This window comes from Mycobacterium sp. Aquia_213, assembly GCF_026625985.1.
Lineage (GTDB): Bacteria > Actinomycetota > Actinomycetes > Mycobacteriales > Mycobacteriaceae > Mycobacterium.
In genome coordinates, this window is the sequence record NZ_CP113116.1 from 399,568 (window position 1) to 627,136 (window position 227,569).

Sequence of the window (227,569 nt, forward strand, 5' to 3'; positions counted from 1 at the left end):
ACCGGCTTGACCAGTTGATCAAGAAGCGCAGGTCGCTGACGGGTGCGGAAGTCGACGAGCTCGTCGAGCTTTACCAGCGGGTGTCCACCCATCTGTCGATGCTGCGCTCGGCGTCGTCGGATTCGCTGATGATCGGTCGGCTGTCGAGCCTGATCGCGCGGGCCCGCTCGGCAGTCACCGGTGCGCATGCGCCACTGAGCAGGACGTTCACCAGGTTCTGGACGGTGTCCTTCCCGGTGACCGCCTACCGTGCTGGGCGGTGGTGGTTGGGCACCGCGGTGGCCTTCCTCGGCGTCGCAGCGATCATCGCGGTCTGGGTGGCGAACAATCCCGAGGTACAGGCCGCGATCGGAACACCCAGCGACATCGACCAATTGGTCAACCACGACATCGCCTCGTATTACAGCGAGCACCCCGCCGCGGCGTTCGCCTTGCAGGTCTGGGTGAACAACTCCTGGGTCTCGGCGCAGTGCATCGCGTTTTCGGTGCTGCTCGGATTGCCGATCCCGATCGTGCTGTTCCAAAACGCCGCCAACCTGGGTTTGATCGCGGGTCTGATGTTTCAGGCCGGCAAGGGCGACATCCTGCTGGGTTTGCTGCTTCCGCACGGGCTGCTCGAGTTGACGGCGGTATTCCTCTCCGGCGCGGTAGGGATGCGCCTGGGGTGGTCGGTGATATCGCCCGGAGATCGGCCCCGTGGACAGGTGCTGGCCGAACAGGGCCGGGCCGTCGTGTCGGTGGCGGTGGGACTCGTCGCTGTGCTGCTGGTGTCCGGGTTGATCGAAGCGATGGTGACGCCGTCGCCGTTGCCGACGTTTGTTCGCGTCGGTATCGGGGTCGTGGCCGAAGCGGCGTTCCTGACGTATGTCATCTACTTCGGGCGTCGCGCCGTGAAAGCCGGGGAGACCGGCGATATCGACGATGCGCCCGACGTGATTCCCACTCGCTGAGCCGGGAGCTACAGGCGCCCAGTCGCTTTCATCGCCAGGTAGCGGTCGGCCAGGGCGGGCGCCAATTCGTCGGGCGGCGCGTCGACGACTTCGACCCCGCTTTGACGCAGCCGCGCCGCGATCGCGCGGCGGTCGTTGCGGGATCGTTCGGCGGCCGCCGCGTCGTAGACCGCCGCCGCATCCGAACGCCCGGTGGCCATTTGGTCCACCCGCGGGTCGGCGACCGCGGCGACCAGCAGATGGTGCTTGGACGACAGCTGCGGCAATACCGGCAGCAGACCCTCGTCGAGAGCGGTGGCATTGAGGTCGGTCAGTAGCACCACCAAGGACCGTCGCCGGTTTCGCCGCGCAATGGCGGCAACCATTGCACGCCAATCGGACTCGACAAGCGTCGGTTGCAGCGGCGCCATCGCGTCCACCAGCTGGGAGAGCAGCTCGGTGCGCGACGCGCCGAACACGCCGGCCCGGCTCACCCGGTCGTGAGCGAGGAAGTCGACGTGGTCGCCGGCTCGCGACGCGAGTGCGGCCAGCAGCAGCGCGGCGTCCATCGACCAGTCGAGCCGGGGCCAGCCCGCGGGGTCGGCTGCGGTCGGGTCGACGCCGACGCGGCCCGCCGCCATGCGCCCGGTGTCGAGCACAATCACCACCCGCCGATCGCGTTCGGGTCGCCAGGTGCGGACCATGACGTCGGCGCGCCGCGCCGAAGCACGCCAGTCGATCGAACGCACATCGTCGCCGTCGACATACTCGCGCAGCGAGTCGAATTCGGTCCCCTGTCCGCGTATCAGGGTCGGCAGCAGCCCGTCGATCTCGCGAAGTTTGGCCAGCCGCGACGGCAGGTGCTTGCGCGACAAGAACGGTGGCAGCACCCGGACCTGACCGGGCACCGATTGCGAACCCTGCCGCCCCGCCAACCCCAGCGGCCCGATCGATCGCGCGGTGACCACCGCCGCACGCTGGTCGCCGCGGCGGACCGGTCGCAGGTGAGTCTGGACCTGTAGATGTTGTCCCGCGGCAATTTTGACCGGGTGAATGCGTGGTTCGGCGCGCGCGCTGGGCGGCCAGGCATCGCGGATCTGGCCGCGGAAGCGACGGGGGCCGTCGTTGTGGATCTCGAGGTTCACGTCCACCGGTTGGCCCAGCCGCGCCGAGCTGTCCGGAGAGCGGACGTAACGCAGTCTGCGAGTGCTGGCCGCCAACGCGATATCGACGGCCACCACTACCGCCAGCGCCGCCAGTAGCACCTCGAAAACCTTTGCCGGCCAGGGAGAAAGCGCAATCGGCACGATGCAGATCAGCGCCACCAGGCCGGTGCGCCCGGTCAGAATCACTAGCGCGGCACCGGAACCGATGCCAGGATGCCGTCGAGCACTCCGTCGGGCGTCGCGCCCTCGAGTTCGGCTTCGGGACGAAGCATCACCCGGTGCCGCAGGGTCGGACGGGCCATCGCCTTCACGTCGTCGGGGGTGACGTAGTTGCGGCCGGACAGCCACGCCCAGGAGCGCGCGGTGCCCAGCAGAGCGGTCGCGCCGCGCGGTGACACGCCCAGTTGTAACGCGGGGGACGAGCGGGTGGCTCCGACGATGTCGACGATGTACCCCAGTACCTCGTCGGCGATCAGAACCTGTTGCACCGCTTGGCGACCGGCCGCCAACTCGGCGGGCCCGGCCACCGGTTTGATCGCGGACAGATCGCGGGGATCGAAACCGTGCGCGTGCCGGCCGAGGATGGCGATCTCGGAATCACGGGACGGCAGTGTCACATTCAGCTTGAGCAGGAAGCGGTCGAGCTGGGCTTCCGGCAATTGGTAGGTGCCCTCGTATTCGATGGGGTTCTGGGTGGCGGCGACGATGAAGGGGTCGGGTAGCGGCCGGGATTCGCCGTCCACGCTGACCTGACGCTCCTCCATGGCCTCGAGCAGCGCGGCCTGCGTTTTGGGCGGGGTGCGGTTGATCTCGTCTGCCAGTAGAAGATTGGTGAATACCGGGCCGGGCCGAAACGCGAACGCGGCGGTGCGCGCGTCGTACACCAGTGATCCGGTGACGTCACCCGGCATCAGGTCGGGCGTGAACTGCACTCGCTTGAACTCCAGTTGCAATGCCGCGGACAGTGCCCGAACCAGCAGCGTCTTAGCCACTCCCGGAACACCTTCCAGCAGCACATGCCCGCGACACAGCAGCGCGATCACCAGCCCGCTGATCACCCCTTCCTGTCCGACGACGGCCTTGGCGAGTTCGCCGCGCAACGCCAGCAGCGCATCTCGCGCCGAGTCCGCGGGCAGGGGCTGTGCGGTGGTGGCTTGCGGGGCGGAAGGGGACTGTGTCACGAGTTGGTGACCTGCCTTTCGATTTCGTCGAGCGCACGGGCGAGCTGGAGCAAGTCGTTGTCGGTGCTTGGCGGTGGGCCGAACAGTTGGTGGGAAACAAATCCCGCGTCGATGCCGGTGCGTTGGGCGACGGTCATCACCACCGCCTGCGGTTGCGCGCCGGTGCCCAAGCCGAGCCGGGGTAGCAGCCGCTGCAGTGTCGCGGTGCGCAGGGCCGCGGCGGCTCGATCGCGTGCCCGGCGGGATCGGTACAGCCGGCCGCGGCCCTCCACGGTCTCCGAGGCGCGCACCACGACGGGTAAGTCCTCGGCCACCAGCGGACCGGGACGGCGGCCCTTCCACAGGGCAACCAGCAGCACGACGACCCACAGTTGCCAGACGATCCAGTTCACGTTGTCGGGTATCAGGTCGAAAATCGATGTCGCGGAGGTTGTCTCACCTTCGATGTGGTGCGGCGCGTACCAGATCAGGCGGGGACGGTCGCCCGCGAGATTCATTGCCAGCGCGGCATTGCCCGCCTGCGCCAGGGCTTCGTTGGTCATGAAGTCGCTGCTGCCGACCGCCGTGATGGTTCGCCCATTGTCGCGGAAACGGATCAGCACGCCGTCGTAACAGCGGGTGATTACCCGAGTGTCTTTGACGTCGAAGGTGTCGCTTGGCCCGAATCGAACCGACCCGGCCCGGGTGGCTTCGCGCAGCGTGCAATTCGGCTCGCTGTCAAACGAGCTGGCGCCCGAGATGCGCACCCCGGGCAGCAGCGCCTCACGGGTTCGCGCCGTCGGCTCGACCAGGAGGAAATCGCCGGGCGCCTTGGCCAGCCGCTCCACCATGTCCTCGCTCAGATACTGGCTCTGTGCCACCAGTATCAGCGTGTCGGGGCGGGCCGCATTTTCGACGTCGGCCAGGCTATTGGCCACGACGACTTCGACACCGCCGTCGCGCAGCAGGGTCACCAACGCGTGGGCGCCGTCGGTTCCGGTGGACTCGGCGTCCATCCGAGCACCCGGTCGCGGTGCCGTCAGGTAGGCGCCTATCCACGCGACGAGCGCGAGCGCGATCAGCGTGAGCACGACTCCGCGCCACGACCGCCATCGGCCGGTAGTCGCGACTGCGGGGTGGGATGCCGTCGTGGCCATCACCGCACCTGTGCCCATGATTCGACCGGTGTGTAATGCCCGGTCGCGGCTGCGGTGGCCGGCGCGCGCATCCGCAAGTGGTCGTCGAGGTCAGCGATCATCTGGTAGGCGGACTGGGTACCCGGCACCTCGCCGTACGTGACGTCGTTGAACGCCGTTGCCGCCTGAGATAATTCGTCGGTCAGATGAGGCAATACCTCGCCGGCGTCTCGTGCCAGCTCGTTGGCGGTGCGGCCCGGCGCCGGGTTCAACACCCCGGTCTCCTCCAGCTGGCGCGCGATGGCCCGCAGCCTATGGCGAATGGCCGCAGTCCAATTTCCTTCCGCTGCAAAGCGTTCCGCGGTCTCGCGATGTTGCGCCGCAGTGAGCAGCGCGGCTTCGAACAACTGGTAGTCGCCGCGGCCCCTGGTGCGCATGGTGCGCCGGGCGATGTGGATGGCAACCACGAGTGCGATAGCCAGCAGGGTCAGCAGCACTGCGGTGGTCAACCAACCACCGGGTAGTGAGGAGGTCTTCTGCAACAGCCGGTACAGCAGTTCGTTGATCCAATCGACAAGCTGTTGCATCGCGGACGCCTTGGTATAGATCGGCTTGCTGAGCTCGTCGGCTGCGGCCTGATGTGCGGCATCGCGGTCGATGTCGATGGAAGGCACCGTCGTCCTCGCTCAGCCCGCCAATGGCCGGGTCAGCCAAAGGTTGTCGGTCGATGCGGCCGCATATGGTCCGCTCGCCGCACCGGATTGCAGCACCAGATCGAATGCCTCGGCACGGATCCGTCGGTCGGTGTAGAGCAGCACGATGACGCCGGCGTTGAACGGCGCGGTGAGGATCTGGCCGATCGCCGATCCGATGGACGTGATCACGGTGCCCAGCAGCAGGATTCCGGTGGACGGCATTCCGGCCAGCATCACCTGGCCGACGATGCTGAACGGTGCGCTGATCGCGCCGGAGACCACGCCCGCGACGATGAATGTCAGCACCCGGATGCCAAGAACTCGCCAGAAGCCATTACGAAGCAGCGCAAAGGATCTGGTGATCGCGTCGAAGACCGGCAGCCGCTCCAGCACGATCAAGACGGGCGCGAACAGCACGACCATGTACAGGTACACCATCAACGCGATCAGGGCGAAGAAGAGTGGGACACCGATCAGCACCGCCGCGGCCCCGTTGCCGATCGCCGCAATCAACGCGATAACCACCGCGGCGAGCCCGAACAACACGCCCACGACGGCGGCTTCCAGCAGCGCCAGGCCGAGCAACGGGAGCAGCCGCCCGCGGATCTTGGCCCACGTTTCGCCGATCGTGATCGACGACCCGAACACCGCCCGCCCGACGATGACGGTGAGCATTCCGGACAGCAGCATGCTGCCCAGCCAGGTGACCAGCGCGCCGACACCGACCGAGCCGAACCACGCGCCGACCACTCCCCAGTTCATTGTTTCCGGTCGGTCGCTGTTGAGCCCGCCCAACGCGGCGATCGGCCCGACGGTGGCGACCAACGAAATGATCTGCATGACCACAACGACGATTGCCGTCAGGCCCAGCGTTGCCTTCGGGTTGGTGCGGATGTAGCCGACCGCGCCGTTGAAGATGTCGCTGAGGCTTAGCGGTCGCAGCGGGATGATTCCGGGCTTGATCGCTCCCGGGGCCAGCTGGGGCGAGCCGTACTGCTGCCCGTAACCAGGTGGCGGGCCATACCCAGGTGGTGGGCCGTAACCGGGGGGTGGTCCGTAACTCGGTGGCGGGCCATAGCCAGGAGGGGGGCCATAGCCAGGCGGGGGCCCGTAGCCAGGCGGTGGTCCGTAACCCGGTGGGGGAACGTATCCCGGTGGTGGGCCGTAACCCGCTGGGGGTCCGTAGCCGGGCGGCACCCCGTAGCCGGGCGGTGAACCTGCGTAGGCGGGCGGCATGCCGTACGCCGGTGGAAAGCCGTCGGGTGCGGGCCCCCCCGGTGGGGGGCCACCCGGATAGTCAGGCGGTAGCGCGCTCACCGGGTCCAACAGCCGTCGTCGTTCGTCATGGGCTCCATCCTGTCGGCGGTCGGGGCTTTTCTCAATCTTCCCCGGTTCCGCGTCCCGCCCCGCTGGCCTGCACAGTCTCCGTACCGGCCGGGCGCGTAGCGTCTCCAGCATGGCGGAACTCAAAGCCCGGCTTCGGGCGGACCTCACCGGGGCGATGAAGACCCAGGATAAGTTGCGGACCGCGACCCTGCGCATGTTGCTGGCCGCTGTCCAGACCGAGGAAGTTTCCGGCAAGGAAGCCAGGGAGCTCTCCGATGACGAAATCCTCAAGGTATTCGCCCGGGAATCCCGCAAGCGCGGTGAGGCCGCCGAGATTTACACCCAAAACGGCCGCGGCGAGCTTGCCGCCAACGAGCATGCCGAGGCGCGGATCATTGACGAGTATCTGCCCACGCCGCTCACCGAGGCCGAGTTAGCCGACGTGGCCGATACCGCCATCGCCCAGGTTGCTGAGGCGATCGGCGAGCGCCCGAGCATGAAACAGATGGGACAGGTCATGAAGGCGGCGACCGCGATCGCGGCCGGAAAGGCCGACGGCTCGCGGCTGTCCGCCGCGGTCAAAGACCGGCTCTAGGCGCGCGGCGCGGGTCGTTTGCATCCGTGGGCCTGGGGTACCCGATCTGGTATGACCAAGTTCGGCTACACCTTGATGACCGAGCAAAATGGCCCGAAAGATCTTGTGCAGTATGCGGTTTCGGCTGAGCAGCGCGGGTTCGATTTCGAGGTATGCAGCGACCATTTCTCCCCGTGGCTGACCTCGCAGGGGCATGCGCCGAACGCGTGGGCGGTGCTGGGCGCGGTGGCACACGCGACCGAACGGGTGGACCTGTACACCTACGTCACCTGCCCGACGATGCGCTACCACCCCGCGGTCGTCGCCCAGCAGGCCGCCACCGTGCAGATTCTCGCCGACGGCCGGTTCACGCTCGGGTTGGGCAGCGGGGAGAACCTCAACGAACACGTTGTCGGCAAGGGCTGGCCGAGCGTCGAACAGCGCCAAGACATGCTCTGCGAAGCCATCAAAATCATCCGCGAGCTGTTCGGCGGACGGTTGGTGACCTGGCGCGGCGACTACTTCCAAGTTGACTCCGCGCGACTGTGGGACGTTCCCGACGTTCCGGTCGGCATCGGTGTCGCGATGAGCGGCCCGAAGAGCGTCGAGAAATTCGCAAAACTCGCCGACCATCTGATCGCGGTACAGCCCGACAAGGACCTGGTGGACTCCTGGCATGTGGCCCGGCAGGCCGCCAATGGGGCCGTGGGCGGGCGATTGATCGGGCAGATACCGGTGTGTTGGGACCCCGATCGTGACGTCGCGATCGAACGTGCGCACGACCAGTTCCGCTGGTTCGGCGGTGGTTGGGCGGTCAACGCCGACCTGCCGACGCCGGCCGGTTTCGCCGGTGCGACCCAGTTCGTGCGTCCCGAAGACGTCGCCGGAAGCATTCCGTGCGGCCCGGACCTGGACGCGATCGTGGACGCCGTCCGGCCGTACTGGGAAGCCGGCTTCACCGATATCGCGCTGATCCAGGTCGGTGGGCAGACACAAGATCTGTTTCTCAAAGAAGCGGCGGAACCCTTGCTTGCGGCGCTGCGGGCGAAATCGCCGTAGCCGGCTGCGGCCAATATCGGTGAAGGAGAATTTGATGGCAAATGAACTGCAAGGCAAGAGAATCGCCATTCTGGCGGCTGACGGTGTGGAAAAGGTGGAACTGGAGCAGCCGCGTACGGCTATGAGACAGGCCGGCGCCCGGGTCGAAGTTCTGTCGTTGAGGGGCGGCGAAATCCAGGCGCGCGAACACGATCTCGAACCTGCGGGCCGATTCGCGGTCGATCGCGCGGTCAAGGACGCCTCGGTGGACGAGTTCGACGGCCTGGTACTGCCGGGCGGCACGGTAAACCCCGACAAGTTACGGATGGACGCGACCGCCGTGGCGTTCGTTCGCGACTTCGTCGAGTCCGGAAAGCCGGTCGCGGCCATCTGTCACGGGCCGTTGACCCTGGTCGAGGCCGGGGTGGTGGCCGGGCGGACACTCACCTCCTACCCGAGCATTCGCACCGACCTGCGCAATGCGGGTGCGAGCGTCGTCGATGAGGAGGTCGTTGTCGACGGCAACTTGATCACCAGTCGATCTCCACGAGACCTGCCGGCATTTTGTTCGACGCTTATCAAGCAATTCGCACACGCTCCAACGGGTTAGGCACTCGGCAGCCGGATTCGGCGTTTCAACGCATGGTTTGTGGGCATTAATTCAAAATGCCGTGAGCGCCGCGGCGGTCACCCGAAAGGCCCACCGTTGACCAGCACGTACCCCGTCACCGCTGATGTTTCGGCTGTGCCCGCGGTGTATCAGCCACAAGACGACTCCCGATTGCTTGTTCGCGCCATGCAGGACAGCGGACTGATCCCCGGTCGTCGAGTCCTGGACCTGTGCACCGGAAGTGGGTTCGTCGCGATAGCGGCCGCCGAAATGGGTTGTGCCAGTGTGACAGCATTCGATATCTGCCCGCACGCAGTGCACTCGACGCGGGGCAACGCGACAGTCGCCGGCGTACAGATCGATGTGCGGGAAGGCTCGTGGATTGCCGCTCTGCGGTGCACGCCGTTCGAGGTGGTGGTGGCCAACCCACCTTACGTGCCGACTCCACCGGGGGGCGAAATCGACGTGCTTTCAACAGGCCTGGGCCCATCGTGGGCTTGGAACGCTGGTCCCGACGGGCGGCTGGTGCTGGACCCGCTCTGCGAGTCGACGGCAGACCTGCTGTGCGACGGCGGATCTCTGGTGCTCGTTCAGTCGGGACTGGCCGGTGTGCAGCGTTCGCTGGACAGCCTGCGGTCGACCGGCTTGGATGCTGAAGTGGTTGCCTCCGAATGGATTCCATTCGGACCCGTGCTCTCCGGACGGGCGGGCTGGCTCGAGGAGATCGGCCTGGTGCGGCGCGGCTGCCGGGAGGAGGAGCTGGTGGTTATCCGGGCGGACAAGCCATGAGTGGCACGCGGGTGCGGGTGGTCCCGAAAGGCCCGATTTTGGTGTCGGGCCCGGTGCGAATCGAAGTCGACGACGGCGGTGTTGTGGAATCCGATCGGTTCATGGTGGCCATCTGCACCTGCGGGCGGAGCAAGGAATACCCGTTGTGCGACACCAGCCACCGGCGCTGCCGGCACGTCGAAGGCGTTGGCCCAGAGCCTAATTGAGCGGTCGCCGCAACGACGACTGGTCGTGCTTCCAGGACGTCATCATCTTGTCCGCCAGGCGATCCTCGACCGCCGTCAATGCGCGCATCCCGAAAACTACGTCGCTGTCGAGCTGGGGCTCGTGTGCGACGAGATCGCTGACCACGTCGAGGCGTACCACCTGTTCGTGCACGGCGTCGGCCTCGACATGTTCGCGGTAGAACGCGACGCAGGCCCACGGTGCGTTCATCCGTTCCAGGGCGTCGGCAATGCGTCGGGAGCCAGGCGATGACGTGATCTCCGTCGCGGCGAAATGTCCGATGGCCGCGCCACGCAGCCGGCGGTGCAAACCGAACAGCGACATCAAGTTCACGACGGCAAGGGCCTCGGCGGGGACGGCGTCGAGGTAGCCCAGATAGGTCTCGTCCAGATCGGCCGCCGTCAACAGATCCGCGAAGAGTTGTTGATGTGCTCGATGGCCCTGCCCGGCGCCGTACTCGTCGAATTCGATGGCCACGAACGCCGCCTTGGCGCCGCCCGATAGTCGGGGAATCACCCAGGCATGCGGATCGCCCTCTTTGAGGTGATACATCGATCGATGCACGAAGTATTCGCGCATCTGCTCCCAGGTCCCGATGTCGCGCAAGTGGTAGGACGGCCCGGTGCCGTCAACGGGTTCGACGGAAATCGCTTCCATCTCCGCTGCCGAGGTGCGGTCGGGATCGATGGGACCGACGTCGCGGCGCACACCGGCGAGAAAGGCACGCTCGAGTTCGGCGCGCAGGTGCAGCAGGTCGGGGTTCCACTCCCAGGTCGGGTCGACGCCCGCGAAACCCCGGTAGTGCAGCTCGTAACACATGCACAAGGCCAGTTGCAGGTCGAGGCCATAGGGGTCCGAATCGCGCACGGATGCGCCGGTCCGCGCCAGGTGATCCCCGGACGGAGGCCCCGCCAACGCGCACTGCACCGCCGTCGACAGCGGTCCGTGTGCCGCCGGTAAGGCGGGTTCAACGCTGATCGACGAGCGGGTCACGTCGTTGGTGATACCACAAACGGGGTGGCCGCAAACGGTGCGCTCGCTTTCTGCTACCGCCCGCCGGACCAGTGATCGACGCTTGCGGGCGCCGCCGGTACCCGGAAGGTGATGTTGACGATGGTTCCGGTTGAGTTGCTGTCGATTTCCATCGTGTCGCTGATGGCCCTCATCAGGATCAGGCCCCGTCCGCTGTTGCCCGGGTTGAGCGCCGGCGGCTTCCACGAACCGTGATCGGTGATGCGGGCGTGAACTTCGCCGTCAACCGTTTTGACTTCGAGCAGGGTTGTCCCGAGGCCGTGCCCGCGGTAGGCGTGTTCGACGCAATTGGTGCACCCCTCGTTGACCACCAGCACGATGTCGTCGATCAGTTCGTCCGGGACGTCAGAGGCCCTGAGCCAGTCGGCCAACCGATGCCGAATGCTAGCCAATTCGTCCGCGATCGAATGAGTTTCGATCCGTAGCGGCGCCTGCTGGTGCCGGTAGATCACCATCGCCACATCGTCGTCGTATCCCGTGGCCGGAGCCAGCTCGCTAAGCACCGCGTCCGCGACGGTGTCCAGCGGCAACGTCCTCGTCTCCACCAAAACCTCTGCGGCGCGGGTTATTCCGTCGTCAAGCGACTCGTGCTTGCGTTCCACCAATCCGTCGGTGAACACCATCAGCGTCGAGCCGGACGGCAGCCGCCAGGAGACTTGCGGGCGAGGTTCCTCGCGCAGGACCGCGAGCGGCACCGACCGGGCGTCGGTGAGCACCGTGATGCCCGACGGTCCGGCGAGCACCGCGGGCATATGACCGGCGTTGCTGTATTCCAAGACGCCGGACTCGGTATCGAGGATTGCCAGAAAAACGGTGGTGCAGTAAGCATTCGGAATGAGCGACGCCGCGAGGTCGAGTTGCTCGAGCACCAATGCGGGGCGGGCCCCGTTGATCAACAGGGCGCGCGCCGAGCTGCGCAACTGGCCCATGATGGCGGCGGCCGGCAGACCCCGACCCACACAGTCGCCGACGACGATGCCGATGCGGTGGTCGCCGATCGGCAGCACGTCGTACCAGTCGCCGCCGATCTCCAGCGGTAGGACGGCCGGCTCGTAACGCATGGCGAACCCCGGCGGCGGCTCCACGGGTGGCAGCATCGCGCGTTGCAACGTCAGCGATGTCTCGCGGGCACTCTCGAATTGACGCACATGCTGCATGGCCAGGCTGAGGTGACCGATCAGCACCGTGACCAGGAGCCGGTCCTCCGCGCTGACCCAGCGCGTCGCGCCGAGCTCTAGCCATAAGGCGAGGTCTCCGGTGCCCGAGAGCACCGCGACCAATCCCTGCGTCTTGCCTGGCTTGTTCGGCTGCTCGATGGTTTTCGCCGTCAGGGGCAGCTGCTGGCGTGCGGCCTGAAACGTGTCGCGCAACCAGGGATCCAGTCCGCGCCAGGTCGTTTCGGCAGGTTCGCCCGCCATCTGAACGGTCGGCTCGCCGCCGTCGCCCGGCCAGGTCACGGCGATCACGCGCTGTACGCCAATCGCCGTCCGGCATTCGTCGAGGGTGATCGCCAGCAGCTCGGCGACGCTTTTGGCTACCGCCACGGCGGTGGCCAGGCGCAGGACGGCGCTCTCCCGTGCGGCGAACGCCCGTTCGGCGGTGACGTCGCGAATCGTCCCCACGTATGCCGCTTCGTTGCTGTCGGTTTCTTTGACGGCGTTGATGCTCACCATCACCCAGGCGAGATGCCCATCTCGATGCCGAATCGGTGTCTCGTACTGGGTGCCGCCGTCGCTGCGGACCCGCGATTGGTGTTCTCGCGCCGTCTTCTTGTCGACCAGCCATGGATGCGGCCACCGGTAGGGCAGGCCCTCCGTCGGGTAGCCAAGGATCTCGATGAAGGCGTTGTTCATCTCGACGATCGAGCCTTCATGATCGGCGACGAAGAAGCCTTCCTGCAACGAATTGACCAGGGCCGTGCGGAATTTGTCTCGGTCGGCGAGCCCGTCGGCGCGGGCACGCTGTTCGGCGTAGCGCTTGGTGCCGTCGAGGAACCCCCGAGTCGCGACGTCGAGCGGGGCCAGCGTTTGTAACAGGAATTCCAGTGCGACCGGTGCGTCGATTTGAATGTCCCGGGACAGTTCGAGCACCAGCCGGACGTGGTGCTCGATGATGTCGAGCATGCTGATTTGTTCCTGCAGCGCCCGGCGCCCCAGTTCGTGGGCGACGACCAAGATGTTGTCGTCGCGCGCGTCCAAGTAGGTCCGCAGCGCGGCGAGGTATTCGGCGTGAAATTCGTCGGCGTTGGTCATGTCGTGGTTCCCCGGTGGCGGGCGGCGAGCACCATTGCGTCGTCGGTTTCCTTCGCGTGTTTACCCAGAATGTGGTCGGCGATCACCACCGCCGAAGCAGCGAAGTCTAGGTGGTCCAGGTGATCTTCGGCGATGCCGTCGCTGGTGAGGACGATCAGGTCGCCGATCCGAAGTGAAACCACCTGGGCGGGCCTGATTTCCGGGATGCGATAGCCGACGATGCCGGCGGCAAGGCGCGCACTGGATCGGATGTGGACACCGGTCGCGTCCTTGGAGACGAGGTTGGCGCTGACGTTTCCCACCCCGGTCCAGGTGAGCGTTTTGTCCGCGAAATCCACCCGCGCCAAGGTCATGGCGACTCCTCTGGTCCCACCCAACACACGGTGGCAGAGCTGGATCAAGACTTCCAGCCGCTCGCCGGCGGCTCGCTGCACCGCATCGACGGCGCGCATCGCGGCGCTCGCCGCCGCGGGGCCGTGGCCGAGGCCGTCGATCACACCGAACAGCGCGGCGTCATCGTCGATGGCGACCGCGATCTTTCGATCGCCGCTGGTGTTCTCGCCGGGTAGTGGGCGCCCCGCGTTCGCCCACTCGATTGGCCCTAGTCGACCGTTTTCACGCACGGCCGGGCACCCATTTCCACATTTCGATGACCGTCCCCTTGCCGAGCGCGGATTCCACGATCAGCCGGTCCATCAAACGGCGTGAACCGGGCAGGCCCATGCCGAGGCCGCGACCGGTGGAGTACCCGTCCTCCATCGCCCGCTCGATATCGGCGATGCCCGGACCGTCGTCCTCGGCGCGAACCACCAGCGCCTGGCGGCCGTCGCGCTCGGCCACCGTGACCCGCACGGTGCCCCGCCCCGCATAGCTGGTGATATTTCGAGCGATTTCCGAGATCGCCGTGGCGATCATCGTGACGTCGGTCAGCGAGAACCCGAGGTCGAGTGCGAGCTGATGTCCGGCTGTGCGGGCTGCGACGATGTCGTCGGGATTGTTGATAGCGACGACAATGTCACACGCCACCGTCGCGCCCGATCGTCGGTTTCCCTACTCCCCGTTGGCGATTCAGTAGGGCAAGGCCCTCCTCAAGATCCAGGGCAGTGTTCATGTCGTCGAACGCGAGACCCAGTTGAACCATCGCAAAGGCGACTTCTGGTTGCAGACCTACGATCACGGTGTCCGCGCCGCGCAGCCGGGTCATGTGCGCGATCGTCCGCAGCGACCGGGCCGCGAATGAATCCATCACGTCGATCGCGGTGACATCGACGATGATGCCCTGTGCGCGGAATTGACTGACCCGCTCCATGAGGTCGTAGCGCAGCCGTTCGGCGTCGGAGTCGGACAGGGCGGCCTGCACCGAGGCGATCAGGATCGCGCCCTGTTTCAGGATGGGTACTGGCATACGGTGCCCGTGGTTGTGTTCACCCGGTCTGCTCGCCGGTGCGCGTGACTTCGTAGCCGAGCAAGCGCTCGGCTTCTTCGATACCACCCTGCAGGTCACCGACCGCGTTCATCTTGGACAGATCCAGGCCGATCGTCACCAGCGTCAGGGCGATCTCCGAGGACAGGCCGGTGATGATCACGCTGGCGCCCATCAACCCCGACGCGTCGACCGTCTGCACCAGGTGGTTCGCCACGGTGGAGTCGATGGTCGGCACACCGGTGATGTCGATGACGACGACTTTGGCGCGGTTGGCGCGGATGGCCCGCAGCAGCTGTTCGGTGACCTGGCGGGCGCGCTGACTGTCCAGCACACCGATGATCGGCAGAATCAGCAGCTGCTCCCGCACCTGCAGCACTGGGGTGGACAGCTCGCGGATCGCCTCCTGCTGCTGGCGGATGATGCGCTCGCGTTCCTGCACGAAGGACACGCCCACGGTGTTGGCGATGCGGTTGGCCGCGGGTTCGTAGGCGTCCAGGACTCGGTTGAGCATCTCGAACTCGGTTTGATACTTCTCGAACAGCGACCGGGCCAGCACGTCGCGCAGCAGCAGCACGATGCCGAGCACCTCGTCCGTTTCCACGCCTCGCGGGATGATGCGCTCGGACAGGTCGCGCGCGTAGGCTTGCAGCGCCTCGACGCTACCGGTCTCGAGCACCTCGACGTAGTTGTCGTACACGGCGGTCGCCTCGGAGAAGAGCTCTTCGGGAGTCATCGCCGTGAGCAGTTCGGCCTCGGTGATACGTCGCGCCCACTCCTCACGCAGAACGGTGCGATTCTGCCGCAAATGCTGTACTAGCTGCGGAAGCAGACCTTCGCTGGAGATACTGGCGGTGCTGGTGCTGCTGGAATCTGACATCTGGCCTCCCGGGTGCCGCGTCGCGCTCCGCAGTGCGCAGGTTCTATGGGGAGACTAGCCTGATTGGACGCGGGGCAGGTGTTGAGGTCTTCTTCTTCTCGCAGTTCGCAAGGCAGGTTAGGCTTGCACCACACTGAAGGCCCGGACGAAGGATCGCCATTGTCAGCTCCTGATTCGATTACCACGTTGGTTGCGGACCACGATGGGGTGTCCGTGGTCAGTGTCGGCGGTGAAATCGATTTGGTCACCGCTCCGGCGCTGGAGCAAGCCATCGGTGCGGTAGTAGCGGAAGGGCCGACAGCGCTGGTCATCGACCTGTCCGGCGTAGAGTTTCTCGGTTCGGTCGGGCTGAAGATCCTGGCGGCGACCTACGAGAAACTCGGCAAGACGGCGGAGTTCGGAGTGGTCGCGCGGGGTCCGGCGACCAGACGGCCGATCCACCTGACTGGTCTGGACAAGACGTTCCCGCTCTACCCGACGCTGGACGACGCGTTGACCGGCGTGCGAGACGGCAAACTCAACCGCTGACCTCACCGTCATAGCCTCGGCGATGGCGCCCGCGCGCCCGCCGGTACGGGGCCGCGCTCGGTGCGATGATCGCGAACATGGATGTCGACCGTCCGGAAGACGACCAGCGATGGGATCGCGATAAGCGCGGCGAGACCGAAACCGAGCGGCTGGATCGCAACTGGAACAGCCTGCTGCAGGAATTGCGCGTGGTGCAGACCGGCGTGCAACTGCTCACCGGGTTCCTCTTGACGCTCCCGTTCCAACAGCGGTTCGACGTTCTCGATCAACAGATGCGTATCGCCTATCTGGTGACGGTGGGATGTTCGGTGGGCGCGACTGTGCTGCTGATCGCCCCGGTGGGCATTCATCGGCTGCTGTTCCGGCGGCATCGCCTGCAAGTGCTGGTGTCGGCCGCGCACCGGTGTGCCTACGCCGGGCTGGCTCTGCTCGGACTGGCGCTGACCGGGGCGACGATCATCATTTTCTCCGCGGTGGCCGGAAACACCGCTGGACTGATAGCGGGAGCGTGTGCGCTGGTGCTGTTCACCTGCTTTTGGTGGTTGTTACCGCTGTCGCTGCGCACCCACGGCGAGTAGTCAACCGCCGGCATTTCAGACTTTGAACCATCCGCACCCGCTCAACGTGAATCGTGTTAATCCGCAACGCGATTCGTGAGGAGTTGGGATGGATTACCCGGTTGGCCAGACACGGACCAGCCGTGCGCATGCTGGCAGCGCGAATATCCCCGGCTTGGTCGCGGTTGCGATCGCCGTGCTTGCCCTGAGCGCCGGGTTGTATGAGTTGGCGTCGGACGCGCGCATCGCATTGGCAGCAGTGATTCTGGCTGCCGCCTCCGGCGTTGCGGGCCTGGTCTGGCTGAACTATGCCCCCCGCCGTGTTCGCGGGGCGGAACCGCAGCTCGTGGCCATGGGCTCGAACGCCACGGCGCCTCGGCCGGGCCGCTAATCGTGTTCGCTCGGCCGTCTGAAGCACAGAATTATCGTTCGTGCAATTTTCTTATGTTTGACACAGTGTGGGGCGCCGCAGAACGGGGTACCGCCTGTGCCACGGGGGAGTACATCGGACGTGCGTCATCCCGCCACCCTGCAGGAAAGGTATGCCCATGAAGACCGCAAGCGATTACGACGCACGTCGCGTGAGCGATACCGAGAACCAGGAACCGGCCGAGCTGCGTCAGCTGGATCCGAATTTGTCGGGGCCGTCCACGGCGGTTGTCGATGAGGACCCTAACGATGTGCACTTCTTCGAGCTGCCCGGTGCGGACTTGTCCGGTGAGGAACTGGCCGTGACGGTGATTCCGCAGCAGTCCGACGAGTTCACCTGCTCGAGTTGCTTCCTGGTTCAGCACCGACACCGGATGCTGCTGTCCAGCTCGGGACTTCCGATTTGCACCGATTGTGCGTAGTGCGCCGGGAAATACAATCGAAGGATGCACGGCGTATTAGTTTTTGACGGTCGGTGCGGGGTGTGCACTCGGGCGGTCAACGCACTGGTTCGCTGGGATCGCACCGGCCTGCTGCGCATCGAACCGATGCAGACACCCGGGATGGCCGACCGGCTCGGCGTCACCGACGAACGAATGCTCGAGTCCGCGTGGTGGGTGGACTCTTCCGGCGCGATCTTCGGCGGGGCGCACGCAATGAATGCGGCCCTGTCGGTGGCGCTGGGCACGCGCGTCCCGCTGTGGATCTATCGGATCCCCGGCGTTGGCGCGATGCAGAACGCCTTCTATCACTGGGTGTCGGCGCACCGCTACCGTTTCCGCGGCGCGACACCGCTGTGCGAGGCCGAGCCTGAGCGTTGTGCTTAGTCGCCGGGAGGATCCGGCGAACGGCTTGAGCCCACCCGGGTTTGCCCGCACCGCGACCCTTCCGCGCGGTTTTCGCCGCGGCGTACGCGGTTGCCTATCTGGTCGGCGGTGAGCGCCGGATGCTGCGATTGATTCGCCGCTACGGACCGATCATGACGATGCCGATCCTCAGTCTGGGCAACGTCGCGATTGTGTCCGACCCAGAGTTGGTCAAGCAAGTGTTCACCGCGCCGCCCGATGTCCTGCTCGGCGGGGAAGGCGTGGGACCCGCAGCTGCGATCTACGGGTCCGGATCGATGTTTGTCCAGGAGGAGCCCGAACACCTGCGGCGGCGCAAGCTTCTGACGCCGCCACTGCACGGCGCGTCGTTGAGCAGTTACGTGCCGATCATGGCGGACTCGGCCCGCGCGGCGCTGCGCGACTGGCCCGTGGACCGTCCGTTCCCGATGCTGGAGGCGGCGCGGTCGCTGATGCTGGACGTGATCGTCAAGGTCATCTTCGGCGTGGAGGATCCTGACGAGGTGCGGCGATTGGGCCGCCCATTCGAACGATTACTGAATCTCGGTGTCTCCGAGCAGTTGACGGTCCGCTACGCGCTACGGAGGTTGGGCACCTTAAGGGTGTGGCCGGCACGGGCCCGCGCCAACAGGGCGATCGGTGACGTCGTAATGCCGTTGATCGCCCAGCGGCGAAATGAGCCCCGTCGCGGCGACAAGCTCGACATTCTGACGTTGCTCATGTCTGCGCGGGGCGATGGCGGAGAACAGTTGTCGGACAACGAGATCCGTGACGATCTGATCACCTTGATGCTGGCCGGTCACGAGACCACCGCAACGACGTTGGCGTGGGCATTCGACCTTCTGCTGCACCACCCCGATGCGCTACAACGTGTGCAGGCCGAAGCCATCAGTGGTGGGGAAGACTTCACCACCGCGGTGATCAACGAGACGTTGCGGATGCGCCCGCCCTCGCCGTTCACGGCACGCGTTGCCGCGCAACCATTTCCGATCGGCGGCTACCACGTCGACGCGGGAACGCGAATCGTCGTGCACATCATCGCGATTAACCGTGACCCGCGGACCTACGCCCATCCGAACGAGTTCCGCCCCGAACGCTTTCTCGGCGACCGGCCGCAAACTTACGCCTGGGTTCCCTTCGGCGGCGGCGTAAAACGCTGTCTGGGCGCAAGCTTTTCGATGCGAGAGCTGATTACCGTGCTGCACACGCTGTTGCGTGAAGGCGAGTTCAGTGCCGTCGACGACGAGTCGGAACGGATAGTGCGGCGCTCGATAATGCTTGCGCCCCAGCATGGAACCCGAGTGCGGTACCGCCCTCGCACATCACGCGCCGTCTAGTCTTGCGCCCATTCCCGCCCGCATACCCGGCACTGCCGGGTGACGTTCGACCATTCCGGTTCGCCGACGTCGGGCTGGCGAACCAGATGAGTGGACAGATCGCCGCAGCCGGGGCACGTGCAGGTCGCGACGTACGGCTCGGTGGGTTGCGTGTTCATAAGGTGCAGGTTTTCTGCCCGCGAGAACGGCACGATCGACAGCCGCTCCGGGCGGGATCCGGCTTTCGGCTTGTCGAACCATAGAAGGCCACAAACCACCGTCGCCACGGCGGCGAAAATGGCCACAATGAGCAGCGGGATGTTCCATGGCCAGTTCGGTGGCACCGGGGTGAACGCGAGAAACAGCATCACGGCGGAGGTCAGGAAACTGATAATGGTGCCGGGTTTGGCGAATCGATAGCCGCCGACCTGCATCGCCTCCCATACGTCGAGTTCCTGCTGCCGTTGTGCGACCTCCAAAAGGGTTGGATGGTACGGAAATCTGTTGTCTGCCTCAGGATGGGGGAGGTCGGTGCGGCGCTGACACGTCTGCTGTTGCTCGGAGATCGCCCTGACCAACGCCATGCGGGCCAAGTTTAGTGCGGTGAGCCGGCATCGGCGAGGTGGCGATTGCTGGCTGCGGAACTCGTAGCAAATGCTGGCAATACCTGAGAACGAGTGACGTGCATCGGTCTGGCCAGGGATAGAAATTGTTACAGGCCGTATTCCAATGATTTCTCAGCGGTGACTCAGCGATGAATCTGTAGCTTCGGGCGCTGTGAGCAACGCCGGGTCAAGCGGTTGTCAGCACCTCTCGGTGATGACCAGCACGATTACTGAGGTCGCGGTGCGGATGTGCGCATACGGCGGCAAGGTTGGCGCCACATCTGGGGGAGTTGAATAGTGACTGCAGCGTTCGATTTTGCGTCGCTTCCGCCGGAAGTCAATTCGACAAGAATGTATTCGGGCCCGGGGTCGGGGCCGTTGCTGGCCGCTGCGGTCGCCTGGAATACGTTGGCTGCCGAGATACGTTCGGCAGCAACTGATTACGAGTTTGTTATTAGAGAGCTGATCGGCGCGGGCTGGTATGGTCCGTCGTCGGCGTCGATGCTGGCCGCGGCCGCACCTTTCCTGACTTGGCTGAACACCACGGCCGCACAGGCCGAGCAGACCGGCATGCAAGCCGACGCGGCCGCGACGGCTTTTGAGGCCGCTTTCGCGATGACGGTGCCCCCGCCGGTCGTTGCGGACAACCGCATTCTGCTGGCAAATCTGGTGGCTACCAACATCTTCGGGCAGAACACCCCGGCGATCGCGGCCACCGAAGCGCAGTACATGGAGATGTGGGCTCAGGATGCCGGGGCGATGAACGGCTACGCCGTCGCTTCGAACTCCGCGGCGCGGATCACGCCGTTCACCTCGCCGCAGACCAACACCGCCCCCGACGCGGTAGCAGGACAAAACGAGGCTGTCAGCCAGGCTGCCAACTCGGCGGCGGGGAATGCGCAGTCGTTGTTGTCCGCTGACACCTTGTCGGCGAATGACGTCAATGCTCTTGCCGCTCCGCAAGGACCGATCAGTGACTACCTGACCGGCTTGCTGGACGGGTCGAACAACACGGCCCTGGGCAGCTTCCTGGGAAGTACCTTCTTCAGCAACTCGGTCGTCACCGGGTCGATTGGCGGCGGCCCGTTCAACCCGCAGACCATTCTGGCGTCGGCGGTGGGCGCGATGGGCACGCGCGCCACAGTCATGCACGGTCTCGAGGACTTCGGCTTCGGCGCCGAAGGGGCCGGGACGGCCGCGCTGGCTTCCAGCACGGTGCCCTCGGCGGGCCTTACCGGCGCATCGGCGGGGATAGGCAACGCGCATCTGGTGGGTTCGATGTCGGTGCCGCCGAGCTGGAGCAACGCGGCCACGATCAGCTCTGTTCAAACGGCGGCGCCGGTCAGTGGACTCAGTGACATCAGGTCCTCCGGGGCGCCGGCGGCGGGCGGGCCCGGAGGAGTGGCCGGGCCGCTGGGCGGTACCGGTCGCAGGATGCGCCGCGCCATTCCCCGGTACGGGTTTCGCCCCGCCATCATGCCGCGACCACCGGCCGCCGGATAAGAGACTGCAGGAGAAGATGTCATGCTGAACTTTGGGGCATTACCGCCGGAAGTCAACTCGGCCAAAATGTATGCCGGCGCGGGATCGGGATCGATGCTGGCGGCCTCGGCGGCATGGAACGCGCTGGCTGCTGAAATGCGTGCTGCGGCAACCAATTACGACGCGGTGATCAAGTCGCTCGTCAGTGAGGGCTGGCTGGGCCCGGCTTCGGCGAAGATGGTGGCGTCGATCGAACCGTATCTCGCGTGGATGGAAACCGCCGCCGCCCAGGCCGAGCAGGCCGGCGCGCAAGCCAACGCGGCCGCCGCAGCGTATGAGGCCGCGTTTGCCGCGACGGTGCCGCCGCCCCTGGTCGCGGCCAACCGCGTTCAGCTGGCAAACCTGATGGCCACCAACATCTTCGGCCAGAACACCGGGGCGATCGCGGCCACCGAGGCCCAATACGGCGAGATGTGGGCGCAGGACGCCTCCGCGATGACCAGTTACACCACCGCTTCGCGCGCGGCCAGCGACATGACAGTGTTTAGCGCACCGCAGGCCGACACCACTACGGCCGGAACGGCCTTGCAGGCCGACGCGGTCAACAATGCGCTGGCCGCCCCGGCCGCGACTCAGGCGACCAGCATCTGGGACTGGCTGGGTTTGTCGCCCGACTCGAATACGTCCACCACCGGACTTGCCGGGGTGATGAACTTTTTCAGCAATTCCAACCCGAATCTGATCGGGGCCTTTCTCAACAATGCCTCTGTCTCCGGCGTCTCCAACGGGTTCACGACCAACGGGATGCTGAACCCGACGACATTCGTCGATTCGATGGTGACAATCAATGGTCAGAGCGCAATAGGGGCAACCACGGATGGGCTGGAGGATCTGGCTGCCGGCCTGGCTAGTGCCCCCGCGCTGGCATCCGCGACCACAGCCCTGCCCAGTGCCGCAGCGACCGCAAGCCTGGGACAGGCGAGCCTGGTTGGGGCACTATCGGTTCCGCCGACCTGGGCCGCCACCGGAGCAACGGTGAGCACGGTTGCCGCGACGACTCAGGTCGGGGCCGGGGCCTATCACGGCTTTGGCGCGGCCACCCCGATGGTGATGGAAGAGGCCGGGGCAGTGGGCATGCCCGGGGTGCCCCTGGCCGGCATTCCGGGTGCGCACGAGGACGAGTTCGCCGACCCGATCTATGGATTCCGCCCCCGCGTCATCGCGCGCCCGCCGGCGGCAGGGTAGCGAGATATGAAGGTTTCACGGTTTCTCCCCGGCGCCGCCGCCCTGATCGGGCCGGCCGCACCGGCGCACGCCGACCCCGGTGACGATGCCTTCCTGGCCGCGCTCAACAACGCGGGCATCAGTTATCAGAGCCCGGACCGTGCGATCAAGGGGTGATCGCCGATGCGCCCAACCGGGTGTGGGCGGTGGACTTCCAGTTCACGTCACCACCGATGGGCGACCGGTCAAGATCGTCTCGATCGTCGATGAGCACACTCGTCTCCGGGATCGAAATCGGCCCAGTAAGAAGTCGACGTGGATGCCGGTCAATTCACCGGTGGTGGCGCGGGTGGCCAGGATCGGGAAAGCTCGTCCATCCGCTTCGGACCGTTAGCACCGCGACTGCGGCAGGAAAACCCCTCGGCCTGAGGCCAAACCGCAAGCAGCGGCTTGGGACGTTCCCTTCGCCCGCCTCGGCTGGGATTCGGCCGTGTGGATTCAAGGGTGGTTCTCGCAGTACCTGTATCGCCAGGATCTCCCAGGGGTCCAACGCGCCTGCCAAACTGGTTAAGATGGCAAACGACCAATTCACATCGCACACAGGCCTTTTCGATCTGAGTGGAAAGTGCGCGCTGGTCACTGGTGGCACCAGGGGCATCGGGCTGATGATAGCGCGCGGCCTTCTGCAGGCAGGCGCCCGCGTCGTCATCAGCTCACGCAGTACGGACGCGTGCGCGGAGGCGCAGCAGCAGCTGTCGAAATTCGGTGAGGTCCAGGCGATCCCCGCCGACCTGTCCAGGCACGACGAGTGTCAGCGCCTCGCCAACCTCGTGACGTTGAACTCGGAATGCTTGAACATTCTGGTTAACAATGCGGGAGCGATGTGGCGCGAGCCGCTGGCGACGTTCCCAGAGGAGGCCTGGGACACCGTGATCGACCTCAACCTCAAGTCGCCGTTTTGGCTGGTGCAGGCGCTGCTGCCCGCACTCCGCAGAGCGGGTACAGCCGATGATCCCGCGCGGATCATTAACATCGGCAGCATCGCCGCTATCCACGTCGCCCAGTCGCCCAACTACTCGTACGCCAGCAGCAAAGCGGCACTCCATCAACTCACCAGAGTGCTTGCCAGAGAATTGGGCCCGCAGCACGTCACGGTGAACGCGGTAGCGCCGGGAGTGTTCCCGTCGCAGATGATGGCATCCACGCTCGATGCGATGCGCGACGCGATCACGGAGTCGGCCCCTCTGCGCCGGCTCGGCCGCGACGACGACATGGCGGGTATCGCTGTGTTCCTGGCCAGCCGGGCTGGTTCCTACCTCACGGGCGCCATCGTCCCCGTCGACGGCGGCATCGCCACGACCGCATCGGGTACTTAGCATCGGCGCGGGGCTTTACCATTCACCAGCCGGTGACCCAGGCTTCTGATGGGGGACACCGGCGAGGTCAGGCAACGCTGGTCGTCGGGGTACCAGCAGTACCTCCCCTTTGCCAGCGCGACGCGCCTACGGTGAGGGGATGGCAACGATGGATCTACGCACCGAGATCCGGGACTTTCTCAGCTCGCGTCGCGCCCGCATCGCCCCCGAGCAGGCGGGCCTGACCGCCTACGGCCGCAACCGTCGGGTCAAAGGTCTGCGTCGTGAAGAGGTAGCGCTACTGGCAGGGGTATCGGTCGACTACTACGTGCGCATGGAGCGCGGCAGCCTCGCTGGCGCCTCCGACGGCGTGCTCGAGGCGTTGGCCTCTGCGCTACAACTCGACGAAGCGGAGCGCGATCACCTGTTTCACCTCGCACGCCAATCCGGGGCGCCCAGCAATCCACGCCGGCACAAGCCGGCGGCCGTAACGGTGCGCTCGACACTGCTGCAGGTGCTCGACGCCATCTCCGATGCGCCGGCCTGGATCTGTAACGGACGTTATGACGTGCTCGCCATGAATCAACTCGCCCGCGCGCTGTTCTCACCGGTGCTGGCCGACCCGCGACGGCCCGCGAACACAGCGCGGTTCGTCTATCTAGCTCCCGAGGCGGCCAAAGATTTCTTTGTCGACTACGACCGAATCGCCAGTGACGTGGCCGCAAAGCTACGCATGGAAGCGGGCCGCAATCCGCACGACGAAAAGCTCATCGCCCTGGTCGGCGAATTGTCAACGTGCAGTGAGCTATTCCGGCAACGGTGGGCATCTCAGGACGTGCGGCTGCACCGGTCCGGCCGCAAGCTGGTGCACCATCCGGTCGTGGGCCAACTCGAACTGGACGTCGAGTCCCTGGAACTGCCCGACGAACCCAATCTGCTCCTCAACGTCTACACCGCTGCCGCGGGCACGCCGACCGCCGACGGTTTAGCGCTACTAGCGTCGTGGGCGGCCACCCAACAGACGCCGGCGACCGAACTCCAAACACCCAACGGGTAGTCCAGGCTGGATCAACCGAGACACCACGACTTGCGGGCTGTAGGCGGTCACGAAAAGTCAACCGCTAAGCACCGCGGTCGCGAGGCGAATGGTCAGCTGCCACCCGGACGGTGACGGGGACCCGTTTCGGGCGCGGCCTCGTCGACCGCCTCTGACTCCGCTTCCGTCGCCTCGGCATCGTGCTCCGCACTGGGGTGGCGTCCCGCGCGCTGCGGCAAGGCGATGAGCAGCACGATGATGACGGCGGCGAGCACCGCCGAAGCCAGCGGGCGGCTCAGGTTCAGGCCGCCGTGGTCGATTGGCTTGTCGAGAAAATCGCCGACGGTCGCGCCGAGCGGGCGGGTCAGGATGAAAGCCAGCCAGAACAGGGTGACGCGCGAGATGCTTGTCCAGTAATACAGGGCCGCAACCACGAGCAACGCGACGCCGAAGACCACCGCACCGCCCTCGTAACCGAGCCCCCCGTCGTCGGCGAGCCAATCACCGAGGGCGGTGCCCAGCGTCTGCGAAAAGGTGATGGTGGCCCAGTAGAACGCTTCGACTTTCGGCGTCGAGACGGTGTTGACCGAAACCGTACCCTCGGACCAATGCCAAAGCCCGAGGGTGGCCAACAGGAAGAACAGCAGCAGCAGCGATCCGCCCGCGTAACCGATCCCCAGTGATCGATCGGCAAAGTCGGCCAGCACGGTGCCGAACGTCGTCGAGGCGACGATCGTGAGCCAGTACAGGGTGGCGTGGAAGCGCTTGGCGAAGATCTGCGCGGCGACCAGTGCGATCAGAGCGCCGCCGAATAGCACCACACCCGCCAGATATCCCCAGTCCAGCGTCATCGTGACGGTGTCGCCACCAGTCTCGCCGAGTGTCGTTGCCAACACCTTGATGACCCAGAAACCAAGGGTGACCGCCGGCACCTTGCTCAACGCACGCTTCGTCATCTCGCTCATGAGTGATCACCTGTCGATGTGCGGACCGCGTCTTACCTCACGCGCCGACGTGTGCCGGTGCTTTCTCCATCCTTCCCGAGCCGAGTTGAGAAGACGCTGAGAGCCGAGGCTGTGCACAGGGGATCCGGCCGTCCTCAGCGCTTTCTCAGCGTCGTCATGCCACCGTGTTGCGATGGGCCAATCGCCGTCACATTGGGCGGACGGCCTTGACGAATAGGCGCAGAATGATCGCCAGGGGTCTACCGGACTCGCGCCGATGAAAAAGGAGTCGAGCGAGTGAAGGTGCTGGTCGTCGAGGACGAGGCGCGGCTGGCGGCGACGCTGACGATGGGCTTGCGCGCTGAGGGTTGTGTGGTGACGACTGCCGACAACGGTCACGACGGGTTGTGGGAGGCCACCGAGAACCGTTTCGACGCAATCATTTTGGACATCATGCTGCCGGGTTTGAGTGGCTACGAGGTGCTGCGCCGGATGCGCGCAGCCCAGGTGTGGACGCCGGTATTGATGCTCACCGCCAAAGATGGCGACTACGAGCAGGCGGACGCGTTCGACTTGGGCGCCGATGACTATCTGACCAAGCCGTTTTCGTTTATCGTGCTGGTCGCGCGGCTGCGGGCGTTGGTTCGTCGCGGCGCCCCCGAGCGGCCGGTGGTGTTGACCGCGGGGAGCTTGTCGTTAGATCCGGCGCGGCGCATCGTGCGCCGCAACGACGAAACGATCACTTTGACACCGCGGGAGTACGGGCTGCTGCATTATCTGATGCGCAACAAGGGCAACGTGGTGAGCAAGACCGACATCTTGCACAACGTCTGGGATCCACACTTCTCCGGAGACGACAACCTGGTCGAGGTCTACGTCTTCTATGTACGGCGCAAGATCGATTTCCCATACCGTACCAACACAATTGAGACCGTACGTGGGGTCGGCTACCGCCTGTGCGCCGAGGACGACGCCGAGGTCGGCGCGACCAGCGGGAGCTGAACGACCACCGCGGTACCGCCGCCGGGACGGTCGTCGATACGCACGCTACCGCCGTGTGCGCCCACGATTTCGAACACGATGGCGAGTCCCAGTCCGGCACCGCCGCCGCTGCGGGCACGGTTGGTGTCCAGTCGCACGAACCGCTCGAACACTCGTAGCCGGTCGGCGGGCGCGATTCCGGGACCGTCATCGGCCACGGTCAGGCAGGCTTGACCGTCCTCGGACCGCACCGCGACCTCCACCCGCGACGCCGCGTGGCGCGCTGCGTTATCGACAAGGTTGCGCAGCACGCGCGCCAGCGCGCTGGAGTCACCCACTAGCCGCGTCGGAGCAAGGTCGGCGTGCACATCCAGCGACGTCTCGCGCCGCAGCCGGGCCACCTCGGTGACGGCCAGATCGTCGATGTCGGTGTCCGTGCCGCGCAACGCCAATCCTTGTTCGTCCGCGCGGGCCAACAGCAACAGGTCGTCCACCAACGTTTGCATCCGGTGCGCTTCCGGCAACAGCGTGTCGGCGGCGAGCCGGTCGTCGAGCAGCTCGGGGTGGGCGATACTGACTTCGAGCGCCGAGATCACCGTGGACAGCGGGCTGCGCAGTTCATGGGAGGCATCGGCGACGAACCGGCGTTGGGCGGCTTGGCTGGATTCGAGGCGGGACAGCATCTGGTTCATTGTCGTTGCGAGCGTGAAGATTTCGTCGCGTTGCGGTGGCACCGGCACCCGCTCGGCGAGATCGGAGGCACTGATGTCGGCAACCCGGGAACGAATCGCTTCCACCGAACGCAGTGACCGTCGCACCAGAACGTAGGTGGCCAGTCCGGCCACCGCGATCACCAACGGCGCGGCCGCGGCCAGGCCGATCGCCACGGTGGACACGGTGGTTTCCACGCCCTCGGTGCCGGCCGCGACGAGTACGACGTAACGTCCGGTCGGCGTGTCAACCGCCTGCGCGGATACCCGGACGTCGTGCATCCGCACTGCGGCGCCCGTGATCCCGATCCGCGGGGTACTTCCGATCGCGTTAAGCGCCACCATCGGGGGCTCGGGGGTGGAACTTGACGAGGCCACCCAATGCCCGGCTCCGTCGAGAATCTGAACGGCGACGATGCGCTGGTCGGTCGCCAGTAGGGGCGGATCGAGATCGGGGGCGCCCGCCGACTGCAGCGTCTTGGCGATGTCGCGCAGGCGACTAGCCGCCGCGTCGTCAGCGGCTGAAGTCAACGCGAAGTGCAAGACCAACAGCAGGATCGCTCCTGCCATGGTCAGCGCCACCAGAATGACGGTTGCCGAAACCAATGCCGAGCGCGCCGAGATGCTCCACGCCCGTGGGTGCAGCAACGTTGGCATCCGGTCTGAATGTGCCATCAGCACGGACGGTACTACCGCAGCGCCGTCGACAATGCGGTCAGCTGCTGCGTCTCGGTGGCCGGGTCAGGCGTGCGGGCCCGCACGGCCGCCAGTACGCCATCGATCTGCTTGTCGAGGGTGTGCCACGCGGTTTGGTTCATCGGCTTCAGCTTCGATTCGTCGTCATCCCATGCGGTTTCCAGGTCTGTGATCCGGGTCTTGGCGCCGGCCTGGTCGCCGGCCCGGACCTTGGAAAGCGTGTCCTGGGTGATGGTTCGGAATTTGGCGACCTCGGCCGGCGGAAAGGCCGACGTGAGTTGTCCGGGCGCAGCGGGCGCGGCGCTCACGGGCGCGGTTATCGACTCCGCTTCCTCATCGGTTTCCGCGGCACCGGAATGACCGTGGCCACCCCAGATCAGCACCGCACCGGCAATGGCTGCCACGACCGCGTAGTACCCCAGCATCAGCCGCTCGCGCGTCGGAGTCGTGGTGACAGTCGCAGCGCGGGTGGGGCGTTCGTCGCCGATGACATCGCTGCGGCTAACCATCAGATACCCGACCGTGGCGAGGATCGCGGCCAAGAAGAGTGCGCTGGTGACGGTGGTTCCCCAACCCAGACCGTGGTTTTCCGGCGCGGAGGCCAGCCAGTCGCCAAGGTTGGCGCCCAGCGGGCGGGTCAGAATGTAGCCCAGCCAGAAGGACAGCACCGGGTTGGCGCCGGCCCGCCAGCCGATCGCAATGGATGCGATCAGACCCGCCGGCAGCAGCACCGACGTGCCCGGCCCCCAGCCGGTGAGCTGCAACGTCCAGTCACCCACGGCGGTACCCAGGGCAAAGGTGACCAGCACCGCCAGCCAGTAGAACAACTCGCGCGGGGTCGTGACGACGCTGTGGATGGACAGGGTGCGTTCCCGCAGGTACCAAACCGTGAAGACGACGGCCAACGTCGCCGCGAACACGGCGGTGCTGACCGCCAGGGGTACCTGCAGCTTGTCGGTCAGGATGTCGGTGTAGAGCGTGCCCGCGATGCTGAGCACGACAACCGCTGCCCAGTAGACGATCGGCACGTAGCGGTCGAGGACCAACTGGAAGCCCAAAACCACGCCCAGGGCGACGGTGAAGATCAGCGCCGTCACGATAAGGCCAAGGCCGACAGTGGTACTCATCCAGTCGGCGAAGCTCTCCCCGACAGTCGTGCAGAGGATCTTGATGATCCAGAACCACACGGTGACCTCAGGAACCTTGCTGAGCATCACCCGGGGATTGCCGAGGGCTATGGAACGGAATGTCTGGCTCATGGCGCCCGAAGGTACAGAAAGGTCGCTGAGTCAACGCTTAGGAATTGCCAGCCGCAAAACTGGTCGGGGTGGCGGGATTTGAACCCACGGCCTCTTCGTCCCGAACGAAGCGCGCTACCAAGCTGCGCCACACCCCGCGTGAAGCCTCGACAGCCTATCGCACCCGCCCGCCGACTGCCCAAACCGCTGGCTGAGGGCTAGGTCCAGCTGCTCTTGCGCTCGAATTCGACCAGCGACTCGGCAGGACCGATCAGATCGAGGCCCTGCGCAGCGACCCATTCGTCGCTGAAATACGTGTCGGCGTAGCGGTCGCCGCTGTCGGCGATCAGCGTGACCACCGAACCGCTGCGGCCGGCGGCGACCATCTCGGCCAGCAGGCCGAAGGCGCCCCACAGATTGGTTCCGGTCGACGGCCCCACCCGCCGTCCCAGCACCGCGCTGACGTGACGCGAGGCAGCGATCGACGCCGCGTCGGGCACCGCGACCATGCGGTCGACCACGTCCGGCAGAAACGACGGCTCCACCCGTGGGCGCCCGATTCCTTCAATACGGGACGACGCCGGCATCACCAGGTCGTAGCGCTGCTCGGCGTAGGCGGGAAAGAACGCGGAGTTCTCCGGGTCGACGACACAGAGCCGGGTCGCGTGCCGCCGGTAGCGGATGTAGCGACCGATCGTCGCGCTGGTTCCGCCGGTGCCCGCGCCGACGACGATCCACTCCGGGATCGGGTGCTTCTCTTCGCGCATCTGCGCGAAGATCGACTCGGCGATGTTGTTGTTGCCGCGCCAGTCGGTGGCCCGCTCGGCGTTGGTGAACTGGTCCATGTAGTGGCCGCCGGTCTCCTGGGCAACGCGCTGCGCCTCGGCGTACACCTCGCTGGAGTTCTGCACGAAATGGCAACGGCCGCCTTGTGATTCGATCAGCGCGACCTTCGACTGGCTAGTGCCCTCCGTCATCACGGCGACGAACGGCAGACCCAGCAGGGAGGCGAAGTACGCCTCGGATATTGCCGTCGAACCCGACGACGCCTCTACGACCGTCGTGCCCTCGTCGATCCAGCCGTTGCACAGCGCATACAGAAACAGCGAGCGCGCCAGCCGGTGCTTGAGGCTGCCGGTGATGTGCGTCGACTCGTCCTTGAGGTACAGCGCAATGTCGACATCGGTGGACCAGGCCGATGGCAGCGGGTAGCGCAACAAGTGAGTGTCGGCGCTGCGACGGGCGTCGGCCTCGATCAGCCGGACCGCATTGTCCGTCCAGCTTCGCGACAGGCTGCGGACCGCGATCTGGGTCCGATCGTTCAACGCAGCGATGCCGCAGGCTGCGAGCGGCCCAGGTTGCTGCTGGAGTCCCGCCCACCCATCGGGGCGGCGATCAACGTCAGCATGGTTGCTTCGGGCCGGCAGCAGAACCGCACCGGCGCAAACGGGGAGGTGCCCAGGCCCGCCGAGACATGTAGCTGCATATTGGCGCCCCAGCGCGACGGCCCCTTCGCCCGGGTGCGGTCCAGGCCGCAGTTCGTCACCAGCGCGCCGTAGAAAGGCAGGCACAGTTGCCCGCCGTGCGTGTGTCCGGCCATCACCAACTGGTAGCCGTCGGCGGCGAAGCGATCCAGCACCCGCGGCTCGGGGGAGTGCACCAGTCCCAGCCGCAGATTCGCCGCCGGGCTGGCCGGGCCCGCGATCGTCTCGTAGCGGTCGCGGTCGATGTGCGGGTCGTCCACGCCCGAAGCGGCCAGGTGCAGGCCGGCCACCTCGAACTCGCGCCGAGTGTGGGTGAGGTCAAGCCAGCCACGCTCGGTGAACGCCGCCCGCAGATCCTGCCAGGGCAGCGGTTCTCCCTTTATCCGGTGGGACGGGTTGGTCAGGTAGTTCAGCGGATTCTTCAGCCGCGGGCCGAAATAGTCGTTGCTGCCGAAGACGAAGACACCCGGCCGCGACAGCAGATCGCCCAGGGCCTGGATGACCGCGGGGACCGCTTTGGGGTGGGCCAGGTTATCGCCGGTGTTAACGACCAGGTCGGGCTCCCAGCCGGACAGCTCACGCAGCCAGGCCTGCTTGCGGCGCTGGTTGGGCATCATGTGCAGATCGCTGATATGTAGTACGCGCAGCGGTGTGGAACCCGGCGACAAGACGGGCATCGTTATCTCGCGCAGGACGAAGGCGTTGCGCTCGACGACCGCGGCGTAACCGATGCCGGCGACGGTCGAACCGATCGCGACAGCGCCGGTGCGGATCAGGGCGGGCAAGACATCAGCCATGCGCGCAGTTTACTGCGGGGCGCTGAATCAGGAGCCGTGTGTCGCGCCGTTGCGCGCCTAGGGAGGCGGCTGTCCGGGCGGTGGCGGCGGTGCCAGCAGCGGAATGGTGATCGGCGGCAGCCCGGGGATTTCTATCACCTGCGAGCCGACCGGCAGCGGCACACCGTCCGGCGGCATGGGCGGTGGCGGCGGGATCCCGTTACTGACCTGAATGGTGACGACGGAACCCGGAATCGTATTGCCGGACGGCGCCGTTCCGACTACCTCGCCCAATTTCGCGGTGCTGTTGACCGAATTGGTCTGGTCGGCGACCTGGAAGCCGGCCTCCTTGAGGCGCGAGCGTGCGGCGTCCACATCCATGCCCGCGACGCTGGGCACCCGTGAGCCGGGTGAACCCTCGACGTACCGGGGATCCGTCGGTGGCAACTTGATGTCGCCGAAGCTCAGGGCGATCGGTTTCATGGCGGTGAACCAGGTCCGTGCGGGCTCGTTACCGCCGTACAAGTCGCCCTCGCCGCAGTGGCGCAGCGGGGACGAGCACAGGTCCGTCGGCGAGGTGGAGTCGTCGTAGATGTAGTTGGCCGCCGCGTAGCGGCTGGTGAAGCCGACGAACCCGGAGGAGCGGTGGGCCTCGGTGGTGCCGGTCTTACCGGACACCGGCAGGTCCCATCCCGCCGCACCGGCCGAACCGGCCGCGGTCCCGCCGCCCGTCGCGTCCTTGCTCATCGCGTTGGCCAGGGTGTTGGCCAACCCTTCGGGCACCACCTGGTCGCAGGTCTGGGTGGTCACGGCGACTTCGTTGCCGTTGCGGTCGATCAGCTTGTCAATCGGGTTGGGCGGGCACCACACGCCCCCGGAGGCCAGCGTGGCCGCGACATTGGACAGCTCCAGCGCGTTCACCTCGATCGGACCAAGAGTGAACGAGCCGATGTTCTGGCGTTTGACGAAGTCGGCGAGGCTCTCGTTGCTGTCGGGGTTGTAGTCACGGGCGGTGCCGGGATCGGCGTAGGACCGCAGCCCGAGCTTGACCGCCATGTCGACCGTGCGCGTCACCCCGACCTGCGAGATCAGCTTGGCGAACGCGGTGTTGGGTGAGGTGGCCAACGCATCGGTCACGTTCATCGACCCGCGGTAGTTACCGGCGTTGACCACGCACCAGGTGTCCTTGGGGCAGCCCTTGGCGCCACCGCTACCCAGGCCCTTGGACTGGAACCGCGGCGGCACCTCGAGGTTGGCGTTGATGCCCATACCCATGTCCAGTGCGGCGGCGGTGGTGAAGATCTTGAACACCGACCCCGCGCCGTCGCCGACGAGGGAGAACGGCTGCGGCCTCATGGTCTGGCCGGCGTCGACGTCGAGTCCGTAGGTGCGGTTGCTGGCCATGGCCATCACCTTGTGCGAATCCTTGCCGGGCCGGATCACGCTCATCACGCTCGAGATTCCCGGCAGGGTCGGACTCGCAAATCTGTCGATCGCGGTCTTGACCGGGATCTGCACGTCCGGGTCCAGCGTGGTGCGGATCAGGTAGCCGCCCCTGGCCACCTGTTCCTTACTTATACCGGCGCGGGAGAGGTACTCCTGCACGTAGTCACAGAAGAAGGCACGGTCGCCGGCCGCGATGCACCCGCGGGGCAGCTCGTTGGGCTGCGGCAAGATTCCCAGCGGCGTCGCCTTGGCGGCACGCAGCGCGTCGGCCTCCTGCGGCAGGTTGTCGATCATCGTGTCGAGGACCAGGTTCCGCCGGGCCAGCGCACCGTCGGGGTTGGTGTACGGGTTGAGCGTGCTGGTCGACTGCACCATGCCGGCCAGCAGCGCCGCCTGCTGCCAGTTCAGATCCGACGCGTTGATACCGAAGTAGGTCTGCGCCGCGTCCTGCACCCCGAACGAGCCGTTACCAAAGGAGACAAGGTTCAGGTAGCGGGTCAGGATCTCCGGCTTGGTGAAGGTCTTGTCGAGCGTGAGCGCCATCCGGATCTCGCGCAGCTTGCGTGCCGGCGTTGTTTCGACGGCCGCGCGCTTTTCGGCATCGGTCTTCGCGGTCACCAATAGTTGGTAGTTCTTGATGTACTGCTGCTCGATCGTCGAGCCCCCTCGGGTCCCGACGTCGCCGGACGCGTAACCCGCCAGCCCGGTCAGCGTGCCCTTCCAGTCCACCCCGTTGTGTTCGGCGAACCGCTTGTCCTCGATCGAGACGATCGCCAGCTTCATAGTGTTGGCGATCTTGTCCGTGGGCACCTCGAACCGGCGCTGCTCGTACAGCCACGCGATGGTGTTGCCCTTCGCGTCGACCATCGTCGAGACGGCGGGCACCTGTCCCTCGAGAAGCTGGGCCGAGCCGTTGGCGACCACCTCGGACGCCCGGTTGGATATCAGCCCCAGGCCGCCGGCCATCGGGAACATCAGCGCCGTGACTACCACACTCGCCAGCAGACAGCAGCCAGCCAGCTTAAGAATTGTGAGAGCTGCCGGGGGGCGGTCTGACATGCGTACTACAGTAACCGGCCCTTGTCGCGCGACGCGCCGTCGATCCGCACAGCGGACCCAGAACACGTGACCTGCGGCTTTGCTGACTATCGGGATGGGATGTTTTCGCTCGCGTTACATATCAGCCACCCAAAAGGGGTACTCAATCTCATGATCCGGCTTACGCTCAACGATAAGACGGCACGCCCGTCCCAAAAAAAGCGTTATCAGACTGTTGCGCAATTGACCCCTGACCACCTAACTTATACAGACGGTGAGATTCAGGTAACACCGATCCGCACAGTGTGGCGTGGATCGCATCAACGATCTGCCACCCAAGGAGGGCGGTCGTAAATTGCGACCGGGAGGAAGGGAACAGCTCGTGTCAGGAACACGACCGGCGGCACGCCGAACCAACATTGCCGCGGCACAGGGGGTGCTGCACAGTGTGGATGCTGAAGAACGAATTGCCTGGGTGTCCCAAGCGCTATGCCGGACCACTGACCCCGACGAACTGTTTGTTCGGGGCGCTGCCCAGCGCAAGGCGGCGGTGATCTGCCGTCACTGCCCGGTGATGCAGGAATGCGGAGCCGACGCGCTGGACAACAAGGTCGAGTTCGGTGTCTGGGGCGGTATGACCGAGCGGCAGCGCCGGGCGCTGCTCAAGCAGCACCCCGAGGTAATTTCGTGGTCCGATTTCTTCGACAAGCGCCGGAACCGCGGCGTCAGCTGACGCTTTGAAAGCGGGTGCGCCGCGTCGTGGCGGCGCACTGGTAGGCCGAAACTTATTATTACAGAATTGTTACAGCGCTGGTTGGATTCAGCGCATGTTCAATAGTCATTCTAACGCGAACTTCCTTGTGCGAGATGGCATTTCGCTGTCATAGCTGCGCGTGTGTGCAATGGTCACCAACCGGCTCAATTTTTGGCGGCCGCTCAGCGGCCTGTTGAACAAGCCCTGTCGCCCCCTCTGAGCAGGGCACATCGCTCCCCGGCAGGCGTTTCTTTTGGCGGGTGCTCAGCGATCCGCAGCGCGGGCCGGGTCGTCGCCGGTTGCGGTGATCTGATCGGCGAGCGCCCGCAGGGCTTCCAGGTCCGATACGTCGAACGGGAGCGACGGAACGCCCACCACCGGCACGTGCGGGTTGGCGCCGGTGAACCGGGACAGCAACCGGATCTCTCGCTTGGCGGTCTGGCCCCGCTCGGCGTGAATCGTGAGCACGGCCGTGGTCAGCGAAGCGGCATCGGTGTCCGCATCGGACTTCAGCGACTCGATACCGTCGATTGCCCGTTCCACCGGCAGTGAGCACAACAGGGGATGGGTGCGGTTCAGGATGAGCCCCGCCAGCGGCATGCTCTCTTGGGACAGCCGGTCGACGAAGAAGGATGCCTCGCGCAGCGCATCGGGTTCGGCCGCCGACACCACCACGAACTGGGTGCCGCGCCTTTTCAGCAGCGCGTAGGTGCGATCCGCCTTCTCGCGGAAGCCGCCGAAGGTGGCGTCCAGTGATTGCACGAACGCCGCGGCGTCACCCAGCATCTGCGAGCCCAGCACCGTCGAGAGCGCCTTCATCGCCAAACCCATTGCGCCGGTGACTAATCGCCCGATGCCCCGGCCGGGCGCGAGCAGCAACCGCCACAATCGGCTATCCATAAAGCTGCCCAGTCGTTTCGGTGCGTCCAGGAAGTCCAGCGCATTGCGCGACGGGGGAGTGTCCACCACCACCAGGTCCCAGCGGTCCTCGGCCAGCAGCTGGCCAAGCTTCTCCATCGCCATGTACTCCTGAGTGCCGGCGAGGGATGTGGCGACCGTTTGATAGAACTGGTTATCCAAAATCGCCTGTGCCCGAGCGTCTCCGGAGTATTGGATCACCATCTCGTCGAAAGTGCGGCGCATGTCCAGCATCATCGCGTGCAGCTCGCCGGTGACCTCGGGCGCCAGCGGTACCCGTTGCGGCGTATTGCCAAGGTCGTTGACGCCCAGCGCCTGTGCTAGCCGTTTGGCCGGGTCGATCGTCAAAACGCATACGGTGCGGCCATACTCGGCCGCGCGTAATGCCATCGCCGCCGCGGTGGTCGTCTTGCCCACCCCGCCGGCCCCGCAGCACACCACGACGCGGTTGGAACGATCGGTCAGGATCGCGGCCATGTCAAGGGTTTTCGGTGTAGTACTCATCGAACTCCCTGCTGTGCAAGCGATTCCGAAAGCTCATATAGGCTGCCGAGGTCGACTCCGTCGGAGATCGCGGGCAACTCCAGCCGTGGGACTCGCAGCGCGTCGAGCTGCTGCGCGGTCTCGGACCGTGCGGCAATCCGGGTCGCGTGCTGAATGGTTTCGGTCAACAAGCCGGCAAAGTCGTTGTCGCTCAGCTCAATTCCGGCCGTCTTCAAACCGGCGCGCACCGAGTCTGCGTCGACATCGCCCTCCGCGGCCTTGGCCAGGTCGCGGGGCTCCAGGTATGCCGGAATGTTGCGGTTCACGATCACACTGCCGATCGGCAGTTGCATCTCGGCAAGCTCCTCGATGGCTTCCATCGTCTCCTGCACCGGCAGTGCTTCGAGCAGCGTGACCAAGTGGATCGCGGTCACCTCGGAATGCAGCAGCTTGACCACGCCCTGGCTCTGCGAGTGCACCGGCCCGCCCTTGGCGAGATCGGACACCGCCGTGGTGACATCCAGGAAACGTGCGATGCGGCCGGTCGGTGGTGCGTCGACGACTATCGCGTCGTATACGGGCAGCTTGTTCTTGTCCTTGCGGACCACGGTCTCCTTGATCTTGCCGGTGAGCAGCACGTCGCGCAGGCCGGGTGCGATCGTCGTCGCGAACTCGACGGCGCCGATGCGGCGCATGGCCCGTCCGGCGATCCCGAGGTTGTAAAACATGTCGAGGTATTCCAGAAACGCGGCTTCGATGTCGATCGCCAGGGCGTTGACCTGGCCGCCCCGCTCGGCGGTGGCGATCTTGAGTTCTTGGTAGGGCAGCGGCGGAACGTCGAAGAGTTGCGCAATCCCTTGGCGACCCTCCACTTCCACCAGGAGGACTTTGCGGCCGCCCGCCGCCAGGGTCAGCGCCAGCGCGGCCGCGATCGTCGATTTGCCCGTCCCGCCTTTGCCGGTGACGAAGTGCAAGCGGGCCTTCGACAATCGTGCCGGCCAGCCGACGGCAGCGTTGCCGCTAGAAGTGGTTGCCACCATCGCATGCTAGCCCGAGCCCTTCGGGGCCCCCGCAAATCGGGTAGCTACGTCGGATCGCGGTCTACCGGGCTGGCCCGTGTGGTTCACGCACGACCGATAAGCTCGCGTCATGAGCCAACCGACCCCATGGGAATACGCCACGGTTCCGCTGCTGACGCACGCGACCAAACAGATCCTCGACCAGTGGGGAGCCGACGGTTGGGAGCTGGTGTCCGTGCTGCAAGGGCCCACCGGCGAGCAACACGTGGCCTACCTGAAGCGCCCTAAGTAAGAGGTCTCGGGGACATGACTGCATCGGCTCGCCTCGGGCAACTCGGTGTCGTGCTTCCGGAGTTGGTTGCGCCGCTGGCGTCTTACGTTCCCGCGGTGCGGACCGGCAACCTGATCTATACCTCGGGCCAGCTGCCGATCGTGGACGGAAAGTTGGTGGGCACCGGCAAGGTCGGTGCCGACGTGACTCCCGACGACGGCAAGGCGATGGCACGGCTGTGCGCGCTCAACGCGCTGGCGGCGGTGAACTCGCTGGTGGGTATCGACGCGGTGACCCGGGTGGTCAAGGTCGTCGGATTCGTCGCCTCGGCTCCCGGCTTCAACGGCCAGCCCGGCGTCGTCAACGGGGCCTCCGACCTGCTGGGTGAGGTGTTCGGCGACCAAGGCGCGCATGCGCGTTCGGCGGTCGGCGTATCCGAGCTGCCGCTGGATGCGCCCGTCGAAGTCGAGTTGATCGTGGAGGTCGGCTGACGGCCGTGACCGAGACCGCAGAGCCGCTGTCCCATCCCGCATACGGCAGTTTGCGGGCGGTCACCGACACTGCCTCGGTCCTGCTGGCCGACAACCCCGGCTTGCTGACCCTGGGAGGCACCAACACCTGGGTGTTGCGCGGTCCACGCAGCGACGAGCTGGTCATCGTGGATCCGGGGCCCGACGACAACGAGCACATCGCCCGGATCGCTTCGTTGGGCCGTATCGCGTTGGTCCTTATCAGTCACCGGCACGGTGACCACACCGACGGCATCGACAAATTGGTCGAGCTCACCGGCGCGACCGTACGCTCGGCCGGCAGCGGATTCCTGCGCGGCCTCGGCGGCGAGCTGGTCGACGGCGAGGTCATCGATGCCGCCGGGCTGAAGATCAAGGTGATGGCGACGCCGGGACACACCGCCGACTCGCTGTCGTTCCTGCTCGACGACGCGGTATTGACCGCGGATAGCGTGCTCGGCCGCGGCACCACCGTCATCGACAACGAAGACGGCAGCCTGGCCGATTACCTGGAGTCGCTGCGGCGGCTGCGCGGTCTGGGCCGTCGCACGGTGTTGCCCGGGCACGGGCCCGACCTGGCCGACCTGGAATCTGTCACGACCGGTTACCTGACGCACCGCCACGAGCGGCTCGAGCAGGTGCGCGCGGCGCTGTGGGACCTCGGTGGCGACGCCACCGCCCGTCAGATCGTCGAATACGTCTATGTCGACGTCGACGAGAAGCTGTGGGACGCGGCCGAATGGTCCGTGCAGGCGCAGCTGGACTATCTGCAGCGAGAATGAACGTCTCGCAGTAGAACCCGGCGCTTACCTCGCTCGGGGTTGGATGCTCGCTCGGTTGCGCCCGCGCAATGCGCGGGCTTACCTCGCTCGGGGTTGGATGCTCGCTCGGTTGCGCCCGCGCAATGCGCGGGCTTACCTCGCTCGGCGGGCCAGTCGCTCGGAGTCCGAGATCAGCACGCTCTTACCCTCCAGCCGGATCCACCCGCGGTGGGCGAAATCGGCGAGCGCCTTGTTGACCGTCTCCCGGGAAGCGCCAACCAACTGGGCTATCTCCTCTTGGGTCAGGTCGTGGGTGACCCGCATCGCGCCACCCTCCTGGGTGCCGAAACGCTGGGCGAGCTGGAGCAGCTGCTTGGCCACCCGGCCGGGCACGTCGGTGAAGATGAGGTCGGCCAGGTTGTTGTTGGTGCGACGCAGCCGTCGGGCGAGGACCCGCAGCAACTGTTCGGCGATTTCGGGCCGATCGGCGATCCATGCCCGCAACGCGTCGCGGTCCATCGATACCGCGCGCACCTCGGTGATCGTGGTGGCGCTCGATGTCCGGGGTCCTGGGTCGAAGATCGACAATTCGCCGAACATGTCCGACGGGCCCATGATCGTCAGCAGATTCTCCCGGCCATCGGGCGATCGGCGACCGATCTTGACCTTCCCCGAGACGATGATGTACAGCCGATCGCCTGGTTCCCCTTCCGCGAAAACGGTGTGTCCACGCGGGAAGTCGACGGGTTGTAATTGCTTGGTCAGTGCGGTGACTGCGCCGGGTTCAACCCCTTGGAAGATTCCTGCCCTTGCCAGGATCTCGTCCACTTTGCCTCTTCAGCTTTCCAACGAAGTGATATGGATACCTACCTAGCCCGTGTGACGAGTCTAGAGGTAGGCCAACGTGCCAACGCTACACACGATTGACGTGTCTAGTCCCCTCAAATTGCGTATTTGCGCCTGAATGGGCGTGTATTCGCATCGGTACAGCGCGCGCGGGGGGATCGGTGAAGGCGGTCGCGAGCAGCGATTCGGCGCGATGGCGACCGCTGGGCGGCGGGGACAGTGCAAGTTGCTGGGCCTGGCGACGATGCAGGTATTCCAGCGCCTCGGGCATCCCTTCCCGGGCCAGCGTGTGCATATCCATGGCCTGCGCCTGTTCGAGAAATTGCTCGACGTCCGTGCGCGTGATCGACTCGCGCGCGAGCTCCTTTTCGAGCCGCCCCAAGCCGAGCGCAGCGAGCATTACCAGCCCCGGCACGCACGCCACCAGCAACCACGACACAAGGAGAGTAAACATGGCCAAGGTCTCAGTGAGATTACGAAATCAGTACTCTGTCGTAGGTGACAGTGGCAAGGCCGTCTGGGCGTTCGAAAACCAAGGCGGCTACGCCTGATTCCAAGCCCGGTTCCGCACTTGCCCGGCGTTGGGCCTCCGAAACTCGAGCCGGGTTGGTGCGTCGGGCACGGCGGATGAATCGCACACTGGCACAAGCGTTTCCGGACGCGCATTGCGAGCTGGATTTCAGATCGCCGCTGGAACTGACGGTGGCCACCATTCTTTCGGCGCAGAGCACCGACAAACGGGTCAACCTGACGACGCCGGCATTATTCGCGCGATATAAGTCGGCATTGGATTATGCGAAAGCCGATCGCGACGAGCTGGAAAACCTCATCCGCCCCACTGGCTTCTTCCGCAACAAGGCGAGCTCGCTGATCGGCCTGGGGCAGGCGCTGGTTGAGCGGTTCGACGGCGAGGTGCCGTCCACCATGGACGAGTTGGTGACGCTGCCCGGGGTCGGGCGCAAAACCGCCAACGTCGTCCTGGGCAACGCCTTCGACATCCCCGGGATCACCGTCGACACCCATTTCCAGCGGCTGGTGGCCAGATGGCATTGGACCGCCGAAACGGACCCGGTCAAGATCGAGCACGCCGTCGGCGAACTGGTGGAACGCAAGGAATGGACCCTGCTGAGCCACCGCGTGATCTTCCATGGCCGCCGGGTCTGCCACGCACGCAAACCGGCCTGCGGGGTCTGCGTGCTGGCCAAAGACTGCCCGTCGTTCGGGCTCGGCCCCACCGAACCGGCGCTGGCCGCGGCCCTGGTGCAGGGTCCCGAAGCCGAACACCTGCTCTCCCTGGTCGGGCTGTAACACGGCCAGGACGTTGACCCCGAAAACCCGCTGGACCATCGCGATCTTGGCGGTGGTGGTCGCGCTGGCCGCCGCGCTCGTCGCGCAACTGCGCGACGAGTCCGCGCCAACCGCGACATTCCGGCCGCCGCCCGCTCGCGAGCACCGCGACGCCGATACACCGGCCGCGCTGGCCGGGCCCCGGGCGCGAGCCAACCTGCCGCCCTGCCCCGCGCCGGGCAACGGTCCCGGCCCCGCGGCCTTGCGTGGTGTGCTGGTCGAATGCGCGGCCGACGGATCGACCGTCGACGTCGCTCGCGCGCTGGCCGGACGCCGGGTGGTCATCAATCTGTGGGCGTACTGGTGTGCGCCGTGTGCGGCCGAACTGCCCGCGATGGCCGAATATCAGCGACGGGTCGGATCCGACGTCATGGTGGTGACCGTGCATCAAGACGAGAATGAGACCGCCGCGCTGCTGCGGTTGGCGGAACTGGGGGTTCGGCTCCCGACCTTGCAGGATGGGCGGCGGCTGATTGCCGCCGCACTCAAGGTGGCAAATGTGGTGCCCGCGACGGTGGTGCTGCGACCGGACGGTAGCGTTGCGCAGACGCTGCTGCGCGATTTCGCGAGTGCCGACGAGATCGCGGCCGCGGTAGGAAACGACAGATGACCGAGTTCGGCGGTCCGAAACAGGCTGGGCAGGTGGACCCAACAAGGAGGCGCCGGTGAGTGCTGGGGGTGCCGCCCGCGCACAGGGGACGGTTCCCCTGACGCCCGACGTCTGCCCGTCCTGGTTGCGTCCGTTGGTCGACAACGTAGGTCAGATCCCGGACGCTTACCGGCGCCGCTTGCCACCCGATGTGTTGGCGATGGTGACCGCGGCCAGGGCAGCGTCCGAGCACGACGATCGCGAGGCCGCTGTGCTGGTTCTGTTTTCGGGTCCCGAGTCCGGGCCCGAGGACGGCGGTGTGCCCGACGACGCCGACCTGTTGCTCACGGTGCGGGCGTCGTCGCTGCGGCACCACGCGGGCCAGGCGGCCTTTCCCGGCGGCGCATCCGACCCCGGCGATCGCGGGCCGGTTGCCACCGCGCTGCGAGAAGCACACGAAGAGACCGGGATCGACGTCGCCCGGCTGCATCCCCTGATCACGATGGAAAAGGCATTCATCGCGCCGTCGCAGTTCCATGTCGTCCCGGTGCTGGCGTACTCGCCGGACCCCGGACCGGTCGCCGTGGTCAACGAAGCCGAAACGGCGATCGTGTCGCGGGTTCCGGTGCGCGCGTTCATCAATCCGGACAATCGGCTGATGGTCTACCGCGGCGACCTCGGCAATCGTTGGGCCGGTCCGGCGTTTCTGCTGAATCAGATGCTGGTTTGGGGATTCACTGGCCAGGTGATTTCTGCCGTACTCGACGTCGCCGGTTGGGCAAAGCCATGGGACACCAACAACGTCCGTGAGCTCGACGACGCGATGGTGCTGGTCGGCCAGCAGGGCGGCGCGCGATGAACTCGATGACCCCATCGCAGTGGCTGGATATTGCCGTTCTCGCAGTCGCCTTCATCGCGGCCATCTCGGGCTGGCGATCGGGCGCGGTGGGTTCGCTGTTTTCGTTTGTCGGCGTGCTGCTGGGCGCGATCGCCGGAGTGCTGCTGGCGCCACACATCGTCAGCCACATCGCCGCGCCGCGCGCCAAGCTGTTCGGCGCGCTGTTCCTGATTCTCGCGCTGGTCGTCGTCGGTGAAGTGGCCGGTGTGGTGCTGGGACGGGCGGTGCGCGGCGCAATCCACAGCCGCGCAATCCGAACCGCCGACTCGGTCATCGGGGTGGGAGTGCAGCTCGTCGTGGTGCTCACCGCCGCGTGGCTGCTGGCGACGCCGCTGACCCAGTCGAAAGACCAGCCCGAGCTGGCGGCCGCGGTCCGCGGTTCGCGGGTGCTCGCCGAGGTCAACAACTTCGCACCCCCGTGGTTGAAGACTGTCCCCAAACGCCTTTCGGCGCTGCTGAATACCTCGGGGCTGCCCGCGGTGCTGGAGCCGTTCAGCCGCACGCCGGTGATCCCGGTCGAATCACCGGATCCCGCGCTGGCCACCAATCCGGTGGTAACGGCCGCTGCGCCCAGCGTCGTGAAGGTACGCAGCCTGGCGCCCAGCTGCCAGAAAGTGTTGGAGGGCACGGGATTTGTGATCGCTCCCGATCGGGTGATGACGAACGCACACGTGGTGGCCGGGTCCAGCAGCGTCCAGATCTACGCCAGCGGGAATCCGTTGGACGCCACCGTCGTTTCCTACGACCCGTCGGTCGACATTGCGATTCTTGCGATTCCGAACTTGCCGCCGCCGCCGCTGGCTTTCAGCGAAACCGAGGCGAAAACCGGCACCAACGTGGTGGTGTTGGGCTACCCGGGTGGGGGCAACTTCACCGCGACCCCGGCCAGGATTCGCGAAGCCATCAAACTCAGCGGCCCCGATATCTACCGGGATCCGACGCCGGTTACCCGCGACGTCTACACCATCAGAGCCAATGTGGAGCAAGGTAATTCGGGCGGCCCGTTGATCGACCTCAGCGGTCACGTGCTCGGTGTGGTGTTCGGCGCGGCCGTCGACGATCCCGATACCGGGTTCGTGTTGACCGCCGGCGAGGTGGCCGGCCAGCTGGCCAAGATCGGTGCCACCCAACAGGTGGGCACCGGGACCTGCGTCAGCTGATCCGCCGTCAGTGCACCTGCTCGAAAAACCTCATCAGGTTTTTGTTGACTTCCTCGGGCATCTCTTCGTGACTGTAATGCCCTGCGCCGGTGATGGATACATAGCGGCCCTGCGTCGCATAGCGCTGGCTGTGGTCGACCGGGTCGGCCAGCACATAGGGATCGGCGTCGCCGCGCAGGTGTAGCAGCGGCACCCCCAGCTGCCGCGACATCGATTTCATGAATCGTCTGCCTTCGTCGCGCAGCTGGCTGCGCACCGCCCAGCGCTGGTATTCCAGTGCGCAGTGCGCCGCCCCGGGAATCTGGATCGCCGTGCGCAGATAGCCGATGGTCTGTGAAAAGTCCTCGGAGGCAACCCATTTAGCGGAGCTACGGCTTTTGACGAGACGTTCGATCTCGGCGCCGTTATCGCGGGTCAGCAGGCGCTCGGGCCACGCCGGCACCTGATAACGCAGCAAGGTCGGCAGTAATGCCGAACTCTGATCGCGGCGCGTCAACGCTGATCGTCGCAACGCTGCCGGGTGTGGCGAGCTGATCAGCGCGATGGCGCGCACCAGCCGCGAGTGCAGCAGCGCGGTGGTCCAGCAGCACAGCCCGCCGTCGGCGTGGCCGACCAGCGTCGCCGACGAATGTCCAAGCGCGCGAATGAGTCCGGCCGTATCGCCGGCGAGCGTCCAGCCGTCGTAGCCGCGGGGCGGTTTGTCACTGCCGCCGTAGCCGCGCAGGTCGACCGCGACCACGCGGGCATCGGTCAGCCCGCGCAGCTGGTGACGCCACGACCACCAAAACGAACCAAAACCGTGCAGCAGCATTACCAGCGGTCGTGCGGTCGCGGCCGCGGGTGCGCCGGGGCCGGACGGTAGCGCCTCGACGACGTGGAAGCGAATGCCGTTGGCGTGCACGTCTAAATGGCGCCACGGCCCGTCGATGCGGACCACCGACGGATCTGGTACTGCCATCTACCAACCTGAGGGATCGCTGGGGTTGCCGTTTTCGGGCTTGGCGTGCTTACCGGGGGCCTCGCTGAGCTGCTTGGTCGCGGCGGGGGTCTTGTCGTGGCCGGGGGTAAGCGCGGTACGCGTCTCCTTGACCGATTCGATGGTCTCGCGCGGTCCGCGGATCCGGCGCACCTTCAAATAGCCCAGCAGCGCCAGTACGGCTCCGACGACGACCATGATCGCGAACACGATCAGGAAGGCCACCCAGCGCCACAGCCAGTTGTCGAGCAACTCGGCGAGGAAGAAGAAGAAAAAGAAGGTGGAGTAGAACAGCACCACCAGCGCGGCGATGAAGAAGACGCTGCCGGTGAGGCCCTTCTTGATGTCGCGGACGATTTCGGCGCGGGCCAGCTCGACCTCGGCCCGCACCAGGGTGGACGCCTGAGTCGTCGCGTCTTTGATCAGGTCACCGATCGACGGCTCGCCTTGGCTGGCGTGCGGGTCGGCCAACGGAATCGTGGTCAGCGTGTTCGGCACCCCATTTTTGCGATCGACTTTGCTCACAGACGGTCCTCTCCGTTCAATTGCCCGGCTCGTCATCGAGCCGTTGCACGGCTCGCATCGTCACCGAGCCCGTTCGCTGTCGTCGCGGTTCATGTTGCCATGTGCTGCGATGCCAGACGAGGCCAGCCGAAGACCGCGACGCCCGGCAACCAAAGGGGGCCGGGCCGATTGCCCGCTCACCGCTATTCGCACAGCAAGAGGGGTACCGGGGTGATCATCTAGACTGGCGCAGCTGTTCTCCGACATCCGGCCCGCTGATGGGAGCTACGCATTGCAGACCGCACATCGGTGCATTGTGGCGGTGCTGGTGACCGTGCTCCTCGTCCAGCCTGGTTTGCCCGCAAACGTCGCGGCCGCGGACGACCGGGTGCCGATGGGTGGCGGTGCGGGCATCGTCATCAACGGGGACACGATGTGCACCCTGACGACCATCGGCGGCGATGCCGCCGGTGAGCTGATCGGCTTCACTTCCGCGCACTGCGGTGGCCCGGGCGCGCAGGTCGCCGCCGAGGCCGCCGAAGGCCGAGGCACGCTGGGAACGATGGTTGCGGGCAACGACGCCCTCGACTACGCGGTGATCAAATTCGATCAGGCCAAGGTCGCGCCGGTGGCCAACTACGGCGGCTTCGTCATCAACGGCATCGGTCCGGAACCGGTGTTCGGTCAGATCGCCTGCAAGCAGGGCCGTACGACCGGCAATTCGTGCGGCGTCACCTGGGGGCCGGGCCAGGATCCGGGGACCATCGTCATGCAGGTGTGCGGCCGGCCGGGTGACTCGGGCGGGCCGGTGACCGTCGACAACCTGTTGGTCGGGATGATCCACGGCGCGTTCAGCGACAACCTGCCGACCTGCGTCATCAAGTACATCCCGCTGCACACTCCGGCGGTGGTGATGTCGTTCAACGCGGTGCTGGCCGACATCAACGCCAAACACCGGCCCGGCGCGGGCTTCGTCCCGATACCCGCCTGAGTCCGCGCGTTACTTCGCCGCTCGGATCGCGTCGAACACACCCGGATCGAGCAACGTCGAAGTATCGCCGAGGTCGCGTTTTTCGGCGACGTCGCGCAGCAGCCGGCGCATGATCTTGCCGCTGCGGGTCTTCGGCAGCTCGGGCACCACGTGGACCTCGCGCGGCTTCGCGATCGGTGAGATCTCGGTGGCCACCTGGATGCGCAGCTCGTCGACGATCCCGTCATGAACCTGGAAGTCGGCGCACAGGACGACGAACGCGCAAATCGCCTGGCCGGTGGTTTCGTCGGTCATGCCCACCACCGCCGCCTCGGCCACCCCGACGTGGCCTACCAGCGCCGACTCCACCTCGGCGGTCGAAAGTCGATGCCCCGACACGTTCATCACGTCGTCGATGCGGCCCACCACCCAGATCGCGCCGTCGCGGTCGTAATAGGCGCTGTCGCCGGCGAAGTACCAGCCCTGCTCGGCGAACCTGGACCAGTAGGTCTCGACATAGCGATCCGGATCGCCCCAGATGCCGCGCAGCATGGACGGCCACGGTTGATCCAGCACCAGGTACCCGGTCACGTGTTCGCCCTGATGGACGGCCGGCACCAGCTCGTCGCCGTGGTCGTCGACGATCTTCGCGGAGACACCCGGGAGCGGCCTCATCGCCGAACCCGGTTTAGCCGCAGCGACTCCGGGCAGCGGTGAGATCATCGCGGCGCCCGTTTCGGTCTGCCACCAGGTGTCGACGATCGGGAGCTTGTCGGCGCCGATCACCTTGCGGTACCAGCGCCACGCCTCGGGGTTGATCGGCTCACCGACCGAGCCCAGTAGCCGCAGACTGGTCAGGTCGTGCGCGTCCGGAATCTCGCGGCCCCACTTCATGAACGTACGGATGAGCGTGGGTGCGGTGTAATAGATTGTCACGCCGTACTTTTCGATGATTTCGAAATGCCGGTGCTGGGTGGGTGAGTCGGGGGTGCCCTCATAGAGCACCTCGGTGACACCGTTGGACAGCGGCCCGTAGACACCGTAGGTGTGTCCGGTGACCCAACCGATGTCGGCGGTGCACCAGAACACGTCCTTGTCGGCCTTGATGTCGAAGACGTAGTAGTGCGTATAGGAAGCGTGAGTCAGATAGCCGCCGCTGGTGTGCACGATGCCCTTGGGCTTGCCGGTGGTGCCCGAGGTGTACAGCAGGAACAACGGCTGCTCGGCGTCGAACGGCTCCGGGGTGTGCTCGGGGGACGCGGCGTCGACGACATCGTGCCACCACACATCACGGTCGTCATTCCAAGACACGTCAATTCCGGTGCGCCGCACCACCAGAACGTTTTCGACCGGGCTGTCCGAATCCGAAACGGCTTCGTCGGCCGCGTCCTTCAGCGGCGCGGGCTTGCCGCGGCGGAACTGCCCGTCGGTGGTGATCAACAGCTTGGCCTGGGCGTCGGCGATCCGGGCGCCTAGTGCCTTCGCGGTGAAACCGGCGAACACGACGCTGTGCATGACGCCGAGGCGGGCGCAGGCGAGCATCGCAACCACGGCTTCGGGGATCAGCGGCATGTAGATCGCGACCCGGTCGCCGGCGACCAGTCCGAGGTCGGTCAACGCGTTGGCCGCCTTGCACACCTCGGTCTGCAACTCGGAATAGGTCAGGCTGCGGCTGTCGCCGACGGGTTCGCCCTCCCAGTGGATGGCGACCCGATCGCCGAGGCCCGCCTCGACGTGGCGGTCGACGCAGTTGTACGCCACGTTGAGCTTCCCGTCGGCGAACCACTTGGCGAACGGAGCGTTCGACCAGTCCAGCACCTCGGTGAAGGGCGTCTCCCACGACAGCCGGTTGGCCTGCTTGGCCCAGAACGCCAGCCGGTCTTTCTCGGCTTCGCGGTAGAGGTCCTCACCGGCGTTGGCCTGCTCGGCGAATTGCGCCGGCGGCGGGTACGAGGCCGGATGCGAGGACGGGCCTTCGGTGTGTGTGGCGGTCACTGGCTTCTCTCCTATATCGAGGCCGGGGTTCGAGCTCGTCAACCGTTTGTGAGCCTAGACCCGCCAGCTGAACCCGTGGGCTTCAATCCAGGGGTAAACCGGGTTGTCATCCCGCATAATCAGCGTTGTGCCGGAATTTCGCGGGCGGCGTGCCCGTTATCTGCTTCTCAGCTTCGCCGCGGCCGCAACGAATTACGCGGTGGCCGCCGTGCTGGGACCGCACGCGTCGGCGGTGCCGGTCGGCGAGCAGGCGGAGCCGTGCCGCTCGGAGCAAGTCGCCGTGACCGCTTCCCCGACGCAGGGCGCCGTGGGCCACCGCTCGCTGACCCTGGCGTTCAGCCTCGCCGGCGGGGCGGAGCCCTGCACGCTCACCGGCTACCCCGCGATCGAAACGGGTACCGGCGGGCCGGACATTCATGCCAAACCCACGCCGCGCGGTTACATGGGCGGCTTGCCGAGCAGTGTCGACGTGCCGCCGACCGTCACCTTGTCATTGGCCGGACAAGGACAGGCCATCGTGGAGGGGTTGGCCGTCGACGGCCAGGGCAACCCGTGCCCGAACTACACCGCGCTGCGGGTCAACCCGCCCAACACGATCATCGTGCTCACCGTGCCGGCCACCATCGACGCCTGCGAATTACAGGTGCATCCCGTCACCGCATTGGAGCAGTAGCGCCTCGCTAGCCGCCCGCCCGCTCCAGCTGTGTAGCCAGTCCTTCCGTGGCCGGCGCGGTCACAGGCCCTAGGGTCGCTGTCATGCGGTGGATGCGGAGCAGGCCGGCCTGGCCGGCTTTCGCTGGCGTCGTCATGCTGACGGTCGCGTCGCTGGCCGGCTGCGGTGGCGGCGCGCTGAGCCCTGAACTTGTCGTGGTGAATGGCGGCGAACCGCCCAACCCGCTGATTCCGACCGGCACCAACGACAGTCTGGGCGGGCGGATCCTGGATCGGCTGTTCGCCGGCTTGGTGTCCTACGACGCCGACGGCAAACCGGCACCGGAGGTGGCACAGTCGATCGAGACCACCGACAACGTCAACTACCGGATCACTCTCAAACCGGGCTGGAAGTTCACCGACGGTTCGGCGGTGACGGCGCGTTCGTTTGTCGACGCGTGGAATTATGGCGCCCTGAGCGCCAATGCTCAACTGCAGCAGGAATTTTTCAGCCCGATCGCCGGATTCGACGACGTCGCCGGTCCGCCGGGTGATGGCAAGCCGACCACGATGTCCGGCTTGCGGGTGGTCAACGATCTCGAGTTCACCGTGCGGCTCAAGGCGCCGACCGTCGATTTCACCTTGCGGCTGGGCCACAACGCGTTCTACCCCTTGCCGGACATGGCATTTCGCGACATGGCGGCGTTCGGGCGCAACCCGGTGGGCGACGGGCCCTATCGGCTGGCCGACAGTCCCGACGGGCCGGCCTGGGAGCACAACGTCAAGATCGACTTGAAACCCAATCCCGAGTACCACGGCAACCGCAAGGCGCGAAACAAGGGCCTGAGGTTCGAGTTCTACGGCAACCTGGATACCGCCTATGCCGACCTGCTGTCCGGCAATCTCGATGTCCTGGACACCATTCCGTCCAGCGCGTTGACGATCTATCAGCGCGACCTGGGCGGCAACGCCGCCAGCGGACCGGTCGCGGTCAGCCAATCGCTCGACACGCCGTTGCGGCTACCGCATTTCGGTGGTGAGGAGGGACGGCTGCGGCGGTTGGCCCTGTCGGCGGCCATCAACCGCCCGCAGATTTGTCAGCAGATCTTCAACGGCACCCGCAGCCCGGCCCGCGATTTCACCGCACGCTCCCTGCCGGGGTTCGATCCGAACATCCCGGGCAACGACGCCCTGGACTTCAACCCCGAACGGGCACGGCAACTCTGGGCGCAGGCCAACGCGATCTCGCCGTGGAGCGGGCGGTACGCCATCGCCTACAACGCCGACAGCGGCCATCAGGAGTGGGTGGACGCGGTGGCCAACAGCATCAAGAACGTGCTCGGCATCGACGTCGTCGGCGCGCCGCACCCCACCTTCGCGGGGTTCCGTACCCAGATCACCAACCGCACCATCGACACCGCCTTCCGCGCCGGCTGGATCGGCGACTATCCGTCGATGATCGAGTTCGTCGCGCCGCTGTACGCGACCGGCGCGGGATCCAATGACGTCGGATACTCCAGCCGGGAGTTCGACGCCGGCCTGGCGGCCGCCGAGGCCGCGCCCAGCCTGCAGCAGGCCGACGTTCTGGTCAACGTTGCCCAACGAATCCTGTTGCACGACATGCCCGCTGTGCCGCTCTGGTACTACATCGCCGTGGTCGGGTGGTCGCCGGAAGTCAGCAACGTCAGGGTCACGTGGAACGGGCTGCCCGACTACGAGAACATGGTCAAGGCCTAAGACATGGGTTGGTATATCGCGCGAAGGATCGCCGTCATGCTGCCCGTCTTCCTGGGCGCCACCTTGCTGATCTACGGCATGGTCTTCCTGTTGCCCGGTGACCCTCTGGCCGCGATCGCCGGGGACCGGCCGCTGACCCCGGCGGTGGCCGCGCAGCTGCGGGCGCGCTACCACCTCGACGACCCCTTCCTTCTGCAATATCTGCGCTACCTCGGCGGCGTTCTGCACGGCGACCTGGGCCGCGCCTATTCCGGGTTGCCGGTCAGTGCCGTTCTGGCACATGCATTTCCGGTCACGATCCGGCTGGCGTTGATCGCGCTGGTGGTGGAGGCGGTGCTGGGCATCGGGTTCGGCGTGATCTCCGGGCTGCGCCAGGGCGGGCTGTTCGATTCGACGGTGCTGATCGCCGGGCTGATCATCATCGCGATCCCGATCTTCGTGCTGGGCTTTCTGGCTCAATTCCTGTTCGGCGTCCAGCTGGGTATCGCGCCGGTCACGGTCGGCGAACGGGCGACGTTCGCACGCTTGCTGCTACCCGGAATAGTTCTGGGCTCAGTGTCATTCGCGTACATCGTGCGGTTGACCCGCTCGGCGGTCGCCGCCAATGCCCACGCCGACTATGTCCGCACCGCCACCGCCAAGGGGCTGTCGCGGCCGCGCGTGGTGACCGTGCACATCCTGCGCAACTCGCTGATCCCGGTGGTGACGTTCCTGGGAGCCGATGTGGGTGCGCTGATGGGCGGAGCCATCGTGACCGAGGGGATCTTCAATATTCACGGCGTCGGCGGTGTGCTGTATCAGGCCGTCACGCGGCAGGAGGCGCCGACCGTGGTCTCGATCGTGACGGTCTTGGTGCTGATCTATCTGATCACCAACCTGCTGGTCGATCTGCTCTACGCGGCGCTGGACCCGAGGATCCGCTATGGCTGAGCACTCCGGTTTTTGGGGTGAGACCTGGCGCAAGTTGCACCGGCGCCCGAAGTTCGTCGTCGCCGCGGTGCTGATCCTGCTCATCCTTCTGGTCGCACTGTTTCCTGCGCTGTTCACCGACGTCGATCCCAGCTACGCCGATCCCAGCCAAAGCCTGCTCGATCCGTCCGCCGCGCACTGGTTCGGCACGGATCTGCAGGGCCACGACATCTACGCGCGCACCGTCTATGGGGCGCGGGCGTCGGTGACGGTCGGGTTGGGCGCCACGCTGCTGGTGTTTGTCGTTGGCGGAGCGGTGGGTGCGCTGGCCGGCTTCTATGGCGGCTGGATCGACGCGGTGGTCTCGCGCATCACCGACGTCTTCTTCGGGCTGCCGCTGCTGCTGGCCGCGATCGTGCTCATGCAGGTCTTGCACCACCGCACGGTGTGGACGGTGATCGCCATCCTGGCCTTGTTCGGCTGGCCGCAGGTGGCCAGGATCGCCCGTGGTGCGGTGCTGGAGGTACGGGCCAGCGACTACGTGCTCGCGGCTAAAGCATTGGGGTTGAGCAGGTTTCAAACCCTGCTGCGGCACGCACTGCCCAACGCCGCCGGCCCGGTGATCGCGATGTCCACGATCGCGCAGGGCGCCTTCATCGTCACCGAGGCCACGCTGTCCTACCTCGGCGTCGGACTGCCGACCTCGGTGGTGTCGTGGGGCGGCGACATAAACCTGGCGCAGACGCGGCTGCGGGCCGGCTCGCCGATCTTGTTCTATCCCGCCGGCGCACTGGCGATTACGGTGCTGGCCTTCATGATGATGGGCGACGCCTTGCGCGACGCCCTGGATCCGGCCTCGCGAGCGGAGCGCGCATGAACCCCGCGGAATCGCCGCTGTTGTCGGTCGAGGGCTTGGAAGTCAGGTTTGGTGATCACCCTCCCGCGGTGAGCGGAGTCGATCTGAGCGTGATGCGCGGGCAGACCGTCGCCGTGGTCGGCGAATCGGGATCGGGAAAGTCCACCACGGCCGCCGCCGTTCTCGGGCTGCTGCCGCCCGGCGGGCGAATCACGGCCGGCCGCATCATTTTTGACGGGCTGGACATCACCGCTGCTGACCGCCGGTTGCTCCGCTCGATCAGGGGTCGACGCATCGGCTACGTGCCCCAAGACCCGATGACCAACCTCAACCCCGTCTGGAAGGTCGGCTTTCAGATATCAGAAGCGTTGCGGGCCAACACCGATGGCCGGGACGCCCGCCGACGGGCGGTAGAGCTGCTCGCCCAGGCCGGCATGCCGGATCCGGCGAAGCAAGTGGGCAAGTACCCGCACCAACTGTCCGGCGGCATGTGCCAGCGTGCGCTGATCGCCATCGGGCTGGCGGGTCACCCGCAGCTGCTGATCGCCGACGAGCCGACGTCCGCGCTGGATGTCACGGTGCAACGGCAGGTGCTCGACCATTTGCAGCACCTCACCGACGAACTGGGCACCGCGCTGTTGCTGATCACGCACGATCTGGCGCTGGCGGCCGAGCGGGCCGAGCGAGTGGTCGTCGTACACCGTGGCGTGGTGGTGGAATCCGGTGCCGCGCGGTCAATCCTGCGCGATCCCCAACACGAGTACACCCGCCGGCTGGTGGCCGCGGCTCCCTCCCTGACGGCCCGGAGTGCGGCACGGGCGCGGCCGACGGCGGACACCCGGGCCGACGACGTCCTCGTCGCCTCGGAGCTGACCAAGGTCTACCGCGAGTCGCACGGCGCACCGTGGCGCCGGACCCAGTTCTGCGCCGTCGACGCGGTGTCGTTCCGGCTCCGCAGATCCAGCACCCTGGCGATTGTCGGCGAATCGGGTTCGGGCAAATCGACGGTGGCCAGGATGGCGTTGGGCTTGCTCCAACCCACCTCGGGCACAGTCGTTTTCGACGGTACCGAGATCTCCGACGCGTTGGACCGGGGCGCGATGATGGCCTTTCGCCGGCGCGTGCAGCCGGTGTTCCAGAACCCCTACAGCAGTCTTGATCCCATGTACTCGGTGTTTCGCGCCATCGAGGAGCCGTTGCGGATCCACCGCGTCGGCAACCGCCGTCAGCGCGAGAAAGCGGTACGTGAGCTCGTCGAGCAGGTGGCCTTGCCGCCGTCGGTGCTCGGCAGGTTGCCGCGCGAGCTTTCGGGCGGTCAGCGTCAACGCGTCGCGATCGCGCGGGCGTTGGCACTGCGGCCCGAGGTGCTGGTGTGCGATGAGGCGGTGTCGGCGCTCGACGTGCTGGTGCAGGCGCAGATATTGGACCTGCTGGCCACGTTGCAGGCCGAACTGGGCCTGGCCTACCTATTCATCAGCCACGACCTGGCGGTGATCCGGCAGATCGCCGACGACGTGCTGGTGATGCGCGCCGGGCGGATCGTGGAGCACGCGGCCACCGAAGAGCTGTTCACCAGGCCCGGCCACGAATACACCCGTCAATTGCTGGAGGCCATTCCCGGGGCGTCCATGCCGCCCCGATAGGTTGGCAACCTGTGACGGCAGACCCGCTGGCTCCGCTGATGGAGCTCCCCGGCGTCGCCGAGGCCAGTGACCGGGCCCGCGACGCGTTGGGCCGCGCGCACCGGCATCGGGCCAATCTGCGCGGCTGGCCGGTAACCGCCGCCGAGGCCGCGTTGCGGGCGGCCCGCGCTTCCTCGGTGCTCGACGGCGGCCCGGTGCGGTTCGAGGACTTGGCGGACAGCTCGGGGGTGAGCGATCCGGTGTTCGGCGGAGCGCTGCGGGTGGCCCAGGCGCTGGAAGGCGGCGGGGGCGCGTTGGTCGGGGTGTGGCGGCGATCGCCGTTGCAGGCGTTGGCGCGGCTGCACATGCTGGCGGCGGCCGACCAGGTAGATGACGAACAATTGGGTCGCCCGCGGTCCGCCCCCGAGATCGGGCCGCGTCTCGAGCTGCTCGGCGAATTGGTCACCGGTCGCACGCAGGTGCCGGCGCCGGTGGTCGCCGCGGTTGCGCATGGAGAACTGCTGACGCTCAAGCCATTTGGCAGCGCCGACGGAGTGGTCGCGCGGGCGGTGTCTCGCCTGGTGACGATCGCGAGCGGGCTGGACCCGCACGGACTGGGGGTTCCCGAGGTGAGCTGGATGCGCAAACCCGGGGACTATCGCGCTGCCGCAAGCGGATTCGCCGAGGGAACACCGGCCGGCGTCGAAGCGTGGTTGGTGCTGTGTTGCCGGGCAATGCAGGCCGGCGCGCAAGAGGCGTTGACGATCGCCGAGTCGTTGCCGGGCAAGAGTTGAGCGGGGCGGAGCGAAAAGGGTTCAGACATGTAGAGCGGGCGGCGTTCCGAAATATTCGGTCCGCCGCCCGCTAGCACGGAACTCGGTTACCAAGCGTGCATCTCTGGGGTGCGTGGGTGGCCTCGGCGATCTTGCGACGCTTCGAGTTACAACCCCACCCAAGGGGCTGTTCATACTTTCTGCTTTTTCGCAATTACGCAGGCCCGCAACACTTCTGCCATTATCGCGGCTATGACTCCGCGTGGGTGCCGAGTACCGTGCTGGGCGCCCGGGTTGGGAGAACGAACCTTCTCTTCCGGCTCGACCTTGGCCTTACCGGGCTTCCGTGGTTCCTTTGTACTCCTAGACCCTTAGCACAGCAAGGTCCAATTCTGCGAACGTTGCGAATTCACAGGAAATCGGACGCTCGGCGGGTTTGCTAGAACCCGCGGTTAGAACGCGAAGCGGCGCAACAGCGAATAGGTGACGGCACCGGCGGCCAGCGCGGTGATACTCACCGCCGCCGTGGTGGCCATCGCGGCTCCCGACGGCGCCGGAATCCGGTCTCGCAGCGAGATCGGCCGCGAGAAACTCAGCACGGGCCAACCGCGTTCGGTCGCTTGCTTGCGCAGCCCGCGGTCGGGGTTGACCACGCTCGGATGCCCGACCGACTCGAGCATCGGCAGGTCGGTGATCGAGTCCGAATAGGCGTAGCAGTGTTCCAGCGGATAGCCCTCGCGGGCGGCCAGCTCGCGGATCGCTTGGACCTTCCCCTCGCCGAAGCAGTAGAAGGCGACATCGCCGGTGTACTTGCCGTCCTCGACGACCATCCGCGTCGCCATCGCATGGGTGGCACCCAGCGCGCGGGCGATCGGCGCGACGATTTCCTCGCCGGATGCGGACACCACGACGACGTCGCGGCCGCACAATTTGTGCGCGGCGATCAGGTCCGCGGCCTCGGCGAACACCAGGGGAGTCACGATGTCGTGCAGGGTTTCGTTGACGATCGACTTGACCTGAGCGACGTCCCAACCGGTGCACATGTTGGTCATGTGAGTGCGCATTCGGTCCATCTGGTCATGATCGGCACCGGAGAGCAGAAAAATGAATTGGGCGTAGCTGGACTTCAGCACGGCGCGCCGATTGAGCAGTCCCTGGTTGAAGAACGGTTTGCTGAACGCCAGGGTGCTGGACTTGGCGATGATCGTCTTATCGAGGTCGAAGAAGGCCGCGGTGCGGGCGTGCGGAGTGCCCGTTGCGGCGGTCGGCGCCGAGGTTCGCTGCTGCGCGTCCGGGTCGGAGACGGTCACCGACACAGCATAGGTCGGTCAGTCGGCGCGTCCGGGGGGTTGCCGGCAAAATCACGGCTGAGCAGGGTGTAACAGACGAGGCCAACGGTGTTTTTGCGGCTCAAACAGTTTCTTTGAAAAAAATAGCTACTTGCGGCACCGCCCACTGTCGTGTGTATAGTAAGCATTACTCGGCCTGAGCCGAGGGTGTATCAGCCCGACCCCCCGGGGCTGATGCACGACGACCTCCGCCTCCTCCCCCCCTGGCGGGGGTCGTCCCTTTTCTGGGGTAATTTTCCCGGCATTCAGACCATCCGTCGCAGCCCTCCGGCGCGTTGCGGGCACGGTGTTATCCATAGGCTCGGCAACCATTGGCCCGAAGCCTTTGTGCACACTCTCGTATCTCTCCACAAATCCAGGTTTGGCACTGGTGTCCCATCCTGAGCTGCCCGCACGGTGGTGGGGTGACCGTCGCCACCGCCGCCGAAGCCAGGGGTTCCACGGGTGTACTGGCGGTGCTGACCGACCCGATCTTGCGCGACGAACTAGACCGGGTGGCCGCCGCGGTCGGTGTTCGAGTGGTGCACGCCGGTGGTTCGGCGGTGGGTCGGAAAACGTGGTCGGCGGCCGCGGCGGTGGTGCTCGACGCGGTGGCTGCGGATCGTTGTGGGCGCGCTGCGCTACCGCGCCGCGCGCACCTCATTGTGCTGACCGCCGCCGAACCCGCGACGGCCACCTGGGCGGCCGCGATTGCGGTCGGCGCCCAACACGTGCTGAGCCTGCCCGGCCAGGAACACGAATTGATCCGCGAGCTCGCCGACTCCGCCGAATCGATCCGGGACGACGGGTTGCGCGGCGATGCCGTCGCGGTGATCGGGGGTTGCGGCGGGGCCGGCGCGTCGTTGTTCGCGGCCGCACTGGCGCGGGCCGCGACCGATGCACTGCTGGTGGATCTCGATCCCTGGGGCGGCGGCGTCGATTTGTTGCTCGGCGGTGAGGCCACACCCGGTTTGCGCTGGCCCGACTTGGCTTTGCAGGGCGGCCGCCTCAACTGGTCGGCCGTGCGCGACGCGCTGCCACGCCTGCACGGAATCAGCTTGCTGTCCGGCACGCGGCGCGGCTACGAGCTGGACGCGGGGCCGGTGGACGCGGTCATCGATGCGGGCCGCCGCGGGGGAGTCACGGTCGTCTGCGATCTGCCCCGTCGTCTGACCGACGCCACCCAGGCCGCGCTGGATGCCGCCGACCTGGTCGTCGTGCTCAGCCCCTGTGATGTGCGGTCCTGCGCGGCGACGGCGGCGATGACGCCGGTGCTGGCCGCGATCAATCCCAACCTCGGGTTGGTGGTCCGAGGTCCGTCGCCGGGTGGGTTGCGCGCGGCCGAAGTCGCCGACATCACCGGCCTGCCGCTGCTGGCGTCGATGAAAGCTCAGCCGCAACTGGCCGAGCAGCTAGAACACGGTGGCCTGCGGCTGGGACGGCGATCGGCGCTGACGGCGGCGGCTCGCCGGGTGCTGGCGGTACTGCCCCGCGCGGGATCGGGACCGAAAGCCAGGGCGGCGTGAGCGGATCGCTTATCGAGCGGGTGCGCGAGCGGCTGGCGACGGAGTCGGCCCCGTTGCGGCCCAACGTGGTGGCCGCCGCGATCCGGGCCGAATCCGGCGGGATGCTCGGCGATACCGAGGTCCTGGCCAATCTTCGGCTGTTAGAGACCGAACTGACCGGTGCCGGGATCCTCGAGCCATTGCTGTGCGCGAACGGCGTCACCGACGTCCTGGTCACCGCGCCGGACGCGGTGTGGGTCGACGATGGAAACGGTTTGCGACGCAGCCACATCCGGTTTGCCGACGAGGCCGCGGTGCGGCGGCTGGCCCAGCGGTTGGCGTTGGCCGCCGGCCGTCGTCTCGACGACGCGCAGCCCTGGGTCGACGGCCAGCTGACCGGTATCGGCGCCGGCGGGTTCGCGGTCCGGTTGCACGCGGTGTTGCCGCCCGTGGCCGCCGGCGGCACGTGTTTGTCGTTGCGGGTCCTGCGTCCGGCCACGCAGGATCTGGCGGCGCTGACCGCGGCGGGCGCGATCGAGCCCGGGGGTGCCGCACTCGTGGCCGACATCATCGCGGCCCGGTTGGCTTTCCTGGTATGCGGCGGCACCGGCGCCGGCAAGACAACTTTGCTGGCGGCCATGCTGGGCGCGGTATCGCCGACTGAGCGGATCGTGTGCGTCGAGGATGCCGCGGAATTGGCGCCCCGGCATCCGCATCTGGTCAAGCTGGTCGCGAGGTGCGCCAATGTCGAAGGCGTGGGCGAGGTCCCGGTGCGTCAACTCGTGCGGCAGGCGCTGCGGATGCGGCCAGACCGCATCGTGGTCGGCGAGGTCCGGGGCGCGGAAGTGGTCGACCTGCTCGCGGCGCTGAACACCGGCCACGACGGCGGCGCGGGCACGGTACATGCCAACAATCCGGGTGAGGTCCCGGCCCGGCTGGAGGCGTTGGGCGCGCTCGGCGGTTTGGACCGGGCCGCGCTGCACAGTCAGCTCGCCGCGGCGGTTCAGGTGCTGCTGCACGTCGCCCGGGACCGCAGCGGTCGGCGCCGGCTCGCTGAGATCGCGCTGTTGCGCGACGTCGACGGGAGGGTCCGGGCAATGCCGGTGTGGCACGCCGAGCGGGGGATGACCGACGACGCCGACGAGCTGCATCGCTTGCTGCGAAGCCGGTTGCCGGCATGAAACGCGTACCGGCTGCTGCGTTACTGATGGCGTTGGCGCTCTTGATCATTCCCTCATCACCGCGGCGACGACTCGTGCCGGCTCGATCACACCGGCGGGTCGTGATCGGCACCCGCGGGGTGGTCTGTCTCGCGACGTGCGCCGCTGCCGCGGCCGCGATGGTGCTGCCGCCGACGACGGTGCTGGCCGCCGCGGTGGTGGCCGCAACGGTGAGCCTGCGCTACCGTCGGCGCCGTCAACTCCGGCGTGCGACCGAGGAGAGCCGGACATTGGAAGCCGCGCTCGATGTGTTGGTCGGCGAGCTGCGCGTGGGTTCGCATCCGGTGCGGGCGTTTGGGGTGGCCGCCGACGAAACCGTTGGCGCGGTTGCGATGTCGTTGCGGGCGGTCGCGGCGCGGGCGCGATTGGGTGCCGACGCCACGGCGGGTCTGCGCGCCGCGGCACGTTCATCAGCCCGGCCCACGCATTGGCATCGACTGGCCGTTTGCTGGCAGCTGGCCAGCGATCACGGCCTTGCGATCGCCACCCTGATGCGTACCGCGCAACGCGATATCGTTGAGCATCAACGATTCTCATCGCGGGTTGACTCGGGCATGGCGGGTGCGCGCGCCACCGCGGCGATATTGGCGGGGCTGCCGATGCTGGGAGTCTTGCTGGGCCAACTGATCGGGGCCCACCCCCTGAGTTTCCTGCTGAGTGGGCGCGCGGGTGGGTGGCTGTTGGTTGCCGGAACGCTGTTGGCGTGCGGCGGACTGCTGTGGTCGGACCGAATCATCGACAGAGCCGGGTCATGAGTGTCGCGGCGGTATTGCTGGCCGTAGCGTTGTTGATCGGACCCGGCCCATCGGTGGTGCGCACGCGCGCCGGCACAACGGTTCGCGCGCAACGGCTCCGGTCCGGGCTGCCCGACGAGTCCGCGCCCGGGGCCGACCCGCTGGCCGCCGCGTCGAGCTTCGACCTGCTGGCCGTGTGCCTGGAGGCGGGCATGGCGGTGTCGGCCGCGGCCGCGGCGACCGCCGGTTCGGCGCCGCCGAAGCTGGCCCGGGTATTGCGGCGGGCGGCCGATCTGCTGGCGCTGGGCGCCGATCCCGCTGTCGCGTGGTCGATCTCGCGCGAGAAATCGGCCGACGTGCAGACCGATGCGCTGCTGCGACTGGCGCGGCGTTCGGCCTCGTCGGGTGCCGCGCTGGCCGACGGCGTCGCCGAACTGGCCGACCAGGCTCGACACGATGCCGCGCACACCGCCGCCGCGGCCGCCGAGCGGGCGGGCGTGCTGATCGCCGGACCACTCGGGCTGTGCTTCCTGCCGGCGTTTGTCTGCCTCGGCATCGTCCCGGTGGTGGCGGGGCTGGCCGGAGATGTCCTGCAATCGGGCTTGCTGTGAAGGGCGAGCAAAGAGCACAACAGAGGGGATGTATTGGTGATAAACATGTTTCGCGCATTCATGGCGCGGATATCGGTCCTTGCCACCGACGAGTCGGGGATGTCCACGGTCGAATACGCCATCGGCACCATCGCCGCGGCCGCCTTCGGCGCGATTCTCTACACGGTCGTCACCGGCGACTCGATCGTGTCGGCGTTGACCAACATCATCGGTCGTGCACTCAACACCAAGGTCTAGCCGGCTGCGCCGGTGCGAGCAAGGTGGAAGCGGCATTGGCGATCGCCGCGCTGGTCGTCGTGCTGGTGGGATGCCTGGCCGGTATCACGGCCGTGTCGATGCAGGTTCGCTGTGTCGATGCGGCTCGCGAAGCTGCCCGACTGGCCGCACGCGGTGACGAACGTTCGGCGGTCGACGCGGCACGCCGCATCGCCCCGGGCGGATCGCGGGTCCAGCTGCGCCGCGACGGCGACTTCGTGGTGGCCACGGTTGTCGCGCACTCAAAGATACTGCCCGCGTTGGATATTAGCGCCAAAGCGGTCTCTGCGGCGGAGCCGTCGGGATGACGACGGAGCGGCGACTGTGCTCGCGGCGGCGATGGTCGGCGTGCTGCTGTGCGTCACGGGCGCCGGCCTATATGTCGGCTCGGTGGTGGTGGCACGTCATCGTGCGCAGGCGGCCGCCGATCTGGCCGCGTTGGCCGCCGCGGCGCGGCTACCTTCCGGGGCCGAGGCGGCCTGCGCCCGGGCGAGCGCGGTAGCCCGCGGGATGCGAGTCGACGATGTCGGCTGCCGGGTGGACGATCTCGACGTCGTCGTCACCGTGCGCGTTGCGGTGCCGTTTGGCGGTGTGGCCCAGGCCGCCGCGCGGGCCGGGCCCCTCGACGCGGCGTGATCAGGCGTTGTCGTCCGAGGCTTTTGGCAGTCCGGCGCCGGCCAGCTCGTCGTCGGTGGGCAAGCGCAGTGAGACCAGTCCGACGAAGGTGTCCGGCTCGAGTTCCACTCGGTTGGCGGTCACGTGCACCGGCACCCAATTGCCGTCGAAGCCACGCATCCGCAGCACGCGGTTGGTCGATCCCTTACCGAATTCCTTTGTCATGGCTGACATCTGGGGCACATCGTCGGGATGTACCTTCGGCCTGTCCTTATCGGAGCCTCGCCAGTCGTAGAAGGTGCAGGGCTCGTCGAGCCATTTCAACAGGGTCCAGTTGTTGAGGTCGACGAGCGCCCGGTGCACGCCGGCCTGCCGCAGCCCGTCGAGGATTCGCAGGGCCAGGTCATCGGTCGAGACCAGCGGGCCCTTGAGTTCGGCACGCCAGTTCATCGCCCGCGCGACGAGGTTCTCCTTGCCGTCCGCTCCGGGCTCCAGTCCGCTGCGACCGACGAAGCCGATCCGGATGGGATTGCCCTGCCAGTCGGTGAGATCCCAAGTGCTGCAGATTGTTTGGCCCGGCTCCGCCTTGACCGCCATCGCGAGTATTTTGGTCTCGTTCGGGTTGAGCTCGCGGGACGGAAGGTCTTCGGCAAACGCTCTGCCAAAGGTGACTTCGACTTCGGGATTCTTGCCGCTGATGGCCAGCGACTCCCGCGTGTCCGTGGCCACCCCAAGGGTGAGATCCCACTTCAGCGGGCCCGCGATGGGCCGCTCGGGCGGATCGATGTCGGCAGGGCCGGTCCACACGTGCACACCGTGGATACAGCCGTCGGACATCACCACCGGTTCGGTGCGGATCACGCGGTCGTGCTTGGGAGTGATGCTGGTCAGGCTCTGGCCGGTGCGTATCGACTCAGCGATTGCGGTCCGGACCGCGGCGAGGTGGGGACTGCGGCGGAGGAAAGTCGTGATGGGGACAAGGTTCTTGAGCTGCCGCCCCTGTGCAACCACGGCAGGCTCGCCCCCCAGTGTCTCCACGAGCAACCAGTCGTGGGCCATGCGGTCAATTTTAGGGCGCTCAGTGGCAAGTGGGGATGCCCGGGCGCGCCGTCATCGCTCCAGCAAATCCCGTTGCGACATCAGTTGGGCGATGCCGCGAATCGACTTCGCGGCCGCTAAGTTACTGGTAAGTTTGCAAATCAGAACACAGCCTTGGTAGTTTTCTGCTCCGGCCGTTGGTCGCGCTTTGAGACATCACGCTGGCGTTTCTTTAGACAGAAGGAAACGCATTCGGCGGTTGTTATATGCGAATCCGTGGAGGTCGACCGTCGAGGGGTCGGTCGCCGTCCGCACGGTTGCTCAGCGCGATCCCTACGGCAACTCCGCAAGCACCAGTCTGAGCACTTGCACAGCTCCGGTCTTGTCCAGCGGGTCGTTGCCGTTGCCGCACTTGGGGGATTGCACGCAGGACGGACAGCCCCGCGGGCATTCGCATGCCTCGATGGCCGCCGCGGTGGCACTCAGCCAGGTCCGTGCTTGCCGAAAACCGCGCTCGGCGAATCCCGCCCCGCCCGGATACCCGTCGTAGACGAACACACTCGGCCCACCCAGCGGACCGAGCGCGCTGGACATTCCGCCGATGTCACCGCGGTCGCAGCTGGCCACCAAAGGCAGCAGCCCAATCGCGGCGTGTTCGGCCGCGTGCAACGAGCCGGGAATCCGTGTTGCATCAATCCCATTGTGTGCCAATGCCTCTGGCGTTATGGTGTACATGACCGCGGTGGTTTCCAGGACGTGTTCGGGCATGTCCAGCTCGATGAAATCGATGACCTCCCCGGACAGCCGCCGGCGCAGGTAACCCACGACCTGGTGCGTGACCCTGACCGGCACCACGCCCAGGGTCACCGGACCGAACGTCGATCGCTCGCCGCCGCCGGTGACCTTGATGTCGGTGATTTCGCGCGCGAACGTCGCATAACCGGGATCCTCGGCGTGCACGAAGGCCATTCCATCGTCGAGATCGAGCGAATCGACGACGTAAGTGTCGCCCTGATGGAGGTAAACCGCCCCCGGGTGCACCGAGGCGGGGGCCTGACCGAGCCCGGCACTGCCCAGCAGTCGTCCGGTATCGGCCTCCACGATGACGATCTGGCCGCCCGCCGAGCCCCGGATGTCCACCGCGCCATGCGGTTCTAGGCCGGGCGCGGGAAAGTACTTGCCGCCGCGGCGGCGCAGCAGCCCGTCGTCGACCAGCCCCTCGGCCACCTGCACGGCGTCCAATTCTCGAACCTCCGCCTCCTCAAGCGGCAATTCTGTTGCGGCGCAAAGTAGTTGGGGTCCGAGAATATAAGGGTTGGCCGGGTCGATCACCACGCGCTCGACCGGCTTGTCCAGCAGCGCCGCGGGATTGTGCACCAGATACGTGTCCAGCGGGTCGTCGCGGGCGATCAGCACCACCAGGGCACCCTGCCCCCGGCGCCCGGAACGGCCGGCCTGCTGCCAGAACGAGGCAACCGTCCCGGGAAAACCGGCGAGCACCACCGCATCGAGCCCGGCGATATCGACACCCAATTCGAGCGCGTTGGTGGTGGCCAGGCCCCGCAATCGGCCCTCTGCCAGCGCGCGCTCCAGCGCGTTGCGGTCCTCGGCGAGATAACCGGCCCGGTAGGACGCCACCGTCTGCGAAAGATCCGCCGCGATGTCGTCCAGCCGCGCCCGGGCGCCGAGCGCGGTCAATTCGGCCGCCCGCCGGGAACGAACGAACGTCAGCGTCTGCGCTCCCTCGGCGATCAGGTCGGCCATCACCCGCGCCGCTTCGGTGCCGGCGGAACGGCGCACCGGGGCGCCGTGCTCGCCGGTGATGTCGGTGCGCAGCGCCGGTTCCCACAACGCCACGGTGCGTTCACCCTGTGGCGAGCCGTCTTCGGTGACCTCTTCGACCGGCAGGCCGATGAGTTCGGAAGCCGTGGTACCCGGCGAATCCGTCGTCGCGCTGGCGAAGATCACCGTCGGCGCTGTCGAGTAACGCGCACACAGCCGCAGCAGGCGGCGCAACACCATCGCCACGTTGGAGCCGAAAACGCCCCGGTAGTAATGACATTCGTCGACGATCACGAAGCGCAGGCCGCGCAGCAGGACGGCCCAGCGCGGATGATTTCGCAAAATGGACAAGTGGATCATGTCCGGGTTGGAGAACAGCCAGCGCGAGCGCTCCCGCGCGAAGCGGCGAACCTCGGCGGGACTGTCGCCGTCGTAGGCGGTGGGCGCGACCGCCAAACGCGGGTGGCCCAGTCTCGGCACCGCGGCCGTCAGCGCGTGCGCGGCACGCAACTGGTCGTGACCAAGGGCTTTCGTCGGCGACAGGTACAGCACCCGGCCCAGCGGATCCGTCGCCAGCGCGTTGAGCACCGGCAGTTGATAGGCCAGCGATTTGCCCGACGCGGTGCCGGTGCTGACCACGACGTGACGGCCGGCGTGCGCCAATTCGGCGGCCCGCGCCTGGTGTGACCACGGTGCGCTGATGCCCCTCTCGGCAAAGGCCGCGACGACGTCGGATTCGGCCCATTCCGGCCACATATCGGGCCGGCCGCTGCGGGCCGGCAGCTCCGCGACGTGGCGCAGCGGATGCTCGTCGGGCGAGGTTCCGGCGAGCGCGACGGCGAGCAGGTCGCTGCCGAAACTCGCCACGTCACACCCTCCAAGAATCAGTCGCAGACACAAGTCTGTCGCCAAGGCCATGAACATGGTTGACTGTTTGCGGTCGTAGCTTCTGTGTTCGTGTCAAACTTTCGCAGGATCGACGTTGCGACCCGCGGTTCCTGCGAGGTTAACGGTCGGGTGAAGTTCCGACGACTCCGTGAGGTATGGCGGTGACAACGGGCCCGGGGCACCGAAAAGCGGTGCTCCGCACCTTGAAGAAAAGGAAAGATCGAGAAATGCCACAGGGAACTGTGAAGTGGTTCAACGCGGAGAAGGGCTTCGGGTTCATTGCCCCCGAGGACGGTTCCGCGGATGTTTTTGTCCACTACACGGAGATCCAGGGTTCGGGCTTCCGCACCCTCGAAGAAAATCAGAAGGTCGAGTTTGAAATCGGCCACAGCCCTAAGGGCCCCCAGGCCACCGGAGTCCGCTCCGTCTAAACCGAGCAGATTCTGACGAAAACCCCCCGTGCAACCCGCTTTGCGGGTGCCGCCGGGGGGTTTTCACTATCTATTCACGCCTTCGCAACCTTCGGCCGGGCGAACCCGACACGCCAGGTATCTCGGCGCGCCGAATGCCTCAAAGCGGGGACGGGCGGCCTGGCTTACTGTCGATGTGGTGAGCCAGCTTTCCTTCTTCACAGCGGAGGCGGTGCCGCCCGCGGTAGCCGATCTGTGCGGAGTGCTGGCGGCGTCCGGGCAAATCGTGACGGTGGGCGCTACAGAGGCCCGTGGGGCCCGGCTCTCGGTCGTCGTGGATCAGCTCTGGCGCGCCTCGGCGCTGGCCGAGATGATCACCGAGGCCGGCTTGGTCCCCGAGATCGGTCGTACCGACGAGGACACGCCGCTGGTGCGGACGGCGATCGACCCGTCGTTGAGCGCGATCGCGGCCGAATGGACCCGCGGTGCGGTCAAGACGGTGCCGCCGCGCTGGCTGCCCGGCCCGCGCGAGTTGCGGGCGTGGACCATCGCCGCCGGCACGCCCGAAGGCGATCACTATCAATTGGGTTTGGATCCGCACGCCCCCGACACGCATTCGCCGCTGGCGTCGGCGCTGATGCGGGTCGGGATCGCGCCCACCCTGATCGGCACCCGCGGCGGACGTCCGGCGTTGCGGATCAGCGGCCGTCGCAGGCTATCGCGGCTGGTAGAGAACGTAGGGGAACATCCTGACGGCGCCGAGGCGTTGGCGCTGTGGCCGCGGGTTTAGCGGCGCGACCCGGGACATGCGAGCCGTCCGGATCCGACATTTGCAGGCGCGCGGGACAACACCCGGCACACAGGTTTGGCCGTCGTTAGGACCGGCGTTTTCGGGGAGTCGGTTTGCGTCGGCCCGCCTCCGGGTGCGAAATTGTCAGGTGCCCGAAGGGAAGGAACGCCGGCGTATCTGAATTTCAGCGGAATTTCAGACGTCTGCCTGTCATTCTTCCTGCAGGGCGGTCCCGAACCGGGACCGGGAGAAGAGATGGAGCGTAAGCGCAGGTGGCTGACCCGACATTAGGCCGCGATAGCAGCGGTAATGGCAGCCTGAGGCGACTTGTCATCGTCGAGTCGCCGACTAAAGCGCGCAAACTCGCGGGCTACCTGGGCTCCTCCTACATCGTCGAATCGTCGCGAGGACACATCCGCGACCTGCCGAGAGCGGCCGCGGACGTGCCCGCCAAGTTCAAGTCGGAGCCCTGGGCCCGGCTCGGGGTCAACGTCGACGCCGACTTCGAACCGCTCTACATCATCAGCCCGGAGAAGAAGAGCACGGTCACCGAGCTCAAGGGCCTCCTGAAGGACGTCGACGAGCTCTACCTGGCCACGGATGGTGACCGCGAGGGCGAGGCCATCGCCTGGCACCTGATGGAAACCCTGAAGCCGCGCATCCCGGTCAAGCGGATGGTGTTTCACGAGATCACCGAGCCGGCCATCCTCGAGGCCGCGCAAAATCCCCGCGATCTGGACATCGACCTGGTCGACGCGCAGGAGACCCGGCGCATCCTGGACCGGCTGTACGGCTACGAGGTCAGTCCGGTGCTGTGGAAGAAGGTCGCACCCAGGCTGTCGGCGGGCCGGGTGCAGTCCGTGGCCACCCGCATCATCGTGCAGCGCGAACGCGACCGGATGGCGTTCCGCAGCGCGTCGTACTGGGACATCGTTGCGCAGCTGGACGCCAGCGTGTCCGACGCGAACGCGCAGCCGCCCACCTTCACCGCCCGGCTGACCTCCGTCGACGGACTGCGGGTCGCCACCGGCCGTGATTTCGATTCGCTGGGCACGTTGCGCAAGGCCGACGAGGTCGTGGTGCTCAACGAAGCGCGGGCCACGCAGCTGGCCACCGGTTTGCGGGGCGCACAGCTTTCGGTGGCCTCGGTCGAGGAGAAGCCCTACACCCGGCGGCCGTACGCGCCGTTCATGACGTCGACGTTGCAGCAGGAGGCCGGCCGCAAGCTGCGCTTCTCCTCCGAGCGGACGATGAGCATCGCCCAGCGGCTCTACGAAAACGGCTACATCACCTATATGCGTACCGATTCGACGACGCTGTCGCAGTCGGCGATCAGCGCGGCGCGCACTCAGGCCAGTCAGCTCTACGGCGACGAGTACGTTTCCCCGGCGCCGCGGCAGTACACCCGGAAGGTCAAAAACGCCCAGGAGGCCCACGAGGCGATCCGCCCTGCGGGCGAGACGTTTGCCACCCCGGATGCGGTGCGCCGCGAGCTCGACGGCGACGAGTTCCGCCTATACGAGCTGATCTGGCAGCGCACGGTGGCCTCGCAGATGGCCGACGCGCGCGGGACCACGCTGAGTTTGCGGATCGCCGGTACTGCGGCCGGCGCCGACGGCGATCAGCGGGTGGTGTTCTCGGCCAGCGGTCGCACCATCACCTTTGCCGGCTTCCTGAAGGCCTACGTGGAAACCGTGGACGAATTGGCCGGCGGCGAGGCCGACGACGCCGAGCGCCGGCTGCCCCAGCTCACCGAGGGGCAGCGGCTGGCGGCCCTGGAGCTCACCCCGGACGGGCACTCCACCAGTCCGCCGGCGCGCTACACCGAGGCCTCACTGATCAAGGCGCTCGAGGAGCTGGGGATCGGCCGCCCCTCGACGTACTCGTCGATCATCAAGACCATCCAGGACCGCGGCTACGTGCACAAGAAGGGCAGCGCCCTGGTCCCCTCGTGGGTCGCGTTCGCCGTCACCGGTCTGCTGGAGCAGCATTTCGGCCGGCTTGTCGACTACGACTTCACCGCGGCGATGGAAGACGAGCTGGACGCGATCGCGTCGGGCAACGAGCAACGCACCAACTGGCTCAACAACTTCTACTTCGGCGGGGACCACGGCGTGCCCGACTCGGTGGCTCGCTCCGGTGGGCTCAAGAAGCTGGTCGGCGTCAACCTCGAGGGCATCGATGCGCGAGAAGTCAACTCCATCAAGCTGTTTGACGACGCGGAGGGCCGCGCCGTCTACGTCCGGGTGGGCAAGAACGGGCCCTACCTGGAGCGCACGATCGTCGGCGACGACGGTGAGACGAAGCCGCAGCGGGCCAACCTCAAGGACGAGCTGACTCCCGACGAGCTGACCATCGAGGTGGCCGAAGAGCTTTTCGCCACCCCGCAAGAGGGCCGCTCGCTGGGGGTGGACCCGGAGAGCGGCCACGAAATCGTGGCCAAGGACGGCCGGTACGGGCCGTATGTGACCGAGGTGCTGCCCGAGCCGCCCCCGGAGGACGGTGAGGCGGCCCCGGCGAAGAAGGGCAAGAAGCCCACCGGTCCCAAACCCCGCACCGGCTCGCTGCTGCGCACCATGGATTTGCAGACCGTCACGCTCGAGGACGCGTTGAAACTGCTGTCGCTGCCGCGAGTGGTCGGTGTCGACCCGGCGTCGGGCGAGGAGATCACCGCGCAGAACGGCCGCTATGGCCCGTACCTGAAGCGCGGCACGGATTCTCGTTCACTGGCGACCGAGGATCAGATGTTCACGATCACGCTCGACGAGGCGCTGAAGATCTATGCCGAGCCGAAACGCCGTGGCAGGCAAAGCGCTTCGGCCCCGCCGCTGCGTGAGCTGGGCAACGACCCGGCGTCGGGCAAGCCAATGGTGGTGAAGGATGGCCGATTTGGGCCGTATGTCACCGACGGCGAGACCAACGCCAGCCTGCGCAAGGGCGACGACGTATTGTCGATCACCGACGAGCGCGCCGCCGAGCTGCTGGCCGACCGGCGGGCCCGGGGGCCGGCCAAGCGGCCCGCGAAGAAGACCACGCGCAAGGCCCCGGCGAAAAAGGCCGCCAAGCGCAGTTAGCGCCCGGCGAGATCACATGATTTCGCTGGCTACGTCTTCATTGACGGGCCGCGGAGTCGAAACCGCCGGCGGGACAGCCAGATTCAGCGGCCGAGCCAGCTGAGTGGGCGCGGAACGACCGCGCAGCTCGACCACCTCGCCGACATCCCAGCACAGCGCTTCGGCGTCCAGCGCGCCGCTGACCGCGATCGCCGACGCCAATACATGCCCGGCCTCGAGCTTGGCCAGCTCGGTCAGCCGCGCTGCCTCGTTGACCGGGTCGCCGATCACGGTGTACTCGAAGCGGGCCTGGGCGCCGATATGGCCGGCGATGGCCCGGCCGGACGACACCCCGATGCCGAACTCGGCCGCGCCGATCACCGGCAGGAGTTCGTCGTGCAGCTCCCGGGCGGCGGCCAGCGCGCCGCCGGAGGCGTCCGGGTGTTCGATGGGCGCACCGAAGATGGCCAGCGCGGCATCGCCCTGGAACTTGTTGACGAAGCCCCCGTGGCGGGCGACGGCGTCGACCACCACCCGGAAGAACTCGTTGAGCAGGTGGACCACCTCGGCGGGCGGCCGTGTCGCGGCCAACTGCGTCGAACCGACCAGGTCGACGAAGAGCACCGCGACGTCGCGCTCCTGGCCGCCCAGCTCGGTGCCGCGCTCGAGCGCCCGGCGGGCCACGTCTTCGCCGACGTAGCGGCCGAACAGGTCACGCAGCCGCTGCCGCTCGGACAGGTCGCGGACCATGTCGTTGAATCCGGCCTGCAGCAGGCCCAGCTCGCTGGCGTCGTAGATCTGCATGTGCGCGTTGTAGTTACCGCGCTGCACCTCCGAGAGCGCCCAGCGCAGCTGACGCAGCGGGTCGGCGATCGACATGGCCACCAGCAGGGTGCTGACGAATCCGACGCCCAGCGCGGTCAGGGCCAACAACAGGATGGGATTGAACAGGCTCTCCGGTGCGGCATGCAGCAGCGAAACCTTGTCGGCCACGACGGCCAGCACGATCGCCAGCAGCGGCACCGCGGTGGACAGCATCCAGGTCAGGATCTGGCGCAGGATGACACCCGGCGCCTTGACGTTCTCCGGTACCCCGCTGCGCAGGGCGGCCACGGCCACCGGCCGCAATACTCGTTCGGATTGCAGGTAGCCGATGATCGCTGTTGCGGCGGCTCCCAACGCGGTCGCGACCGTGACGACGGGCGCGGCGAACCGGGCCACCGACCAGCTGGCGACGACGAACACCACACCGCCGATGCACCAGTACACGACCGTGCTCAGCGTGCGGTAGTACGGCATCCGCAGGGCGCGGCTGCGGGCCAGTTCGGTGGCGGCCGGATCGTCCTCGGCGAGCATGTTGTCGCGGCGCTGCCAGCGGAACACCGGAAGCAGCAGCCTGAGGTTGACCACCACACCGACCAGAAACAAGATCACCAGCGTGCTGGCGAAGATCGCCAGGTTGAGCGTGGGCAGATCCTGCAGTTGAATACGGTCCTGGGGCGGGAGGCCGTAGCGCAGGAAGCCGAGCACGAACAGGGCGCCGATGATGTCGGCCTGCAGCATGCTCAGCGAGAACAGTGGCCATGGGGTGCGCACTACCCACCGGACGAACGCGCTGATTCGCCCGGGCAGAGCACCCGGTGTTGCCACCAACCCACCGTATCGGTCGGTAGGGACTAGTCGGTAACCCTTAATTGCTTCGGCAAGTCGCCGGATCCTGGCGAAACGCCGGAAAAGATCACGGAAATGTCGCGATCCGGTAGCCGGGGGGTAGACGTCGGTCTGTCTCACTAGTGTTGCCAGTGATGTCCGGAGTGTTTACGCGGCTGGTAGGCCAAGACGCCGTCGAGACCGCGCTGCTGACCGCCGCGAGAGGCGCCCGAAGTGATCCCGGTCACAGCGGTGGGGACCACGGGACTATGACACATGCGTGGCTGATCACCGGTCCGCCGGGTTCGGGGCGTTCGGTTGCCGCGCTGTGCTTCGCGGCCGCTCTGCAGTGCACATCTGCGGCTGAGGATGGCGGCCCCGGCTGCGGGCAGTGCCGGGCCTGTTCGACGACGATGGCCGGCACCCACGCCGACGTCCGCCGGGTGATCCCCGAAGGCCTGTCCATCGGCGTGGACGAGATGCGCGCCATCGTGCAGATCGCGTCGCGGCGCCCGACCACTGGGCACTGGCAGATCGTGGTGGTCGAGGACGCCGATCGGCTGACCGAGGGTGCCGCGAACGCGTTGCTGAAGGTGGTCGAGGAACCACCGCCGTCGACGGTGTTCCTGTTGTGTGCGCCGTCGGTGGATCCCGAGGACATCGCGGTCACGCTGCGATCGAGATGCCGGCACGTCGCGCTGGTGACCCCGTCGACCGAGTCGATCGCGCAGGTGCTGGTCGACAGCGACGGGCTGAGCGCCGACACGGCGAGCTGGGCGGCGTCGGTCAGCGGCGGCCACGTCGGGCGGGCGCGCCGGCTGGCGACCGACCCGGAGGCCCGCGAGCGACGGGAGCGGGCGCTGGGACTGGTGCGCGATGCCGCGACCCCGGCACGCGCTTACGCCGCCGCCGAGGAGCTGGTGGCCGCGGCCGAAACCGAGGCCGTCGTATTGACCGCCGACCGTGCCGAGGCCGAGACCGAGGAGCTGCGCACGGCGCTGGGGGCCGGCGGCACCGGTAAGGGCACCGCCGGGGCCATGCGCGGTGCCACGGGTGCGATCAAGGACCTCGAGCGGCGACAGAAGTCCCGCCAGACCAGGGCGTCGCGCGATGCGCTGGACCGGGCGCTGATCGACCTGGCCACCTACTTCCGCGATGCGCTGGTGGTCTCGGCGCGCGCGGGCGCAGTGCAGGCCAACCATCCGGATATGGCCGAGCGGGTGGCGGCCCTGGCCGCGCATGCCGCGCCCGAGCGGCTGCTGCGCTGCATCGAAGCGGTGCTCGAGTGCCGCGAAGCGCTCGCGGTCAACGTCAAGCCCAAGTTCGCCGTCGACGCGATGGTGGCCACCATCGGTCAGGAACTGCGGGACTGAAATTGGGCCGGTGCGTCCGGCTGCCGTAGACTCGTGCCGCCCAGCTTGAGGGTGCGCCGCCTTAGCTCAGTCGGTAGAGCGATTCACTCGTAATGAATAGGTCGGGGGTTCGATTCCCCCAGGCGGCTCCATCAATATCAATCACGCTGCCTTCTGCTCGAATCCGTTTGCCGGGTATGCCGACTTGAACTTGGGTATCCTCACCGCGATGACGAGCGTCAGCGCAATTTGCCCGACCTATCAGCGCCACGCACAGCTGCGGCAGATGATCGGCTATTTCCGGGCGCAGACATTCAACGGTCCGTTGCAATTGCTGATCCTCGACGACAGTCCAGAACCCGACGAATCCCTTGCGACCGATGAATACCGAAGCGACGGTATTCATTACATCCACCGGCCCGGAGACCGCATGTCGATCGGCGCGAAGCTCAATGCGCTGATGGAACTGGCGCGCGGGGATGTCCTGATGCGGTTCGACGACGACGACTATTACTCGCCGGCCTACGTGGAGCGGATGCTGGCTCTGCTCGGCGACGACGATTACCTCACCTTGAGCGGATGGTTTGCCCACAGCCCGATACACGGAAGATTCTGCTATTGGGAATCGGAGGTGTTGTGGCCCGTGCACTTCGTCCTGTCACCGCATGATCCGTTCCTGCCGGTGTCGACGAGCGGTTTGCCTCCAGAGTCGTCGTATGTGCAGGCCACCGGCTACGGGTTCGCCTCCGCCTGGCGCCGGACGGTGGCCGATGCGGTCCGTTTCCCGGATCGAGACCATGGTGAGGACGCGCAATTTTTCGACGGGGCGGTCAATGCGGGCTTCCGGGCGCGGTATGTCGCGGACACCGAGGGCTTGGCCCTGCATATCGTCCATCACACCAACATCTCTCGAGCGTTCCCGCAGTACGTATTGCCGGAGTTCATGCTCGGTCACTATTTTCCCGGCTACATCCCATTGGCCGCCGATAGCGGATTGGCCGACGTATCATCCGCCGAATCCCATTGATTCGCAGACCGAGTCGGTCATCACGGCTGTGACGCCAGCGGCAGGCGGCTCCATCAACACAGCGTGAGTTGGGTCACCATCACCCGGATTGGGGCAGACTTCCCGCGATGTGCGCGTTGAGATTTTTAAGTCACCGCATCAGAAGGTGGCCCCGAATTTCGAGCGAGGCCGACATGTTGCACAACAACGAATCCCATTATCCAGTCGGTGAGGCGGTGTGGGCCGTGGCGGGAATTGTCCTGTTGTTCGCCTTCGGCGACGTTTTGGTCTTGTTGGCTCTTGCACTTGCGGTCGCCGGCCTGGCCGCCGCCTGGTGGTCCTATCGCCAAGTGCAGCGTGACGAGCAGGGCGATGACGAGTTGGCTCCCGTCACCCAGATCCGCCCCGTCTCGCCGGCCCGTAGCGACCTGTCCTGGAGTGGGCCCACCGCTGCTTAAAACCAGGGAGTTATTAATTCCTGGTCAGGGCCGTCTTCCCGGTGGCATTGTCGGGGTATGAGCTGGTCCGCATTTCGTGTGCTGCTGGCGATGTCGGCGGTATTGGTCGGAAGTGCTTCTGCGCCAATCAATATCGCATCCGCTGACGCGGCGCCGGCCAAGATCGACGCCAGCTTCAAGTTCGTCACCTATGACTGTGGGAATCAATCACCGATCAGGATCGTGGGGCAGGATTCGACGATCACCCTGAACGGGTCGTGCGGCGAGGTCGATGTCAGCGGTGCCGCCAACACGGTGAACCTGCAGACCGTTGCCGTCATCAACGCCACCGGCGGGGGCAACCACATCACCTGGGTGAAAGGGCCGGGAGGTGCCGTCCCGCAAATCAGCAACCCCGGCCACAACAACGACATCAGGGGACCGGGCGGCCTGCAGGTCGGCTGACGGGCTCAGGCCGGCGCCAGGAAACCCACCGGCCCCGACGCGATGCACAACGCCAGCGCGGTGGTGTTGGCGCGAACCGTGATCGCGTCGCCGGCGCCCGGCAGCCTGGCATAGACCCGGTTGAGGCCGGGGTGCACCGCAACCTTGACGCCGGGCCCCTCCGACAGTGAGACCGTCATCGAGCCGTCGCTGTTGGCCAGGTAGTTGAGTTCGACCGTCCAGTCGGCGGGCAGCAGCGGGCCGTCGAGCACCATGCGCACCGGCGTGTCCGGTTGGGCGAAATAACCGCACTGCGGCATCGGCCCGGGTTTGATCGTCCGGATCCAGGTGACCCGGGCCGGGATGAGCCGCCCCGAACTGTCGAACATACGTAATTGCGTTGTCGCCGTAGCGAATTCCGGACGGTCGCGAACCAGGGCGAACATGTGGCTGGCCAGATTCTCCGGGTAGGCCACCCGCTGCAGGATCAGCGGATCGACCTCCTGATCCAGCAGCGGCGCAGTCGAATTAGCTTGGGCCGCAGCTAAACTCGCTTGCGCATTGCGCAGGTAACTCTGGGTGGGGTTGTCGCGCCAACTCGTCAGGAACGTCGCCGTCGAGTACAGGCTGCTGGCCACGAACAACACGGCCAAACCCGTCGTCGTCACGGTCCGTTGCGGTGACGCGTCCAGCCAGCGAGCACCCAGCGACCGGTTCGGTGCGCACAGCCCGACGGCGCCCAGCAGCGCCAGCACAACGACGAGATCCGGTAGATAGCGCAGGGTTTGGGCGAGTTCCAGCGCGGTCAGCTTCGACGAGCGCATCAGATAGATCGGCACTTGACAGGCCACGGCATAACCGGCCGCGGTCAGCCACACCGGGCCGAGGCGCTGCTTGCGCACGAGCGACAGCGCCAGCACCCCGATCAGCACCAGCCAGCCGAGCGCCATCGCCAGCGGCGTGGGGGTGGCCCACGGGGAGGCCGGCGCCCAGCGGTCCCAGTGCCACGGCCCGCCGGCTAGCCCCGGCACGATGCCGTGGGTGATGGACCGCGACAGCAGATCCCCGGTCATCGCGAGGTCGGAACTCCATCGTTGCTGATTGACCACCGCGAGGTAGAGCGCCACCCAGGCGACCGTCAGGATCAGCGCCGCCACCCACAGCCGCAAGCCACCACGCCAGGCCTTCAGCAGCGCGGAGCCCTCACCGCGCACATGGCACAGCAGCGCGGTCACGGCGAAGGCGACGAACGGAATCACCGCGGCCTTCTCGAAGAACAGCAACCCGCCTAGGTAGACCAGCACGCCGGTCAGCGCGTAGCGCTGATTGCCGGTGCGCACCAGCAGCACCGCGTCGGCGCACACCCAGGCCAGCGCCGCGAGCATCGGCAGCGAATTCAGCGCCGCCGCCCACCACGCGAATCCCGGCACGCCCAACGGGGTGAACAGTGCGAACGTCAACGGAATCAGCAGCACACGCCGCCAGCCGAGGATCACGTACAGCGCGCGCAGCAGCGCCAGCGAGGCCAGCAGCTGCATGATCACCAGGCTGATCGCGGGCCCGGTCCAATCCAGCGGGGCCAGCCGGGTCAGCACGCCCGCGATCAGGAACGCGGCCGGCATCACGTGACCGTCGTGGTCGTCGAACAGGTACGACGGCGACAGCAAGCCCTCGGTTCCGGCCTTTCCGATCAGGATCAGATCGTCCCAGTAGAAGTAGCCGCCGAAGGCCAGCACCGCCCGTATCGCCAGCGCGACCACGACCAGCGCGGCCGCCCCGAGGGCGACCCGCGGCATCCGGGTCATGACGGCGGGCATGGTTATTTCTTACCGGTCGGTATGGTGGGCCGGTGCGCGCACTGGTAACCGGGGCAGCCGGATTCATCGGGTCTACGCTGGTCGACCGCCTGCTGGCGGACGGCCATTCGGTGGTGAGCCTGGACAACTTCGCGACCGGCAAGGCCCGAAACCTCGAGCATCTGGCCGACGATTCCGCTCACGTCTTCGTAGAGGCGGACATCGTGACCGCGGACCTCGAGGCGATTCTCGACGAACACCGGCCCGAGGTGGTGTTCCACCTGGCCGCGCAGATCGACGTGCGCCGCTCGGTGGCCGAGCCGCAGTTCGACGCCTCGGTCAACGTGATCGGCACGGTGCGATTGGCCGAGGCCGCGCGCCGCGCCGGCGTCCGCAAGGTCGTGCACACCTCGTCGGGAGGGTCCATCTACGGCACCCCGTCGCAAATCCCGACCCCCGAGACCGTGCCCACCGACCCCTGGTCGCCATACGCCGCGGGCAAGGTGGCCGGCGAGATATACCTGAACACGTTTCGGCACCTGTACGGCGTGGACTGCTCGCACATCGCGCCGGCCAACGTCTACGGCCCGCGCCAGGACCCGCACGGCGAGGCGGGAGTGGTGGCGATCTTCGCCCAAGCGTTGCTGTCGGGCAAGCCCACCAAGGTGTTTGGGGACGGCGGCAAAACGCGCGACTACGTGTTCGTCGACGATGTGGTGGACGCCTTCGTCAAGGCATCCGGGGAAACCGGCAGCGCGCAGCGCTTCAACATCGGTACCGGAATCGAGACCTCGGACCGCCAACTACACACCGCGGTGGCCAAAGCCGTTGGCGGACCTGACGATCCAGATTTTCACCCGGATCGCCTTGGTGATCTTCAGCGGTCTTGCCTCGACATCAGTTCGGCGGCACGGGTTTTGGGATGGCGGCCGCAAGTTGAACTCGAAGAAGGCGTGCGTCGCACGGTCGAATTCTTCCGAACCCAGACCGGCTAGCTTGGCTCCGGCGCCTGCGCGCCTTCCAGTGCGACGGCCCGGGCCAGGCGCGCGTAGCGCAACTCCAAGTCCTTGAACCGCATATATGTGCTCAGCGTGGTGAAACTGAACGCCATGATCAGCGCGTAGAGCATCAGGTCGGTGCCGCGGCGCACCCCGAACCAATGTGCGACCACGGTGGTGTCGTCGGGCCGCAACACGGCGTAGATGCCGCCCAGCACGAAGAAGACGTAGCCGACCTTGACCCAGGCCTTCGACCGTGAGCTGCGGCGCGACCGCAACAGGTAGATCAACAGCGCGATGATCGACCCGATCAGCAGCACCTGGATCCAGTTCATCATTGAGTCCTTCTCATCTCGGAATCCGCCCGCGCAGGAACCCGTCGAAAATGATGTTGACGCCGTTGAGCAGGGGCTGACCCTTCGACTTCGAGTAGTCGGTGTAGAGCACCTCAACCGGCTGTTCGACTACCCGCCAATGGTTTTCGGCGACCAGCAGGATGAATTCGTTGGCGTGGCTCATACCGCTCATCGTGATGTTGAGCCCGTCGGCCACCGTCTTGTTGAACACCCGCAGCCCGTTGTTGGTGTCGGTCAGGCCAAGCCGGCGGCCGCTGGGGCTCAACCGCGCGGCGGTCTGCAGCACGATCCGTTTCAGAAGCGGCGGCCGGCTGCTCTCCTGCCCACCGAACCGCGTTCCGATGACGATGTCGACGTCCTCGGCGATGAGCCGGTCGACCATCGCGGACACGTCTTTGACGCGATGCTGTCCGTCGGCGTCGAACGTCGCGAAGACCCGCGCGCCGGGCTGCTTGCGGGCGTACTCGACGCCGGTCTGAATGGCCGCGCCCTGCCCCAGGTTCACCGGATGGCGCACCAGATGAGCCCCGGCCCGCCGGGCGATTTCACCGGTGCCGTCGGCGCTGCCGTCGTCGACGCACACGACGTGGTCGAAGACCGAACGGACATCGGCGACCACCTCGCCGATGACCGTGGCTTCGTTGAAGGCGGGAATGACGATCCAGACGCCCGGGTAATCCGTTTCGATGTTCACAGGGTAGCCAGGATCAGCCGGCTAAGCGCCCGGCGCGCGCCAAAGCCACCAGGTGTACGCCGATTCCCACCAGCGGACCGCACAGCAGCGCGACCACGGTGCGGGTCTCCAGCGGTAGCGGCAGCAGCAGCAACAGACCCGACGCCGCGGTGGCCCCGACCCACCCCAGCGCGTAGGCCCGATGCAGCGCCGCGGCCACGGCCGCGGCACCGGTGAGCGTCAGGATGGCGATCGACAGCGCCGCGCCCGTCAGCCACGCCAACAGGGCGCCGCTGGCGTCGTACTGGGCCCCGAACGCGACCCGCAGCAGCCACGGGCCCACCAGGCCGGCCGCCAGCACCCCGATCGCGCCGATGCCGCCGATGATCGCCGCCGGTGCGAGCAGGGCCCGCAACCGGTCGCGGCGCTCGTCCACGAAATGCGCGATCAGGTTGCCTTGCATCGCGGTCAACGGCACCAGCAGCGGCGCGCGGGTCAACGTCACGGCCAGGATGATCACACCGCCTTGTGCCCCAAGCTGATTCGAGGTCAGCTTGAGCAGCACCGGGAATCCCATCACCAGGATCGCGCTGGCGCCCGCCGCGGTGATCGAGTGCGCGGTGCCCCGCAAGAACGTCGCCGTGTTGCCCGGTGTCAGCAGTCGGGCCGTCGCGCGGGCCGTGGGCGAGGCCGCCAGGATGACCAGCCAGGCCAGCGCGCCGGCCACCGTCGCCCACAGGAAACCGGTCAAACCCCAGCCGAGCACGAAGGTGGCCGCGGCGATCGCCACCCGCATCACCGCGTCGGTCACCATCAGCGCCCCGTACTGGGTCCACTGATCGGTGCCGGCCAGCATGCCGAGCAGGGTGGCGTGCAGACAGAATCCGGCCAGGCCGACGGAGAGCAGCGCCACCGACAACCAGCGCTCTTCGGCGAACACCCGGCCACCCCACAACGGCGAGCTGCCCGCGATCACGACGGCCGCGGTGGCACCGACCATCGCGGCGACGCGCAGCGGGTGGTTGCGGAGTTCTGGACCCGGCAACGCCTCGATGTAGCGGGTGGCGCGCACTTCCCGGGTGGTTTCTTGCAGTAGGCCGAAGGCGGCCCCGGTGACCAGGCCGAATGCGCCCCAGAACACCCCGAACACCGAGAAGCCGCTCGGCGCCAGGTCACGAGCCGCCAGATAGATCACCGCGTAGCCGCACACCGCGGTCAGCGCGGTGGCGGCGCCGACCCGGGCCATGCTGCTGCGCGCGATCGGTCCCTGGGCCGCTCCCGCGGCCCCGGCAGCCCCCAACGGCGAGGCCGCGCCGCCGACTTCGGTCACCGGCGCCGCGCTGTCAGCCGACAGACCCGATGCATAGCCACAATTTGAAAATAGTAAGTGCGCGGCTGCCATGGCTGGCGGTGACGACCGCATTCGCCCTAATGTGGGCGCCTGTCAGGAAGGACCCATGGCCGCCGCTCGTATCTTCGGGATCTCGCTGTTAGTCACGTTGGCGGCCCTCGCGCTCGGCTATGCCCACGGCGGGCTCAACGCCCTGTTCCTTCTGGTGGCCCTGGGCATCCTCGAGGTGTCGTTGTCCTTCGACAACGCAATCATCAACGCCGCCGTGCTGAAGCGGATGAGCCCGTTCTGGCGGCAGATGTTCCTAACGATCGGGATTTTGATCGCCGTATTCGGGATGCGGCTGCTCTTCCCGCTGCTGATCGTGTGGGCGAGCGCGGGCATCGACCCGGTGCACGCGCTGCACCTGGCCCTCAATCCGCCGCCGCACGGCGCACTGGAATTCCCGGACGGCTCGCCCAGCTACGAGAAGCTGGTGACTGCGGCCCATCCGCAGATCGCGGCGTTCGGCGGAGTATTTCTGCTGATGCTGTTTCTGGATTTCATCGTTTACGACCGAGACATCAAGTGGCTCAAGTGGATTGAGGTCCCCTTTGCCCGGATTGGTCGTCTCGCCGAGGTCTCGGTGGTGGCCACCGCCGTGGTGCTGGTCTTGGTCGGTACGCAGCTGACCCACTCCAGCGAGGAGTGCGCGACGGTGCTGACCGCCGGGCTACTGGGCCTGGTGACGTATTTGATCGTCAACGGTTTGAGCCAGGCGTTTCGGCCGGCTGATGCCGACGGCGCCGAGGCCGCCTCGCCCGCCCTGGCGGTGGGCAAGGCCGGCCTGACGCTGTTCCTGTACCTCGAGGTACTGGACGCGGCCTTCTCGTTCGACGGGGTCACCGGTGCCTTCGCGATCACGTCGGACCCGATCATCATCGCCCTCGGTCTGGGATTGATCGGCTCGATGTTCGTCCGCTCGATCACGATCTACCTGGTCCAGCAGCAGACGCTGGACCGCTACGTGTATCTGGAACACGGCGCACACTGGGCGATCGGCGCGTTGTCGGTGATCATGCTGTTGTCCATCGAACAGCACTATCGGATCCCCGAGGTGCTCACCGCCTTGGTCGGCGTGGTGTTCATCGGGGCGGCATTCGGCTGGAGCGTGCTGCGCAACAGGCGCGAGGCCACTGGCTGAGTCGGGCTATGCCTCGATTTGCCCGGCGATGCGCCGTTCGATGCTGGCCCGCGCGGGCGCCGGCAGCGCGATGAGGCCGTCGAGCTCCTTGCCGGCCCGCGCGTAGGCGTTCTGCCGCTCCTCACGGGTGGCTCCCTCGTCCTGCGCCAGGTGCAGCAGGTTCTGGGCGCGGGCCAGCCGTTGCTGTTCGTCCTCAGAGAAATCGCTGCGGCGCCGGCGAATTGCCTCGGCCTCGGCGATCTCGAACGCGCTGATGTACTCGTGGACGGCGTCGCGGTAGTCCAGGTATGCCGACCGGTCACCGGCGAAATCGTCGGGCCGCTCCGGCCGCAGCAAATCCGCGTGCCGCTTCGCCTTGTGGAAGGCGATGGTCAGCGGATCGCGCATATTCGTCATCAACGGGAAATCCAGCAGTTTGGCGATGTCGACCTCGTACTCCAGCCATTGCGTGTCCATACGATCATGTGCCGCAAGGAGTTTCGTGAGATCTCGTCGAGAACTCTCCTCGTCGCCGCGCTGGGGGTACCTCCCGCTTGCGGGGGACCGGCCGGATGCCTGAGCGATGGCGATCTTGGTCTGCTGCTTGAGCCGATAGCGTTCCAGTCGTCGCTGCGCCCGGCGCTCGTTCGCGGCGGCCACCGCCCTGACGCCAGTTCCGAGCGCGCCCGCGAACGGGAAGATCAGCCACCAGAAATTCGCGGCGAAATGAAGCACCGGGGTCACCTCGCCAGGATGCCACCGAGAATCCCGGAGGGTGGTGGCTGCGGTTACGCCAGCAGCGTTAGTGCCCGCCCTCTTTGAACCGCGCGATCGAGCGCTCCACCTCGGCCTCGGCTTCGGCGCGGCCGACCCAGTCCGCCGCCTTGACGTACTTGCCCGGCTCCAGGGCCTTGTACTGCGAGAAGAAGTGCTTGATGACGTCCAGTTCGTAGGACGGAACATCGCCGATGTCCTGGATGTGGTCCCACCGGTGATCGCCGGCCGGGACACACAACACCTTGTCGTCACCGCCGGCCTCGTCAACCATCTTGAACATGCCCACCGGTCGCGCCTCGACCAGCACACCCGGGAACACCGACTCGGGAAGCAGCAGCAGCACGTCCAGCGGGTCGCCGTCCTCGCCCAGGGTGTTCTCGATGAAGCCGTAGTCGGTCGGGTAGGCCATCGACGTGTAGAGGTAGCGGTCGAGCTTGACGCGCCCCGTGTCGTGATCGACCTCGTACTTGTTCCGCTGGCCTTTCGGGATCTCAATGACCACGTCGAATTGCACTGTCTGACGCTCCTTTGAAGAGAAGTAAGTCTGGGTGGACCCGGTAGATCGGTTCGTCGCGGATCACCCTAGTCGAGCGAGTTTCGGCAGATTCGGCAGAATAGGACCAAACAGTCAGGAGAGTGATGGGTCGTACTCGCTGGCGGAAATCCACCCAGGTGTTCATCGGATTGGCCGTGCTGGCGTTCGTCGCCGCCGTGGTGGCCGCGGCCACCTTCTTCACCACGGGTGGGCACGGCAGCGGCGGCGCGCACGTTGCGGTCCCGCCGCCCCGGGCACCGATCGTGAAGCCGGGAATGGTGCCCGTCGCCGACACCGCCGAGACGCCCTCGGCCGGTGCGCTGGCGGCCGTGCTGGCCCCGGTGGCGGCCGACCCCAATCTCGGCCGGCTCGGTGGCCGGATCACCGACGCCCTCACCGGCAAGGAGCTCTGGCAGGTGGCCGCCGACGTGCCCTTGGTGCCGGCGTCGACCAACAAGGTCCTGACGGCGGCCGCGGCGCTGCTGACCTTGGATCGGCAGGCCCGCATCAGCACGCGGGTCGTGGCCGGCAGTCAGAACGCCCAGGGGCCGATCGTGCTGGTGGGCGCCGGCGATCCGACGCTGTCGGCGGCGGCGCCCGACGCGCCGACCTGGTACCGCGGTGCGCCACGCCTCAGCGACCTGGTGGAGCAGATTCATCGCAGCGGCATGACGCCGACGACCGTGCAAGTGGACACCTCGGCGTTCACCGGCCCGACGATGGCGCAGGGCTGGGACCCCACCGACATCGACAACGGGGACATCGCGCCGATCGAGCCGGTGATGATCGACTGCGGACGCATCCAGCCCAGCACCGTCAACTCGCGGCGGTCCAAGAACCCGGCGCTGGACGCCGGCCGCGAGCTGGCCAAGGCCCTCGGCCTGGATCCCGCCGCGGTGACCATTGCCTCGGCGCCGTCCGGGGCGCGGCAGCTGGCGGTGGTGCAATCGGCGCCGCTGGTCCAGCGGCTCGGCGAGATGATGGATCACTCCGACAACGTGCTGGCCGAATCCATCGCCCGTGAGGTGGCCGCGGCGATCAACCGGCCACGCAGCTTCGCGGGCGCGGTCGACGCGGTGACCAACCGATTGGGCACCGCGCATGTCGACACCACCGGCGCCACGTTGGTGGACTCCAGCGGGCTGTCGGTCGACGACCGCCTGACGGCCAAGACGCTCGACGGCACGGTGCAGGCCGCCGCCGGGCCGGACCAGGCCTCGCTGCGGGCGCTGCTGGATCTGCTGCCGATCGCCGGCGGCAGCGGGACGCTGGCCGACCGCTTTCTCGACCCGGCCACCAATCAGGGACCGGCCGGCTGGCTGCGCGCCAAGACCGGCTCGTTGACCGCGACCAACTCGCTGGTCGGAGTCGTCACCGACCGCACCGGACGGGTGCTCACGTTCGCGTTCATCTCCAACGCCGCCGGCCCCAACGGACGCAACGCGATGGACGCCCTGGCCACGCGCCTGTGGACCTGCGGGTGCACATGAGCGCCCCGCCCGACCTGACCCTCGGTAACGCCGTCGACTGGCAGTTCGCGGCGACGGTCGCCGCTCGGCTGGCCCGGCCCAGTCCGCCCGCCAGCGACTACACCCGCCGTCAGGCGATCGACGAGCTCGCGAGTTCGGCGACGAAAGCCGAACCACTGGTACGTGACGTGACGGGCCTGACCACCAACGGCGAAGTGCCGGCGGCCCGCATCGTCGATCGCGCGCAGTGGGTCCGTGCCGCGGCGGACTCGATGCGCGTGATGACGAACGGCGCCGAAAAGCCGCGCGGGTTTCTTACCGGCCGGCTCACCGGTGCGCAGACCGGTGCCGTGCTGGCGTTTGTGGCGTCCGGAATCCTCGGCCAGTACGACCCGTTCTTCGCCGACAAAGAGGGCTGCCTGCTGCTGGTGTATCCGAACGTGATCGCCGTCGAGCGCCAGCTGCGGGTCGATCCGGCCGATTTCCGGCTGTGGGTGTGCCTGCACGAGGTGACGCACCGGGTGCAGTTCACCGCCAACCGCTGGCTGCCCGACTACATGTCGGACGCGCTCGCGCTGTTGACCCGCGACGCCGGCGACGACATCGGCGAAGTGGCCGGCCGGCTGGCCGAGTACGTGCGCAACCGCGGTCTAGTCACGTCCGACGCTTCCGCGTCGGGGATTGTCGGGCTGGTGCGTGCCGTTCAGTCCGAGCCACAGCGCCAGGCGCTGGATCGGCTGCTGGTGCTGGGCACCTTGCTGGAGGGGCATGCCGACCACGTGATGGATGCCGTCGGGCCCAAGGCGGTGCCGTCGGTGGCCACCATCCGCGGTCGGTTCGACGACCGCCGCCACCGCAAGCCGCCGCCGCTGCAGCGCCTGATGCGTGCCCTGCTGGGCCTGGACGCCAAGCTCAACCAGTACACCCGCGGCAAGGCGTTCGTCGACCATGTGGTGGGCCGGGTCGGAATGGAGCGGTTCAACACCGTCTGGTCCGGCCCCGAAACGCTGCCGCTGCCCACCGAGATCGAAGACCCCCAGCGATGGATCGACAGGATTCTGTAGCGCAGCTGCGCGCGGCTGTCGAGGCGTTCGCGAAGACCTATCCGGTCGCCGGCGACCAATGGGGTGTGGCGCTATCGGGCGGGCCGGACTCGCTGGCACTCACCGCGGTCGCGGCCGCGCTGCGGCCCACCACCGCGCTGATCGTCGACCACGGCCTGCAGCCCGAGTCGGCCGCCGTCGCCGAAACCGCGCGCACCCAGGCGGTCGCGTTGGGATGCGTTGGCGCACAAGTCATTTGCGTACAGGTGGGCAATGACGGCGGCCCGGAGGCCGCTGCCCGCGCCGCCCGCTACGCGGCGTTGAGCGCCTACCAGCTCGGGCCGGTGCTGTTGGCCCACACCCTCGACGATCAAGCCGAGACCGTGCTGCTCGGGCTGGGCCGCGGCTCCGGAGCGCGCTCGATCGCCGGAATGCGCCCGCACGATCCGCCGTGGTGCCGGCCATTGCTGGGTGTCCGGCGTGCCACCACGCATGCCGCGTGCCGCGAGCTGGGCCTGACCGCGTGGCAGGACCCGCACAACGACGATCGCCGCTTCACCCGCAGCCGGCTGCGACACGAGGTGCTGCCGCTGCTCGAGGACGTGCTGGGCGGCGGGGTAGCCGAGGCGCTGGCCCGGACCGCGACGGCGCTGCGGGAGGACACCGAGTTCATCGACACGCTCGCGGCCGAGGCGCTGCCCGGCGTGCGGGCGGACCGCGGGCTGGGCGCCCAGGCCATGGCGACGTTGCCCGACCCGGTACGGCGCCGGGTGATCCGCGGCTGGCTGCTGGCCGGTGGGGCGACGGGCCTGACCGACAAGCAGATCCGCGGGGTGGACGCGCTGGTCACCGCGTGGCGCGGGCAGGGCGGGGTGGCCGTCGGCTCGGATTTGCGCGGCGAGCGGCTGATCGCGGGGCGGCGCGACGGCATGCTGATCTTGCGCCGCGAGCCTGTGTAAAGTCCGCAAAATTGTCGCCGCCGTTGGTTGTTCGGCCGCTGACATGGCACGCTGTGGGCGTGGCCCAGATCTCCTCGGCGATAACGCCCGAGCAGCCAGTGGACCTCTACCCGGGGGATATCAAGTCTGTGCTGCTCACGACCGAGCAGATCCAGGCCCGCGTCGTCGAGTTCGGCGAGCAGATCGGCAACGATTACCGCGAGTCCGTTTCCGAGACCGGACAGGACCTGCTGTTGGTCACGGTGCTCAAGGGCGCCGTGATGTTCGTCACCGACCTGGCCCGCGCGATTCCGGTGCCGACGCAGTTCGAATTCATGGCCGTCAGCTCCTACGGGACCTCGACGTCGTCGTCGGGGGTGGTGCGCATCCTCAAGGACCTGGACCGCGATATCAACGGTCGCGACGTGTTGATCGTCGAGGATGTCGTCGACTCCGGTCTGACCCTGTCGTGGCTGCTGCGCAACCTGAAGACCCGCCATCCCCGCTCGCTGCGGGTGTGCACGCTGCTGCGCAAGCCCGACGCGGTGCGCGCCAACGTCGAAATCTCCTATGTGGGCTTCGACATTCCCAATGACTTCGTCGTCGGCTACGGCCTGGACTACGACGAGCGCTATCGCGACCTGTCGTACATCGGCACCCTGGATCCCAGGGTCTACGAGCAGTAGTCGCGAGCTAGTCCAGCTCCCACGCCGCGGTCACCGAGAAGCTCACCGTCTGCTGACCCGGCTCCAGCGGTACCGGGACGGCCATGGCTTTGGGCGGTGACTGCGGCGCCCCGGCGGTGACCGAGCCGCCGGTCGACTCCGAGATGGACAACACCTTGCCCAGCCGCAGTCCGGATAGCTGCGCGTACTGGTCGGCGCGATTCTTGGCGTCGTTGAAGGCCCGCGCCCGCGCGTCCTTGACCAGCTGCGAGTCATCGGCGATCGAGAAGCTGACCGAAGTGATCCGGGTGGCGTCACCGCCGGTGCTGACGATCAGCGCGAGCATGCGTGACGCGGCGTCGGTCGGGTGGATCTTGACCTGGATGGCGTTGGTGGCGCGGTAGCCGGTGATCGTGGCGGTGCCGCCGGGCTCGGGACCTCCGTATTGCGGCTGCAGTGTCACCTGGGTGGTGCTGATGTCTTTGCGGTCGATGCCGGCACCGACGAGCGCATTGATGACCGCTTGCTGGCGGTCGTTGGTCTGGTTCATCGCCGAGGTGACGTCGGGTGCGTTGAATTCGATGCCGACGTCGGCAGTCAACGTGTCCGGGACGCCTTGCACTTGGCCCGATCCCACCACGGTGACCTGGCGAGGATTCGCTCCCGGTGGTGCCGCGTTGTGGGAATCACACGCCGACACCGTGGTCAGGGCCAAGCCGACCGCAGCCACGGCAATCGAGGCGCGGATACAACCCGGGGCACGCTTTTCGATCGCCATGCCTGGCAACCCTAGCCGTTTGACGGATCATTGCTCCAGGGGTCGCCCATCGTCTGGTCGTCGCGGGCGCCTTCGATCGTCGCGTGATCGCCAATCGCTTTGCGGGAAAGCCAGTTTGAAAACACTGCCATTGCCAACAGCTGCACGATCACTAGCGCCAGCGGAAGATTCGCCGCGATCGTGGCCCATATCAGAGCCGGCGTGATGACCGGTGCCACCATCAATCCTGTCATCACCCCCAGCAGTTGGATTGTGCCGGTTTGGCTTTTGTTCTCGTTCATCGGTATTCGCGCAGACGAACGGGAAGCGCGGTCAGTCCGCGCATCAATGTGCTGTGCCGGTATTGCAGAATGATGTTGTCATCCAATGTGATCCGTTCAAAACGGGTTAGCAGCCGGCTGATCGCGATCTCGCCTTCGAGGCGTGCCAGCGGCGCTCCGAGGCAGTGGTGAATGCCGTGCCCGAAGGCCAGGTGCGGGTTGGGGGCTCTGCTCACGTCGAGGCGGTCCGGGTCGTCGAACTGCCGGCTGTCGTGATTGGCGCCGAGCAGGGCGATCAACACGAGTTGGCCCGCGGGTATCTCGACATCACCGACCCGTACCGCCTCGGCGGTGAATCGCATGGTGGCCGTGTTGAGCGGACTCTCGAACCGTAAGAACTCTTCGATCGCGGCGGGCATCAGCGACGGGTCGGTACGCAAGGCGGCGAGTTGAGATGGGTTGTGCAACAACGCGAGTACCCCGTTGCCGATCAGGTTCACCGTGGTTTCGTAGCCGGCCACGATCAACAGGTACGCGGTCGAAAGCAGCTCGTCTGAGGACAGTTTGTCGTCGACGTCGGACGCGTGCACCAATGCGCTGAGCAGGTCGTCGGCGGGCTGTGCGCGCTTGTGGGCGATCAACGCGGTCAACAGGTCGATCAACGCGTTCTCGGCCGCCGCCAATTTGTGGGGGTCGCTGGTGGTGAGCAATGGTTCGACGTGCACGCGAAAGCGGTCGCGATCCTCCGCCGGCACGCCCAGTAAGTTGCCGATGACCGCCAACGGCAGCCGAACCGCGTACGACGGCATCAGATCCACCGCGGCATCGCCTTGCGCGGCGACCGCGACCCGATCGAGTAACGCGTCGGCGATGCCGACGATGTCGGGCCGCATCTTTCGCACGCTGCCGGCCGTGAACGCCTTGGTGAGCAGTTTGCGCAGCCGGGTGTGGTCGGGCGGATCCTGAAGCAACATATGGCTGTTGAGTAGCGACCGGTACGGGTCATGGGTGTCCCCTGGAAAGAACTCCGTCAGGCCCTGCCAATTCTTGCTCAGCCGCGGGTCGGCCAACAGTTCCCGCGCCTCGTCGTACCGGGCGACCAGCCAGGCTTGCGCCTCGCCCCAGATCGTGACGCGGTGCGCCGGGCCCTGCGCGCGCAGCCGGCGATACAGGGCGTGCGGGTCTTGGATGAAGGCCCGGTCAAGGCGCGGTGAGTTCTCCCTTGGCGCCCAGGGCCCACCGATCTGGCATGCGTTCTGGCTCATCTCACGAATACTGCGGCAGCAAACGACGGGTAACCAGGACGCGTGGTTCCTGGTTGCCCGACTCCCAGGTTCAGCCGGCGCCCAGCCGGCGAAGGCCGGCTTCCGACGGAGAACCGGGATCGGCCCAGTAGACCACCAGCACGTGACCGGTGGCCGGCAATGCCATCTGCTGGAAGTTCAGATGAAGCGCGCCCACCCGAGGGTGGTTGACTTCCAGCCCGCCGGCAGGTTTGTGTTTGACATCGTGGCGCTCCCACAGCCGACGAAACCGGGGGCTGTGCTCGATCAACTCGTCGACCAGGCGGATCAGCGCGGGGTCGGGACGTTGACCGTATGCCGCGCGAATCAAGCGGACCGACCACGCGGTCAGCAACTTCCAGTTGCGGTAAAAGTCCGGCGAGTCCGGAGCGAGAAACAGTTCCCGCATGGTGTTGGCCCCGACCCCCAAGTGCGGTGTGAGCGCCGTCGCAAGGCTGTTCGCGACGACGACGGTCATGCCCGGATTCATCACACATGCCGCGGCCAGCGGCCATCCGTCAAGCAGGGTGCCGAGTGCGGGATGTAGCTCCTGCAACGGCTCGATATGACCATCGGTGGACTGATGGCGCATCAGGTTTCGCATGTAGGCGACCGCATCGTCGTCCAGTAACAGGGCGCGGCTGATGGCATTGAGGACCTGGTCCGACGGATGGTCTTCCCGGCCCTGCTCGAGCCGCAGGTAGTAGTCGGTGCTGATGCTGGCGAGCATTGCTACTTCTTCGCGACGCAGCCCGGCGACTCTGCGGCGCCCGCCGGCCGGCAAACCCACGTCGGTGGGCTGGACCAGACTTCGGCGGGCACGCAGAAACTGTGCCAGGGCAGATCCTTCAGTCACGGCGGTCAACCCGCACAAGAATTGTGCGTCGGCATTGGCTTCGTCCCGTCGCATTCGCGGATTAGCTGCTTTATCCAGCATAACCAGCAGTTAGCCGGTGGCGCAGGCCTACGACGGGAGCTCGGGCCGGGGGGGGGCGATTCCCTAACGCGGCCCAGCAGCCGACCGGCTTTCGTGCGCGAAGCATAACTCCCACTGGGGGAGCCACGGAAAACTCATATATCTCTCCAATCATATTTGTTTGCAGACTTTTTCATGGAGAAAACAAAAGTCGCAGCAGCTCAGGCCTTGAATATGAACAGTTTTCGACTCGGCAATGAATTGGCCAGTCTTGGACTGTCATTACTCGGCGTGGCGCATCTAACGTGTCCAGTCGTCTGATTGGGGAGCCCGCGATCGGGTACTGAAAGTCTCGAGTATCGAAAGCCGCCGGGCGCTGAAAGTTGTTGAATCGAAGCTATTTTGAGGAGGAATCATGTCTTTCGTAAGGGCACAGCCTGAAGTGCTGCATGCGGTCGCCGCTGAGCTGCACAGCGTGAATGAGGCAGTGCGGGAGGGGAGTTCAGCTGCTGCAACACCGACGACGGGAGTGGCCCCCGCCGCCGCCGATATCGTGTCGGTATTGACTGCGGCACAGTTTGTTTCGCACGCGCAGCGCTTTCAGGCGATCAGCGCCGAGGCGGCGGTGGTCCGAGAGCAGTTAGTGGCCACGCTCGGCATCAGCGCCGGCTCGTATGCCGCCACCGAGATCGCCAACGCCACCGCGGTCGGTTAGGCGAGGACATGTTGGATTTCGCGCAGTTGCCGCCGGAGATCAACTCCACGCTGATGTATTCGGGGCCCGGCTCGGGACCCCTGCTGGCCGCCGCGGCGGCCTGGGATGTGTTGGCCGCCGAGCTGTATGCCGCGGCGGCCGTCTATGGGTCGCTGATTGCCGGCCTTACCGACGGCCCCTGGGAGGGTCCGTCGGCCGCGTCGATGCTGGCCGCAGCCGTGCCGCAAGTGGCGTGGCTGCAGAGCACGGCCGGGCAGGCGGAACTGGCCGGCGCGCAGGCCGCGGCGGCCGCGGGTGCCTTCGAGGCGGCGTTCGCCGAAACGGTGCCCCCGCCGGTGGTCGCGGCGAACCGCGTGTTGCTGATGGAGTTGCTGGCGACGAACTTCCTCGGTCAGAACACTGCGGCAATCGCGGCCACCGAGACGCAGTACGGCGAGATGTGGGCGCAAGACGCGGCCGCGATGTACGGCTACGCGGGTGCGTCGTCCGCGGCGGCGACGTTGCCGGCGCCCCAACCGGCGGCCCCCGCTACCAACGCCGCCGGGACCGCCGGCCAGGCCGCGGCGGTCGCGCAAGCGGCGGGAACCAACGCGGGCACCAATGCGCAGACGCTCAACGCGGTGCCCCAGACCCTGTCGGCGCTGTCCGGGTCGTCGAACAATCAGCTTGCCGCCCCGCCCTGGCTATCCTCCGGTGGAATCGGCATGAACGCCGAAGGAGATGGGATTCAGCTCAGTGGACCGCTGGGCGATCTCTTCGAGGGTCTGACGGGGTCGCAGGTTTTGGATGCCAGCTCGCCGTTCGACGCATTCATCCGATTGATTTCGCCGACAAGGCTTTTCACCACCGCGTTCAAGGACGTCCAAGGTCTGGCCCAGGGTTTCGCGCCCCAGGCCGCCAAGGCTGCCACCGAGGGTGCCGCCCACGCCGCGGAGGGCGCGGCGCGGGCCGTCGAGTCGGTACCGCATGCGCTTTCGGGTGCTCTCGGCAATGCGATGGGAGCCGTGGGCAAAGCGGGATCCGTTGGCGGCTTGTCGGTTCCGGCTTCGTGGGGGTCTGTCACCCCGGTGGCAAACCCCGCCGTCGTGACGGTCAACGGTCTCGGTGCCGCCGCGGCGGCACAGCCCGCGACCAACGCGGTCGGTGGGATGCCGCTGATGGGTACCGGGGCGGGGCGCGCGGCTGCGGCCCACTTTGCTCCTCCCCGATACGGTTTCAAGCCCATGGTCATCGCTCACCCCCCGGCAGGGGGGTGATGCGAACGCCCAGGTCCTAGGGCGTTCTCAGAAGGGCGGGTCGTCGGGCAGGGGTGGCGACGCCGGGACGTCAGGAGTCCAGTCCGCGGGCAGTTCTTCCGGCTCTCGGGGATCATTGATCCAAGTACAGAAGGGGCTGGTACTCGGCGCCCCCTTGAAGGCAAAAAGCATGCCGCGCGCGTGATTTCGAAATTGTCGAGCGGCGATTTCCTGCCTTTTGGCCTGCGCGAGTTCTCGCTGAGCATCGTTGATGGGGCGCTGCTTTCGATTGTGTAAGCGTGCCTGGGTGATTCGTGAACTCCGCTCTTTGGATCGGCTCCGTCTGCGGTGCACCGGTGCAACACATGCGGGCCCGCTTTGCTGCGGAAAGAGGTCAGCGCCGGCAGGGCTGGTTCGGTAACTGCGCCCGGTGGGCGATGTCCAGATGACGGTCCCGTCGGTCAGTTGAACATCGGACCATGCACCGAAAGTCTTGAGTCGATGATGTTGGCGGCAAAGGCATTTGAGGTTCACCACCGTGGTCGGTCCGCCGGACGCCGGATTCTCATGGCTGAACGGGACTGTGTGGTCGATGTCGCAAACACTGGCAGGCCGGCTGCATCCGGGAAAGCGGCAGGTGAGATCCCGGCAGCGGATCGCTCGTTCGAGCGCCGCCGATGGTTGATAACGCAGCGCTTCCCCCGGACTGGTGACTGGGTCAGCGACGAGCAGTGCGGCGGCGGCCGCCAATTCACGGACCTGCTCCGCGTCAATGACGCCATACCCTTCCAGGTAGCCGGGCTGCGTGCCGTTGGCCATGACGGTTTGCTCGCTGGCTACCACGTTGATCACCACCTGTGCCCGGCCCCGATAGCATTCGGGGACTCCGGTGCTCGCTCTGGCGGGGCAATCAGATTGTCCGCACGCGCACCAGAGGTGATGGCCTTGGGTCAGCGCGGCCAGTGCATCAGCGCGGCGTTGATCGAAGGTCCGCGGGTCGGCCGGACACACGTCCTTGGCAAGCTCGGAGAGCCGGCGATCAAAGCTCGCCGCGGCCGCGGCGGCGACCGTGCCGTAGACCTCGGCCATCCCGTTCTCGAGGGCATTGATGCCGATGTGTCGCTCGTCTTCGGCGGCAGTACGGCGCTCACGGGCGGCGTCTGGATCGACGGCGCGGACCGTGGCATCGACGGCGTTGATGATGCGCTGCCTCGACCAGCTGTGCCAGTTTCCGATGCGAGTAGCCAGCGACCGGTCAAGCCGGACAATCAGCTCGGCGTCGGTGACCAGATCGGTGCGCCTGATGATCAATTGCACGGTGCGCCAATCGGTTCGCCCCTCGGCCAGCAAAGCCGCGATCCGGGGCAATCTGGTGTGCAACGCATCGGCATCCGACACCAGGTAGCTGGCCGCCATGGGGGACAGGTTCATCGCGGCGGCCACCTCGGCCGAGGTCTGCTCGAACCCGTCGATCACCGCGTACCCGTGTCGAGCTTCGGCCTGCTCAGTCGTGGCCAGTCGGTGCCGCAGCAAGGCCGCGACCGCTTCCAGCCGCCGCGCAATCAGCGTCGACTCCTGCCGATGCGTGGATTCGACAACCGCGACCAAAGCGGCCGGGTCGGCAATAGTATCGAACATACATTCGATCGTAGCTACACGGTCCGACAAGACTGCGCGGCGCCCTGGTGCGCCGGCGCGTCTAGGGCGTAACGAGAATCTTGCAGTGCCGCTCGGGGTCGGCAAGGTCGTCGAAGGCCGCGCCGACTCCGTCCAGGCCCACCTCGCCGGTGATCAACGGGCTGACGTCGATCTCGCCGTCGGCCAGCGAGCGCAGCGACTCGGCGAATTCCTCGGGGCCGTAGGCCAAACAGAATTGCACGTTGATCTCTTTGGCAATCGCGAAGAATGGGTGGAAGGTGTCTGCCTCCATGCACACTCCGGCAACGATCAGCCGGGTGCCCGGGCGCGCTCGCAAGAGCACGTCGTCGATGATTCCGGGCACTCCGATCGCCTCGAACACCACAGCCGGTTTGACCGTGTCGAACGGCGAACCCTGCGCGGCATCCAGCGTCTGGTGGGCGCCCATGGCCTTCGCCAGCTCCCGGCGCTTCGGCGAAAAATCAGATGCCACAATGTTTTCCACGCCGCGTGCGCGAAGGGATCCTATGATCGCGATTCCGATTGGGCCGCAGCCCAGCACCAGGGCGGTCTCGCCGCGCTCGATGTTCGACTTGTTGACGGCATGCAGCCCCACCGCCATCGGCTCGGTCAGCGCGGCGTGTTTGAAGTCCAGCCCGTTGGGGACGGGCAGCAGCAGCAGCGCCGAGAGCAACATCCGTTCGGCGTAGCCGCCGATGGTGTTGTTGCTGTAGACGATCGGTTCCGCGCCCTTGGCGGACAACAGCACCGGGATCGAGGTGACGATGGTTCCGGCCGGATGGGTTTCGGTGTCGGGCCCGGCCTCGAGCACCTCGGCACTGAATTCGTGGCCCATGAATATGTCGTGCTTGAGGTCAACGTTCATGCCGCCGGCGCCGCGCGCGACCTGCTCGGTCATCTCCAGCACGTGCTGGCCGTGTGCGGCGAAATGCAAGTCGGAGCCGCAGATTCCGCAGGCCCGGATGGCCACCAGCACCTGGCCGGATTCGGGCACCGGGTCTGCAACGTCGTCTCGATAGACCATCCGGCCGTCGCGCAGTACCGAGGCGCGCATCAGTTCGTCGCGCCTTCGTGCTCGCCGACATGCTCGGTGATGGCTTTCACGACGGCCTCACCGGCGCGGCCGATCAATTGATCGCGATGGACTTTGGCCCAGTCGTGTGAGGCGCGCGATGCCGCCAGCTGACCCTTGAAGTGGGGAATCACCTTGCGGGCCATCAGGTCATAGGAGTGGTAAGTCGCTTCGGGGGAGGCCCAGTCGTGACCCAGCAGCAACAGCGTCCCGAAGCCGCCCGACCGTTCCAGCAGGTCCTCGATGTGTGCGATCGCATCGTCAGGCGTGCCGATGCAGCAATTCCCTTTGGCCGCATAGTCTTCGACGAACTCATAGGGTGTCTGCGTGCCCTCCACGGTGTTGGCCAGCGGGACGAATCCCGCTGCTCCGAAGTAGTTGGCGAAATCCTGTAGCCCGTACGTACAGTCATTGATCGCCTGCTCGCGGCTGTCGGCGATGTGCATGATGGACAGCACCCGCCAGTCGGCCCGATTCGGTTCGTCGCGCCCGACTTTGGCGGCCTGCTCGCGCACCACGTCCCACGTCGTCTCCAGCGCGGCGAAACCGCCGGGCACCGACATCGACAGCGACAGCAATGACGTGCCCAGCGCGCCTGCCAGCCGTGGCCCGGACGGCGAAATCATTGCCGCCGTGGAGATTTCCGGATAGGGCCAGGTGTACGGGCGGATGTGCAGCTGCGCGTCGCGCAACGTGAACCAGTCGGTGTGGCGGTCGATGCGCTCGGTGGGCCCGGCGCGGAACAGCGCCAGGATCGCTTCGAGCGACTCCTGCATCATGTGCCGCTGATCGACCGGGTCGATGCCCATCATGTAGGCGTCCGACGGCAGCGCACCGGGGCCGGTGCCGAACATCACGCGGCCGCGCGTCAAGTGGTCCAGCAGCACCCAGCGGTCCGCCACCATCAGCGGATGGTGGTAGGGGAGCGAGACCACGCCGGTGCCCAGCCGGATGTGCTTGGTCCGTTCCGCGGCGGCCGCGATGAACACCTCCGGGCAGGCGATCAACTCGTAGCCACCGGAGTGGTGCTCGCCGAACCAGGCTTCGTCGAACCCCAGGCGATCCAGCGCAACGACACGTTCCATGTCGTATTCCAGTGCGATCGTTGGGGATTGGCCGATCGGGTGAAATGGTGTGATAAAGTCGCCGAAACGAAGCGGTGCGTTCACCGCAGCTCCAATCCGTTGAGAAATTCCAGCAATACGGTGTTGACCTCGTCGGGTCGTTCCTGTTGTAGCCAGTGTCCGGCGCCCTCGAGCATCACCTGGCGGTACGGCCCGGAGACGATCTCGGCGGCGCGGTCGGCGCGGGTGAAGGCGAGAACGGGATCGGCTGTGCCACCGATGAACAAGCACGGCACCGAGATCTTCGCGTCGGCGAGGTCGGCGGTGATCTCCCAGTTGCGGTCGAAATTGCGATACCAGTTCAGGCCGCCGGTAAATCCGGTGCGGGAAAACTCGGCGATGTAGTGGTCGAGTTCGTCCTGGCTTATCCAGTCCGGCAGCGCATCGGGTTCGGGCAGGCGATCGATGAAGCCTTCCGGACCGGGTGCCACCATCCGCATCCCCGCGGCCTGGTCACCGTCTGTCCGCAAGCCGCCCATCAACCGGCGGATCGCGCGGGCGGGATCACCGTTGAGTTCGGCGTCGGCGACGCCGGGCTCCTGGAAATACAGGATGTAGAAGAAATTCTCGCCGAATGTGTTGCGCCAGGCCTGCGTCGGCGCCACCTGCGATCGGGGCGTCGCGGGCACGCTGAGGGCGGCGACGGCGGCGACGCGGTCCGGATGCAGCAGCGGCGCATGCCACACCACCGGGGCGCCCCAGTCGTGGCCGACCCAGACGGCGCGCTCGGCGCCGACGTCGTCGAGCAGGCCGACGATGTCGGTCGTCAGCTCGCGGATGTTGTAGGCGTCGATCTCCTCGGGGCGAGAGGAGCCGCCGTACCCACGCTGGTCGGGAGCCAGCACGTGATAACCCGCCGCCGCGAGCGCCGGAATCTGGTGTCGCCAGGAATAGGCCAATTCGGGAAAGCCGTGCGCCAAGACCACCACCGGCGCGCCGCGGTCGCCGGCTTCGACGACTCGCAGTCGCACTCCGTTGGTCTCGACTAACCGTTCGGTTGATATGGGCACCAACACACCAAATCACAACCCCTCTGGCCTGAGAAGTATTCAGCGAGGTTGAAATGGCCGTTCACTTAGCGGCGGGTCTGGTTGTCTTATAGGCGTGAGGCGGCTGGACCACATCGTGTTGTGGACGAAAAATGTTCAGGTGTCGATGGACTTCTATACGAAGGTGATCGGGCTGACGCCGGTGCGGTTCGACGAGTTCGAGGCGGCCGAGGCGCCGTTTCCGAGCGTGCGGGTGTGCGAGGACTCGATCATTGACCTGATGCCGATAGCCGGCATCGATGCCACCGACGCGATGACCAAGGTCGCGGGTAGTGCCGGACACCCGGTCAACCATGTCTGCCTGGCGCTCTCGAAGTCGGAATACGAGGCGTTGGATCGGCGGCTGCAGGCCGCGGGAGTGGACACCAGCGCCCGGCTCGACCGCAGCTACGGAGCCCGGGGATGGGCGCCGCACATTTACTACTTCTCCGATCCGGACGGCAACGTGATCGAAGCCCGCTATTACGAGTAGTCGCGTAGCCGTCAGCGTGATCATGGCTGTGCGGTGTCAGTCCAGTGTGGCTTCTCCCAACCCGAGGCGTCCCCGAACTCAATTTGCGGTGCTCTAGGTCCTATCGGGAACCGCCCCTCGTTGGTATAGCGGTAGCCTGAACTTTTCCAGCTGCGTGTATCGGGGAAGGACCTGGCCGAAACGGCCGATGATTGATGAACCGGAAAAACGTGATTCGCATCGTCACGGCGATCGCTGTCGTAGTGCTGCTCGGCTGGTCGTTCTTCTATTTCAGCGATGACACCCGCGGATACAAGCCCGTCGACACTTCGGTGGCGATGTCCCAGATCAGCGGCGACAACGTCAAGAGCGCGCAGATCGATGACCGTGAGCAGCAAGTGCGGTTGACCCTGAAGAAGGGCAACAACGACACCGACAACTCCGACAAGGTCATCACCAAATACCCCAACGGCTATGCCGTCGATCTGTTCAACGCCCTGAACGCGAAGAACGCCAAGGTCAGCACCGTCGTCAACGAAGGCAGCATCCTGGGCGAGCTGCTGGTCTACGTGCTGCCGCTGCTGTTGCTGGTCGGGCTGTTCGTGATGTTCTCGCGCATGCAGGGCGGCGCCCGGATGGGTTTCGGCTTCGGCAAATCGCGCGCCAAGCAGCTCTCCAAGGACATGCCGAAGACCACGTTCGCCGACGTTGCCGGCGTCGACGAGGCGGTCGAGGAGCTCTACGAGATCAAGGACTTCCTGCAGAACCCGGCGCGGTACCAGGCGCTGGGCGCCAAGATCCCCAAGGGCGTGCTGCTCTACGGGCCGCCGGGAACCGGAAAGACGTTGCTGGCCCGCGCGGTGGCCGGTGAGGCCGGGGTGCCGTTCTTCACCATCTCGGGTTCCGATTTCGTCGAGATGTTCGTCGGTGTCGGTGCCTCGCGAGTGCGCGACCTGTTCGAGCAGGCCAAGCAGAACACCCCGTGCATCATCTTCGTCGACGAGATCGACGCGGTGGGCCGCCAGCGTGGCGCCGGGCTCGGTGGTGGCCACGACGAGCGCGAGCAGACGCTGAACCAGTTGCTGGTCGAGATGGACGGCTTCGGCGAGCGCGCCGGCGTCATCCTGATCGCCGCGACCAACCGGCCCGACATCCTGGACCCGGCGCTGCTGCGCCCGGGCCGCTTCGACCGGCAGATCCCGGTGTCCAATCCCGACCTGGCGGGCCGGCGTGCGGTGCTGGCCGTGCACTCGAAGGGCAAGCCGGTCGCTCCCGACGCCGACCTCGAAGGGCTGGCCAAGCGCACCGTCGGCATGACCGGTGCGGATTTGGCCAACGTCATCAACGAGGCCGCACTGTTGACCGCCCGGGAAAACGGCACCGTGATCACCGGCCCCGCCCTCGAGGAGGCGGTGGATCGGGTGATCGGTGGCCCGCGCCGCAAGGGCCGGATCATCAGCGAGCACGAAAAGAAGATCACCGCCTACCACGAAGGCGGGCACACGCTGGCCGCCTGGGCGATGCCCGACATCGACCCGGTCTACAAGGTGACGATCCTGGCCCGGGGACGGACCGGCGGGCACGCGGTCGCGGTGCCCGAGGACGATAAGGGGCTGCGGACCCGTTCGGAGATGATTGCCCAGCTGGTGTTCGCGATGGGTGGGCGCGCCGCCGAGGAGCTGGTCTTCCGCGAGCCGACCACCGGCGCGGTCTCCGACATCGAGCAGGCCACCAAGATCGCGCGGGCGATGGTCACCGAGTACGGCATGAGTTCCAAACTCGGCGCCGTCAAATACGGCACCGAACACGGCGACCCCTTCCTGGGCCGGACCATGGGCAACCAGGCCGACTACTCCCACGAGGTCGCGCGCGACATCGACGACGAGGTCCGCAAGCTGATCGAGGCCGCGCACACCGAAGCGTGGGAGATCCTTACCGAATACCGCGATGTGCTCGACACATTGGCCGGCGAGCTGCTGGAAAAAGAAACCCTGCACCGAGCCGAGTTGCAGGCGATCTTCGGCGACGTCGAAAAGCGGCCCCGGCTCACGGTGTTCGACGATTTCGGCGGCCGCATCCCGTCGGACAAGCCGCCGATCAAGACGCCCGGCGAGCTGGCGATCGAGCGCGGCGAGCCTTGGCCCCAGCCGGTTCCCGAGCCGGCTTTCAAAGCCGCGATCGCGGCCGCCAGCCAGGCCGCCGAGGCCGCGCGCGCGGAGGCCGACAGAAAAGCCCACGGCCCCAACGGTTCTCATGGTGGTCAGGGCGCAGGTGATCGCGACGGCTCGGCGCCCCGTCCCACCCAGCCGGACTACGGTGCTCCGGCCGGCTGGTATGCGCCCGGATGGCCGCCGCCACCGCAGCAGCAACAACCCCAGGGTCACTGGTATCCGCCTCCGCCGCAGCCCTATTGGCCCCAGCCGGCCCCGAGTTATCCGGGCCAGCAGAGTCGGGGCCAGGGGCAGCCGTCGTACCCGCCCTATCCGCCCTACCCCCCGCCTGCGCAGCCCAGTCCAGATCCGGGAAAATCGCCTGACCAACCGGATGAAGACGTAAGCCGGCCCAACCCGCCGGCCCGGGGCTGACGAACGGAGAATTCGATGGTGCTGCCGGATACCCGCGCCGCGTCCAATGGCGCACGGGCGTTCGACCAGCCACGTGCGGAGGCGGCGGTCCGCGAGCTGTTGTACGCGATCGGCGAAGACCCGGAGCGAGAAGGGTTGCGGGACACTCCCGCCCGCGTCGCTCGCGCATACCGGGAAATCTTCTCCGGGCTCTACACCGACCCCGCCGACGTGCTCAACACCATGTTCGACGAAGAGCACGACGAGTTGGTGATCGTCAAGGAAATCCCGCTGTACTCCACCTGCGAGCATCACCTGGTGTCGTTCCACGGCGTAGCTCACGTCGGCTACATCCCCGGCCAGGACGGCAGGGTGACCGGGTTGTCGAAAATCGCGCGGCTGGTTGACCTTTACGCCAAGCGGCCGCAGGTTCAGGAGCGGCTCACCAGCCAGATCGCCGATGCCCTGGTGAATCGGCTCGACCCGCGCGGGGTGATCGTGGTGGTTGAGGCCGAGCACTTGTGCATGGCGATGCGCGGGGTGCGTAAGCCCGGAGCCACCACCACGACCTCGGCGGTGCGCGGGCAATTCAAAACCGATGCTGCCTCACGAGCCGAAGCGCTCGACCTCATCCTGCGTAAGTGAGTTCGTCGCCTGTGCAGGTCGTCGGGGTTGTGAACGTCACTGACGACTCCTTCTCAGATGGCGGGCGCTACCTCAGTATCGACAACGCCGTCGCGCACGGCGTGGCATTGGCGGCCGAAGGCGCGGGAATCGTCGACGTCGGGGGGGAGTCGACCCGGCCCGGTGCCACCCGGATCGATCCTCGGATCGAGAGTTCCCGCGTCGTTCCTGTCGTCAAAGAACTTGTGGCGCAGGGTATTACGGTAAGCATCGACACCATGCACGCGGAAGTCGCCCGTGCGGCGTTGGAGAACGGCGCGCGGATCGTCAACGACGTGTCCGGCGGACGGGCCGATCCCGCGATGGCGCCGGTGGTGGCCGAGGCCGGGGTGCGGTGGGTGTTGATGCATTGGCGATCGGTGTCGTCCGAGCATCCGCACCAGGCCCCGCACTACCGCGACGTGGTGGCCGAGGTGCGTTCGGAATTGCTGGCCAGCGTCGACGACGCGATGGCCGCCGGTGTCGATCCAGCGAAGCTGATCATCGACCCCGGGCTCGGATTCGCCAAGACGGGGCAACACAATTGGGCGTTGTTGCATGCCTTGCCCGAGCTGGTGTCCACCGGGGTGCCGGTACTCCTGGGTGCCTCGCGTAAACGGTTCCTCGGTACGCTGTTGGCCGGATCGGATGGGTCGCCGCGACCGCCCGACGGACGCGAGACGGCGACCGCGGTGATTTCCGCGCTGGCCGCCCTCCACGGGGCCTGGGGTGTGCGAGTGCACGATGTGCGGGCCTCGGTCGACGCCCTCAAGGTCGTCGGCGCCTGGACGCAGACGGAGCGGACTGAAAACGATGGCTGACCGAATCGAGTTGCGCGGCTTGACAGTTCACGGCCGCCACGGAGTCTACGAATTCGAGCGGATCAATGGGCAGGAGTTCGTCGTCGACATCGTGGCGTGGATCGATCTGGTCGACGCCGCCGCCAGCGACGACTTGGCCGACACCCACGACTACGTTGCCCTGGCCGAGCGGGCCGCCGCGATCGTCGCGGGCCCCGCCCGGAACCTGATCGAAACGGTGGGCGCCGAGATCGCCGACTTCGTGATGGACGACGAGCGCGTGCACGCCGTCGAGGTCACGGTGCACAAACCGCATGCCCCGATCGAGCAGCAGTTCGCCGACGTAGCGGTGGTGATCCGGCGGTCGCGGCGCGGCGGGCGCGGTTCGGTGATTCCCGCGGGCGGCGTGTGATGACGCGCGTCGTACTGTCCATCGGCTCCAACCTCGGGGACCGGCTGGCGCGGCTGCAGTCGGTCGTCGACGGGCTCGGCGACGCGTTGCTCGCGGTCTCACCCGTGTACGAGACGGTCCCGTGGGGGCGCGTGGAGCAGGGGCCGTTCCTCAACGCGGTGCTGATCGCCGACGACCCGGCCCTCGACGGGCAGGGCTGGCTGCGCCGCGCGCAGGAGTTCGAGCAGGCCGCGGGGCGGATTCGCGGCGAGCGCTGGGGCCCGCGCACCCTGGACGTGGACCTGATCGCCTGCTACGACGAGACCGAGATCACCTCCGTCGAGAACAATCTGACGTTGCCGCACCCGCTGGCCCATCTGCGGGCGTTCGTCATGATCCCGTGGCTGGACATCGACCCGGACGCCCAGCTGACGTTGCCCGGGGGGCCACAGCCCGTCGCCCGTCTGGTGACCGAGCTGGAGGCGGCCGATCGGGAGAGCGTGCGGTTGTCCGGGCTGACGCTCGAGCCGGAATCGAAGACCTGATGGGGCCGACCCGGAAACGTGACCTGACGGCCGCGGTGGTCGGTGCTGCGTTTCTGGGGTATTTGCTGGTCAAGGGGCTGTTCCGGTGGTTTCCGCCGATCACGGTGTGGACCGGTCTGTCGTTGCTCGCGGTCGCCGTCGCCGAGGCGCTGTGGGCGCGTTACGTGCGGGCCAAGATCAACGACGGGGAAATCGGTGACGGACCCGGCCGGTTGCACCCGCTCGCGGTGGCCCGCGGCCTGATGGTCGCCAAGGCGTCGGCCTGGGTGGGTGCCCTGGTCCTGGGTTGGTGGATCGGCATCCTGGTGTTTTTCCTGCCGCGCCGATCGTGGCTGCGGGTCGCCGCGGAGGACACCACCGGAACGGTGGTGGCCGCCGTCAGCGCGCTGGCGCTGTTGGTCGCCGCGCTGTGGCTGCAGGCTTGCTGCAAGTCCCCGCCGGATCCCACCGACCACGCCGAGGGAGCGGAAAGCTAGGCGCCCGGCAAGGTTGCGGACCACCACTCGGGCCGGCCACACCCTACGGGCCAATTAACTGCGATTGATCAGCGAATTAACCCAGGTGAGAATCGCCGGAGTCGTGCGACACGCTCAGTGACGTCGCACAGGTATTGTCAGGCCATGACCGTTCTGTCCCGCGGCGCCCGGGTCCGGCGCGGCGGCCGCAGGCCGGGGTGGGTGCTCTTGACGGCGTTGCTGGTCCTCGCAATAGGGGCCAGTTCCGCACTGGTTTTCACCAATCGCGTGGAACTTCTCAAGCTCGCTGTGATCCTGGCGCTGTGGGCCGCAGTCGCCGGCGCCTTCGTGTCGGTGCTGTACCGCCGGCAAAGCGATGCCGATCAGTCGCGGGTGCGCGACCTGAAGTTGGTCTACGACTTGCAACTGGACCGGGAGATCTCGGCCCGGCGCGAATACGAGCTGACCGTCGAGTCCCAGCTGCGTCGCGAGCTGGCCTCCGAGATACGCGCCCAGGCCGCCGACGATCTGGCCGCGCTGCGCGCCGAAGTGGCGTCGTTGCGGACCAGCCTGGAAATCCTGTTCGACACCGATCTCGAGCAGCGGCCCGCGCTGGAGACCCTCGAGACCGATACGCCGCCCGCCCGCGCTTACAGCGACTGGGACCGCAATGGCGAGAGCTCGGGGGCCGATTGGGTGACCAGCGACCGCGTCACCTCGGTCCGCGAGGGCAGCTCGGTCAGTTCGTCCGAACCCCGCACCGACGAGTCCGCGATCATCGACGTGCCCGAAGAACCGCTGCTCCCGCCCCGCTCGCGGGAGCGGGTCCGGTTCCAGTACGAAGGCCAGCAAGAGGCGTCCTACCCGCCGCCGCAGCAGGTGCAATACCCCGAGGCCCCGCCGTACGTTCCGCCGCAGGACGTCCCGTATCCGACCCCGCCGATGCCCGCCGCGGCGCAGGCCGACCAGCGATTCGAGCCTGCGCCCTGGCAGTCGAGCCAGCAGCCGGTACCGCCCCCGGGGCCGCAGCCGGGATCGGTGCGCCCGGACTGGCAGCCGGTCAACGCGGACGGGCTCTGGCTGCCGCCGGGCACCCAGGGCAGCACCTGGGCGGGCGCCGATGCCGACGCGCCCGCTGCCGCGCCGTCGGGCCGGCGCCGGCGCCGGCATGCCGACCCCGAGGAGCAGTTCGACGGCCCGCCCGTGGAGAACGAACCGTCGGTGCCGCCGGGTGAATCCGGCCGTCGGGCGCGCTCGCGCCACTCCGCGGAGTACCGCGACTACAGCGTCCGGAACTTCATCTCGACGAACGAGCCCGGTGCGCCGCCGCCCCCTGCCGCCGCGACCGCACCGCCGCCGCACCCCAGACAGGCACCGCACGACGCGGCGTCACCGCCGCCACGACTGGCTCCCGGGCCGCACCTGGAGCCGGCTCCCCGGCACCTCGGCGCGGACGAGAGGGTGGACGGCGGCGACGCCGCGCAAACCGGTGGTCAGTCGGTCGCCGACCTGCTGGCCCGGCTGCAGGTGCAGCCATCCGGCGGTGGCCGGCGTCGTCGCCGGGAAGGCTGAGCTGGGAGCTTCCTCACATTGGGACTGCGTCGCAGATCGATTACAGTCTTAGTGACCGTCCGGTACCCAGCACCTGGGACTGGAACGAACGAATCAACATTGTGAGGTCGTCTGCGATGAAGCAGTTCGACGGTTTGCGCCCGGCCAGGCTCAAGGTAGGGATCATTTCGGCTGGCCGGGTGGGTACCGCCCTGGGTGTCGCGCTGGAGCGCGCTGAGCACGTCGTGGTGGCGTGCAGCGCCATCTCCCATGCGTCGCGCCAGCGGGCGGCTCATCGGCTGCCCGATACCACCGTGGCCGCACCGCCGGACGTGGCTGCCGCCGCCGAGCTGCTGGTGTTGGCGGTGCCCGACAGCGAACTCGCCGGCCTGGTCTCCGGGCTGGCGGCCACCTCGTCGGTACGGCCCGGCACGATCGTGCTGCACACGTCGGGAGCCAACGGGATCGGCATTCTGGAGCCGCTCACGCAGCACGGCTGCATACCGCTGGCGATTCACCCGGCGATGACGTTCACCGGCTCCGACGAGGACATCAGCCGGCTGGCGGACACCTGCTTCGGCATCACCGCGGCCGACGATGTCGGGTATGCGATCGGGCAGTCGCTGGTGCTGGAGATGGGCGGCGAGCCGTTCTGCGTCCGCGAGGAAGCCCGCATCCTGTACCACGCCGCCCTGGCCCATGCGGGTAACCACATCGTCGCGGTGCTCGCCGACGCGCTCGACGCGTTGCGGGCCGCACTGCGGGGCAGCGAACTGCTCGGGCAGCAAACCGTCGACGAACAGCCCGGTGGCCTTGCCGAACGCATCGTCGGGCCGCTGGCCCGGGCCGCGCTGGAGAACACGCTGCAGCGCGGACAGGCCGCGCTCACCGGTCCGGTTGCCCGCGGCGACGCCGCCGCGGTCGCCGACCATCTGCGCGCGCTGGCGCAGGTCGACCCCGAGCTGGCCCAGGCCTATCGGGTCAACGCCCTGCGGACCGCACAGCGCGCACACGCTCCCAAGGCCGTCGTCGAGGTGCTGGCGGGATGAACGCGACGACGGCCCGGCCACCGGCCTTCAAGCGGGGCGAACTGAATGTCTACCCGGCGCCCGGCGATGTGTCGAACGTCAGCCGTGCGCTGCGCCACACCGGCCGCCGGGTGATGCTGGTGCCGACGATGGGCGCGCTGCACGACGGGCATCTGGCCCTGGTCCGCGCCGCTAAGCGGGTACCCGGCTCGGTGGTCGCGGTTTCGATCTTCGTGAATCCGTTGCAATTCGGCGCCGGAGAAGACCTTGACGCCTACCCGCGCACGCTCGACGACGACCTGGCACTGCTGCGCGGCGAAGGCGTCGAGATCGTGTTCGCGCCGAACGCCGCGGCGATGTACCCGGACGGTCTGCGCACCACCGTGCAGCCCGGTCCGCTGGCCGCCGAACTCGAGGGCGGCCCTCGGCCAACACATTTCGCCGGCGTGCTGACCGTCGTGTGCAAGCTGCTGCAGATCGTGCGTCCCGACCGGATCTTCTTCGGCGAGAAGGACTATCAGCAGCTGGTCATGATCCGGCAGATGACCGCCGACCTGAACTTCGACGTCGAGGTGATCGGCGTGCCGACCGTGCGGGAGTCCGACGGGCTGGCGATGTCGTCGCGCAACCGCTACCTAGACTCCGCTCAACGCGAATTGGCGACGACCCTGTCGGCCGCGCTGGTGGCCGGCGCCCACGCCGCCCCGGCCGGCGCACAGGCCACGCTCGACGCGGCACGTGCTGTGCTCGCCGCCGTGCCTCAGATCGAGGTCGACTACCTGGAGTTGCGTGGCGCAGACCTCGGGCCGCTGCGGTCCGGCAGGCCCGGACGCCTGCTCGTCGCTGCTCGGCTGGGCAGCACCAGACTGTTGGACAACATCGCGATCGCCGGCACCGATGGGCCGGACGAGTTACCGCAATCACCTTGGAGGAACTGATGTTTCGGACGATGCTCAAATCGAAGATCCACCGCGCCACCGTCACACAGGCTGACCTGCACTACGTCGGCTCGGTGACGATCGACGCGGACCTGATGGACGCGGCCGACCTGCTCGAGGGCGAGCAGGTGACCATCGTGGACATCGACAACGGGGCCCGCCTCGTCACCTACGCGATCACCGGCGAGCGTGGCACCGGCATCATCGGAATCAACGGTGCGGCAGCACATCTCGTGCATCCAGGCGACCTGGTGATCCTGATCGCCTACGGGACGATGGAGGACGCCGAGGCGCGCGCCTACCAACCGCGCATCGTCTTCGTCGACGCCGGCAACAAGCAGATCGACCTGGGTAGTGATCCGGCATTCGTGCCCGACGATGCGGCCGAGTTGCTCAACCCCCGGATGGGCGCGCGATAGCCGTGTTGCTGGCGATCGACGTCCGGAACACGCACACCGTCGTCGGGCTGCTGTCCGGCGCCAAAGAGCACGCAAAAGTCGTGCAGCAGTGGCGGATCCGCACCGAGTCCGAGGTCACCGCGGACGAACTGGCCCTGACCATCGACGGCCTGATCGGCGACGACTCCGAGCAACTCACCGGGGCCGCGGCGCTGTCCACCGTTCCGTCGGTGCTGCACGAGGTGCGGGTCATGCTCGACCAGTACTGGCCGTCGGTGCTACACGTGCTGATCGAGCCCGGCGTGCGGACCGGTATCCCACTGCTGGTCGACAATCCGAAAGAAGTGGGCGCCGACCGGATCGTCAACTGCCTGGCGGCCTTTAACAAATTCGGTAAGCCCTGCATCGTCGTTGACTTCGGATCGTCGATCTGCGTGGACGTGGTATCGGCCAAGGGTGAGTTTCTCGGCGGCGCCATCGCGCCCGGGATACAGGTCTCCTCGGATGCCGCCGCGGCCCGCTCGGCCGCGCTGCGCCGGGTCGAGCTGTCCCGGCCGCGGTCGGTGGTCGGGAAGAACACCGTCGAATGCATGCAGGCGGGCGCGGTGTTCGGCTTCGCGGGATTGGTCGACGGCCTGGTGGGGCGCATCCGCGAGGACGTGGACGGCTTTTCCGGCGACGACGTGGTGGTCGTCGCGACCGGCCACACCGCGCCGCTGCTGCTGTCCGAGCTGCACACCGTCGCCAACTACGACCAGCACCTGACGCTGCAGGGGCTGCGGCTGGTCTTCGAACGCAACCGCGACACCCAGCGCGGCCGGCTGAAGACCGCACGCTGACTTTCCCGCGACGCCCGCGGCTGACCCGGCGCGAAGTCATTTAAGCTGGCACGTCGTGAGTGCCCCCGATCAAGACCTCCCCGAGCAGTTCCGGATTCGCCGGGACAAGCGCGCTCGGCTGTTGGCCGAGGGGCTTGACCCCTACCCGGTGGCCATTGAACGCACCCACACGCTGGCGCAGGTCCGCGCCGCACACCCCGACTTGGCCGTCGACACCGCCACCGACGACATCGTCGGTGTGGCGGGGCGGGTCATATTCGCGCGCAATTCCGGCAAATTGTGTTTTGCGACGCTGCAAGACGGTGACGGCGCCACGCTGCAGGTAATGATCAGCCTGGACAAGGTCGGCCAGGAATCGCTGGATGCGTGGAAAGCCGACGTCGACCTCGGTGACATCGTCTATGTGCACGGCAACGTGATCAGCTCACGACGCGGCGAATTGTCCGTCCTTGCCGACTCCTGGCGGATCGCGGCCAAGTCACTCCGGCCGCTGCCCGTCGCGCACAAGGACATGAGCGAAGAATCGCGGGTGCGGCAGCGTTATGTCGACCTGATCGTCCGTCCCCAAGCGCGTGAGGTGGCCCGGCAGCGAATCGCCGTTGTCCGCGCCATACGCAACGCGCTGGAACGGCGCGGGTTTCTCGAAGTCGAAACGCCAATCTTGCAGACGTTGGCCGGTGGCGCGGCGGCTCGGCCGTTCATCACGCATTCCAATGCGCTGGACATCGATCTCTACCTGAGGATCGCACCGGAACTGTTCCTGAAGCGATGCATCGTCGGTGGATTCGACAAGGTCTTCGAGCTAAATCGGGTGTTCAGAAACGAAGGTTCTGATTCGACACATTCTCCGGAATTTTCGATGTTGGAGACCTACCAGACCTACGGAACCTATGACGATTCGGCAGTCGTCACACGAGAGCTTATTCAAGAGGTGGCCGACGAGGCGATCGGTACCAGACAACTCTCGTTGCCAGATGGCAGTGTCTACGACATAGACGGAGAATGGGCGTCGATACAAATGTATCCGTCGCTGTCTGCGGCGCTCGGTGAAGAGATAACCCCGCAGACCACGGTCGATCGGCTACGCGCGATCGCGGACCGGCTCGGCGTCGAGATTCCCGACGACCGCGGCTACGGGCATGGAAAGCTCGTCGAAGAACTCTGGGAACACGCGGTGGGTAATGCGCTGACCGCGCCCACGTTTGTCAAGGATTTCCCTGTCGAGACAACACCTTTGACTCGCCAGCATCGCAGCATCCCGGGTGTGACCGAGAAGTGGGATCTCTATGTGCGCGGAGTGGAGCTGGCCACGGGGTACTCGGAATTAAACGATCCGGTCGTCCAGCGCGAACGATTTGCCGAACAAGCGCGCGCCGCGGCGGCCGGCGACGACGAGGCGATGCTGCTTGATGAAGATTTTCTCGCGGCGCTGGAGTATGGGATGCCGCCAACCACCGGAACGGGAATGGGTATCGACCGGTTGTTGATGACTTTGACCGGCCTGTCAATTCGAGAGACAGTTTTGTTCCCGATTGTTCGACCGCACAGCTGAAAGCGCAACACGCGATGTTGCGCTCAGATTGAGTATGTAGCGTTGATATGGCAGATTAGTGACCGGGGAGTGGGTCCAAACTGCCCAGCAACTGCTCAGGAAGAACGCGAGGGTAAGCTAATGGCGAAAAAAGTCACCGTCACCTTGGTTGATGATTTCGACGGTGCGGGCGCCGCCGACGAAACCGTTGAATTCGGGCTTGACGGGGTGACCTATGAGATTGATCTTTCAACGAAGAATGCCGCAAAACTCCGCGGTGATCTGAAGCAGTGGGTGGCCGCCGGCCGCCGCGTCGGGGGTCGTCGTCGGGGGCGTTCCGGCTCGGGGCGCGGCCGTGGGGCGATCGACCGCGAGCAGAGCGCAGCGATCCGCGAGTGGGCCCGCCGAAACGGGCACAACGTGTCGACGCGTGGCCGCATCCCGGCAGACGTGATCGACGCATTCCACGCAGCCACCTAACAAAGCGTTAACCGGCGCCCGGTCGTAAGGCCTGGGCGCCGGTTCTGTTTTCGCTGGCGGCGAAACGATCAAGGGCGCTCGGGGGAAACGATTTGATGGTTTATCTCGTTTGTTCAGCTATGGCTCTGTCACCACCGGGGGATTCCTCAGATGGAGCCGACCAGGCCCGAACGGCAAGGCACCGCAAGGTTAGAACCCTGACGGGCCGACCATTACAGTGGACACCAGGTACGCACTGTCGGCCCCTGTGCCGACAACGATGAAGTACCGATGGTGAGGGAGAGCAGGTAACCACCGATGTTCGAAAGATTTACTGACCGTGCCCGCAGGGTGGTCGTCTTGGCCCAAGAAGAGGCCCGGATGCTCAACCACAACTACATCGGTACCGAGCACATCCTGCTGGGTCTGATTCACGAAGGCGAAGGCGTCGCGGCGAAGTCGCTGGAGTCGCTTGGGATCTCGCTCGAGGGCGTCCGCAGCCAGGTCGAGGAGATCATCGGCCAGGGCCAGCAGGCTCCGTCCGGGCACATCCCGTTCACCCCGCGTGCCAAGAAGGTGCTCGAGCTGAGCTTGCGCGAGGCGCTGCAGCTGGGCCACAACTACATCGGTACCGAGCACATTTTGCTGGGCCTGATCCGTGAGGGTGAGGGCGTGGCCGCGCAGGTGCTGGTCAAGCTGGGCGCCGAGTTGACCCGGGTGCGCCAGCAGGTGATTCAGCTGCTGAGCGGCTACCAGGGCAAGGAGGCCGCGGAGGCCGGTACCGGTGGCCGCGGCGGCGAGTCGGGCAGCCCGTCGACGTCGTTGGTGCTCGACCAGTTCGGGCGCAACCTGACGGCTGCCGCGATGGAAGGCAAGCTGGACCCCGTCATCGGCCGCGAGAAGGAAATCGAGCGGGTGATGCAGGTGTTGAGCCGGCGCACCAAGAACAACCCGGTGCTGATCGGCGAGCCGGGCGTCGGCAAGACCGCCGTGGTCGAGGGTCTGGCGCAGGCCATCGTGCATGGCGAGGTGCCCGAGACGCTGAAGGACAAGCAGCTCTACACGCTGGACCTGGGGTCGCTGGTCGCGGGCAGCCGCTACCGCGGTGACTTCGAGGAGCGGCTGAAGAAGGTGCTCAAGGAGATCAACACCCGCGGCGACATCATCCTGTTCATCGACGAGCTGCACACCCTGGTGGGTGCCGGTGCCGCCGAGGGCGCGATCGATGCCGCGTCGATCCTCAAGCCGAAGCTGGCCCGCGGTGAGTTGCAGACCATCGGCGCCACCACGCTCGACGAGTACCGCAAGTACATCGAGAAGGACGCCGCCCTGGAGCGTCGCTTCCAGCCGGTGCAGGTGGGGGAGCCGACGGTGGAGCACACCATCGAGATCCTCAAGGGCCTGCGCGACCGCTACGAGGCACACCACCGGGTTTCGATCACCGATTCCGCGATGGTCGCCGCCGCCACCCTGGCCGACCGTTACATCAACGACCGGTTCCTGCCGGACAAGGCGATCGACCTGATCGACGAGGCGGGCGCCCGGATGCGCATCCGCCGGATGACCGCGCCGCCAGACCTGCGCGAGTTCGACGAGAAGATCGCCGACGCGCGCCGGGAGAAGGAATCGGCGATCGACGCCCAGGACTTCGAGAAGGCCGCCAGCCTTCGCGACCGGGAGAAGCAGCTGGTCGCCCAGCGGACCGAGCGCGAAAAGCAGTGGCGTTCAGGCGATCTCGACGTGGTCGCCGAGGTCGACGACGAGCAGATCGCCGAGGTGCTGGGTAACTGGACCGGCATCCCGGTGTTCAAGCTCACCGAAGCGGAGACCACCCGGTTGCTGCGGATGGAAGACGAGCTGCACAAGCGGATCATCGGCCAGGTGGATGCGGTCAAGGCCGTGTCCAAGGCGATCCGCCGCACCCGCGCCGGGTTGAAGGACCCCAAGCGCCCGTCCGGCTCGTTCATCTTCGCCGGCCCGTCCGGCGTCGGTAAGACCGAGCTGTCCAAGGCGCTGGCCAACTTCCTGTTCGGCGACGACGACGCGCTCATCCAGATCGACATGGGCGAGTTCCACGACCGGTTCACCGCGTCGCGGTTGTTCGGCGCCCCGCCGGGATACGTCGGCTACGAGGAGGGTGGTCAACTCACCGAGAAGGTGCGCCGCAAGCCGTTTTCCGTGGTGCTGTTCGACGAGATCGAGAAGGCACACCAGGAGATCTACAACAGCCTGTTGCAGGTCCTCGAGGATGGCCGGCTCACCGACGGACAGGGCCGCACGGTCGACTTCAAGAACACCGTGCTGATCTTCACCTCGAACCTCGGTACGTCGGACATCTCCAAGCCGGTCGGCCTGGGCTTCACCCAGGGTGGCGGGGAGAACGACTACGAGCGGATGAAGCAGAAGGTCAACGACGAGCTGAAGAAGCACTTCCGCCCGGAGTTCCTGAACCGCATCGACGACATCATCGTCTTCCACCAGCTGACTCGCGACGAGATCATCCAGATGGTCGATCTGATGATCGAGCGCGTCGGCAAGCAGCTGAAGAGCAAGGACATGGCGATGGAGCTGACCGACAAGGCCAAGTCGTTGCTGGCCAAGCGCGGCTTCGACCCGGTGCTGGGTGCTCGCCCGCTGCGGCGCACCATCCAGCGCGAGATCGAGGACCAGCTGTCCGAGAAGATCCTCTTCGACGAGGTCGGACCCGGACAGATCGTCACGGTCGACGTGGACAACTGGGACGGCGAGGGCACCGGCGAGGACGCGGTGTTCACCTTCGTCGGAGCACGCAAGCCGCCGGCCGAGCCGGAGCTGCAGAAAGCCGGGGCGCACGCCGCTCCCGAGAACCAGTAGCACTACAGCAAAACGGGTGGCGTGGCGATCGCGAGCGCGGCGGAGCCGGGCGAAGCGGGTCGCCACTACCGGTCTAGTCTCTGACCGGACTAACCACCCGTTTTGCTGTGCTGAGGGCTAAGGGGCTTACCTGTGCTGATCGTCACCACCAATGACCTGCCGGGCTGGGAGATACGGCGCGTCTGCGGCGAAGTGTTCGGGCTGACCGTTCGATCGCGAAATGCGTTCTCCCAGATGGGCGCCGGCTTCAGGCCATGTTCGGCGGGGAGCTGCAAGGGATGACCAAGAACCTCGCGGAGAGCCGCAACGAGGCGATGGGCCGGCTGATCTCCGAGGCGCGCAACCGCGGCGGCAACGCGATCGTCGCGATGCGATTCGATACCACCGAAATCGGCGACGTCTGGACCGAGATCTGTGCCTACGGCACGGCCGTGGAGGCGGTGCCGGTTACGGATGGAGCGAAGTACACCGCCAGCCAGCTCGGCTACGGTGGCGGGCCCGCGCAGCAGTGATTGTTTGTTCCATCGCCGCGTCCGTTTAGACTGGCGATCGTTATCAGTTTTTTTCGGATGGGCAACGGAATCTGGTGAAATTCCAGAACGGTCGCGCCACTGTGGAAAGTCAGACCCGTAACCCGTCCACCGAGGTGGGACGCGTCATTCCCAGAAGGAGTCAGCAGTGTCCAGTACCGAGACGACCGGCACGCGCGCAATTGATTTGTCGGCGGCAAGTGCCGCGCTCTGGTTGGCAGCAACCACCTTCCTGGCGTTGTTGGCGATTTACTTCGTCGGCGTCGACCAGGGTGCGGTGTCGCTGTTCGGCAGCGACATGCATGTGCACGAATTCGTGCACGATGCACGCCACCTCCTCGGCTTCCCCTGCCACTGACCCGGCGTGGAGAAGCGTCTGATCGGACGCGGGCTGCTGGCGGGCGCTATCGGCGCCGTGCTGGCATTCATATTCGCCCGCCTGTGTGCCGAACCCGTAATTGCCCGCGCGATCGCGTTTGAGAACGGTCGAACCGACGCCGAGAATGCGCACGGTGTGCACGAACACGGCGTCGAGCTGTTCACCCGTGGCGTGCAGGCCAACCCCGGACTGGGTTTTGGTGTGCTGCTCTTCGGTCTCGCGATGGGCGCATTGTTCGCGGTGCTGTTCTGCGTCGTGTATGCGCGCGCCACAGGCCGCGCGGAAAGCCCTGCGCCACGGCAGCTTTCGCTGCTGCTGGCGGCCGGGGCCTTCGTGTCGGTGTACCTGGTCCCGTTCCTGAAATACCCGCCGAATCCTCCCGCGGTCGGCCAGTCCGACACGATCGGGGCGCGCACCGGCTGGTATTTGCTGATGGTGCTGGCCTCGGTGCTGCTGGCGATCGCGGCGGGATGGCTGTCCCGACGGTTGGTTGACCGATTCGGCGCATGGAATTCACGGCTGATCGCGGCCGGGGCCTACCTGGTGGCCGTCGCGCTGGTGATGGTGCTGCTGCCGACGGTGGACGAGACGCCCGAACCGTTGCGCGACGCCTCGGGCGCGATCATCTATCCGGGCTTTCCCGCGGATGTCCTCTACGAATTCAGGGTGCTGTCGCTTGGCACGCAGCTGTTGCTCTGGGTGAGCATCGGCCTGGTCTTCGCGACGCTCGCCGGGCGGTTGCTGGGCGAGCGCGCCGAGAGTGGACGGGTATCGAGCATCGCGGCGTGACGGAGGTCGTACGGCTGACGCTGGTGTCGCACGCGATGACCGATGCGATGGCGGCGGTACGTTTTCCGGCCGACGAGCCGCTCAACGACGCGGGCCGCCGACAGGCCGAAGTTGCTGCGGGCCTTGATATTCGCGACTCGCGACACCTGGTCGGCCCCGAGCTGCGCGCCCGTCAAACCGCGGAGCTGCTCGGCTTGGCCGCCGCAACCGAGCCGCGGCTGGCCGATCTCGACTGCGGGCGCTGGCGCGGGCGCACCCTCGGGGCCATACCCGCGGCCGACCTCGAGGTGTGGCTCACCGATCCGGTTCGGGCGCCGCACGGCGGTGAGTCCATCGTCGAGTTCACCGAGCGGGTGGCCGGGTGGCTGGCGTCGTCGATCGAAGGCCCGTCGCGCACGGTTGCGGTGACGCACCCGGCGGTGATTCGGGCGGCGATCGTGGCGGCCCTCGATATCCCGCCGAAGTCGTTCTGGCGCATCGACATCGCACCGCTTGGCCGCACGTCGATGCATTACCGCAACGGCTGCTGGACGCTGCGGCTGCCCTGATTACTGCGGTGCGACCAGTGCGAACGCCCGCTTGGCGACCTGCAACATCCAGCCGGTCACCTTCGGCCCGTGGTCGCGGGGCCAGTTCAGCTGAAAGCTGACCACCCACGGTTGCTGCGTCTTGTCGACGGCGTACCAGCTGAAGGTCAGATCACCCGGCAAGCCACCGGCTTTCGCGCCGATGTACGGCCAAACGTTGCGGTCCAGCTGGATGCCCGACACGGCGGAGAGGATCTGCTTGACGGGCGCGGCCTCGCCGACGGCCTCGGCCTGCAGGGCCGCGTGAACTCGGCAGATGTCTTCGGCGCTGCCGTACCACTCCGCCCCGAAGGCCGAGGCCGGGGTGTGGGCGCGGGCCGGATCAGGTTGGTAGGGAGCAGAATTCGCCTGCGCCAGCAGCTGGGCGCGGACCTGCGGGGTGGCTTGTTGCCACTGGCTGCGCAGATCCGGCTCACCCCAGCCGATGGAGAACAGCTCGTACATAGTGGGGAAGGGAGTCATGCTGGCCGGATCGTGATGGCCGGCCGTGGCCAGCGCCTCTTCGATGGCGTGCGTGCCCATTCTTTCGATCAGCAGGTCGGTGGCCATGTTGTCACTGTTGGCGATCATCTTGGCGGCCGCGGTCCGCACCGAAACATGGTCGCCGACAGCGAGTCCCAGCCCCGAAGAGCCCACCGCCTTGCTCTTGTCGGTGACCGTCAGCTGATCGTCCCAGGACACCGTGTGGTTGCGCACCGCGCCCGCCAGGGCGTGCAACACGTACAACTTGAAAATCGATGCCAGCGGCAGAGATTCGACGGTATTGGTGCCCATCACGGGATCGCAGTGGCCTTGAGGGGTCCCGTCGACCTTGGCGACCTGGTAGGAGTAGCGCGCACCGGTTTTGCTCAGTGTCGCGTCGATGTCACGCCACGAGGTGATCGTCGGTGCCAGTGTGTCGAGCTCGAATCGATCGACCCGGCCGACGTCGTCGGTGTGGATCCGGATGTCTTGTCGCGCGCCATAGGACGAGGTGAGGTGCAGCGTGGCGACGCTGGCGCTGATGTCTACTCCGTCGAGGTTGAACGGGCGATCCCACCACAGTTCTTCCATGGTCTTTTCGACCGAGTCCACCTCATTGGGCGCGGCCAGCGTGCCAACCCCGATCGGGCCGATCGGCCAGTCGGAGTTGAGCATGTCCACGGTCTGCTGGGCCCGCAGCCCGGGAGGTGTCCGGGTGTCGATCGCCCGTCCCGAGTTGGCCGCGTTCGCCTGCGGTGCCGGCGACGACGAGCAACCCGGTGCCAGGGTGGCAACCAGTGCGGCGACCGCGGTCACGGCCAGCACGCGCTGTCGTGCGGGACGTCGCCTATTCAGTCGGCTTGCTCCCCGCAACGTCCATGACAACCTCGAACTCGAGCAACGATGCGCCGGTCGCCACCGGGTTGGCACGCTGACCAGCATGCGCTTCGACGGCGGGCCCACTCGCCCACGCCTGGAATGCTTCATCGGACTCCCAGTGTGTCACGACGAAATAGCGGTTCTCACCCTTCACCGGGCGCAGCAGCTGAAAGCCGAGGAAGCCGGGCTGGTTGTCCACTGCGTGTGCGCGGTGGGCGAACCGCTTTTCCAGCTCGGGGCCAGCATCTGCGGGTACTTCAATTGCGTTGATCTTCACCACTGGCGGCATGTTCGCTAGGCTACCCCGCCCCCTGCCCTGTCCTGCCCCTGGGCGGGGCACGCAAGATGGTGCTATGCCCACCGATCTGTTGACCTGCCGGGGCGGGCGAGGGGAGCCGTTGATATTGGTGCACGGCCTGATGGGCCGCGGCACCACCTGGTCGCGTCAGCTGCCCTGGCTGACCCGGCTGGGCACCGTCTACACCTACGACGCGCCGTGGCACCGCGGCCGCGACGTCGAGGACCCACACCCGATCAGCACCGAACGCTTCGTCGCCGATCTCACTGACGCGATAACCACATTGGGGACGCCGGTACGGCTGGTGGGGCATTCGATGGGGGCCCTGCACTCCTGGTGTGTGGCCGCGGCGCGCCCCGAGTTGGTTTCAGCGCTGGTGCTCGAGGACATGGCGCCCGACTTCCGCGGCCGCACCACAGGTCCGTGGGAGCCGTGGTTGCATGCACTTCCGGTCGAATTCGACACTGCGCAACAGGTATTCAACGAATTCGGACCCGTGGCCGGCCAGTATTTTCTGGAGTCCTTCGACCGCACCGACACCGGTTGGCGGTTACACGGTCATACCTCGCGATGGATCGAGATCGCCGCCGAGTGGGGTACCCGAGATTACTGGGAGCAGTGGCTGGCGGTCCGGGCGCCGGCGTTGTTGCTCGAAGCCGGCAACTCCGTCACTCCACCGGGCCAGATGGCCTCGATGGTCCGAAGCGATTGCCCCACCACATATTTACGCGTTGGCGAAGCCGGCCACCTAGTGCACGACGAAGCGCCGCAGGCGTACCGCGAGGCCGTCGAGTCGTTCCTGGTCTCGCTGCGCCGGCGCGCCTGAAGGAGGCCATGCGTCTTGCGGGCTGACAGTCCGGCGGATTCACGCCGCTATGGCGCTGAGCATGCCGGCGGTGTTGAGCACCGGGCAGCCCGCGCGCGAAGAGGGCTTGGAAAACACCGGAAGCTGGACCGAGGAAACCAATTACGAACCGGGGGTCCGTACGGATCTCGGTATCCCGATCCGACACCGAGGCGCGCGTCGCGGACTTCGCCGCTCTGATAGCGATCGCGGTCGCCAACACCGCGGCGCCGAACAACTGAATGCCAGCCGCGACCGCCTGCATCAGCTCGCCCGGCAGCAGATGGGATTGCGGCGGTTGGCGGGACTGGTCGCGCGCGAGGCGGAACCCGCTGAGGTGTTTGCCGCGGAGGCGGCCGTGTGCCTAAACGCCTACAATGCGACGATGGGTCGCTTCAACGGCGATGAGATCGTCATTGAGGCGCTCGGACGAGCCCAGCTGGAGCTCCGCTCCAAGCCGGCCGTCGGGGAGCGGTTCCCCATGGCCGGCGACCACATTGCGGCGATGATTTGCCGCACCGGCCGGCCCGACCGATGCCACTGCCGCACGCATCCGCGAGATGGGTGTGCGGTGCCGGGTCGGTGTTCCCATCGTGCTCGGGCCGCAAGTCTGGGGCGTGGTTAGCGTGGCGTCGGGAACCGGCCCACTGCCCGCCGAGACCGAGACGCGCATGGCCGATTTCGCCGATCTGGTGGGTACCTCGATCGCAAACGCGGGGACCAGGGCCGACCTGCAGTCCAGCCGCGACAGCCTGCGCGAGCTCGCCGAAAGCCTCAGCGTGCTGGCCAGGCAGCAGGCCGCGTTGCGGCGGGTCGCAACATTGGTCGCGCGCGGGGTCAGTCAGTCGGAAGTGTTCTCGGCGGTGGCCGAGGAGATGGCCAACTGCCTGGATGTGGGCAACGCAGAGCTGCTCCGGTACGAGGACGACGGCGCGGCGATCGTCATCGTTGCCTCCCACGCCGCCCAAGGGGCGGCGCATCATGCAGTGGGGAAACGCGTCAGCACCGAGGGCAACAACCTTTCGGAGCGGGTGTGGCGCACCGGACAGGCCGCGCGGATGGACAGCCAGGAGGGCGCCGTGGGCCCCATCGCCAAACGCGTTCGCGAGTTGGGTATCCGATCGTGCGTCGGGGCCCCGATTGTGGTGGATGAGCGGGTGTGGGGGATAGCCGTCGTCACCACCAAGGACTCCGACCCGTTGCCGCCGGATACCGAGGCACGCATCGCCGAGTTCGCCGAGCTGGTCGCGACCGCGATTGCGGCCGCCACCACCCGGGCGGACCTGATCGCATCGAGGGCCAGGATCGTTGCCGCCGCCGATCACGCCCGCCGACGCCTGGAACGCGATATCCACGACGGAGCCCAGCAACGGCTGGTCGCGCTCGGACTGAAACTTCGGCTGGCTGAGGAGTCGGTGCCACCCGAGTGCACTGACCTGAAAACCTCGATTTCCGAGGCAGTTTCGAGTTTGACCGACGTGTTCCAAGACCTGCAGCAGATCTCCCGCGGCATTCATCCGGCGGTCCTGTCGACGGGTGGTCTGCCCGCCGGGTTCAAGACGCTGGCGCGCCGGTCACCGGTGCCCGTCAACCTGGACCTCGCGATCAAGCGCCGGTTGCCCGACTCGCTGGAGGTCGCCGCGTACTACGTGGTCGCAGAGGCGCTGACCAACGCCGCCAAGCACGCTCAGGCCTCCGAGGTCAAGGTACGGGCCCACACCACCGACGAGAGCCTCGTGCTGTTCATCTCCGACGACGGGATCGGCGGGGCCGACTCGCGTAGCGGTTCCGGGCTTATCGGGCTCAACGACCGTATCGAGACACTCGGCGGCAGAATGGATGTGGCCAGTCCTGTCGGCGGCGGGACAACCATCGACATCACGATTCCCTACAACGGAATGGCAGTTGATTAGCGAGCCAGCTGAAGGCTGGGTGCGATCCAACGGCTGGCGCGGCATCCATCGCCACGGCTTAAGGCCGTGATCGGCCCAGATCCGGGCCACCGAGTCGTTACTGGGGCGTCCATATGCCGGTCGCCGCGGTCTGCCGGGCGAAGTCGGCGAAATCCTTCGGCTCCCGCCCAAGCGCGCGTTGCACACCGTCGGCGAGCTTCGCATTGCGGCCGTCGAGCACGGTGGTGAACAGGTACCGCAGCAGCCACACCGTGTCTTCGGGCACGCCGTAGCCGGTCAGCGTGGCGACGTAGTCGTCGATCGGTACCGGCACGAACTGCAGCTGTCGGCCCGTGGCCGCGGCGATCTCGCCGACGGCGTCGGCGAAGGTCATCAGCCGCGGGCCGGTCAGCTCGTATGTTTGGCCTATGTGGCGCTCGTCGGTCAGCGCGGCGACCGCGACATCGGCGATGTCATCGGCGTCCACGAACGCCACCGCCACATCGCCGACTGGCAATGCCACCGTGCCGCCGCGTACATCGTCCACGAAGTCGCCCTCGCTGAAGTTCTGGGAGAACCAGGTGGCCCGCACGATCGTCCACTCCAGCCCGCAGCTCCTGACGACGTCCTCGGCCCGCATCGCCTGCTCCTCACCAAGCCCGGCCAGCAGCACCAGCCTGCGCACACCGGCCCGGTTGGCAAGGCCGGTCAGGGCCCGGACGGCCTCCACCGAGCCCGGCACCGCGAGATTGGGTGCGTAGGTGATGTAAGCCGCATCGACGCCGGCCAGTGCCGGGGCCCAGGTCTGCTCGTCCGACCAGTCGAACGGGATCTGCGCCGAGCGTGAGCCGTGCCGGACGGGCACGCCGCGCGCTTCGAGCTGGGTGACGACGCGCTTGCCAGTCTTGCCTGTACTGCCGATGACGAGAACTCTGTTGGTCATGGCCTGAGTTTTACGGAGTGAAACCGAAATATCATTGGCGGCAACGTCACTCCACTTGTCGGGCTAGCAGGTATCGCGTTGAGACCTGGATGAGGGATCAGAGATGAACTGGGCCAACAGTTTTGAACACCGGTTCCGCGGTCAAGCCGGAATATCGCTGCGAGCGGCGATGCGGCCGCTACCGAAGCGGCGTCGTCTTCAGGCCCGCGACGGGTCGCCGCTATCCGGCGAGCCCCAGGGCCTCCCGGATCGCGCTGCCGGATAGGGCAGATTTGGGGATGAAAGCTACGGCCGGGCTGGCGGCGACCAATTCAGCGAAGTCCTCCTCGGCGTGCGTGGAGATCAAGATCGTCGGGACCGCGGCGCCGGATCCGTTTCGGTGCAGCTGCTCGACAACGTCAAAACCGCTTTCCTCGCCGAGATCGATATCGACCAGCGTTACATCCGGCCGCAGATCCTTGATGCACTGCAGCCCTTCCGCGAAGGACGTTGCCACCGCGACCACGCTGATTCCCTGGTGTTCGAGCAACTGTGCTGCCGCGTCTAGGAACTCGCGATTGTCGTCGACAATCACGCAACGCGTTCGCCGATCAGCTCCCACCCGACAAGTGTGGAGTGGGAGCGAGCGAACCGCATGGAAGCTAGCAGGAACCCGGCCCGGCGCGTTAATGCATCGACGGTTCTCGGGCGGGACGCGTTATCCCGCCGAGCTATGACAACGCGCAGGACCTCGCCGAACCGGCCTGAGCTCTCACTCTCAACGGGAGTCGAGAAACGTGATGACCGCGCGGACGCGGCGATGGTCATCGTCGGTCTCGGGTAAGGCGAGTTTGGTCAGGATGCTGCGGACGTGCTTTTCGACGGTGCCCTCGGTTACCCACAGACGTCGCGCGATGCCGGCATTGGACCGGCCCTCGGCCATCAACCCCAGCACCTCGAGTTCGCGTGGAGACAGTACCGCCAGGGGATCGTCGCGGCGCCGCCCGGACACCAACTCCTGGACGACCGCCGGGTCGACTACAGACGCGCCCTTTGCTATCCGCCGCAGGGTGTCGACAAAATCCGCGACATCGGTGACCCGGCTTTTGAGTAGATAGCCGATCCCGTTGCCGCTGGCCAACAGCTCTATCGCATGCTCGACGTCGACGTACGCGGAGAGCACCAGAATTCCCGTGTCGGGAAGTTCCTGCCGGATCACCCGGGCGGCCTCCAGACCCTCGGTGGTGTGGGTGGGCGGCATCCGGATATCCACGATCACCACATCCGGGTTGGTATCCCGCACCAGCGCAAGGAGCTCGACGGCGTTGCCGACCTGACCGACGACTGTGAAACCAGAGCGCTCCAGCAGGCTGGCCAGACCCTCGCGCAACAGCGTTTCGTCGTCGGCCACCACCGCGCGCAGCGATGCGCGCGCGGTGCCTGACTCCGCGGTGGTTGTCTCAGTCGTCACGCCTTGACTCCCGGCTTGGGGGCAGCACATCCCCGGCTTTGCTGGTCTGGGTAGCACGGTATCAGTTCTCCGGCGGTCACCCATGCCTGTTAGCTGCAAGTTTGCTGGTCTGGGTAGCAAGGTATCAGTTTTCCAGCTGTCACCCATGTCTGTTAGCTGCCAGCATCGACGACAGCGCGCACGTGAAACGGCATCGTGAGCGCATGGCCGTCCAGTGGAACCTTGCGATAGGCGCTCGGGTGTGTGACGTAGTCGCACAGAGCGCGCGAAGCCTGGCAGGGGATGTCCGAAAGGTGATCGGATGAGTCCTCGTTCGGCCGGCAGGACTGTCTTGGCGCGCGTCTGGATGCCTTTGGTCGCCGTCGTCGCGGTCAGCGTGGGTGCGGTCGGCATGTGGAAAGTGCACCAGTTCTCTAATCCCCTGCCCGTCATCACAGTTAATGGCCCGGCAGCACCCCCACAGTTCAATACCAAACAGCTCACTTACGAGGTGTTCGGCTCCGCCGGGCAAGGGGGAATGCTCGTCTACCTGGACATCGACGGGCATCCGCATCGGGTTGATCTGACGACCTTGCCGTGGTCGCACACGGAAACAACCACGCTCACCGTGGTGTCCGGCAGCATCTCGGCGCAGGTTCACGGCGGTGAACTCGGCTGCCGGATGCTGGTGAATGGCGTTGTCCGCGACGAAAAGTCCGATACCCATCAGGATGCCCAGGTCATGTGCAGGGTGAAATCCGCATGAGCGAGCATCGGGTGAGACGCCCCTTCGTCCCCAGAATGGTCCGCGTCCTCGCCATACCGATCATCGCCTTCTGGGCGCTGCTTGCTTTGTCGACGAACACCCTCATGCCGCAGGTGGAGAGGGTCGCCGAAGAACTCGCGGGGCCGATGGTCCCGCACTACGCACCGTCGCAGCGGGCGTTGCTGGCAATCGGCGAGAAGTTCCACGAGTCCGATTCGACCAATCTGACCATGCTCGTCTTGGAAGCCGACCGGCCGCTCGGCGACGTCGACCATCGGTATTACGACGATCTTCTGCGCCGCCTCAAGCAGGACCCCAAGCATGTGCAGTACGTCATGGATCTGTGGGGGAAGCCGCTTACCGCGGCGGGGGCGCAGAGCCTCGACGGCAAGGCCGCTTACGTGCTGTTGCGTCTCGCGGGCGATATCGGCCAGTTGCAAGCGAATCGGTCAGTTGACGCCGTTAGGGATATCGTCGCGAAGGACACACCGCCACCCGGGCTCAAGGTCTATGTCAGCGGCGCGGCTCCGCTCGCCTCGGACACAGTGGCTATTGCCAATGCAAGCTTGGACGACATCACGATCGTGACGATCATCCTCATCACCGCGACGTTGCTCCTCGTCTACCGCTCCATCATCACCCTGCTGGTGCCCTTGCTCGGAGTCCTGATCGAGATGCTGATCGCGAAGGGCGTTATCGCAACCCTCGGGCATCTCGGGTACATCGAGCTCTCGTCATTCGCCGTGAACATCGTCGTCGCGCTGACCCTGGGAGCGGGGACGGACTACGGCATCTTCTTGCTGGGCCGCTATCACGAGGCACGACGGGCCGGCGAAAGCAGGGAAGACGCGTTCTACACCGCGTACAAGGGTGTCACGCCCATCATCATCGGCTCGGGGCTGACGATCGCGGGGGCGTGTTTCTGCCTGGTTTTCGCGCGACTCAACTACTTCCACACCATGGGACCGGCCGTTGCCATTGCCATGCTGTTCACGATCATGGCGGCGATGACCCTCGGCCCGGCCATATTGACCGTGGGCAGCCGTTTCGGGCTCTTCGACCCGAGGGAAAGGGCCGAGGCGCATCTGTATCGTCGGATCGCGACGAGCGTGGTGCGTTGGCCGGTGCCAATACTGGCGGGCAGTGCCGCCGCCGTGCTGCTCGGGGCGATCTTCGTGCCGACGTACCGGCAGAACTACGACGACCGTCAGTACCAGCCGCACAATTCCCCCGCCAATCTGGGATTTGCGGCGGCCGATCGACACTTCCCGAAGAGCCAGCTGTTCTCCGAGATGCTGATGATCGAGACGGATCACGATATGCGGAATTCGGCCGATTTCATCTCATTGGACCGGGTGGCCAAGAGCCTCACCCGTCTTCCCGGCGTCGCGATGGTGCAAAGCATCACCAGGCCACTGGGTCGACCACTGGAACATGCCACGATCCCCTACTTGTTCACCACCCAGGGCAGCGGGAGCGGTCAACAGCTCCCCTTCACCAAGCAGCAAAACGCCAATACGGACCAGCAGGCACAGATTACCGAGCACACCGTCGCGGTCCTGCGGAAAGAGATCGCCTTCTTCCAAACGATGTCGGATGAGTTGCACAAGACGGTTCTCACCCTGCAGGACATACAACTCGTCACCGACGACTTGAGGTCGGAGCTCTCGAATCTCGAAGACTTCTTCCGGCCGATCCGCAGCTATTTCTATTGGGAGCGGCACTGTTTCGACATACCCGTTTGCTACACATTTCGATCACTGTTCGAGGCAGTCGACGGCCTCGACAAGCTGGCCGACGACATCAAGGACGCCGTCACGTCTCTCGAGGTCATCGATAAAACTCTTCCGCAAATCATCACGCAGCTGAAACTCACGGCCGACGACTCGGACGCTTTAGCCGCTCTTCTAGTCAGCACCTACGGCCAGTCGGCACTGCAGTCCACACAGACGGACCAGACATTCGACGACCTGGTCAATGTGGGGCTCGACTTCGACCGGGCGCGCAGCGATGACTTCTTCTACATGCCCCATGAAGGCTTCGCGAACGACGACGTCAAGACGGGCATGCAGCTCATGATGTCGCCGGATGGCAAGGCCGCCCGGATCATCGTCACTCACGAGGGGGACGCCATGGGCCCCGAAGGCGTGGAACATGTCGAACAGTTCCCCACCGCCATAACCGTGGCGCTCAAAGAGACCTCGCTGGCCGGCGCGAAAGTTTATATCGGCGGTTCCGGAGCAACCAATAAGGACATCAAGCAATACGCCGCATCGGATCTTCTTACCGTGGCGATCGCCGCCTTCATGCTGATCTTCTTGATCATGTTGTTACTCACGCGAAGTCTGATGGCCGCCTTGGTCATCCCCAGCACGGTGGCCTTCTCCTACGCCGGGGCGTTCGGGCTCTCCATACTCATTTGGCAACACGTCATCGGCCTGCCTCTGCACTGGTTGGTGTTGCCGCTCACGTTCGTCATCCTGGTGGCGGTGGGTTCGGACTACAACCTCCTGTTGATCCTTCGGGTCAAAGAGGAGCTGCACGCAGGAATCCACACCGGTCTCATTCGCGCGCTCGGAAGCACCGGTGGTGTGGTGACGTCGGCGGGTTTGGTGTTCGCGTTCACCATGCTGGCAATGCTGACCAGTGATCTCCGCACTATCGGTCAGGTGGGCTCAACCATATGCATCGGCCTGCTGCTCGACACGCTGATTGTGCGTTCATTCGTGGTGCCGTGCATCCTGCGGATCCTCGGGCCGTGGTTCTGGTGGCCGACGCTGGTGCGTTCCCGTCCTCTCCGGCAGGGATAAAGGCCTAGCCGGCGCCGTTGCCGCTGGCGAGGAATGCGATCAATGAGGCCTCTGCTTATCGTCGTAGCGTATCCATTTATCAACTGCTGCAACGAGGTCCGTGTTCGCCGCGAAGACATGACGGTGGTAATACTCATGTTTGAACGTCGACGTGGCCGAACGGCGCTCCGTCGCGGCCGACGTCGCCGAGGTAGCTGAACTGACCTTGCGCAACACCGTCGTCGATGACCGGTTCGCCGGGGCCGCCGTTCTCTCCCAGTAGGATGCTCACGACCTCGGCTGCTCGGGTTACGTCGCGCGCGCGAGCCGTCTGCGCACGGATGCCCGACGCGACCATCCCACCACCGAGCTACCCGTCGCCGAGATGGGCGCGGTGGCGGGTGACGTGCTGGCCCGCTGCACGGTCAGGCGCGACGAGTTTGAAGCGTCCGCCGAGTTGGCGTGCCAGCTGATCGAATCACACGTCTTCCCAACCACATACGCCGAGACCCTGCCGTCAGCGCACCAAGCCCGCAGCGGGATCGGGATCGGCGACCCATCTAGCCTTCCTCGCCGGCTAGCCCGAACCGGCCGTCCCGCGTCTGGGTTACCAGGCCGTCGGCAAGCAGTGAATACAACGCCCGGTCCCGCTGCGCGGTGTCGGTCAGCCACGCCACATCCAGCTCGGCCCTGGTGACCGGGGAATCGTTGGCGCGCAGCACATCCAGCAACCGACCGCGGACCTGACGATCTGTTCCGGCGTACGTTTGAATCCGGCGGGCCGGCCCTTGGGCGGGGGGAAAGCCGGCATGTCGCCACGCGCAGTGCTCAAGCGGGCACAACCCGCAGCGGGGCTTGCGCGCGACACACACCGTGGCACCCAATTCCATCAGCGCCACCGAAAACTGGGGCGCCGTATCGTCTTTCGGCAGCAACGCCGAGACGTCGGCAAGGTCGCGTGTTGCCGACGGTGGACCGGCATCGGCCAGGCCGTGCACCGCGCGGGCCACCACCCGTCGCACATTGGTGTCGACCACGGGTACCCGTTTGCGGTAGGCGAAGCACGCCACTGCTCGGGCGGTGTAGCTGCCGATACCCGGTAATTCCAATAGGGTTTCGACGTCATCCGGCACGACGTCGCCGTGATCACGCGCGATGGCGATGGCGCATTCGTGCAAGCGCTTCGCCCGTCTCGGGTAGCCCAGCTTGCCCCACGCCCGCAGCACGTCGGCCGCGCTGGCCGCGGCGGTCGCCGACGGGGTGGGCCAGCGCCGCACCCAGTCCGTCCAGATCGGCAGCACCCGGGCCACCGGCGTCTGCTGCAGCATGAATTCGCTGACCAGGATCTGCCACGCGTCCACACCTGGTTCCCGCCAGGGCAGGTCGCGGCGCGAGCGTTCGTACCACTCCAGAAGTTCACCCGCCGGGATTTGCTCTGGACTAGGCATCGAAGCCCGCGGCACGCCAGAATATGTGCCATGCCCAACACCAATCCGGTATCCGCATGGAAAGCACTCAAAGAGGGTAACGAGCGATTCGTCGCCGGCCAGCCTGCGCACCCGAGCCAGAGCGTCGAACATCGCGCCAGCCTGGCCGCGGGTCAAAAACCCACCGCAGTCGTATTCGGTTGTTCGGATAGCCGGGTGGCCGCGGAGCTCATCTTCGACCAGGGTCTGGGCGACATGTTCGTGGTCCGCACGGCCGGGCAGGTGATCGACTCGGCGGTGCTCGGGTCCATCGAGTTCGGGGTGTCGGTGCTCGAAGTCCCGCTGATCGTCGTCCTCGGCCATAACAGCTGCGGCGCCGTCAAGGCCGCCATCGGCGCGGTCGATGACGGTGCCATACCAGGGGGCTTCGTGCGCGACGTGGTGGAGCGGGTCGCGCCGTCGATCCTGATGGGCCGCCGCGACGGCCTGAGTCGAGTCGACGAGTTCGAGGCACGGCACGTAAGCGAGACGTTGGCGCAGCTCGCGTCGCGTTCTGCCGCCATCGCCGAGCGGGTTTCGGCGGGCACGCTGGCGCTTGCCGGGGTCACCTATCACCTCGCCGACGGGCGCGCGGCGCTGGTCGACCACATCGGCGACATCGGCGAGTAGCCCGCCGCTTTTCTTTGCGGCACGGGCCACTAACACGTTCATTGGCCAGCTAACATCGCGACACGCCGAGTCGGATCGGACAAATCGGTGTGACCTGGACTTATGGTGTGACCGTGCTGGATCTGGAACCGCGTGGCCCGCTACCCACGGAGATCTATTGGCGGCGCAGGGGGCTGGCCCTGGGGATCGCGGTCGTCGTGATCGGCATCGCTGTCGCTATCGTCATCGCCTTTATGGGCAACACCGCGGGTGCCAAACCCGCCAGTGTCAACAAGGCCGGCTCGGGTCAAAACACCCCGGCAGCGCCTCCGCCGCAAGCGCCGCCCGCGCCGGGGCCGGAAGGCGTCACTCCACTGCCGCAGGGGCAAAACCCGGAGGCCCCGACGCCGACCGCGGCGGTGCAGCCGCCTCCGGTACTCAAGGAGGGCGACGACTGCCCCGACTCGACGCTGGCCGTAAAGGGGCTGACCAACGCGCCCCAGTACTTCATCGGTGACCAGCCGAAGTTCACGATGGTCGTCACCAACATCGGGCTGGTGGCCTGCAAGCGCGATGTCGGCGCCGCCGTGCTGGCCGCCTACGTCTACTCGCTGGACAACAAGCGACTGTGGTCCAACCTGGACTGCGCGCCGTCCAACGAGACCCTGGTCAAGACCTTCACGCCGGGCGAACAGGTGACGACGGCGGTGACGTGGACCGGGATGGGTTCCTCGCCGCACTGCCCGCTGCCGCGGCCGGCCATCGGCCCGGGCACCTACAACCTCGTCGTCCAGCTGGGCAACCTGCGCTCGCTTGCGGTTCCGTTCATCCTGAACCAGCCGCCGCCCCCGCCGGGGCCGGTGCCGGGTCAGCCGGCGGTGCCGCAGCCCGAGGCTCCGCCCGGGGTTGTTCCCGGTCCGTCGCCGGCGGGCTAGAGCGTCGGTTAGTTGAGCGGGTCGGCGATCGTCGACTCCGCCAGCTGCGACAGCCCTTCCCGCACATGGCGGGCCCACATCGAGCCGATGCCATCGACCGATTGCAGGTCGCTCGCGCTGGCGGCGAGCAGACCCTGCAGCGTCCCGAAGTTGCGGACCAACAGATCCACGTGGGCGAACTGCAGCCGGGGGATACCGGCCATCGCGCGGTAGCCACGCGGGCTCAGCGCCGAGTCCTGCGCCTCCGCCGTCGTCGGATACCCGAAAACCTTTGCCAGCGAGGTGGTTTCGAGCAGCTCGATATCCGACAACGAGTCCAGCTCATCAAGGGTCGCGATCATCTGCACATCGGAGAGCGGCTCGGGGCTGGCGTGGTAGTCGCGCACGATCAATTCTCGATCGGTGTCGTTGCCGCCCAGCAGCTCCTCGAGCTGCAGCCGCAGCTGGCGCCCGTCGGTGCCCAGTTCGACGACGTCGTAGTCGATCACCAGCCCGATTCGCCGGACCAGCTCGAGTCGCTGCACCACGGTCATCACGTCGCGCAGCGTGACGAAGTCTTCGATCTCGGCCCGGGAGAGCAGCCGGCTGACCTCGTCGAGGCGGGTCTTGTAGCGCTCCAGGGTCGCGATGGCCTGGTTGGCGCGCGACAGGATGGTCGCGGAATCGGCCAGTACGTGGCGCTCCCCGCCGACGTAGACGGTGACGATGTTCATCGAGTGGCTGACCGAGATCACCGGATGGCCGGTCTGAATCGCCGCGCGTTCCGCCGAGCGGTGCCGGGTGCCCGACTCGTCGGTGGGTATCGACGGATCGGGGACCAGCTGAACGTTGGCCCGCACGATGCGGCTGGCGTCGGTGGACAGCACGACGGCGCCGTCCATCTTGGCCAGTTCGCGTAGCCGCGTCGGGGCGTATCGGACATCCAGAGCGAAGCCACCGTCGCAGATGGCCTCGACGTTCTCGTCGTTGCCGAGGACGATCAGCGCACCGGTACGGCCGCGCAGAATCCGCTCCAGGCCGTCCCGGAGCCCGGTGCCCGGTGCCAGGCGGGCGACTGTTTCACGCAGCGTCGGACGGGTCACAGGCTGTCATTCTGCTACGCCATCGCCCGCGGCGTAGCAATGTCCAGCCGTTCGAGCCGCACGGGCCCGCTGCTGCGGTGGTCCGCGATGTCGATCATGTGCTCCAGCGCCGCGCCGATGTTGGGTGCGAACAGAGCCCGCATGCCCCGCGGAACGGTGTCGCATCCCGCCGGAATCAGCGCGATGCTGAATCCCTGCCGGGCGGCTTCGGCCAGCCGCCGGTCCATCCCGCTCACTCGGCGCAGATCGCCCGCCAGTCCGACTTCGCCGACCATCACCGCCGTGGTGGGCAGCGGCAGATCGGCCAACGCGGAAGCCAGCGCGATCGCGACGGCGAGGTCCGAGGACGGATCGGTCAACCGCATGCCGCCCACGGTGGACAGGTAGATGTCGTTGGCGGCAAGCGGCAATTTGGCGTGCTTTTCCAGCACGGCAGTGATCATCGCGGCGCGGGAGTGATCGATCCCGCTGACCGCGCGGCGCGGCGACCCGGCGTTCGGCGTGGCCAACAGCGCCTGGACTTCGCCGATCAGCGGCCGCTTGCCGTCCAGCGCGACCGTGATCGCGGTACCGGGCACCGGGGCGGGCCGCTGATCCAAGAACAGGTTGGACGGGTCGGCGACCCCTTCAATTCCGTTGTCGTGCAACATGAAACATCCGACTTCGTCGGCGCCGCCAAAACGGTTCTTGATGCCGCGGACCATCCGCAGCGAGCCGTTGCGGTCGCCCTCGAAATGCAGCACGACGTCGACGAGGTGTTCCAGCGAACGTGGTCCGGCGATCGCGCCGTCCTTGGTGACGTGGCCGACGAGGATCAGCGCCACGCCGTCGGCCTTGGCCGCGCCGGTGAGCGCGGCCGTCACCGCGCGCACCTGCGTCACCCCGCCGGCGACACCGTCGGACTCGGTGGTGGACATGGTTTGCACCGAGTCGACGATCACCAGTGCGGGCTTGACCGTCGCGATGTGCTCGAGCACCGTGTGCACGTCGGATTCGGCGGCCAGGTAGACCTCGTCGCTGCCGCAGTCCATGCGGTCCGCGCGCAGCCTGATCTGGCCCGCGGACTCCTCGCCGGAGATGTACAGCGCGCGCCGCCCGGACTGCGCCCACAGGTGGGCGACCTTGAGCAGCAACGTCGACTTGCCGACACCCGGATCACCGGCCAGCAGCGTCACCGAGCCGGGCACCACGCCGCCGCCGAGTACGCGGTCGAGCTCGTCGATACCCGTCGCGCGGTGCTGGCTGGCGCCTGGCTCGATGGAACTGATCGGCACGGCGCGCGACGCCCCGTTTACCGGACGGCGACCGCCCACCGTGCGGAGCACGGCAACCTCATCGACGGTGCCCCAGGTGCCGCATTCTCCGCAGCGGCCCACCCATTTGGCGGTGACGTGCTGGCACTCCGAGCAACGGTATTGCGAGCGCGCATTTGCCACGCCATGACGGTATCCGGCGGGGCCGACAAGCCCCGCTGTGACACGGCTGTTTAGGCCTCCGACGGCGCCATCCCGGCGGAAATCGGCACCTGCACGCTGGTTTGGCCGGCCTTCTCGAAGGTGAAGGTGAAGTTGTAGGAGAGGCCGTTGGTGATGGGCTTGGCCAAGTTGACGGATGCCTTGGCCGCGCTGTTGGGGTTGAGCACCCCCGGCGCGACCTTCTGGCCTTCCGGTGTACCGATGAACAGCATGCCGCTGGGGGGCAGGCGGGAGTCGCCGGTCACCGTCACGGTGCCGATGTCACTGGTGATGCCCAGCAAGCGGTCCTCGACGTCCGGGGACTGGTTCACTGCCACCAGCACCAGGTCCACGTTCTTGCCTGGGTGCAGGTAATCGCCGGTCTGCGCGGCCTGGATACGGATGTCGCGCAGCGCCACGTTGTTGACCGTGACCTTGTTGCCGTTGACGGCGGGCTCCTGCGTCGCCATCTGCGAGATCTGCCCGGCGCCACAACCGGTGAGCACGGCAGCGACCACGGCGGCCAGGCCGGCGAGGGCAACTCGGGCGCGAAGGCCGACCGCGAGGCTGGTCTTGAAGCGGTTCACTCGATGCCTCCTGGGCTCGGTCTGGCTGGTCAGAGCAAGTCGCGGCACGATGACGGCCGCGTCAACCGTGCAACTATGCACAGTAGTAGGAACCACGTTCCAGCGGTAGCGCAGGTAGCAAGACCAGCACCGCAGCGTCGGTAGCGGGGGCACCCGGCTAGGCAAGAGCGGGCATTGATAGTGTGTTCTATTGCACGTCTTCTCCCGTCTGTCAACCCCTATTCAGCGCGCGTTGTGCCCCTGACCTGCACTGTTGCTTCGCGTGTGTTGGACCGCCGTGTTAGACTGAAGTAACGAAAGGGGCTCGAATCTGATGATCTTCAAGGTCGGCGACACCGTTGTATATCCACACCACGGTGCTGCGTTAGTCGAGGCGATCGAAACCCGCACCATCAAAGGGGAACAAAAAGAGTATCTCGTCTTGAAAGTTGCGCAGGGTGACCTGACCGTTCGAGTTCCCGCCGAGAACGCCGAGTACGTCGGCGTCCGCGACGTCGTCGGACAAGAAGGCCTCGACAAGGTCTTCCAGGTGCTGCGCGCTCCCCACACGGAAGAGCCCACCAACTGGTCACGCCGCTACAAGGCCAATCTCGAAAAGCTTGCTTCCGGCGACGTCAACAAGGTTGCCGAAGTTGTCCGTGACCTGTGGCGTCGCGACCAGGAGCGCGGCCTGTCCGCAGGCGAAAAGCGCATGCTGGCAAAGGCCCGGCAGATTCTGGTCGGAGAGTTGGCGCTCGCTGAGAGCACCGACGACGCCAAAGCGGAGACCATCCTCGACGAGGTTTTGGCCGCAGCTTCCTGAAGGCCCTGAGCTCACGTGGTCGGGGGCACAGTTGTCGCAGTGGTCCCGGCCGCGGGGTTGGGGGAGCGGCTGCGCGCCGGCATCCCGAAAGCATTTTGCGAACTTGATGGACGCACGCTGCTGGAATGGGCCGTTGCGGGTCTGCTGAATTCGGGGGTCGTTAGTCACGTCGTGGCGGCGGTGCCTGCCGATCGCATCGACCAAGCCAAGCAAGTCCTGGGTGACCGGGCGACCGTTGTAGCCGGCGGCTCCGGGCGCACCGAATCGGTGAATCTGGCATTATCCGCCCTGTCCGGCGAACCGGATTTCGTGCTGGTTCACGACGCCGCCCGCGCGTTGACGCCACCGGAGCTGATCGTGCGCGTGGTCGACGCGTTGCGGGCCGGGCACGGCGCTGTGGTGCCCGCGCTGCCGCTGCATGACACCATCAAGGCCGTGGATGCCAACGGCGTGGTGCTGGGCACGCCGGAACGTGCCGGGCTGCGGGCGGTGCAGACACCGCAAGGGTTCGCCACCGACCTGCTGTTGCGCGCATATCAACGAGCCGCCGGCGCGGTTTTCACCGACGACGCATCCCTGGTTGAACACGTCGGCGGCCAGGTTCAGGTGGTCGACGGCGACCCGTTGGCATTCAAGATCACCACCCAGCTGGATCTGCTGCTGGCCCAAGCGATTGTGCGCCGGTGACTGAACAGCTTCGGATGCCAAGGGTCGGTCTGGGAACCGACGTACACCCGATTGAGCCCGGACGGCCCTGCTGGTTGCTGGGCCTGCTGTTTCCCGACGCCGACGGCTGCGCCGGACACTCCGACGGCGACGTGGCCGCGCACGCGTTGTGTGACGCGCTGTTGTCGGCGGCCGGGCTGGGCGACATCGGCGCCGTATTCGGAGTCGACGATCCGCGGTGGAAGGACGTCAGCGGCGCCGACATGCTTCGCCACGTCGTCGAGCTGATATGCAACGACGGCTTTCGGGTCGGAAACGCTGCCGTGCAAGTAATCGGTAACCGGCCAAAGATCGGCCCCCGGCGCGCCGAAGCACAGCAGTTGCTGTCGGATCTGGTGGGTGCCCCGGTGTCGGTCTCGGCGACCACCACCGATGGCCTGGGCCTCACCGGGCGGGGTGAGGGTTTGGCCGCCATCGCGACAGCCCTCGTTATCGCGCACGGATAGCCCCGCGAGCTGCGGTCGGCCGATCCGAAGTAGCAGGTAAGCTGGCACGTCGTGACCGATCGCCCCCCCATGCGGCTGCACGACACTGCAGCCGGCGCAGTGCGCGACTTCGTTCCGCTGCGCGAGGGGCACGTCTCCATCTACCTGTGTGGCGCGACCGTTCAGGGACAGCCGCACATCGGCCACGTCCGCAGCGGCGTGGCCTTCGACATCCTGCGCCGCTGGCTGATGGCGCGCGGTTACGACGTCGCGTTCATCCGCAACGTGACCGATATCGAAGACAAGATCCTCGCCAAGGCCGCCGCGGCCTGCCGGCCATGGTGGGAGTGGGCTGCCACCTACGAGCGTGCGTTCACCGCGGCCTACGACGCCCTGGACGTGTTGCCGCCGTCGGCGGAGCCGCGAGCCACCGGGCACATCACCCAGATGGTCGAGTTAATGGACCGCCTGATCGAAAATGGTCACGCGTACGCCGCGGCCGGGGACGTCTACTTCGACGTGCTCAGCTACCCCGAGTACGGCCAGCTGTCCGGCCACAAGATCGATGACGTCCACCAGGGCGAGGGCGCCGGGACCGGCAAGCGCGACCAGCGCGACTTCACGCTCTGGAAGGGCGAAAAGCCCGGTGAGCCGTCGTGGCCCTCGCCGTGGGGGCGCGGGCGCCCGGGCTGGCACCTGGAATGCTCGGCGATGGCGCGCACCTATCTGGGGCCGGAATTCGACATCCATTGCGGGGGAATGGATTTGGTGTTCCCGCATCACGAGAATGAGATCGCCCAGAGCCGCGCGGCCGGGGATGGGTTCGCCCGCTACTGGCTGCACAACGGCTGGGTGACGATGGGCGGCGAGAAGATGAGCAAGTCGCTGGGCAATGTGTTGTCCATCCCGGCGATGTTGCAGCGGGTGCGCCCGCCGGAACTGCGCTACTACCTGGGCAGCGCCCACTATCGCTCGATGCTCGAATTTTCCGATACGGCCCTACAGGATGCGGTGAAAGCCTATGTGGGAGTTGAGGAATTCCTGCATCGCGTACGGGTTCGGGTCGGCGGCGTCGTCCCCGGTGAGTGGACGCCGCGATTCGCCGACGCGCTCGACGACGACCTCGCGGTCCCGATCGCACTGGCCGAGATCCACCAGGCCCGGGCCGAGGGCAACCGGGCACTCGACGCCGGCGACCATGAAGGCGCCCTGCAGAGCGCCGGCTCGATCCGCGCGATGATGGGCATCCTGGGCTGTGACCCGCTCGACGAACGCTGGGAATCGCGCGACGAGACGTCGGCAGCGCTCGCGGCCGTCGACGTGCTGGTCCAGTCCGAGCTGGAAAGCCGGAAGCAGGCCCGCGACGAGCGCAATTGGGCTCTCGCAGATCAGATTCGGGACCGACTCAAGAACGCCGGCATCGAAGTCACCGACACCGCCGACGGGCCGCAGTGGGAACTGCTGGCCGGTGACGACAAATAGATGGCCGGCAATTCGCGGCGCCAGGGGGCGATACGTAAGTCCGGCAGCAAGAAGGCCCCGACCGTAGGCTCGGGCGGCCAGCGGCGCCGCGGGCTGGAGGGCCGTGGTCCCACGCCGCCCGCGCACCTGCGCCCCAATCATCCCGCTGCCAAGCGCGCCACCCAGACCCAGCCACGACGGCCGGCCAAACGCACCGACGAAACCGAAACGGTGCTCGGTCGCAACCCGGTAGTGGAATGCTTGCGTGCCGGAGTCCCCGCGACCGCGTTGTATGTTGCGCTCGGCACCGAAGCCGACGAGCGGGTAACCGAATCCGTCACGCGGGCGGCAGATTTGGGAATCGCAATCCTGGAAGTGCCGCGGTCTGACCTGGACAAGATGACCACCAATCATCTGCACCAGGGCATCGCGCTGCAGGTGCCGCCGTACAACTACGCCCACCCCGACGACCTGCTCACGACAGCCCTGCAGTCGCCGCCGGCGTTACTGGTCGCGCTGGACAATATCTCGGATCCCCGAAACCTCGGTGCGATCGTTCGCTCGGTCGCGGCCTTCGGCGGCCACGGCGTGCTGATACCGCAACGCCGTTCGGCCTCGGTGACGGCCGTGGCCTGGCGCACCAGCGCGGGTGCGGCGGCCCGCATTCCGGTGGCGCGTGCCACCAATCTCACGAGGACACTGAAGAGTTGGGCCGACCGCCGGGTGCGGGTGATCGGGTTGGACGCCGATGGTGACACCGTGGTCGACGACCTGGACGGTACCGACCCGATCGTGGTGGTCGTCGGATCGGAAGGCAAGGGCCTGTCGCGGCTGGTGCGGCAGAACTGCGAACAGGTGGTGTCCATACCGATGGCCGGCCATACCGAATCGCTGAACGCGTCGGTGGCCGCCGGGGTGGTGCTCGCCGAAATCGCGCGTCAGCGCAGGAGTTAACCGGATTGCCCGGCCGGCTCGCCCGCCTGGGCGCTGTGCTGACCGCCGTCGCGTTGCTGATGCCGCTGCCGGTGTCCGGGGCGCAAGCACCCGGCTTCGATCTTCAAGCGCATCGCGGCGGCCGTGGTGAAACCACCGAGGAGTCGCTGCGCGCCTTCGCCAAATCACTCGAACTCGGGGTCAGCACACTCGAACTCGACATCGTCATCACTGCGGACGGACAACCGCTGGTGTGGCACGACCCGACGATCGACGCGCAGAAATGTGTCGACACCGGGCCCGCATTCGCCGGTGACCCGCAATTCCCTTACGTCGGAAAGCTGGTGCACGAACTCACCCTGGCACAGATCCACACCCTGGATTGCGGACGTCTACTTGCCGAGTTCCCCCGGGCTGAAGTGGTGCGGGACAACAAGATTGCGACCCTGCCGGAGGTCTTCGTGCTCGCCGACTCGTATCGGGCTTCAGTGCGCTACAACATCGAGACCAAGGTGGAGGCCGACCAGCCGAGCAGATCGGCCGAGCCCCAGCAGTTCGTGGAGGTGATCCTGGCCGCTGTCAGGTCAGCGGGCAAGGTCTCTTCGGTCGAGATTCAGAGCTTCGACTGGCGAACCCTGCCGATGGTGCATCAGGCCGAACCGTCGATTCCATTGGTGGCCTTGTACAACGAGGAGACCTGGGTGCCGGACTCGCCGTGGCTGGCCGGCTTCAATGTGGCGGCCGTCGGGGACCCGATGATCGGCGCGCTGATGGTGGGGGCGAACATCGTCTCCCCCAGATACCAGCTCGTCACCGCAAGGGCGTATGTCGATCACGCACATGCGTTGGGGCTCAAGGTTATTCCGTGGACCGTCAACGACACTGCCTCGATGCGTGCCCAAATCGGCTACGGTGTCGACGGCATCATCACCGACTATCCGACGCTGCTGCGCGGTGTGATGAGCGAACTTGGCATGCCGCTGCCGCCGGCCTATCGCCGCGGCTAGACGGCCACGCTGCGGGTCGGGTCGCCTGCCGCTTCGTACTGCTTGCTACCGCGCCTGCGTCTGCGGTTGGCGAGGGCGGCACGCCACAGCATGCCCGGGCGCAGTAGCCGAGTGGCGGGGTCGACGAGCGCGGTCACCCTGACGAACTGATCGACCGCGTAGGGATCGTATTCGGCCGCGGTGAGCACCCGATCGACGTATGCGTTGAGCAGCCGAGTGAGCAACGGTGGTGTGCCCTCGATTTCGGGTAGGCATAGGTCGGGATTGGCCGACAGTTCCCAGGCCGCGCGGATCGGTACCGCCGCGGCCTGGAAGAACCGCCGCGCCAAATCGACTGTGCCGCTTGATAAACAGTCGCGTAGCGCCAGCGCCTCGAGTGCGGCTACGGTCATTCCCTGGCCATAGATCGGGTTGAAGCTGCAGATCGCATCGCCGATGACCAGCAGCCCCTGGGGAAATCGTCGCAGCTTGTCGTAGCGGCGCCACCGACTGGACGGCTGACGGTGCCGGGTTGGCTCTCCGATGGGTTCGGCGGCGCTTATCGCGGCCAGCAGGTCGGGTGGTGCGCAGTCCTCGACGAACTCGCACATCGACATCAGGTCGGGGCGTGGCCCGTGTCCTGCTATGCCGAAAACGGTGAACATCCAGGTGTCGTTCTCCGAGTGCACAATGCCCAGCCCGCGTGGCCGGCCCGGCACGGTTCCGACGACGAAACCGAGTTCGTGCAGCGCATCCGGAGGCATGCTCAGCAACTGGCTCACATAGGTCAACTCCACCATGACCTGGTCCTCGCGCGGGCGGTCGTAACCGAGGGCGTCCAGCCAGGCCGGGGTGCGGCAGCCTCGTCCGGTCGCGTCGATCACCAAATCGGCCCGCAGCGTCAGGTCCTCGCGGGTGCGACGGTCGACCACCCGCGCCCCGGTGATGCGATGCTGGTCCGGCGTCGCGGTCAGTTCCACGATGTCGTGCTCGTCGAGCAGCCTGACGTTGGGGATGGTGCGCAGGCGCGCGCGGACGTGATCTTCCAGGAAAGGCCGCGTTGCGAGATAGGCAGTGAACGACGCGGCGCTGCCGTGGCGCGCCAGCAGGTGCCCGCCCACGTCGTAGTACACCTGCGACAGATCCCGGCCGTCTAGGTAATGCGCGCCGTCGACGACCAACTCGTCGAGGATGCCGGGGAAGAATTCCTCAAAAGCCTGCGCACCGCGAGACAGCAGGCCGTGCAGGTGCCGACCCTGCGGCACACCCCGGCGAGGCACGCCGATATCGGGCAGCGGGTCGCGTTCCACCACCGTCACCGTGTCGAAGAACTCGCTGAGCGATCGCGCGGCCAGCAGACCGGCCATGCTCGCTCCCAATACGACCGCGTGATTACCGATCTTCGCCATGGCCCACCGCCTGTGCTGAGCGTTTTGTCTGACGAAAGCCATGGTGGTGGCACCCGACTGGCGACGGCAGCGTAGTCGACTACGCCACTGATCCGTGTCCACTACATATCGGCTGGCCGAAACGTCGGCAAAGCGCCCCTCCCGAAGGTCGCGCACCGTTATAGTCGCCGAGTGATCGGCGCTGAGTCGCTGACCGGGCGTGACAGCGAATTAGGGAGCATTCGCCGCGCCCTCAGCGCAGTAGGCAATCACTCGGGCGTGGTAATCGCCGGAGCCGCCGGCGTGGGCAAGACTTGGTTGGCCCACGAGGCGCTGCGGCGGGCCGCGGCGGCGGGGGAGCGGACGAAGTGGATCGTCGGCACTGACTCGGCGCACGCGCTGCCTCTCGGTGCGTTCATCGGGTCGCTGGGCGCGGCGATGTCGAATCCGTTGACCGATGTGCAACGGGTGATCAATTCGTTTGTCGCGCAACAGCGTCGAGGCCGGGTCGTGGTCGGGGTCGATGACGCGCACCTGCTGGACGGATTGTCTGCCCTAGTCGTCCATCAGCTGGCGCAGTCGGGTGGGGTCCGGCTGGTGGTCACACTGCGCACCGGGAGTGACGAACCCGATGCGGTGACGGCGTTGTGGAAAGACGGGCTGCTGCAACGGCTTGATCTGGAGCCGCTCTCGGCCGCGGCGACACGTGAGGTCATCGAGAGCGGGCTGGACGGTCCGGTCGATGCGCGCAGCGCCGCCCGGTTCCAAAAGCTGACCGGTGGGAATGCCCTGTTTCTGCGGCAACTGTTGGCCGATCAGGTGGCCGCCGGGCGGATGCGCAAAACGGCCGGGGTATGGATGTGGGACGGCGATGTCGCGGTCTCGGCGAGCTTGTCCGACACGCTGGGTCGCCAGATGGGTCGCCTGAGCCCGGGGATGGCGATGGTGGTCGACACGTTGTCGCAATGTGAGCCGCTGGCCGTGGGCGTGCTGTGCGACTTGGTGGACCGCAGCGACGTGGCCGCCGCCGAGCGGATGGGCCTGGTGAGCATCGAACGCACGGCCGCCGGATTGACGGCCAGGCTCGCACACCCGCTGTTCGGTGAGCTACGCCGCGCGAACGCCGGCGAGTTGTATCTCTCGGAGATCCGGGGCAGGTTGGCGACACGGCTGGCTGACGACGGCGACGCCGACATGCAGGCCACCGTGCGCCGCGCGCTGCTGCGTCTGGAGTCGGATCTCGATCCCGACCCCGGGCTCTACCTGGAATCGGCACGGCATGCGATGACGCTGCTTGATCTGGATCTGGCCGACCGGTTCGCCAGCGCCGCCGCGCGAGCCGGCGCGCCCGGAGCGGCCGGGGTGCGGGCGATGAATCTGGTGCTGCGTGGACGCGGCGAGGCGGCAGAGGCGGCGTTGCGCGAGATGGCGGACGGCGACCTGCCGGACGGCCATCACTGGGCGACCCTACGAGCGGCCAACCTGCTTTGGATGCTGACCAGTCCGCGCGACGCGGCGGCGATCCTCGATGGCCTTGCCGGGATCGCTGAGACCCCGGCGCAGCGGGCGGAGCGGTTGGCGGTCCAGGCGTGCCTGGACGCGGTGTCGGCGCGCTGCCGGGTCGCGGCCGAAAATGCCCGGGCGGCATTGGATTTTCCGGAGTTACCGGGCTTTCACGCGATGATGGCCTCGCTGGGGTTGATCATGGCGATGGGGGCGCTGGGTCAAGTCGACGAGCTTGCCGGCGTCGCCGAGCAGGCACTGCGGCGTGCGACGACGTCGTTTCAGGCATCGCACATGCGGTTTTGGTTCGGCGCCGTCTACGGTCGCGCCTGCCGGCTGGTCGGGCAGATCGACGAATTCGTCAGTACGGCGAGGCAACTGGCCGACTCGGCCCGCGAAATCCCCGGCCTGGCCTATGCGAACCTGGCCTTGCTCTTGGGTAACGCCGAACTGGTTCGCGGCTCTGTCGCCGAGGCGGTCCGGCTGGTGCACGAGGCGGCCGCCGGCGTCCAAATGCATTCCATCACAACGGGTTTACGGGCGGCGAGCTACTTCGCGCTTGCCGAGGCGCACGCAAAGCTCGGGCAGGCGACCGAAGCGAATGACGCTGTCGCCGCGGCGCGCTCGTGTGTGCCGCCGGACTTCTTGTTCATGCACACCGCATCGGCACTGGCCGACGGGTGGGCGATGGCGGCAAACGGTCACCTGTCCGAGGCCGTGGCAAGCGCGCACGAGGCGGCGCGACTCGCTCGCGATCGCGGCCAGCCCACCCATGAGCTGGCCTGCATTCAGGCCGCGGCCCAATGGGGCGATGCCTCGCAGGCGGCGCGGGCGCGGGAACTGGCCGACGTGTTGTCGCTGCCGCTGGCCGCCGCCATCGCATTACACGCGGCGGCGCTGCTTGCTTGCGACGGCGAGGGCCTGCTCGCGGCATCGGCGGCGTACCGGGAGATCGGTGATCGGGCCACCGCGGCCGACGCGGCCGCGCAGGCCTCCGTTGCATTCGACGAATGCCAGCACCATCGGCGCGGCATGTATGCCGCGGCACTGGCCAGGGAATTGGCCGATGAATGCGGTGGATTGCACACGCCGGCGCTGCGGACTCCGACGGGCATCAAGCTGTCGGGTCGCCAGCGCGACGTCGTCGAACTCGTCGTGGCCGGTCTGTCCAACCGCGACATTGCCGAACAGCTGGTGATGTCGGTGCGCACCGTCGAAGGCCACGTGTACCGGGCCTGTCAGCGAGTGGGGGCCCAGTCGCGCGAGGAACTGGCGTCGATCATTCGATCGGGGCCCTGCGGCGACCGAAGCTGACAAACTTTCCGCTCGCGACTAGAGGCCGAGCAGGCGCGCCGACCACCACAGTGCGACGACCGCCACCACCAAGGCGGGGGGCACGGTGCACAGCCCCAGGCGCGTGTACTCGCCGACGCCGGCTTCGACGTCGTGCTGGCGAAGTACGCGCCGCCACAAGAGGTTTGACAGCGAACCGACATAGGTCAGGTTGGGCCCGATGTTGACCCCGATCAGCACCGCCAGGATCGCGACTGGCCCGCTTGGCGCGACCAGCGGCAACAGCACCAGTGTTGCCGGCAGGTTGTTGACGACGTTGGCCAGTACGGCGGCTACCGCGGCGATGGCAAGCAACGCGGGCAGCCCCGACCCGTGGGGAAGCACCGCGGACATCGCGTGGTCCATCCCGTTCAGCGTCACCGCTTGCACCACGACGCCCAGCGCCAGCACGAACACCAGAAACGAAACCTGGGCCGAGCGCAGGATTTCCACCACCGTGGTGTGCCGGCGGCGCAGGCTGCGCACCGCCAGCACCGAGGCGCCACCCAGCGCCACCCACGCGGGGGCGACTCCCAGCGGCTCGCAGAAAGCGAACCCGGACAGCGTCAGCGCCACGACCACCAACACGAACACCGGCGGCCGCGGCGCCGGTGCGAGTTGTTCCGGGTCGGGGGCGGTACGCAGATCGCGGGCGAAAAAGCCGCGGAAGACCAGGTACATCGTCGCTATCGTGGCCAGCCACGGTAGCGCCATCAGCAGGGTGAACTGGGTGAACGAGACGTTCGCGACGTGAAACGCCAGCAGGTTGGTCAGGTTGGACACCGGAAGCAGCAGCGAGGCGCCGTTGGCGAGGTGGGCCGTGGCATAGGCGTAGGGCCGCAAAGGAGTTCGCAGCCGGCGCACCGCGGCCAGCACCACCGGGGTCAGCAACACCACGGTGGCGTCCAGGCTCAGGACGGCGGTGATGGTGGCGGCGATGACGAATACCTGGCGCAGCAGACCGTGCGAACCGCGGGGCGTTCGCGCGATCGCCGCACCCGCCGCCTCGAACAGGCCTTCGTCGTCGCACAGCTTGGCCAGCACCAGCACCGCGCCCAGGAACGCGACCACCCCCGACAATCCGGCAACCTGCTGGGCCGCCTGGCGGACCGAGATCGCGCCGATCGCAACCACGATGAGCGCGGCCGGAACCGCGGCCAGCGCCTCCGGCCAGCCCCGCGGGCGTGCGACAGCGAACCCCAGGACCACGGCAAGCAACAGCAGCGCAACGGTTAAAGCCAAGGCCTAAACCATCCACGGGTTTTCGCGCCGCCATACCGTCGGCATGTGCAGCGCGACACCGTCGCGCGCGGCGAGCTCGTCGAGCACCCGGATGGACACATCCAGGTCGTCACCCGCATACGGCAAGGCCCGCAACGGCTTTGACAGCGGGCGAAAGAAGTCGTCCCAGTGAATGAGGATCACCCGGCGCGCGCCCACGGCTTGCACGGTCTCGGCCCAGTAGTCGAGCAGATAGGACCGCGGCTGCAGACCCAGCTGGCCGACGGACAGGTAGACCGCGTCGGCGCGCTGTCCGGCCAGCGCGCCTTTGACGAAGCCGGCGCTGCCCTGAATCAACAGCCGCCGATCCGACGGCAGGTGGTGGATCAACGTCGACCACGACTCGCCGCAGCGATAGGCCGACACCTTCACCGGCGGCACCAGGGGCGCGTCGATCACGCCGGGGAACCGGTCTGGTGGACAGTGGTGAGATTCCACGAGCGTTACATCGAAGGCGCCCAACCGAATTGGTTCACCCGGGACGGCGATGGTCAGGCGGTCTTCCGGCAGGCCGTACCCGCGCCCGACGTTGGCCGCCGACTCGCCCCCGACCAGCTGCGCGCCGGTGCGGTCGGCGACCAGTGCGGAATCCATCACGTGATCGACATGGGTATGCACCGGGATGACCGCCGCCAGCCGCGAAACCTTGGCCCGGGCCAGGCGTCCGTCCACGCGCACTGCCGACGGCGATAGCTTGCCGGCCGCGACCTGTGCCAGGCCGGGTCGCGAGAAATAGCCGTCGGTCATCAGCGCCGACGAGCCGTCCTCGATCAGCAGTGTCGCCACACCCATCCAGGTCACCGAGAGCGCGCCGGCCTCGGCGGCGGGCACGTCGAACCGATCCGAATAGCGCGCGATGTCGGGGCGACCGAGTTTCAGTCGCATCAGCAGAACGGCCTGATGTCGATGCCCGTGGCCTCGAGCTGAGCGCGAACAGCGGTTGCGATCTGCACCGCGTCGGGTGAATCACCGTGCACGCAGACCGATTCCACGGTCACCGAAATCTGGCTGCCGTCGACCGCCGTGACCTGTCCGGCGGACACCATGGTCGCCACCCGCCGCGCGATTGCCGCCGGGTCGTCCAGCACTGCGCCCGGTTCCCGACGGGCGACCAGCCGGCCGTCGGGCCGGTAGCCACGATCGGCGAACGCCTCTGCGACGGTGCGCAATCCGAGGCGCGTGGCCTCGCCGAAGAACGCCGAACCCGCCATGCCCAGCACCGGCAACGCAGCGTTCGCCATATATACCGCCGATGCGACCGCCGCGGCCTGTTCATGATTGGTCACGATCGTGTTGTACAGCGCGCCATGGGGTTTGACGTAGGAAACCACTGAGCCGGCGGCGTGCGCGATCGCCTGCAACGCGCCGATCTGATAGACGACGTCGGCGACGAGGTCTTCGGCGGCAACGTCGATGAAGCGCCTGCCAAACCCGGCCAGGTCGCGATAGCTGACCTGGGCTCCGATGCGCACGCCGCGCTCGGCGGCCAACTGGCACACCCGCAACAGGCTGGCGGGATCGCCCGCGTGGAAACCGCACGCGACGTTGGCGCTCGTGACGATTCCGAGCATCGCGTCGTCATCGCCCAGGCGCCAGACGCCAAAGCCCTCCCCCAAGTCGGCGTTCAGGTCGATAGCGGCCACCTGCTTAGCTTATTGCGGAATCTTGGCGACGATCTGGTCGAGGAGGTTGTTGGCCGCCGAATCGGTGTCCTTGTTGAGCAGGCAGACCCGCGCCTCGACGACGACGGAGTCCTGGACGGTCATCGCGTGCGAGCAGCCCCACCGGGGGTCTTCCTCTTGGCGCATCGACAATTCCATGCGCGAGCCGCTGACCCGTAGGTCGTGCGTGTTGAAGTAGCTGTGATTGCCGTTGGAAGAGTGAAATCCGTAGCGTCGCTGGGCGCAGCGTTGCCAATCCTGTTGTGCACGCTGCAGCAAGGCCTGGGCGTCGGCCGGGGTGGTGAACGACGTCACGAGTTGGGTGACATCGGCCTGCACGGCGTTGGGGGTGCTGAATTGGTTGCCGCGCATCGCGACGTATCCGCTGTTGGCGTAGACCGTCACGTCACCCACCGACCCGAGTCCCAGGCAGGTGCGGTCGTCGATGATCTTCGATGAGTCCGAGGTGCTGGTGGCGGTGCCGACCAGCGCCATGTTCGTCCCGCCGACCAGGGCGACGACCTGGTCCTGACTCAGCAGCAGGCCTTCCAGGACGGTCGTGGGCATCGCGCTCGGCGCCGGGCTGGCCGGCGAGCTGGCGGGGGTGTGGAGAACGGGTTCGGCGGCCAGCGCGGTCCCGTCGACCGCCCTGGTGCAGCCCGCTGTCAACGCACAGGCGATCGCAAGTAAGGCAGTCGGCCATCGAAGTCCCCGGTGCATCGCTTACTGCTTAGCAACTTTCGCCGCGAGCTGAGAAGCGATGTCGGTGGCCGACGCACCCGCCAGGCTGTAGGCGCACGTCACGACGTCGATAACGACGTTGTTGCGCGAGGTCAGGGCCCGCTGGCAGGTCCAGCCGTCGCCGCCTTCCTGGACCTCCGAGGTGCTCAGCGTGCCGTTGTCGGTGGTGACGCCGGCCACCGTCCACACGGTTTCGGGCTGGCCCGGCGTGGCGTCGGTGAAACGACGCTTCGAGCAGGCCGGCCAGCTTTGCACCGAGGAGTCGTAGAACGCGTCGGCGTCGTGCGCGGACGCGAATGCGACGACGGCCTGAATGGCGTAGTGGTCGCGCTTTTTGGAGCCGTCAACGCTGTCGTCGATCCGCTGGCCGCGCATCGCGGTCCACCCGGTGCCGGCATAGACCTTCTCCTGCGCGGGCCCATCGATGGCCAGGCAGTTCTTGTCGCTGATTCCGGGGCTCCAGTCCCACAAGCCCTTGGCGTTCACCCACACCTTCATCGACTTCGCACCCAGCGCGGCGTTGATCCGGTCCACGCTGAGCAGTAACCCCTCCAGCGCAGACACCGCGACAGGATTTCGACTCGGGGCGCCAGACTCGTCCGCCGGTACCGCCTTTCCGGCGACGCTGCTGGTGCAGCCGACGGCAATGGTGGTCAACGCTGTCAGCACGAAGACAGCCAATCGCTGGCGCACCGTTGCCTCCCCTGCCCGCGGCCACTGCGTGCGCCAAGTTTAAGTGCTGGCCTCCCGCCGTCGTCCCACCAGCCAGCAAAACAGGTAGATCAGAAACGAGATCGTCGCGACGAAAACCGACACCGGGACACCGGGCGCGAGCGACAGCACGATGCCGCCTACCGCGGCAACCTCGGCGAAGATCACCGACGCCACGATGGCCACCGCCGGCGAGGCGACCACCCGGGCCGCCGCGGCCGCCGGTGTGATCAGCAACGACATCACCAGCAGCGCGCCGACGATCTGCACGGCCTGCGCGGCCACCACGCCGACCAGCGCGGCGAACACGATGCCCAGCGCCCGAACCGGCACCCCGCGGGCGGCCGCGACGTCGGGATCGACGGTGGCGAACAGCAGCGGCCGATAGCTGATCGCCAGCACGCCGATGACCAGCAGGCACACCAGCGCCAGCGTCGCCAGTCCGGTGTAGCCCACCCCGACGATCTGGCCGGTGAGCAACGCGAAGCTCGTCGTCGAGCGTCCCGGGTAGAGGTAGATGAACAGCACCGCCAGGCCCAGCCCGAACGCCAGCACCACCCCGGTCACCGAATCGCGTTCCCGGGCCCGCTGGCCGAGAACGCCGAACAATGCGGCCGCCACGGCGCTGCCGATCAGCGCGCCCAGGCCCACCTGGAACCCGACCAGCAACGCGAATGCCGCTCCGGTCAGCGACAATTCGCTGGATCCGTGCACGGCGAACGACATCTGCCGCATCACGATGAACGGGCCGATCAGCCCGGCCACCAGTCCCAGCAGAGCGGCCGCCAGCAGTGCTTGCTGCACGAAGTCGTGGCTCAGCAGGCGGGCGGTGATGTCGAACGAGAGCAAATGGTCCAGCACGTCGGAGAGCTGGTTGTTCATAAGGCGTATCCGCTGTCCTCGCCGATCACCACGTAGCGGTTGTTGACCTTGACTACCTGAATGTCGGCCCGGTACAGCGTGGACAGCGTCTCGGTGTTCATCACCTGCTCGACGGTGCCGATCCGGAAGCGGCCGTCGACCAGATACAGCACCCGGTCGACGTACGGCAGGATCGTGTTGATCTCGTGGGTCACCACCATGACCGTGGTGTTGGCCTCCCGGCGGCGGCGGTCGATCAGCCCGGCGACCAGCTTGGCGTTGGCCGGGTCCAGAGCCAGCAGCGGCTCGTCGCACAACAGCAGCATCGGATCGCTGGCCAACGCCTGAGCGATGCGCATGCGCTGCAACTCCCCACCCGACATCAGCCCGACGCGGACGTCGGCCAGCGGCTCGCCGTTGACCTGTGCCAGCGCCTGGCGTACCGCCAGCCGGCAGCGGCTGCGCTCGGCGGACCGCAGCGGCATGAAGCCCCAGCGGTTCCCGTCGATGCCCAGCCGGACCAGGTCGCGCCCGACCAGCATCACGTCCCGGTCGATCGGGCGGTGTTGGGGCACATAGCCGATCGCGCCGCTGCCCGAGGTGACCTCTTTGCCGTCGACGTGGGCGGCGCCGGCGCTCAGCAGCAGTTGGCCGAGCAAGACTTTGAGCAGTGAGGTCTTGCCGGTGCCATTAGGGCCGAGCACCGCGATGAACTCGCCCGGCGACACCGACAGGTCGAGGCCGTCCCACAGGACACGATCGCCGAACGCCAGCCGGGCACCGGCCAGCGACACGGCGGGCGGCCGCTGGTCGGCCGTCTCGACCGCTTGGTCAATTACGGGCATTGTTCTGGCTGGATCGCAGCGCGGCCTGCAGCTGATCGACGGTGTTGCGTTGCCAGGTCAGGTAGTCGGTGTGGTCGGGCAGCGTCTCGGTCACCAGCGTGACCGGGACGCCCGCGCGCCGTGCGGCATCCTGCAGGCCGCTGATCGCGGGTGTGGCCGTCTGCGGGTTGACCAGCACCGCCGCGACTTGGTGACGGTTGACCAGGTCGAGGACGAACGCCATGTCGGCCGGCGAGGGATCGGTTCCATTCTCGTTGGCCGACATGAAGCTTTCGGGGGTGCGGTCCACCAATCCCGCGGCCTTCAGCAGGTAGAACGCGACGGGTTCGGTCGCGACAACAGAGGTGTTGGGGAACGTGTTGCCGATAGCGCGTTCCGAGGCGGCGATCGCGTCGACGTCGCGGTCGAATCCGGCGGCGTTGGCCCGATAGTCGGCGGCGTTGTCCGCGTCGATGGCCGCGAGTCGGTCCGCGATGGTGTTGGCGACCGTCTTGACGACGCCGAGGTCGTAGAAGACGTGCTCGTTGGGCGGATTCCCGTTGTCCGCCTTACCGGCGAACGAGTAGGCGTCCACGGTCTTGATGTTCGAATGGCCGTTCAGTACCTGAGTGGCCCAGGGGTCGTAGCCACCGCCGTTGTAGACCACCAATCCGGCGTCCATGACGGCCGCGGCGTCCGAGGCACTGGCCTGATAGGTGTGTGGATCGATGGTGGCGCCGGACAGGATCGACTTGACGTGGAGATGGCGTCCGGCGACGACCTGGGCAACGCTGCCCCACACATCGGTCGAGGCCACCACACCGGAACCTTGCTGGTGCGCGGAACCGGCGACCCCGCAGCCCGCTATCGCCGTCGCGCCGATCAGGCACGCGGCCAAGGCCGGCAGGAAGCGCGATCGTCTCGCGTTGAGTTGTCGCATTCATGTCCCATCAGCGCTGCCCGCAGGTGTGAAATTCCGGAGGCTGTCCGGCCCGCCGCTTCATAATACTAATGAAAATCGTTTCCATTAGAAAGTCCCAGATCGCGGCGGCGTACGCGCAGGCGAGGATGCGCTGTAGCGTCGGCGAACGTGAGTCCCACACCGCGCCGGCGTGCGACTCTGGCGTCGTTGGCGGCCGAACTCAAGGTTTCGCGCACCACCATCTCGAACGCCTTCAACCGGCCGGATCAGCTCTCGCCCGACCTTCGCGAGCGCGTGCTCGCCACGGCCAAGCGGCTGGGTTACGCCGGCCCCGACCCGGTGGCGCGCTCGTTGCGCACCCGCAAGGCCGGTGCGGTGGGGTTGTTGATGGCCGAGCCGCTGACCTATTTCTTCAGCGACCCGGCGGCGCGCGATTTCGTTACGGGAGTGGCGCAATCGTGCGAAGAGCAGGGGCAGGGACTGCTGCTGGTCGCCGTCGGACCCGGCCGGAGCCCGCAGGACGGCGAGGCCGCGGTGCTGGCCGCCGGGGTGGACGGCTTCGTGGTGTATTCGGTCCGCGACGAGGATCCCTACCTCGAGGTGGTGCTGCAGCGGCGCGTGCCGGTGGTGGTGGTCGACCAGCCCAAGGGTTTGTCCGGGGTGTCGCGGGTGGGCATCGACGACCGGGCGGCGATGCGGGAGCTCGCCGAATACGTGCTGGGGTTGGGGCATCGCGAGATCGGGCTGCTGACGATGCGGCTCGGACAGGACCGCCGCCAGGACCTGGCGGACGCGCAGCGGCTGCGCTCCCAGACTTTCGACGTGCAGCGCGAACGCATCGCCGGCGTGTGGGACGCCATGCGGGCCGCCGGCGTGGACCCGGACTCGCTGACCGTGGTGGAGAGCTACGAGCACCTGCCGACGTCGGGAGGCGAGGCGGCCAAGGTGGCGCTGGAGGCCAATCCGCGGATCACCGCATTGATGTGCACCGCAGACATATTGGCGCTATCGGCGATGGATTACCTTCGGGCACACGGGATTTACGTGCCCGGTCAGATCAGCGTCACCGGATTCGACGGGGTGCCCGAGGCGATCAGCCGCGGCTTGACGACGGTGTCGCAGCCCAGCCTGCGCAAGGGCCACCGGGCCGGCGAACTACTGCTCAACCCGCCGCGATCCGGCCTGCCGGTGGTCGAGCTGCTGGACACCGAGCTGATCCGGGGCCGCACCTCCGGTCCGCCGGTTTAGGCGCCTGCTAGGTCGATGCTAGGCACCGTCGGAGTCGCCGATCAGCAACCGCACAGCCAGGTCGAGCCGCTTGCTGACGTCGGTCGCCGAGGCGCGCCGGGTCAGCCAGGCCAGCAGGTTCGACAACCACACGTCGGAGATCACCCGGGCGATGTGGTACTGGTCCTCGCTGGGTTCGCCGTCACTCATCGCGCGGGCGAACATGCTGTCGATCAGCTTTTCCACCTGGTCGACCTCGCTGGCCGCCGACGCGTCGGCGAAAACGTAGGCGCGCGTCATCGCCTCGGTGAGCAGCGGATTGCGCTGCATCGCGCGGTTGAGCTTGCCGACCATGAAATTCAGCCGCTGGAACGGCGTGCCGCCCGCCATCGCGGAGCGGTCGGTTTTCGCGTCGATGCGGCCGAACTCCCGGCCCAGGGCCGACACCAGCAGGTGCACTTTCGAGGGAAAATAGCGGTACAGCGTCCCGACCGCCACGTCCGCCCGATCCGCCACCGCACGCATCTGAACTGCCTCGTAGCCGCCCTTCGACGCGATGGCCATGGTGGCGTCCAAGATGCGCTTGCGACGTTCGCGTTGTGCCTCCGAGCCCAGCTCGGATTCGGCCAGTACTGCCACGTTCATGACCTCGCGTGGCTGCGAGTCAGAGACGTTGCCCGAGTTAACGTTCGCTGACGACATCTGACGGGTTGCTCCTCTTTCGGGTGGTTCGTTCGCAAACGATAACCGTGTCGTGTGTGAATTTCCCACCTCCGTCCCGCCGGGGCAGCGAGTTGTGCTGCTGTAATGGCGTTCGACTTGACGGTCGATCGCTGGCACTATTAGAACACGTTCTAGTGGGCTGTAGCGCCCCTAATGGTCACGTTGAATCAAGCACACGGAGGGCCTCAGGTGGTAGCGACCGTCACTGACGAACAGTTCGCGGCGCGAGAGTTGGTGCGCGACTGGGCCCGCAACACGACTTCCGGGCCGGGTGGGACCGTCGCGATCCGCGAGGTCGAGCAGGGCAACGCAGATGCCTGGCGGCCCGTATTCGCCCGGCTGGCCGACCTCGGCCTGTTCGGGGTTGCCATCTCCGAGGACGCCGGTGGGGCCGGTGGCAGCATCGAAGACCTGTGCGCGATGGTCGAGGAGGCGGCCAAGGCGCTGGTGCCCGGGCCGATCGCCACCACCGCGCTGGCCACTGTGGTTCTTTCCGAGGCGGGCACCGATCCCGACGTACTGTCGGCGCTCGCCTCGGGTGAGCGCTTCGCCGGGTTGGCGCTCGAGGGTGACGTCCAGTTCGACAACGGTTCGGTGTCCGGGACGGTCGATTTCGTGTTGGGCGCCTCCGACGGCGCGCTGCTGTTGCTGCCGGCCGGCGGGAAGTTTGTGCTGGTCGACAGCGGCAGCGAGGGTGTGCAGGTGGAGCCGCTGCAGGCCGCCGACTTTTCCCGGCCGCTGGCGCGCGTGGTGCTGACGTCGGCGCCGGCGACCCCGATCGACGAGTCGCGGGAGCGGGTCGCGGAGCTGGCCGCGACCGTGCTGGCGGCCGAAGCGGCCGGCATCACGCGCTGGTGTCTGGATACCGCCGTCGACTACGCGAAGGTTCGCGAGCAGTTCGGCAAGCCGATCGGGAGCTTCCAGGCCATCAAGCACCTGTGTGCCGAGATGCTGTGCCGCGCCGAGCAGGCCGAGGTGGCCGCCGCCGACGCGGCCCGGGCCGCCGGGGACTCCGACGAGCGCCAATTCTCGATTGCCGCCGCGCTGGCCGCCGCCGTCGCGATCGCCGCGGTGAAGGCCAACGTCAAGGACTGCATTCAGGTGCTCGGCGGCATCGGCTGTACCTGGGAACACGACGCGCATCTGTACCTGCGCAGGGCGCATGGCATCGGGCGATTCCTCGGGGGCGCCGAGCGCTGGCTGCGCCGCATTACCGAGCTGACCCAGGACGGGGTGCGCCGCCGCCTCAACATCGACCTCACGGAGGTCGAGGGTCAGCGCGCCGAGCTCGCCGCGACCGTCGCCGGGATCGCCGCGCTGCCCGCCGAGAAGCGACAGGTAGCCCTGGCCGAGGCGGGGCTGCAGGCGCCGCACTGGCCGAAGCCGTACGGGCGCGGCGCGTCGCCGGCCGAGCAGCTGCTGATCGACCAGGAGCTGGCCGCGGCCGGAGTTGAGCGACCCGACCTGGTGATCGGCTGGTGGGCGGCGCCCACGATCCTCGAACACGGCACGCCAGAGCAGATCGAGCAATTCGTGCCGGCCACCACGCGTGGCGAATTCCTTTGGTGCCAGCTGTTTTCCGAGCCGGGAGCCGGCTCGGACCTGGCATCGCTGCGGACCAAGGCAGTGCGCGGGGATGGCGGCTGGTTGCTGACCGGGCAGAAGGTGTGGACGTCGGCGGCGCACAAGGCGCGCTGGGGCGTGTGCCTGGCCCGCACCGATCCCGACGCCCCAAAACACAAGGGCATCACCTACTTCCTGATCGACATGAAGTCGCCGGGCATCGACATCCGGCCGCTGCGCGAGATCACCGGCGACTCGCTGTTCAACGAGGTGTTCCTGGACAACGTCTTCGTGCCCGACGAGATGGTCGTCGGCGCGGTGAACGACGGTTGGCGGCTGGCCCGCACCACGCTGGCCAACGAGCGGGTCGCGATGGCCAGCGGGACCGCGCTGGGCAACCCGATGGAAGAGCTGCTCAAGCTGCTGGCTGCGAGGGACCTAGACGTCGCCGAGCAGGACCGGCTGGGGCGGCTGATCATCTTGGCCCAGACGGGCGCGCTGCTGGACCAGCGCATCGCCCAGTTGGCGGTGGGCGGCCAGGACCCCGGCGCGCAATCCAGCGTGCGCAAGCTGATCGGCGTCCGCTACCGGCAGGCGCTGGCCGAATTCACGATGGACGTCGCCGAGGGCGGCGGGCTCGTTGACCGCCGGGCGGACAAGGACCGAGCGGTATTCGACTTCCTCAACACGCGCTGCCTCACGATCGCGGGCGGAACGGAGCAGATCCTGCTGACCGTGGCGGCCGAGCGGCTGCTTGGCCTGCCGCGCTGACAGCGGCTAGGAGAACGTCGTCACCGCGCAGGTGCTCGGCGAGGTGATGTTGACCCCGCTGTAGACCACCTGGATGTGAGTGCAGGTGATCACGTTGACGTCGGTCTTGGGCTGGCCGGTGCCCCAATCGGTGGAGTCGATGCGCCCGGTCGTCTGGTACTTGTCCGGCGGCCCTTCAGCGAAATAGACCGTGGTGATCTCGTCGGTCCCCATCGACTTCATGACCCGCTCGTATTGGCCGTTCGCATGCGCGTCCAGGTAGGCCATCCGGTTGTTCGACCGGATCTCGGTGGTTTGGCGGGCCCACAGGTCGTGCGGGAAGCCGGTCACACCGTCCGGGGTGCGCATGTCGGCCCCGGCGACGAAGTCGCAGTGGCCGTCGGATTTGAAGCAGTTGAGGAACATGTGGGTTTCCAACTGGTTGGGGCCGTCCAGCGGGAACAGGGTGGTGGCGGTATTGCTGGCCGCCCCGGCTAACGGTGCGGGCAAAAACGTCAACAGCAGTCCGACGGCCGCCGAGCCCGTTACCGATCGCATCACCGGCGTTTCCTTCCGTCGAACCTCGAGGGAGAAACCTAACTCCGCGACTATTCGTCGTAGGTGACTTCTACCGAATCAGATTCCGGGTGAGATTGACAGGCCAAAATTAGCCCCGCGTCGAGGTCTTGCTGCTCGAGCACGTCGTTGATCTCCATGTTGACTTTGCCGCTGCGTAGCGTGCAGGCACATGCCCCGCAGTGACCTTCCCGGCAGGAGAACGGCGCATCGAGGCCTTTCGCGAGCAGGACGTCGAGCAGTTTGGCGCTGCGCGGCCACGACACGGTGTGGGTTTCACCATCGAGTTCCACCACCGCGGTGGCCGGCGGCTGGTCGCCCTCCTTGGTGTCCTCGATCGTGACCGCGGCGAACGGATCGGAATCCAGCGACTTGAACACCTCGATATGCACCTGTGGCGCAGGCACTTCCAGCGTCTCCAGCGCCTGGCGAGCCGCGTCCATGAACGGGCCGGGCCCGCAGATGAAGGCGTGCCGATCGGTGAACGGCGCGGCCAGCTTCGCCAGCGCGGCCGCGCTCGGCAGCCCCTGTACCGATTCCAGCCAGTGCAGCACCGTGAGCCGCTCGGGATACTTGGCGGCCAGCTCGCGCAGCGCATCGGCGAAGATCACCGAGTTTTCGTCGCGGTTGGCGTAGACCAGCGTCACCTGCCCGCTGCCTTCGGAGAGCGCCGACTTGCAGATCGACATGATCGGGGTGATCCCGCTGCCCGCGGCCAGCAACAGGAAGTCCTGGTCGAGTGTCTTGGGCACGAAGTTGCCCGACGGCGCCAGCACGTGGATCCGCATGCCCTGCTGCGCGTTGTCGCAGAGCCAGTTGGACGCGTACCCGTCGGCGGTTCGCTTGATCGTGACGGCCAGCGCGTCGTCGGTGAACGGCGAGCTGCACAGCGAGTAGCAGCGTGCCACCGAACCGGTACGGTCGCTGGGCACCCGCAGCGTCAAGAACTGGCCCGGCGCGTAGCGCAGCCGCTCCGGCGGGATCTCGGGATCGCCCGACGCGTCCGGCGCCACGAACACCAGCGAGCGCGCATCGTCGGTCTCGGCGACGACCTCGGCAATCTGCAATTCGAGGACGTGATCGCCGAGCGGCTCGTCGGATGCTTGGTCCAGATCAGCTTCCGTCAAGACCCGCCCTCCCTTTCGTGACAACTAGAACATGTTACAGAAAACCCGATTTATATCGCTACCAGGCGCAGGAATACCCTGCTCGACACAAATCAGAACATGTTCTAGTCTGCTGTGTAAGTCCGCTGAGTAAGTCTGGCCCAGGAGGCAAAGCTAAGTGACGTCCATTCAACAGCGTGATGCGCAGTCGGTGTTGGCTGGGATCGACGATCTGCTCCCGAAGATCCGGGAGCGCGCCCAGGCGACAGAAGACCTGCGTCGGCTGCCCGATGAGACCGTTGCCGAGCTCGACGAGGTCGGCTTCTTCACGCTGCTGCAGCCCGAGCAGTGGGGTGGTCTGCAATGCGACCCCACGCTGTTCTACGAGGCGGTGCGGCGCATCGCCAGCGCGTGTGGTTCCACCGGCTGGGTGAGCTCGATCATCGGCGTGCACAACTGGCACCTGGCGCTGTTCGACCAGCAGGCCCAGGAGGAGGTCTGGGGTGAGGACCCCAAGACCCGCGTGTCGTCGTCCTACGCCCCGATGGGCGCGGGCGTGGTGACCGACGGGGGCTATCTGGTCAACGGATCGTGGAACTGGTCGTCCGGCTGCGATCACGCCACCTGGGCGTTCCTCGGCGGACCCGTCATCAAGGACGGTCGCCCTGTCGACTTCGGCAGCTTCCTGATCCCGCGCAGCGAGTACCGCATCGACGATGTGTGGCATGTCGTCGGCCTGCGCGGCACGGGCAGCAACACCGTCGTCGTCAAGGACGTCTTCGTGCCGCGGCACCGGTTCCTGTCCTACAAGGCGATGAACGACGGCACCGCGGGCGGATATGAGAACAACACCGCGGCGGTCTACAAGATGCCTTGGGGCACAATGCATCCCACCACCATTTCGGCTCCGATCGTCGGGATGGCCTACGGCGCGTACGACGCACACGTCGAGCACCAGGGCAAGCGGGTGCGGGCCGCGTTCGCCGGCGAGAAGGCCAAGGACGACCCGTTCGCCAAGGTCCGCATCGCCGAGGCGGCCAGCGACATCGACGCCGCGTGGCGCCAGCTGAGCGGAAACGTCGCCGACGAATTCGCGCTGCTCTCGGCCGGCAAGGAGATCCCGTTCGACCTGCGCACCCGCGCCCGCCGCGACCAGGTGCGCGCCACCGGGCGTGCGATCGCTTCCATCGACCGGCTGTTCGAGGCATCCGGTGCCACGGCTCTGGGTAATGACCAACCGGTGCAACGGTTCTGGCGCGACGCGCATGCGGGCCGGGTACACGCGGCCAACGATCCCGAGCGGGCTTACCAGATCTTCGGGAACAACGAGTTCGGGTTGCCGCCCGGCGACACCATGGTCTAGGCCGTGACGGCTACCGAGGAATTGACGTTCGAGTCCACCTCGCGCTTCGTCGAGGTGGACGTGGATGGGCCGCTGAAGCTGCACTACCACGAGGCGGGCGTCGGCAACGACCAGACAATCGTGCTGTTGCACGGCGGCGGTCCCGGCGCGGCGAGTTGGACGAACTTCTCGCGCAATATCCCGGTGCTCGCTGAGCAATTTCACGTGCTGGCCGTCGATCAGCCCGGGTACGGCCACTCCGACAAGCGCGCCGAGCACGGGCAGTTCAACCACTACGCGGCGCGGGCGCTCAACGGTCTCTTCGACCAACTGGGCCTGGGACGTGTTCCGCTGGTTGGCAATTCGCTGGGCGGTGGCACCGCGGTGCGGTTCGCGCTCGACTATCCGGACCGGGCCGGGCGCCTGGTGCTGATGGGCCCCGGCGGGGTGAGCGTGAACCTGTTCGCGCCCGACCCGACCGAGGGCGTCAAACGGTTGGGCAAGTTCTCCGCCGAGCCCACCCGCGAGAATCTCGAGGCGTTTCTGCGGGTGATGGTCTACGACCAGAAACTGATCACCCCCGAATTGGTCGAGCAGCGCTTCGCGTTGGCCAGCACGCCGGAGTCGCTGACGGCGACCCGTGCGATGGGAATGTCTTTCGCTGGAGCGGATTTCGAGCTCGGCATGATGTGGCGCGAGGTGCACCGGCTGCGCCAGCCGGTGCTGCTGATCTGGGGCCGCGAGGACCGGGTCAACCCGCTCGACGGAGCACTGGTCGCGCTGAAGACCATCCCGCGTGCACAGCTGCACGTTTTCGGGCAGTGTGGGCACTGGGCACAGGTGGAGAAGTTCGACGAGTTCAACAAGCTCACCATCGATTTCCTGGGAGGCGCGCGATGAGCATTCGCTCTCTGGGCTATCTGCGCATTGAGGCCACCGACATGGCGGCCTGGCGTGATTACGGTTTGAAAGTCCTCGGCATGATCGAGGGCAAGGGTGCCACCGAGGGTGCCCTGTATCTGCGGATGGACGATTTCCCGGCCCGGCTGGTGATCGTCCCCGGCGAGCACGACCGGCTCATCGAAGCCGGCTGGGAATGCGCGAACGCCGCTGGCCTGCAAGAGATCCGGAACCGGCTCGACGTCGAGGGCACGCCGTACAAGGAGGCCACCGCCGCCGAGTTGGCCGATCGCCGAGTGGACGAGATGATCCGGTTCTCGGACCCGTCGGGTAACTGCCTGGAGGTCTTCCACGGCGCCGCCCTCGAGCATCGCCGCGTGGTCAGCCCGTATGGGCACAAGTTCGTCACCGAGGAACAGGGCCTGGGACACGTGGTCTTGACCACCCGTGACGACGAAGAGACGCTGCACTTCTACCGGGATGTGCTGGGCTTCAAGCTGCGGGACTCGATGCGGCTGCCGCCGCAGGTGGTCGGCCGGCCCGCGGACGGACCGCCCGCGTGGCTGCGATTCCTGGGCTGCAACCCGCGTCATCACAGCCTGGCCTTCATGCCCGGACAGACCCCCAGCGGCATCGTGCACCTGATGGTCGAGGTGGGAGAGGCCGACGACGTCGGCCTGTGCCTGGACCGCGCGCTGCGCAAGAAGGTGCCGATGTCGGCGACGCTGGGCCGCCACGTCAACGACCTGATGCTGTCCTTCTACATGAAGACCCCCAGCGGATTCGATATCGAATTCGGTTGTGAGGGAAGACAAGTCGAAGACGATGGTTGGGTCGCCCGGGAGAGCACCGCGATCAGCCTGTGGGGTCACGACTTCAGCGTCGGCTTCAAGGGCTGATTCGGGGCCGACCATGACTGCCGCGCCGATCGACCCGCGCACGTTTCGCAGCGTGCTCGGTCAGTTCTGCACCGGGATCACCATCATCACCACGGTGCACGACGACGTTGCGATCGGCTTCGCCTGCCAGTCGTTCGCGGCGCTGTCGCTGGATCCGCCGCTGGTGCTGTTCTGCCCGACCAAGGTGTCGCGTTCGTGGCAGGCCATCGAGGCCAGCGGCCGGTTCTGCGTCAACATGCTGACCGAGAGCCAAAAACACGTCTCGGCCCGATTCGGATCCAAGGAACCCGACAAGTTCGCCGGGATCGACTGGCACGCATCAGAACTCGGCTCGCCGATCATCGACGGCTCGCTTGCCCACATCGACTGCACGGTGGCATCCGTGCACGACGGCGGCGATCACTTCGTGGTTTTCGGTGCGGTGCAGTCGCTTTCGGAGGCGCCCAAGATCAAGCCGCGTCCGTTGTTGTTCTACCGCGGCGAATACACCGGGATCGAACCGGACAAGACGACGCCGGCTCAGTGGCGCGACGACCTGGAAGCGTTCCTGACCACCACGACCCAGGACACCTGGCTCTAGCGGTTAGGCGTCCCGCGGTAGGTCTCCCGCCCGACGGGTTCGGCGTCCGTCGCCGCATCCAACGACTCCGAAGACCAGGCCTCGTCGCGGTCCCGTGCGGGCTCTGCGGCCTCGCGGTCCTTCTTGTTGCCGGTCTTCGGGTCGATGCGGTCGGCGTGGTCCCAGCGCTCTTGGAGCTGCTCGCGCGATGCCGCGGCCTCACTTTGATGCTGGGCCGCATGCTCGGCCAACCTGGCCGCTTCGGCCGCCTTGACCTCGGCCTCGGCTTGTGCGGCACGGGCTTTGGCGGCTGTTTCCTGGGCCAGTGCTTCGCGGCGTTCGAGCTTGGCCGACTCCAACCTGGCGTGCTCGCGAATCTGTTCGGCCTGCCGATGGCGGCGACGCCGGGTTGCGCTGACCGCCACGATCACGGCGGCGATCAGTAAAAGTGCTGCTACTACGGCAATCACAATCAATAGCGTGTTGTGTGTCATCAGGGGCTCCGTTATCTGTGTGTTGGCCTGGCTGCAGCCCGTCCCCACCCGGGTCCCCGTATTCGACACATATAAAACAAGGCGTGGTGGTGCCCCGAAATTGCTGTCGTTTTAACGCGCCGAATACAACGGCATCGAATCGGACAATGACGCATCCGCGCCAATGTTTGGCAGCGCCGCATTTGGGCAACAGATTCGCCATGCGCGCACTGGCCGCATGGGTATTGGTGGATGTCCGTCAAGCCCGCAGCTCGGTGATGGGTTCCCGGTGGCCCGTTGAGGGGGCGGGCCACCGGGCCGATCCGGTTGTACGGATCCCCATATTAGACATATATCAAACAAGCGCCTGATGCGCCGCTCCAGGCCGTGATTTCCCCGGCTTAGTACTGGTAGGTGGTCTGGGAGAAGTCGGTCCCTACATGAAGTCCAGGGCCTCGACGGTCGCGATCGGGCCCTCATGCGTCGGCCGGTTGGCGCCACCGATGACGTAGACCGTGTTGCCCACCGTGGCCACCACCTCGGCGTGCCGCGGCGTGGGCATCGGCGGCAACGTACTCCACTTCCCCTCGGCGATGTCGTACATCTCGACGACGTTGAGCACCCGGGTCGGCTCTTCGCCACCGACCGCCAGAATCCGGCCGTCGATGTACGTCGCGCCATAGCTGCCCCGCGGTGTCGGCATGCCCACCAACTTGGTCCATTGCCCGGATTGCGGGTCGAACCGCTCTAGCGCCGCGGAGTTCTTGTCCGAGGACAGGAAGCGTCCGCCGATCGTGTACACGTAGGTGCCGTCGGAGACCGCCGCGAGGTGTTCGCGCGGGGTGGGCATGTCGGCGGCGTCCTTCCACGAGCTGCCGTCGAAGACCTCGGTCTGGGGGACGAGTTGCTTGGCGTTCTGCCCGCCGACGGCGACGAGTTTGTCACCCGCCACCGCCGCGGCCGGCGCCGCGCGGGCGTGCGTCAAGGGCGGCAACTCCACCCAGTTGCCGCCGCGCAGGGCGAAGACCTTGTTGGATCCGTCGGCGATGTTGTCGCTCGCGCCGCCGAGCACGACCACCTCGCCGCGGAAGGTCGCCGCCGCCGCGTGGTGCAGCGGGATGGGCAGCGGCGGCCCGGTTTCCCAGGCTCCCGTCTTGGGGTCGAAACTCTCGGTCGTCTGCAGGGCGACGCCGTTGCGCAGCCCGCCCATGATCCAGATCTTGCCGTTGAGCACCGTCCACGCCATCATCAACCGGGCCGTCGGCGCGTCCGGCAGTGAGCGCCATTGCGCGGCCGGCTGAATCTTGCGGGCCGGCAGTTTCAGCACTTCCGCCGTCGACGTCGGCTGGCTATCGCCGATGGCGCTCGACCCGCCGATCGCGTAGACGGACTTCTCGACCGCCGCGACCGCCATGCCGTGCCGCGGGGTCGACATGTCGGGCAGACCGGACCACGTTTTGCTCATCAGGTCGAACACCGAAACGCTCTTGAGAACCTGCCCACCGGACACCCCTCCGACGGCTACCAGCCGGCCGTCGGTGATGGCGACGCCAAGATCGCTGCGTGCCTGGGGAAGCGGGGGCAACGTTGTCCAGGTCTTCGCGACGGGGTCATACGCCTCGACGTTGACCTGGTCGGAATCCCCGGTGGTGCCGCCCACGGTGTAGACGAGCTTTCCGTCCGAAGCCGCCGCCAGCTGTTGGCGCGGGGTCGGGATCGGAGCGCCGAGGCTCCAGGAATTGCCGTCGAAGACCTCGGTGGTGTTCAGCAGCGCGCCGCTGGCGTCGACACCGCCGGTGACGACGAGGTGGTCGCCCACGACCGCCGCCGCCGCTCCCGCGCGCGGCTGCAGCAGGCGGGGCATCTCCACCCAGTGACTGTTGACGACTCGCCAAACCTGATCGTTCGCAACAGGTTTGCCGCCGACGGTCTTGAAGCCGCCGAGCACCACAGGGTTTCCCTGCCAGTTGACCGCCATCGCGTCCTGCACGGCAACGGGTAGATCGTCGCCGCCTTTCCAGCTGTCGATGACGGGGTCATAGCCCTCTTGTAGTGCCGTGACGCCGCCGTCGCTGCGAATCCCGCCGAAGACCCAGATGGTTCCGTCGACCTGTGTCGTCGCCGTCTCAACGCGCGACACCCGATCGTTCGTGATCGGCTTCCAGACCACCGGCGCGGCGGTGGTCGGCTGGCCCGCGACGGGCTTGGAATTGTTGTCGGGGGTCATCCCGAAGTAGAGGCCGCCGACCACCAACAGCACGACCAAAATCGCCGCACCGGCGACCAGGCCTACGCGATTGCGCTTCTTGCCGGGCTCGGCGAACCACTCGCGCACCTTGACCAGGAACGGCTTGCGCCAGGAAGGTGGCACCGAACCGGACGACGCCGACTGGCCGGGACCGCCCGGCGGGCTCATTCCGGAGCCGCCGCTCGCCGGCGCCGAAGCGCCAACCTGCGCTTGGGTTTCCGCGTTGATTCCGCCGCGCAAGATATTCGCCGCTGCAGCCAACTCGGTCGGATCGGCAGGCTGGGGCCGCGGGGATGGTGACGCACCCCCGACGACGTCACTTAGCTGCCGGGTGGGGCCCGGGTCCACGGCCGGGGGTGGTGATTTCGGAACCGTCGACGTCGTGCCGTCCGGTGCGGGCGCGATCGCTGGGCTGGCAGCGACCGAAGTCCCCGCGGCGACGTTCGGCTGCTTGGTCCCCGTGCTCCCCGCTTCGGTGATCGCCATCGAATCGGGTCGTAAACCGTTGAGCTTCTGGGCGGATTGCAATTCGCGGCCGAACTCCGCGGCGGACAGCGGCCGTTCCGCCGGATCAATCGCCATCGCATGCTCGATGGCCACGCACACCGCGTCCGGGATGCCTTCCGGACGCATGTCCGGGACCCGTGTCGTACTGATGCGCAGGTACTGCGCGACGAGGTCCTCATCGTTCTTGCGTTCGTGCGCCGCGCCGCCGGCGATCAGTGCGTAGATCGTGGCGCCCAGGGAGTACACGTCGGAAGCGACCGTCGCCGGCTTACCGGTCATCACCTCCGGCGCGGTGTAGTCGATTGTGCCGGAGAAGAATCCGGTCGCGGTTTCGTAGCCGCCCTCGATGTGGGCGATCCCGAAGTCACTCAGCAGCGGTTCGCCGTAATCGCTGACAAGTACGTTGGCGGGCTTGATGTCGCGGTGCAAGGTGCCGCTTCGGTGTGCGGTTTCCAGTGCCCCGCAAAGCTTTACGGCGATCCGCAGCGCCTCGGGCCAGGCGGTCGGCCCTTCCCGGCGCAACCGGACGGCCAGGGAATCGGCGGACATGTACGGCATCACGATGTAGGGCCGTCCGCTCTCGGTCACCCCGACCCGCAGGATGTTGACGATGTTGGGATGCCCCGAGAGCCCACCCATCGCATAGCCTTCACGCAGAAAGCGTTCCCGGCTCTCCTCGTCGATATGCGACGGCAGCACTTTGATCGCGACGTTGCGCCCGAGCGCCGTCTCGTAGGCGCAATAGATCACTCCGGCGCCACCCCTGGCGACTTGGCGTGCGTCCTCGAATCCGGCGTCGGACAATTCCGCGATGAGGCCGCTGGGTGGCGACGCGTCTGTGGGGGACCCCTCACCCATATTCTTGGCGCTCAACTTCCCCGCGATTGTCGAATTCGCGAGCTCAAGAGTATCGCTAGGTAGCTGCCCGGGGACACTATTCGGGCATGATCAATCGGCAGCGGGGTCCGGAACCGCCCCGCTAGCTGAAATCGAGCGCCTCGACCGTTGCTACCGGGCCCTCGTGCGTCGGGCGGTTGGCGCCGCCGATGACATAGACGGTGTTGCCGACCGTGGCAACCACCTCGGCGTGACGCGGGGTCGGCATCGGTGGCAGCGTGGTCCATTTCCCGGCGCTGATGTCGTACATCTCGCCCACATTCAGCACCGTCGACGGCTCTTCGCCACCGAGTGCGACGATCCGGCCGTCGATGTAGGTGGCACCGTAGCTGCCGCGCGGTGTCGGCATGCCCACCAATTTGGCCCACGTTCCCGACCCGAGGTCGAACCGTTCAACCGCCGCGGAGTTCTGGTCGGCGGACAGCAGCCTGCCGCCGAGTGCGTAGACGTAGGTACCGTCCGACACCGCGGCCAGGTGTTCGCGCGGGGTCGGCAGGTCGGCGGCGTCGTTCCACGAAGTGCCGTCGAAGATCTCGGTTTGCGCGACGAGCTCCTTGCCGTTCTGCCCGCCGACGACCACCAGTTTGTCTCCGACCACCGCCGCGGCCGGTGCCGCCCGGGCATGCCGCAGCGGCGGTAGTTCCACCCAGTTGCCGCCGCGCAGAGCGAATACCTTGTTGGACCCGTTGGCGATGTTGTCGGTTGTGCCGCCGAGTACGACGACTTCGCCGCGGTACGCCGCCGCGGCCGCGTGGTGCAGTGGGATCGGCAACGCGGGCCCGGGCTCCCAGATTCCGGTGCGCGGCTCGTAGCTTTCAACCGTTTGCAGCGCAACGCCGTTGCGCAGGCCGCCGAGGATCCAGACCTTGTTGTTGAGTACGGCCGACGCCATCATCAGCCGGGCGGTCGGCGCGTCCGGCAGTGAACGCCAGGGCGGCGCCGGCTGGGTCTTGCGGGCCGGCAGTTTGAGCGTCTCGGCGGAGGTGATGGCTTGCTGATCCCCGATAGCCGTCGATCCACCGACCGCATACACCGACCGCTGCACCGCGGCGACCGCCAGGCCGTGTCGTGCGGTGGCCATATCCGGTAGACCAGACCAGGTTTTGGTCATCAGATCGAAGGTGGACACGCTCTGCAGGACCTGGCCCGACGACACGCCTCCAAGGGCCACCAGGCGTCCATCCGCAACGGTCGCGCCGAGGTCGCTGCGAGCTTTTGGCAACGCGGGCAACGCAATCCACGTTTTCGCGGCGGGGTCATACGCCTCGACGGCGGCCAGGTCGGCCCCGTTCGTGCCGCCGACCGCGTACACCAGCCTTCCGTCCGAGGCCGCGGCCAGCAGCTGTCGCGGGGTCGGCAGTGGCGCGCCGAGCGTCCACGCGTTGCCGTCGAACACTTCGGTGGTGTTGAGCAGGGCGCCGTTCGCGTCGACACCGCCCGTGACGACGATTCGGTCGCCCGCCACCGTTGCAGCGGCCGCCGCCCTGGGCTGCAGCAGATGCGGCAACTCCACCCAGTGACCGTTGACTACCCGCCAAACCTGATCTGTCGCAACGTTTTTACCTTCTGCGGTCATCCAGCCGCCGAGCACCACCGGGTTGCCCTGCCAGGTCACCGCCATCGCGTGCGAAACCGCCACCGGCAGATCGTCGCTGCGTTTCCATTCGTCGATGGCCGGGTCGTAGCCCTCGTCGCGCGCGGTGACGGTGCCGTCGCTTCGAATACCGCCGAAAACCCAGATGGTGCCGTCGACTTGGGTCGTCGCCGCGGCATAACGCGCCACCCGCGCATCCGAGATCGGCGTCCACTGAACAGCCTGCGCGGGGTGCGTCGCGGTCGTACTCGCAGTGGTCGGGTGGTTGTCCCCGCCGGACGGCAGCGTCACATAGACGATCCCGGCGACCAACACCGCGACCGCGGCCGCGGCTCCGGCGACCAAGCCGATGCGGCCGCGCTTGCGTCCCGGCTCTGCGAACCACCCGGCCGCTCGTGCCCGCAGCGGTGGCTTTCCGCCAGGCGGTCCGGCGGGGCCGGATAAGGGCTCCTTCGGAGTAGCAACATCATCTGCCGGGTGCGCAATTTCCGGCTGTACTTCGGCGTCGTAGACGGCACGCAATACGGGGGCCGCCTCCGAAAACTCGCGCTGAATAACGGATTCCGACGCACCGGTGAGCGGCTTCGCGGATTCCCGCACCAGGGTGGCCGGAGCCGTCGACGTTGCCTGCGCACTGCCGTCGCCGGATGTGGCTTCCAGTTGGGAGATCTCGGCGGCCGCCTGCCGTACCGAGTGACGACCGGAGTCGGTGATTGCCATCGAATCTGCCGGCAAGCCGTTGCTGCGCTGCGCGGCTTGGAACTCGCGGCCCAATTCTGCCGCGGACCCGGGCCGTTCCGCGGGGTCCACCGCCATCGCGCTTTCGATTGCCGCGCACACCGCGTCGGGGATCCCGGTGGCACGTAAATCGGGGAACGCCGTGGTGCTGATGCGCAGATACTGCGCGACGAGATCTTCGCTTGTCATTCGCTCGTACGGGGCGGCTCCGGCGATCAGGGTGTAAATCGTGGCGCCGAGTGAATAGATGTCGGAGACCACCGTTGCCGGATTGCCGGCCAACGACTCCGGCGGTGTGTAGTCGATTGTGCCGGAGAAGAATCCGCTCGTCGTTTCATAACCGCCCTGGATATGTGCGATCCCGAAGTCGGCCAATTGTGGTTCGCCGTAATCGTCGACGAGTACGTTGGCGGGCTTGATGTCGCGGTGCAAGATGCCGGTCTTGTGCGCGGTTTCCAGTGCCCCACTCAGCTTCACGCCGATGCGCACGGCTTCCGGCCAGGGGATGCGACCCTCGCGGCGCAGCCGCACCGCCAGGGAATCCTCGGCGCAGTAAGGCATCACGATGTAGGGCCGGCCGGTCGACGTGATGCCGACCCGCAAGATGTTGAGGATGTTCGGGTGCCCCGAGAGCCCGCCCATCGCGTAGCCCTCACGCAGAAAACGTTCCCGGCTTTCGTCGTCGAAATTCGCCGGCATCACCTTGATTGCGACCTTTCGGCCCAACGCCGTCTCATGACAGCGATAGACCACCCCGGCACCGCCTTTGCCGACCTGGCGAGCGTTGTCGAATCCGGCGGCGGCCAGCTCCTCGGTGATTCCCCCCACTGCCGACGCCGGGTCATCGGTCTTGGGTGCATCAGCCACAGCGGCCAACCTCCTGCGTGAGTGCGACTCGCGGGCTCAAGCGTAACTAAACTCCGACCCTCCGCGCGCAGTCAGCGGAACTGTCTCGGCGAGATATGAATTCGATCCAAACACCTTCTGACACCTTGGGTTTCCTGTTGGTTAACCCTGAGCCAGAATGGACCCATGACACTGGATCTGACCGCGTACTTCGACCGCATCAACTATCGCGGTGCCGTCGAACCGACCCTCGAGGTGCTGCAAGGTCTGATGACCGCTCATACCCAGACCATTCCGTTCGAGAACCTCGATCCGGTGATGGGCGTACCGGTCGATGACCTGGGTCCCGACGCCCTGACCGACAAGCTGGTGCACCGGCGCCGGGGTGGCTTCTGCTACGAGCACAACGGGCTGATGGGTTACGTGCTGGCCGAAGTCGGCTTTCGGGTGCGCCGATTGACCGGGCGGGTGGTCTGGATGCGGCCGTCCGACGCACCGGTGCCGGCGCAGACCCACACCGTGTTGGCGGTGACGTTCCCCGGGTCGCGGGGGTCATATCTGGTCGACGTCGGCTTCGGCGGCCAGACCCTGACGTCTCCCATTCGCTTCGAAATCGGCAACGCCCAGCAGACCACACATGAGCCCTACCGGCTCGAGGACCGCGGCGACGGACTGGTGCTACAGACCCAGGTGCGCGGTGAATGGCAATCGCTGTACGAATTCACCACCCGGACCCGGCCGCAGATCGATCTGACGATGGGGAGCTGGTACGTCTCGACATACCCCGGCTCGCACTTCGTGACCGGCCTGATGGCTGCCCTGGTCAGCGACGACACCAGGATGAACCTGTCCGGTCGCAACCTGGCCATCCACCGTGCGAGCGGGACCGAAAAGATCGTTCTCGACGACGCGGGGGCGGTTGTCGATGCTCTGAATGAGCGGTTCGGCATCAATATCGACGACCTCGGCGGGCGCGGCCCGCTCGAGGCGCGGATCGCCGATATTTTCGTCAATTGAGCGACGAAATCGGCGCGCGCGCCGGTTTGCAAGGAAAATTTGCGGGCGGTCGCGGCGATCGAAAAACATCTGCTCAAAATGGTCGTTCGGCAAATGATGGCGTATCGTCCAGGCGGTGCCACCAGCCCGCGAGCAGTGACAAATGCGCCGATAGTGGCCTGATCGTGATCTCTGCCATAGCGAACCGGTGCGGCGATTAGCACATGCGCCGATTAATCTGTCCTACCGTGAGTCGGGATCTTTGTTTGGAGGATGTTGTGCCCACCTTGGGCGATGCGGACCCGTACGCTTCCCAGGTGGGCTCAATCGTCGTGCCCGAGGGCGTGACGTTGACGTCGTATTTTGACCGCAACCGAGCCGAGCACGGTGACAGTCCGGCATACCGCTTCCTCGACTACTCGCACGAACCGGATGGCCGGCCGGTGGTGCTCAGCTGGAACGAGCTGTGGGCCCGGGTCTGCGCGATCGGCGCCCGCCTGCAGCAGGTCACCAAGCCGGGGGATCGGGTGGCGATCCTCGCGCCGCAGGGTCTGGACTATGTGGCGGGTTTCTTCGGCAGCGTCTATGCGGGCAATATCGCCGTGCCGCTGTTCGCGCCGACCATGTCGGGGCACGCCGAGCGATTGGCCGCGGTGCTCGACGACGCCCGGCCCGCCGCGGTGTTGACCACGACCGCCGTTGCCGAGTCCGTTCGCACGTTTATCCGGACACTGGCGCCCAAAGAGCGACCCCGCATGATCGCGGTGGACGCGCTGCCGGAAACGCTCGGTTCGATGTTCACCGGCGCGGCCCTGGACACCGACGACATCGCCTACCTGCAGTACACCTCGGGCTCGACGCGGTCACCGGCCGGCGTGGAGATCACCCATCGGTCCGTCTACACGAACGCGATGCAGATGGTCATGACCGGAGGGCTGGACGTCGACGTCCGAACGGTGAGCTGGCTGCCCCTGTATCACGACATGGGGTTGATGATGATCATGTTCACGGCGTTCTTCGGGGCGCAGGTGACGCTGATGGATCCCATGGCGTTTCTTCGCCGGCCCTACCGCTGGATCAAGCAACTGGGCATCGAGTCGACTTATGGCCGCACCTTCGCGGCGGCGCCGAACTTCGCGTTCGAGCTGACGGCCGAGCGTGGACTACCCCCGGCAGGCGAGACACTAGACCTCAGCAATGTTGTCTGCGTCCTCAACGGGTCCGAGCCCGTCACCATGCCGGCGATCGAGAAGTTCACCAACGCGTTTGCTCCCTACGGTCTGCCCGCGAACGCGGTCAAGCCGTCCTACGGGATGGCGGAAGCGACGCTGTCGGTGGCCAGCATCTCTCAGGAGGCCACGGCGAGCGCCATCTTCCTGGACCGGGAACAGCTCGGTGCCGGCCGCGCGGTGCTCGTCGCACCCGAGGATCCCGGTGCGGTCGCCCAGGTGTCATGCGGGCAGCCGATTCCCGACCAGTGGGCGGTGATTGCCGACCCGGACGGCGCCGAGGTGCCCGACGGCACCGTGGGCGAAGTATGGTTGCAGGGCAACAACATCGGCCGCGGATATTTCGGACGCGCCGACGAGACTCGGCGCGTGTTCGGCAACAAGCTGCAGTCCCGGCTCGACCACGGCAGCCATGCCGAGGGCGCCGCCGACAACGGCTGCTGGCTGGCGACCGGTGATCTCGGCGTCTACCTGGACGGCGAGCTGTATCTGACCGGCCGGATCAAGGACTTGATCATCATCGACGGCCGCAACCACTATCCGTTCGACATCGAGACCACGGTCAGCGAAGCTTCGCCCGCCATCCGCACCGGCTATGTCGCCGCCTTCTCGGTCCCCGCCGACGTGCTCGGATCAACCGACGGTGGTTCCGGCGAGCAGCTGGTGATCGTGGCCGAGCGGGCCGCGGGCGCGGGACGTACCGATCTGGGTTCGATCGCCGACATCGTGCGGGCGGCCATTTCGCGCAACCACCAGGTCCGCATCGCCGACGTCCGCCTCGTGGCTGCCGGCACCATTCCCCGCACCACGAGCGGCAAGCTCGCCCGCAGTGCTGCCCGGGCCGAGTACCTTGCGGGCAAGTTCAACCGCTGACTGACAGCCACGGCCCCATTCGGTGCAGAGCTTCTTCGATGTCGCTCGTCGGTCCGGCGAACGACAGCCGGACGAACCTGTTGCCCCGTGTGGTGTCGAAGTCGATACCGGGAGCGATCGCAACACCGGTGTCGGCCAACAGTTTTGAACAGAACGCCAGCGAGTCGTCGGTGAAATCCGAGACGTCGGCGTAGACGTAGAACGCACCGTCGGTCGGTGCCAGCCGGTCGATGCCGATTGCGCGCAGCCCGTCCAGCAGCAGTGAGCGGTTGACGGTGTAGTGGCTCAGGTTGCCTTCGGCTTCCGCGGTTGCCTCTCGCGTGAACGCGGCCACCGCGGCGATCTGCGGCAGCACCGGCGGGCAGATGGTGAAGTTGCCGGTCAAGCAGTCCACCGCGCGGCGCAGCTCGGGCGGCACCAGCAACCAGCCCAGCCGCCAGCCGGTCATCGCGTAATACTTGGAAAAGCTGTTGACCACCACGGCATTTCGCGAAGTCTGCCAGGCGCTGCTGGTCTGTGGAGCTCCTTCGTAGACCAGTCCGTGGTAGACCTCATCGCTGATCAGCCGCACGCCGGAGGCATCACACCACGACGCGATCGCCGCCAACTCTTCGGGCGGTATGACGGTTCCGGTGGGATTGGCCGGGCTGGCGACGATGACGCCGCGCACCGGCGGGTCGAGTTCGGCGAGCATCTGCGCGGTGGGCTGGAATCGGGTTTCCGGACCGCACGGGATCTCCACCACCTCACATCCCAACGCCGACAGGATGTTCCGATAGCACGGGTAGCCGGGGCTGGCCAGCGCCACCCGATCCCCGACGTCAAAGCACGCCAGAAAAGCCAGCAGGAATCCGCCCGAGGAACCCGTGGTGACTACCACCGCGTCGGATTCGACGGAGATACCGTGCAGGCGTTGGTAATTCGCGGCGATCGCGGCGCGCAGCTCGGGAATGCCCAGCGCCACGGTGTAGCCCAGCTGGTTGGCTTGCACGGCGGCCGCGGCCGCCGCCCGGATCGGTTCCGGAGCACCCACGCTGGGCTGTCCGGCCGAGAGGTTGACCAGGTCGCCGTGACTGCGCTGACGCTCCGCGGCCGCCAGCCAGACATCCATCACATGGAATGGGGGGATGCCGGCGCGCAGTGCGACGGAGGCCTTCACGACGTCTCGAGCACCTCGGATTCCAGTTGGCGCAGCACTTCTCGCGGCGAGGCGAGCAGCTGGGCGCTGCCATGCGCGCGTTTGAAATACAAGTGCATGTCGTGTTCCCAGGTGATCGCGATGCCACCGTGCAGCTGGATGCCTTCGCCCGTCACAGTACACAGCGCCTCACTGGCGGCCAGCCGAGCCGTTGCGGCGTTGGTGGGCGTGGGGTCGTTGCATGCGTCGGTCACCACGGCCGTGGCCGCGGCGATCGCGACGTACAGATCGGCCATCCGATGTTTGAGTGCCTGGAAGCTACCGATCGGCCTACCGAATTGCACTCGGCTCTTGGCATATTCGACCGTCAGTTCCAGGCATCGTTCAGCGGCGCCGATCTGCTCGGCCGCCAGCAGGATGGCCGCGGTGTCGGCCAGGCCCGGGTCGGGGCCCAGCGCTGTGATTTCAGAGGTGTCTTGAGGTTGGACTCGGGCCAGTCGCCGGGTGGGGTCCATCGGGGTCACGGGCTGTGCGCTGAAGCGGGTCCACCTGCTCAGTTCGCCACCGGCCGCGGCGACGACGACGTCGGCGATGTCGCCGTTGACGACGTAGTCCGCGTCGAGCACCAGCGCTCCGATGGCGCTGCCCGCGGCCAGGGCTTCCAGCGTTTCGGCGTCGGGCTCGGGTGCGGCCAGTAACGCGAGCTCCGCCAGCGTGGTACCGAGCAGTGGTGAGGGCACCAGCGCACGGCCGAGCTCCTGCAGAACCGTTGCGGCATCGGCTAATTCACCGCCGGCCCCGCCCAGCTCCTCGGGGATCACCAGCGCGGCGGCGCCGACCTGTTCGCACAGTAGCTGCCACAGTGACTCGTCGTAGCCGCGCTCTGATTCGATCGCGGTGCGTACGGCCGCGGGGTTGGCGTGTTTGGTGACCAGCGCAGCGACGGTTTCGCGCAGCAGCTCCCGTTCTTCGGTCATAGTGCCTCCAACACTCGTGCCCGGTGCACCTCCGGCGTGCCCCAGGCCGACCGCAGGGCCTGCACCCGTAGCAGCCACAGTGACAGGTCGTGTTCCTGAGTGAAGCCGATTGCGCCATGGGTCTGCAACGCCGAGCGGGCGGCCAGCAGAGCGGCGTCGGACGCCGCCGCTTTGGCCGCGCTCACGTCACGCGCGGCGGCGCTAGCGTCATCGGCCAGCGCCAGCGCGGCGCCGTACACCAGCGGGCGAGCCAGTTCGATCGCGATGTGCACGTCGGCCAGCTTGTGTTTGATCGCCTGATAGGAGCCGATCACCCGGCCGAACTGCGCGCGCTGCTTGGCGTATTCGACGGTGTCGTTCAGCAGCGCCGCCGCGGCGCCGACCAGTTGCGCCGCGGTGGCCAGGGCGCCGAATTCGTAGGCGCGCTTGATATCCGCCTGCCAGGTCGCACCGCTTGCCGTCACGTCATACAGGCGCCGACTAGGGTCGACGGAGCGGTGGCACTGTCCCGCGGCTGCCTCGCTGACGCCGCCGTCGGCGGCCAGCAGCACCAGTCCGGCGGCTTCGGCGTCCACCGCCCGCGGGATGTGCGGCGGCAGCGCGACCGTGGCGATCAGTTCACCGGAGGACAGCTCGGCGCTGCGCTCGTCGCCGGCGAGCAAAATCGGTGCGACGGCGATGGATTCGGCGACCGGGCCGGGCACACACCACCGTCCGAGGCGTTCGAGCGCGACCACCAGGTCGACCGGGTGGGCGTCGAGGCCGTCGTATTTCTCCGGCACGGTCAGTGCGGTGACGCCGAGGTTGGCGAGCTGCTCCCACACCTTGCGGCCGGGCGCGATATCGCCGTCGGACCAAGCGCGCAGCGCTCCGGGCAGGTCCGCCGCACTCAGGGCCGCATCGATGCTGGCCGCGAAGTCGCGCTGCTGTTCGTCGAGCGCAAATTTCACTTCTTGCCTCCGGACTTTTCGCGCGGCAGGCCCAGCAGCCGCTCGGAGATGATATTGCGCTGAATCTCGTTGGTACCGGCATAGATTGGGCCGCCCAGCGCGAACAGCAAGCCATCGGTCCACGGCCCGGCAAGCTCGCCGTCGGCGCCCCGGATATCCAGTGCGGTCTGATGGATCGCCACGTCGAGGTCGGACCAGAACACCTTGGTCACCGACGATTCGGCACCCAGCTCGCCGCCGGCGGCCAGTCGGGTCACCGTGCCGAACGTCTGCAGCCGGTAGGCCTGCGCGTTGATCCAGGCGTCGGCGACCCGGTCGGCGAATTCGGTGGGCGAGCCGGTGTCCTTCCACAGTTGCACCAGCCGTTCGGCGGCCGCCAGGAAGCGGGCCGGGCTGCGCAGTGACATCCCGCGCTCGTTGCTCGACGTGCTCATGGCGGCGCGCCAGCCGTCGTTGGGGGTACCGATGACGTCCTCGTCCGGCACGAAGACGTCGTCGAGAAAGATCTCACCGAAGCCGGTGTCCCCGCCCAGCTGCACGATGGGTCGCACGGTGACGCCCTTGGCTTTGAGGTCGAACATGAAATACGTCAGCCCGTTGTGCCGCTCCGCTGAGGGGTCGGAGCGGAACAGTCCGAAGCCCATCTCCGCGAACGGCGCCCGCGAGCTCCAGATCTTCTGCCCGTTCAACAGCCAGCCGCCGTCGGTCTTGGTCGCGGTCGACCGCAACGACGCCAGGTCGCTGCCGGACTCCGGCTCCGACCAGGCCTGCGCCCAGATCTGTTCACCGCTGGCCATTTTCGGCAGGATCCGGTCCAGTTGCTCGTCGGTACCGTGCGAAAACAGCGTCGGTGCCAGCATCGAGATGCCGTTGGCGCTGGCCCGGCCCGGGGCGCCGGCGCGGAAGTATTCCTCCTCGTAGACCACCCAGTGCAGCAGCGGTGCGTCACGGCCGCCGTATTTCTTCGGCCAGTTGATCACCGACAGGCCGGCATCGAACAGCACCTTGTCCCAATGACGGTGCTGAGCAAAGCCTTCCGCGTTGTCATAGGACTGCGTCGGGATCGACTCGGCGTTGGCCGAGAGGAAGTCGCGCACTTCGGCCGCAAACGCCAGCGTTTCGTCGTCTAGTTCCAGATCCAATTCAGGCCAACTCTCGCAGTTGTGGTTTGACCACCTTGCCGCCCGCATTGCGCGGCAACGCGTCGACGAACCGCACCGACCGTGGTGCCTTGAAGTTCGCCAAATGTTCTCGGGTATAAGCGATTACCGACTCTTCGTCGAGGTTCGCACCGGGCCGGGTCACCAGGAACGCGCGGCCGACCTCGCCCAGGCGCTCGTCGGGAACCCCGATCACCGCGGCGTCGGCCACGCCGTCGAGCCGGGCGAGCACCTGTTCGATCTCGGCAGGGTAGACGTTGAATCCGCCGCAGATGTACATGTCCTTGAGCCGGTCGGTGATGCGCAGGTTGCCGTCCTTGTCGAGGACGCCGATGTCGCCGGTGTGTAGCCAGCCGTCGGCGTCGATGGCCGCAGCGGTGGCCTCCGGGTCGTCGAGGTAGCCCAGCATCACATTCGGCCCGCGCAACAGCACCTCGCCGGATTCACCGGAAGCAGCGCCGTCGATGCGCAATTCGAAGCCGGCGAACGGGCGCCCGCAGGTGGTCGCGACGGTCACGGCGTCGTCGTCGGCACGACAACTGGTGCCCATGCCGTTGGCCTCGGTCAGCCCGTAGGCAGTCAGCACGATGTCGATGTCGAGCTCGGCTTGCATGCGCTCCACCAGCACAACCGGGACGGTGGCGGCGCCGGTGACGGCGAACCGCAGCGAGCTCAGGTCGTAGTCGCCACGCGCCGGGTGATCGAGCAGGGCCTGGTAAATCGTTGGCGGCCCGGGCAATACGGTGATGCGGTGCTGCTCAATCGCCTGCAGCGCGCGCAGCGGATCGAACGTCAGGTGCGGGATCAGCGTCGCACCGGTTTGCAGGCAGGCCAGAATGCCGGCCTTGTATCCGAAGTTGTGGAAGAACGGGTTGATGCACAGGTAGCGGTCGTCGCTGGTGATCTTGCCGTTGGCGGCCCACGACGCCGAGGCCGACAGCGATTGCCGGTGCGCGCACAACACGCCTTTGCTGCGGCCGGTGGTCCCGGACGTGAACAGGATGTCGCTGACATCGTCGGGGACGACGGCGGCGGCACGGGCGATCACCGCGTCGGTGTCCGTGCCGCGCTCGATGAATTCGTCCCAGGTTCCGGCCCCAGTCTCTGCGGCGTCGATCGGTATCCGGACGACGTGCCGCAGCGCGGGCAGTGCGGCGCGGTCCAGATCGGCAAGGCGATCGTTGCCGAGGAACTGACCCATGCCGAACAGCACCGGCGCATCGGTGCGCGCCAGAATGTCGCTGGCCTCCGAGGCGGTGTAGCGGGTGTTCAGCGGCACCATCGCGGCGCCCGCGTGGTGAATCCCCAGACAGGCGATCACCCAATGCCAGGTGTTGGGCGACCACACGGCCACCCGGTCGCCGTGCTCGACGCCGAGTGCGATCAGCGCTGCGGCCGCGCGGATTACCTCGTCGCGCAGTTCGGTGGCGGTGAAGGACCGGTCGTCGGTGATCAACGCGGTCTGGTCGGGGAATTGGTCGACGAAACGATCCAACGCCGCGGGCACAGTGCGCGGATCGTTGGTCATCGGGATACTCCTAACAAAGCAAGTGCTTGGTAGGTTAGCCTACAGGGCATGCAGGACGTCGAAGAGTTCCGGGCGGAGGTCCGCCAGTGGCTCGCCGACAATCTGGTCGGCGAATTCGCAGCGCTCAAGGGTCTTGGCGGTCCCGGGCGTGAACACGAGGCATTCGAAGAACGTCGGGCATGGAATCAGCATCTCGCCGCGGCGGGACTTACCTGTCTGGGGTGGCCGGTCGAGCATGGCGGCCGGGGGCTGTCGACCGCGCATCGGGTGGCGTTCTACGAGGAATATGCCAAGGCCGATGCCCCGGACAAGGTCAACCACTTCGGCGAGGAGCTGCTCGGCCCGACACTGATCGCGTTCGGGACACCCGAGCAACAGCAGCGATTCCTGCCCCGCATCCTCGACGTCACCGAGCTGTGGTGCCAGGGGTATTCGGAGCCGGGTGCCGGCAGCGACCTGGCCAACGTGGCGACCACCGCCGAACTCGACGGCGACGAGTGGGTGATCAACGGTCAGAAGGTGTGGACGTCGTTGGCGCACTGGGCGCAGTGGTGCTTTGTGGTGGCCCGCACCGAGAAGGGCTCCAAACGGCACGCCGGGCTGTCGTACCTGCTGGTGCCGCTGGAGCAGCCGGGGGTGGAAATCCGCCCGATCATCCAGCTGACCGGCGACTCGGAGTTCAACGAGGTCTTCTTCGACGACGCCCGCACCGAGGCCGGCCTGGTGGTCGGCGAGCCGGGCGACGGCTGGCGGGTCGCGATGGGGACGCTGACGTTCGAGCGCGGCGTCTCCACCCTGGGGCAGCAGATCCGTTACGCCCGTGAGCTTTCCAATCTGGCCGAGGTCGCGCAGCGCAACGGTGCCGCCGACGATCCGTTCATCCGGGAACGGCTGACCCGGGCCTGGACCGGCCTGCGGGCCATGCGCAGCTACGCGCTGGCCACGATGGACGTCGAGCAGCCCGGTCAGGACAACGTGTCGAAGTTGTTGTGGGCCAACTGGCATCGCGATCTGGGCGAGTTGGCGATGGACGTCATCGGCAAGCCCGGCTTGACCCTGGCCGCCGGCGAATTCGACGAGTGGCAGCGGCTGTTCCTGTTCAGCCGCTCCGACACCATCTACGGCGGATCCAACGAGATCCAGCGCAACATCATCGCCGAGCGGGTACTCGGCTTACCCCGGGAGGTTAAGGGATGAGTTTGGCCGAAGCGCCGAAAGAGATTGCCGGACACGGACTCTTGACCGGCAAGGTGGTTGTGGTGACCGCGGCCGCGGGCACCGGCATCGGCTCGGCGACCGCGCGCCGGGCCCTGGCCGAGGGTGCCGACGTGCTGATCTCCGACCACCACGAGCGACGGCTGGGCGAGGCCGCCGAGGAGCTGTCCGCGCTGGGTCAGGGGCGCGTCGAGCACGTGGTGTGCGACGTGACGTCGACGGCGCAGGTCGACGCGTTGATCTCCTCGGCCACCGCGCGGCTGGGACGGATCGACGTGCTGGTCAACAATGCCGGGTTGGGCGGACAGACGCCGGTGGTCGACATGACCGACGAAGAGTGGGACCGCGTCCTGAACGTGACGCTGACGTCGGTACTGCGGGCCACCCGCAGTGCGCTGCGGTACTTCCGCGACGCGCAACACGGCGGAGTGATCGTCAACAACGCCAGCGTGCTGGGCTGGCGGGCGCAACACTCGCAGTCGCACTATGCCGCCGCCAAGGCCGGCGTGATGGCGCTAACCCGTTGCAGCGCAATCGAAGCCGCCGAATACGGCGTCCGGATCAATGCGGTCTCCCCGAGCATCGCCCGACACAAGTTCCTGGAGAAGACGTCGTCGTCCGAGCTGCTGGACCGGCTTTCGGAAGGCGAGGCGTTCGGGCGGGCCGCCGAGCCGTGGGAAGTCGCGGCCACCATCGCGTTCCTAGCCAGCGATTACTCGAGCTACCTCACCGGCGAGGTCATCTCGGTGTCCAGCCAGCACCCGTGATCCCAACTGGCCAAGCAAGCGCTTGGTTGATACCCTGACTGGGTGGACCGAGTGACCGGTCAGGCGAACAGCCGACGAGACGAGCTCTTAGAGCTCGCCGCGACGATGTTTGCCGAGCGGGGTCTGCGCGCCACCACCGTGCGCGACATCGCCGACGGCGCCGGCATTTTGTCCGGCAGCCTGTATCACCATTTCTCCTCCAAGGAGGAGATGGTCGACGAGTTGCTGCGTGACTTCCTGGACTGGCTGTTCGCCCGCTACCGCGAGATCGTGGACAGCGAAACCAATCCGCTGGAGCGGCTCAAGGGGCTGTTCATGGCCTCGTTCGAGGCGATCGAGCATCGGCACGCGCAGGTCGTCATCTACCAGGACGAAGCCCAACGGCTGCTGGCGCAGCCCCGCTTCGCCTACATCGAGGACATGAACCGGCAGCAACGCAAGATGTGGGTCGAGTTGCTGCATCAGGGCGTCGACGCGGGGTGCTTCCGGCCCGACCTGGACGTCGACCTGGTCTACCGATTTATCCGTGACACCACCTGGGTGTCGGTGCGCTGGTATCAACCCGGCGGACCGCTCACCGCAGAGCAGGTGGGCCAGCAATATCTCGCCATCGTGCTTGGCGGGATCACCAAAGAAGGAGTCTGAAGATGGCTCGTGTCGGCGACGATGCAGAACGAAGTGATGAGGAGGAGCGACACCATGGCTGAGGCGTACGTCATTGACGCTGTACGTACCGCGGTCGGCAAGCGCAACGGCGCCCTGGCCGGGATCCATCCCGTCGACCTGGGTGCGCACGCGTGGCGCGGGCTGCTCGACCGGGTCGATGTCGACCCCGCCGCCGTGGAGGACGTGATCGCCGGCTGCGTCGACGCCATCGGCGGGCAGGCGGGCAACATCGCGCGGCTCTCGTGGCTGGCTGCCGGCTATCCCGAAGAGGTCCCCGGTGTGACGGTGGACCGGCAGTGCGGTTCCAGCCAGCAGGCGGTTTCCTTTGGCGCGCAGGCGATCATGGCGGGCACGGCCGATCTGATCGTGGCCGGCGGCATGCAGAACATGAGCTGGATCCCGATCTCGTCGGCGATGACGGTCGGCGAGCAGTTCGGCTTCACCTCGCCGACCAACGAGTCCAAGCAGTGGCTGCACCGCTACGGCGATCAGGAGATTTCCCAGTTCCGCGGTGCGGAGCTGATCGCCGAGAAGTGGAACATCTCGCGTGAAGAGATGGAGCAGTACTCGCTGACCAGCCATGAGCGCGCGTTCGCGGCCATTCGCAGCGGCCACTTCGACAACGAAATCATCACCGTCGAAACCGAATCCGGGCCGTTCCGGGTCGACGAGGGTCCGCGCGAGTCGTCGCTGGAGAAGATGGCCGGGCTCAAGACCCTGGTCGAGGGCGGGCGGCTGACGGCGGCGATGGCCAGCCAGATCTCCGACGGCGCGAGCGCGGTCCTGCTGGCGTCCGAGCAGGCGGTCAAGGATCACAAGCTGACGCCGCGCGCCCGCATCCACCACATCAGCGCCCGCGCGGCCGACCCGGTGTTCATGCTCACCGGCCCGATCCCGGCCACCCGCTACGCACTGGAAAAGACCGGGCTGTCGATCAGCGACATCGACACCGTCGAGATCAACGAGGCCTTCGCACCGGTGGTGATGGCGTGGCTCAAGGAAGCCAAGGCCGACCCGGAGAAGGTCAACCCCAATGGCGGCGCGATCGCGCTCGGCCACCCGCTGGGTGCCACCGGCGCAAAGCTGTTCACCACGATGCTCAACGAGCTCGAGCGCATCGGCGGCCGCTATGGGTTACAGACGATGTGCGAGGGCGGCGGCACCGCCAACGTGACGATCATCGAGCGGCTCTAACGGCGAGCGCCCGTTTGATGCGCCAATATCGCGGGTAGGCGGTAGCAACAGTCGACGGCGGTGGGGTTGCATCCGAGCCTCGGTTGTAGGCGTTGTGGGGACACCAACCCTTGCGTTGAGACCACAGCGCCCGTCCGGCATCGCCGCTAAAACGCACGAGAAGTCGGGATGAGGCCCTACTGCACCAAAGCAGAGGCGGCCTGCAGGTGCTCGATCGCCTCACGCACGATCGATTCGATCAGCTCGGCGCAAGACGGCAGGTCCTCGATAATGCCGGCAACCTGTCCGGAGGCCAGCACTCCGGCCTCGGTGTTGCCCTCAACGAGCCCGGCTTTCAACAGCATTGGAGTGTTGGCCGCCATCACAACCTGTGCCATGGTCATTTCCTTGCCATGGCGCATCGCCATGCCGTCTTGGATCATCGACTTCCAGGTCATGCCGGACATCTGCTTGAACTTCGCGGCATTGCGCACCGCGGCGGTCAAACCCCGTACCGGCGAACCGCTTTCCAGCTTCTCGACCAGCCCGGTACGCAGCACCCGGTGCGGCATGCCGTCGACGCGCGTGGTGACCACGGTGCCGTCCAGCGCCGACTCGAGGTAGCGGCGCTTCACCGCGTCGGGCACGGTCGAATCCGACGTGAGCAGAAACCGGGTGCCCATCGCCACACCGGCCGCGCCGTAGGACAACGCCGCCGCGAGTCCGCGCCCGTCGAAGAAGCCCCCCGCCGCGATGACCGGGATGCCGGTACCCTGCACGGCGTCCAGCACCGACGGCAGCAGCAGCGTGGTGGCGACGGGTCCGGTGTGCCCACCGCCCTCGCCGCCCTGCACGATCATCGCGTCGGCACCCCAGCTCGCGACCTTGCGCGCGTGCTTGGCCGCACCGATCGACGGGATAACCACCGCCCCAGCCTCTTTGAGGCGGGCGATCAGCTCCTGCTTGGGCGCCAACGCGAACGACGCCACCTTCACGCCCTCGCGGATCATCAGCTCGACCCGATCACCGGCGTCCGCTGCGTCCGCGCGCATGTTCACGCCGAACGGCTTGTCGGTGGCGGCCTTCACCTTGCCGATGGCCGTCGCCAACTCGTCCAGCGTCATCGTGGCCGACGCCAGGATACCGAGCCCGCCCGCGTTGGCCGTGGCCGCCACCAGCCGCGCTCCGGCCACCCAGCCCATCCCGGTTTGCACCACCGGATGCTCGACGCCGACCAGTTCGGTCAGCGGCGTGCGCAGCCTCATGACCGTATCTCGCGGTCGCGCAACGCTTTCGGGTCGATCGTTTCGCGAATCAGGCTCAGTTCGTCGTCAGTCGGCAGCCGCGTCTCCTCGGCGCCGTCCAGCCCGTGGATGTCGAAGGAGGTGGCTTCGCGGACCTCGTCCGGCGATACCCCGGGGTGCAGGCTTAGTGCCCGCATACTGCGGTCCGGGCCGCCGAAATCGAACACGCCGAGGTTCGACACCACCCGGTAGGTGTTGGCGAAGCGGAATGCTGGATTGTCTGCGTCCACGTTGTCCCAGCCGATTCCGCAGACGATGTCGACCTTGTCGCAGAACACCCGCTTGGAGTGGTTGCCGACCCAGTAACTGGTCGCGTGGTTGATGGCGTTGCCGGGCGCACCGCGGACACCGAACATCTGCCGCTTGGGCTGCTGCAGCGGTCCGAACGCCGAGATGTTCTGATTGCCAAAGCGGTCAACCTGATTGGCGCCCATCACCACGTGGCGCCGGCCCCAGGCCAGCGTCTCGAACACGCGACCGAACGGCATCCATCCTTCGACGGCGCCCGGGGCGCCCAGTGCCGGCGTATCGGCCAGCAGCTGTGCTTCGCCGTCGGTCAGCAGGATGTCGGGGGAGAACGTCAACCGCGCCAGCCGCGCGCCGACCGAGGCCATGTTCGTCATCGGGCTGACCATGATCTCGCCGGCGTCCCTGAACAGCTCGGCGCAGGCGACCGCGCACACTTCGGCTCGGGTGCTCGTGGTGCTTGTCACTTCGATGCCTCCTCTGCGAAAGTGCGGACGGCTGACTGATATTCGGCCTCACCGCCGGAAAGGTAGGTGGCGAGGAACTGCTGCCAGCCCTCGTCGGTCGAGGCGGCCTCGGCGTAGTGCCGCTGGAACTTCTCGTCGCGGTCGTAATCGGGCGCGGCGGTGGTGAAGTGGGCACCGTTCGGTGCTTCCACGACTCCGTCGACCATCATCCGGTTCACCAGCAGCGCCTGCGGCGGCACCGCCTTGATCAGCTCCTGGGTGGACACCACTCGCTCCACCGACAGGTAGCGCTGCTCGGCGGCCATCAAGAACAGGTCGTCGAAGTAGGGATCGATGCCGGTGTATGCCGCATTGCCTTGGCTGTCACCGAGATTGAGATGCACAAACGCCGCGTCCAGGCGCAGCGCCGGCATCGCGATCAGCGTCTCGTGCCCGCCGTCGGGTGCCGCATACGGGCTGGTCACCGTCTGTAGCTCGCCCTCCCAGAAGTCCAGCACCGAGCTGCCCAGTCCGGCGCGAATCGGCAGGAACGGCAACCGTTGTGCGGCGGCCTGCAGCCCGCAGCGCAGCATGCCTTCGTCCATTTCCCGGGCCTCGATCTCGCCGGCGCTGCGCGCTTTGGCGAACCACGGGTCGTAGAAGGGGGGCGAGTCCAGCGACACGAATCCGTAGTAGACCCGCTTGACCTTGCCCGCGGAGCAGAGCAGCCCGAGGTCGGGTCCGCCGTAGGTGACCACGGTCAGGTCCTTGACGTCGGTGCGCAGCATGGCGCGCACGAACGCCATCGGCTTGCGCCGTGATCCCCAGCCGCCGATCCCGATGGTCATGCCGCTGCGCAGGCCGGCGACGGCCTCGTCGAGCGTTGTTCTCTTGTCGCTCACGCGTCCTTGCCCTTCGTCGTACCGGCGAACGCGTCGCGGTGCTCGTCGGACACCCCGGCGAGGTTGAGCTCGAACGTAAAGCCTTGTTCCATACGATAACTCGAGTTAACTCGCTGCACGTCGATCAAGTTCAGCGCCTCCTTGGCCGCGCGGATAACACGGGTGTCTTTGGCGGCGATGTCGCGGGCCACCCGCAGGGCGGCCTCGTCGAGTTCGTCGCGGGAAACCACCTCGTGCACCGAGCCGAAGTGATGCAGGGTCGCGGCGTCCACGGTGGCCGCGGTGAAGAACAACCGCCGCATCATGTGCTGCGGGACCAGTCGCGACAAGTGCGTGGCAGCGCCCAACGCGCCGCGTTCCACTTCGGGCAGCCCGAAGGTGGCATCGTCGGAGGCCACGATGACGTCGGCGTTGCCGACCAGGCCGATGCCGCCGCCCACGCAGAATCCGTTCACGGCCGCGATCACCGGGACGGCGCACTCGTAGACCGCCCGGAACGCGTGGAAGCAGCCGCGGTTGGCGTCGATGAGGGCGGTGAAGCCCTCGGTGCGCTGCATCTCCTTGATGTCGACGCCGGCGTTGAATCCGCGTCCTTCGGCGCGCAGGATCACGGCGTGGGTCTCGGGGTTGGCCCCGGCGGCCGTGATCGCGTCGCCGAGTTCGAACCAGCCTTGCGATGGGATGGCGTTGACGGGCGGGTAGTCAACGGTGACCGCGACTATGCCCGGTTCTGTGCTGGTGGATGTAATGGTCAATTGGCACTTCCTCGTGAAATTGAGGCCGACTACCTAAGCAAGCACTTGCTTGGTACGCTAGCACAGTGACTCGCGCCGAAGCAGGCCCCCTTTCTGCGGGAGCCATCAATTTCGGATTGGCCGGGCGGGTGGTTCTGGTGACGGGCGGAGTCCGTGGAGTGGGTGCCGGAATCAGTGCGGTATTCGCCGAACAGGGCGCGACCGTGATCACCTGCGCGCGCCGCGCCGTCGACGGGCTGCCGTACGAGTTCCATCCGTGCGACATCCGCGACGAGGAAGCGGTGCAGGCATTGATCGACACGATCGTCGAGCGTCATGGTCGGCTCGACGTCGTCGTCAACAACGCCGGCGGATCGCCCTACGTGCTGACCGCGGAGTCCAGCCCCAAATTCAACCGCAAGATCATCGAGCTCAATCTCATTGGCGCGCTGCTAGTTTCGCAGTTCGCCAACGAGAAGATGCAGGCGCAACCGGGCGGCGGGTCGATCGTCAACATCTGCAGTCTGAGTGGCCGGCGGCCGTCCCCGGGCACCGGCGCGTACGGGGCGGCGAAGGCCGGCCTGGAAAGTCTCACTCAGACGCTGGCGGTGGAATGGGGACCCAAGGTCCGGGTGAACGCCTGCGTGGTCGGCATGGTCGAAACCGAACAGGCCGAGCTGTTCTACGGCGACGCCGAGTCGATCGCCGCGATCTCCAAGAATGTGCCACTGGGCCGGATGGCCAAGCCCGAGGACGTCGGTTGGGCCACAGCATTTTTGGCGTCCGACGCGGCGTCCTATATCAGCGGCGCCTCGCTGGAGGTGCACGGCGGTGGCGAGCCGCCGCACTATCTGGCCACAACGAACGCCAGCGCGATCAAGTAGAGGATCCGAGGAGAATGGGCAGCTAATGGGAATAGTCGACGGCCGTGTCGTCATCGTCACCGGAGCTGGCGGCGGGATCGGTCGCGCGCATGCGCTGGCCTTCGCGGCCGAAGGCGCACGCGTCGTCGTCAACGACATCGGCGTGGGTCTGGACGGATCACCCGCGGGCGGCGGCAGTGCCGCCCAGTCGGTGGTCGACGAGATCACCGCTGCCGGTGGCGAAGCCGTCGCCAACGGATCCAATATCGCGGACTGGAACCAAGCGGCTGCCCTGATCCAGACCGCGGTCGACACATTCGGCGGACTGGACGTCCTGGTGAACAACGCCGGCATCGTGCGCGATCGGATGATCGCGAACACCAGCGAGGAAGAGTTCGACGCCGTCACCGCCGTGCACCTCAAGGGGCATTTCGCCACGATTCGCCATGCCGGGTCGTACTGGCGCGGGTTGTCCAAAGAGGGCAAAGCCGTTGACGCACGGATCATTAACACCAGTTCCGGCGCGGGGCTGCAGGGCAGCGTCGGGCAGGGCAACTACAGCGCCGCCAAGGCGGGCATCGCGGGGTTGACGCTTGTCGCGGCGGCCGAAATGGGCCGCTACGGCGTCACGGTCAACGCGATCGCGCCGTCCGCCCGGACCCGGATGACCGAGACCGTCTTCGCGGAGATGATGTCCACGCAGGACCAGGCTTTCGACGCGATGGCGCCGGAAAACGTTTCGCCCATTGTCGTTTGGCTGGGCAGCGTCGAATCTCGCGACGTCACCGGGAAGGTCTTCGAGGTCGAGGGCGGCAAGATCCGCATCGCCGAAGGCTGGGCGCACGGCCCGCAGATCGACAAGGGCGACCGGTGGGATCCCGCCGAGCTGGGGCCCGTCGTCGCCGACCTGCTGGCCAAGTCGCGGCCGCCCGTCCCGGTCTACGGGGCGTAGCGCCGAACTAAGCCGGGTCGCAGATGACGATCGGGATCACCCGTTCCGTCCACGACCGGTAGTCGCCGAACGACGGGTACATGGTGTCCAGCTTCGGCCAGTATTCTTGGCGCTCCGCCTCGGTGGCGTCGCGCGCCTGTAGCTGCAACACCTCGTCCTTAATCTGCACGGACACTTGGGGATTCGCCTTGAGGTTGAGGTACCACATCGGGTGCTTGTCGCTGCCGCCCCTGGAGGCGACCAGAATGACGCGGTTGCCCTCGCGCAGGTAGAGCAGCGGGCTCACTCGAGGTTCGCCGGTCTTACGGCCGGTGGTGGTCAGCAGCGCAACCGGAGCCTTCTGGAAAGTGCCGCCGAGCTTTCCGTTGCTGAGGCGGTAGATCCAGGTGTTGCCCTTGGCCATCCATTTGATGAAGAAGCCGACCACCGGTGAATTGAGCGATTTTGGTTTTTCCATGACGTGTCCCTAGCGCTGAATGAACGGGTGGAACCGAACCTTGATGTGGTGGATTTCTGCTTGCCCGCTTGGACTTTCGGCGGGGATCACGAATGTCTCGTCAACCCGCGCGGCCACCCGGCGGCCACTGAATGCCGCCTTGGTCAGCACCACGTAGGCGGCATGCACCTCGTCGCCGTCGATGGAATAGTCCGGCGGCGTCGTGTCGGCGAGCAACCTGTACTGCGGTCCGCGATTGAGGCTGCGCCGCAAGTGATTTCCAGAAAAGCCGTTCTTGAAGCCCTGCTCGATGCGGGTACATCCGGGCGCGAACGGAACCGCATCGCCGGCATGGCTGACAAGCGCATCGATGTAGGCCTGCGCCGCGGCGATGCGGTTCTCCTCGGAGACAAGCACTCTGGTGCTAGATGCGCTCGATGATGGTGCCGGTGGACAGCGCGCCGCCCGCGCACATCGTGATCAGCGCGGTGGTTTGATCCGTGCGCTCCAGCTCGTGCAACGCGGTGGTGATCAGCCGGCTGCCGGTGCTGCCCACCGGGTGGCCCAACGCGATCGCGCCGCCGTTGACGTTCACCTTGTCCATGTCGGGGTTGTGCACCCGCGCCCAGGACAGCACGACCGACGCGAACGCCTCGTTGATCTCGGTGATGTCGATGTCGCCCATCTTCATACCGGCCTTCTCCAGCACCTTGGCGGTCGATTGAACCGGACCGTCGAGGTGGTAGTACGGCTCGGCGCCGACCAGTGCCTGGCTGATGATGCGGGCCCGCGGCTTCAGCCCCAGTGCCTTGGCCTTGTCCTCGTCCATCCACAGCACGGCCGCCGCACCGTCGGAGATCTGCGACGACGTACCCGCCGTGTGGATCCCACCCTCCAGCACCGGCTTCAGCGAGGCAAGGCCCTCCAGCGTGGTCTCGCGCAGGCCCTGGTCGCGGGTGACGACATGACGGTCGCTCGTCGGCTGCTTCTGCTCGTCGAGCACGGGCGCCTCGATGCCACTGATCTCGCGGTCGAACCGGCCCTCGGCCCACGCCAGCTTGGCCTTTCGCTGCGAGTCGAAGCCGAACTGGTCGATGTCCTCGCGGGTGATGCCGCGGCGTTTGGCGATCCGCTCGGCGGCGGTGAATTGGTCGGGCAGGTCGATGTCCCACGACGCCGGCCGCAGGATCCCGCGATCGGGGCCGGCGTTGGCGCCCAGCCCGACGCGGCTCATCGCCTCGATACCGCACGCGATGCCGACGTCGATGGCACCCGCCGCGATCAGGCCCGCGATCAGGCCGTTGGCCTGCTGGCTGCTGCCGCACTGGCAGTCCACGGTCGCGGCGCCCACGTGGTCCGGCAGCCCGGCGACGAGCCAGCTCACCCGGGTGATGTTGTTGGACTGCTCGCCGAACTGCGTGACGCAGCCGCCGATGATCTGCTCGACTTCGCCGGCGTCAATACCGGCCTTCTCGACGAGCGCCTTCTGCGTGGCCCCCAGCAACTCGGTGGCGTGCAGACCAGATAGCCAGCCATTCCGCTTGCCGATGGGGCTACGAGTGGCTTCAACGATGACAGGGTTACCCATTCCGTCAGGCTAGAACACGTTTCATTACTCTGACAAGCGAGGATGGTGACCTGCCTTTTATCTGCGCAGGAGCCGTGTTTTACTGGCACTAGAACACGTTGCAATTCAGGAGCGCATACACATGGCACCCCCCAACATTCCTTCCGACTTCGACTTCCTCGACCCGGACGTCAACCTCGCCGGGTTGCCCGTCGACGAGCTTGCCCAGCTGCGCAAGGCGGAGCCGATCCACTGGGTCGATATCCCGGGCGGTTCGGGCGGCTTCGAGGACAACGGCTACTGGATCGTCACCAAGCATGCCGACGTCAAGGAGGTGTCACGCCGCAGCGACGTCTTCTCGAGCTGGCAGAACGGCGCCATCCCGACCTGGCCGCCGGAGATGAAGCGGGAGCAGGTCGAACTGCAGCGCAGCGTGATGCTCAACATGGACGCCCCCCACCACACCCGGCTGCGCAAGATCATCTCGCGCGGGTTCACGCCGCGGGCCATCGGCCGGCTGGAAGCCGAACTGGCCCAGCGCGCCGAGAACATCGCCAAGACCGCGGCCTCCGAGGGCACCGGCGACTTCGTCGAACAGGTCTCGTGCGAGCTGCCGCTGCAAGCCATCGCGGGACTGCTCGGTGTTCCCCAGGAGGACCGCGACAAGCTCTTCCGCTGGTCCAACGAGATGACCGGTGGCACCGACCCCGAGTACGCCACGGTCGACCCCGCGCAGTCGTCGATGGAACTGATCATGTACGCGATGGCGATGGCGGCCGAGCGGAACGAGAACCCCACCGACGACATCGTCACCACCCTCATCCAGGCCGACATCGAGGGTGAGAAGCTCTCCGACGACGAGTTCGGCTTCTTCGTGGTGATGCTCGCGGTGGCGGGCAACGAGACCACCCGCAACTCGATCACCCACGGCATGATCGCGTTCGCGAACAACCCCGATCAGTGGGAGCTCTTCAAGAAGGAGCGCCCGGTCACCACGGCCGACGAGATCATCCGCTGGGCCACTCCGGTGTCGGCGTTCCAGCGCACCGCCAACGAGGACATCGAGTTGGGCGGGGTACTGATCAAGGCTGGGCAGCGGGCGGTGATGTCCTACCGGTCGGCCAACTTCGACGAAGAGGTATTCGAAGACCCGCACTCCTTCAACATCTTGCGCGACCCGAATCCCCATGTCGGCTTCGGTGGCACCGGCGCGCACTACTGCATCGGCGCGAACCTGGCCCGCATGACAATCAACCTGATCTTCAACGCGGTTGCCGATCACATGCCGGACATCAAGTCCGTCGGCGAGCCCGAGCGGCTACGGTCAGGGTGGCTCAACGGCATCAAACACTGGCAAGTCGACTACACCGGAAAGAGCGCGGTTACTTCCTGATGGATTTCGATCTCACTGCAACGCAGCAGGCTGTCGCCGATGTGGCTACGTCGGTACTCGAAAAAGATTTGGGCTGGGACGCTTTAGTCAGCGGGGGCGTGACGGTACTACCGGTGCCCGAACGCCTCGGCGGCGACGGCGTCGGCCTGCCCGAGGTCGCCACGGTGCTGACCGAAGTGGGCCGCCGCGGCGCCATCACGCCGGCCCTGGCCACGCTGGGGTTCGGCGTGCTGCCGCTGGTGGATCTGGCTTCCGATGAACAACAGGACCGGTTTCTGGCCGGCTTGGTAAAAGGGGCCAAGGGTGGGGTGCTGACCGCGGCGCTCAACGAACCCGGCTCGGCGCTGCCCGACCGCCCCACCACCACCTTCGCCGACGGGCGGTTGTCGGGCACCAAAGTCGGTGTCGCCTATGCCGAACAAGCGGATTGGATCGTCGTGACGGCGGACAACGCGGTCGTCGTGGTGTCGCCGAAGGCCGAGGGTGTGGAGCTGGTTCGCACCCCGACGTCGAATGGTTCCGAGGAGTGCGCGGTGACGTTCGCCGCGGTCGCGGTCCCCGACGCCGACGTGCTGGCCGGCGCCACCGCGCGCCGCGTCAATGAGCTGGCGTTGGCGGCGATCGGCGCCTTCACCGACGGGCTGGTGGCCGGGGCGCTGCGGCTGACCGCGGACTACGTGGCCGGGCGCAAGCAGTTCGGCAAGCCGCTGTCGACCTTTCAAACCGTCGCCGCGCAGTTGGCCGAGGTCTACATCGCTTCGCGCACCATCGGTTTGGCGGCGAAGTCGGTGGTCTGGCGTCTGTCTGAAGGCCGGGACGCCGACGACGACTTGGACGTGCTCGGTTACTGGATCACGTCACAGGCCCCGCGGGTGATGCAGATCTGCCATCATCTGCACGGCGGCATGGGCATGGACATCACCTACCCGATGCACCGCTACTACTCCACGATCAAGGACCTGGCCCGGCTGCTGGGTGGGTCCTCTCATCGTCTCGACCTGGTGGGAGCGCAATGTTCATAGACCTGACTCCCGAGCAGCGTGCGCTGCAAGCGGAGCTCCGCGAATACTTCTCGAATCTGGTTTCGCCCGACGAGGCGAAGGCGATGGAGTCCGACCGTCACAACGCGGCCTATCGCGCGGTGGTCCGGCGCATGGGCCAGGACGGCAAGCTGGGCGTCGGATGGCCAAAGGAGTTCGGCGGCCATGGCTTCGGTCCGATCGAGCAGTCGATCTTCGTCAACGAGGCGCAGCGCGCCGACGTGCCACTGCCCGCGGTGACGCTGCAGACGGTCGGCCCGACCCTGCAGCAGTACGGCAGCGAGCTACAGAAGAAGAAGTTCCTGCCCGCTATTCTGGCCGGCGAGGTGCACTTCGCGATCGGCTACACGGAGCCGGAAGCCGGCACCGACCTGGCGTCGCTGCGTACCACCGCGATCCGCGACGGCGACCACTACATCGTCAACGGTCAGAAGGTCTTCACCACCGGCGCCCACGACGCCGACTACATCTGGCTGGCCTGTCGCACCGACCCGGAAGCGGTTAAGCACAAGGGCATTTCGATCCTGATCGTCGACACCAAGGATCCCGGCTACTCCTGGACGCCGATCATCCTGTCCGACGGCGCCCATCACACCAACGCCACGTACTACAACGACGTGCGGGTACCCGCCGACATGCTCGTCGGCGAGGAGAACGGCGGCTGGCGGCTGATCACCACCCAGCTCAACAATGAGCGCGTGATGCTCGGTCCGGCGGGTCGCACCGCCGGCATCTACGACCGGCTGCACGCGTGGGCGTCCAAGCCCGGTGGCGACGGCGTCACGCCGATCGACCACCAGGACGTCAAGCGGGCGCTCGGTGAGATCTACTCGATGTGGCGGATCAACGAGCTGCTCAACTGGCAGGTCGCCGCGGCCGGCGAGGACATCAACGTGGCCGATGCTGCATCGACGAAAGTCTTTGGGACCGAGAGTATTCAGTACATCGGTCGCCTTGCCGAAGAAATCGTAGGCAAATACGGTAACCCGGCCGAGTCGGACACCGCAGAGCTGCTCGAGTGGCTCGACTCGCAGACCAAACGCAATCTGGTGATTACCTTCGGTGGGGGCGTGAACGAAGTGATGCGCGAAATGATCGCGGCATCCGGCCTCAAAGTGCCGAGGGTGCCTCGATGACCGATATCAAGGAAGCGGTCGCGGAGATCACCGCCACCGTCGTCGCCAAGCCGCGCGCGGGCCGGGACCCGGTGAACCAGCCGACGGTCAACAACTGGGTGGAAGCGCTCGGCGACCGCAACCCGATCTACGTGGACGAGGCCGCGGCCCGCGCCGCCGGACATCCGGGAATCGTCGCGCCGCCGGCCATGATTCAGGTGTGGACGATGTTCGGTCTGGGTGGGGAACGCCCGACCGACGACCCGATGGGCCCGATCATGCAGCTGTTCGACGACGCCGGCTACATCGGCGTGGTCGCGACCAACTGCGAGCAGACCTATCACCGGTATCTACGTCCGGGCGAGCAGGTCACGATCGCCTCCGAGATGCGCGACGTCGTCGGCCCCAAGCAGACCGGCCTGGGTGAGGGCTGGTTCATCAACCAACACATCACCTGGCGGGTGGGTGACGAGGATGTCGCCGAGATGGCTTGGCGCATTCTGAAATTCAAGCCTCGCGAGGCCGCCGAGGCCCCGTCCTCGGTGCCGGTGGACCTGGACGCCGACGCCATGATGCGTCCGGCGACGTCGCGTGACACCGCCTTCTTCTGGGAGGGCGTCAAGGCCCACGAGTTGCGCATCCAGCGGCGGCCCGACGGCGGCCTGCAGCACCCGCCCGTTCCGGCGGTGTGGCAGGACAAAGCCGAGCCCATCGACTACGTGGTGGCCAGCGGTCGTGGCACGGTCTACAGCTACGTCGTGCACCACGCGCCCAAGGTGCCAGGTCGCACGCTGCCGTTCGTGATCGCGCTGGTCGAACTGGAAGAGGGCGTTCGTATGCTCGGCGAGCTCCGCGACGTCGACCACGCCGAGATCAAGATCGGAATGCCGGTTCGCGCAACTTATATCGACTTCCCGGCCGGTGACTCCGGCCCGGAGTGGAGCCTCTACGCCTGGGAGCCGGACGCATGAGCGCACCCGTTGTTGAAGTGGGCACCATCCTGCCCGAACTCAAGCTCCATGGTGACCCGACGTTCATTATCTCAACGGCGTTGGCCACCAGGGACTTTCAGGACGTGCACCACGACCGGGACCTGGCACAGGCCAAGGGCTCCAAGGACATCTTCGTCAACATCCTCACCGACACCGGGCTGGTGCAGCGCTACGTCACCGACTGGGCGGGTCCGACGGCGCTGATCAAATCGATCGGGCTGCGGCTCGGAGTGCCCTGGTATGCCTACGACACCGTCACTTTCTCCGGCGAGGTGACCGCCATCGACGATGGCCTCATCACGTTGAAGGTGTTCGGCCGCAACAGCCTTGGCGATCACGTCATCGCGAACGTGACGCTGACGATTGGGGATGCCTGATGTTGTCGGGTAAGGCTGCGATCGTCGGCATCGGTGCCACCGACTTCTCCAAGGATTCCGGCCGCAGCGAGCTGCGGCTGGCAGCCGAGGCGGTTCTGGACGCGTTGGACGACGCCGGGTTGAGCCCGTCGGACGTCGACGGGCTGACCACCTTCACGATGGACACCAATAAGGAGATCGCCGTCGCGCGGGCCGCCGGCATCGGCGAGCTGAAGTTCTTCGCCCAGACGCACTACGGCGGCGGTGCCGCGTGCGGGACGGTTCAGCATGCCGCGATGGCCGTCGCGACCGGGGTGGCCGATGTCGTCGTCGCGTATCGGGCGTTCAACGAGCGATCCGGCATGCGGTTCGGCCAGGTGCAGACGCGGCTCGTGGGAGATGCCAGCGCACAGGCAGATTCGACTTCCGCGGACAATTCCTTCTCGTATCCGCACGGCTTGTCCACGCCCGCGGCGCAGGTCGCGATGATCGCCCAGCGGTACATGCACTGGTCCGGCGCGACCAGCCGGGACTTCGGCGCCATCTCGGTGGCCGACCGCAAGCACGCGGCCAAGAACCCCAAGGCTTACTTCTACGAGAAGCCGATAACCATTGAGGACCACCAGAATTCGCGGTGGATTGCCGAGCCGCTGCGGCTGCTGGACTGCTGCCAGGAGACCGACGGAGCCGTCGCGATTGTGGTGACGTCGCCGGAGCGCGCGCGCGATCTCAAGCATCGGCCGGCGATCATCGAGGGGGCGTCGCAGGGCTCCAGCCCGGACCAGTACACGATGGTCAGCTACTACCGCCCGGAATTGGGTCTGCCCGAAATGGGTGTGGTGGGTCAGCAGCTCTGGTCACAATCGGGGCTGTCGCCGGCCGACATTCAGACGGCGATCCTCTACGACCACTTCACACCCTTCACCCTGATTCAGTTGGAGGAGTTGGGTTTCTGCGGTCGCGGCGAGGCCAAAGACTTCATCGCCGACGGCGCGGTCGAGATCGGCGGACGGCTACCCATCAACACGCACGGCGGCCAGCTGGGCGAGGCCTACATCCACGGGATGAATGGCATCGCGGAGGGCGTCCGGCAACTGCGGGGCACTTCGGTGAACCCGGTTCCCGACGTCGAGCACGTACTCGTCACCGCCGGAACAGGTGTGCCCACCTCCGGCCTGATCCTTGGCTAGCTTCCTCGGCTTCCTCCTTGCCTTTCGTTTTCGCCTTCCGTTTTCGCCTCGCGTCTTTCGCCTTCCGTCTTTCGCCTCGAGTGTGAAGTTAGCTTCACGTTCGAGGCCGAGGGTGAAAGTAGCTTCACGTTCGACGGGTGAAGTGACGCCGGCCCTGTGGCATGCGACGCTGCGGCGATGGGTGAGCCATTCGTGGGAAGTGAGGCTATAGCTGGGGGATTGCTGATTCGGAGCCAGCTGACCGCCCACTACACCAGGCTGTTCCGGGACGTCTACGTCAATCCAGACACGCAGGTAACCGCCGCCTTGCGCGCGAAGGCGGGATGGCTCTGGGCCAAGCGCCAAGGAGTTGTCGCCGGGTTCTCCGCGGCGGCCTTACACGGCAGCAAGTGGGTCGACCACACGACGACAGTGGAGTTGCTCCACGAAAACCGGCACAGGTTGCCGGGTATTCGTACGCGAGGGGACCGAGTGGGGGAAGACGAAGTCGTCATTGTTGATGATGTGCCGGTGACTTCGCCGGCCAGGACGGCACTCGATCTCGGTTGCTGGTATCCGACGACGAGTGGGGTTGCTGCCATCGACTCGTTGGCCCGCGCGACGGACATTAAAGCCGCCGATGTAGAGCTGTTGGCTCAGCGATACCCGGGACGTCGAGGTATTGCGCGGGCACGCGTTTCAATCAGTTTGTTCGACCCCGGAGCGCAGTCTCCGAAAGAGACGTGGTTGCGTCTGGTCTTGATCCAGGCGGGCCTGCCACGGCCGCAGACGCAGATTCCGGTGCTCGACGAATTTGGCAATGCAATCGCTTACCTGGACATGGGGTGGGAGGAGGTCAAAGTCGCGGTCGAGTATGACGGTGATCAGCATCGCAGTGATCGCTCTCAATACAACTGGGACATCAGGCGATTGGAGAGGTTGCAACACAAGGGCTGGATCGTGATCCGGGTCGTCGCGGGGGACCGGCCCGCCGAAATCGTCAGCCGTGTGAGGTCAGCGTTGTCCACCCGAGCGTGAAGTTAGTTTCACGTTCGCGGCCGAGAGTGAAACTAACTTCACGCTCGGCGCAGGCAAGGGCACGCTCGGCGCACGCTCGGCGCAATGGGCGAAAGAACGCTAGGCGGGGATCAGCTCGACGCCGCTGAGCACCACGGCGTTGTCGCGGGACGGCGCTACAACGGCGGCCACGAAGCGGCCATCTTCCTTCCACACGTTGATCCGCAGCGTCTCGCCGGGGAACGCGACACCCGCAAAGCGCGCGCCGTAGGCGGCCACGGCCGTCGCGTCGCCATCCAGCAACGCGTCGGTGATGGCCTTGCAGGTCATGCCGTACGTGCACAGGCCGTGCAGAATCGGCTGGGAAAAGCCTGCGGCAGCGGCGAATTCGGGGTCGGAGTGCAGCGGATTGCGGTCGCCGCACAGCCGATACAGCAGCGCCTGCTGCGGCAACAAAGGCACATCGAGCTCGAGGTCGGGCGCTCGATCGGGCGCCCCATCCGAAGACGACGGCCCGCGCTCACCACCGAATCCGCCTTCGCCGCGGGCGAAGATCGACCGTCGCTGCGTCCACAGCACCGTGCCGTCCGGCGCGGTCGCCGTCGTCTCGCTCCAGATCACCGCGGCCTTGCCCTTGTCCCAGATGTCGGTGAACCGGGTCACGGCCGTGGCGGAACCGGACGGCGGTAGCGGCCCGGGCACTTCGATCCGTTCGCTGGCGTGCAGCACCTTGGCCAGCTCGATGTCGATGCCGGGGAACTGCACCGTCGGCGGCTTGGTCATGTGGAACGACGCCGCGACATTGCCGAACGTCGGCAACACCTGCGGGGTGTCGTCGATCAGATAGCGCAGCTCGCGCGGGTCCATGGGGTCGGCGCCCGCACCCAGCCCCAGGTGATACAGCTGGATATCGCTACTGCTCCAAGAGAATTCAAGCGGCTCCAGCTCAGCTGCCAGCGCGACGTCTACATCGATCGGCATATCAGTTCTCTCCTGCGATGTGCAGCGCGGCGAGGTACCCGAAGGTCATCGCCGGCCCAATGGTGCCGCCCGGACCCGGATAGGTGTGCCCCATCACCGGTGCACTCACGTTGCCGGCGGCGTACAGGCCGTCGATGATGCTGCCGTCGTCGCGCAGCGCGCGGCCGTGGACGTCGGTGCGGATGCCGCCCTTGGTGCCCAGATCGCCGGGCACCATCTTGGCGGCGTAATACGGTGCGTGGGTGAGCTCGCCGAGGTTCGGGTTGGGCTTGTTGGTGGGGTCGCCGTAGTACTTGTCGTAGGCGCTCTCGCCGCGATGGTAGTCGTCGTCAACGCCGGCGCGGGCAAAGCCGTTGAACCGCGAAACGGTTGCGGTGAACTCGGCGACCGGCAGGCCCGCTTTCTCGGCCAGCTCCTCGAGCGTGTCGGCCCGGATGATGACCCCGGACTCCATCCACTTGGTCGGAATACGTTGTCCCGGCTGAAGTCCCGCGAAGATGTAGCGGTCCCGGTACTGCTGGTCGAAGACCAGCCAGGCCGGAATGTTCTCACCCGGTCCGGCGCCCTGGCCGTGCTCTCCGCCGTACATGTGATGGCCGGCTTCGACGTAGGGCAGCGATTCGTTCATGAACCGCTTGCCGGACATGTTGACCATGATGGCGCCGGGCGAGTTACGCTCGGACAGCGCGATCCACGGCGCGCCCACCAGGGGCACCGTCGGAATCCACCACGCGTCTTCCATCAGATCCAGTGCGGCGCCCAGCTTCTCGCCCGCGAGGATGCCGTCGCCGGTGTTGGCCTTGGCGCCGACTGTCCAGTCGGTGGTGATGGGTGCGCGCTGATACTTCACCCGCATCTGTTCGTTGTGGTCGAAGCCGCCGGACGCCAGGATTACGCCGCGCCGAGCCCGAATCAACTGCGGCTCAGCCGATTCCGCTGTGCCGGCATCGCGGACATAAACCCCGCGCACCGCGCCGTCTTCGACATAAAGATCGGTGAGAGCGGTGTTCAGCCGGACGGGAACCCCGGCCCGCTGCAGCCCCACTCGCAGCGGCGCGATCAGCGCCCGGCCCATGCCGACGAGGTTTTTGCCGGTGGCCTTGGCCCACATGGTCCGCGCGCCGACCTTCAGGCTGCGCAGCACTCCCCGCGGGTGCCGCTTCAGCATGTTCAGTCGCACGTAATCCTGCTGCATCACAACCACATTGAGCGGCACCTTGCCGTACGCCGGCTCCAGCCCGCCCTCGTCGGGACCGAGCTTGCGCGCGTTGAACGGCTTGGGCTCGATCGAGCGCCCCTCCGCGCGCCCGCCGGGCGCCTCGGGGTAGTAGTCGGAATACTTGGGCACCCAGCACATCTTCAATGGCGTGTTCTTCAGCACGAACGACAGCATCTCGGGACCGCGCTGCAGGTAGGTGTCGATGCGCTCGGGCTCGACGACTTTGCCGACGATTCCGTGCAGGTAGGTGCGGGCGGCCTCGGGGGTGTCACGCACGCCGTCGCGCTTGAGCACCTCGTTGTTCGGGATCCAGACGCCGCCCCCTGAGCGTGCGGTGGAGCCGCCGAAATGCGGGGCCTTCTCGATGACTAGTGTCGAAAGGCCTCGGTGCGCGGCGGCGAGGGCAGCCACCATCCCGGCGGCGCCGCTTCCGACCACGACGACGTCGTACTCCTGCGCTGTCATGTAGAACACGTTATAGAATTGCCCGGGCTGGCCGCTACCGGCCCGGTCAAACGGACGAGGGGACTTCGGTAAATGCTCAGTGTTGCGACCCGCGACGAGCTGGCTGCCGACCTGGCGCAGGCCGAACGCAGCCGGGTGCCGATCGCTCCGTTGACGTTAGCCAACCCGGATATCGACGTCGTCGACGCCTACGAGATCCAGCTGATCAACATCCGGCAGCGGGTCGCCGAGGGCGCACGGGTGCTGGGCCACAAGGTCGGCCTGTCCAGCAAGGCGATGCAGCAGATGATGGGCGTCGACGAGCCGGACTACGGCCACCTGCTCGACGAGATGCAGGTGTTCGAGGACGCCCCGGTCAGAGCGGACAAATACCTTTACCCGCGGGTGGAGGTCGAGGTCGGCTTCATCCTGTCGGCCGACCTGCCGGGCGCCGGGTGCACCGAAGAGGACGTGCTGGCGGCCACCGAAGCCCTGGTGCCGTCGATCGAGTTGATCGACACCCGGATCACCGACTGGAAGATCGGGTTGTGCGACACCATCGCCGACAACGCCTCGTCGGCGGGTTACGTGCTGGGTAAGGCCCGGGTGGCACCGGCCGACATCGACGTCAAGACGATCGACGCGGTGCTCACCCGCAACGGCGAGGTGATCGCCGAGGGTCGCAGCGACGCCGTGTTGGGCAATCCGGTGACGGCGGTGGCATGGCTGGCCCGCAAGGTGGAAAGCTTCGGGGTGAGGCTGCGTAAAGGTGACGTAGTGCTTCCCGGATCGTGCACTCGAGCGATCGACGCCCGGGCCGGTGACGACTTCATCGCGGAGTTCACGGGGCTGGGTTCAGTCCATTTGTCGTTCGAATAGGCTCGGATTAGTTTTGAATCAGTTGATTTAACGCTTCGAAAGGCAGCATCATGCCGTCAAAGGCGAGTGTGGCGATTGTCGGGTCGGGAAATATCAGCACCGACCTGCTCTACAAGCTCCTGCGATCCGACTGGCTGGAACCGCGCTGGATGGTGGGGATCGACCCGGAAAGCGAAGGCCTGGCGCGGGCCCGCAAGCTGGGTTTGGAAACCACGCACGAGGGCGTCGACTGGCTGCTGGCCCAGTCCGAGAAGCCCGACATGGTGTTCGAGGCCACCAGCGCCTATGTGCACCGGGACGCGGCGCCGAAATATGAAGCCGCCGGAATCCGGGCCATCGACCTGACGCCGGCCGCGGTGGGTCCGGCGGTCATTCCGCCGGCGAACCTGCGCCAGCATCTGGATGCACCGAACGTCAACATGATCACCTGCGGTGGGCAGGCGACCATTCCGATCGTCTACGCGGTCTCTCGGGTGGTGAAGGTGCCTTACGCCGAGATCGTGGCGTCGGTGGCGTCGGTGTCCGCCGGACCGGGCACCCGGGCCAACATCGACGAGTTCACCAAGACCACCAGCAAGGGCGTCCAGACCATCGGCGGGGCCGAGCGCGGCAAGGCGATCATCATCCTGAACCCGGCCGACCCGCCGATGATCATGCGCGACACCATCTTCTGCGCCATCCCCGAGGACGCCGATCACGACACGATCGCCCAGTCCATCCGCGACGTGGTCGCCGAGGTGCAGACCTACGTCCCCGGCTACCGGCTGCTCAACGAGCCGCAGTTCGACGAACCGTCGGTGGTCAACGGCGGCAACCACCTGGTCACGACGTTCGTCGAGGTCGAGGGTGCCGGCGATTACCTGCCGCCGTACGCCGGAAATCTCGACATCATGACGGCGGCGGCCACCAAGGTCGGCGAAGAGATAGCGAAGGAATCCCTGGCGTCCGCGGCTGGCAAGACAGCGGGAGGAGTACAGGCATGAGTACCGACATTTTCTTCAACCCGGTTTGGGATGTCCGCATGACGGACACGTCGCTGCGCGACGGCTCACACCACAAGCGCCACCAGTTCACCAAGGACGAGGTCCAGGCGATCGTCTCGGCCCTCGACGCGGCCGGGGTGCCGGTGATCGAGGTGACCCACGGTGACGGCCTCGGTGGCTCGTCGTTCAACTACGGCTTCTCCAAGACTCCCGAGCAGGAGCTGATCAAGCTCGCCGCCGAGACGGCCAAAGAAGCCAAGATCGCGTTCTTGATGCTGCCCGGCGTCGGCACCAAAGAGGACATCAAAGAGGCCCAGGACAATGGCGGGTCGATCTGCCGGATCGCCACGCATTGCACCGAGGCCGACGTCTCGATCCAGCACTTCGGTCTGGCTCGCGAGCTGGGCCTGGAAACCGTCGGGTTTTTGATGATGGCCCACACCATTGCGCCGGAGAAGCTGGCCGCGCAGGCCCGCATCATGGCCGACGCCGGCTGCCAGTGCGTCTACGTCGTCGACTCGGCCGGCGCTCTGGTGCTCGACGGCGTCGCCGACCGGGTCTCGGCCCTGATCGCCGAACTCGGCGACGACGCCCAGGTCGGTTTCCACGGGCACGAGAACCTCGGGCTCGGCGTGGCCAACTCGGTCGAGGCGGTGCGCGCCGGTGCCAAGCAGATCGACGGCAGCGTGCGCCGGTTCGGTGCGGGCGCGGGTAACGCGCCGGTCGAGGCCTTGATCGGTGTGTTCGACAAGATTGGCGTCAAGACTGGCATCGACTTCTTCGACATCGCCGACGCCGCCGAGGACGTGGTGCGCCCGGCCATGCCGGCCGAGTGCCTGCTGGACCGCAACGCGCTGATCATGGGCTACTCCGGGGTCTACTCGAGCTTCCTCAAGCACGCCGTCCGTCAGGGCGAGCGTTACGGCGTTCCGGCCCACGAGCTGCTGCACCGGGCCGGCCAGCGCAAACTGATCGGCGGCCAGGAAGACCAGCTGATCGACATCGCACTCGAGATCAAGCGCGAGCAAGAAAGCGCGGTAACGCGCTGAACCCGCTGTTGTAACGCACCGGCTTCGCTTTGCTGGGGCACAGCCCGGGCACAGCTGACGTCGGTAGCCTGGCCCGCATGAGCACATCCAACACACGCGGCCTGCGTCGCCGCGGACTGTACGGCCTGCTCGCCGGCGGGCTACTTTCTGCAACCGCCGCGACGGTGATCGGGCTGCCCCTGGCGGCCACAGCTAACGCGGATCCGTGCAATCAGACCGTGGGTGAGTCCATCAACGCGTATCTGACCCGGCATCCCGATGTGAAGCAGACGCTGTCCGCCAAGTCTCAGGCGGAGGGCGGCGGCCCCAATGTCATGGACTACCTGAATCGGCATCCCGATGTCCGCCAGCACCTGATCGACCTGTCCCAGCAGTGCACCTCGTAGCGAGCGGGCCTCGTCGATAAACGTCTGCGACGACGCGCGGGAATGTTCGCCATTGACGAAAAAGTAGAACACGTTCTAGCGTCTAGGCGTGTTCTCTGATCCCCTTGCCTCCGCGATCGCCGAGGCCGAGCAGTTAGTAACCGCCGCACCGTTCATCGAGACCGAAGCCGATCTGCTCGAAGGACTGCAGTATCTGGCCGGTGGAATCTCGGCCTGTATCCATATGGCGGTCGACTACGACCGCGACCATCCGTTCCTGCAGTCGGGCACCGGGCCGTTCACCAAGATGGGCCTGGACAACCCGGACACCCTGTACTTCGGCACGCGCGTGCACGCCAACCACGACTACGTGGTCACCGGCGTACGGGGCACCACCACCGACCTGAGCTTCCAGTTGCTCGGCGGCGAGTACACCGACGACAACGTGCCCGCCAGCCAGGCCGCGTTCGACGACCGCGAGCTCGAGATCGCGGCCGACGGCACCTTCGAGTGGCGGGTGCGACCGACCAGTAACGGCCAGCTGGTGATCCGTGAGGTCTACGGCGACTGGTCAGCCCAGCGTGGCACGCTGGCGATCTCCCGGCTGGACACCGCCGGCACCGCGCCGCCGCCACTGACCCGCGAGCTCATCGAAAGGCGTTATGCGACAGCGGGAAAGCAACTCATCCAACGGATCAAGACCTGGCTGCAATTCCCGCAGTGGTTTTACGACAACCTCCCCGTCAACACGCTGACCGCACCGCGGCTCACCCCGGGTGGCCTGGCGACGCAGTACTCGTCGGTCGGGCATTGGGATCTGAATCCGGACCAGGCGCTGATCATCACCATTCCGGTCAGCGACGCGCCTTACCTCGGGTTCCAGCTCGGCAGTCTGTGGTACATCTCGCTGGACTACATCAACCACCAGACCTCGCTGAACAACACGCAGGCACAGGCGGATCCGGACGGCAAGGTCCGCATCGTCGTCGCCGATGCAAATCCGGGTGTGACCAACTGGGTCGAGACCCTGGCGCACCGACGCGGATACCTGCAGTTCCGCTGGCAGCGAGTGTCGCGCGAGCTGACCGATGCCGACGGCCCGACGGTCGAGCTGGTCGACCTCGACGCGGTGGCGAGCAAGTTGCCCTACTTCGACCACAACAAGATTTCCGAGGACGACTGGCGCGCGCGAATTACACTGCGCCATCAACAAATTCAGGCAAGGATGCTGGGATGACGAAGTTGCTCGATGGCAAGGTAGTGGTGATCAGCGGTGTGGGCCCGGGTCTGGGCACCACATTGGCGCACCGATGCACGCGGGAAGGCGCCGATCTGGTGCTGGCTGCGCGCACTCCCGAACGCCTGGACGACGTCGCCAAGCAGATCGCCGACATCGGCGGCCGTGCGACGACGGTGCGCACCGACATCACCGAAGACGACCAGGTGAGCAACCTCGTCGACGCTACGCTGGAGGCCTACGGCAAGGTCGACGTGCTGATCAACAACGCGTTCCGGGTGCCCTCGCTGAAGCCGTTCTCGGGTACCAGCTTTCAGCACATCCGCGACGCTATCGAACTCAGCGCGCTGGGTGCGCTGCGCCTGATCCAGGGCTTCACCCCGGCGCTGGCCGAGGCAAAGGGCTCGATCGTCAACGTCAACTCGATGGTGCTTCGGCACTCGCAGGCGAAGTACGGCGCCTACAAGATGGCCAAGTCCGCGCTGCTGTCCATGTCCCATTCGCTGGCCACCGAGCTGGGGGAGCAGGGCATCCGCGTCAATTCCGTTGCTCCCGGCTACATCTGGGGTGAGACGCTGCAGGCATACTTCAACCACCAGGCCGGCAAGTACGGCACCACCGCCGAGCAGATCTACGACGCGACCGCGGCCGACTCCGACCTCAAGCGGCTGCCCACCGAGGACGAGGTGGCCTCGGCGATTCTGTTCATGGCCAGCGACCTGTCCAGCGGCATCACCGGCCAGACGCTGGATGTCAACTGCGGGGAGTACCACACCTAATGGCGGAACGCACCGACGTCGGCACCGTCGAGGACATGCACGCGTCGGCCACCAAGCTGGTTGGGCTAGACGACTTCGGCGTCGACGACGACAACTACCGTGAAGCGCTGGGGGTGCTGCTGGAGTCCTATCGGCGCGACGCGAACCTGACTTCGTTGGGCAGCAAGATGAATCGGTTCTTCTTGCGCGGCGCGTTGGTGGCCAGGCTGTTCTCGGAGTCCGCATGGAAGCAGTATCCGCAGTACGCCGACGTCGCCATCGAGCGGCCGATCTTCGTCACTGGGCTGCCGCGCACCGGCACTACGATCTTGCACCGCCTGCTCGGTGCCGACCCCGTCCATCAGGGTCTGCATTTGTGGCTGGCCGAGTTCCCGCAGCCGCGTCCGCCTCGCGACACCTGGGATTCAAACCCGTGGTACAGCCAGCTCAACGCGCAGTTCACCAAGGCGCACGAGGAGAATCCGGACTACACCGGCCTACATTTCATGGCCGCCTACGAGCTGGAGGAGTGCTGGCAGCTGCTGCGCCAGTCGCTGCATTCGGTGTCGTACGAGACGCTGTCGCACCTACCGACCTATTCGCAGTGGCTGTCCCAGCAGGACTGGACGCCGTCGTATCGGCGGCACCGCCGCAACCTTCAGTTGATCGGCCTCAACGATGTCGAAAAGCGTTGGGTGCTCAAGAATCCCAGCCATCTGTTCGCGCTCGACGCGTTGCTGGAGACCTACCCGGACGCGCTGGTGATCCAGACGCACCGGCCGGTGGAGACGATCATGGGATCGATGTGCTCGCTGGCGCAGCACACCGCCGAGGGATGGTCGGACACCTTCGTGGGGGCGCAGATCGGCGCGGATTCAATGGATACCTGGTCACGCGGGCTGGAGCGATTCAACACCGTGCGCGCCAAACACGATCCGGCCCAGTTCTACGACGTCGACTACCGCGATTTGATCGCCGATCCGCTCGGGACTGTCGCCAATGTGTACCAATACTTCGGCATGGATCTGACTGACGAGGCCCGAAAGGCTATGGAGGACAGCCACGCCGAGAGTCAGACCGGCGCGCGGGCTCCGAAGCACAAGTACTCGCTGGCCGACTACGGGCTCACCGCCGACGAGGTCAAGGAACGCTTCGCGGGGCTGTAAGCCGACCTAGTCTTCGTCGGGGCGCTCCAGATAGCCCTCGGCGACCGCGTGTTCGATGCTGTCGGACAGCCGCGGGCACGACCTGGTTCGTGCGGTGTCGCCGCCGGATTCCCGCACCTCGGCGAAGTGGGCGCACCGCTGCGACGCCTCGGCATTCCATTGCACCGCAGTATGTCCCGGACCCAGTCGTCGCACGCTCACCGTGATGTGGCAGAAGCGGCAATCCACCGGCTGCAGACCTGAGGTGAGGTAGCGCTCCCGGTCGGCCAGGCTGGCCTCGCGGACCGCGGCAGCACGCTGCGGGTCGTTCGTGAAATCCCTTGACTTCGACCAGGATCCAGACCCACCGTTGCGGGCGGGCTTGTCCTCGTGATCGTGGCCGTCGCCATGCAGCAGCAGCATCGATCGGGCGAGCCGATCGACGTCGGGAACCGCCGGCTGATCGTCAGGCATGTCGTCAGTGTTGTTCGACTGGAACTTCTTCGGCCGCAGCGGTTTCGGCGTCCTGTGCCTTGAGGTTCTCGGCCACCTCGACGTTCCAGTGCTCAATGGCGCGGCTGGTGTCCACCTCGATCTCGAAGCGCTCCACCATCTCCGGCTCGACATCGGCGGCATCGACGTAGAACTGCTGATACCAGCGACGCAGCTGGTACACCGCGCCGTCTTCCTCGACCAACAGCGGGTTGTCGATCCTGGTCTTGTGCTTCCAGATTTCGACGTCCTGCAGGAAGCCCTTGCTGACACCCTCGGTGAAGACTTTCGAAAGCTTGTTGGTCATCTTTTCGTCCATGCCCTTGGGCTTTTCGACGATCACGCCCCACTGCAGCATGAAGGAGTTCTGGGTCACCGGGTAGTGGCAGTTGATCAGAATCGACTCGGCCTTGTATCCGCCGTAGCTGTTGTGCAGCCAGTTGATCATGAACGACGGGCCGAAATAGGACGCTTCGGAGTCCAGGTGCGCCTCGCCGTAAGAGGTGCCCAGATCGTTGACATCGGGGCGGCCCACGTTGTGCAGGTATTGCGAAGCGATGTGGCCCTCGAAGACGTTCTTGAAGTAGGTCGGCAAGCCGAAGTGGATGTAGAAGAAGTGCGCCATATCGGTGACATTGTCGATGATGTCGCGGCAGTTGGACCCTTCGATGAGGATGCTGTTCCAGCGCCACTCGGTCCACTCGTCACTGTGGGATTCCGGGATGTCCGGAATGCGAACGGCGGGGTCCGGCGGGTTGTTCTCGTGGTCGTGCCAGACGAACAGCAGGCCGCCGCGCACATCGGTAGTCCACGACCGGGTGCGCGCTGTTTTCGGCGTGCGCTTGGCGTAAGGCACCAGCTTGCAGCGGCCATCGCCACCCCAGCGCCAGTCGTGGAACGGGCAGGCGACCTCGTCGCCCTTGATCGTGCCCTCGGACAGGTCCCCACCCATATGGCGGCAGTAGCCGTCGAGAACCTTGATGTCGCCCTGCGAGTCCGCGAACACCACCAGCTTGGTGCCGAACGCCTGAATCGAGTGCGGCTTGCCGTCCCGGAAGTCCTCCGCGACGCCCAGGCAGTGCCAACCGCGGGCGTATCTGGTCGGCAACGCGCCGGGATCGATTTCCCGGATGCCGACCGCTTTAGTGTCGGTAGTCACCTGTCACCTCCAGCTTGCTGGCCTTCTAACTAGAACACGTTACAGTTTTTAGACCCGCGCGCGCAACGACAGCGGGCCTAGCTGCGTTGTCCCGGGGGTGCTTCATGCTTGGGGTATATCTAGACGATGCCACTGTTTGCATTCGAGGGTCGAGCGCCAAGGATCGATCCCACAGCCTTCGTGGCGCCGACCGCGACCCTGATCGGCGACGTTACGGTCGAGGCCGGGGCGTCGGTCTGGTTCAACGCCGTACTGCGCGGCGACTATGGGCCGATCGTCGTGCGGGAAGGCGCCAATGTGCAGGACGGCTCGGTGTTGCACGCGCCGCCAGGGATCCCCGTCGATATCGGACCGGGTGCGACGGTGGCCCATATGTGCGTCATTCACGGCGTTCACGTCGGTTCCGAGGCACTGATCGCCAACCACGCCACCGTTCTCGACGGTGCGGTGATCGGTGCGCGCAGCCTGGTTGCAGCCCATTCTCTGGTGACGGCCGGCACGCAGATCCCGGCCGGGGTGCTCGTTGTCGGATCCCCGGCCCAGATCAAGGGCCCCATCGCCGGAACGGGCGCCGAGATGTGGATCAACCTGAACCCGCAGGCCTACCGTGACCTCGCGCAGCGGCATCTCGCCGGGCTGGAGCCGATCTAGACCGCCTGGGTCAATGCGTGAGTTCTGTCGGCTGATATCCCGCCGGCAACTTCAGCACCCGGTTGTGGAAGTCGACCACATACACGTCGTCCTGAGGCCCGACCGCTATCCCATAGGGCGCGAACAGATCACCGAAAGGCAGCAGGGACACCATGTTCGAGCCCGCCGTCAGCCGTAGCACCCGGTTGTTGTTCAAGTCGGTGACGTAGACGCTGTTGCTGCGGTCGATGGCCACACTGTTCGGAAAGTTCAGGCCGGTGAACGGGAGGATGACCGGGGTGGTCGTGCCCGCGGCCAGCTTCTGCACCCGATTGTTGCCCGCGTCCGCGACATAGATGGCGTCGGCGCTGTCCACCGCGAGATCGTAGGGCTGGTTGAGTCCGGTGAACGGCACCGGAACCTGAACATTCGAGCCGACGGGCATTTCGAGCACCTGGTTGTTCTTGAAATCGGCGACGTAGACATTCCCGACGCTGTCTGCCGTCACGCCATGGGGCTCGGTCAGACCGGTGAACGGAAGTTCGATCTGGGTCTTGGCGCCGGCCGGAAGTTCCAGCACCCGCTTGTCGTTCTCGTCAACGGCGTAGAGATCGCCCTTGGTGTCCACCGCCAGACCGGCCGGGCGGTTCAGCCCGGTGAACGGCAACTCGATTGGCGTGTTGGAGCCGGCCCGCAACTCCAGCACCCGGTTGCCGCCCGAGTCGGCGACGTACACATTGCCGGCGCTGTCCACCTCCACCCCTTCGGGATCCGCGAGGGTGAACGGCAGCACGACAGGGCCGGGAGCGGACGGCGCGGAGCTTGACGTCACGGTCTGCGTGGACGCGGCCTTGCCGGACGATGTGCGCCCGAAGGCGAAGTATCCGACCAGGCCGAGGATCGTGATGATCACGACGGCCGCGGCGCCCAGGATCGCTGGGGTGGGCCGGGACCGTGGCGCCTTTGGCGGCTTTGCCTTCGCCGGCGCTTCGAACTCCCAATCGTCGTCCATGCGCCGGCTCCTCAACCACCACGGTGTTCGCGACACCAGGACACTACCGCGCGGTATTCCCGACGCATAGCAAGATGCGGAGAAATACTCGCCCTGCGGAAGTCTGGGCTAATTCGCAACGGGGATAGGTTGGTATCCCGCTGGCAGTTTGAGCACCCGGTTGTGGAAATCGGCGACGTAAATATCACCCTGAGGGCTCACCGCCACCTCAAACGGCGCGCTCAAATTGTTGAAGGGCAGTCTGGACTCGGTATTTGTGCCGGCCGCGAGCTTGAGCACCCGATTGTTGTTCAGGTCGGTCACATACACGTTGCCGCTGTGGTCGATTGCCACACTGTTCGGAAAATTCAGACCGGTGAATGGAAGGTCGACCGGGTTGGTCGTGCCCGCGACCAGTTTCACCACCCGGTTGTTGCCGGCGTCGGCCGCGTACACGGTATCGGCCTCATCCACGGCAAGGTCGTAAGGCTGTTTGAGTCCGGCGAATGGCAACTCGACCTGAGTATTCGAGCCCGCGGGCAATTCCAGCACCCGATTGCCCTGGAAGTCGGCGACGAAGACGTTCCCGCGGCTATTCACCGCGATTCCGTGAGGATCCTTGAGCCCGGTTATCGGCAATTCGATCTGCGTGCTGGAGCCGGCCGGCAGTTTCAGTATCCGATTGTTTCTCTGGTCGACGACATAGACGGCATTGTTGCCGTCCACCGATAGACCGCCCGGCTCCTTGAGCCCGGTGAACGGGAGCACGGTCGGTTTGTCAGCGCCGGCTTTCAGCTGCCACACCCGGTCGGTGCCCGCGTCGGAGACGTATACGGTGCCCGCACCGTCCACCTCCAGCCCGTCGGTATCGACGAACTCGAAGGGCAGGGCGACCTCACCGGACCGTGCCCCGAGACTCGGCGTCGGACCGGGTTTGGTCGCGGCCTGGGTTGTCCGCCCGAACAACAGGTAGACGGCGACGACCGCGAGAATCAGCAGGATTGCGGCGCCCGCGATCGACAGGATCCGCAGGCGTTTATGCGACGGAGTCGTTGCGGGGGTATCGAACTGGGCATCGAACACGGGCCGACTCCCTCACCCCCCACGGTGATCACGACAGAAGGACACTACCGCGCGACGTTGCACGCGCACAGGAAGTTCCAGGTTAATTTCGGGAATTTGCGCCGGACTTAGACCTTGCGGGTATTCGCGACCGCGCGGTCCATTTCCCAATACGCGCGCAGGGCAACTAGTTTGCCCTCGTCGTTGGCCTTGTAAGTGAACACGCCTTCGGCCGTTGTCTGGTAGTCGCCCGTCGTGATCAGGATGTGGCCGACATTGGCTTCCTCGTTGCCGCATTGGTAGGTATCGCGGAAGACGAACTCGATTTTGGTGGTGGGGGCGATGGCCTTGTCCCAGAACGCCGAGATCGCATCGCGGCCGCGGTGTCCCTTGCCTTCGGGGTCGAAGGCCGACGGTCCAATGGGGTCTTCGACGATGGCGTCGTCGGTGAACACCGCGAGCCAGGCTTCTTTGTCCCTGGCCCCGACCGCTTCGCGTGAGCGACGGCCGCCCTCGTGGGCCGGATGTTCGCTCACGCGCTTGCTTTCTCGGGCTTGTCCGCGCCGACCACCCACATGGAGTAGTACTGCGAGCCGCCACCGTAGGCGTGCCCCAACGCTTTTCGGGCACCGGGCACCTGGTGATCGCCGCCCTTGCCCATCACCTGGATCGCCGATTCGGCGAAGCGAATCAGGCCGGACGCGCCGATCGGGTTCGACGAGAGCACGCCGCCGGACGGGTTCACCGGGAGCTTGCCGCCGATCGCGGTCTCGCCGGACTCGGTGAGCTTCCAGCCCTCGCCCTCGGGTGCAAAGCCGAGGCTTTCCAACCACATTGGCTCGAACCACGAGAACGGCACGTAGATCTCCGCGACGTCGATCTCGTCAATCGGGCTCTTGATACCGGCGCCCTTCCACAGCGCCGCCGCCGCGTCACGGCTGGCCTGCGGGCTGACCTGGTCGCGGCCCGAGAACTGCAGCGGTTCGGTGCGCAGCGCGGTGGCGTGGATCCAGGCCACCGGATGTCCTTGCGCCAGGCGGGCTTCGGCGTTCTCTTCGTTGCCGATCACGACCGCGGCGGCACCGTCGGAAGACGGGCAGGTCTCGTCGTAGCGGATCGGGTCCCACAACATAGGGGACTCCATCACCTTCTCCACGGTGATGTCGGGTTGATGCAGATGCGCCAGAGGGTTGCGGGCTCCGTTGAGCCGGTCCTTGACCGCGACGATGGCACCGATGTTCAACGGTGCACCCGAGCGGCGGATGTAGGAGCGCACGTGCGGGGCGAAGTAGCCTCCCGCGCCGGCACCGACCGGCTTGATGAAGGGAATGGGAATCGACAACGCCCACATGGCATTTGATTCCGACTGCTTCTCCCAGGCCATCGCCAGCACCCGGTTGTACTTCCCGGACTGCACCAGGCTGGCGGCCACCACCGCGGTCGACCCACCGACCGAACCCGCGGTGTGCACCCGGATCAGCGGCTTGCCGGTGGCGCCGACGGCGTCAGCCATGAACAGCTCCGGCATCATGACGCCCTCGAAGAAGTCCGGCGCCTTGCCGACCACGACCGCGTCGATGTCGTCGAAGGTGGAACCGGAGTCTTCCAGCGCGCGGTCGATCGCCTCGCGCACCAGGCCGTTCATCGAGACGTCTTTTCGCTTGGCTACATACTTGGTCTGCCCGGTACCCAGTACCGCGGCGAGATGCGCTCCTGCGCCGGCCATCAGTTCGTTCCTTCCATGACCGCGACGAGATTCTGTTGCAGCGCAGGCCCGCTGGTGGCGTGCGCCAGCACCCGATTCGCAGAACCGTTCCAAATGTGTTGTGCAGCAAACCCGATGCGTTCGAGACCGGCAACAAACATGGGGTTGGCCGACAGTGCTCCGCCGGACGGATTGACTTTCGTCTTTCCCGGGATCCGGATGGCGTCCGCCAGGATCAGGTGCTGGTGGGTGAAGGGTGCGTGGATCTCGGCGACGTCGAGGTTGGCGGTGTTGGCGCCGGTGGCGGCCTTGGTCGCGGCCCGCGTCGACGGGGAGTCGGTGAGGTCGCGGGCACCGAGCACCGGGGTTTCGATGCGATGCTCGATTCCGGTTATCCACGCCGGGTTTTCCCGCAACTCGCGAGCGCGATCGTCGGCGGCCAGCACGATTGCCGCCGCGCCGTCGGTGATCGGTGCGATGTCGTGCCGTCGCAACGGGTCGGCGAAGAACGGCCGCTCCAGCAGGTCTTCCACATTGACCGCAGACTCCACCTTGTCGACCCGGCGGGCGTTGGCGAATGCATCGAATGCGACCCGGGCCATCTGTATTTCGGTCCACTTGCCGGAGTCGAGCCCCTGGCGGGCCTGCAGTCCGGCCAGCGACACCGAGTCCGGCCACAGCGGCGCGACGGTATAGGGGTCGGTCTGCCGCGACAGGATCTGGCGGAGGATGCCGGCCGAGGACTTGCCGAAGCCGTACACCAGCGCGGTGTCCACCTCGCCGGTCAGGATCTTGATGTAGGCCTCGTAGAGGGCCCAGGCCGCGTCCATCTCGACGTGCGACTCGTTGATCGGTGGAACAGCGCCGATCGAGTCGATGGCCGAGATGAACGAAAAGGCTCGTCCGGCAAGGTAATCGGACGATCCGGAGCACCAGAAGCCGATGTCGGTCCGGGCGATGCCCAGCTCCTCGTAGAGCTGGGCGAAGCACGGAATCAACATCTCGACGCCGTTGGTGGTGCCGTCGGTGCGGCGGACATGCGGGGCGTGGGCAAAGCCGACGACCGCAACATTGCGTTCGCTCATGTGCAGGTGGGCCCTTTACAGGTGGTGCTTGTAGGTGTCGTACTCGGCGTCCGGTTCACCGGTGGGCCGGAAGTACTCGATGTTGTCGATGCCAAAACCCCATTCCTCCCGGGGCCTCCACACCGCTTCCACTCGCATGCCCATCCGCACCTCGTGTGCGTCGATGTCGGCGACCAGATGCAGGAACGGGATGTCGGCGCCGTCCAGCAGCACATACGCGGCCACGTAGGGCGGCTTGATGCGCTGGCCCTGGAACGGGATGTTGATGATCGCGAACGTTGTCACGGTGCCCTTGTCCGGCAGCTCGACGAACTCGGTCGTGGGCTGGCCGGTGGCCGGGTCGGCGCCGTGCGGCGGGAAGTAGACCTTGCCGTTCTTCCCGGTGCGCGCGCCCAGCAGCTTGCCTTCCGCGATGGCGCGCAAGTAGGCGCTCTCCTCGTGCGACGCGGTGTGCTGAATGGTCAGCGAGACCGGCGTGACGATCATCGTGACCGGGTCCTGGTCGCTGGCGACCGGCTCGACCGGCTCTTTCTCGTCACCAAGCTTGAAATAGGCGATATCGGTGATGGCGCCGACCGTCTCGTCGGCCCAGTGCACATGCACGCGTGCGCCGGTGTTGATCTTGTCCGGTTCACCGGCGTCGACCGCGTGAATCAACGGGGTGTCGGCGCCGTCCAGCTTGATCAGGGCCCAGGCGAACGGCCGGTCCAGCGGCTGGCCCTCCAGCGGGTCGGGCTGCCAGGTCCAGGACACGACGGTGCCGACGGATGAGACCGGTACCATCTCGCCCAGCGGTTCGTAGGTAACCGGGTCGTATTCGGCCGGTGGCACATGCACCCGGCCATCCGATCCGCGCACTCCGAGGACGCGGCGCTCACGCAGTGCGGTGAAGAACTTGCCTAGCGTGGCACCGACTGAACGGGTGTAGTCGAAGGCGAGAGTTAACGGCGCTGAGAGGGGCGGCTCGGAGTGATCGATCGTGGTCGGGCCGCTCGAAGTGGCTGTCACGTCAACGAGTAGAACAGGTTCTAAGAACCGATTCAATATCGGGTCCGGTTCGGCCAGGAAAGGTGCGAGAAATGAAGCTGGGTTTGCAGCTGGGGTATTGGGGCGCTCAGCCGCCGGAGAACCACGCGGAACTCGTCGCCGAAGCGGAGGCCGCCGGATTCGACGCCGTGTTCACCGCCGAAGCATGGGGTTCCGACGCCTACACACCGCTGGCCTGGTGGGGTTCGTCGACGCAGCGGGTGCGGCTGGGCACGTCAGTCGTTCAGCTCTCCGCGCGCACCCCGACCGCGTGCGCGATGGCGGCGCTCACCCTCGACCACCTCAGCGGCGGCCGGCACATTCTCGGGCTCGGGGTGTCCGGGCCGCAGGTCGTGGAGGGCTGGTACGGCCAGTCGTTTCCCAAGCCGCTGGCCCGCACCCGCGAGTACATCGACATCATCCGGCAGGTGTGGGCCCGCAAGGCGCCGGTGACCAGCGACGGCCCCCACTACCCGCTACCGCGAACCGGCGAGGGCACCACGGGCCTGGGCAAGCCGCTCAAGCCCATCACCCACCCGCTGCGCGCCGACATCCCGATCATGCTGGGCGCCGAGGGGCCGAAGAACGTCGCGCTGGCCGCGGAGGTCTGCGACGGCTGGTTGCCGATCTTCTACACGCCACGGATGGCCGACACCTATAACGAGTGGCTGGACGAGGGCTTCGCGCGGCCGGGCGCCCGCCGCAGCCGCGAGGACTTCGAGATCTGCGCGACGGCCAACATCGTCATCACCGAGGACCGCAGCGCCGCATTCGCGGCCATGAAGCCCTACATCGCGCTCTACATGGGCGGCATGGGTGCCGAGGACACCAACTTCCACGCCGATGTCTATCGCCGGATGGGTTACGCCGAGGTGGTCGACGACGTCACCAAGCTGTTCCGCAGCAACCAGAAGGACAAGGCCGCCGAGATCATCCCCGACGAGGTCATCGACGATGCCGCGATCGTGGGCGACGTCGACTACGTCCGTAAGCAGATCGCGGCGTGGGAAGCCGCCGGCGTCACGATGATGGTCGTCTCCGGTCGCTCTCCCGAGCAGGTCCGAGACCTCGCCGCGCTGATCTAGGCCGGGGCTTGCCCCGTCAATAGAACGGGTTCTAGATTGACCGGATGACTGTGTCGCAGCACACCATCGCGGGCACCGTCCTCACCATGCCGGTGAGGATCCGCCAGGCAAATCAGCACATGGCGATGTTCTCGGTGGACGCCGACGCCGCTCAGCACCTGATCGACTACAGCGGCCTGCAGGTCTGCCGCTACCTGCCCGGGCGCACGATCGTGGTCCTGATGCTGATGCACTACATCGACGGAGACCTGGGCCAGTACTACGAGTTCGGCACCAGCGTGATGGTCAACCCGCCGGGGTCGACCGCGAGCGGGCCGCGCGCCTTGGGGTCCGCCGGCGCCTTCATTCATCATCTGCCCGTGGACCAGCCGTTCACTCTGGAGGCGGGGACGAAGATCTGGGGTTACCCGAAAGTCATGGCGGACTTCACGATTCGCGAGGGCCGTCAGTTCGGGTTCGACTGCGTGATCGACGGGCAACTGGTGATCGGGATGGACTTCCGTCCCGGCCTGCCGATCCGGCTGACCCCACGCCAGCAGGCGCAGCGCAGCTACTCCCACCGCGACGGGATCACCCGCGAGACGGCCTTCGAGCACACCCTGGACGGTGTACGGACACGGCTTGGTGGCGTGAGCGTCCGGCTGGGCGATCATCCATACGCGAAAGAGCTTGCATCGCTTGGTCTTCCGAAGCGTGCGTTGCTGTCCAGCTCTGCTGACCAGGTTCAGATGACATTCGGCGATGCCCAGGAGATCTCATGACGATGACCAAACCCGACGTCGACTTGACGGACGGTGCTTTCTACGCCGGTGACTCCCGGTCGATCTACAAATGGATGCGCGAGAACGAGCCGGTCTTCAGAGACCGCAATGGGCTGGCCGCGGCCTCGACGTATCAGTCCGTCATCGAGGCCGAGCGCAACCCGGAGTTGTTCTCGAATGCCGGCGGCATCCGCCCCGACCAGCCGGGCGTCGAGATGATGATCGAGATGGACGATCCGCAACATCTGTTGCGCCGCAAGCTCGTCAACTACGGGTTCACCCGCAAGCGGGTGAAGAACCTCGAGGCCTCGATTACCTCGCTGTGCGACACGCTGATCGACGCGGTGTGCGAACGCGGTGAGTGCGACTTCGTCTGGGACCTGGCCGCGCCGCTGCCGATGGCGGTCATCGGCGACATGCTCGGTGTGCGTCCCGAGGAACGCGCGATGTTCCTCAAATGGTCCGACGATTTGGTCAGTTCCTTGAGCAGCACTGCGGCCGAGGCGGATATCCAGGTCACGATGGAGGCCTTCGCCACCTACAGCCAATACATGATGGGCATGATCGAGGAGCGCAAGAAGGACCCGACCGACGACCTGGTCAGCGTTCTCGTACACGCGCAGGTCGAAGGGGCGGGGCTGGAAGACCACCAGATCGTCACCGAGGTGCTGCTGCTACTGATCGGCGGCGACGAGACCACGCGGCACACGCTGTCGGGCGGAACCAGGCAACTGCTGCAGCACCCCGATCAGCACAAGCGCCTGGCCGGCGATCTGAGCTTGCTGCCCAACGCAATTGAAGAGATGCTGCGCTGGACCGCGCCGGTGAAGAACATGGCGCGCACGATCACCGCGGACACCGAGTTCCACGGGACCGAGTTGCACGAGGGCGAGAAGATGATCCTGCTGTTCGAGTCGGCGAACTTCGACGAGAAGGTCTTCGACGAGCCGGAGAGTTTCAACATCGAGCGCTACCCGAACAACCACCTCGCGTTCGGCTTTGGCACGCACTTCTGTCTCGGCAACCAACTCGCCCGTCTCGAGCTGTCGATCATGCAGACGCGGCTGCTGCAGCGCCTGCCGGACATGCGGCTGGCCTCTCCAGACGCGCAGCTGCCGTTGCGGCCGGCGAACTTCGTGTCCGGCCTGGAGAAGATGCCCGTCACGTTCACCCCCAACGCCCCGCTGGCCTAGGCCTTTGCGCGGCGTGCGCCCAGGCGCTAGGCGCGGCAGGCGCAAGGCGCTACTTGTTCTGGAAGTTGGGCTTGCGCTTTTCGGCGAACGCCCGCGGGCCTTCCTTGGCGTCGTCGGACAAGAACACCTTGATCCCGATCTGGGTGTCGATCTTGAACGCGTCGTTCTCGTGCATGCCCTCGGTCTCGCGGATCGCCCGCAGAATCGCCTGCACGGCCAGTGGGCCGTTGTTCTCGATCAGCTCGGCGATCTCGAGCGCCTTGGTCAGCGCCTGCCCGTCCGGCACCAGATGCCCGATCAGGCCCATCTCCTTGGCCTCGGCGGCGGTGATGTGCCGGCCGGTCAGCAACAGGTCACAGGCGACGGTGTAGGGGATCTGGCGCACCAGTCGGACGGCCGAGCCGCCCATCGGGTACAGGCTCCACTTGGCCTCGGAGATGCCGAACTTGGCGCTCTCGCCCGCGATGCGGATGTCGGTGCCCTGCAGGATCTCGGTGCCCCCGGCGATCGCGGGTCCCTCGACGGCGGCGATCAGCGGCTTGGTCAGCCGACGGCCCTTCAGCAGGGCGTCGATGCGTGACGGGTCGTAGCTGCCGTCCTTGAAGGATTCGCCCGGCGGCTTCTTGGTTGCTGCCTTGAGGTCCATGCCGGCGCAGAAGTAGCCACCGGCCCCGGTCAGGATGCAGCACCGGATGTCATCGTCGTTGTCGACGCGGTCCCAGGCCTGCACCATGATTTCCATCATTTCGGTGCTCAGCGCGTTGCGGGCGTGTGGTCGGTTCAGGGTGACGATGAGGGTGTGACCGCGCTGCTCGACCAGCGCGTCGGGTCCCGTTGGTTCGTTTGCTGGCGCCTCCGCCACGGCTACCGCCTTTCACTCCACGTCGAGCATGAACTTGTCAAGAAATGTAACACGTTCTAATTTGGTGGCCGTGGCCCTGAATATTGCCGACCTTGCCGAGCACGCCATCGACGCCGTGCCTGACCGTGTAGCGCTCATCTGCGGCGATCAACAGCTGACCTACGCCGAGCTGGAGGAGAAGGCCAACCGCCTCGCGCACTACCTGGCCGAACAGGGTGTGCAGAAGGACGACAAGGTCGGACTTTACTGCCGCAACCGCATCGAAATCGTGATCGCGATGCTCGGCATCATCAAGGCCGGCGCCATCCTGGTGAACGTCAACTACCGCTACGTCGAGGGCGAGCTTCGCTACCTGTTCGACAACTCCGACATGGTCGCGCTGGTCCACGAGCGCCAGTACTCCGACCGGGTGGCGAATGTCTTGCCGGAGACGCCCAATGTCAAGACGATCCTCGTCGTGGAGGACGGCAGCGACAACGACTTCCAGCAATACGGCGGCGTCGAGTTCTACGCCGCGATCGCGCAGAGTTCACCCGAGCGCGACTTCGGCGAACGCAGCGCCGACGACATCTACCTGCTCTACACCGGCGGCACCACCGGATTCCCGAAGGGCGTGATGTGGCGCCACGAGGACATTTACCGCGTGCTGTTCGGTGGAACCGACTTCGCCACAGGCGAATTCATCTCCGACGAGTACGACCTGGCCAAGGCCGCCGCGGCCAACCCGCCGATGGTCCGGCACCCGATTCCGCCGATGATTCACGGCGCCACCCAGTCGGCCACCTGGATGTCGATCTTCTCGGGTCAAACCACCGTTCTCGCACCGGAATTCAACGCCGACGAAGTCTGGCGCACGATTCACGACCACAAGGTGAACCTGCTGTTCTTCACCGGCGACGCGATGGCGCGACCGTTGCTCGACGCGCTGCTGGCGCACCAGGACAAGGGCAACGAGTACGACCTGTCGTCGCTGTTCCTGCTCGCCTCCACCGCGGCGCTGTTCTCGCCGAGCATCAAGGAGAAGTTCCTCGAGCTGCTGCCCAACCGGGTCATCACCGACTCGATCGGCTCCTCGGAGACCGGCTTCGGCGGCACCAGCATCGTCGCCAAGGATGCGCCGCACAGCGGCGGCCCGCGGGTGACGATCGACCACCGCACCGTCGTCCTCGACGACGACGGCAACGAGGTTCAGCCCGGCTCGGGAGTGCGCGGCTTCATCGCCAAGAAGGGCAACATTCCCGTCGGCTATTACAAGGACGAGAAGAAGACCGCCGAGACGTTCAAGACCATCAACGGCGTCCGTTACGCGATCCCCGGCGACTACGCCACGGTCGAGGAGGACGGCAGCGTCACGATGCTCGGCCGTGGCTCGGTGTCGATCAACAGCGGCGGCGAGAAGATCTACCCCGAGGAGGTCGAGGCCGCGCTCAAGGGGCACCCCGACGTCTTCGATGCCTTGGTGGTCGGTGTGCCCGATCCCCGATACGGGCAGCACGTGGCAGCCGTCGTGCAGGCGCGGTCCGGGACGCGGCCGTCGCTGTCGGAGCTGGACAGCTTCGTGCGTTCCGAGATCGCGGGATACAAAGTGCCGCGCAGTCTTTGGCTCGTCGATGAGGTGAAGCGTTCGCCCGCCGGTAAGCCCGACTACCGCTGGGCCAAGGAGCAGACCGAGGCGCGTCCGGCCGACGACGTGCATGCCGCTCACGCGACTGCCTGACGCCCGCGCCGGGTGACCGACTTCGTCAAACAGCACGCGGGCGCGCCCGCCGGCTACTTCGCCTGGGAAGCCGCGGGGCTGCGATGGCTTTCGGCGGTCGCCGGCGGCGTGCCCGGTGCGCCGATCGTTTCGGTTGACGCAACGAGCCTGACCCTGCGCCGACTCGAATCGGTGCGTCCCGACCCGGCGGCGGCGCACATCTTCGGCAGCCAACTGGCCGTCACGCACGACGCGGGCGCGCCGGCATTCGGCGCGGGTCCCGACGGCTGGGATGGGCCGGGCTTCTTCGGGCCGTTGTCTCAACCATTGCCGATGTCGCTGCGGCGCCACCTGCGCTGGGGCGAGTTCTACGCCGAAGAGCGGCTGGCTCCGATGCTCGAACTCGCGACGGCGCACCTCGATGCGTCGGCCCGTGACGCGATCGACGCCGTGCTGGCGCGTTGCCGGGCAGGCGATTTCGACGATGACGACCGGCCGGCCCGGCTGCACGGCGATTTGTGGGGCGGCAACGTGATGTGGACGCCCGACGGTGTGGTGCTGATCGACCCGGCCGCGCACGCCGGGCATCGCGAGACCGACCTGGCGATGCTCGCGCTGTTCGGCTGCCCGCACTACGACGACATCGTCGTGGGCTACCAGCAGGTACGACCGCTGCACCCCGGTTGGCGCGACCGCATCCGGCTGCATCAGCTCTTTCCGCTGCTGGCCCATGTCGTGTTGTTCGGGGGCGGGTACGCGGCGCAGACGCATGCCGCCGCCCGCGCCGCGCTGGCCGTCTGAGAAGAATTCAGCTAGCTGGTGATCTTGGCGATCTGAGCCTCGGACAGCTTCTCGACCGAGTCCGGCAGCGGCCGAAGGTAGATGTGTACCGCGTCCAGGAAGTTGGGTTTGCTGCCGTCGGTCACCACCCAGTGCAGGAAAGCCTGCATCGTCTGCGCCACAGCGGGATCCTTCTGCTTGGCGTAGACGATCGCGTACTCGTAGTTGACGATCGGGTAGCCGTTCGGGGCGGGCCCGTTGACCAGCGAGAGCACCTGGTTCGCGGGCACCTGCGCGGCGGACCCGGCGGCCTCTGCCTCAATGCTTTCGGCCTCGGGCATTACGTAATTGCCCGACGCATTGGCCAACTGGGCCTCGCCCAGTCCCCTTTGGCTGGCCTGCTCGTGGTAGCTGCTCGCGAGATAGGCGATGCAGCCCTGGTTTTCGGCACAGCGGGTCACCATGCCCGCCATGCCCGGCACGCCGGTCTCACCGAGTGCGCCCGGCACCGCGGGGAAGTCGATGGTGGCGCCGAAGCCGGGCGACTTACCCCAGCCCTCGGGGTCCTGCTTGGACAGATACTGGGTGAACAGGAAGGTGTCGCTGGTCCCGGGGTCGGAACGGTGGAGCGGAACGACCTGAGTGGGCGGCAGACTCACCCCCGGGTTCAGAGCGGCGATCTGCGGGTCGTTCCAGGTTTTGATCGTGCCCTGGTACATGGCCGCCAGCACTTTGCCATTCAGTTTGAGGCTCTCGGTGACACCGGGCAGGTTGTAGTGGACGTACACGGCGGAAACGGTCAGTGCGATGTTCATCAGCCCTGGGTGGGCCGCCATGTCAGCCTCGGACAGGGGGACGCCGGAAGCGCCGAGGTTGACCGCCCCGGCCGCAGCCTGCAAGATCCCGACCGCGGCCGGCTGGCGGTCGATATTGATCGTGACATTGAGGTACTTGGAGTGATAGGCCGCAACCCACGCAGCGAGCACCGGGTAGAGATCCTTGGAACCGATCTCCGACAAGACCACTTTTGACGTCGGCGGCGCGGTCGCGATGTCGACGGCGGCGACGGAGGTCGACGAAGCACCTGTTGAGTTCGAACCGCAGGCAGCTGTGATCAGCATCAGCGGCACGGCCGCCACCAGTACGCGCAAACGAATTTTCATCAGCCCTCATCAAGTTTTCCGTTTGTGCCTGTGGGCCCTGGGACGACACCGAGAAGCCTGCGAACACTATTGCAGCTCCGCGCTTGTCCCACAGCAGTTGTTTTGGATGGCTCCTCCTCAACCAGCCGCCTGCTCGGTCTAGCCCGTCCGGGCCGTCTACAGTCGAAGCGCGATGACGATCGATGTGTGGATGCAGCACCCGACTGCGCGGTTCCTGCGCAGCGACATGCTGGCGTCGCTACGTCGCTGGACCGGAGGGTCCATCCCGGACGCCGATGTTCCGATCGACATCACGGTCGCGGCGATGGACGCGGCCGACGTCGGCTTCGGGCTGCTCAGCGCGTGGTACGGCCCCAACGGTCAGGACCTCATTTCCAACGACGAGGTCGCCGCATGGATTCGGTTGCACCCGAACCGGTTTGCCGGTCTGGCGACCGTCGATCTCGATCGCCCGATGCAGGCGGTCCGCGAGCTACGGCGCCGGGTCGCCGAGGGATTCGTCGGCCTGCGGGTGGTGCCCTGGCTGTGGAACGCGCCGCCCACCGATCGCCGTTACTACCCGCTGTTCGCCGAGTGCGTCGAGGCCGCCGTTCCGTTCTGCACCCAGGTCGGTCACACCGGCCCGCTGCGGCCCTCGGAGACCGGGCGCCCGATTCCCTACATCGACCAGGTGGCGCTGGACTTTCCCGAACTGGTGATCGTGTGCGGACACGTCGGCTATCCATGGACCGAGGAGATGGTGGCCGTCGCGCGCAAACATGAGAACGTCTACATCGAAACGTCGGCCTACACCATCCGGCGGCTGCCCGACGAACTGGTCCGGTTCATGAAAACCGGTACCGGACAACGCAAAGTCCTGTTCGGCACCAACTACCCGATGATCACTCACGCGCATGCTTTGGCCGGGCTCGACGAACTCGGGCTCGACGACGAGGCGCGCCACGACTTTCTCCACGGCAACGCCGAACGCGTATTCAGACTGGAGGCAAACAGGTGAACGGTGCGCAGGCTCTGATCAACACCCTGGTCGACGGCGGTGTCGACGTCTGCTTCGCCAACCCCGGCACCTCGGAGATGCATTTCGTGGCCGCGCTGGACACCGTTCCTCAAATGCGAGGCGTGCTAGCCCTTTTCGAGGGCGTCGCCACGGGAGCGGCCGACGGATACGCTCGTATCGCCCAGCGGCCGGCGGCGGTGCTGTTGCATCTGGGCCCCGGATTGGGCAACGGCCTGGCCAACCTGCACAACGCGCGGCGGGCTCACGTACCGATGGTGGTCGTTGTCGGGGACCACGCCACGTATCACAAAAAGTACGATGCCCCACTGGAATCCGATATCGATGCGCTCGCGGGCAGCGTCTCGGGCTGGGTGCGCCGCACGGCCACTGCCGCCGACGTGGCACTCGACGCCGCCGAGGCGATCGCGGCGTGCCGGGCCAGCTCGCAGATCTCCACGCTGATCCTGCCCGCTGACGCGTCCTGGTCGGACGGCGCCGCGCCCGCCGCCGCGACACCAGTGCGGCCGGCAAGCGCGGACCCGCTGCTGGCGGCCGAGGTCGCGGAGGTCTTGCGATCGGGAGAACCGGCGGTGATCATGGTGGGCGGCGACGCCACCCGTGCCGCCGGGCTGGCCGCGGCCGCGCGGATAGCGCAGGCGACCGGGGCCCGCTGGCTGTGCGAGACCTTCCCGACGCGCCTGGCACGTGGCGCCGGCGTCCCCGCCGTCGAACGGCTGGCGTACTTCGCCGAGGCCGCCACGGCCCAACTGGATGGCGCCAAGCATCTGATCCTGGCCGGTGCCAAATCTCCGGTGTCCTTCTTCGCCTACCCGAACATGCCCAGCGACCTGGTCCCGGCCGGCTGCGAGGTGCATGTGCTCGCGGAGTACGGCGGTGCGGCCGACGCGCTCATTGCATTGGCTGACGAGATCGCCCCCGGCACGGTTGCCCCATTGGCCGCCGCCCTGCGCCCGCAGCTGCCGACCGGCGCGCTGACCTCGGCGTCGGCGGCCGACGTGATCGGCGCGCTGATGCCCGAACGGGCGATCGTCGTCGACGAGTCGAACACCTCGGGTCTGCTGCTGGCACAGGCCACCGCGGGTGCACCGGCCCATGACTGGCTGACGCTGACGGGCGGGGCTATCGGCTACGGCATCCCCACCGCGGTCGGTGCCGCGGTGGCTGCCCCGGACCGTCCGGTGCTCTGCCTGGAATCCGACGGGTCGGCGATGTACACGATCTCGGGGCTGTGGACCCAGGCGCGCGAAAACCTCGACGTGACCACGGTGGTGTATGACAACAGCGCCTACGACATCCTGCGCATCGAGCTGCAACGAGTCGGCGCCGGGTCTGCCCCCGGCCCCAAGGCGCTGGATCTGCTCGATTTATCGCGACCCACAATGGATTTCGTCAAGATAGCCGAAGGCATGGGGGTACCGGCCCGGCGGGTGAACACCGCCGAGGAGTTCGCCGATGCGCTGCGCGCAGCCCTCGCCGAACCCGGGCCGCATCTGATCGACGCGGTGGTGCCGTCGATCACCGGTTAGGCGGTTTTCTCGACCACGCGCCTCGTACTGGTGCCGGTGGCATCGCGCTGCCCCTGGAGTTCGTATCCGTCAATAACGGGCCAGCACGGGAAGCCGGCTGACGAGCCAGTCCGTCACCGTGTTGACGACCTCGACTCCGGTTTCAAAGCCGCCATCGCGGACTTCGGCCGCCAACGCCACGCCCCATTCCCCGGACGGCGTGGACAGGATCCCGAATTGCCGCACCAGGTACTCGCCATCGGTGCCCGGACCCCAACCACCTTTAGCCGCAGAGCCATTGGCGGCCAGGCCCCATCGGTGATCGGGTGTGAGGTCAGCCATCAGCTCGATCACGTCCGCGGCGCCGGGGATCAACGACAACTCCGCGGCGAATCGCGCTTGCCGCTGCAGAGTCCACTGCGTCTGGCCGAACGCGGTGAAACCACGTCGTAGCCGCCGCGATTCGACCACCGTCGCGGTATCGCCACCTTCGGCAACGACGCCCTGTACCTTGCGCGCCGCGTCGACCGGCTCGCCCAGCAGCGACCACAACTGTTCGGATGCGCGATTGTCCGATTCGGTGATGGCCTTGACGGTCAGCTCGCGCGCGTTGAGCCAATCGCTGCGCAGTGCCGCGATCGCCAGCGGCACTTTGATCGTCGACCAGGCGACGCCCGACCACCACCTGCCCAGTGAATAGGTCCGGTCCGGGCGGGCGATCGCAACACCAATGTTCGCCGGTACCACATCGGAAAGCTGTTCGAAGCTCGCTTCCAACGCAAGCTCAAGGGGCCGGGACGTCATCGGGTTATCGGGGTATCGGCCATACCCGATCATGGCAGTCGATGCCTTCGGCCGCCAACTGGCGTTTGAGCACCTTGAATGTCACCGTGCGCGGGAGCTCTGCGCTGATCCTGACGTTCGACGGCCATTGCTTGGGCCCTAGGTCGGGCTGCTCGGCCAGGAACGCCCGAAATTTCTCGGCATCGAATTCGCTGCCCTGCCTCATCACCAGTGCAGCCATTACCTGGTCGCCGACCACCGGATCGGGGATCGCGTACACGGCGACCTCGGCCGCATCGGGGTATCGCAGCAGTACCCGTTCGATCGGTGCGGCGCCCAGGTTCTCTCCGTCGACGCGCATCCAATCGCCAAGCCGCCCGGCGAAATAGGCATAGCCGGCTTCATCGCGGTAGGCGAGGTCTCCGCTGTGATAAACCCCGCCGCGCATCCGCTCGGCCATCGCGGCCTCGTCGTTGTAGTAACCCTCGAAACCACCGGCTCCGGTCGTGTTCACCAATTCGCCGGCGATCCCCGGCGGGCACGGCTCGCCCGTGTCCGGGTCGATGATGTCGACTCCCTCAGGCAGCGGACCCAGCGAACCGTCGGGAGTTTCGGGGGTCCGGGCTATGGCCACTCCGAGTTCGGTCGAACCGAACCCGTCCTGCACCAAACAGCCGAACCTGCGGGCGAACCGCTCGACGTCGTGCGGGACACCCTCATTCCCGTACACCGCCCGCAGTGGGTTGTCCGCGTCGTCGGGTTGTTCAGGCGTGGAAAGCACATAGGACAGCGGCTTGCCCACGTAGTTGGCGTAGCTGGCGCCATAGCGACGCACATCCGGTAGGAAGCCCGACGCAGAGAACTTGCGCCGCAACGCTAGTGAGCCCTGACACGCGGCCGCCACCGCCCAACCGACCAGCACCGCGTTCGAATGAAACAACGGCATCGACACGTAGCAGACGTCGTCGGCGCTGAGGCTGAAGCGCTCCGTCATCCGCAGACCAGCCGACGCGACCTTGCCGTGGCTGACCATCACCGCTTTGGGGTCGCCGCTGGTGCCCGATGTGAAAAGCAGTATGAACAGGTCCGTGGGCGACGCGGATTGGAAGGCCGGCTTGGCGTCGCGGTGCGCGGCCACCTCGTCGGCCCATTCCGGCGAATCGACGTTGAGGTGCGCGATATCATCCAGTGTCTCAGCTGATTTCGCGTCGGCCAGTACCAGCTGGCAATCGGCCTTGCCGATGTCGCGGGCCAGCGCCTCGCCGCGCCGTATCGGGTTCAGGCCAACCGGCACGATGCCTGACATGCCGGCGGCCACCAGGATCGCGGAGAAGAATGGGGTGTTTTCCAGCAGCACGCCGACGTGCGGTGGCTTATCCGGGTCCAGCCGCGCACGCAGCGCCGCCGTAATCGCGGCGGCGTGCTGGAGATGATCGCGCCAGCTGACAAACGAGTCTTCGAAGTAGACGCCTCGGTCGTCGATCTCAGCCAGCGGTACCAGCAGGTCGGCGACGGTCGGGTCAGTCAAAGTCACTGTCAGGCAGGGGTTTCCGCCAGCTCGCGACCGATCCGGCGCAGCTGCCCGGTGGCACCGCCCAGCGCGAACTCGGCTTCCTTGGCAGCCAGGAAGTAACGGTGCGCCGGATGATCGGTGTCGACTCCGACGCCGCCGTGCACGTGCACGATGGTGTGCGCGACCCGATGTCCGGCGTCGGCCGCCCAGAACGCGGCGCTGGCCACATCGATCTCGGCGGGGATATCTTCCGAGACCTTCCACGCCGCCTGGGTGAGCGTCAACCGCAGTCCCTTGACGTCGATGTAACCGTCGGCCAGCCGCTGCGACACCGCTTGGAAGCTGCCGATCGGCCGGTCGAATTGCTCACGCTCGCGGGCGTATTCGGCCGTCATCTGCAACCCGCGATCGAGCACCCCGAGTTGATAGGCTGCGCGGCCCAGGGTTCCCAGCGTGCCGAGCCAGCCGGCGACTTCGCTTCCGCCCACCTTCCGTGCATCGTCGGTCGCGACGCCGTCCAGCGCCAGGTGCCCGACGCTGTTCTTCCCGGTGGTCGCCAGCGTGGTCAGGCTAACGCCCTGATCTTCGGCGCTGACCAGGAAAACGGCTGTGCCGGAATCGGTTTCGGCAGGGACCAGGAATGCGTCCGCGACGGGGCCGAAGACGACCTGCGTGCGGGTCCCGGTCAGCTGGTAGCCGTCACCGGAGCGGGTAGCCCGCACCGGCCCTTCACCCATCTCGCCGTCCAGCGCGACGGTCAGGATCTTCTCGCCTTTGACGGCCGGTACTCCCCAGTCCCGCTGCAGTTTCTCGGAGCCGAAGCGCGCCAGCACTCCGGCGCCCAGCATCACCGATTCCAGGTACGGCACGGCGGCCAGCTGACGGCCCAGCGCAACCAGGATCGCGACCTGTTCGAGCGCGCCGAAACCGTCGCCGCCCAGCGCGGACGCCGAGGCGCTGGTGAGGATGTCGGCGTCAATCAGCTTCCGCCACAAGGTGTGGTCGAATCGTTGCTCGAGCCCGTCGAGCTCGCGTTGATGCTCGGGCGTGCACACCGAGTCGACGATCGTGTCGACCAGGCCGCCGAGGTCATTCGCCGCTTCGGTTGTCGTGAAATCCATGAATGTTTGTCCTTTGAACTCAGCGGTTCCGGGGCAGGCCGAGGGCGACCATGCCGATGATGTCGCGCTGCACCTCGTTGGTGCCGCCGCCGAAGGTCAGGATCAGGCACGCCCGGTGCATCCGCTCGACCCGGCCTGCTAGCTTCGCGCCCGGCGAATCCTGACGCACCGTCGCCGCGGTACCCAGGACCTCCATCAGCAGCCGGTAGGCCTCGGTGGCCAGCTCGGTGCCGTACACCTTCGCCGCCGACGCGTCCGCCGGCCCCAAGTCGTGGCCTTCCGCCGACGCCAGTTCCCAGTTGATCAGCTTGAGAACTTCGGCCTTGGCGTGCACCCGGGCCAGGTTCAGCTGCACCCACTCCGAGTCGACCAGCCGGGCCCCGCTGTCGTCCTTGGTGTTCTGCGCCCATTCGCGAACCTCGCGCAGGGCCAGGAAGATCGGTTGCGCCGACACCAGCGCGACGCGCTCGTGGTTGAGCTGGTTGGTCACCAGCTTCCAGCCGCCGTTCTCCTCGCCGATCAGGTTGGTCACCGGCACGCGCACGTCGGAGTAATAGGTGGCGCTGGTGTCCACCCCGGCCATGGTGTGCACGGGCGTCCAGGAGAAGCCCTCGGCCGTCGTCGGCACCGCGATCATCGAAATGCCGCGGTGCTTCTTGGCCTCGGGGTTGGTGCGCACCGCCAGCCAGACCCAGTCGGCGTAGGCGATCAGGCTGGTCCACATCTTCTGGCCGTTGATGACGTAGTCGTCGCCGTCGCGCACCGCGCTGGTGCGCAGGTTGGCCAGGTCGGTGCCGGCGCCGGGCTCGGAGTAGCCGATCGAGAAGTGCAGATCCCCGGCGGCGATCTTGGGCAGGAAGAACTTCTTCTGCTCTTCGGTACCGAACGCCATGATGGTGGGCGCCACGCTGTTGATCGTCAGGAAGGGCACTGGCACACCGGCGATCGCGGCCTCGTCGGTGAAGATCAGCGAGTCCATCGGGGAGCGGTCCTGGCCGCCGTATTCCTTGGGCCAGTTCAGGGTCAGCCACCCGTCTTTGCCCATCTGCGAAACGGTGTCGCGATACGCGTTGCCGGTCCCGACCTCGCCCTGGTTCGAGTGCAGCGCCTCGCGGCGCTCCGGCGTCATGAGCGCGGTGAAGTACGACCGCAGCTCGCGACGCAGCTCCTCCTGTTCAGGGGTGTAACTGATGCGCATTCCGGCCGTCCTTTTGGATAAGCGTGACTAGCGGCTATTCGACCAACGGCTACCCGTTCGCCTTCCCGGTTGTAACACGTTCTAGTCTGGGAATCCAGCGACCGTTTCCTCAGATGCACGTGAGCCCTATGGTGGAGCTACATTCTGATGGGACAGAGGGCGAGATCCGGGCCAGCTTCAAGGAGGATGCCGTGCGGGTGATCGTTGATCGTGACCGGTGCGAAGGCAACGCGGTGTGCTTGGGAATCGCACCGGATATCTTCGACCTGGACGATGAGGACTACGCCGTCGTGAAGACCGATCCGATTCCGTCCGACCAAGAAGATCTGGCCGAGCAGTCGATTGCCGAGTGCCCGCGCGCGGCACTGCTGCGCGAAGACTAGCGGCGAGCGACCCGAAACTAGAGGTATTCATAAATTGACTAGCAGCACGAACGCGACCGATCTCTCCGGGAAGGTCGCGGTGGTGACCGGTGCGGCCGCGGGACTCGGGCGCGCCGAGGCGCTCGGCTTGGCCCGCCTCGGCGCCACCGTCGTCGTCAACGACATCGCCGCCGCGCTGGACGCCTCGGACGTGATCGACGAGATCAGCGCCGCGGGTTCCAAGGCCGTCGCGGTGACCGGTGACATCAGCCAGCGCTCCACGGCCGACGAACTGGTGTCCTGCGCCGACGGGCTGGGCGGACTCGACATCGTGGTCAACAACGCCGGCATCACCCGGGACCGGATGCTGTTCAACATGTCCGATGAGGAATGGGACCAGGTCATCGCCGTGCATTTGCGGGGTCACTTCCTGCTCACCCGCAACGCCGCGACCTACTGGCGCAGCAGGGCGAAGGACGCCGGGGGATCGGTCTTCGGCCGGATCGTCAACACCGCCTCCGAAGCAGGACTGGTGGGTCCGGTGGGGCAGGCCAACTACGGCGCTGCCAAGGCGGGCATCATCTCGCTCACCCTGACGGCCGCGCGGGCCCTGGGCCGCTACGGGGTGTGTGCCAACGCGATCTGCCCACGCGCGCGCACCGCGATGACGGCGGATGTGTTCGGCAGTGCACCGGATATAGAGGAAGGAGGCGTCGACCCGCTATCGCCCGATCACGTGGTGAACCTGGTGCAGTTCCTGTCGTCGCCGGCGGCCGCGGAGGTTAACGGCCAGGTGTTCATCGTGTACGGACCTCAGGTGACATTGGTCTCAGCTCCGACGGCGGAGCACCGGTTCACCGCGGACGGCGCCGCCTGGGAGGCGGCTCAACTGAGCAGCACATTGCAGGACTACTTTGCTGGTCGCGATCCGGAACGCAACTTTTCCGCGAGCGCCTTAATGGAACAATAGCGGCGCATAGCTTTTTTCTCGGGGGGGAATCAGCTAGTAGAACGTGTGTCAGATTGTCGCTACTACAAGGGCGCTGACCAGGACAAATTAACGGTTTAGCCAGAGATAACCTGTTCATTGACATGGTGAAGTTCTTCTGAGTTAATATGATCCGGCTCACACGGAGCCGCTGCGACGAAAGACAACGCAAAGGCGACGGATAGGCTTCGCCGTGAGCAGCAAGGGGGGTGCCGCTTTGATCGAACAACTCGCGGTTCCGGCCCGCGCTGTCGGCGGGTTTTTCGAGATGATGATCGATACGGCCCGTGCCTCTGCCCGACGACCGTTTCAAGGCCGCGAGTTCCTGGATCAGACGTGGATGATCGCGCGGGTGTCGTTGGTCCCCACGCTGTTGGTGTCCATCCCGTTCACGGTTCTGGTCGCGTTCACCCTCAATATCTTGCTCCGTGAAATCGGCGCGGCCGATTTGTCCGGCGCCGGAACGGCATTCGGCACTATAACCCAGCTGGGCCCGGTGGTGACCGTGCTCGTCGTCGCCGGTGCGGGCGCCACCGCAATCTGTGCCGACCTTGGTGCACGCACCATCCGTGAAGAAATCGACGCTATGCGGGTGCTCGGTATCGACCCGATCCACCGGCTGGTGGTGCCCCGCGTTCTGGCGTCTACCGTTGTCGCACTGCTGCTTAACGGTTTGGTGTGCGCGATCGGCCTGTCCGGCGGGTACGTATTCTCCGTGTTTCTTCAGGGCGTCAACCCGGGCGCGTTCATCAACGGGTTGACCGTATTGACCGGACTGCGCGAGTTGCTGCTCGCCGAAGTCAAGGCGCTGCTGTTCGGCGTGATGGCCGGCCTGGTCGGGTGCTACCGCGGCCTCACCGTCAAGGGTGGGCCGAAGGGCGTTGGCAACGCGGTCAACGAAACCGTCGTCTACGCGTTCATCTGTCTGTTCGTCATCAACGTGGTGATGACGGCCATCGGCGTGCGGTTCTCGACGAAGTGATCACGCGATGAGTTACGACTTCAGTTACCGGCTTCGTAACGTCGCTGCGCGACTGCAGGGGCCGGTTGACGACTTCGGCGAGCAGGCGCTGTTCTACGGCCAAACCATGCGCTACGTCCCCAACGCGCTCACCCGATACCGCAAGGAGACGATCCGGCTTGTCGCGGAGATGACGCTGGGCGCGGGGGCGCTGGTGATGATCGGTGGCACGGTCGGCGTCGCGGCGTTCCTGACGCTGGCCTCCGGTGGGGTCATCGCCGTGCAGGGCTACTCGTCACTCGGCAACATCGGTATCGAGGCATTGACCGGCTTCCTGTCCGCGTTCCTGAACGTGCGCGTTGTCGCACCGGTGATTGCCGGCATCGCGCTGGCGGCGACGATCGGTGCCGGCGCCACCGCCCAATTGGGTGCGATGCGGGTGTCCGAGGAAATCGATGCCGTCGAATGCATGGCGGTGCACTCGGTGTCCTACCTGGTGTCGACGCGGCTGATCGCCGGCCTCGTCGCGATCGTTCCGCTGTACTCGTTGTCGGTGCTCGCCGCGTTCTTCGCCGCCCGCTTCACCACGGTCTTCATCAACGGACAGTCGGCCGGTCTCTACGACCACTACTTCAATACGTTCCTCATCCCGTCGGACCTCCTGTGGTCGTTCCTACAGGCGATCGTGATGTCCATCGCGGTGATGCTGGTCCATACCTATTACGGCTACAACGCCAGCGGTGGGCCGGTGGGCGTGGGCATCGCGGTCGGTCAGGCGGTGCGGACCTCGCTGATCGTCGTCGTGGTCATTACTTTGTTCATCTCGCTGGCGGTGTACGGCGCGTCCGGTAACTTCAACCTCTCGGGTTAAGGGGATCGCCTAAAACGACATGGCAGACATCGGAGCGCGACGTTCAACTGTCCGGCTGGCAGCGGCGCTGCTGGCCAGTTTGTTGGTGGCGTTTTCGGTACTGACTTACCTCTCGTACACAGCGGCTTTCGCGTCCGTCGACACGGTCACCGTCGCGGCGCCGCGGGCCGGGCTGGTGATGGACATTGGCGCCAAGGTCAAGTACCGCGGCATCCAGATCGGCAAGGTCACCGACATCAACTACGGCGGTGACCAGGCACGCCTGACGCTGGTCATCGACAGCGACGACATGCACTACATCCCCTCCAACGCGGCGGTGCATATCGCGGGCAACACGATTTTCGGCGCCAAGTCGGTGGAATTCATTCCACCCCAGGCACCTTCGCCGACGTCGCTGCGACCCAACGCGCATGTCGAGGCATCAGCGGTGCAGCTGGAAGTCAACACGCTGTTTCAGTCGCTGATGGATCTGTTGCACAAGGTCGACCCGGTCGAATTGAACGCAACGCTGAGCGCCTTCTCCGAAGGCCTGCGCGGCCATGGTGACGATTTCGGTGCGCTGTTGTCGGGCCTGAATACCCTGACGCAACAAACGAATCCGAAGCTTTCTGCCCTGCAGGACGACTTCCGCAAGACGGCGATCGTCACAGGCGTCTACGCCGACGCCGCCCCGGACCTGAACACGATCTTCGACAACCTGCCCACCATCAACAAGACCGTCGTCGACCAGCAGAAAAACCTCAACGACACCCTGTTGGCCACGATCGGCCTGTCCAACAACGCCTATGAGACGTTGGAGCCGGCCGAGCAGGACCTCATCGACGCCATCAACCGGCTGCGGGCCCCACTCAAGGTGGCCGCCGACTACTCACCCGAATTCGGTTGCCTGTTCAAGGGTATCGATCGCGGCCTCAAAGAGTTCGGACCCATTCTCGGTGTCCGCAAGGCGGGCTTGTTCACGTCGTCGAGCTTCGTGCTGGGTGCGCCGGCGTATACCTATCCGGAGTCGCTGCCGCTCGTGAACGCCTCCGGCGGACCCAACTGCCGCGGGTTGCCCGACATCCCGAACAAGCAGAACGGCGGCTCGTGGTACCGGGCGCCGTTCCTGGTCACCGACAATGCGAACATTCCGTACGAGCCGTTCACCGAGCTGCAGTTCGATGCACCCTCGACGCTGCAGTTCCTGTTCCACGGCTCTTTCGCGGAACGGGACGACTTCTGATGGCGAGTTCGGAATTGCCTTCGCACCGATCGATGGTGATCAAGGTCAGCGTCTTTACGGTGGCGATGCTGCTGGTGGCCGCCGGCTTGGTGGTGGTCTTCGGCGACTTCCGGTTCGGCGACGAAAATACCTATCACGCAACGTTTATCGACGCGTCTCGGTTGAAGGCCGGCCAAAAGGTCCGTATTTCCGGTGTGCCGGTCGGTTCGGTGAACGGTCTCAAACTCAACTCGGACAACAGCGTCGACGTGGAATTCGGAATCGACAGCCGCTACACGCTGTACTCGTCGACTCGCGCGGTGATCCGCTACGAAAACCTGGTAGGTGACCGGTTTTTGGAGATCACGTCGGGTCCGGGGGAGCTGCGCAAGCTGGCACCGGGTGGGACGATCAACTCCCAACACACTCAGCCCGCGCTGGATCTGGACGCATTGCTGGGCGGACTGCGACCAGTACTCAAGGGGTTGGACGCCGACAAGGTCAACACGATCAGCGGCGCCGTGATCGAGTTGTTGCAGGGCCAGGGTGGAGCGCTGTCGAACGTACTGGCCGACACCAGCGCATTCTCGACGGCGCTGGGCCAGCGCGACCAGCTGATCGGTGACACGATCACCAATCTGAACACGGTGCTGGGCACGATCGATCAAAAGAGTGCGCAATTCTCGACCAGCGTCGATCAGCTGCAGCAATTGATCAGCGGGTTGGCCAAGAACAAGGACTCGATCGCCGGAGCCATTCCGCCGCTGGCATCGACAACGACCGATCTCACTGAGCTGCTGAAGAATTCACGTCGGCCGCTGCAAGGCATCCTGGAAAACACCCGGCCGCTGGCCACCGAAATCGACAACCGTAAGGCCGAGGTGGACAACGACATTGAGCAACTGGGCGAGGACTATCTGCGCCTGGCCGCACTCGGTGCCTACGGGTCGTTCTTCAA

223 protein-coding genes, 2 tRNA genes and 3 pseudogenes (2 of these 228 running past the window's edge) are annotated in these 227,569 nt (G+C 66.5%); 132 read left to right on the top strand and 96 right to left on the bottom strand.

Translation table 11 applies throughout. The features are described 5' to 3' along the window. Nucleotides 1-950, top strand: partial view of a stage II sporulation protein M gene (locus LMQ14_RS01815; RefSeq protein WP_267733163.1) — the 3' portion only. The gene continues 43 nt to the left of window position 1, outside the view; the window shows 950 of its 993 coding nt (coding positions 44-993); its start codon lies off the left edge, out of view; it ends in the stop codon at nt 948-950. 8 nt (nt 951-958) lie between these two features. Here LMQ14_RS01815 and LMQ14_RS01820 read toward each other — a convergent pair whose 3' ends face one another. The 5 genes from LMQ14_RS01820 to LMQ14_RS01840 are packed head-to-tail and all read right to left on the bottom strand — an operon-like array spanning nt 959 to nt 6,322. After that, nucleotides 959-2,281: a DUF58 domain-containing protein gene (locus tag LMQ14_RS01820; protein WP_267733164.1), complete on the bottom strand. Its 1,323-nt coding sequence runs from the start codon at nt 2,279-2,281 to the stop codon at nt 959-961. Further along, entirely contained in the window at nt 2,281-3,276 is a 996-nt protein-coding gene (locus tag LMQ14_RS01825) for an AAA family ATPase (protein WP_267733165.1), read from the bottom strand. The genes LMQ14_RS01820 and LMQ14_RS01825 overlap by 1 nt, the downstream gene beginning before the upstream one ends. Then, the gene (locus LMQ14_RS01830; protein WP_267733166.1) at nt 3,273-4,412 is read right to left on the bottom strand and encodes a DUF4350 domain-containing protein; all 1,140 of its coding nucleotides are present in this window, start codon (nt 4,410-4,412) and stop codon (nt 3,273-3,275) included. The genes LMQ14_RS01825 and LMQ14_RS01830 overlap by 4 nt, the downstream gene beginning before the upstream one ends. After that, nucleotides 4,412-5,065 (bottom strand): DUF4129 domain-containing protein, encoded by a 654-nt coding sequence (locus LMQ14_RS01835; RefSeq protein ID WP_267733167.1) that lies wholly within the window; start codon nt 5,063-5,065, stop codon nt 4,412-4,414. The genes LMQ14_RS01830 and LMQ14_RS01835 overlap by 1 nt, the downstream gene beginning before the upstream one ends. 12 nt (nt 5,066-5,077) lie before the next feature. Further along, the gene (locus tag LMQ14_RS01840) at nt 5,078-6,322 is read right to left on the bottom strand and encodes a hypothetical protein (RefSeq protein WP_267735303.1); all 1,245 of its coding nucleotides are present in this window, start codon (nt 6,320-6,322) and stop codon (nt 5,078-5,080) included. A gap of 220 nt (nt 6,323-6,542) precedes the next feature. Here LMQ14_RS01840 and LMQ14_RS01845 point away from each other — a divergent pair, with 220 nt between their 5' ends. The 5 genes from LMQ14_RS01845 (at nt 6,543) to LMQ14_RS01865 (ending at nt 9,629) form a co-directional block, all read left to right on the top strand. Next, the gene (locus LMQ14_RS01845; protein WP_267733168.1) at nt 6,543-7,007 is read left to right on the top strand and encodes a GatB/YqeY domain-containing protein; all 465 of its coding nucleotides are present in this window, start codon (nt 6,543-6,545) and stop codon (nt 7,005-7,007) included. Between the two features lie 51 nt (nt 7,008-7,058). Next, complete coding sequence (locus LMQ14_RS01850; protein WP_267733169.1) at nt 7,059-8,045, top strand: LLM class F420-dependent oxidoreductase; 987 nt, start codon at nt 7,059-7,061, stop codon at nt 8,043-8,045. A gap of 34 nt (nt 8,046-8,079) precedes the next feature. Then, complete coding sequence (locus tag LMQ14_RS01855; RefSeq protein ID WP_267733170.1) at nt 8,080-8,634, top strand: type 1 glutamine amidotransferase domain-containing protein; 555 nt, start codon at nt 8,080-8,082, stop codon at nt 8,632-8,634. A 96-nt stretch (nt 8,635-8,730) separates the two neighbouring features. Then, entirely contained in the window at nt 8,731-9,423 is a 693-nt protein-coding gene (locus LMQ14_RS01860; RefSeq protein ID WP_267733171.1) for a HemK2/MTQ2 family protein methyltransferase, read from the top strand. Then, nucleotides 9,420-9,629, top strand: a complete 210-nt coding sequence (locus tag LMQ14_RS01865; RefSeq protein WP_267733172.1) for a CDGSH iron-sulfur domain-containing protein — start codon at nt 9,420-9,422, stop codon at nt 9,627-9,629. Before LMQ14_RS01860 ends, LMQ14_RS01865 begins: the two co-directional genes overlap by 4 nt. Here LMQ14_RS01865 and LMQ14_RS01870 read toward each other — a convergent pair. From LMQ14_RS01870 to LMQ14_RS01895, 6 genes are read right to left on the bottom strand one after another with little or no spacing between them, the layout of a single operon-like run. Next, entirely contained in the window at nt 9,622-10,641 is a 1,020-nt protein-coding gene (locus LMQ14_RS01870) for an iron-containing redox enzyme family protein (protein WP_267733173.1), read from the bottom strand. The two genes, LMQ14_RS01865 and LMQ14_RS01870, sit on opposite strands and share 8 nt — an antisense overlap. Before the next feature lie 53 nt (nt 10,642-10,694). Further along, complete coding sequence (locus LMQ14_RS01875; RefSeq protein ID WP_267733174.1) at nt 10,695-12,932, bottom strand: SpoIIE family protein phosphatase; 2,238 nt, start codon at nt 12,930-12,932, stop codon at nt 10,695-10,697. Continuing rightward, nucleotides 12,929-13,555, bottom strand: a complete 627-nt coding sequence (locus tag LMQ14_RS01880) for a SpoIIE family protein phosphatase (protein WP_267733175.1) — start codon at nt 13,553-13,555, stop codon at nt 12,929-12,931. The genes LMQ14_RS01875 and LMQ14_RS01880 overlap by 4 nt, the downstream gene beginning before the upstream one ends. After that, the gene (locus tag LMQ14_RS01885) at nt 13,548-13,958 is read right to left on the bottom strand and encodes an anti-sigma regulatory factor (protein WP_267733176.1); all 411 of its coding nucleotides are present in this window, start codon (nt 13,956-13,958) and stop codon (nt 13,548-13,550) included. Before LMQ14_RS01885 ends, LMQ14_RS01880 begins: the two co-directional genes overlap by 8 nt. Beyond that, complete coding sequence (locus tag LMQ14_RS01890; protein ID WP_267733177.1) at nt 13,948-14,337, bottom strand: STAS domain-containing protein; 390 nt, start codon at nt 14,335-14,337, stop codon at nt 13,948-13,950. Before LMQ14_RS01890 ends, LMQ14_RS01885 begins: the two co-directional genes overlap by 11 nt. 19 nt (nt 14,338-14,356) lie before the next feature. Beyond that, complete coding sequence (locus LMQ14_RS01895; RefSeq protein ID WP_267733178.1) at nt 14,357-15,235, bottom strand: STAS domain-containing protein; 879 nt, start codon at nt 15,233-15,235, stop codon at nt 14,357-14,359. A 159-nt stretch (nt 15,236-15,394) separates the two neighbouring features. Here LMQ14_RS01895 and LMQ14_RS01900 point away from each other — a divergent pair, with 159 nt between their 5' ends. From LMQ14_RS01900 to LMQ14_RS01925, 6 genes are all read left to right on the top strand, one after another. Next, nucleotides 15,395-15,763 carry an STAS domain-containing protein gene (locus LMQ14_RS01900; RefSeq protein ID WP_267733179.1) on the top strand — a complete coding sequence of 123 codons (369 nt, stop codon included), beginning with the start codon at nt 15,395-15,397 and terminating at the stop codon, nt 15,761-15,763. A gap of 77 nt (nt 15,764-15,840) precedes the next feature. After that, a complete protein-coding gene (locus LMQ14_RS01905; protein ID WP_267733180.1) occupies nt 15,841-16,341 on the top strand; it encodes a DUF6328 family protein in 501 nt (166 codons plus the stop codon). 88 nt (nt 16,342-16,429) lie between these two features. Beyond that, nucleotides 16,430-16,711: a hypothetical protein gene (locus tag LMQ14_RS01910; protein WP_267733181.1), complete on the top strand. Its 282-nt coding sequence runs from the start codon at nt 16,430-16,432 to the stop codon at nt 16,709-16,711. A gap of 157 nt (nt 16,712-16,868) precedes the next feature. Next, the gene (locus LMQ14_RS01915; RefSeq protein ID WP_267733182.1) at nt 16,869-17,171 is read left to right on the top strand and encodes a DUF4193 domain-containing protein; all 303 of its coding nucleotides are present in this window, start codon (nt 16,869-16,871) and stop codon (nt 17,169-17,171) included. 24 nt (nt 17,172-17,195) lie between these two features. Next, complete coding sequence (locus LMQ14_RS01920) at nt 17,196-17,576, top strand: thiol-disulfide oxidoreductase DCC family protein (protein ID WP_267733183.1); 381 nt, start codon at nt 17,196-17,198, stop codon at nt 17,574-17,576. 41 nt (nt 17,577-17,617) lie between these two features. Further along, on the top strand, nt 17,618-18,931 hold the full coding sequence (locus tag LMQ14_RS01925; protein WP_267733184.1) for a cytochrome P450: 1,314 nt from the start codon (nt 17,618-17,620) through the stop codon (nt 18,929-18,931). Here the strand turns inward: LMQ14_RS01925 and LMQ14_RS01930 are convergent. Then, nucleotides 18,928-19,503, bottom strand: a complete 576-nt coding sequence (locus LMQ14_RS01930) for a hypothetical protein (protein WP_267733185.1) — start codon at nt 19,501-19,503, stop codon at nt 18,928-18,930. The genes LMQ14_RS01925 and LMQ14_RS01930 overlap by 4 nt on opposite strands. A 363-nt stretch (nt 19,504-19,866) precedes the next feature. Between LMQ14_RS01930 and LMQ14_RS01935 the strand changes: the two genes are divergently transcribed. From LMQ14_RS01935 to LMQ14_RS01955, 5 genes and pseudogenes are all read left to right on the top strand, one after another. Then, a complete protein-coding gene (locus LMQ14_RS01935; RefSeq protein ID WP_267735304.1) occupies nt 19,867-21,018 on the top strand; it encodes a PPE family protein in 1,152 nt (383 codons plus the stop codon). 21 nt (nt 21,019-21,039) lie between these two features. Further along, nucleotides 21,040-22,242 carry a PPE family protein gene (locus LMQ14_RS01940; protein ID WP_324291097.1) on the top strand — a complete coding sequence of 401 codons (1,203 nt, stop codon included), beginning with the start codon at nt 21,040-21,042 and terminating at the stop codon, nt 22,240-22,242. A gap of 6 nt (nt 22,243-22,248) precedes the next feature. Then, nucleotides 22,249-22,392 (top strand): annotated as a pseudogene (locus LMQ14_RS01945) (DUF732 domain-containing protein); the annotation flags it as partial. Between the two features lie 401 nt (nt 22,393-22,793). Next, complete coding sequence (locus LMQ14_RS01950) at nt 22,794-23,597, top strand: SDR family oxidoreductase (protein ID WP_267733186.1); 804 nt, start codon at nt 22,794-22,796, stop codon at nt 23,595-23,597. Nucleotides 23,598-23,736: 139 nt separating this feature from the next. Then, nucleotides 23,737-24,633 carry a helix-turn-helix transcriptional regulator gene (locus tag LMQ14_RS01955; RefSeq protein WP_267733187.1) on the top strand — a complete coding sequence of 299 codons (897 nt, stop codon included), beginning with the start codon at nt 23,737-23,739 and terminating at the stop codon, nt 24,631-24,633. A 92-nt stretch (nt 24,634-24,725) separates the two neighbouring features. Here the strand turns inward: LMQ14_RS01955 and LMQ14_RS01960 are convergent, their stop codons facing one another. Next, a complete protein-coding gene (locus LMQ14_RS01960; protein WP_267733188.1) occupies nt 24,726-25,577 on the bottom strand; it encodes a hypothetical protein in 852 nt (283 codons plus the stop codon). A 276-nt stretch (nt 25,578-25,853) separates the two neighbouring features. Here LMQ14_RS01960 and LMQ14_RS01965 point away from each other — a divergent pair, with 276 nt between their 5' ends. Then, the gene (locus tag LMQ14_RS01965; protein ID WP_267733189.1) at nt 25,854-26,558 is read left to right on the top strand and encodes a response regulator transcription factor; all 705 of its coding nucleotides are present in this window, start codon (nt 25,854-25,856) and stop codon (nt 26,556-26,558) included. Here LMQ14_RS01965 and LMQ14_RS01970 read toward each other — a convergent pair. The 6 genes from LMQ14_RS01970 to ponA2 form a co-directional block, all read right to left on the bottom strand. Beyond that, on the bottom strand, nt 26,504-27,922 hold the full coding sequence (locus tag LMQ14_RS01970; RefSeq protein ID WP_267733190.1) for a sensor histidine kinase: 1,419 nt from the start codon (nt 27,920-27,922) through the stop codon (nt 26,504-26,506). The genes LMQ14_RS01965 and LMQ14_RS01970 overlap by 55 nt on opposite strands. Nucleotides 27,923-27,936: 14 nt before the next feature. Next, nucleotides 27,937-29,202: a hypothetical protein gene (locus LMQ14_RS01975; protein WP_267733191.1), complete on the bottom strand. Its 1,266-nt coding sequence runs from the start codon at nt 29,200-29,202 to the stop codon at nt 27,937-27,939. Between the two features lie 60 nt (nt 29,203-29,262). Continuing rightward, nucleotides 29,263-29,339, bottom strand: a tRNA-Pro gene (locus tag LMQ14_RS01980). A 60-nt stretch (nt 29,340-29,399) separates the two neighbouring features. Beyond that, nucleotides 29,400-30,506: a PLP-dependent cysteine synthase family protein gene (locus tag LMQ14_RS01985; protein ID WP_267733192.1), complete on the bottom strand. Its 1,107-nt coding sequence runs from the start codon at nt 30,504-30,506 to the stop codon at nt 29,400-29,402. Then, a complete protein-coding gene (locus LMQ14_RS01990; protein ID WP_267733193.1) occupies nt 30,503-31,462 on the bottom strand; it encodes a metallophosphoesterase in 960 nt (319 codons plus the stop codon). The genes LMQ14_RS01985 and LMQ14_RS01990 overlap by 4 nt, the downstream gene beginning before the upstream one ends. A 57-nt stretch (nt 31,463-31,519) precedes the next feature. Beyond that, on the bottom strand, nt 31,520-33,946 hold the full coding sequence (gene ponA2, locus LMQ14_RS01995; RefSeq protein ID WP_267733194.1) for a transglycosylase/D,D-transpeptidase PonA2: 2,427 nt from the start codon (nt 33,944-33,946) through the stop codon (nt 31,520-31,522). Between the two features lie 361 nt (nt 33,947-34,307). Between ponA2 and LMQ14_RS02000 the strand changes: the two genes are divergently transcribed. Further along, entirely contained in the window at nt 34,308-34,658 is a 351-nt protein-coding gene (locus LMQ14_RS02000) for a WhiB family transcriptional regulator (RefSeq protein WP_267735306.1), read from the top strand. 285 nt (nt 34,659-34,943) lie between these two features. On the opposite strand, the gene LMQ14_RS02005 is transcribed toward LMQ14_RS02000, so the two are convergent. Both LMQ14_RS02005 and LMQ14_RS02010 read right to left on the bottom strand, forming a co-directional pair. Further along, complete coding sequence (locus LMQ14_RS02005) at nt 34,944-36,101, bottom strand: ArsA family ATPase (RefSeq protein ID WP_267733195.1); 1,158 nt, start codon at nt 36,099-36,101, stop codon at nt 34,944-34,946. Beyond that, on the bottom strand, nt 36,098-37,120 hold the full coding sequence (locus tag LMQ14_RS02010; protein WP_267733196.1) for an ArsA family ATPase: 1,023 nt from the start codon (nt 37,118-37,120) through the stop codon (nt 36,098-36,100). Before LMQ14_RS02010 ends, LMQ14_RS02005 begins: the two co-directional genes overlap by 4 nt. Before the next feature lie 109 nt (nt 37,121-37,229). On the opposite strand from LMQ14_RS02010, the gene LMQ14_RS02015 reads away from it, so the two are divergent. The 3 genes from LMQ14_RS02015 to LMQ14_RS02025 are packed head-to-tail and all read left to right on the top strand — an operon-like array spanning nt 37,230 to nt 38,661. Further along, nucleotides 37,230-37,391 carry a DUF4177 domain-containing protein gene (locus LMQ14_RS02015; RefSeq protein ID WP_267733197.1) on the top strand — a complete coding sequence of 54 codons (162 nt, stop codon included), beginning with the start codon at nt 37,230-37,232 and terminating at the stop codon, nt 37,389-37,391. 14 nt (nt 37,392-37,405) lie between these two features. Beyond that, nucleotides 37,406-37,861, top strand: coding sequence for a RidA family protein (locus tag LMQ14_RS02020; RefSeq protein WP_267733198.1), 456 nt, complete (start codon nt 37,406-37,408; stop codon nt 37,859-37,861). 5 nt (nt 37,862-37,866) lie between these two features. After that, nucleotides 37,867-38,661, top strand: a complete 795-nt coding sequence (locus tag LMQ14_RS02025) for an MBL fold metallo-hydrolase (RefSeq protein WP_267733199.1) — start codon at nt 37,867-37,869, stop codon at nt 38,659-38,661. A 132-nt stretch (nt 38,662-38,793) separates the two neighbouring features. Here LMQ14_RS02025 and crp read toward each other — a convergent pair whose 3' ends face one another. After that, complete coding sequence (gene crp, locus LMQ14_RS02030) at nt 38,794-39,468, bottom strand: cAMP-activated global transcriptional regulator CRP (RefSeq protein WP_036465140.1); 675 nt, start codon at nt 39,466-39,468, stop codon at nt 38,794-38,796. Between the two features lie 85 nt (nt 39,469-39,553). Beyond that, the gene (locus LMQ14_RS02035; RefSeq protein ID WP_267733200.1) at nt 39,554-39,940 is read right to left on the bottom strand and encodes a hypothetical protein; all 387 of its coding nucleotides are present in this window, start codon (nt 39,938-39,940) and stop codon (nt 39,554-39,556) included. Between the two features lie 173 nt (nt 39,941-40,113). Between LMQ14_RS02035 and nth the strand changes: the two genes are divergently transcribed. From nth to marP, 4 genes are read left to right on the top strand one after another with little or no spacing between them, the layout of a single operon-like run. Beyond that, on the top strand, nt 40,114-40,794 hold the full coding sequence (gene nth, locus LMQ14_RS02040) for an endonuclease III (protein ID WP_267733201.1): 681 nt from the start codon (nt 40,114-40,116) through the stop codon (nt 40,792-40,794). Nucleotides 40,795-40,807: 13 nt separating this feature from the next. Next, a complete protein-coding gene (locus LMQ14_RS02045) occupies nt 40,808-41,443 on the top strand; it encodes a TlpA family protein disulfide reductase (protein ID WP_267733202.1) in 636 nt (211 codons plus the stop codon). A gap of 55 nt (nt 41,444-41,498) precedes the next feature. Further along, entirely contained in the window at nt 41,499-42,281 is a 783-nt protein-coding gene (locus LMQ14_RS02050; protein WP_267733203.1) for an NUDIX hydrolase, read from the top strand. Between the two features lie 5 nt (nt 42,282-42,286). Then, nucleotides 42,287-43,480, top strand: a complete 1,194-nt coding sequence (gene marP, locus LMQ14_RS02055) for an acid resistance serine protease MarP (RefSeq protein WP_267735307.1) — start codon at nt 42,287-42,289, stop codon at nt 43,478-43,480. 7 nt (nt 43,481-43,487) lie between these two features. On the opposite strand, the gene LMQ14_RS02060 is transcribed toward marP, so the two are convergent. Together LMQ14_RS02060 and LMQ14_RS02065 are read right to left on the bottom strand one after the other, a co-directional pair. Then, entirely contained in the window at nt 43,488-44,438 is a 951-nt protein-coding gene (locus LMQ14_RS02060) for an alpha/beta fold hydrolase (protein ID WP_267733204.1), read from the bottom strand. Beyond that, nucleotides 44,439-44,981 (bottom strand): phage holin family protein, encoded by a 543-nt coding sequence (locus LMQ14_RS02065; RefSeq protein WP_267733205.1) that lies wholly within the window; start codon nt 44,979-44,981, stop codon nt 44,439-44,441. A 271-nt stretch (nt 44,982-45,252) separates the two neighbouring features. Between LMQ14_RS02065 and LMQ14_RS02070 the strand changes: the two genes are divergently transcribed. After that, on the top strand, nt 45,253-45,951 hold the full coding sequence (locus LMQ14_RS02070; protein WP_420714594.1) for a serine protease: 699 nt from the start codon (nt 45,253-45,255) through the stop codon (nt 45,949-45,951). A gap of 9 nt (nt 45,952-45,960) precedes the next feature. Here LMQ14_RS02070 and acs read toward each other — a convergent pair whose 3' ends face one another. Beyond that, nucleotides 45,961-47,925: an acetate--CoA ligase gene (gene acs / locus LMQ14_RS02075; protein WP_267733206.1), complete on the bottom strand. Its 1,965-nt coding sequence runs from the start codon at nt 47,923-47,925 to the stop codon at nt 45,961-45,963. A 199-nt stretch (nt 47,926-48,124) separates the two neighbouring features. Between acs and LMQ14_RS02080 the strand changes: the two genes are divergently transcribed. The 6 genes from LMQ14_RS02080 to LMQ14_RS02105 all read left to right on the top strand — a co-directional run bounded on the left by LMQ14_RS02080 (nt 48,125) and on the right by LMQ14_RS02105 (nt 54,494). Further along, a complete protein-coding gene (locus LMQ14_RS02080) occupies nt 48,125-48,598 on the top strand; it encodes a DUF4232 domain-containing protein (RefSeq protein WP_420714649.1) in 474 nt (157 codons plus the stop codon). Between the two features lie 92 nt (nt 48,599-48,690). Further along, the gene (locus LMQ14_RS02085; protein WP_420714650.1) at nt 48,691-50,313 is read left to right on the top strand and encodes a peptide ABC transporter substrate-binding protein; all 1,623 of its coding nucleotides are present in this window, start codon (nt 48,691-48,693) and stop codon (nt 50,311-50,313) included. A 3-nt stretch (nt 50,314-50,316) separates the two neighbouring features. Further along, the gene (locus LMQ14_RS02090) at nt 50,317-51,243 is read left to right on the top strand and encodes an ABC transporter permease (RefSeq protein ID WP_267733208.1); all 927 of its coding nucleotides are present in this window, start codon (nt 50,317-50,319) and stop codon (nt 51,241-51,243) included. Beyond that, on the top strand, nt 51,236-52,099 hold the full coding sequence (locus LMQ14_RS02095) for an ABC transporter permease (RefSeq protein ID WP_267733209.1): 864 nt from the start codon (nt 51,236-51,238) through the stop codon (nt 52,097-52,099). Before LMQ14_RS02090 ends, LMQ14_RS02095 begins: the two co-directional genes overlap by 8 nt. Next, a complete protein-coding gene (locus LMQ14_RS02100; protein WP_267733210.1) occupies nt 52,096-53,721 on the top strand; it encodes a dipeptide ABC transporter ATP-binding protein in 1,626 nt (541 codons plus the stop codon). Before LMQ14_RS02095 ends, LMQ14_RS02100 begins: the two co-directional genes overlap by 4 nt. An 11-nt stretch (nt 53,722-53,732) precedes the next feature. Then, on the top strand, nt 53,733-54,494 hold the full coding sequence (locus LMQ14_RS02105) for an oxidoreductase (RefSeq protein WP_267733211.1): 762 nt from the start codon (nt 53,733-53,735) through the stop codon (nt 54,492-54,494). Nucleotides 54,495-54,925: 431 nt separating this feature from the next. On the opposite strand, the gene LMQ14_RS02110 is transcribed toward LMQ14_RS02105, so the two are convergent. After that, nucleotides 54,926-55,783, bottom strand: a complete 858-nt coding sequence (locus LMQ14_RS02110) for an HAD-IB family hydrolase (protein ID WP_267733212.1) — start codon at nt 55,781-55,783, stop codon at nt 54,926-54,928. Nucleotides 55,784-56,277: 494 nt separating this feature from the next. Here LMQ14_RS02110 and ssd point away from each other — a divergent pair, with 494 nt between their 5' ends. The 7 genes from ssd to LMQ14_RS02145 are packed head-to-tail and all read left to right on the top strand — an operon-like array spanning nt 56,278 to nt 60,762. Continuing rightward, nucleotides 56,278-57,327 carry a septum site-determining protein Ssd gene (gene ssd, locus LMQ14_RS02115; protein ID WP_267735310.1) on the top strand — a complete coding sequence of 350 codons (1,050 nt, stop codon included), beginning with the start codon at nt 56,278-56,280 and terminating at the stop codon, nt 57,325-57,327. Continuing rightward, nucleotides 57,324-58,487 (top strand): TadA family conjugal transfer-associated ATPase, encoded by a 1,164-nt coding sequence (locus LMQ14_RS02120; protein ID WP_267733213.1) that lies wholly within the window; start codon nt 57,324-57,326, stop codon nt 58,485-58,487. The genes ssd and LMQ14_RS02120 overlap by 4 nt, the downstream gene beginning before the upstream one ends. Continuing rightward, the gene (locus tag LMQ14_RS02125) at nt 58,484-59,281 is read left to right on the top strand and encodes a type II secretion system F family protein (RefSeq protein ID WP_267733214.1); all 798 of its coding nucleotides are present in this window, start codon (nt 58,484-58,486) and stop codon (nt 59,279-59,281) included. Before LMQ14_RS02120 ends, LMQ14_RS02125 begins: the two co-directional genes overlap by 4 nt. Beyond that, nucleotides 59,278-59,871, top strand: coding sequence for a type II secretion system F family protein (locus LMQ14_RS02130; protein WP_267733215.1), 594 nt, complete (start codon nt 59,278-59,280; stop codon nt 59,869-59,871). Before LMQ14_RS02125 ends, LMQ14_RS02130 begins: the two co-directional genes overlap by 4 nt. 45 nt (nt 59,872-59,916) lie before the next feature. Then, nucleotides 59,917-60,108 carry a DUF4244 domain-containing protein gene (locus LMQ14_RS02135; protein WP_267733216.1) on the top strand — a complete coding sequence of 64 codons (192 nt, stop codon included), beginning with the start codon at nt 59,917-59,919 and terminating at the stop codon, nt 60,106-60,108. A gap of 23 nt (nt 60,109-60,131) precedes the next feature. Continuing rightward, nucleotides 60,132-60,434 carry a TadE family type IV pilus minor pilin gene (locus tag LMQ14_RS02140; protein WP_267733217.1) on the top strand — a complete coding sequence of 101 codons (303 nt, stop codon included), beginning with the start codon at nt 60,132-60,134 and terminating at the stop codon, nt 60,432-60,434. Nucleotides 60,435-60,450: 16 nt separating this feature from the next. Further along, nucleotides 60,451-60,762 carry an Rv3654c family TadE-like protein gene (locus LMQ14_RS02145; RefSeq protein WP_267733218.1) on the top strand — a complete coding sequence of 104 codons (312 nt, stop codon included), beginning with the start codon at nt 60,451-60,453 and terminating at the stop codon, nt 60,760-60,762. On the opposite strand, the gene LMQ14_RS02150 is transcribed toward LMQ14_RS02145, so the two are convergent. Both LMQ14_RS02150 and LMQ14_RS02155 read right to left on the bottom strand, forming a co-directional pair. Then, nucleotides 60,763-61,800, bottom strand: coding sequence for a PAS domain-containing protein (locus LMQ14_RS02150; protein WP_267733219.1), 1,038 nt, complete (start codon nt 61,798-61,800; stop codon nt 60,763-60,765). A 312-nt stretch (nt 61,801-62,112) separates the two neighbouring features. Further along, nucleotides 62,113-64,428: a DEAD/DEAH box helicase gene (locus LMQ14_RS02155; protein WP_267733220.1), complete on the bottom strand. Its 2,316-nt coding sequence runs from the start codon at nt 64,426-64,428 to the stop codon at nt 62,113-62,115. Between the two features lie 248 nt (nt 64,429-64,676). On the opposite strand from LMQ14_RS02155, the gene cspA reads away from it, so the two are divergent. The 3 genes from cspA (at nt 64,677) to topA (ending at nt 68,723) form a co-directional block, all read left to right on the top strand. Next, the gene (gene cspA / locus LMQ14_RS02160) at nt 64,677-64,880 is read left to right on the top strand and encodes a cold shock protein CspA (protein WP_007166602.1); all 204 of its coding nucleotides are present in this window, start codon (nt 64,677-64,679) and stop codon (nt 64,878-64,880) included. A 178-nt stretch (nt 64,881-65,058) separates the two neighbouring features. Beyond that, complete coding sequence (locus tag LMQ14_RS02165) at nt 65,059-65,649, top strand: hypothetical protein (RefSeq protein WP_267733221.1); 591 nt, start codon at nt 65,059-65,061, stop codon at nt 65,647-65,649. A 272-nt stretch (nt 65,650-65,921) separates the two neighbouring features. After that, a complete protein-coding gene (gene topA, locus LMQ14_RS02170; protein WP_267733222.1) occupies nt 65,922-68,723 on the top strand; it encodes a type I DNA topoisomerase in 2,802 nt (933 codons plus the stop codon). A gap of 12 nt (nt 68,724-68,735) precedes the next feature. Here topA and LMQ14_RS02175 read toward each other — a convergent pair whose 3' ends face one another. Next, a complete protein-coding gene (locus LMQ14_RS02175) occupies nt 68,736-70,418 on the bottom strand; it encodes an adenylate/guanylate cyclase domain-containing protein (RefSeq protein ID WP_267735311.1) in 1,683 nt (560 codons plus the stop codon). Between the two features lie 89 nt (nt 70,419-70,507). Here LMQ14_RS02175 and LMQ14_RS02180 point away from each other — a divergent pair, with 89 nt between their 5' ends. The 5 genes from LMQ14_RS02180 (at nt 70,508) to LMQ14_RS02200 (ending at nt 73,612) form a co-directional block, all read left to right on the top strand. Beyond that, a complete protein-coding gene (locus LMQ14_RS02180; protein ID WP_267733223.1) occupies nt 70,508-71,725 on the top strand; it encodes a DNA polymerase III subunit delta' in 1,218 nt (405 codons plus the stop codon). 55 nt (nt 71,726-71,780) lie between these two features. Beyond that, nucleotides 71,781-71,856 (top strand) — tRNA-Thr (locus tag LMQ14_RS02185). Between the two features lie 77 nt (nt 71,857-71,933). Next, on the top strand, nt 71,934-72,731 hold the full coding sequence (locus tag LMQ14_RS02190; protein ID WP_267733224.1) for a glycosyltransferase family 2 protein: 798 nt from the start codon (nt 71,934-71,936) through the stop codon (nt 72,729-72,731). Nucleotides 72,732-72,904: 173 nt separating this feature from the next. Continuing rightward, complete coding sequence (locus LMQ14_RS02195) at nt 72,905-73,168, top strand: hypothetical protein (protein WP_267733225.1); 264 nt, start codon at nt 72,905-72,907, stop codon at nt 73,166-73,168. A gap of 57 nt (nt 73,169-73,225) precedes the next feature. Beyond that, entirely contained in the window at nt 73,226-73,612 is a 387-nt protein-coding gene (locus LMQ14_RS02200; protein WP_267733226.1) for a DUF3060 domain-containing protein, read from the top strand. Nucleotides 73,613-73,617: 5 nt separating this feature from the next. On the opposite strand, the gene LMQ14_RS02205 is transcribed toward LMQ14_RS02200, so the two are convergent. Continuing rightward, a complete protein-coding gene (locus LMQ14_RS02205; protein ID WP_267733227.1) occupies nt 73,618-75,408 on the bottom strand; it encodes a hypothetical protein in 1,791 nt (596 codons plus the stop codon). Nucleotides 75,409-75,440: 32 nt separating this feature from the next. On the opposite strand from LMQ14_RS02205, the gene LMQ14_RS02210 reads away from it, so the two are divergent. Further along, complete coding sequence (locus LMQ14_RS02210) at nt 75,441-76,382, top strand: GDP-mannose 4,6-dehydratase (RefSeq protein WP_267733228.1); 942 nt, start codon at nt 75,441-75,443, stop codon at nt 76,380-76,382. Here LMQ14_RS02210 and LMQ14_RS02215 read toward each other — a convergent pair. Genes LMQ14_RS02215 through LMQ14_RS02225 form a run of 3 tightly spaced genes read right to left on the bottom strand, consistent with a single transcriptional unit; the run spans nt 76,379 to nt 78,816 of the window. Further along, nucleotides 76,379-76,720, bottom strand: coding sequence for a DUF2304 domain-containing protein (locus tag LMQ14_RS02215; RefSeq protein ID WP_036471851.1), 342 nt, complete (start codon nt 76,718-76,720; stop codon nt 76,379-76,381). The two genes, LMQ14_RS02210 and LMQ14_RS02215, sit on opposite strands and share 4 nt — an antisense overlap. Nucleotides 76,721-76,733: 13 nt before the next feature. Continuing rightward, on the bottom strand, nt 76,734-77,435 hold the full coding sequence (locus tag LMQ14_RS02220; protein ID WP_267733229.1) for a glycosyltransferase family 2 protein: 702 nt from the start codon (nt 77,433-77,435) through the stop codon (nt 76,734-76,736). Nucleotides 77,436-77,448: 13 nt separating this feature from the next. Next, on the bottom strand, nt 77,449-78,816 hold the full coding sequence (locus LMQ14_RS02225) for a hypothetical protein (protein ID WP_420714651.1): 1,368 nt from the start codon (nt 78,814-78,816) through the stop codon (nt 77,449-77,451). A 55-nt stretch (nt 78,817-78,871) separates the two neighbouring features. Between LMQ14_RS02225 and LMQ14_RS02230 the strand changes: the two genes are divergently transcribed. Next, nucleotides 78,872-79,948, top strand: coding sequence for a DUF475 domain-containing protein (locus LMQ14_RS02230; protein WP_267733230.1), 1,077 nt, complete (start codon nt 78,872-78,874; stop codon nt 79,946-79,948). 6 nt (nt 79,949-79,954) lie between these two features. Here LMQ14_RS02230 and LMQ14_RS02235 read toward each other — a convergent pair whose 3' ends face one another. Both LMQ14_RS02235 and LMQ14_RS02240 read right to left on the bottom strand, forming a co-directional pair. Next, a complete protein-coding gene (locus tag LMQ14_RS02235) occupies nt 79,955-80,671 on the bottom strand; it encodes a hypothetical protein (RefSeq protein ID WP_267733231.1) in 717 nt (238 codons plus the stop codon). A gap of 58 nt (nt 80,672-80,729) precedes the next feature. Then, nucleotides 80,730-81,218 (bottom strand): inorganic diphosphatase, encoded by a 489-nt coding sequence (locus LMQ14_RS02240; RefSeq protein WP_267733232.1) that lies wholly within the window; start codon nt 81,216-81,218, stop codon nt 80,730-80,732. Nucleotides 81,219-81,343: 125 nt separating this feature from the next. On the opposite strand from LMQ14_RS02240, the gene dacB reads away from it, so the two are divergent. From dacB to hpt, 4 genes are read left to right on the top strand one after another with little or no spacing between them, the layout of a single operon-like run. Then, on the top strand, nt 81,344-82,729 hold the full coding sequence (dacB, locus tag LMQ14_RS02245) for a D-alanyl-D-alanine carboxypeptidase/D-alanyl-D-alanine-endopeptidase (RefSeq protein WP_267733233.1): 1,386 nt from the start codon (nt 81,344-81,346) through the stop codon (nt 82,727-82,729). After that, complete coding sequence (locus tag LMQ14_RS02250; RefSeq protein ID WP_267733234.1) at nt 82,726-83,772, top strand: zinc-dependent metalloprotease; 1,047 nt, start codon at nt 82,726-82,728, stop codon at nt 83,770-83,772. Before dacB ends, LMQ14_RS02250 begins: the two co-directional genes overlap by 4 nt. Next, nucleotides 83,751-84,710: a tRNA lysidine(34) synthetase TilS gene (gene tilS, locus LMQ14_RS02255; protein WP_267733235.1), complete on the top strand. Its 960-nt coding sequence runs from the start codon at nt 83,751-83,753 to the stop codon at nt 84,708-84,710. The genes LMQ14_RS02250 and tilS overlap by 22 nt, the downstream gene beginning before the upstream one ends. Before the next feature lie 11 nt (nt 84,711-84,721). Further along, nucleotides 84,722-85,375 (top strand): hypoxanthine phosphoribosyltransferase, encoded by a 654-nt coding sequence (gene hpt, locus LMQ14_RS02260; protein ID WP_267733236.1) that lies wholly within the window; start codon nt 84,722-84,724, stop codon nt 85,373-85,375. A gap of 7 nt (nt 85,376-85,382) precedes the next feature. On the opposite strand, the gene LMQ14_RS02265 is transcribed toward hpt, so the two are convergent. The 4 genes from LMQ14_RS02265 to LMQ14_RS02280 form a co-directional block, all read right to left on the bottom strand. Then, nucleotides 85,383-86,132 (bottom strand): SIMPL domain-containing protein, encoded by a 750-nt coding sequence (locus tag LMQ14_RS02265; protein ID WP_267733237.1) that lies wholly within the window; start codon nt 86,130-86,132, stop codon nt 85,383-85,385. An 11-nt stretch (nt 86,133-86,143) separates the two neighbouring features. Further along, on the bottom strand, nt 86,144-86,413 hold the full coding sequence (locus tag LMQ14_RS02270; protein ID WP_267733238.1) for a hypothetical protein: 270 nt from the start codon (nt 86,411-86,413) through the stop codon (nt 86,144-86,146). Next, nucleotides 86,410-87,657, bottom strand: coding sequence for a cytochrome P450 family protein (locus LMQ14_RS02275; RefSeq protein WP_267733239.1), 1,248 nt, complete (start codon nt 87,655-87,657; stop codon nt 86,410-86,412). The genes LMQ14_RS02270 and LMQ14_RS02275 overlap by 4 nt, the downstream gene beginning before the upstream one ends. A 70-nt stretch (nt 87,658-87,727) precedes the next feature. Beyond that, the gene (locus LMQ14_RS02280; RefSeq protein ID WP_420714652.1) at nt 87,728-88,540 is read right to left on the bottom strand and encodes a helix-turn-helix transcriptional regulator; all 813 of its coding nucleotides are present in this window, start codon (nt 88,538-88,540) and stop codon (nt 87,728-87,730) included. 466 nt (nt 88,541-89,006) lie between these two features. Between LMQ14_RS02280 and LMQ14_RS02285 the strand changes: the two genes are divergently transcribed. Then, nucleotides 89,007-89,306: a PE family protein gene (locus LMQ14_RS02285; RefSeq protein ID WP_267733241.1), complete on the top strand. Its 300-nt coding sequence runs from the start codon at nt 89,007-89,009 to the stop codon at nt 89,304-89,306. An 8-nt stretch (nt 89,307-89,314) separates the two neighbouring features. After that, the gene (locus LMQ14_RS02290) at nt 89,315-90,562 is read left to right on the top strand and encodes a PPE family protein (RefSeq protein ID WP_267733242.1); all 1,248 of its coding nucleotides are present in this window, start codon (nt 89,315-89,317) and stop codon (nt 90,560-90,562) included. A gap of 27 nt (nt 90,563-90,589) precedes the next feature. Here LMQ14_RS02290 and LMQ14_RS02295 read toward each other — a convergent pair whose 3' ends face one another. The 4 genes from LMQ14_RS02295 to LMQ14_RS02310 all read right to left on the bottom strand — a co-directional run bounded on the left by LMQ14_RS02295 (nt 90,590) and on the right by LMQ14_RS02310 (nt 95,406). After that, entirely contained in the window at nt 90,590-92,179 is a 1,590-nt protein-coding gene (locus LMQ14_RS02295; protein WP_267735313.1) for an HNH endonuclease signature motif containing protein, read from the bottom strand. Between the two features lie 61 nt (nt 92,180-92,240). Next, on the bottom strand, nt 92,241-93,254 hold the full coding sequence (locus tag LMQ14_RS02300) for a zinc-binding dehydrogenase (protein ID WP_267733243.1): 1,014 nt from the start codon (nt 93,252-93,254) through the stop codon (nt 92,241-92,243). Continuing rightward, on the bottom strand, nt 93,254-94,441 hold the full coding sequence (locus LMQ14_RS02305) for an LLM class flavin-dependent oxidoreductase (RefSeq protein WP_267733244.1): 1,188 nt from the start codon (nt 94,439-94,441) through the stop codon (nt 93,254-93,256). The genes LMQ14_RS02300 and LMQ14_RS02305 overlap by 1 nt, the downstream gene beginning before the upstream one ends. Further along, on the bottom strand, nt 94,438-95,406 hold the full coding sequence (locus tag LMQ14_RS02310; protein ID WP_267733245.1) for an alpha/beta fold hydrolase: 969 nt from the start codon (nt 95,404-95,406) through the stop codon (nt 94,438-94,440). The genes LMQ14_RS02305 and LMQ14_RS02310 overlap by 4 nt, the downstream gene beginning before the upstream one ends. 145 nt (nt 95,407-95,551) lie before the next feature. On the opposite strand from LMQ14_RS02310, the gene LMQ14_RS02315 reads away from it, so the two are divergent. The 19 genes and pseudogenes from LMQ14_RS02315 to LMQ14_RS02405 all read left to right on the top strand — a co-directional run bounded on the left by LMQ14_RS02315 (nt 95,552) and on the right by LMQ14_RS02405 (nt 113,157). Beyond that, complete coding sequence (locus LMQ14_RS02315) at nt 95,552-95,917, top strand: VOC family protein (protein ID WP_267735314.1); 366 nt, start codon at nt 95,552-95,554, stop codon at nt 95,915-95,917. Between the two features lie 194 nt (nt 95,918-96,111). Beyond that, on the top strand, nt 96,112-98,481 hold the full coding sequence (gene ftsH / locus LMQ14_RS02320; RefSeq protein WP_267733246.1) for an ATP-dependent zinc metalloprotease FtsH: 2,370 nt from the start codon (nt 96,112-96,114) through the stop codon (nt 98,479-98,481). A gap of 15 nt (nt 98,482-98,496) precedes the next feature. After that, nucleotides 98,497-99,105: a GTP cyclohydrolase I FolE gene (gene folE, locus LMQ14_RS02325; RefSeq protein WP_267733247.1), complete on the top strand. Its 609-nt coding sequence runs from the start codon at nt 98,497-98,499 to the stop codon at nt 99,103-99,105. Continuing rightward, nucleotides 99,102-99,944, top strand: a complete 843-nt coding sequence (folP, locus tag LMQ14_RS02330; RefSeq protein ID WP_267733248.1) for a dihydropteroate synthase — start codon at nt 99,102-99,104, stop codon at nt 99,942-99,944. The genes folE and folP overlap by 4 nt, the downstream gene beginning before the upstream one ends. Further along, entirely contained in the window at nt 99,937-100,335 is a 399-nt protein-coding gene (folB, locus tag LMQ14_RS02335; RefSeq protein WP_267733249.1) for a dihydroneopterin aldolase, read from the top strand. Before folP ends, folB begins: the two co-directional genes overlap by 8 nt. After that, on the top strand, nt 100,335-100,859 hold the full coding sequence (gene folK, locus LMQ14_RS02340; protein WP_267733250.1) for a 2-amino-4-hydroxy-6-hydroxymethyldihydropteridine diphosphokinase: 525 nt from the start codon (nt 100,335-100,337) through the stop codon (nt 100,857-100,859). Before folB ends, folK begins: the two co-directional genes overlap by 1 nt. After that, a complete protein-coding gene (locus tag LMQ14_RS02345; protein ID WP_267733251.1) occupies nt 100,859-101,335 on the top strand; it encodes a DUF3180 domain-containing protein in 477 nt (158 codons plus the stop codon). The genes folK and LMQ14_RS02345 overlap by 1 nt, the downstream gene beginning before the upstream one ends. Nucleotides 101,336-101,479: 144 nt before the next feature. Continuing rightward, nucleotides 101,480-102,886 (top strand): DUF6779 domain-containing protein, encoded by a 1,407-nt coding sequence (locus LMQ14_RS02350; protein ID WP_267733252.1) that lies wholly within the window; start codon nt 101,480-101,482, stop codon nt 102,884-102,886. A gap of 116 nt (nt 102,887-103,002) precedes the next feature. Next, entirely contained in the window at nt 103,003-103,914 is a 912-nt protein-coding gene (locus tag LMQ14_RS02355; protein ID WP_267733253.1) for a Rossmann-like and DUF2520 domain-containing protein, read from the top strand. Beyond that, nucleotides 103,911-104,831 carry a pantoate--beta-alanine ligase gene (panC, locus tag LMQ14_RS02360; RefSeq protein WP_267733254.1) on the top strand — a complete coding sequence of 307 codons (921 nt, stop codon included), beginning with the start codon at nt 103,911-103,913 and terminating at the stop codon, nt 104,829-104,831. The genes LMQ14_RS02355 and panC overlap by 4 nt, the downstream gene beginning before the upstream one ends. After that, nucleotides 104,831-105,250: an aspartate 1-decarboxylase gene (panD, locus tag LMQ14_RS02365; RefSeq protein ID WP_267733255.1), complete on the top strand. Its 420-nt coding sequence runs from the start codon at nt 104,831-104,833 to the stop codon at nt 105,248-105,250. Before panC ends, panD begins: the two co-directional genes overlap by 1 nt. A 2-nt stretch (nt 105,251-105,252) precedes the next feature. Then, nucleotides 105,253-106,068 (top strand): type III pantothenate kinase, encoded by an 816-nt coding sequence (locus LMQ14_RS02370; protein ID WP_267733256.1) that lies wholly within the window; start codon nt 105,253-105,255, stop codon nt 106,066-106,068. Between the two features lie 55 nt (nt 106,069-106,123). Continuing rightward, nucleotides 106,124-107,620 carry a lysine--tRNA ligase gene (gene lysS, locus LMQ14_RS02375; protein ID WP_267733257.1) on the top strand — a complete coding sequence of 499 codons (1,497 nt, stop codon included), beginning with the start codon at nt 106,124-106,126 and terminating at the stop codon, nt 107,618-107,620. A gap of 120 nt (nt 107,621-107,740) precedes the next feature. Then, the gene (gene lsr2 / locus LMQ14_RS02380) at nt 107,741-108,079 is read left to right on the top strand and encodes a histone-like nucleoid-structuring protein Lsr2 (RefSeq protein ID WP_025736770.1); all 339 of its coding nucleotides are present in this window, start codon (nt 107,741-107,743) and stop codon (nt 108,077-108,079) included. A gap of 297 nt (nt 108,080-108,376) precedes the next feature. Then, complete coding sequence (clpC1, locus tag LMQ14_RS02385; RefSeq protein ID WP_267733258.1) at nt 108,377-110,911, top strand: ATP-dependent protease ATP-binding subunit ClpC; 2,535 nt, start codon at nt 108,377-108,379, stop codon at nt 110,909-110,911. Between the two features lie 132 nt (nt 110,912-111,043). Next, nucleotides 111,044-111,423, top strand: a pseudogene (locus LMQ14_RS02390) (YbjQ family protein). A 166-nt stretch (nt 111,424-111,589) separates the two neighbouring features. After that, the gene (locus tag LMQ14_RS02395) at nt 111,590-111,799 is read left to right on the top strand and encodes a CbtB domain-containing protein (protein WP_267733259.1); all 210 of its coding nucleotides are present in this window, start codon (nt 111,590-111,592) and stop codon (nt 111,797-111,799) included. Nucleotides 111,800-111,805: 6 nt separating this feature from the next. After that, nucleotides 111,806-112,609, top strand: a complete 804-nt coding sequence (locus tag LMQ14_RS02400; protein ID WP_267733260.1) for a CbtA family protein — start codon at nt 111,806-111,808, stop codon at nt 112,607-112,609. Then, nucleotides 112,606-113,157: a histidine phosphatase family protein gene (locus LMQ14_RS02405; RefSeq protein WP_267733261.1), complete on the top strand. Its 552-nt coding sequence runs from the start codon at nt 112,606-112,608 to the stop codon at nt 113,155-113,157. The genes LMQ14_RS02400 and LMQ14_RS02405 overlap by 4 nt, the downstream gene beginning before the upstream one ends. Here the strand turns inward: LMQ14_RS02405 and LMQ14_RS02410 are convergent, their stop codons facing one another. Both LMQ14_RS02410 and mhuD read right to left on the bottom strand, forming a co-directional pair. After that, on the bottom strand, nt 113,158-114,531 hold the full coding sequence (locus LMQ14_RS02410) for a serine hydrolase (RefSeq protein WP_420714596.1): 1,374 nt from the start codon (nt 114,529-114,531) through the stop codon (nt 113,158-113,160). Then, complete coding sequence (gene mhuD, locus LMQ14_RS02415; RefSeq protein WP_085223283.1) at nt 114,506-114,826, bottom strand: mycobilin-forming heme oxygenase MhuD; 321 nt, start codon at nt 114,824-114,826, stop codon at nt 114,506-114,508. The genes LMQ14_RS02410 and mhuD overlap by 26 nt, the downstream gene beginning before the upstream one ends. 64 nt (nt 114,827-114,890) lie before the next feature. On the opposite strand from mhuD, the gene LMQ14_RS02420 reads away from it, so the two are divergent. The 3 genes from LMQ14_RS02420 to LMQ14_RS02430 are packed head-to-tail and all read left to right on the top strand — an operon-like array spanning nt 114,891 to nt 117,592. Beyond that, nucleotides 114,891-115,661, top strand: a complete 771-nt coding sequence (locus LMQ14_RS02420) for an alpha/beta fold hydrolase (RefSeq protein ID WP_267733263.1) — start codon at nt 114,891-114,893, stop codon at nt 115,659-115,661. A 49-nt stretch (nt 115,662-115,710) separates the two neighbouring features. Beyond that, nucleotides 115,711-116,304, top strand: a complete 594-nt coding sequence (locus tag LMQ14_RS02425; RefSeq protein ID WP_267733264.1) for a hypothetical protein — start codon at nt 115,711-115,713, stop codon at nt 116,302-116,304. A 1-nt stretch (nt 116,305) separates the two neighbouring features. Beyond that, complete coding sequence (locus LMQ14_RS02430) at nt 116,306-117,592, top strand: GAF domain-containing sensor histidine kinase (protein WP_267733265.1); 1,287 nt, start codon at nt 116,306-116,308, stop codon at nt 117,590-117,592. 97 nt (nt 117,593-117,689) lie between these two features. Here the strand turns inward: LMQ14_RS02430 and LMQ14_RS02435 are convergent, their stop codons facing one another. The 3 genes from LMQ14_RS02435 to LMQ14_RS02445 all read right to left on the bottom strand — a co-directional run bounded on the left by LMQ14_RS02435 (nt 117,690) and on the right by LMQ14_RS02445 (nt 119,916). Then, the gene (locus tag LMQ14_RS02435; RefSeq protein ID WP_267733266.1) at nt 117,690-118,514 is read right to left on the bottom strand and encodes an NAD(P)H-binding protein; all 825 of its coding nucleotides are present in this window, start codon (nt 118,512-118,514) and stop codon (nt 117,690-117,692) included. Nucleotides 118,515-118,734: 220 nt separating this feature from the next. After that, a complete protein-coding gene (locus LMQ14_RS02440) occupies nt 118,735-119,115 on the bottom strand; it encodes a response regulator (protein ID WP_267733267.1) in 381 nt (126 codons plus the stop codon). A gap of 156 nt (nt 119,116-119,271) precedes the next feature. Continuing rightward, nucleotides 119,272-119,916: a response regulator transcription factor gene (locus tag LMQ14_RS02445; protein WP_420714653.1), complete on the bottom strand. Its 645-nt coding sequence runs from the start codon at nt 119,914-119,916 to the stop codon at nt 119,272-119,274. A gap of 349 nt (nt 119,917-120,265) precedes the next feature. Between LMQ14_RS02445 and LMQ14_RS02450 the strand changes: the two genes are divergently transcribed. The 3 genes and pseudogenes from LMQ14_RS02450 to LMQ14_RS02460 form a co-directional block, all read left to right on the top strand. Continuing rightward, nucleotides 120,266-120,709 (top strand): MmpS family transport accessory protein, encoded by a 444-nt coding sequence (locus LMQ14_RS02450; RefSeq protein ID WP_267733269.1) that lies wholly within the window; start codon nt 120,266-120,268, stop codon nt 120,707-120,709. A gap of 35 nt (nt 120,710-120,744) precedes the next feature. Then, a complete protein-coding gene (locus LMQ14_RS02455; RefSeq protein ID WP_267735315.1) occupies nt 120,745-123,519 on the top strand; it encodes an RND family transporter in 2,775 nt (924 codons plus the stop codon). A 148-nt stretch (nt 123,520-123,667) separates the two neighbouring features. Beyond that, nucleotides 123,668-124,048, top strand: a pseudogene (locus LMQ14_RS02460) (formate hydrogenase); the annotation flags it as partial. A 10-nt stretch (nt 124,049-124,058) separates the two neighbouring features. Here the strand turns inward: LMQ14_RS02460 and LMQ14_RS02465 are convergent. Continuing rightward, complete coding sequence (locus LMQ14_RS02465) at nt 124,059-124,946, bottom strand: A/G-specific adenine glycosylase (protein ID WP_267733270.1); 888 nt, start codon at nt 124,944-124,946, stop codon at nt 124,059-124,061. A gap of 30 nt (nt 124,947-124,976) precedes the next feature. On the opposite strand from LMQ14_RS02465, the gene LMQ14_RS02470 reads away from it, so the two are divergent. Both LMQ14_RS02470 and LMQ14_RS02475 read left to right on the top strand, forming a co-directional pair. Next, a complete protein-coding gene (locus LMQ14_RS02470) occupies nt 124,977-125,594 on the top strand; it encodes a carbonic anhydrase (RefSeq protein ID WP_267733271.1) in 618 nt (205 codons plus the stop codon). 113 nt (nt 125,595-125,707) lie between these two features. Continuing rightward, entirely contained in the window at nt 125,708-126,508 is an 801-nt protein-coding gene (locus LMQ14_RS02475; protein WP_267735316.1) for a hypothetical protein, read from the top strand. 8 nt (nt 126,509-126,516) lie between these two features. Here LMQ14_RS02475 and disA read toward each other — a convergent pair whose 3' ends face one another. From disA to LMQ14_RS02490, 3 genes are read right to left on the bottom strand one after another with little or no spacing between them, the layout of a single operon-like run. Further along, a complete protein-coding gene (disA, locus tag LMQ14_RS02480; protein ID WP_267733272.1) occupies nt 126,517-127,590 on the bottom strand; it encodes a DNA integrity scanning diadenylate cyclase DisA in 1,074 nt (357 codons plus the stop codon). 14 nt (nt 127,591-127,604) lie between these two features. After that, entirely contained in the window at nt 127,605-129,026 is a 1,422-nt protein-coding gene (gene radA, locus LMQ14_RS02485; RefSeq protein ID WP_267733273.1) for a DNA repair protein RadA, read from the bottom strand. A gap of 50 nt (nt 129,027-129,076) precedes the next feature. Then, nucleotides 129,077-129,631, bottom strand: coding sequence for a hypothetical protein (locus LMQ14_RS02490; RefSeq protein WP_420714597.1), 555 nt, complete (start codon nt 129,629-129,631; stop codon nt 129,077-129,079). A gap of 313 nt (nt 129,632-129,944) precedes the next feature. Here LMQ14_RS02490 and carD point away from each other — a divergent pair, with 313 nt between their 5' ends. Genes carD through LMQ14_RS02520 form a run of 6 tightly spaced genes read left to right on the top strand, consistent with a single transcriptional unit; the run spans nt 129,945 to nt 134,985 of the window. Next, nucleotides 129,945-130,433, top strand: a complete 489-nt coding sequence (carD, locus tag LMQ14_RS02495) for an RNA polymerase-binding transcription factor CarD (protein ID WP_003419482.1) — start codon at nt 129,945-129,947, stop codon at nt 130,431-130,433. A gap of 15 nt (nt 130,434-130,448) precedes the next feature. Next, complete coding sequence (ispD, locus tag LMQ14_RS02500) at nt 130,449-131,120, top strand: 2-C-methyl-D-erythritol 4-phosphate cytidylyltransferase (RefSeq protein WP_267733274.1); 672 nt, start codon at nt 130,449-130,451, stop codon at nt 131,118-131,120. Nucleotides 131,121-131,134: 14 nt separating this feature from the next. Further along, nucleotides 131,135-131,605, top strand: coding sequence for a 2-C-methyl-D-erythritol 2,4-cyclodiphosphate synthase (gene ispF / locus LMQ14_RS02505; RefSeq protein ID WP_267735318.1), 471 nt, complete (start codon nt 131,135-131,137; stop codon nt 131,603-131,605). Between the two features lie 51 nt (nt 131,606-131,656). Next, nucleotides 131,657-133,066: a cysteine--tRNA ligase gene (gene cysS / locus LMQ14_RS02510; RefSeq protein WP_267733275.1), complete on the top strand. Its 1,410-nt coding sequence runs from the start codon at nt 131,657-131,659 to the stop codon at nt 133,064-133,066. Next, nucleotides 133,067-133,999: a 23S rRNA (guanosine(2251)-2'-O)-methyltransferase RlmB gene (rlmB, locus tag LMQ14_RS02515; RefSeq protein ID WP_267733276.1), complete on the top strand. Its 933-nt coding sequence runs from the start codon at nt 133,067-133,069 to the stop codon at nt 133,997-133,999. A gap of 59 nt (nt 134,000-134,058) precedes the next feature. Beyond that, the gene (locus LMQ14_RS02520; protein WP_267735319.1) at nt 134,059-134,985 is read left to right on the top strand and encodes a glycerophosphodiester phosphodiesterase; all 927 of its coding nucleotides are present in this window, start codon (nt 134,059-134,061) and stop codon (nt 134,983-134,985) included. Here LMQ14_RS02520 and LMQ14_RS02525 read toward each other — a convergent pair. Further along, a complete protein-coding gene (locus LMQ14_RS02525; RefSeq protein WP_267733277.1) occupies nt 134,982-136,373 on the bottom strand; it encodes an FAD-dependent oxidoreductase in 1,392 nt (463 codons plus the stop codon). The two genes, LMQ14_RS02520 and LMQ14_RS02525, sit on opposite strands and share 4 nt — an antisense overlap. A gap of 171 nt (nt 136,374-136,544) precedes the next feature. Here LMQ14_RS02525 and LMQ14_RS02530 point away from each other — a divergent pair, with 171 nt between their 5' ends. Next, nucleotides 136,545-139,169 (top strand): helix-turn-helix transcriptional regulator, encoded by a 2,625-nt coding sequence (locus LMQ14_RS02530; protein ID WP_267733278.1) that lies wholly within the window; start codon nt 136,545-136,547, stop codon nt 139,167-139,169. 18 nt (nt 139,170-139,187) lie between these two features. On the opposite strand, the gene LMQ14_RS02535 is transcribed toward LMQ14_RS02530, so the two are convergent. Genes LMQ14_RS02535 through LMQ14_RS02570 form a run of 8 tightly spaced genes read right to left on the bottom strand, consistent with a single transcriptional unit; the run spans nt 139,188 to nt 146,206 of the window. Continuing rightward, nucleotides 139,188-140,429 (bottom strand): SLC13 family permease, encoded by a 1,242-nt coding sequence (locus LMQ14_RS02535; RefSeq protein WP_267733279.1) that lies wholly within the window; start codon nt 140,427-140,429, stop codon nt 139,188-139,190. A 3-nt stretch (nt 140,430-140,432) separates the two neighbouring features. Beyond that, complete coding sequence (locus tag LMQ14_RS02540) at nt 140,433-141,353, bottom strand: MBL fold metallo-hydrolase (protein WP_267733280.1); 921 nt, start codon at nt 141,351-141,353, stop codon at nt 140,433-140,435. Next, nucleotides 141,353-142,111 (bottom strand): LamB/YcsF family protein, encoded by a 759-nt coding sequence (locus tag LMQ14_RS02545; RefSeq protein ID WP_267733281.1) that lies wholly within the window; start codon nt 142,109-142,111, stop codon nt 141,353-141,355. The genes LMQ14_RS02540 and LMQ14_RS02545 overlap by 1 nt, the downstream gene beginning before the upstream one ends. 9 nt (nt 142,112-142,120) lie before the next feature. After that, nucleotides 142,121-142,849 (bottom strand): sensor domain-containing protein, encoded by a 729-nt coding sequence (locus tag LMQ14_RS02550; RefSeq protein ID WP_267733282.1) that lies wholly within the window; start codon nt 142,847-142,849, stop codon nt 142,121-142,123. Nucleotides 142,850-142,852: 3 nt separating this feature from the next. Next, complete coding sequence (locus LMQ14_RS02555) at nt 142,853-143,563, bottom strand: sensor domain-containing protein (RefSeq protein WP_267733283.1); 711 nt, start codon at nt 143,561-143,563, stop codon at nt 142,853-142,855. A 39-nt stretch (nt 143,564-143,602) separates the two neighbouring features. After that, on the bottom strand, nt 143,603-144,463 hold the full coding sequence (locus LMQ14_RS02560) for a metal ABC transporter permease (protein ID WP_267733284.1): 861 nt from the start codon (nt 144,461-144,463) through the stop codon (nt 143,603-143,605). After that, nucleotides 144,460-145,287, bottom strand: coding sequence for a metal ABC transporter ATP-binding protein (locus LMQ14_RS02565; RefSeq protein WP_267733285.1), 828 nt, complete (start codon nt 145,285-145,287; stop codon nt 144,460-144,462). Before LMQ14_RS02565 ends, LMQ14_RS02560 begins: the two co-directional genes overlap by 4 nt. Beyond that, complete coding sequence (locus LMQ14_RS02570; protein WP_267733286.1) at nt 145,274-146,206, bottom strand: metal ABC transporter solute-binding protein, Zn/Mn family; 933 nt, start codon at nt 146,204-146,206, stop codon at nt 145,274-145,276. Before LMQ14_RS02570 ends, LMQ14_RS02565 begins: the two co-directional genes overlap by 14 nt. A 150-nt stretch (nt 146,207-146,356) precedes the next feature. Between LMQ14_RS02570 and LMQ14_RS02575 the strand changes: the two genes are divergently transcribed. After that, the gene (locus LMQ14_RS02575) at nt 146,357-147,436 is read left to right on the top strand and encodes a LacI family DNA-binding transcriptional regulator (RefSeq protein WP_267733287.1); all 1,080 of its coding nucleotides are present in this window, start codon (nt 146,357-146,359) and stop codon (nt 147,434-147,436) included. An 18-nt stretch (nt 147,437-147,454) separates the two neighbouring features. Here the strand turns inward: LMQ14_RS02575 and kstR are convergent, their stop codons facing one another. Beyond that, on the bottom strand, nt 147,455-148,054 hold the full coding sequence (gene kstR, locus LMQ14_RS02580; RefSeq protein ID WP_267733288.1) for a cholesterol catabolism transcriptional regulator KstR: 600 nt from the start codon (nt 148,052-148,054) through the stop codon (nt 147,455-147,457). A 273-nt stretch (nt 148,055-148,327) separates the two neighbouring features. On the opposite strand from kstR, the gene LMQ14_RS02585 reads away from it, so the two are divergent. Beyond that, nucleotides 148,328-150,472 (top strand): acyl-CoA dehydrogenase, encoded by a 2,145-nt coding sequence (locus tag LMQ14_RS02585; protein ID WP_267733289.1) that lies wholly within the window; start codon nt 148,328-148,330, stop codon nt 150,470-150,472. Between the two features lie 6 nt (nt 150,473-150,478). Here LMQ14_RS02585 and LMQ14_RS02590 read toward each other — a convergent pair whose 3' ends face one another. Both LMQ14_RS02590 and LMQ14_RS02595 read right to left on the bottom strand, forming a co-directional pair. After that, nucleotides 150,479-151,009 (bottom strand): hypothetical protein, encoded by a 531-nt coding sequence (locus LMQ14_RS02590; RefSeq protein WP_267733290.1) that lies wholly within the window; start codon nt 151,007-151,009, stop codon nt 150,479-150,481. A gap of 50 nt (nt 151,010-151,059) precedes the next feature. Then, the gene (locus LMQ14_RS02595) at nt 151,060-152,154 is read right to left on the bottom strand and encodes a ferredoxin--NADP reductase (protein ID WP_267733291.1); all 1,095 of its coding nucleotides are present in this window, start codon (nt 152,152-152,154) and stop codon (nt 151,060-151,062) included. A gap of 157 nt (nt 152,155-152,311) precedes the next feature. On the opposite strand from LMQ14_RS02595, the gene hsaA reads away from it, so the two are divergent. Genes hsaA through hsaB form a run of 4 tightly spaced genes read left to right on the top strand, consistent with a single transcriptional unit; the run spans nt 152,312 to nt 155,854 of the window. Beyond that, a complete protein-coding gene (gene hsaA / locus LMQ14_RS02600) occupies nt 152,312-153,496 on the top strand; it encodes a 3-hydroxy-9,10-secoandrosta-1,3,5(10)-triene-9,17-dione monooxygenase oxygenase subunit (RefSeq protein ID WP_267733292.1) in 1,185 nt (394 codons plus the stop codon). Nucleotides 153,497-153,499: 3 nt separating this feature from the next. Then, a complete protein-coding gene (gene hsaD / locus LMQ14_RS02605; RefSeq protein WP_267733293.1) occupies nt 153,500-154,375 on the top strand; it encodes a 4,5:9,10-diseco-3-hydroxy-5,9,17-trioxoandrosta-1(10),2-diene-4-oate hydrolase in 876 nt (291 codons plus the stop codon). After that, nucleotides 154,372-155,274, top strand: coding sequence for an iron-dependent extradiol dioxygenase HsaC (gene hsaC / locus LMQ14_RS02610; protein ID WP_267733294.1), 903 nt, complete (start codon nt 154,372-154,374; stop codon nt 155,272-155,274). Before hsaD ends, hsaC begins: the two co-directional genes overlap by 4 nt. 13 nt (nt 155,275-155,287) lie before the next feature. Next, complete coding sequence (gene hsaB / locus LMQ14_RS02615; RefSeq protein ID WP_267733295.1) at nt 155,288-155,854, top strand: 3-hydroxy-9,10-secoandrosta-1,3,5(10)-triene-9,17-dione monooxygenase reductase subunit; 567 nt, start codon at nt 155,288-155,290, stop codon at nt 155,852-155,854. Here the strand turns inward: hsaB and LMQ14_RS02620 are convergent. The 3 genes from LMQ14_RS02620 to LMQ14_RS02630 all read right to left on the bottom strand — a co-directional run bounded on the left by LMQ14_RS02620 (nt 155,851) and on the right by LMQ14_RS02630 (nt 163,157). Then, nucleotides 155,851-156,327, bottom strand: coding sequence for a hypothetical protein (locus tag LMQ14_RS02620; protein WP_267733296.1), 477 nt, complete (start codon nt 156,325-156,327; stop codon nt 155,851-155,853). The genes hsaB and LMQ14_RS02620 overlap by 4 nt on opposite strands. Nucleotides 156,328-156,742: 415 nt before the next feature. Next, a complete protein-coding gene (locus tag LMQ14_RS02625; RefSeq protein WP_267735320.1) occupies nt 156,743-159,919 on the bottom strand; it encodes a serine/threonine-protein kinase in 3,177 nt (1,058 codons plus the stop codon). A 121-nt stretch (nt 159,920-160,040) separates the two neighbouring features. Further along, the gene (locus LMQ14_RS02630) at nt 160,041-163,157 is read right to left on the bottom strand and encodes a serine/threonine-protein kinase (protein ID WP_267733297.1); all 3,117 of its coding nucleotides are present in this window, start codon (nt 163,155-163,157) and stop codon (nt 160,041-160,043) included. Nucleotides 163,158-163,322: 165 nt separating this feature from the next. Here LMQ14_RS02630 and LMQ14_RS02635 point away from each other — a divergent pair, with 165 nt between their 5' ends. Next, nucleotides 163,323-164,153, top strand: a complete 831-nt coding sequence (locus tag LMQ14_RS02635; protein ID WP_267733298.1) for an arylamine N-acetyltransferase family protein — start codon at nt 163,323-163,325, stop codon at nt 164,151-164,153. Nucleotides 164,154-164,356: 203 nt separating this feature from the next. Continuing rightward, complete coding sequence (locus LMQ14_RS02640; protein WP_420714599.1) at nt 164,357-166,234, top strand: fatty acyl-AMP ligase; 1,878 nt, start codon at nt 164,357-164,359, stop codon at nt 166,232-166,234. Here the strand turns inward: LMQ14_RS02640 and LMQ14_RS02645 are convergent. The 5 genes from LMQ14_RS02645 to fadD3 are packed head-to-tail and all read right to left on the bottom strand — an operon-like array spanning nt 166,224 to nt 171,987. Then, a complete protein-coding gene (locus tag LMQ14_RS02645) occupies nt 166,224-167,345 on the bottom strand; it encodes a pyridoxal phosphate-dependent aminotransferase (protein ID WP_420714654.1) in 1,122 nt (373 codons plus the stop codon). The two genes, LMQ14_RS02640 and LMQ14_RS02645, sit on opposite strands and share 11 nt — an antisense overlap. Nucleotides 167,346-167,389: 44 nt before the next feature. Next, on the bottom strand, nt 167,390-168,349 hold the full coding sequence (locus tag LMQ14_RS02650) for an acyl-CoA dehydrogenase family protein (RefSeq protein ID WP_267733301.1): 960 nt from the start codon (nt 168,347-168,349) through the stop codon (nt 167,390-167,392). Beyond that, nucleotides 168,346-169,299: an acyl-CoA dehydrogenase family protein gene (locus LMQ14_RS02655; protein WP_267733302.1), complete on the bottom strand. Its 954-nt coding sequence runs from the start codon at nt 169,297-169,299 to the stop codon at nt 168,346-168,348. Before LMQ14_RS02655 ends, LMQ14_RS02650 begins: the two co-directional genes overlap by 4 nt. After that, a complete protein-coding gene (locus LMQ14_RS02660; RefSeq protein WP_267733303.1) occupies nt 169,296-170,441 on the bottom strand; it encodes an acyl-CoA dehydrogenase family protein in 1,146 nt (381 codons plus the stop codon). Before LMQ14_RS02660 ends, LMQ14_RS02655 begins: the two co-directional genes overlap by 4 nt. Before the next feature lies 1 nt (nt 170,442). After that, entirely contained in the window at nt 170,443-171,987 is a 1,545-nt protein-coding gene (gene fadD3 / locus LMQ14_RS02665; RefSeq protein WP_267733304.1) for a 3-((3aS,4S,7aS)-7a-methyl-1,5-dioxo-octahydro-1H-inden-4-yl)propanoate--CoA ligase FadD3, read from the bottom strand. Nucleotides 171,988-172,035: 48 nt separating this feature from the next. Here fadD3 and ipdE1 point away from each other — a divergent pair, with 48 nt between their 5' ends. Genes ipdE1 through fadA6 form a run of 4 tightly spaced genes read left to right on the top strand, consistent with a single transcriptional unit; the run spans nt 172,036 to nt 175,829 of the window. Next, on the top strand, nt 172,036-173,184 hold the full coding sequence (gene ipdE1, locus LMQ14_RS02670) for an acyl-CoA dehydrogenase IpdE1 (protein ID WP_267733305.1): 1,149 nt from the start codon (nt 172,036-172,038) through the stop codon (nt 173,182-173,184). Further along, nucleotides 173,181-173,969 carry a (5R,7aS)-5-hydroxy-7a-methyl-1-oxo-2,3,5,6,7,7a-hexahydro-1H-indene-carboxyl-CoA reductase gene (gene ipdF, locus LMQ14_RS02675; RefSeq protein ID WP_267733306.1) on the top strand — a complete coding sequence of 263 codons (789 nt, stop codon included), beginning with the start codon at nt 173,181-173,183 and terminating at the stop codon, nt 173,967-173,969. Before ipdE1 ends, ipdF begins: the two co-directional genes overlap by 4 nt. A gap of 42 nt (nt 173,970-174,011) precedes the next feature. Further along, nucleotides 174,012-174,614 carry a TetR family transcriptional regulator KstR2 gene (gene kstR2, locus LMQ14_RS02680; RefSeq protein ID WP_267733307.1) on the top strand — a complete coding sequence of 201 codons (603 nt, stop codon included), beginning with the start codon at nt 174,012-174,014 and terminating at the stop codon, nt 174,612-174,614. Between the two features lie 54 nt (nt 174,615-174,668). Beyond that, complete coding sequence (gene fadA6 / locus LMQ14_RS02685) at nt 174,669-175,829, top strand: steroid 3-ketoacyl-CoA thiolase FadA6 (protein WP_267733308.1); 1,161 nt, start codon at nt 174,669-174,671, stop codon at nt 175,827-175,829. Between the two features lie 176 nt (nt 175,830-176,005). On the opposite strand, the gene ipdC is transcribed toward fadA6, so the two are convergent. Genes ipdC through echA20 form a run of 4 tightly spaced genes read right to left on the bottom strand, consistent with a single transcriptional unit; the run spans nt 176,006 to nt 179,461 of the window. Then, nucleotides 176,006-177,073, bottom strand: a complete 1,068-nt coding sequence (ipdC, locus tag LMQ14_RS02690) for a (3aS,4S,5R,7aS)-5-hydroxy-7a-methyl-1-oxo-octahydro-1H-indene-4-carboxyl-CoA dehydrogenase (RefSeq protein WP_267733309.1) — start codon at nt 177,071-177,073, stop codon at nt 176,006-176,008. Next, entirely contained in the window at nt 177,070-177,825 is a 756-nt protein-coding gene (ipdB, locus tag LMQ14_RS02695) for a cholesterol ring-cleaving hydrolase subunit IpdB (protein WP_267733310.1), read from the bottom strand. Before ipdB ends, ipdC begins: the two co-directional genes overlap by 4 nt. Beyond that, nucleotides 177,822-178,706 carry a cholesterol ring-cleaving hydrolase subunit IpdA gene (gene ipdA, locus LMQ14_RS02700; protein WP_267733311.1) on the bottom strand — a complete coding sequence of 295 codons (885 nt, stop codon included), beginning with the start codon at nt 178,704-178,706 and terminating at the stop codon, nt 177,822-177,824. Before ipdA ends, ipdB begins: the two co-directional genes overlap by 4 nt. Then, entirely contained in the window at nt 178,703-179,461 is a 759-nt protein-coding gene (gene echA20 / locus LMQ14_RS02705) for a (7aS)-7a-methyl-1,5-dioxo-2,3,5,6,7,7a-hexahydro-1H-indene-carboxyl-CoA hydrolase (protein ID WP_267733312.1), read from the bottom strand. Before echA20 ends, ipdA begins: the two co-directional genes overlap by 4 nt. A 65-nt stretch (nt 179,462-179,526) precedes the next feature. Between echA20 and LMQ14_RS02710 the strand changes: the two genes are divergently transcribed. Continuing rightward, complete coding sequence (locus tag LMQ14_RS02710; protein WP_267733313.1) at nt 179,527-180,324, top strand: SDR family oxidoreductase; 798 nt, start codon at nt 179,527-179,529, stop codon at nt 180,322-180,324. A 25-nt stretch (nt 180,325-180,349) separates the two neighbouring features. Then, entirely contained in the window at nt 180,350-181,255 is a 906-nt protein-coding gene (locus LMQ14_RS02715) for an SDR family oxidoreductase (protein WP_267733314.1), read from the top strand. A 7-nt stretch (nt 181,256-181,262) separates the two neighbouring features. Here LMQ14_RS02715 and LMQ14_RS02720 read toward each other — a convergent pair whose 3' ends face one another. The 3 genes from LMQ14_RS02720 to LMQ14_RS02730 are packed head-to-tail and all read right to left on the bottom strand — an operon-like array spanning nt 181,263 to nt 183,279. Next, nucleotides 181,263-181,712 carry a nitroreductase family deazaflavin-dependent oxidoreductase gene (locus LMQ14_RS02720; protein ID WP_267733315.1) on the bottom strand — a complete coding sequence of 150 codons (450 nt, stop codon included), beginning with the start codon at nt 181,710-181,712 and terminating at the stop codon, nt 181,263-181,265. Nucleotides 181,713-181,721: 9 nt separating this feature from the next. Next, nucleotides 181,722-182,108 carry a hypothetical protein gene (locus LMQ14_RS02725; protein ID WP_267733316.1) on the bottom strand — a complete coding sequence of 129 codons (387 nt, stop codon included), beginning with the start codon at nt 182,106-182,108 and terminating at the stop codon, nt 181,722-181,724. A gap of 7 nt (nt 182,109-182,115) precedes the next feature. Beyond that, nucleotides 182,116-183,279: a steroid 3-ketoacyl-CoA thiolase gene (locus tag LMQ14_RS02730; RefSeq protein WP_267733317.1), complete on the bottom strand. Its 1,164-nt coding sequence runs from the start codon at nt 183,277-183,279 to the stop codon at nt 182,116-182,118. A 121-nt stretch (nt 183,280-183,400) separates the two neighbouring features. Between LMQ14_RS02730 and LMQ14_RS02735 the strand changes: the two genes are divergently transcribed. The 7 genes from LMQ14_RS02735 to LMQ14_RS02765 all read left to right on the top strand — a co-directional run bounded on the left by LMQ14_RS02735 (nt 183,401) and on the right by LMQ14_RS02765 (nt 190,361). After that, nucleotides 183,401-184,651: a cytochrome P450 gene (locus tag LMQ14_RS02735; RefSeq protein WP_267733318.1), complete on the top strand. Its 1,251-nt coding sequence runs from the start codon at nt 183,401-183,403 to the stop codon at nt 184,649-184,651. Further along, nucleotides 184,651-185,673, top strand: a complete 1,023-nt coding sequence (locus tag LMQ14_RS02740; protein WP_267733319.1) for an acyl-CoA dehydrogenase family protein — start codon at nt 184,651-184,653, stop codon at nt 185,671-185,673. Before LMQ14_RS02735 ends, LMQ14_RS02740 begins: the two co-directional genes overlap by 1 nt. Then, the gene (gene fadE29, locus LMQ14_RS02745) at nt 185,664-186,827 is read left to right on the top strand and encodes an acyl-CoA dehydrogenase FadE29 (RefSeq protein ID WP_267733320.1); all 1,164 of its coding nucleotides are present in this window, start codon (nt 185,664-185,666) and stop codon (nt 186,825-186,827) included. Before LMQ14_RS02740 ends, fadE29 begins: the two co-directional genes overlap by 10 nt. Further along, nucleotides 186,824-187,777, top strand: coding sequence for a bifunctional MaoC family dehydratase N-terminal/OB-fold nucleic acid binding domain-containing protein (locus LMQ14_RS02750; RefSeq protein ID WP_267733321.1), 954 nt, complete (start codon nt 186,824-186,826; stop codon nt 187,775-187,777). The genes fadE29 and LMQ14_RS02750 overlap by 4 nt, the downstream gene beginning before the upstream one ends. Further along, nucleotides 187,774-188,175, top strand: a complete 402-nt coding sequence (locus LMQ14_RS02755; protein ID WP_267733322.1) for a MaoC family dehydratase — start codon at nt 187,774-187,776, stop codon at nt 188,173-188,175. The genes LMQ14_RS02750 and LMQ14_RS02755 overlap by 4 nt, the downstream gene beginning before the upstream one ends. Beyond that, a complete protein-coding gene (locus LMQ14_RS02760) occupies nt 188,175-189,344 on the top strand; it encodes a lipid-transfer protein (protein ID WP_267733323.1) in 1,170 nt (389 codons plus the stop codon). Before LMQ14_RS02755 ends, LMQ14_RS02760 begins: the two co-directional genes overlap by 1 nt. 177 nt (nt 189,345-189,521) lie before the next feature. Continuing rightward, on the top strand, nt 189,522-190,361 hold the full coding sequence (locus tag LMQ14_RS02765) for a type IV toxin-antitoxin system AbiEi family antitoxin (protein WP_267733324.1): 840 nt from the start codon (nt 189,522-189,524) through the stop codon (nt 190,359-190,361). 99 nt (nt 190,362-190,460) lie between these two features. Here the strand turns inward: LMQ14_RS02765 and LMQ14_RS02770 are convergent, their stop codons facing one another. Both LMQ14_RS02770 and kstD read right to left on the bottom strand, forming a co-directional pair. Next, entirely contained in the window at nt 190,461-191,321 is an 861-nt protein-coding gene (locus LMQ14_RS02770) for a MaoC/PaaZ C-terminal domain-containing protein (RefSeq protein WP_267733325.1), read from the bottom strand. 1 nt (nt 191,322) lies between these two features. Continuing rightward, complete coding sequence (gene kstD, locus LMQ14_RS02775) at nt 191,323-193,005, bottom strand: 3-oxosteroid 1-dehydrogenase (RefSeq protein ID WP_267733326.1); 1,683 nt, start codon at nt 193,003-193,005, stop codon at nt 191,323-191,325. A 72-nt stretch (nt 193,006-193,077) separates the two neighbouring features. Here kstD and LMQ14_RS02780 point away from each other — a divergent pair, with 72 nt between their 5' ends. From LMQ14_RS02780 to LMQ14_RS02810, 7 genes are all read left to right on the top strand, one after another. After that, nucleotides 193,078-193,863: a 2-keto-4-pentenoate hydratase gene (locus LMQ14_RS02780; RefSeq protein ID WP_267733327.1), complete on the top strand. Its 786-nt coding sequence runs from the start codon at nt 193,078-193,080 to the stop codon at nt 193,861-193,863. A gap of 50 nt (nt 193,864-193,913) precedes the next feature. Next, nucleotides 193,914-194,846, top strand: a complete 933-nt coding sequence (locus LMQ14_RS02785) for an acetaldehyde dehydrogenase (acetylating) (protein ID WP_267733328.1) — start codon at nt 193,914-193,916, stop codon at nt 194,844-194,846. Next, a complete protein-coding gene (gene dmpG / locus LMQ14_RS02790; protein ID WP_267733329.1) occupies nt 194,843-195,895 on the top strand; it encodes a 4-hydroxy-2-oxovalerate aldolase in 1,053 nt (350 codons plus the stop codon). Before LMQ14_RS02785 ends, dmpG begins: the two co-directional genes overlap by 4 nt. A 77-nt stretch (nt 195,896-195,972) precedes the next feature. Continuing rightward, nucleotides 195,973-196,281 (top strand): hypothetical protein, encoded by a 309-nt coding sequence (locus LMQ14_RS02795; protein ID WP_267733330.1) that lies wholly within the window; start codon nt 195,973-195,975, stop codon nt 196,279-196,281. 88 nt (nt 196,282-196,369) lie between these two features. Then, nucleotides 196,370-197,497 (top strand): hypothetical protein, encoded by a 1,128-nt coding sequence (locus LMQ14_RS02800; RefSeq protein ID WP_267733331.1) that lies wholly within the window; start codon nt 196,370-196,372, stop codon nt 197,495-197,497. After that, nucleotides 197,494-198,276, top strand: a complete 783-nt coding sequence (locus LMQ14_RS02805; RefSeq protein WP_267733332.1) for an SDR family oxidoreductase — start codon at nt 197,494-197,496, stop codon at nt 198,274-198,276. Before LMQ14_RS02800 ends, LMQ14_RS02805 begins: the two co-directional genes overlap by 4 nt. After that, on the top strand, nt 198,276-199,421 hold the full coding sequence (locus tag LMQ14_RS02810; protein ID WP_267733333.1) for a sulfotransferase family protein: 1,146 nt from the start codon (nt 198,276-198,278) through the stop codon (nt 199,419-199,421). Before LMQ14_RS02805 ends, LMQ14_RS02810 begins: the two co-directional genes overlap by 1 nt. A gap of 6 nt (nt 199,422-199,427) precedes the next feature. On the opposite strand, the gene LMQ14_RS02815 is transcribed toward LMQ14_RS02810, so the two are convergent. After that, nucleotides 199,428-199,874 carry a hypothetical protein gene (locus LMQ14_RS02815; protein WP_267733334.1) on the bottom strand — a complete coding sequence of 149 codons (447 nt, stop codon included), beginning with the start codon at nt 199,872-199,874 and terminating at the stop codon, nt 199,428-199,430. Between the two features lie 4 nt (nt 199,875-199,878). Beyond that, complete coding sequence (locus LMQ14_RS02820) at nt 199,879-201,051, bottom strand: Rieske 2Fe-2S domain-containing protein (RefSeq protein WP_267733335.1); 1,173 nt, start codon at nt 201,049-201,051, stop codon at nt 199,879-199,881. A gap of 126 nt (nt 201,052-201,177) precedes the next feature. Between LMQ14_RS02820 and LMQ14_RS02825 the strand changes: the two genes are divergently transcribed. After that, nucleotides 201,178-201,702: a gamma carbonic anhydrase family protein gene (locus LMQ14_RS02825; RefSeq protein WP_085223407.1), complete on the top strand. Its 525-nt coding sequence runs from the start codon at nt 201,178-201,180 to the stop codon at nt 201,700-201,702. 10 nt (nt 201,703-201,712) lie between these two features. Here the strand turns inward: LMQ14_RS02825 and LMQ14_RS02830 are convergent, their stop codons facing one another. The 6 genes from LMQ14_RS02830 to LMQ14_RS02855 form a co-directional block, all read right to left on the bottom strand. Then, nucleotides 201,713-202,693, bottom strand: a complete 981-nt coding sequence (locus tag LMQ14_RS02830; protein WP_267733336.1) for an NHL repeat-containing protein — start codon at nt 202,691-202,693, stop codon at nt 201,713-201,715. Between the two features lie 108 nt (nt 202,694-202,801). Continuing rightward, nucleotides 202,802-203,755, bottom strand: a complete 954-nt coding sequence (locus LMQ14_RS02835; protein WP_267733337.1) for an NHL repeat-containing protein — start codon at nt 203,753-203,755, stop codon at nt 202,802-202,804. Nucleotides 203,756-203,862: 107 nt separating this feature from the next. Then, nucleotides 203,863-204,270, bottom strand: coding sequence for a nuclear transport factor 2 family protein (locus LMQ14_RS02840; protein WP_267733338.1), 408 nt, complete (start codon nt 204,268-204,270; stop codon nt 203,863-203,865). Further along, the gene (locus LMQ14_RS02845; RefSeq protein WP_267733339.1) at nt 204,267-205,460 is read right to left on the bottom strand and encodes a thiolase domain-containing protein; all 1,194 of its coding nucleotides are present in this window, start codon (nt 205,458-205,460) and stop codon (nt 204,267-204,269) included. Before LMQ14_RS02845 ends, LMQ14_RS02840 begins: the two co-directional genes overlap by 4 nt. Then, complete coding sequence (locus tag LMQ14_RS02850) at nt 205,460-206,524, bottom strand: thiolase domain-containing protein (protein ID WP_267733340.1); 1,065 nt, start codon at nt 206,522-206,524, stop codon at nt 205,460-205,462. The genes LMQ14_RS02845 and LMQ14_RS02850 overlap by 1 nt, the downstream gene beginning before the upstream one ends. Before the next feature lie 15 nt (nt 206,525-206,539). Then, nucleotides 206,540-207,532, bottom strand: a complete 993-nt coding sequence (locus LMQ14_RS02855; protein ID WP_267733341.1) for a Zn-ribbon domain-containing OB-fold protein — start codon at nt 207,530-207,532, stop codon at nt 206,540-206,542. Nucleotides 207,533-207,603: 71 nt separating this feature from the next. Here LMQ14_RS02855 and LMQ14_RS02860 point away from each other — a divergent pair, with 71 nt between their 5' ends. From LMQ14_RS02860 to LMQ14_RS02870, 3 genes are read left to right on the top strand one after another with little or no spacing between them, the layout of a single operon-like run. Then, complete coding sequence (locus LMQ14_RS02860; RefSeq protein WP_267733342.1) at nt 207,604-208,635, top strand: LLM class F420-dependent oxidoreductase; 1,032 nt, start codon at nt 207,604-207,606, stop codon at nt 208,633-208,635. 44 nt (nt 208,636-208,679) lie between these two features. After that, nucleotides 208,680-209,396, top strand: coding sequence for an acetoacetate decarboxylase family protein (locus LMQ14_RS02865; protein ID WP_267733343.1), 717 nt, complete (start codon nt 208,680-208,682; stop codon nt 209,394-209,396). Then, nucleotides 209,393-210,589, top strand: coding sequence for a cytochrome P450 (locus tag LMQ14_RS02870; protein ID WP_420714600.1), 1,197 nt, complete (start codon nt 209,393-209,395; stop codon nt 210,587-210,589). The genes LMQ14_RS02865 and LMQ14_RS02870 overlap by 4 nt, the downstream gene beginning before the upstream one ends. Nucleotides 210,590-210,638: 49 nt before the next feature. Here LMQ14_RS02870 and LMQ14_RS02875 read toward each other — a convergent pair whose 3' ends face one another. After that, nucleotides 210,639-211,451, bottom strand: coding sequence for a crotonase/enoyl-CoA hydratase family protein (locus LMQ14_RS02875; RefSeq protein WP_267733344.1), 813 nt, complete (start codon nt 211,449-211,451; stop codon nt 210,639-210,641). Nucleotides 211,452-211,515: 64 nt separating this feature from the next. Here LMQ14_RS02875 and LMQ14_RS02880 point away from each other — a divergent pair, with 64 nt between their 5' ends. Next, on the top strand, nt 211,516-213,168 hold the full coding sequence (locus LMQ14_RS02880) for an acyl-CoA synthetase (protein ID WP_267733345.1): 1,653 nt from the start codon (nt 211,516-211,518) through the stop codon (nt 213,166-213,168). A 12-nt stretch (nt 213,169-213,180) separates the two neighbouring features. Beyond that, complete coding sequence (locus LMQ14_RS02885; RefSeq protein WP_267733346.1) at nt 213,181-213,948, top strand: fructosamine kinase family protein; 768 nt, start codon at nt 213,181-213,183, stop codon at nt 213,946-213,948. 11 nt (nt 213,949-213,959) lie between these two features. Here LMQ14_RS02885 and pstS read toward each other — a convergent pair whose 3' ends face one another. Continuing rightward, nucleotides 213,960-215,090, bottom strand: a complete 1,131-nt coding sequence (pstS, locus tag LMQ14_RS02890; RefSeq protein ID WP_267733347.1) for a phosphate ABC transporter substrate-binding protein PstS — start codon at nt 215,088-215,090, stop codon at nt 213,960-213,962. 172 nt (nt 215,091-215,262) lie between these two features. On the opposite strand from pstS, the gene LMQ14_RS02895 reads away from it, so the two are divergent. After that, the gene (locus LMQ14_RS02895) at nt 215,263-216,087 is read left to right on the top strand and encodes an amidohydrolase family protein (protein WP_267733348.1); all 825 of its coding nucleotides are present in this window, start codon (nt 215,263-215,265) and stop codon (nt 216,085-216,087) included. Next, entirely contained in the window at nt 216,084-217,634 is a 1,551-nt protein-coding gene (locus LMQ14_RS02900) for an acetolactate synthase large subunit (protein WP_267733349.1), read from the top strand. Before LMQ14_RS02895 ends, LMQ14_RS02900 begins: the two co-directional genes overlap by 4 nt. A gap of 69 nt (nt 217,635-217,703) precedes the next feature. Here LMQ14_RS02900 and LMQ14_RS02905 read toward each other — a convergent pair whose 3' ends face one another. Genes LMQ14_RS02905 through LMQ14_RS02920 form a run of 4 tightly spaced genes read right to left on the bottom strand, consistent with a single transcriptional unit; the run spans nt 217,704 to nt 222,228 of the window. Then, entirely contained in the window at nt 217,704-218,417 is a 714-nt protein-coding gene (locus tag LMQ14_RS02905; protein WP_267733350.1) for a hypothetical protein, read from the bottom strand. Nucleotides 218,418-218,421: 4 nt separating this feature from the next. Continuing rightward, a complete protein-coding gene (fadD17, locus tag LMQ14_RS02910) occupies nt 218,422-219,930 on the bottom strand; it encodes a long-chain-fatty-acid--CoA ligase FadD17 (protein WP_267733351.1) in 1,509 nt (502 codons plus the stop codon). Nucleotides 219,931-219,932: 2 nt separating this feature from the next. Continuing rightward, nucleotides 219,933-221,030 (bottom strand): acyl-CoA dehydrogenase family protein, encoded by a 1,098-nt coding sequence (locus LMQ14_RS02915; protein WP_267733352.1) that lies wholly within the window; start codon nt 221,028-221,030, stop codon nt 219,933-219,935. A 19-nt stretch (nt 221,031-221,049) separates the two neighbouring features. Then, nucleotides 221,050-222,228 (bottom strand): acyl-CoA dehydrogenase, encoded by a 1,179-nt coding sequence (locus LMQ14_RS02920; RefSeq protein ID WP_267733353.1) that lies wholly within the window; start codon nt 222,226-222,228, stop codon nt 221,050-221,052. Between the two features lie 191 nt (nt 222,229-222,419). Between LMQ14_RS02920 and LMQ14_RS02925 the strand changes: the two genes are divergently transcribed. From LMQ14_RS02925 to LMQ14_RS02950, 6 genes are all read left to right on the top strand, one after another. Further along, nucleotides 222,420-222,611: a ferredoxin gene (locus LMQ14_RS02925; RefSeq protein ID WP_267733354.1), complete on the top strand. Its 192-nt coding sequence runs from the start codon at nt 222,420-222,422 to the stop codon at nt 222,609-222,611. A gap of 34 nt (nt 222,612-222,645) precedes the next feature. Continuing rightward, the gene (locus LMQ14_RS02930; protein ID WP_267733355.1) at nt 222,646-223,560 is read left to right on the top strand and encodes a 3-oxoacyl-ACP reductase; all 915 of its coding nucleotides are present in this window, start codon (nt 222,646-222,648) and stop codon (nt 223,558-223,560) included. A 235-nt stretch (nt 223,561-223,795) separates the two neighbouring features. Next, nucleotides 223,796-224,560 carry an MlaE family ABC transporter permease gene (locus LMQ14_RS02935; protein WP_267735322.1) on the top strand — a complete coding sequence of 255 codons (765 nt, stop codon included), beginning with the start codon at nt 223,796-223,798 and terminating at the stop codon, nt 224,558-224,560. 7 nt (nt 224,561-224,567) lie between these two features. Then, complete coding sequence (locus LMQ14_RS02940; protein WP_267733356.1) at nt 224,568-225,410, top strand: MlaE family ABC transporter permease; 843 nt, start codon at nt 224,568-224,570, stop codon at nt 225,408-225,410. A 19-nt stretch (nt 225,411-225,429) separates the two neighbouring features. Continuing rightward, nucleotides 225,430-226,632 (top strand): MCE family protein, encoded by a 1,203-nt coding sequence (locus tag LMQ14_RS02945; protein WP_267733357.1) that lies wholly within the window; start codon nt 225,430-225,432, stop codon nt 226,630-226,632. Then, nucleotides 226,632-227,569 carry the 5' portion of an MCE family protein gene (locus LMQ14_RS02950; RefSeq protein ID WP_267733358.1) on the top strand. It continues 115 nt past the right edge of the window, so the window shows 938 of its 1,053 coding nt (coding positions 1-938); the start codon lies at nt 226,632-226,634; the stop codon falls past the right edge of the window. Before LMQ14_RS02945 ends, LMQ14_RS02950 begins: the two co-directional genes overlap by 1 nt.

Excerpts from the sequence above, each read along its gene's own strand:
- LMQ14_RS02945 (WP_267733357.1), top strand. The coding sequence starts at position 225,430 with ATGGCAGACATCGGAGCGCGACGTTCAACTGTCCGGCTGGCAGCGGCG.
- LMQ14_RS02940 (WP_267733356.1), top strand. The coding sequence starts at position 224,568 with ATGAGTTACGACTTCAGTTACCGGCTTCGTAACGTCGCTGCGCGACTG.
- LMQ14_RS02270 (WP_267733238.1), bottom strand. The coding sequence starts at position 86,413 with ATGAACGAGAACAAAAGCCAAACCGGCACAATCCAACTGCTGGGGGTG.
- LMQ14_RS02355 (WP_267733253.1), top strand. The coding sequence starts at position 103,003 with ATGAAGCAGTTCGACGGTTTGCGCCCGGCCAGGCTCAAGGTAGGGATC.
- fadA6 (WP_267733308.1), top strand. The coding sequence starts at position 174,669 with ATGGCTGAGGCGTACGTCATTGACGCTGTACGTACCGCGGTCGGCAAG.
- LMQ14_RS02845 (WP_267733339.1), bottom strand. The coding sequence starts at position 205,460 with ATGGCCGGCGCAGGAGCGCATCTCGCCGCGGTACTGGGTACCGGGCAG.
- LMQ14_RS02540 (WP_267733280.1), bottom strand. The coding sequence starts at position 141,353 with ATGCGACTGAAACTCGGTCGCCCCGACATCGCGCGCTATTCGGATCGG.
- LMQ14_RS02420 (WP_267733263.1), top strand. The coding sequence starts at position 114,891 with ATGCCCACCGATCTGTTGACCTGCCGGGGCGGGCGAGGGGAGCCGTTG.
- LMQ14_RS02135 (WP_267733216.1), top strand. The coding sequence starts at position 59,917 with ATGTTTCGCGCATTCATGGCGCGGATATCGGTCCTTGCCACCGACGAG.
- LMQ14_RS02150 (WP_267733219.1), bottom strand. The coding sequence starts at position 61,800 with ATGGCCCACGACTGGTTGCTCGTGGAGACACTGGGGGGCGAGCCTGCC.
- LMQ14_RS02215 (WP_036471851.1), bottom strand. The coding sequence starts at position 76,720 with ATGAACTGGATCCAGGTGCTGCTGATCGGGTCGATCATCGCGCTGTTG.
- tilS (WP_267733235.1), top strand. The coding sequence starts at position 83,751 with ATGGATCGACAGGATTCTGTAGCGCAGCTGCGCGCGGCTGTCGAGGCG.
- LMQ14_RS01935 (WP_267735304.1), top strand. The coding sequence starts at position 19,867 with ATGTATTCGGGCCCGGGGTCGGGGCCGTTGCTGGCCGCTGCGGTCGCC.
- LMQ14_RS02010 (WP_267733196.1), bottom strand. The coding sequence starts at position 37,120 with ATGGTGGCAACCACTTCTAGCGGCAACGCTGCCGTCGGCTGGCCGGCA.
- LMQ14_RS01975 (WP_267733191.1), bottom strand. The coding sequence starts at position 29,202 with ATGAGCCAGACATTCCGTTCCATAGCCCTCGGCAATCCCCGGGTGATG.
- LMQ14_RS02285 (WP_267733241.1), top strand. The coding sequence starts at position 89,007 with ATGTCTTTCGTAAGGGCACAGCCTGAAGTGCTGCATGCGGTCGCCGCT.
- LMQ14_RS01855 (WP_267733170.1), top strand. The coding sequence starts at position 8,080 with ATGGCAAATGAACTGCAAGGCAAGAGAATCGCCATTCTGGCGGCTGAC.
- LMQ14_RS02275 (WP_267733239.1), bottom strand. The coding sequence starts at position 87,657 with ATGAGCCAGAACGCATGCCAGATCGGTGGGCCCTGGGCGCCAAGGGAG.
- dacB (WP_267733233.1), top strand. The coding sequence starts at position 81,344 with ATGGGTCGTACTCGCTGGCGGAAATCCACCCAGGTGTTCATCGGATTG.
- LMQ14_RS02435 (WP_267733266.1), bottom strand. The coding sequence starts at position 118,514 with ATGACCAACAGAGTTCTCGTCATCGGCAGTACAGGCAAGACTGGCAAG.
- LMQ14_RS02200 (WP_267733226.1), top strand. The coding sequence starts at position 73,226 with ATGAGCTGGTCCGCATTTCGTGTGCTGCTGGCGATGTCGGCGGTATTG.
- LMQ14_RS01960 (WP_267733188.1), bottom strand. The coding sequence starts at position 25,577 with ATGAGCGAGATGACGAAGCGTGCGTTGAGCAAGGTGCCGGCGGTCACC.
- hsaB (WP_267733295.1), top strand. The coding sequence starts at position 155,288 with ATGACTGCCGCGCCGATCGACCCGCGCACGTTTCGCAGCGTGCTCGGT.
- mhuD (WP_085223283.1), bottom strand. The coding sequence starts at position 114,826 with ATGCCGCCAGTGGTGAAGATCAACGCAATTGAAGTACCCGCAGATGCT.
- LMQ14_RS02565 (WP_267733285.1), bottom strand. The coding sequence starts at position 145,287 with ATGCCCGTAATTGACCAAGCGGTCGAGACGGCCGACCAGCGGCCGCCC.
- LMQ14_RS02570 (WP_267733286.1), bottom strand. The coding sequence starts at position 146,206 with ATGCGACAACTCAACGCGAGACGATCGCGCTTCCTGCCGGCCTTGGCC.
- LMQ14_RS02425 (WP_267733264.1), top strand. The coding sequence starts at position 115,711 with ATGGCGCTGAGCATGCCGGCGGTGTTGAGCACCGGGCAGCCCGCGCGC.
- LMQ14_RS02230 (WP_267733230.1), top strand. The coding sequence starts at position 78,872 with ATGGCCGCCGCTCGTATCTTCGGGATCTCGCTGTTAGTCACGTTGGCG.
- LMQ14_RS01910 (WP_267733181.1), top strand. The coding sequence starts at position 16,430 with ATGGATTACCCGGTTGGCCAGACACGGACCAGCCGTGCGCATGCTGGC.
- LMQ14_RS01955 (WP_267733187.1), top strand. The coding sequence starts at position 23,737 with ATGGCAACGATGGATCTACGCACCGAGATCCGGGACTTTCTCAGCTCG.
- LMQ14_RS02650 (WP_267733301.1), bottom strand. The coding sequence starts at position 168,349 with ATGACCGAAGAACGGGAGCTGCTGCGCGAAACCGTCGCTGCGCTGGTC.
- LMQ14_RS02740 (WP_267733319.1), top strand. The coding sequence starts at position 184,651 with ATGGATTTCGATCTCACTGCAACGCAGCAGGCTGTCGCCGATGTGGCT.
- LMQ14_RS01830 (WP_267733166.1), bottom strand. The coding sequence starts at position 4,412 with ATGGCCACGACGGCATCCCACCCCGCAGTCGCGACTACCGGCCGATGG.
- LMQ14_RS01905 (WP_267733180.1), top strand. The coding sequence starts at position 15,841 with ATGGATGTCGACCGTCCGGAAGACGACCAGCGATGGGATCGCGATAAG.
- LMQ14_RS02020 (WP_267733198.1), top strand. The coding sequence starts at position 37,406 with ATGACTGCATCGGCTCGCCTCGGGCAACTCGGTGTCGTGCTTCCGGAG.
- LMQ14_RS02755 (WP_267733322.1), top strand. The coding sequence starts at position 187,774 with ATGAGCGCACCCGTTGTTGAAGTGGGCACCATCCTGCCCGAACTCAAG.
- ipdC (WP_267733309.1), bottom strand. The coding sequence starts at position 177,073 with ATGAGGCTGCGCACGCCGCTGACCGAACTGGTCGGCGTCGAGCATCCG.
- LMQ14_RS02785 (WP_267733328.1), top strand. The coding sequence starts at position 193,914 with ATGCCGTCAAAGGCGAGTGTGGCGATTGTCGGGTCGGGAAATATCAGC.
- LMQ14_RS02130 (WP_267733215.1), top strand. The coding sequence starts at position 59,278 with ATGAGTGTCGCGGCGGTATTGCTGGCCGTAGCGTTGTTGATCGGACCC.
- kstD (WP_267733326.1), bottom strand. The coding sequence starts at position 193,005 with ATGACAGCGCAGGAGTACGACGTCGTCGTGGTCGGAAGCGGCGCCGCC.
- LMQ14_RS02830 (WP_267733336.1), bottom strand. The coding sequence starts at position 202,693 with ATGGACGACGATTGGGAGTTCGAAGCGCCGGCGAAGGCAAAGCCGCCA.
- LMQ14_RS02125 (WP_267733214.1), top strand. The coding sequence starts at position 58,484 with ATGAAACGCGTACCGGCTGCTGCGTTACTGATGGCGTTGGCGCTCTTG.
- LMQ14_RS01920 (WP_267733183.1), top strand. The coding sequence starts at position 17,196 with ATGCACGGCGTATTAGTTTTTGACGGTCGGTGCGGGGTGTGCACTCGG.
- LMQ14_RS02455 (WP_267735315.1), top strand. The coding sequence starts at position 120,745 with ATGGTCCGCGTCCTCGCCATACCGATCATCGCCTTCTGGGCGCTGCTT.
- LMQ14_RS02525 (WP_267733277.1), bottom strand. The coding sequence starts at position 136,373 with ATGGCGAAGATCGGTAATCACGCGGTCGTATTGGGAGCGAGCATGGCC.
- LMQ14_RS02450 (WP_267733269.1), top strand. The coding sequence starts at position 120,266 with ATGAGTCCTCGTTCGGCCGGCAGGACTGTCTTGGCGCGCGTCTGGATG.
- LMQ14_RS01850 (WP_267733169.1), top strand. The coding sequence starts at position 7,059 with ATGACCAAGTTCGGCTACACCTTGATGACCGAGCAAAATGGCCCGAAA.
- LMQ14_RS02190 (WP_267733224.1), top strand. The coding sequence starts at position 71,934 with ATGACGAGCGTCAGCGCAATTTGCCCGACCTATCAGCGCCACGCACAG.
- LMQ14_RS02860 (WP_267733342.1), top strand. The coding sequence starts at position 207,604 with ATGAAGCTGGGTTTGCAGCTGGGGTATTGGGGCGCTCAGCCGCCGGAG.
- folE (WP_267733247.1), top strand. The coding sequence starts at position 98,497 with ATGGTGCTGCCGGATACCCGCGCCGCGTCCAATGGCGCACGGGCGTTC.
- LMQ14_RS02290 (WP_267733242.1), top strand. The coding sequence starts at position 89,315 with ATGTTGGATTTCGCGCAGTTGCCGCCGGAGATCAACTCCACGCTGATG.
- LMQ14_RS02825 (WP_085223407.1), top strand. The coding sequence starts at position 201,178 with ATGCCACTGTTTGCATTCGAGGGTCGAGCGCCAAGGATCGATCCCACA.
- LMQ14_RS02100 (WP_267733210.1), top strand. The coding sequence starts at position 52,096 with ATGAACCCCGCGGAATCGCCGCTGTTGTCGGTCGAGGGCTTGGAAGTC.
- LMQ14_RS02620 (WP_267733296.1), bottom strand. The coding sequence starts at position 156,327 with ATGACACACAACACGCTATTGATTGTGATTGCCGTAGTAGCAGCACTT.
- LMQ14_RS01950 (WP_267733186.1), top strand. The coding sequence starts at position 22,794 with ATGGCAAACGACCAATTCACATCGCACACAGGCCTTTTCGATCTGAGT.
- LMQ14_RS02315 (WP_267735314.1), top strand. The coding sequence starts at position 95,552 with ATGGACTTCTATACGAAGGTGATCGGGCTGACGCCGGTGCGGTTCGAC.
- hsaC (WP_267733294.1), top strand. The coding sequence starts at position 154,372 with ATGAGCATTCGCTCTCTGGGCTATCTGCGCATTGAGGCCACCGACATG.
- LMQ14_RS02625 (WP_267735320.1), bottom strand. The coding sequence starts at position 159,919 with ATGGGTGAGGGGTCCCCCACAGACGCGTCGCCACCCAGCGGCCTCATC.
- LMQ14_RS02345 (WP_267733251.1), top strand. The coding sequence starts at position 100,859 with ATGGGGCCGACCCGGAAACGTGACCTGACGGCCGCGGTGGTCGGTGCT.
- ipdF (WP_267733306.1), top strand. The coding sequence starts at position 173,181 with ATGAGTTTGGCCGAAGCGCCGAAAGAGATTGCCGGACACGGACTCTTG.
- marP (WP_267735307.1), top strand. The coding sequence starts at position 42,287 with ATGACCCCATCGCAGTGGCTGGATATTGCCGTTCTCGCAGTCGCCTTC.
- LMQ14_RS02060 (WP_267733204.1), bottom strand. The coding sequence starts at position 44,438 with ATGGCAGTACCAGATCCGTCGGTGGTCCGCATCGACGGGCCGTGGCGC.
- LMQ14_RS02470 (WP_267733271.1), top strand. The coding sequence starts at position 124,977 with ATGCCCAACACCAATCCGGTATCCGCATGGAAAGCACTCAAAGAGGGT.
- rlmB (WP_267733276.1), top strand. The coding sequence starts at position 133,067 with ATGGCCGGCAATTCGCGGCGCCAGGGGGCGATACGTAAGTCCGGCAGC.
- LMQ14_RS02005 (WP_267733195.1), bottom strand. The coding sequence starts at position 36,101 with ATGAGTACTACACCGAAAACCCTTGACATGGCCGCGATCCTGACCGAT.
- panD (WP_267733255.1), top strand. The coding sequence starts at position 104,831 with ATGTTTCGGACGATGCTCAAATCGAAGATCCACCGCGCCACCGTCACA.
- panC (WP_267733254.1), top strand. The coding sequence starts at position 103,911 with ATGAACGCGACGACGGCCCGGCCACCGGCCTTCAAGCGGGGCGAACTG.
- LMQ14_RS02795 (WP_267733330.1), top strand. The coding sequence starts at position 195,973 with ATGAGCACATCCAACACACGCGGCCTGCGTCGCCGCGGACTGTACGGC.
- LMQ14_RS02590 (WP_267733290.1), bottom strand. The coding sequence starts at position 151,009 with ATGCGATCGGTAACGGGCTCGGCGGCCGTCGGACTGCTGTTGACGTTT.
- LMQ14_RS01895 (WP_267733178.1), bottom strand. The coding sequence starts at position 15,235 with ATGTCAGATTCCAGCAGCACCAGCACCGCCAGTATCTCCAGCGAAGGT.
- LMQ14_RS01840 (WP_267735303.1), bottom strand. The coding sequence starts at position 6,322 with ATGCCGCCCGCCTACGCAGGTTCACCGCCCGGCTACGGGGTGCCGCCC.
- LMQ14_RS01865 (WP_267733172.1), top strand. The coding sequence starts at position 9,420 with ATGAGTGGCACGCGGGTGCGGGTGGTCCCGAAAGGCCCGATTTTGGTG.
- dmpG (WP_267733329.1), top strand. The coding sequence starts at position 194,843 with ATGAGTACCGACATTTTCTTCAACCCGGTTTGGGATGTCCGCATGACG.
- LMQ14_RS01890 (WP_267733177.1), bottom strand. The coding sequence starts at position 14,337 with ATGCCAGTACCCATCCTGAAACAGGGCGCGATCCTGATCGCCTCGGTG.
- LMQ14_RS02770 (WP_267733325.1), bottom strand. The coding sequence starts at position 191,321 with ATGCCGATCGATGTAGACGTCGCGCTGGCAGCTGAGCTGGAGCCGCTT.
- LMQ14_RS02295 (WP_267735313.1), bottom strand. The coding sequence starts at position 92,179 with ATGTTCGATACTATTGCCGACCCGGCCGCTTTGGTCGCGGTTGTCGAA.
- LMQ14_RS02520 (WP_267735319.1), top strand. The coding sequence starts at position 134,059 with ATGCCGCTGCCGGTGTCCGGGGCGCAAGCACCCGGCTTCGATCTTCAA.
- LMQ14_RS02915 (WP_267733352.1), bottom strand. The coding sequence starts at position 221,030 with ATGGATTTCACGACAACCGAAGCGGCGAATGACCTCGGCGGCCTGGTC.
- LMQ14_RS02780 (WP_267733327.1), top strand. The coding sequence starts at position 193,078 with ATGCTCAGTGTTGCGACCCGCGACGAGCTGGCTGCCGACCTGGCGCAG.
- LMQ14_RS02300 (WP_267733243.1), bottom strand. The coding sequence starts at position 93,254 with ATGCGCGCCTCGGTACTGCGCGACGGCCGGATGGTCTATCGAGACGAC.
- LMQ14_RS02205 (WP_267733227.1), bottom strand. The coding sequence starts at position 75,408 with ATGCCCGCCGTCATGACCCGGATGCCGCGGGTCGCCCTCGGGGCGGCC.
- cspA (WP_007166602.1), top strand. The coding sequence starts at position 64,677 with ATGCCACAGGGAACTGTGAAGTGGTTCAACGCGGAGAAGGGCTTCGGG.
- carD (WP_003419482.1), top strand. The coding sequence starts at position 129,945 with ATGATCTTCAAGGTCGGCGACACCGTTGTATATCCACACCACGGTGCT.
- LMQ14_RS02865 (WP_267733343.1), top strand. The coding sequence starts at position 208,680 with ATGACTGTGTCGCAGCACACCATCGCGGGCACCGTCCTCACCATGCCG.
- LMQ14_RS01875 (WP_267733174.1), bottom strand. The coding sequence starts at position 12,932 with ATGACCAACGCCGACGAATTTCACGCCGAATACCTCGCCGCGCTGCGG.
- LMQ14_RS02015 (WP_267733197.1), top strand. The coding sequence starts at position 37,230 with ATGAGCCAACCGACCCCATGGGAATACGCCACGGTTCCGCTGCTGACG.
- folB (WP_267733249.1), top strand. The coding sequence starts at position 99,937 with ATGGCTGACCGAATCGAGTTGCGCGGCTTGACAGTTCACGGCCGCCAC.
- nth (WP_267733201.1), top strand. The coding sequence starts at position 40,114 with ATGAATCGCACACTGGCACAAGCGTTTCCGGACGCGCATTGCGAGCTG.
- LMQ14_RS01915 (WP_267733182.1), top strand. The coding sequence starts at position 16,869 with ATGAAGACCGCAAGCGATTACGACGCACGTCGCGTGAGCGATACCGAG.
- LMQ14_RS01845 (WP_267733168.1), top strand. The coding sequence starts at position 6,543 with ATGGCGGAACTCAAAGCCCGGCTTCGGGCGGACCTCACCGGGGCGATG.
- LMQ14_RS02195 (WP_267733225.1), top strand. The coding sequence starts at position 72,905 with ATGTTGCACAACAACGAATCCCATTATCCAGTCGGTGAGGCGGTGTGG.
- LMQ14_RS02550 (WP_267733282.1), bottom strand. The coding sequence starts at position 142,849 with ATGCACCGGGGACTTCGATGGCCGACTGCCTTACTTGCGATCGCCTGT.
- folK (WP_267733250.1), top strand. The coding sequence starts at position 100,335 with ATGACGCGCGTCGTACTGTCCATCGGCTCCAACCTCGGGGACCGGCTG.
- LMQ14_RS02815 (WP_267733334.1), bottom strand. The coding sequence starts at position 199,874 with ATGCCTGACGATCAGCCGGCGGTTCCCGACGTCGATCGGCTCGCCCGA.
- LMQ14_RS02805 (WP_267733332.1), top strand. The coding sequence starts at position 197,494 with ATGACGAAGTTGCTCGATGGCAAGGTAGTGGTGATCAGCGGTGTGGGC.
- LMQ14_RS02850 (WP_267733340.1), bottom strand. The coding sequence starts at position 206,524 with ATGAGCGAACGCAATGTTGCGGTCGTCGGCTTTGCCCACGCCCCGCAT.
- LMQ14_RS02720 (WP_267733315.1), bottom strand. The coding sequence starts at position 181,712 with ATGGAAAAACCAAAATCGCTCAATTCACCGGTGGTCGGCTTCTTCATC.
- LMQ14_RS02265 (WP_267733237.1), bottom strand. The coding sequence starts at position 86,132 with ATGGCGATCGAAAAGCGTGCCCCGGGTTGTATCCGCGCCTCGATTGCC.
- pstS (WP_267733347.1), bottom strand. The coding sequence starts at position 215,090 with ATGAAAATTCGTTTGCGCGTACTGGTGGCGGCCGTGCCGCTGATGCTG.
- LMQ14_RS02895 (WP_267733348.1), top strand. The coding sequence starts at position 215,263 with ATGACGATCGATGTGTGGATGCAGCACCCGACTGCGCGGTTCCTGCGC.
- ponA2 (WP_267733194.1), bottom strand. The coding sequence starts at position 33,946 with ATGTCAGACCGCCCCCCGGCAGCTCTCACAATTCTTAAGCTGGCTGGC.
- LMQ14_RS02465 (WP_267733270.1), bottom strand. The coding sequence starts at position 124,946 with ATGCCTAGTCCAGAGCAAATCCCGGCGGGTGAACTTCTGGAGTGGTAC.
- LMQ14_RS02870 (WP_420714600.1), top strand. The coding sequence starts at position 209,393 with ATGACGATGACCAAACCCGACGTCGACTTGACGGACGGTGCTTTCTAC.
- LMQ14_RS02640 (WP_420714599.1), top strand. The coding sequence starts at position 164,357 with ATGCGCCGATTAATCTGTCCTACCGTGAGTCGGGATCTTTGTTTGGAG.
- LMQ14_RS01940 (WP_324291097.1), top strand. The coding sequence starts at position 21,040 with ATGCTGAACTTTGGGGCATTACCGCCGGAAGTCAACTCGGCCAAAATG.
- LMQ14_RS02735 (WP_267733318.1), top strand. The coding sequence starts at position 183,401 with ATGGCACCCCCCAACATTCCTTCCGACTTCGACTTCCTCGACCCGGAC.
- LMQ14_RS02730 (WP_267733317.1), bottom strand. The coding sequence starts at position 183,279 with ATGGGTAACCCTGTCATCGTTGAAGCCACTCGTAGCCCCATCGGCAAG.
- LMQ14_RS02225 (WP_420714651.1), bottom strand. The coding sequence starts at position 78,816 with ATGGCAGCCGCGCACTTACTATTTTCAAATTGTGGCTATGCATCGGGT.
- fadD3 (WP_267733304.1), bottom strand. The coding sequence starts at position 171,987 with ATGACCAACGATCCGCGCACTGTGCCCGCGGCGTTGGATCGTTTCGTC.
- LMQ14_RS02035 (WP_267733200.1), bottom strand. The coding sequence starts at position 39,940 with ATGTTTACTCTCCTTGTGTCGTGGTTGCTGGTGGCGTGCGTGCCGGGG.
- LMQ14_RS02095 (WP_267733209.1), top strand. The coding sequence starts at position 51,236 with ATGGCTGAGCACTCCGGTTTTTGGGGTGAGACCTGGCGCAAGTTGCAC.
- LMQ14_RS01970 (WP_267733190.1), bottom strand. The coding sequence starts at position 27,922 with ATGGCACATTCAGACCGGATGCCAACGTTGCTGCACCCACGGGCGTGG.
- LMQ14_RS02750 (WP_267733321.1), top strand. The coding sequence starts at position 186,824 with ATGACCGATATCAAGGAAGCGGTCGCGGAGATCACCGCCACCGTCGTC.
- LMQ14_RS02920 (WP_267733353.1), bottom strand. The coding sequence starts at position 222,228 with ATGCGCATCAGTTACACCCCTGAACAGGAGGAGCTGCGTCGCGAGCTG.
- LMQ14_RS02765 (WP_267733324.1), top strand. The coding sequence starts at position 189,522 with ATGGGTGAGCCATTCGTGGGAAGTGAGGCTATAGCTGGGGGATTGCTG.
- LMQ14_RS02645 (WP_420714654.1), bottom strand. The coding sequence starts at position 167,345 with ATGGATGTCTGGCTGGCGGCCGCGGAGCGTCAGCGCAGTCACGGCGAC.
- LMQ14_RS02350 (WP_267733252.1), top strand. The coding sequence starts at position 101,480 with ATGACCGTTCTGTCCCGCGGCGCCCGGGTCCGGCGCGGCGGCCGCAGG.
- ipdE1 (WP_267733305.1), top strand. The coding sequence starts at position 172,036 with ATGCAGGACGTCGAAGAGTTCCGGGCGGAGGTCCGCCAGTGGCTCGCC.
- LMQ14_RS02760 (WP_267733323.1), top strand. The coding sequence starts at position 188,175 with ATGTTGTCGGGTAAGGCTGCGATCGTCGGCATCGGTGCCACCGACTTC.
- LMQ14_RS02090 (WP_267733208.1), top strand. The coding sequence starts at position 50,317 with ATGGGTTGGTATATCGCGCGAAGGATCGCCGTCATGCTGCCCGTCTTC.
- LMQ14_RS02905 (WP_267733350.1), bottom strand. The coding sequence starts at position 218,417 with ATGACGTCCCGGCCCCTTGAGCTTGCGTTGGAAGCGAGCTTCGAACAG.
- LMQ14_RS02085 (WP_420714650.1), top strand. The coding sequence starts at position 48,691 with ATGCGGAGCAGGCCGGCCTGGCCGGCTTTCGCTGGCGTCGTCATGCTG.
- LMQ14_RS02635 (WP_267733298.1), top strand. The coding sequence starts at position 163,323 with ATGACACTGGATCTGACCGCGTACTTCGACCGCATCAACTATCGCGGT.
- LMQ14_RS02560 (WP_267733284.1), bottom strand. The coding sequence starts at position 144,463 with ATGAACAACCAGCTCTCCGACGTGCTGGACCATTTGCTCTCGTTCGAC.
- clpC1 (WP_267733258.1), top strand. The coding sequence starts at position 108,377 with ATGTTCGAAAGATTTACTGACCGTGCCCGCAGGGTGGTCGTCTTGGCC.
- ispF (WP_267735318.1), top strand. The coding sequence starts at position 131,135 with ATGCCAAGGGTCGGTCTGGGAACCGACGTACACCCGATTGAGCCCGGA.
- LMQ14_RS01990 (WP_267733193.1), bottom strand. The coding sequence starts at position 31,462 with ATGGCTGATGTCTTGCCCGCCCTGATCCGCACCGGCGCTGTCGCGATC.
- ftsH (WP_267733246.1), top strand. The coding sequence starts at position 96,112 with ATGAACCGGAAAAACGTGATTCGCATCGTCACGGCGATCGCTGTCGTA.
- LMQ14_RS02250 (WP_267733234.1), top strand. The coding sequence starts at position 82,726 with ATGAGCGCCCCGCCCGACCTGACCCTCGGTAACGCCGTCGACTGGCAG.
- lsr2 (WP_025736770.1), top strand. The coding sequence starts at position 107,741 with ATGGCGAAAAAAGTCACCGTCACCTTGGTTGATGATTTCGACGGTGCG.
- LMQ14_RS02715 (WP_267733314.1), top strand. The coding sequence starts at position 180,350 with ATGGGAATAGTCGACGGCCGTGTCGTCATCGTCACCGGAGCTGGCGGC.
- LMQ14_RS02810 (WP_267733333.1), top strand. The coding sequence starts at position 198,276 with ATGGCGGAACGCACCGACGTCGGCACCGTCGAGGACATGCACGCGTCG.
- fadE29 (WP_267733320.1), top strand. The coding sequence starts at position 185,664 with ATGTTCATAGACCTGACTCCCGAGCAGCGTGCGCTGCAAGCGGAGCTC.
- LMQ14_RS02180 (WP_267733223.1), top strand. The coding sequence starts at position 70,508 with ATGTCCGGAGTGTTTACGCGGCTGGTAGGCCAAGACGCCGTCGAGACC.